At 63.2% G+C, this 227971-nt stretch carries 208 protein-coding genes (1 of these 208 only partly in view); 87 read left to right on the top strand and 121 right to left on the bottom strand.

The features are described 5' to 3' along the window. Positions 1-113: 113 nt before the first annotated feature. Positions 114-443, bottom strand: coding sequence for a YciI family protein (locus XB14_RS23610; protein ID WP_077964757.1), 330 nt, complete (start codon positions 441-443; stop codon positions 114-116). A 169-nt stretch (positions 444-612) separates the two neighbouring features. Here XB14_RS23610 and XB14_RS23605 point away from each other — a divergent pair, with 169 nt between their 5' ends. From XB14_RS23605 to chrA, 4 genes are all read left to right on the top strand, one after another. After that, the gene (locus XB14_RS23605; protein ID WP_077964756.1) at positions 613-879 is read left to right on the top strand and encodes a hypothetical protein; all 267 of its coding nucleotides are present in this window, start codon (positions 613-615) and stop codon (positions 877-879) included. 225 nt (positions 880-1104) lie between these two features. Beyond that, a complete protein-coding gene (locus XB14_RS23600) occupies positions 1105-1863 on the top strand; it encodes an alpha/beta hydrolase (protein ID WP_077964755.1) in 759 nt (252 codons plus the stop codon). 284 nt (positions 1864-2147) lie between these two features. Next, positions 2148-2969: a chromate resistance protein ChrB domain-containing protein gene (locus tag XB14_RS23595; RefSeq protein WP_077964754.1), complete on the top strand. Its 822-nt coding sequence runs from the start codon at positions 2148-2150 to the stop codon at positions 2967-2969. A gap of 1 nt (position 2970) precedes the next feature. Then, a complete protein-coding gene (chrA, locus tag XB14_RS23590; protein WP_077964752.1) occupies positions 2971-4377 on the top strand; it encodes a chromate efflux transporter in 1407 nt (468 codons plus the stop codon). Positions 4378-4392: 15 nt separating this feature from the next. Here chrA and XB14_RS32785 read toward each other — a convergent pair whose 3' ends face one another. Then, the gene (locus tag XB14_RS32785; RefSeq protein ID WP_143348507.1) at positions 4393-4587 is read right to left on the bottom strand and encodes a hypothetical protein; all 195 of its coding nucleotides are present in this window, start codon (positions 4585-4587) and stop codon (positions 4393-4395) included. A 251-nt stretch (positions 4588-4838) separates the two neighbouring features. On the opposite strand from XB14_RS32785, the gene XB14_RS23585 reads away from it, so the two are divergent. The 6 genes from XB14_RS23585 (at position 4839) to XB14_RS23560 (ending at position 10378) form a co-directional block, all read left to right on the top strand. Continuing rightward, complete coding sequence (locus tag XB14_RS23585) at positions 4839-5867, top strand: NAD(P)H-dependent flavin oxidoreductase (protein WP_077964750.1); 1029 nt, start codon at positions 4839-4841, stop codon at positions 5865-5867. Positions 5868-5974: 107 nt separating this feature from the next. After that, the gene (locus tag XB14_RS23580) at positions 5975-6907 is read left to right on the top strand and encodes a LysR family transcriptional regulator (protein WP_077964743.1); all 933 of its coding nucleotides are present in this window, start codon (positions 5975-5977) and stop codon (positions 6905-6907) included. A 143-nt stretch (positions 6908-7050) separates the two neighbouring features. Continuing rightward, positions 7051-7764, top strand: a complete 714-nt coding sequence (locus XB14_RS23575) for an SDR family NAD(P)-dependent oxidoreductase (RefSeq protein ID WP_077964742.1) — start codon at positions 7051-7053, stop codon at positions 7762-7764. A 64-nt stretch (positions 7765-7828) separates the two neighbouring features. Then, positions 7829-8068 (top strand): tautomerase family protein, encoded by a 240-nt coding sequence (locus XB14_RS23570; RefSeq protein WP_077964741.1) that lies wholly within the window; start codon positions 7829-7831, stop codon positions 8066-8068. 238 nt (positions 8069-8306) lie between these two features. Then, positions 8307-9047 carry a response regulator gene (locus XB14_RS23565; RefSeq protein WP_077964740.1) on the top strand — a complete coding sequence of 247 codons (741 nt, stop codon included), beginning with the start codon at positions 8307-8309 and terminating at the stop codon, positions 9045-9047. After that, positions 9044-10378 carry a sensor histidine kinase gene (locus XB14_RS23560; RefSeq protein ID WP_077964728.1) on the top strand — a complete coding sequence of 445 codons (1335 nt, stop codon included), beginning with the start codon at positions 9044-9046 and terminating at the stop codon, positions 10376-10378. Before XB14_RS23565 ends, XB14_RS23560 begins: the two co-directional genes overlap by 4 nt. 178 nt (positions 10379-10556) lie before the next feature. On the opposite strand, the gene XB14_RS23555 is transcribed toward XB14_RS23560, so the two are convergent. The 19 genes from XB14_RS23555 to XB14_RS23475 form a co-directional block, all read right to left on the bottom strand. Then, the gene (locus XB14_RS23555) at positions 10557-10973 is read right to left on the bottom strand and encodes an organic hydroperoxide resistance protein (protein ID WP_077964727.1); all 417 of its coding nucleotides are present in this window, start codon (positions 10971-10973) and stop codon (positions 10557-10559) included. A 286-nt stretch (positions 10974-11259) separates the two neighbouring features. Continuing rightward, a complete protein-coding gene (locus XB14_RS23550) occupies positions 11260-12312 on the bottom strand; it encodes an alpha/beta fold hydrolase (RefSeq protein ID WP_077964726.1) in 1053 nt (350 codons plus the stop codon). A gap of 162 nt (positions 12313-12474) precedes the next feature. Beyond that, a complete protein-coding gene (locus XB14_RS23545; protein ID WP_077964725.1) occupies positions 12475-13416 on the bottom strand; it encodes a GlxA family transcriptional regulator in 942 nt (313 codons plus the stop codon). Positions 13417-13491: 75 nt separating this feature from the next. Further along, a complete protein-coding gene (locus XB14_RS23540) occupies positions 13492-14130 on the bottom strand; it encodes a VOC family protein (protein ID WP_077964720.1) in 639 nt (212 codons plus the stop codon). 53 nt (positions 14131-14183) lie between these two features. Further along, on the bottom strand, positions 14184-15527 hold the full coding sequence (locus tag XB14_RS23535; protein WP_077964718.1) for an epoxide hydrolase family protein: 1344 nt from the start codon (positions 15525-15527) through the stop codon (positions 14184-14186). Positions 15528-15614: 87 nt separating this feature from the next. Further along, positions 15615-16415 (bottom strand): SDR family NAD(P)-dependent oxidoreductase, encoded by an 801-nt coding sequence (locus tag XB14_RS23530; RefSeq protein WP_077964717.1) that lies wholly within the window; start codon positions 16413-16415, stop codon positions 15615-15617. A 356-nt stretch (positions 16416-16771) separates the two neighbouring features. Continuing rightward, positions 16772-17641 carry a DUF6625 family protein gene (locus XB14_RS32780; RefSeq protein ID WP_143348506.1) on the bottom strand — a complete coding sequence of 290 codons (870 nt, stop codon included), beginning with the start codon at positions 17639-17641 and terminating at the stop codon, positions 16772-16774. Positions 17642-17738: 97 nt separating this feature from the next. Further along, a complete protein-coding gene (locus tag XB14_RS33335) occupies positions 17739-17894 on the bottom strand; it encodes a hypothetical protein (RefSeq protein ID WP_179119644.1) in 156 nt (51 codons plus the stop codon). After that, on the bottom strand, positions 17891-18121 hold the full coding sequence (locus XB14_RS23525) for a hypothetical protein (protein ID WP_077964716.1): 231 nt from the start codon (positions 18119-18121) through the stop codon (positions 17891-17893). The genes XB14_RS33335 and XB14_RS23525 overlap by 4 nt, the downstream gene beginning before the upstream one ends. 202 nt (positions 18122-18323) lie before the next feature. Next, complete coding sequence (gene msrA / locus XB14_RS23520) at positions 18324-19058, bottom strand: peptide-methionine (S)-S-oxide reductase MsrA (protein ID WP_077964715.1); 735 nt, start codon at positions 19056-19058, stop codon at positions 18324-18326. Between the two features lie 10 nt (positions 19059-19068). Further along, on the bottom strand, positions 19069-20838 hold the full coding sequence (locus tag XB14_RS23515) for a cytochrome c biogenesis protein DipZ (protein WP_077964713.1): 1770 nt from the start codon (positions 20836-20838) through the stop codon (positions 19069-19071). A 226-nt stretch (positions 20839-21064) separates the two neighbouring features. Next, positions 21065-22651: a dipeptide ABC transporter ATP-binding protein gene (locus XB14_RS23510; RefSeq protein ID WP_077964710.1), complete on the bottom strand. Its 1587-nt coding sequence runs from the start codon at positions 22649-22651 to the stop codon at positions 21065-21067. Continuing rightward, positions 22648-23493 (bottom strand): ABC transporter permease, encoded by an 846-nt coding sequence (locus tag XB14_RS23505; RefSeq protein ID WP_077964708.1) that lies wholly within the window; start codon positions 23491-23493, stop codon positions 22648-22650. Before XB14_RS23505 ends, XB14_RS23510 begins: the two co-directional genes overlap by 4 nt. Before the next feature lie 9 nt (positions 23494-23502). Then, the gene (locus XB14_RS23500; protein ID WP_210190041.1) at positions 23503-24462 is read right to left on the bottom strand and encodes an ABC transporter permease; all 960 of its coding nucleotides are present in this window, start codon (positions 24460-24462) and stop codon (positions 23503-23505) included. A gap of 160 nt (positions 24463-24622) precedes the next feature. Continuing rightward, on the bottom strand, positions 24623-26251 hold the full coding sequence (locus XB14_RS23495) for an ABC transporter substrate-binding protein (RefSeq protein ID WP_077964706.1): 1629 nt from the start codon (positions 26249-26251) through the stop codon (positions 24623-24625). A 24-nt stretch (positions 26252-26275) separates the two neighbouring features. Then, positions 26276-27226 carry a LysR family transcriptional regulator gene (locus XB14_RS23490; protein WP_077964704.1) on the bottom strand — a complete coding sequence of 317 codons (951 nt, stop codon included), beginning with the start codon at positions 27224-27226 and terminating at the stop codon, positions 26276-26278. Positions 27227-27262: 36 nt separating this feature from the next. After that, positions 27263-28711, bottom strand: coding sequence for an NAD-dependent succinate-semialdehyde dehydrogenase (locus XB14_RS23485; protein WP_077964702.1), 1449 nt, complete (start codon positions 28709-28711; stop codon positions 27263-27265). A gap of 3 nt (positions 28712-28714) precedes the next feature. Further along, positions 28715-29221, bottom strand: coding sequence for a formaldehyde-activating enzyme (fae, locus tag XB14_RS23480; protein ID WP_077964700.1), 507 nt, complete (start codon positions 29219-29221; stop codon positions 28715-28717). A gap of 27 nt (positions 29222-29248) precedes the next feature. Further along, positions 29249-30268: an aldo/keto reductase gene (locus tag XB14_RS23475; RefSeq protein ID WP_077964698.1), complete on the bottom strand. Its 1020-nt coding sequence runs from the start codon at positions 30266-30268 to the stop codon at positions 29249-29251. Positions 30269-30532: 264 nt separating this feature from the next. Between XB14_RS23475 and XB14_RS23470 the strand changes: the two genes are divergently transcribed. The 4 genes from XB14_RS23470 to tsaA are packed head-to-tail and all read left to right on the top strand — an operon-like array spanning position 30533 to position 33918. Next, positions 30533-31570, top strand: coding sequence for an iron ABC transporter substrate-binding protein (locus XB14_RS23470; protein WP_077964696.1), 1038 nt, complete (start codon positions 30533-30535; stop codon positions 31568-31570). Between the two features lie 26 nt (positions 31571-31596). Further along, positions 31597-32601 carry a FecCD family ABC transporter permease gene (locus XB14_RS23465; RefSeq protein ID WP_077964813.1) on the top strand — a complete coding sequence of 335 codons (1005 nt, stop codon included), beginning with the start codon at positions 31597-31599 and terminating at the stop codon, positions 32599-32601. Next, positions 32598-33422: an ABC transporter ATP-binding protein gene (locus tag XB14_RS23460; RefSeq protein ID WP_077964690.1), complete on the top strand. Its 825-nt coding sequence runs from the start codon at positions 32598-32600 to the stop codon at positions 33420-33422. Before XB14_RS23465 ends, XB14_RS23460 begins: the two co-directional genes overlap by 4 nt. Next, complete coding sequence (tsaA, locus tag XB14_RS23455) at positions 33397-33918, top strand: tRNA (N6-threonylcarbamoyladenosine(37)-N6)-methyltransferase TrmO (protein ID WP_077964687.1); 522 nt, start codon at positions 33397-33399, stop codon at positions 33916-33918. The genes XB14_RS23460 and tsaA overlap by 26 nt, the downstream gene beginning before the upstream one ends. A gap of 54 nt (positions 33919-33972) precedes the next feature. On the opposite strand, the gene XB14_RS23450 is transcribed toward tsaA, so the two are convergent. The 6 genes from XB14_RS23450 to ligD form a co-directional block, all read right to left on the bottom strand. Continuing rightward, on the bottom strand, positions 33973-34179 hold the full coding sequence (locus XB14_RS23450; protein WP_034799649.1) for a TOBE domain-containing protein: 207 nt from the start codon (positions 34177-34179) through the stop codon (positions 33973-33975). Between the two features lie 162 nt (positions 34180-34341). Then, on the bottom strand, positions 34342-35115 hold the full coding sequence (gene xth / locus XB14_RS23445) for an exodeoxyribonuclease III (protein WP_077964684.1): 774 nt from the start codon (positions 35113-35115) through the stop codon (positions 34342-34344). A 13-nt stretch (positions 35116-35128) separates the two neighbouring features. Continuing rightward, positions 35129-35770 carry an alpha/beta fold hydrolase gene (locus XB14_RS23440; RefSeq protein ID WP_077964671.1) on the bottom strand — a complete coding sequence of 214 codons (642 nt, stop codon included), beginning with the start codon at positions 35768-35770 and terminating at the stop codon, positions 35129-35131. A 1-nt stretch (position 35771) separates the two neighbouring features. Continuing rightward, positions 35772-36857: a tetratricopeptide repeat protein gene (locus XB14_RS23435; protein WP_077964670.1), complete on the bottom strand. Its 1086-nt coding sequence runs from the start codon at positions 36855-36857 to the stop codon at positions 35772-35774. Continuing rightward, a complete protein-coding gene (locus tag XB14_RS23430; RefSeq protein WP_077964669.1) occupies positions 36857-37741 on the bottom strand; it encodes a Ku protein in 885 nt (294 codons plus the stop codon). The genes XB14_RS23435 and XB14_RS23430 overlap by 1 nt, the downstream gene beginning before the upstream one ends. Positions 37742-37767: 26 nt before the next feature. Then, a complete protein-coding gene (gene ligD, locus XB14_RS23425) occupies positions 37768-40239 on the bottom strand; it encodes a DNA ligase D (RefSeq protein ID WP_077964668.1) in 2472 nt (823 codons plus the stop codon). Positions 40240-40385: 146 nt separating this feature from the next. Here ligD and XB14_RS23420 point away from each other — a divergent pair, with 146 nt between their 5' ends. The 3 genes from XB14_RS23420 (at position 40386) to XB14_RS23410 (ending at position 44421) form a co-directional block, all read left to right on the top strand. Beyond that, positions 40386-41033 (top strand): TetR/AcrR family transcriptional regulator, encoded by a 648-nt coding sequence (locus XB14_RS23420; RefSeq protein WP_077964667.1) that lies wholly within the window; start codon positions 40386-40388, stop codon positions 41031-41033. Between the two features lie 168 nt (positions 41034-41201). Next, on the top strand, positions 41202-43481 hold the full coding sequence (locus tag XB14_RS23415) for a methyl-accepting chemotaxis protein (protein ID WP_077964664.1): 2280 nt from the start codon (positions 41202-41204) through the stop codon (positions 43479-43481). Between the two features lie 130 nt (positions 43482-43611). Beyond that, positions 43612-44421 (top strand): phosphate/phosphite/phosphonate ABC transporter substrate-binding protein, encoded by an 810-nt coding sequence (locus XB14_RS23410; RefSeq protein ID WP_077964652.1) that lies wholly within the window; start codon positions 43612-43614, stop codon positions 44419-44421. Between the two features lie 29 nt (positions 44422-44450). On the opposite strand, the gene XB14_RS23405 is transcribed toward XB14_RS23410, so the two are convergent. Beyond that, positions 44451-45194, bottom strand: coding sequence for an SDR family oxidoreductase (locus tag XB14_RS23405; protein WP_077964650.1), 744 nt, complete (start codon positions 45192-45194; stop codon positions 44451-44453). A gap of 97 nt (positions 45195-45291) precedes the next feature. On the opposite strand from XB14_RS23405, the gene XB14_RS23400 reads away from it, so the two are divergent. Beyond that, the gene (locus XB14_RS23400) at positions 45292-46194 is read left to right on the top strand and encodes an AraC family transcriptional regulator (RefSeq protein WP_077964630.1); all 903 of its coding nucleotides are present in this window, start codon (positions 45292-45294) and stop codon (positions 46192-46194) included. 100 nt (positions 46195-46294) lie between these two features. Here XB14_RS23400 and XB14_RS23395 read toward each other — a convergent pair whose 3' ends face one another. The 4 genes from XB14_RS23395 to XB14_RS23380 all read right to left on the bottom strand — a co-directional run bounded on the left by XB14_RS23395 (position 46295) and on the right by XB14_RS23380 (position 51184). After that, complete coding sequence (locus XB14_RS23395; protein WP_077964627.1) at positions 46295-47734, bottom strand: amidohydrolase family protein; 1440 nt, start codon at positions 47732-47734, stop codon at positions 46295-46297. After that, positions 47727-48833, bottom strand: coding sequence for an amino acid ABC transporter permease (locus tag XB14_RS23390; protein ID WP_077964625.1), 1107 nt, complete (start codon positions 48831-48833; stop codon positions 47727-47729). Before XB14_RS23390 ends, XB14_RS23395 begins: the two co-directional genes overlap by 8 nt. Before the next feature lie 3 nt (positions 48834-48836). Next, positions 48837-49985, bottom strand: a complete 1149-nt coding sequence (locus tag XB14_RS23385) for an amino acid ABC transporter permease (RefSeq protein WP_077964623.1) — start codon at positions 49983-49985, stop codon at positions 48837-48839. A gap of 167 nt (positions 49986-50152) precedes the next feature. Beyond that, positions 50153-51184 (bottom strand): amino acid ABC transporter substrate-binding protein, encoded by a 1032-nt coding sequence (locus tag XB14_RS23380; RefSeq protein WP_077964620.1) that lies wholly within the window; start codon positions 51182-51184, stop codon positions 50153-50155. A 238-nt stretch (positions 51185-51422) separates the two neighbouring features. On the opposite strand from XB14_RS23380, the gene XB14_RS23375 reads away from it, so the two are divergent. Then, positions 51423-52109 (top strand): GntR family transcriptional regulator, encoded by a 687-nt coding sequence (locus tag XB14_RS23375; protein WP_234804124.1) that lies wholly within the window; start codon positions 51423-51425, stop codon positions 52107-52109. Between the two features lie 165 nt (positions 52110-52274). Then, positions 52275-53864: an ABC transporter substrate-binding protein gene (locus XB14_RS23370; RefSeq protein ID WP_077964612.1), complete on the top strand. Its 1590-nt coding sequence runs from the start codon at positions 52275-52277 to the stop codon at positions 53862-53864. Between the two features lie 60 nt (positions 53865-53924). Here the strand turns inward: XB14_RS23370 and XB14_RS23365 are convergent, their stop codons facing one another. From XB14_RS23365 to XB14_RS23350, 4 genes are all read right to left on the bottom strand, one after another. Beyond that, the gene (locus XB14_RS23365) at positions 53925-54599 is read right to left on the bottom strand and encodes an HAD family hydrolase (RefSeq protein WP_077964610.1); all 675 of its coding nucleotides are present in this window, start codon (positions 54597-54599) and stop codon (positions 53925-53927) included. Positions 54600-54711: 112 nt separating this feature from the next. Then, positions 54712-55383, bottom strand: a complete 672-nt coding sequence (locus tag XB14_RS23360; RefSeq protein WP_077964608.1) for a metallophosphoesterase family protein — start codon at positions 55381-55383, stop codon at positions 54712-54714. Positions 55384-55583: 200 nt separating this feature from the next. Beyond that, positions 55584-55955 (bottom strand): hypothetical protein, encoded by a 372-nt coding sequence (locus XB14_RS23355; protein ID WP_077964606.1) that lies wholly within the window; start codon positions 55953-55955, stop codon positions 55584-55586. A 166-nt stretch (positions 55956-56121) separates the two neighbouring features. After that, positions 56122-57837, bottom strand: coding sequence for a phosphoethanolamine transferase (locus XB14_RS23350; protein ID WP_077964604.1), 1716 nt, complete (start codon positions 57835-57837; stop codon positions 56122-56124). 271 nt (positions 57838-58108) lie between these two features. Here XB14_RS23350 and XB14_RS23345 point away from each other — a divergent pair, with 271 nt between their 5' ends. From XB14_RS23345 to XB14_RS23310, 8 genes are all read left to right on the top strand, one after another. Further along, on the top strand, positions 58109-58783 hold the full coding sequence (locus XB14_RS23345) for a response regulator transcription factor (RefSeq protein WP_077964602.1): 675 nt from the start codon (positions 58109-58111) through the stop codon (positions 58781-58783). Continuing rightward, on the top strand, positions 58780-60138 hold the full coding sequence (locus tag XB14_RS23340) for a sensor histidine kinase (RefSeq protein ID WP_077964600.1): 1359 nt from the start codon (positions 58780-58782) through the stop codon (positions 60136-60138). Before XB14_RS23345 ends, XB14_RS23340 begins: the two co-directional genes overlap by 4 nt. Before the next feature lie 172 nt (positions 60139-60310). Next, positions 60311-61477: an HPP family protein gene (locus XB14_RS23335; protein ID WP_077964598.1), complete on the top strand. Its 1167-nt coding sequence runs from the start codon at positions 60311-60313 to the stop codon at positions 61475-61477. Positions 61478-61627: 150 nt separating this feature from the next. Then, positions 61628-62332, top strand: a complete 705-nt coding sequence (locus XB14_RS23330) for a CerR family C-terminal domain-containing protein (RefSeq protein ID WP_077964596.1) — start codon at positions 61628-61630, stop codon at positions 62330-62332. Then, positions 62329-63336 (top strand): secretion protein HlyD, encoded by a 1008-nt coding sequence (gene hlyD / locus XB14_RS23325; RefSeq protein WP_077964594.1) that lies wholly within the window; start codon positions 62329-62331, stop codon positions 63334-63336. The genes XB14_RS23330 and hlyD overlap by 4 nt, the downstream gene beginning before the upstream one ends. Next, positions 63333-65063 (top strand): ATP-binding cassette domain-containing protein, encoded by a 1731-nt coding sequence (locus XB14_RS23320; RefSeq protein ID WP_077964592.1) that lies wholly within the window; start codon positions 63333-63335, stop codon positions 65061-65063. The genes hlyD and XB14_RS23320 overlap by 4 nt, the downstream gene beginning before the upstream one ends. After that, positions 65060-66208 (top strand): ABC transporter permease, encoded by a 1149-nt coding sequence (locus XB14_RS23315; protein WP_077964590.1) that lies wholly within the window; start codon positions 65060-65062, stop codon positions 66206-66208. Before XB14_RS23320 ends, XB14_RS23315 begins: the two co-directional genes overlap by 4 nt. Before the next feature lies 1 nt (position 66209). Next, positions 66210-67322, top strand: coding sequence for an ABC transporter permease (locus XB14_RS23310; protein WP_077964588.1), 1113 nt, complete (start codon positions 66210-66212; stop codon positions 67320-67322). Here XB14_RS23310 and XB14_RS23305 read toward each other — a convergent pair whose 3' ends face one another. Together XB14_RS23305 and XB14_RS23300 are read right to left on the bottom strand one after the other, a co-directional pair. Then, positions 67323-67925, bottom strand: a complete 603-nt coding sequence (locus tag XB14_RS23305) for an alpha/beta hydrolase (RefSeq protein ID WP_077964587.1) — start codon at positions 67923-67925, stop codon at positions 67323-67325. Positions 67926-68051: 126 nt separating this feature from the next. Next, positions 68052-68984, bottom strand: a complete 933-nt coding sequence (locus tag XB14_RS23300) for a VOC family protein (protein ID WP_077964586.1) — start codon at positions 68982-68984, stop codon at positions 68052-68054. Positions 68985-69219: 235 nt separating this feature from the next. Here XB14_RS23300 and XB14_RS23295 point away from each other — a divergent pair, with 235 nt between their 5' ends. Together XB14_RS23295 and XB14_RS23290 are read left to right on the top strand one after the other, a co-directional pair. Further along, complete coding sequence (locus tag XB14_RS23295; protein ID WP_077964585.1) at positions 69220-71046, top strand: sensor histidine kinase; 1827 nt, start codon at positions 69220-69222, stop codon at positions 71044-71046. Next, positions 71043-72404, top strand: coding sequence for a sigma-54-dependent transcriptional regulator (locus XB14_RS23290; protein ID WP_077964584.1), 1362 nt, complete (start codon positions 71043-71045; stop codon positions 72402-72404). Before XB14_RS23295 ends, XB14_RS23290 begins: the two co-directional genes overlap by 4 nt. 87 nt (positions 72405-72491) lie before the next feature. Here XB14_RS23290 and XB14_RS23285 read toward each other — a convergent pair whose 3' ends face one another. The 5 genes from XB14_RS23285 to XB14_RS23265 all read right to left on the bottom strand — a co-directional run bounded on the left by XB14_RS23285 (position 72492) and on the right by XB14_RS23265 (position 78438). Then, positions 72492-72893, bottom strand: a complete 402-nt coding sequence (locus XB14_RS23285; RefSeq protein ID WP_077964582.1) for a VOC family protein — start codon at positions 72891-72893, stop codon at positions 72492-72494. 243 nt (positions 72894-73136) lie between these two features. After that, on the bottom strand, positions 73137-74738 hold the full coding sequence (locus tag XB14_RS23280) for an ABC transporter ATP-binding protein (RefSeq protein ID WP_077964581.1): 1602 nt from the start codon (positions 74736-74738) through the stop codon (positions 73137-73139). A gap of 1 nt (position 74739) precedes the next feature. Continuing rightward, positions 74740-75870 (bottom strand): ABC transporter permease, encoded by a 1131-nt coding sequence (locus tag XB14_RS23275; protein ID WP_077964579.1) that lies wholly within the window; start codon positions 75868-75870, stop codon positions 74740-74742. Beyond that, the gene (gene oppB / locus XB14_RS23270; protein WP_077964577.1) at positions 75863-76786 is read right to left on the bottom strand and encodes an oligopeptide ABC transporter permease OppB; all 924 of its coding nucleotides are present in this window, start codon (positions 76784-76786) and stop codon (positions 75863-75865) included. Before oppB ends, XB14_RS23275 begins: the two co-directional genes overlap by 8 nt. Before the next feature lie 53 nt (positions 76787-76839). Beyond that, entirely contained in the window at positions 76840-78438 is a 1599-nt protein-coding gene (locus XB14_RS23265) for a peptide ABC transporter substrate-binding protein (RefSeq protein ID WP_077964575.1), read from the bottom strand. A 759-nt stretch (positions 78439-79197) separates the two neighbouring features. Here XB14_RS23265 and fba point away from each other — a divergent pair. After that, complete coding sequence (fba, locus tag XB14_RS23260; protein ID WP_077964573.1) at positions 79198-80241, top strand: class II fructose-bisphosphate aldolase; 1044 nt, start codon at positions 79198-79200, stop codon at positions 80239-80241. Between the two features lie 146 nt (positions 80242-80387). Here fba and XB14_RS23255 read toward each other — a convergent pair whose 3' ends face one another. Beyond that, positions 80388-81200, bottom strand: coding sequence for a MerR family transcriptional regulator (locus XB14_RS23255; protein ID WP_077964571.1), 813 nt, complete (start codon positions 81198-81200; stop codon positions 80388-80390). A gap of 225 nt (positions 81201-81425) precedes the next feature. On the opposite strand from XB14_RS23255, the gene XB14_RS23250 reads away from it, so the two are divergent. Together XB14_RS23250 and XB14_RS23245 are read left to right on the top strand one after the other, a co-directional pair. Further along, positions 81426-82694 carry a 4-aminobutyrate--2-oxoglutarate transaminase gene (locus tag XB14_RS23250; RefSeq protein WP_077964569.1) on the top strand — a complete coding sequence of 423 codons (1269 nt, stop codon included), beginning with the start codon at positions 81426-81428 and terminating at the stop codon, positions 82692-82694. Between the two features lie 258 nt (positions 82695-82952). Then, a complete protein-coding gene (locus XB14_RS23245; protein ID WP_077964567.1) occupies positions 82953-84428 on the top strand; it encodes an NAD-dependent succinate-semialdehyde dehydrogenase in 1476 nt (491 codons plus the stop codon). 18 nt (positions 84429-84446) lie between these two features. On the opposite strand, the gene fabI is transcribed toward XB14_RS23245, so the two are convergent. From fabI to XB14_RS23225, 4 genes are read right to left on the bottom strand one after another with little or no spacing between them, the layout of a single operon-like run. Continuing rightward, entirely contained in the window at positions 84447-85232 is a 786-nt protein-coding gene (gene fabI / locus XB14_RS23240; protein WP_077964565.1) for an enoyl-ACP reductase FabI, read from the bottom strand. Positions 85233-85248: 16 nt separating this feature from the next. Continuing rightward, positions 85249-86433 (bottom strand): acetate/propionate family kinase, encoded by a 1185-nt coding sequence (locus tag XB14_RS23235; RefSeq protein ID WP_077964563.1) that lies wholly within the window; start codon positions 86431-86433, stop codon positions 85249-85251. A gap of 2 nt (positions 86434-86435) precedes the next feature. Beyond that, complete coding sequence (locus tag XB14_RS23230) at positions 86436-87392, bottom strand: phosphate acetyltransferase (protein ID WP_077964561.1); 957 nt, start codon at positions 87390-87392, stop codon at positions 86436-86438. 12 nt (positions 87393-87404) lie between these two features. Next, positions 87405-89621: a DUF3141 domain-containing protein gene (locus XB14_RS23225; RefSeq protein ID WP_077964559.1), complete on the bottom strand. Its 2217-nt coding sequence runs from the start codon at positions 89619-89621 to the stop codon at positions 87405-87407. A 350-nt stretch (positions 89622-89971) separates the two neighbouring features. Here XB14_RS23225 and htpG point away from each other — a divergent pair, with 350 nt between their 5' ends. Then, complete coding sequence (gene htpG / locus XB14_RS23220) at positions 89972-91861, top strand: molecular chaperone HtpG (protein WP_077964557.1); 1890 nt, start codon at positions 89972-89974, stop codon at positions 91859-91861. Between the two features lie 92 nt (positions 91862-91953). Here the strand turns inward: htpG and XB14_RS23215 are convergent, their stop codons facing one another. Next, positions 91954-93138, bottom strand: coding sequence for a CaiB/BaiF CoA transferase family protein (locus XB14_RS23215; protein ID WP_077964554.1), 1185 nt, complete (start codon positions 93136-93138; stop codon positions 91954-91956). 11 nt (positions 93139-93149) lie between these two features. Further along, on the bottom strand, positions 93150-94337 hold the full coding sequence (locus XB14_RS23210; RefSeq protein WP_077964551.1) for an acyl-CoA dehydrogenase: 1188 nt from the start codon (positions 94335-94337) through the stop codon (positions 93150-93152). A gap of 222 nt (positions 94338-94559) precedes the next feature. Between XB14_RS23210 and XB14_RS23205 the strand changes: the two genes are divergently transcribed. The 3 genes from XB14_RS23205 (at position 94560) to XB14_RS23195 (ending at position 97281) form a co-directional block, all read left to right on the top strand. After that, the gene (locus XB14_RS23205; protein ID WP_077964549.1) at positions 94560-95507 is read left to right on the top strand and encodes a LysR family transcriptional regulator; all 948 of its coding nucleotides are present in this window, start codon (positions 94560-94562) and stop codon (positions 95505-95507) included. 101 nt (positions 95508-95608) lie between these two features. After that, entirely contained in the window at positions 95609-96736 is a 1128-nt protein-coding gene (locus XB14_RS23200) for an NAD(P)/FAD-dependent oxidoreductase (protein ID WP_077964547.1), read from the top strand. A gap of 164 nt (positions 96737-96900) precedes the next feature. Then, the gene (locus XB14_RS23195; protein WP_077964545.1) at positions 96901-97281 is read left to right on the top strand and encodes a YciI family protein; all 381 of its coding nucleotides are present in this window, start codon (positions 96901-96903) and stop codon (positions 97279-97281) included. A 39-nt stretch (positions 97282-97320) separates the two neighbouring features. Here the strand turns inward: XB14_RS23195 and XB14_RS23190 are convergent, their stop codons facing one another. After that, on the bottom strand, positions 97321-98217 hold the full coding sequence (locus XB14_RS23190) for a 2-dehydropantoate 2-reductase (protein ID WP_268802301.1): 897 nt from the start codon (positions 98215-98217) through the stop codon (positions 97321-97323). After that, positions 98163-98390 carry a ketopantoate reductase family protein gene (locus XB14_RS33785; protein ID WP_268802300.1) on the bottom strand — a complete coding sequence of 76 codons (228 nt, stop codon included), beginning with the start codon at positions 98388-98390 and terminating at the stop codon, positions 98163-98165. Before XB14_RS33785 ends, XB14_RS23190 begins: the two co-directional genes overlap by 55 nt. Positions 98391-98578: 188 nt before the next feature. On the opposite strand from XB14_RS33785, the gene phnC reads away from it, so the two are divergent. The 12 genes from phnC (at position 98579) to XB14_RS23130 (ending at position 112094) form a co-directional block, all read left to right on the top strand. Next, a complete protein-coding gene (phnC, locus tag XB14_RS23185) occupies positions 98579-99421 on the top strand; it encodes a phosphonate ABC transporter ATP-binding protein (RefSeq protein ID WP_077964543.1) in 843 nt (280 codons plus the stop codon). A gap of 83 nt (positions 99422-99504) precedes the next feature. Then, complete coding sequence (phnD, locus tag XB14_RS23180) at positions 99505-100410, top strand: phosphonate ABC transporter substrate-binding protein (RefSeq protein WP_077964541.1); 906 nt, start codon at positions 99505-99507, stop codon at positions 100408-100410. Positions 100411-100571: 161 nt separating this feature from the next. Beyond that, on the top strand, positions 100572-101534 hold the full coding sequence (gene phnE, locus XB14_RS23175) for a phosphonate ABC transporter, permease protein PhnE (protein WP_077964539.1): 963 nt from the start codon (positions 100572-100574) through the stop codon (positions 101532-101534). Between the two features lie 9 nt (positions 101535-101543). Further along, complete coding sequence (phnE, locus tag XB14_RS23170) at positions 101544-103058, top strand: phosphonate ABC transporter, permease protein PhnE (RefSeq protein ID WP_077964537.1); 1515 nt, start codon at positions 101544-101546, stop codon at positions 103056-103058. A 127-nt stretch (positions 103059-103185) separates the two neighbouring features. Further along, the gene (locus XB14_RS23165) at positions 103186-103893 is read left to right on the top strand and encodes a DUF1045 domain-containing protein (protein ID WP_077964536.1); all 708 of its coding nucleotides are present in this window, start codon (positions 103186-103188) and stop codon (positions 103891-103893) included. 1 nt (position 103894) lies between these two features. Next, the gene (locus XB14_RS23160) at positions 103895-105034 is read left to right on the top strand and encodes an alpha-D-ribose 1-methylphosphonate 5-triphosphate diphosphatase (protein ID WP_077964535.1); all 1140 of its coding nucleotides are present in this window, start codon (positions 103895-103897) and stop codon (positions 105032-105034) included. Continuing rightward, positions 105031-105615, top strand: coding sequence for a phosphonate metabolism protein/1,5-bisphosphokinase (PRPP-forming) PhnN (gene phnN, locus XB14_RS23155; protein WP_077964534.1), 585 nt, complete (start codon positions 105031-105033; stop codon positions 105613-105615). The genes XB14_RS23160 and phnN overlap by 4 nt, the downstream gene beginning before the upstream one ends. A gap of 300 nt (positions 105616-105915) precedes the next feature. Next, positions 105916-107160 carry an imidazolonepropionase gene (hutI, locus tag XB14_RS23150; RefSeq protein WP_077964533.1) on the top strand — a complete coding sequence of 415 codons (1245 nt, stop codon included), beginning with the start codon at positions 105916-105918 and terminating at the stop codon, positions 107158-107160. Beyond that, on the top strand, positions 107157-108692 hold the full coding sequence (gene hutH, locus XB14_RS23145; protein WP_077964531.1) for a histidine ammonia-lyase: 1536 nt from the start codon (positions 107157-107159) through the stop codon (positions 108690-108692). Before hutI ends, hutH begins: the two co-directional genes overlap by 4 nt. Before the next feature lies 1 nt (position 108693). Next, positions 108694-109512 (top strand): N-formylglutamate deformylase, encoded by an 819-nt coding sequence (gene hutG, locus XB14_RS23140; RefSeq protein ID WP_077964529.1) that lies wholly within the window; start codon positions 108694-108696, stop codon positions 109510-109512. Then, positions 109509-111188 carry a urocanate hydratase gene (hutU, locus tag XB14_RS23135; protein WP_077964519.1) on the top strand — a complete coding sequence of 560 codons (1680 nt, stop codon included), beginning with the start codon at positions 109509-109511 and terminating at the stop codon, positions 111186-111188. The genes hutG and hutU overlap by 4 nt, the downstream gene beginning before the upstream one ends. 225 nt (positions 111189-111413) lie before the next feature. Next, positions 111414-112094, top strand: a complete 681-nt coding sequence (locus XB14_RS23130; RefSeq protein ID WP_077964517.1) for a hypothetical protein — start codon at positions 111414-111416, stop codon at positions 112092-112094. 5 nt (positions 112095-112099) lie between these two features. On the opposite strand, the gene XB14_RS23125 is transcribed toward XB14_RS23130, so the two are convergent. The 6 genes from XB14_RS23125 to XB14_RS23100 all read right to left on the bottom strand — a co-directional run bounded on the left by XB14_RS23125 (position 112100) and on the right by XB14_RS23100 (position 118994). After that, positions 112100-113314, bottom strand: a complete 1215-nt coding sequence (locus XB14_RS23125; RefSeq protein ID WP_077964515.1) for an MFS transporter — start codon at positions 113312-113314, stop codon at positions 112100-112102. Between the two features lie 182 nt (positions 113315-113496). Then, complete coding sequence (locus tag XB14_RS23120) at positions 113497-114939, bottom strand: M81 family metallopeptidase (RefSeq protein ID WP_077964513.1); 1443 nt, start codon at positions 114937-114939, stop codon at positions 113497-113499. Between the two features lie 11 nt (positions 114940-114950). After that, the gene (locus tag XB14_RS23115) at positions 114951-116870 is read right to left on the bottom strand and encodes a beta-N-acetylhexosaminidase (RefSeq protein ID WP_077964511.1); all 1920 of its coding nucleotides are present in this window, start codon (positions 116868-116870) and stop codon (positions 114951-114953) included. Positions 116871-116894: 24 nt separating this feature from the next. Then, positions 116895-117671, bottom strand: a complete 777-nt coding sequence (locus XB14_RS23110) for an SDR family oxidoreductase (protein WP_077964509.1) — start codon at positions 117669-117671, stop codon at positions 116895-116897. 21 nt (positions 117672-117692) lie between these two features. After that, positions 117693-118556 (bottom strand): MurR/RpiR family transcriptional regulator, encoded by an 864-nt coding sequence (locus XB14_RS23105; protein WP_077964506.1) that lies wholly within the window; start codon positions 118554-118556, stop codon positions 117693-117695. A gap of 48 nt (positions 118557-118604) precedes the next feature. After that, positions 118605-118994: a RidA family protein gene (locus tag XB14_RS23100; RefSeq protein ID WP_077964811.1), complete on the bottom strand. Its 390-nt coding sequence runs from the start codon at positions 118992-118994 to the stop codon at positions 118605-118607. 114 nt (positions 118995-119108) lie between these two features. Between XB14_RS23100 and XB14_RS23095 the strand changes: the two genes are divergently transcribed. Beyond that, the gene (locus tag XB14_RS23095; RefSeq protein ID WP_077964505.1) at positions 119109-119600 is read left to right on the top strand and encodes a hypothetical protein; all 492 of its coding nucleotides are present in this window, start codon (positions 119109-119111) and stop codon (positions 119598-119600) included. A gap of 30 nt (positions 119601-119630) precedes the next feature. Continuing rightward, on the top strand, positions 119631-121100 hold the full coding sequence (locus tag XB14_RS23090) for a M81 family metallopeptidase (protein ID WP_077964504.1): 1470 nt from the start codon (positions 119631-119633) through the stop codon (positions 121098-121100). Between the two features lie 43 nt (positions 121101-121143). Here the strand turns inward: XB14_RS23090 and XB14_RS23085 are convergent, their stop codons facing one another. The 14 genes from XB14_RS23085 to XB14_RS23020 all read right to left on the bottom strand — a co-directional run bounded on the left by XB14_RS23085 (position 121144) and on the right by XB14_RS23020 (position 133755). Further along, positions 121144-121500 (bottom strand): DUF1801 domain-containing protein, encoded by a 357-nt coding sequence (locus XB14_RS23085; protein WP_077964502.1) that lies wholly within the window; start codon positions 121498-121500, stop codon positions 121144-121146. Beyond that, the gene (locus tag XB14_RS23080) at positions 121497-121898 is read right to left on the bottom strand and encodes a VOC family protein (protein WP_077964501.1); all 402 of its coding nucleotides are present in this window, start codon (positions 121896-121898) and stop codon (positions 121497-121499) included. Before XB14_RS23080 ends, XB14_RS23085 begins: the two co-directional genes overlap by 4 nt. Positions 121899-121952: 54 nt before the next feature. Then, positions 121953-122348, bottom strand: a complete 396-nt coding sequence (locus tag XB14_RS23075; RefSeq protein WP_210190039.1) for a VOC family protein — start codon at positions 122346-122348, stop codon at positions 121953-121955. Positions 122349-122445: 97 nt separating this feature from the next. Continuing rightward, the gene (locus XB14_RS23070; protein WP_077964500.1) at positions 122446-123222 is read right to left on the bottom strand and encodes a helix-turn-helix transcriptional regulator; all 777 of its coding nucleotides are present in this window, start codon (positions 123220-123222) and stop codon (positions 122446-122448) included. A 144-nt stretch (positions 123223-123366) separates the two neighbouring features. Further along, positions 123367-124500: an ABC transporter ATP-binding protein gene (locus tag XB14_RS23065; RefSeq protein WP_077964499.1), complete on the bottom strand. Its 1134-nt coding sequence runs from the start codon at positions 124498-124500 to the stop codon at positions 123367-123369. Between the two features lie 91 nt (positions 124501-124591). Continuing rightward, positions 124592-125821, bottom strand: coding sequence for an ABC transporter substrate-binding protein (locus XB14_RS23060; RefSeq protein ID WP_077964498.1), 1230 nt, complete (start codon positions 125819-125821; stop codon positions 124592-124594). A 37-nt stretch (positions 125822-125858) separates the two neighbouring features. Further along, entirely contained in the window at positions 125859-126716 is an 858-nt protein-coding gene (locus XB14_RS23055) for a carbohydrate ABC transporter permease (protein ID WP_077964497.1), read from the bottom strand. Then, positions 126713-127597 carry a carbohydrate ABC transporter permease gene (locus XB14_RS23050; RefSeq protein ID WP_034799524.1) on the bottom strand — a complete coding sequence of 295 codons (885 nt, stop codon included), beginning with the start codon at positions 127595-127597 and terminating at the stop codon, positions 126713-126715. Before XB14_RS23050 ends, XB14_RS23055 begins: the two co-directional genes overlap by 4 nt. Before the next feature lie 13 nt (positions 127598-127610). Continuing rightward, on the bottom strand, positions 127611-128768 hold the full coding sequence (locus tag XB14_RS23045; protein ID WP_077964496.1) for a Gfo/Idh/MocA family protein: 1158 nt from the start codon (positions 128766-128768) through the stop codon (positions 127611-127613). Positions 128769-129009: 241 nt separating this feature from the next. Then, complete coding sequence (locus XB14_RS23040; protein WP_077964494.1) at positions 129010-129822, bottom strand: pirin family protein; 813 nt, start codon at positions 129820-129822, stop codon at positions 129010-129012. Between the two features lie 81 nt (positions 129823-129903). Further along, positions 129904-130641, bottom strand: coding sequence for an ABC transporter permease (locus tag XB14_RS23035; RefSeq protein WP_077964492.1), 738 nt, complete (start codon positions 130639-130641; stop codon positions 129904-129906). After that, positions 130641-131579 carry an ABC transporter ATP-binding protein gene (locus tag XB14_RS23030; RefSeq protein WP_077964490.1) on the bottom strand — a complete coding sequence of 313 codons (939 nt, stop codon included), beginning with the start codon at positions 131577-131579 and terminating at the stop codon, positions 130641-130643. The genes XB14_RS23035 and XB14_RS23030 overlap by 1 nt, the downstream gene beginning before the upstream one ends. Next, positions 131576-132745: an ABC transporter permease gene (locus XB14_RS23025; protein WP_077964488.1), complete on the bottom strand. Its 1170-nt coding sequence runs from the start codon at positions 132743-132745 to the stop codon at positions 131576-131578. The genes XB14_RS23030 and XB14_RS23025 overlap by 4 nt, the downstream gene beginning before the upstream one ends. Positions 132746-132843: 98 nt before the next feature. Further along, positions 132844-133755 (bottom strand): ABC transporter substrate-binding protein, encoded by a 912-nt coding sequence (locus tag XB14_RS23020; RefSeq protein WP_077964486.1) that lies wholly within the window; start codon positions 133753-133755, stop codon positions 132844-132846. A 335-nt stretch (positions 133756-134090) separates the two neighbouring features. On the opposite strand from XB14_RS23020, the gene XB14_RS23015 reads away from it, so the two are divergent. Together XB14_RS23015 and XB14_RS23010 are read left to right on the top strand one after the other, a co-directional pair. Next, the gene (locus XB14_RS23015) at positions 134091-134558 is read left to right on the top strand and encodes a DUF4126 domain-containing protein (RefSeq protein ID WP_077964484.1); all 468 of its coding nucleotides are present in this window, start codon (positions 134091-134093) and stop codon (positions 134556-134558) included. Continuing rightward, positions 134555-135931 (top strand): FAD-containing oxidoreductase, encoded by a 1377-nt coding sequence (locus XB14_RS23010; RefSeq protein ID WP_077964482.1) that lies wholly within the window; start codon positions 134555-134557, stop codon positions 135929-135931. Before XB14_RS23015 ends, XB14_RS23010 begins: the two co-directional genes overlap by 4 nt. 28 nt (positions 135932-135959) lie before the next feature. On the opposite strand, the gene XB14_RS23005 is transcribed toward XB14_RS23010, so the two are convergent. The 8 genes from XB14_RS23005 to XB14_RS22970 form a co-directional block, all read right to left on the bottom strand. Further along, a complete protein-coding gene (locus XB14_RS23005; RefSeq protein ID WP_077964475.1) occupies positions 135960-137111 on the bottom strand; it encodes a M20 aminoacylase family protein in 1152 nt (383 codons plus the stop codon). 10 nt (positions 137112-137121) lie between these two features. Continuing rightward, positions 137122-137886 (bottom strand): ABC transporter ATP-binding protein, encoded by a 765-nt coding sequence (locus tag XB14_RS23000; RefSeq protein ID WP_077964474.1) that lies wholly within the window; start codon positions 137884-137886, stop codon positions 137122-137124. Positions 137887-137922: 36 nt separating this feature from the next. Next, positions 137923-138627: an ABC transporter permease gene (locus XB14_RS22995; RefSeq protein ID WP_234804122.1), complete on the bottom strand. Its 705-nt coding sequence runs from the start codon at positions 138625-138627 to the stop codon at positions 137923-137925. Next, positions 138624-139337, bottom strand: a complete 714-nt coding sequence (locus tag XB14_RS22990; RefSeq protein WP_077964472.1) for an ABC transporter permease — start codon at positions 139335-139337, stop codon at positions 138624-138626. Before XB14_RS22990 ends, XB14_RS22995 begins: the two co-directional genes overlap by 4 nt. Positions 139338-139502: 165 nt before the next feature. Further along, positions 139503-140303, bottom strand: a complete 801-nt coding sequence (locus XB14_RS22985) for a transporter substrate-binding domain-containing protein (protein ID WP_077964471.1) — start codon at positions 140301-140303, stop codon at positions 139503-139505. Positions 140304-140331: 28 nt separating this feature from the next. Then, entirely contained in the window at positions 140332-141135 is an 804-nt protein-coding gene (locus XB14_RS22980) for a dimethylarginine dimethylaminohydrolase family protein (RefSeq protein WP_034799482.1), read from the bottom strand. A 31-nt stretch (positions 141136-141166) separates the two neighbouring features. Further along, the gene (ctlX, locus tag XB14_RS22975; RefSeq protein WP_077964462.1) at positions 141167-142138 is read right to left on the bottom strand and encodes a citrulline utilization hydrolase CtlX; all 972 of its coding nucleotides are present in this window, start codon (positions 142136-142138) and stop codon (positions 141167-141169) included. 1 nt (position 142139) lies between these two features. Beyond that, positions 142140-143222 carry an ornithine cyclodeaminase gene (locus tag XB14_RS22970; protein WP_210190044.1) on the bottom strand — a complete coding sequence of 361 codons (1083 nt, stop codon included), beginning with the start codon at positions 143220-143222 and terminating at the stop codon, positions 142140-142142. A gap of 92 nt (positions 143223-143314) precedes the next feature. Here XB14_RS22970 and XB14_RS22965 point away from each other — a divergent pair, with 92 nt between their 5' ends. From XB14_RS22965 to XB14_RS22945, 5 genes are all read left to right on the top strand, one after another. Further along, positions 143315-143740, top strand: a complete 426-nt coding sequence (locus XB14_RS22965; RefSeq protein WP_043613515.1) for an Lrp/AsnC family transcriptional regulator — start codon at positions 143315-143317, stop codon at positions 143738-143740. Between the two features lie 53 nt (positions 143741-143793). Continuing rightward, positions 143794-144315, top strand: coding sequence for a hypothetical protein (locus XB14_RS22960; protein ID WP_077964449.1), 522 nt, complete (start codon positions 143794-143796; stop codon positions 144313-144315). A gap of 68 nt (positions 144316-144383) precedes the next feature. Beyond that, a complete protein-coding gene (locus XB14_RS22955; RefSeq protein WP_210190038.1) occupies positions 144384-144914 on the top strand; it encodes a GNAT family N-acetyltransferase in 531 nt (176 codons plus the stop codon). A 65-nt stretch (positions 144915-144979) separates the two neighbouring features. Then, the gene (locus XB14_RS22950; protein WP_077964445.1) at positions 144980-145375 is read left to right on the top strand and encodes a MarR family winged helix-turn-helix transcriptional regulator; all 396 of its coding nucleotides are present in this window, start codon (positions 144980-144982) and stop codon (positions 145373-145375) included. A 224-nt stretch (positions 145376-145599) separates the two neighbouring features. Continuing rightward, positions 145600-146895, top strand: a complete 1296-nt coding sequence (locus XB14_RS22945) for an MFS transporter (protein WP_077964443.1) — start codon at positions 145600-145602, stop codon at positions 146893-146895. Between the two features lie 82 nt (positions 146896-146977). On the opposite strand, the gene XB14_RS22940 is transcribed toward XB14_RS22945, so the two are convergent. The 3 genes from XB14_RS22940 to XB14_RS22930 form a co-directional block, all read right to left on the bottom strand. Beyond that, complete coding sequence (locus XB14_RS22940) at positions 146978-147406, bottom strand: OsmC family protein (RefSeq protein WP_077964441.1); 429 nt, start codon at positions 147404-147406, stop codon at positions 146978-146980. Positions 147407-147530: 124 nt separating this feature from the next. Further along, positions 147531-149120: an ABC transporter substrate-binding protein gene (locus XB14_RS22935; RefSeq protein ID WP_077964439.1), complete on the bottom strand. Its 1590-nt coding sequence runs from the start codon at positions 149118-149120 to the stop codon at positions 147531-147533. 10 nt (positions 149121-149130) lie between these two features. Beyond that, positions 149131-149811, bottom strand: a complete 681-nt coding sequence (locus XB14_RS22930; RefSeq protein ID WP_234804121.1) for a helix-turn-helix domain-containing protein — start codon at positions 149809-149811, stop codon at positions 149131-149133. A gap of 129 nt (positions 149812-149940) precedes the next feature. Here XB14_RS22930 and XB14_RS22925 point away from each other — a divergent pair, with 129 nt between their 5' ends. The 5 genes from XB14_RS22925 to XB14_RS22905 all read left to right on the top strand — a co-directional run bounded on the left by XB14_RS22925 (position 149941) and on the right by XB14_RS22905 (position 154083). Beyond that, positions 149941-151014 carry an ABC transporter permease gene (locus XB14_RS22925; RefSeq protein ID WP_077964436.1) on the top strand — a complete coding sequence of 358 codons (1074 nt, stop codon included), beginning with the start codon at positions 149941-149943 and terminating at the stop codon, positions 151012-151014. 12 nt (positions 151015-151026) lie between these two features. Continuing rightward, positions 151027-151932, top strand: a complete 906-nt coding sequence (locus tag XB14_RS22920) for an ABC transporter permease (protein WP_077964434.1) — start codon at positions 151027-151029, stop codon at positions 151930-151932. After that, positions 151932-152765 (top strand): ABC transporter ATP-binding protein, encoded by an 834-nt coding sequence (locus XB14_RS22915; RefSeq protein ID WP_034799458.1) that lies wholly within the window; start codon positions 151932-151934, stop codon positions 152763-152765. The genes XB14_RS22920 and XB14_RS22915 overlap by 1 nt, the downstream gene beginning before the upstream one ends. Beyond that, entirely contained in the window at positions 152762-153502 is a 741-nt protein-coding gene (locus tag XB14_RS22910; protein ID WP_077964804.1) for an ABC transporter ATP-binding protein, read from the top strand. Before XB14_RS22915 ends, XB14_RS22910 begins: the two co-directional genes overlap by 4 nt. 74 nt (positions 153503-153576) lie before the next feature. Further along, positions 153577-154083: a GAF domain-containing protein gene (locus XB14_RS22905; protein ID WP_143348505.1), complete on the top strand. Its 507-nt coding sequence runs from the start codon at positions 153577-153579 to the stop codon at positions 154081-154083. A gap of 25 nt (positions 154084-154108) precedes the next feature. Here XB14_RS22905 and XB14_RS22900 read toward each other — a convergent pair whose 3' ends face one another. From XB14_RS22900 to XB14_RS22850, 11 genes are all read right to left on the bottom strand, one after another. Further along, complete coding sequence (locus XB14_RS22900) at positions 154109-155044, bottom strand: ribokinase (protein ID WP_077964430.1); 936 nt, start codon at positions 155042-155044, stop codon at positions 154109-154111. Positions 155045-155140: 96 nt separating this feature from the next. Then, positions 155141-155593, bottom strand: a complete 453-nt coding sequence (locus XB14_RS22895; RefSeq protein WP_077964428.1) for an RbsD/FucU family protein — start codon at positions 155591-155593, stop codon at positions 155141-155143. 126 nt (positions 155594-155719) lie between these two features. Further along, positions 155720-158104, bottom strand: coding sequence for an aldehyde dehydrogenase family protein (locus XB14_RS22890; protein ID WP_077964426.1), 2385 nt, complete (start codon positions 158102-158104; stop codon positions 155720-155722). Between the two features lie 5 nt (positions 158105-158109). After that, on the bottom strand, positions 158110-159123 hold the full coding sequence (deoC, locus tag XB14_RS22885) for a deoxyribose-phosphate aldolase (protein ID WP_077964424.1): 1014 nt from the start codon (positions 159121-159123) through the stop codon (positions 158110-158112). 172 nt (positions 159124-159295) lie between these two features. Beyond that, entirely contained in the window at positions 159296-160027 is a 732-nt protein-coding gene (locus XB14_RS22880) for a DeoR family transcriptional regulator (protein ID WP_077964423.1), read from the bottom strand. Between the two features lie 223 nt (positions 160028-160250). Continuing rightward, positions 160251-162053: a M24B family metallopeptidase gene (locus XB14_RS22875; RefSeq protein ID WP_077964422.1), complete on the bottom strand. Its 1803-nt coding sequence runs from the start codon at positions 162051-162053 to the stop codon at positions 160251-160253. A gap of 25 nt (positions 162054-162078) precedes the next feature. Continuing rightward, positions 162079-163086 carry an ABC transporter ATP-binding protein gene (locus XB14_RS22870; RefSeq protein WP_419178618.1) on the bottom strand — a complete coding sequence of 336 codons (1008 nt, stop codon included), beginning with the start codon at positions 163084-163086 and terminating at the stop codon, positions 162079-162081. Between the two features lie 2 nt (positions 163087-163088). After that, positions 163089-164102: an ABC transporter ATP-binding protein gene (locus XB14_RS22865; RefSeq protein ID WP_077964420.1), complete on the bottom strand. Its 1014-nt coding sequence runs from the start codon at positions 164100-164102 to the stop codon at positions 163089-163091. A 1-nt stretch (position 164103) separates the two neighbouring features. Next, a complete protein-coding gene (locus XB14_RS22860; protein ID WP_077964419.1) occupies positions 164104-164973 on the bottom strand; it encodes an ABC transporter permease in 870 nt (289 codons plus the stop codon). After that, positions 164970-165911, bottom strand: a complete 942-nt coding sequence (locus XB14_RS22855) for an ABC transporter permease (protein ID WP_077964418.1) — start codon at positions 165909-165911, stop codon at positions 164970-164972. The genes XB14_RS22860 and XB14_RS22855 overlap by 4 nt, the downstream gene beginning before the upstream one ends. A gap of 63 nt (positions 165912-165974) precedes the next feature. Next, positions 165975-167552, bottom strand: a complete 1578-nt coding sequence (locus XB14_RS22850; protein WP_077964416.1) for an ABC transporter substrate-binding protein — start codon at positions 167550-167552, stop codon at positions 165975-165977. A gap of 227 nt (positions 167553-167779) precedes the next feature. On the opposite strand from XB14_RS22850, the gene XB14_RS22845 reads away from it, so the two are divergent. Further along, positions 167780-168400: a helix-turn-helix domain-containing protein gene (locus XB14_RS22845; RefSeq protein ID WP_179119643.1), complete on the top strand. Its 621-nt coding sequence runs from the start codon at positions 167780-167782 to the stop codon at positions 168398-168400. Positions 168401-168457: 57 nt separating this feature from the next. Here XB14_RS22845 and XB14_RS22840 read toward each other — a convergent pair whose 3' ends face one another. Beyond that, the gene (locus XB14_RS22840; protein WP_077964412.1) at positions 168458-169489 is read right to left on the bottom strand and encodes a trans-3-hydroxy-L-proline dehydratase; all 1032 of its coding nucleotides are present in this window, start codon (positions 169487-169489) and stop codon (positions 168458-168460) included. Between the two features lie 498 nt (positions 169490-169987). After that, a complete protein-coding gene (locus XB14_RS22835) occupies positions 169988-170302 on the bottom strand; it encodes a hypothetical protein (protein WP_077964406.1) in 315 nt (104 codons plus the stop codon). Between the two features lie 247 nt (positions 170303-170549). Between XB14_RS22835 and XB14_RS22830 the strand changes: the two genes are divergently transcribed. From XB14_RS22830 to pbpC, 3 genes are all read left to right on the top strand, one after another. Beyond that, complete coding sequence (locus XB14_RS22830) at positions 170550-171215, top strand: GntR family transcriptional regulator (protein WP_077964393.1); 666 nt, start codon at positions 170550-170552, stop codon at positions 171213-171215. Positions 171216-171433: 218 nt separating this feature from the next. Further along, positions 171434-176884: an alpha-2-macroglobulin family protein gene (locus XB14_RS22825; protein WP_077964802.1), complete on the top strand. Its 5451-nt coding sequence runs from the start codon at positions 171434-171436 to the stop codon at positions 176882-176884. A gap of 8 nt (positions 176885-176892) precedes the next feature. Further along, positions 176893-178974 (top strand): penicillin-binding protein 1C, encoded by a 2082-nt coding sequence (gene pbpC / locus XB14_RS22820; protein ID WP_077964387.1) that lies wholly within the window; start codon positions 176893-176895, stop codon positions 178972-178974. On the opposite strand, the gene XB14_RS22815 is transcribed toward pbpC, so the two are convergent. Continuing rightward, the gene (locus tag XB14_RS22815) at positions 178964-180640 is read right to left on the bottom strand and encodes a hybrid sensor histidine kinase/response regulator (RefSeq protein WP_234804120.1); all 1677 of its coding nucleotides are present in this window, start codon (positions 180638-180640) and stop codon (positions 178964-178966) included. The two genes, pbpC and XB14_RS22815, sit on opposite strands and share 11 nt — an antisense overlap. Before the next feature lie 188 nt (positions 180641-180828). On the opposite strand from XB14_RS22815, the gene XB14_RS22810 reads away from it, so the two are divergent. From XB14_RS22810 to hpaH, 3 genes are all read left to right on the top strand, one after another. Beyond that, positions 180829-181488: a response regulator gene (locus tag XB14_RS22810; protein WP_077964383.1), complete on the top strand. Its 660-nt coding sequence runs from the start codon at positions 180829-180831 to the stop codon at positions 181486-181488. Positions 181489-181697: 209 nt separating this feature from the next. After that, complete coding sequence (locus tag XB14_RS22805; protein WP_077964381.1) at positions 181698-182312, top strand: LysE family translocator; 615 nt, start codon at positions 181698-181700, stop codon at positions 182310-182312. Positions 182313-182383: 71 nt separating this feature from the next. Next, positions 182384-183187 carry a 2-oxo-hept-4-ene-1,7-dioate hydratase gene (hpaH, locus tag XB14_RS22800; RefSeq protein ID WP_077964379.1) on the top strand — a complete coding sequence of 268 codons (804 nt, stop codon included), beginning with the start codon at positions 182384-182386 and terminating at the stop codon, positions 183185-183187. A 40-nt stretch (positions 183188-183227) separates the two neighbouring features. Here the strand turns inward: hpaH and XB14_RS22795 are convergent, their stop codons facing one another. The 4 genes from XB14_RS22795 to gcl form a co-directional block, all read right to left on the bottom strand. Then, positions 183228-184496 (bottom strand): glycerate kinase type-2 family protein, encoded by a 1269-nt coding sequence (locus tag XB14_RS22795; RefSeq protein ID WP_077964376.1) that lies wholly within the window; start codon positions 184494-184496, stop codon positions 183228-183230. Between the two features lie 234 nt (positions 184497-184730). Beyond that, positions 184731-185615, bottom strand: a complete 885-nt coding sequence (locus tag XB14_RS22790; RefSeq protein WP_077964375.1) for a 2-hydroxy-3-oxopropionate reductase — start codon at positions 185613-185615, stop codon at positions 184731-184733. A gap of 5 nt (positions 185616-185620) precedes the next feature. Further along, positions 185621-186436: a hydroxypyruvate isomerase gene (gene hyi / locus XB14_RS22785; RefSeq protein ID WP_077964373.1), complete on the bottom strand. Its 816-nt coding sequence runs from the start codon at positions 186434-186436 to the stop codon at positions 185621-185623. A gap of 80 nt (positions 186437-186516) precedes the next feature. Continuing rightward, positions 186517-188301, bottom strand: a complete 1785-nt coding sequence (gcl, locus tag XB14_RS22780; protein ID WP_077964372.1) for a glyoxylate carboligase — start codon at positions 188299-188301, stop codon at positions 186517-186519. A 170-nt stretch (positions 188302-188471) separates the two neighbouring features. On the opposite strand from gcl, the gene XB14_RS22775 reads away from it, so the two are divergent. Continuing rightward, on the top strand, positions 188472-189293 hold the full coding sequence (locus tag XB14_RS22775) for an IclR family transcriptional regulator (RefSeq protein ID WP_077964791.1): 822 nt from the start codon (positions 188472-188474) through the stop codon (positions 189291-189293). A 106-nt stretch (positions 189294-189399) separates the two neighbouring features. Here the strand turns inward: XB14_RS22775 and guaD are convergent, their stop codons facing one another. Both guaD and XB14_RS22765 read right to left on the bottom strand, forming a co-directional pair. Next, positions 189400-190752 carry a guanine deaminase gene (gene guaD / locus XB14_RS22770; RefSeq protein ID WP_077964371.1) on the bottom strand — a complete coding sequence of 451 codons (1353 nt, stop codon included), beginning with the start codon at positions 190750-190752 and terminating at the stop codon, positions 189400-189402. Beyond that, positions 190749-191987, bottom strand: coding sequence for a urate hydroxylase PuuD (locus XB14_RS22765; RefSeq protein WP_077964370.1), 1239 nt, complete (start codon positions 191985-191987; stop codon positions 190749-190751). The genes guaD and XB14_RS22765 overlap by 4 nt, the downstream gene beginning before the upstream one ends. A 147-nt stretch (positions 191988-192134) precedes the next feature. Between XB14_RS22765 and XB14_RS22760 the strand changes: the two genes are divergently transcribed. Further along, positions 192135-193049 carry a LysR family transcriptional regulator gene (locus XB14_RS22760; protein ID WP_077964369.1) on the top strand — a complete coding sequence of 305 codons (915 nt, stop codon included), beginning with the start codon at positions 192135-192137 and terminating at the stop codon, positions 193047-193049. A 188-nt stretch (positions 193050-193237) separates the two neighbouring features. Here the strand turns inward: XB14_RS22760 and XB14_RS33330 are convergent, their stop codons facing one another. Then, positions 193238-193678 carry a hypothetical protein gene (locus tag XB14_RS33330; RefSeq protein ID WP_179119642.1) on the bottom strand — a complete coding sequence of 147 codons (441 nt, stop codon included), beginning with the start codon at positions 193676-193678 and terminating at the stop codon, positions 193238-193240. 259 nt (positions 193679-193937) lie between these two features. Further along, positions 193938-194864 carry a LysR family transcriptional regulator gene (locus XB14_RS22750; RefSeq protein WP_077964368.1) on the bottom strand — a complete coding sequence of 309 codons (927 nt, stop codon included), beginning with the start codon at positions 194862-194864 and terminating at the stop codon, positions 193938-193940. Between the two features lie 96 nt (positions 194865-194960). Here XB14_RS22750 and XB14_RS22745 point away from each other — a divergent pair, with 96 nt between their 5' ends. Beyond that, positions 194961-195770 carry an NAD(P)H-dependent oxidoreductase gene (locus XB14_RS22745; RefSeq protein ID WP_077964367.1) on the top strand — a complete coding sequence of 270 codons (810 nt, stop codon included), beginning with the start codon at positions 194961-194963 and terminating at the stop codon, positions 195768-195770. A gap of 12 nt (positions 195771-195782) precedes the next feature. On the opposite strand, the gene xdhC is transcribed toward XB14_RS22745, so the two are convergent. Genes xdhC through uraH form a run of 4 tightly spaced genes read right to left on the bottom strand, consistent with a single transcriptional unit; the run spans position 195783 to position 200876 of the window. Beyond that, a complete protein-coding gene (gene xdhC / locus XB14_RS22740; protein ID WP_077964789.1) occupies positions 195783-196649 on the bottom strand; it encodes a xanthine dehydrogenase accessory protein XdhC in 867 nt (288 codons plus the stop codon). 18 nt (positions 196650-196667) lie between these two features. After that, positions 196668-199007: a xanthine dehydrogenase molybdopterin binding subunit gene (xdhB, locus tag XB14_RS22735; protein ID WP_077964366.1), complete on the bottom strand. Its 2340-nt coding sequence runs from the start codon at positions 199005-199007 to the stop codon at positions 196668-196670. 11 nt (positions 199008-199018) lie between these two features. Beyond that, entirely contained in the window at positions 199019-200500 is a 1482-nt protein-coding gene (gene xdhA / locus XB14_RS22730; protein WP_077964365.1) for a xanthine dehydrogenase small subunit, read from the bottom strand. 4 nt (positions 200501-200504) lie between these two features. Next, entirely contained in the window at positions 200505-200876 is a 372-nt protein-coding gene (gene uraH, locus XB14_RS22725) for a hydroxyisourate hydrolase (RefSeq protein ID WP_077964364.1), read from the bottom strand. A gap of 172 nt (positions 200877-201048) precedes the next feature. Between uraH and puuE the strand changes: the two genes are divergently transcribed. The 3 genes from puuE to XB14_RS22710 all read left to right on the top strand — a co-directional run bounded on the left by puuE (position 201049) and on the right by XB14_RS22710 (position 204050). Further along, positions 201049-202464 carry an allantoinase PuuE gene (gene puuE / locus XB14_RS22720; protein WP_077964363.1) on the top strand — a complete coding sequence of 472 codons (1416 nt, stop codon included), beginning with the start codon at positions 201049-201051 and terminating at the stop codon, positions 202462-202464. A 9-nt stretch (positions 202465-202473) separates the two neighbouring features. Next, complete coding sequence (gene alc, locus XB14_RS22715) at positions 202474-203493, top strand: allantoicase (protein ID WP_077964362.1); 1020 nt, start codon at positions 202474-202476, stop codon at positions 203491-203493. A 71-nt stretch (positions 203494-203564) separates the two neighbouring features. Beyond that, positions 203565-204050, top strand: a complete 486-nt coding sequence (locus XB14_RS22710) for an ureidoglycolate lyase (protein ID WP_034799348.1) — start codon at positions 203565-203567, stop codon at positions 204048-204050. An 84-nt stretch (positions 204051-204134) separates the two neighbouring features. On the opposite strand, the gene XB14_RS22705 is transcribed toward XB14_RS22710, so the two are convergent. After that, positions 204135-204983 (bottom strand): helix-turn-helix transcriptional regulator, encoded by an 849-nt coding sequence (locus XB14_RS22705; protein WP_179119641.1) that lies wholly within the window; start codon positions 204981-204983, stop codon positions 204135-204137. Between the two features lie 111 nt (positions 204984-205094). Here XB14_RS22705 and XB14_RS22700 point away from each other — a divergent pair, with 111 nt between their 5' ends. Both XB14_RS22700 and XB14_RS22695 read left to right on the top strand, forming a co-directional pair. Then, complete coding sequence (locus XB14_RS22700) at positions 205095-206348, top strand: cytochrome P450 (protein WP_143348504.1); 1254 nt, start codon at positions 205095-205097, stop codon at positions 206346-206348. Positions 206349-206389: 41 nt separating this feature from the next. After that, positions 206390-206710, top strand: a complete 321-nt coding sequence (locus XB14_RS22695) for a 2Fe-2S iron-sulfur cluster-binding protein (RefSeq protein WP_077964357.1) — start codon at positions 206390-206392, stop codon at positions 206708-206710. A gap of 138 nt (positions 206711-206848) precedes the next feature. Here XB14_RS22695 and XB14_RS22690 read toward each other — a convergent pair whose 3' ends face one another. Next, positions 206849-208141 (bottom strand): NCS2 family permease, encoded by a 1293-nt coding sequence (locus tag XB14_RS22690; protein ID WP_077964355.1) that lies wholly within the window; start codon positions 208139-208141, stop codon positions 206849-206851. A gap of 426 nt (positions 208142-208567) precedes the next feature. Between XB14_RS22690 and XB14_RS22685 the strand changes: the two genes are divergently transcribed. Continuing rightward, on the top strand, positions 208568-208765 hold the full coding sequence (locus tag XB14_RS22685) for a heavy-metal-associated domain-containing protein (protein ID WP_077964353.1): 198 nt from the start codon (positions 208568-208570) through the stop codon (positions 208763-208765). Between the two features lie 92 nt (positions 208766-208857). On the opposite strand, the gene XB14_RS22680 is transcribed toward XB14_RS22685, so the two are convergent. The 7 genes from XB14_RS22680 to XB14_RS22650 all read right to left on the bottom strand — a co-directional run bounded on the left by XB14_RS22680 (position 208858) and on the right by XB14_RS22650 (position 216134). Continuing rightward, the gene (locus XB14_RS22680) at positions 208858-210528 is read right to left on the bottom strand and encodes a dihydroxyacetone kinase subunit DhaK (RefSeq protein ID WP_077964351.1); all 1671 of its coding nucleotides are present in this window, start codon (positions 210526-210528) and stop codon (positions 208858-208860) included. A 9-nt stretch (positions 210529-210537) separates the two neighbouring features. Next, positions 210538-211533 carry an ABC transporter ATP-binding protein gene (locus tag XB14_RS22675; RefSeq protein ID WP_077964347.1) on the bottom strand — a complete coding sequence of 332 codons (996 nt, stop codon included), beginning with the start codon at positions 211531-211533 and terminating at the stop codon, positions 210538-210540. Continuing rightward, positions 211526-212623 (bottom strand): ABC transporter ATP-binding protein, encoded by a 1098-nt coding sequence (locus XB14_RS22670; protein ID WP_077964346.1) that lies wholly within the window; start codon positions 212621-212623, stop codon positions 211526-211528. Before XB14_RS22670 ends, XB14_RS22675 begins: the two co-directional genes overlap by 8 nt. A 3-nt stretch (positions 212624-212626) precedes the next feature. Beyond that, on the bottom strand, positions 212627-212815 hold the full coding sequence (locus tag XB14_RS22665) for a hypothetical protein (protein WP_034799314.1): 189 nt from the start codon (positions 212813-212815) through the stop codon (positions 212627-212629). Continuing rightward, positions 212812-213753 (bottom strand): carbohydrate ABC transporter permease, encoded by a 942-nt coding sequence (locus tag XB14_RS22660; RefSeq protein ID WP_077964345.1) that lies wholly within the window; start codon positions 213751-213753, stop codon positions 212812-212814. Before XB14_RS22660 ends, XB14_RS22665 begins: the two co-directional genes overlap by 4 nt. Further along, a complete protein-coding gene (locus tag XB14_RS22655) occupies positions 213750-214697 on the bottom strand; it encodes a carbohydrate ABC transporter permease (RefSeq protein ID WP_043613808.1) in 948 nt (315 codons plus the stop codon). Before XB14_RS22655 ends, XB14_RS22660 begins: the two co-directional genes overlap by 4 nt. A 102-nt stretch (positions 214698-214799) precedes the next feature. After that, positions 214800-216134, bottom strand: a complete 1335-nt coding sequence (locus XB14_RS22650) for an ABC transporter substrate-binding protein (protein ID WP_077964787.1) — start codon at positions 216132-216134, stop codon at positions 214800-214802. Positions 216135-216387: 253 nt separating this feature from the next. Here XB14_RS22650 and XB14_RS22645 point away from each other — a divergent pair, with 253 nt between their 5' ends. Further along, positions 216388-217410, top strand: coding sequence for a LacI family DNA-binding transcriptional regulator (locus tag XB14_RS22645; protein ID WP_077964343.1), 1023 nt, complete (start codon positions 216388-216390; stop codon positions 217408-217410). 176 nt (positions 217411-217586) lie between these two features. Here the strand turns inward: XB14_RS22645 and XB14_RS22640 are convergent, their stop codons facing one another. Next, a complete protein-coding gene (locus tag XB14_RS22640) occupies positions 217587-217784 on the bottom strand; it encodes a hypothetical protein (RefSeq protein WP_143348503.1) in 198 nt (65 codons plus the stop codon). 583 nt (positions 217785-218367) lie between these two features. On the opposite strand from XB14_RS22640, the gene XB14_RS22635 reads away from it, so the two are divergent. Further along, entirely contained in the window at positions 218368-219363 is a 996-nt protein-coding gene (locus XB14_RS22635) for a GlxA family transcriptional regulator (protein WP_077964339.1), read from the top strand. Positions 219364-219430: 67 nt separating this feature from the next. Here the strand turns inward: XB14_RS22635 and XB14_RS22630 are convergent, their stop codons facing one another. Both XB14_RS22630 and XB14_RS22625 read right to left on the bottom strand, forming a co-directional pair. Beyond that, complete coding sequence (locus XB14_RS22630) at positions 219431-220369, bottom strand: MYG1 family protein (protein ID WP_077964336.1); 939 nt, start codon at positions 220367-220369, stop codon at positions 219431-219433. 277 nt (positions 220370-220646) lie between these two features. Continuing rightward, positions 220647-220946: an antibiotic biosynthesis monooxygenase family protein gene (locus XB14_RS22625; protein WP_077964334.1), complete on the bottom strand. Its 300-nt coding sequence runs from the start codon at positions 220944-220946 to the stop codon at positions 220647-220649. A gap of 364 nt (positions 220947-221310) precedes the next feature. On the opposite strand from XB14_RS22625, the gene XB14_RS22620 reads away from it, so the two are divergent. The 6 genes from XB14_RS22620 to XB14_RS22595 form a co-directional block, all read left to right on the top strand. Next, a complete protein-coding gene (locus XB14_RS22620; RefSeq protein WP_077964784.1) occupies positions 221311-223785 on the top strand; it encodes a heavy metal translocating P-type ATPase in 2475 nt (824 codons plus the stop codon). Between the two features lie 98 nt (positions 223786-223883). Next, the gene (cueR, locus tag XB14_RS22615) at positions 223884-224354 is read left to right on the top strand and encodes a Cu(I)-responsive transcriptional regulator (RefSeq protein WP_077964332.1); all 471 of its coding nucleotides are present in this window, start codon (positions 223884-223886) and stop codon (positions 224352-224354) included. Between the two features lie 95 nt (positions 224355-224449). Continuing rightward, a complete protein-coding gene (locus XB14_RS22610; RefSeq protein ID WP_143348501.1) occupies positions 224450-224839 on the top strand; it encodes a hypothetical protein in 390 nt (129 codons plus the stop codon). Between the two features lie 198 nt (positions 224840-225037). Beyond that, positions 225038-225268 carry a hypothetical protein gene (locus tag XB14_RS22605; RefSeq protein ID WP_077964326.1) on the top strand — a complete coding sequence of 77 codons (231 nt, stop codon included), beginning with the start codon at positions 225038-225040 and terminating at the stop codon, positions 225266-225268. Continuing rightward, entirely contained in the window at positions 225265-226722 is a 1458-nt protein-coding gene (locus XB14_RS22600) for a TolC family protein (protein ID WP_077964324.1), read from the top strand. The genes XB14_RS22605 and XB14_RS22600 overlap by 4 nt, the downstream gene beginning before the upstream one ends. A gap of 14 nt (positions 226723-226736) precedes the next feature. Next, positions 226737-227971 carry the 5' portion of a multicopper oxidase family protein gene (locus XB14_RS22595; protein WP_077964321.1) on the top strand. Its footprint extends 103 nt past the window's final position, so 1235 of the gene's 1338 nt are visible here — the first part of the coding sequence; it begins with the start codon at positions 226737-226739; the stop codon falls past the right edge of the window.

The following is a 227971-nucleotide window of genomic DNA, read 5'->3' as shown; positions in this document are numbered from 1 at the left end:
AGGGAGGGGCAGGCGGAGACGAAGCGCGCACCCGCCGAAGCCACGGCGCCGCAGCGGCAAACGGCCGATGAGGCCGAATCTCTGCTCGCCGCTCAGGTATCGTGGGCGGCTCCTTAAGGAGTTTCGAGCGGCCACACCTCGACCACTCCGTGCGCAACCGCGCAAGGGCTCCGCGAGACCATGTCGATTGCTTCGGCGAGATCGACGGCTTCGATGACAGCGAAGCCGGCCACCGGCAGCGCCGATGACAGGAATGGGCCATCCTTCGTTTCGACGCTCGCCGCGTCCGGGTTGCGCACCTGCACCGGCGTGCCGGCGATCCCCATCAAGGCTCCTCCAGCCAGAAGCTCTGCATCATGGGCATGCGCCGCATCGCGAACGGCCTCCGCCGTCCGATCGTAACCAGCGCGATCGCCATATCCGATGGTCACGAATTTTGGCATGGGTATTCCTCCGATCTACGAAGCGGACAGCGAGCTCGGATAGCTGTGTCCGCCCCTAGCTCCGACGGGCTAATTGACAGCCCGCTCGCCAGACAGTTCCGTGGGGAAACGCGGATACCAAGGGAAAGTTCGACGAAACCGGCGTCCGTGCCATGACAGGGAGGATGCAATGCCAACCATCATCGCCCATCACAACATCAGCAAAGGCGCGGAACATTGGCTGAACTCGCCGAAGCGCAAGGAGTTCTTCGGCACGCTTGGCGTGACGAACATTCGAACCTTCGTCGATCCGCAAGATCCGAGCCGCGTGGCCATTCTCATGGACGTTCCTGATATGGACGCTCTGTCCAAGGCGATGCAGAGCGAAGTCGCAGCCGATGCGATGACCTCTGACGGGGTCGTGCCGGAATCGATCGTGATCCTCGTAGAGCGATAGGCATCCCGCCTCTCCGACGATCGACCCAAGAACCATGGATCATCGCGCATGCCGCGATCGATCGGCTGCGCCGCACCGAGCGCCGCGGCTGAACGGTTCAATCCCCAGCAGCCAGCCTTGCGCTACACTGCGGTACATCCCCGCGCGATGGCGGACACAACCGGGATACGTCGGTCTTAGAGACTGTGATCATCCGTTCACGAAACCGAATGAAGGATCGATCACATGCGCCGCCGGATTTTCTCCACTTTCGCCCTCGCCTTCGCGACAAGCGTCGTCGCCTTTGCCGCGCAAGCAGCCGAGATCAAGAACATCGTCATCGTGCACGGGGCTTTCGCCGACGGTTCCGGCTGGCGCCAGGCCTCCGAAATTCTCGAGCGCCGCGGCTTCAACGTGACCGTCGTCCAGGAGCCGTTGACGTCACTCGCCGCGGACATCGAGGCGACGAACCGCATCCTCGACCTGCAGGATGGTCCGACCCTCCTCGTCGGGCACAGCTATGGCGGCATGGTCATCACCGAGGCCGGCCATCATCGCAAGGTCGAGGGGCTGGTTTACGTGGCGGCGTTCCAGCCCGACAAGGGTGAAAACCTGGCGACGCTCGCCGGTTCGAAGCCGGCGGCCGCCATGAGCATCCGAGAAACCGCCGACGGAAAGTATCTCTACCTCGATCCCAAGGCATTTCCGGCCGACTTCGCCGCCGATTTGCCCGCGGAGGAGGCCGCCTTTGCCGCGAAATCGCAGGTCCTTGCCGCCAAGGATATTTTCGGCACCAAGGTCGGCGACCCGGCCTGGCGCACGAAGAAGAGCTGGGCGATCGTTGCGACCGAGGATCGCGCCATCAATCCGGATCTCGAGCGCGACATGGCCAAGCGCGCCGGCAGCCAGGTGAGCGAAATCAAGGCGAGCCACGCCGTCTTTGCATCGCAGCCGGAAAAGGTCGCCGGCGTCATCGAGGCCGCGGCCAAGGAGGTCGGCAATTAGCCCGAATGCCGCCTTCTGCGACCTGAGTGTGACCTTCGGCACTCAGGTCGCTTCCTCGACGTTGAGTGACACCTGCCGACAAAGACCTGTAACAATCCTTCGATAGCTTGCCCGGTAACACCTCTGCGCGAAACGCTCCCGCCGTGTCCGTAAAGTCGCCGCCGAACCGTGGCTTGACAGCTTGCAGCGAACGGCGGCAAACTTTGTGCATGGGGGTGCGATCACCCCATGAGGCGCCAGCCGAAGCATCGCGTCCATAGAACCGCTCATCCGGAGGACGCGTCATGTCGTCATATCTCGAAATATCATCGGAAAAACTCGCCCGCCTCATCGGCACACCGAACTGTCCCGCGCTGATCGACGTTCGCGTCGACGAGGACTTCGACGCCGATCCGCGTCTCGTCCCGGGGTCTTGCCGGCGGGACTACCGCACCGTGCAGGACTGGTTGGATGGCGTCGACAAGGCGTCGGCGATCATCATCTGCCAGCAGGGCAAGAAGCTAAGCCATGGCATTGCCGCCTGGTTGCGCAATGCCGGCGTCTCCGCCGATGTCCTCGAAGGCGGCTTCGAGGCCTGGGTCGAAGGCGGCAACCCCACCGTGCCATCTTCGGCGATACCGGAACGGAACGCCCGCGGGCAGACCGTCTGGGTCACCCGTGCGCGGCCGAAGATCGACCGCATTGCCTGCCCGTGGCTGATTCGGCGCTTCGTCGATCCGAATGCTGTTTTCCTCTACGTTGCGCCGTCGGAGGTCGAGATGGTCGGCGAGCGCTTCGGGGCGACACCGTTCGACATCGACGCGCCCGTCCGTTGGAGCCATCGCGGCGAGCGCTGCACCTTCGACATCATGGTCGAGGAGTTCGCGCTTGCCACAGCCCCGTTGCTGCGGCTCGCCACAATCGTGCGTGCTGCCGATACCGCCCGCCTCGAGCTCGCGCCCGAGGCATCGGGCCTGCTTGCGGCCTCTCTCGGTCTCTCGCGCATGTATGCCGATGATCTCGAACAACTGGAGGCGGGCATGCTGCTTTACGACGCTTTCTATCGCTGGTGCCGCGATGCTACCAACGAAACCCACAACTGGCCCTCGCCCAAGAAGGACGCCTGAAATGACCGACATTACGGACAAGGCCGCGCCGAAACCGGCGCGGCAACGGGAGAGCCACGGCATTTCGTTCGGCGAAGCGGTCCGGGTCTGGGCGCGGATCGCGGCGCTGAGCTTCGGCGGGCCGGCCGGGCAGATCGCGGTGATGCACCGCATCCTCGTCGATGAAAAACGCTGGATCGGCGAACACCGTTTCCTGCATGCGCTCAACTACTGCATGCTGCTGCCGGGACCCGAGGCGCAGCAGCTTGCCGTCTATATCGGCTGGCTGCTGCACCGCACCGCCGGCGGCCTCGTTGCCGGCATCCTCTTCGTGCTTCCGGGGGTCCTGGCGATCCTGGGCCTGAGCTACATCTACGCCGCCTTCGGCAATGTCACCGTTGTCGAAGGCCTGTTCTTCGGGCTCAAGGCCGCGGTGCTTGCGGTCGTCGTTCAGGCCGTCTTCCGCATCGGTGGGCGGGCGCTGAAGAACGAGGTTATGATCGGCATTGCCGCGGCCGCCTTCATCGCCATCTTCGTTTTCCGGATCCCCTTCCCGCTCATCATCCTTGCAGCCGGCGTGCTTGGCTATATCGGCGCCCGTTCCGGCTCCCCCTTTTTCCGCATCGGCGGCGGGCACAAGGCCGGCGCAGGTCCTGTGCTCAGGGACGAAGATTCCGCCCTCGGCGAGGAAATCCCCGCGCACGCACGCCCGAATCTCGCCTGGTCACTGCGGGTCTCGGCGATCCTGCTCGCCCTGTGGCTGGTGCCGCTGGCGCTGCTCGTCGCCATCCTCGGCACGGGCAACGTCTTCAGCCAGATCGGCCTGTTCTTCAGCCAGATGGCGGTGGTCACCTTCGGCGGCGCCTATGCCGTGCTCGCCTATGTCGCGCAAGAGGCCGTGCAGCACTACGGCTGGCTGAAGCCGGGCGAGATGCTCGACGGGCTCGGCATGGCCGAGACGACGCCCGGCCCGCTGATCATGGTGGTGCAATTCGTCGGCTTCATGGGCGCCTATCGCGATCCCGGCACGCTTTCCCCCATGGCGGCGGCGACACTTGGAGCGATGCTGACGACCTGGGTCACCTTCGTTCCCTGCTTCCTCTGGATCTTCCTGGGCGCGCCCTTCATCGAGCGGCTGCGGAACAACGTCGCGCTGACCGGCGCCATGTCGGCAATCACCGCGGCCGTCGTCGGGGTCATCCTCAACCTCGCCGTCTGGTTCGGACTGCACACGCTGTTTGCAGAGGTGGTCGCCTGGAGGTTCGGGCCGCTGGCGCTCGACATCCCGGTACTCGCGTCGCTGGTGCTGCCGTCGCTTCTGCTGACCTTGGCGGCGGGCATGGCGATCTTCCGCTTCAATGTATCGGTCATTACGACGCTGCTCGCCTGCGCACTCGCCGGCATGGCCTGGACGCTGGCAACGAGCTGACGGCGGAGCCGGCGCTCAGTCGTCGTAGACGGATTGCGGCAGGTGAAATCCCTCCGGCAATTGCGATCCGTAGTGGCGCTCCTCCGGTGGTGGCGGCGGAGGCTCGCGGTGCTTTATCGCGCGAGCCGCAAGCACGGCCTTCAGCTGCACGGGCCGATAGTGTTCGACAAGGCTCGGAAGTGCTTCTTGTTTGTCCGACTGTCGTGACATCGGGGGCCTCTCGGGTACGTCTCGCCACCAACAACAATGCCAGTCAATCGACCGCTCCGCAACCGCCGCCGAGCGATCGACAATCCGGCGGCAGGGCCGTGAGAGGCCGAGCATGCTTCCGTCCCAGTTGCCTTCAGCGGCCCACAAGATATTCGGGTGAACTGCGGCACATCCCCTTGCGTCCGCCGCCGCTCACCCTAACTCTGCAGCGCGGCCAGATGGCAGGCAAACACACAGCGAGGACATGGAACATGCAGGGCACCCTTGCGAAACTCGGCCTGAGACATCCCTTGATCGTCGCACCGATGGCCGGAGGCCCCTCGTCGCCCGCGCTCGTGGCAGCCTCTTCGGCCGCCGGCGCGCTGGGCTCGATCGGCGCCGCCTATTCGAGCGCGGGGGCGATCGCCGAGTTCGTCCAGAACGTACGCGCCCGCACGGACCGTCCCTTCGCCATCAACCTCTTCGTCCAGCATCCGCAGCCGAAGGTCGACGCCACGGCGCTCGAGCGCGCCTTGCGCGCGACGGAGGGATACCGCGCCGAACTCGGCCTACCCACACCGGAATTCGCGGCGCCCTACGAAGAGGATTTCGACCAGCAGTTCGAGGCCGTGCTGCGGGCAAAGCCTGCGGTGCTCAGTTTCGTCTTCGGCGTTCTTTCCGCCGAGCACATGCGCACTGCCCGCGAGGCGGGAATGCTGATCATCGGCACGGCAACGACACCGGAGGAAGCCCTGGCGCTCGAAGAGAGTGGCGTCGACGCCATCACGCTCCAGGGATACGAGGCCGGCGGCCATCGCGGCATCTTCGACCCGTCTGCCGAGGACAGCGAAATCGGGCTTGAAGACCTGCTCGCCCGAAGCCTCGAGAAGGTCAAGGTGCCGCTCATCGCCGCGGGCGGGATCATGACGGGTTCCGATATCCGGTCCATCCTCGCAAGAGGCGCCAGCGCCGTGCAGATGGGCACGGCTTTCCTTGCAACCTCCGAAGCCGGGACATCGGCGCCCTATCGCGCAGCGCTGCAGGGCGCCGAGCGGAAGACACGGACGACGCGGGCCTTCTCGGGTCGGTTTGCCCGCGGCGTCGAAAACCGCTTCATGAACGAGGTCGATGCCGCCACCGTGATGCCGTTTCCGGCCCAGAACAAGTTCACGCGCGACATCAGGGCAGCGTCCACGGCCAAGGGTTCGCCAGATTTTCTGTCCCTATGGTCTGGTACCGGCAAGGGCGAGCTTTGGCAGGGCCCGGCGTCCGATTTGATCGCCCGCCTTTTTCCGGCGTAGTCCGGGAGGCGCAGCGCTCGCCGGTGCGCGCTGTCGCCCCCTTTACTTCCGCCGCTTTGCAGGTGAATTCTTGCTGATTGACGACAACTCTTGCGAAAGTCGGCAGAATGGATCGTATCGACGCGATGAAGGTCTTCGTGACCGCGGTCGACGAAGGTAGCCTCGCGGCGGCAGCCCGGCGGCTGAAGCGATCGCCGACCGCCGTCAGTCGCGCGCTGAACCTGCTCGAGGCCCATGTCGGCGTCGAACTCCTGCATCGAACGACCCGGTCGCTGAAACTCAGCGAAGCCGGCCAGCGCTATGCAGAGGCCTGCCGGCGGGTACTGATCGACCTCGAAGAGGCCGACATACTCGCGGGCGGCGAACGCGCGGCCCCACACGGCACACTGACGATCTCCGCCCCGCCGATCGTCGGCGAAGAAATCCTGCGTCCGATCCTCGACGACTTCCTCCATCTTTACCCGGCGGTTTCAGTCCGGCTTCTGCTGCTCGACCGCTTCGTGAACCTGGTCGATGAAGGCGTCGATCTCGCCCTGCGCATCGGGCATCTCGCCGACTCGTCGCTGATCTCGACACGCATCGGCGGCGATATCAGGCGCGTCGTCGTCGCCTCTCCACGCTATCTTGCCAACCACCCAAGGATCGGCGAGCCGCTCGACCTTGCCAAGCAGCAGATCATCGCCTTCACCAATTTCGGCCTGGATTCCTGGACGTTCACGCCAGCCGAGGGCTCGCTGATCCCCCGCACGGTGCAGTTCACGCCGCGATACGTCGTCAACAGCGTGCGTGCCGCGGTCGATTCCGCCGTCGCAGGAACCGGTCTCGTCCGGCTCTATTCCTATCATGTCGCCAGCCAGGTCAAAGAAGGGCGGCTGCAGATCGTGCTGGCCGATGCCGAGCATCCGCCGATGCCGGTTCATCTGCTTGCGCCGCAAGGCCGCATGTCGGTTCCAAAGGTTCGTGCCTTTGCCGATTTCGCCCTGCCGCGCCTGCGAACCGAATTCGCGCGCATGGCGACGGAAGCCGGGTCGCTCAGCTGATTATGCCGAATTCCGGTTGATTGATCACCGATCGCCGTCAATTCTCCCAAACATCGGATGGGTCTAAATCTGATTGCACCAACGCCGAGGGCGGAGGACGGGCCGAACGAAGCGCCCGTTGCAATCGAAGAAGGATCACATCCATGAGCAACGAACAAAAAGTCGCGATCATTACCGGTGCATCGCAGGGTATCGGCGCCGCCCTGGTGCGCGCCTACCGCGATCGCAACTATCGTGTCATCGCCACGTCCCGCTCCATTCAGGAGAGCGCGGATGGCGGCGTTCTCGCCATCGCCGGCGATATCGGCAACCCCGAGACTGCCGAGCGGGTCGTTCGCCAGGGCCTCGAACGGTTCGGCCGTATCGACACGCTGGTCAACAATGCCGGCGTTTTCACCGCCAAGCCCTTCACCGAATTCACCCAGGAAGACTACGACCTGAACATGAGCGTCAATGTCGCCGGCTTCTTCCACGTCACCCAACGCGCCGCACGCGAGATGCTGAAGCAGGGCTCCGGCCACATCGTCAGCATCACCACCAGCCTGGTCAATCAGCCGATCGCCGGCGTGCCCGCGGCGCTCGCTTCCATCACCAAGGGCGGCCTCAATTCTGTAACCCAGGCGCTCGCCATCGAATTCGCGACGTCAGGCGTTCGCGTCAACGCGGTTTCGCCCGGGATCATCAAGACGCCAATGCACGCACCGGAAACGCATGCTGCGCTCTCGACGCTTCACCCGGTCGGCCGCATGGGCGAGATCCGCGATATCGTCGATGCCGTTCTCTACCTCGAGAGCGCCGGCTTCGTGACCGGCGAGATCCTGCATGTGGACGGCGGCCAGAATGCAGGACGCTGGTAGGCACCTAGCTCTCCAGTCAAACGCGGCACCTGGGGTGCCTCTAACATCTAGAAAGGAAACGGCAATGCCGATCGTTACAGTTCAGGTGACCCGCGAGGGCACCACGCCGGAGCGCCATGCGGTGACGGCAGAGGAAAAGGCCGAGATCATCAAGGGCGTCAGCCAGGTGCTGCTCGACGTGCTCAACAAGCCGCTGGAATCGACCTATGTGGTCATCGAGGAAGTCGACCTCGATAATTGGGGCTGGGGCGGCCTGCCCACCGCCCAGTACCGTGCTCAGCGGGCCGCGCAAGCAAGGGCCTGACGCCTCCAGCCACAGTTCCTGCAACCCGTCGCTTGACAGCAAGCGGCGGGTTTCGTTTGCAAAATTGTGTCGAAATGTATCGGGAGACGCTTGCATTACATTCGCATGCAAGTCTGGATGCTGCGAACACACCGACGACATATGCCGAGCGTCAACCAGACGGGGCTCGTGTCGCGAAGCCCTGAGCAAACGATGCCGGCAAGATGCAAAGACCGTACCGGCTTGAGGAGTTGTCCCGATGGATCATATCGACCACGTGCTGATCGTCGATGACGACCGTGAGATCCGGGAACTCGTGTCGAGTTACCTCAAGAAGAACGGCTTGCGCGCAACCGCTGTCGCCGACGGGCGGCAGATGCGCAGCTTCCTCGAGGGCGATACGGTCGATTTGATCGTGCTCGACGTGATGATGCCGGGCGACGACGGGCTGGTGCTCAGCCGCGAACTGCGCGCCGGCAGGCACAAGGCGATCCCGATCATCATGCTGACCGCCCGCTCGGACGAGATGGACCGCATTCTCGGGCTGGAAATGGGCGCGGACGACTATCTCTCCAAGCCTTTTTCCGCGCGCGAACTGCTTGCCCGCATCAAGGCCGTGCTTCGGCGCGCCCGTATGCTGCCGCCCAATCTGCAGATCTCCGAGGCCGGACAGTTGCTGCGCTTCGGCCGATGGAAGCTCGACACGACGGCGCGGCACCTGATCGATGCCGATGGCACCGTGATCGCGCTGAGCGGAGCGGAGTATCGGCTGCTGAAGGTGTTCATCGACCACCCCCAGCGCGTGCTCAACCGCGACCAGCTGCTCAATCTCACGCAAGGCCGCGAGGCCGACCTCTTCGATCGCTCGATCGACCTGCTCGTCAGCCGGGTCCGCCAGCGACTCGGCGATGACGCCCGCGAGCCGGCCTACATCAAGACGGTGCGCAGCGAAGGCTATGTCTTCTCGGTGCCGATCGAGATCGTGGAGGCGCGTGAATGACGACGAACGCTGCTGAAAGAGGCTTTCGACTATGGCCGCGCACGCTCAGGGCGCGGCTCTTTGTTATTCTGCTGGCCGGCCTCGCCATCGCACATGTGATGTCGTTCACAGTTCTATTCTTCGAGCGCTACATGGCAGCCAAGTCTGTCATGTTCAACACGCTCGAAAACGACATAGCGACCTCGATCGCAATCCTCGACCGCCTGCCCGCGGACGAGCGTGCCTCCTGGCTCAATCGCCTCAGCCGCGACAACTACGGCTTCATTCTCGGACCGGGCGCTTCCGGCAACCCCTCGGTCGATCCGGCCACTGCGGAGCTCTCCGCCAACATCCAGCGCGCGACCGGCCCGAAATATCCGGTCACCGTCGAGACGATCCCCGGCGATCGCCGCCACGTGCAAGCGCATCTGACATTGAGCGACGGCTCGCCGCTGACGATCGACGTCTATCCCAAGGGGGTCATGCCGCTCGCCGACTGGCTGCCTTACGTGCTGCTGGCGCAACTCGCGCTCCTGCTTTTCTGCAGCTGGTTTGCCATGCGGCAGGCCGTCCGCCCGCTCGTCAACCTTGCCGCAGCGGCCGACACGCTCGACCCGAACCGCAACACGCCGCGGCTCAGTGAAACCGGCCCGACGGAGGTCGCCTATGCGGCAACCGCTTTCAATGCCATGCGCGACCGCATCGCCCAGTATCTTGAAGAACGTGTCCAGATCCTTGCAGCCATTTCCCACGACCTGCAGACGCCGATCACGCGCATGAAACTGCGCGCGGAGATGGCCGAGGATTTCGCCGATCGCGAGAAGCTGATCCAGGATCTCGGCCAGATCGAAAGCCTGGTGAAAGAAGGCGTTGCCTATGCGCGCAGCGCCCACGGCAATGTCGAGAAATCGACGCGCGTCGACCTCGCCTCATTTATTGAAAGCCTCGTCTACGATTATCAGGACACCGGCAAGTCCGTCAGCGCCAGCGATATCGATGGCGGCACGGTCACAACCCGGCCGCAGGCGCTCAGGCGCATTCTCACCAACCTCGTCGACAACGCGCTCAAATTCGCAGGCAGCGCCGAGATCGAGGCACGGCGGCTTGCTGACGATACGGTGGTTATCAGCGTGCTCGACCGCGGGCCGGGCATCCCGGATGATCAACTGGGCGCGGTGTTGAAACCCTTCGTCCGGCTGGAGGATTCCCGCAATCGCGAGACCGGCGGGACCGGGCTTGGTCTCGCCATCGCCCAGCAGTTGGCAGTCTCCATCAACGCGTCTCTGACCTTGAGCAATCGTGACGGCGGCGGCCTTTTGGGCGAGCTGGTGATCCGCCCGCCGCAAAGCTGAATACTGGCGAAAGTCATTCATAATTATATATTTCATATCAATGATATATTGGCGTTCTTTAACGTGAAGGCGGAGCCAAGCTCGCGGTTCCCCGGACTCGACCGCAAGGGGCCTGACACGAAAAGAGCGGCGGCCATGATGGCCGCCGCTTCCTTAGGCGATGAATTGCAGGTGCGGATCAGACAAGATTGATGGTTACGTCGATGTTGCCGCGAGTCGCCTTGGAATAGGGGCAGGTCTGATGCGCGGCATCAACCAGGCGACGCGCAACGTCCGCGTCGATCCCCGGCAGGCTGACATTCAGCCGCGCCTTCAGGAAGTAGCCGCCGTCACGGTTCAAAAGGTCCACTTCGGCATCGACGGCAACGTCGGCGGGGAGCGCAATCTTCGACTGGCCGGCCGCCAGGCCGATCGCGCCGATGAAACACGCCGACCAGCCGGCGGCAAAGAGCTGCTCCGGGTTGGTCCCCGGCCGGGAGCTGCCGGGCGTGGAAAGCTTGGTGTCGAGGCGCCCGTCGTCGCTCCGGGTGGCGCCGTCGCGGCCGCCGGTCGTGTGGGTCTTGCCGGTGTAGAGTACCTTTTCAGCTTCGCTCATGATGTTGGTCCTTTCGACAGGATTGCCGTCCGGGCCCGATTGCCCTGCGACTATCGAGACGCATCTGGCGCCCACGACGTGTCTGTGATGTTTCACCGAAAGCCCGGAAATGTACGCAAGCTTGCCAGATGCCGGTGCAGATACACGCTGATACGAGGCGCCCATGGCATCGCGCCTGCATGGCGCGACGCCGCATCCGGCAGGTCCTGGCCCCGATCAGCGCACAAAAAAAGCGCGGGACCGATAAACCGGACCCCGCGCCTCCACGCATTCAGCGGGAGAAGAACTAGAAACGGTCGACGGCGACGATCGCCTCGGCGAAGGCCAAAGGCGCCTCCTGCGGCAGGTTATGGCCTATACCGCCGGGGATCAGCCGGTGCTCGTACTTGCCGGAGAAGCGCTTGGCATAGGCCGATGGGTCCGGATGCGGCGCGCCGTTGGCATCTCCCTCGAGCGTGATGGTCGGGACGGTGATCGTCGGGAACTGTGCCAGCCGCTTTTCGAGGTCGTCAAACTTCGCCTCTCCCTCGACGAGGCTGAGGCGCCAGCGGTAGTTGTGGATCGAAATGGCGACATGGTCAGGGTTTTCGAGCGCTTCGGCACTCCTGTCGAAGGTGGCGTCGTCGAAATTCCACTTCGGCGAAGCTAGCTTCCAGATCAGTCGGGCGAACTCCTTGTGATTCTGCTTGTAGCCGTCATACCCCCGCTCGGTGGCGAAGTAGAATTGGTACCACCAGGCAAGCTCGGCCTGCGGCGACAGCGGCTTCCTGTTCACGTCCTGGCTGCCGATCAGATAGCCGCTGACGGAGACCAGCGCCTTGCAACGTTCGGGCCAGAGCGCCGCGATGATGTTGGCGGTTCGCGCACCCCAGTCGCAGCCGCCGATGACTGCCTTTTCGATCTTGAGCGCATCCATCAGGGCAATGATGTCCGTAGCGATCGCCGCCTGCTGGCCGTTCCGAGGTGTGTCGGCAGAGAGAAACCGGGTCGTGCCGTAGCCGCGCAGATAGGGGACGATGACGCGGTAGCCGGCATTTGCCAAAAGCGGCGCCACGTCCACATAGGTGTGGATGTCATAGGGCCAGCCGTGCAGGAGAACGACGACCGGGGCGTCGCTGGCGCCAAGTTCGGCGTAGCCGACGTTGAGCACACCGGCATCGATCTGCTTGAGGGTCGCGAAGGATTTGTTTGTCCCGGGCGTGACGGCCGGCAGGCGTGGAGCGTCAGCGGTTCCCGATTGCGAGCTCGCGAAGGTTGCCGAAGCGAACTGCGTCGCAGCCAGCGAGAGCGCAATTGCGCCGATGAAACGACGGCGTGGGTGGTTGATATCGTCCGACATTGGGAACCTCCGGTGAACTGAACTGCAATCAGAAATGAAGTACCGGTGTATCCCGATCGTGTGCTCTGCCGCCCCGATTGAAAGTGCATGTAGAAACAGAAGCGTTGGATACACGGCGATACAATCGAGTTCCTCTGCGCCGCCGCCGCTGTGCCGCAAGCCTCAGACAATGCCTTCGCGCGCATTGCGCCGGATCGTCTGGGGCGGTTGCCCGAGCGTGCGCAGGAAGGCCCTACGCATGCGATCACTGTCGGCAAAGCCTGTCTGCTCGGCAATCACGTCCATGGAGTGACGCCCCTGCTCCATCAAAAGGCGCGCGGCTTCCACGCGCAGATGCTCGACGGCCTTGGCCGGCGACTGGCCGGTCTCGGAACGGAAGGCGCGGCTGAACTGGCGCGCGCTCAGGCCCGCAGCGTCCGCAAGTTCCTCGACCGACAAGACATTGCGCAAGTTGGCCTTGGCGTAGTTGACGGACTTCTGGATGCGGTCCGACTTCGGATCGAGTTCGAGTAGTGCCGAGAATTGCGACTGGCCGCCGGCACGCCGGTGATAGACGACGAGCTTGCGGGCGACTTGGCGCGCAACATCCTCGCCATGGTCCTTTTCGATCATCGCCAGCGCCAGGTCGATGCTGGCCGTCATGCCGGCAGAGGTCCACACGCTGCCGTCGACGATGAAGATGCGATCTTCCTCGACCCGCACCTCCGGGAAACGCTCTCGCAGCTGACGCGCAAACACCCAATGGGTCGTCGCACGACGGCCGTCGAGCAGTCCGGACTCCGCCAGGATGAAAGCGCCGGTACAAGGTGCGGCCACCCGCCGCGATGCCTTGAGCGCGTGGCGCGCGAAAGCGACCAGCCCGGGAGAGACCGGTTCGATTTCGGTCCCCGCGCCAAACATGACGGTTTCATAGACCGCATCGTCGAAGGCCTTCGTCAGCACGCCGAAGCCGGCGGACGACTTGATCTCGCCGCCAGCCTCCGACAGCAATTCGATTTCGTAGGCCTGTTCCCCGAGCGTCAGATTGGCGACCTCAAAGGCGGTGACCGCCGCAAACCCCATGAGCTGAAACCGCGGAAAGACGACGTAGCCGATCCTGTGCATGCCATCCTCCTGTCTCGAATGGTCGTTTGTACCATATTTACGCCATGGGTGAAACACGGACGGTCGGGGCAATGCCTACTTGGGAAGCGGCTTGCCCGCGTGTTCGGCAACCATGTAGGCCGCATACCAATCCGGCCAGTTATGATCGTGTTCACCGCCGTTGCGTTTCTCATGTTCGCCATGCGCGGCAGCCGCGCGACGCAGAGCCGCCGCAAGATCGGCAACCGAAACGAAGCCTGTGACGTCGCTATCGACCCGCCCGGGCAGGCGCTCGGTCACTTCCTGCAGCAGCCAGCCGTTGCCATCGGGGTCGCTGAAGGTGGCGTAGGAACGGTAGCTGCGGCGCGCCGGATCACGGCCGCTGATTGGCGGTTGTCCGGGGCCTTCGCGGTGGAAGACTTCACTGACCTCCGCGCCGCGTTCAACAAGCTCCGCTCGCGCGGCTTCTATATCCGAGACCACGAGATAGAGCCCGCTTGCCGAGCCGGGAGTGGCCGAGGTCAACCCCGTGCCGAAGTGGATCGACGCCGGCGAGCCCGGCGGGGTGAACTGAACGACGCGAAACGCATCGCCGACGGGAAAGTCGGCATCGAGCCGCCAACCGAGGCGGCCATAGAAACTCGTGGCGCGATCCACATCCGCGACCGGAATGACCGCGACCTCAAACTTCAGATCAATCGATGGCGCTCTGTTGTTGCTGTCTGCACCTGTCATGACACTTCTCCGTTGTTGCGACGGTGGGGCGCGCGTTCGCACGCCCCTTCCTTTCAGCTCGGTTGACGCAGTGACTTGAAGGACGCTCTCAGTTCATCGACCAGGGCTTGCGGCTGTTCCCAGGCTGCAAAGTGGCCGCCCTTGGCGAGGCGATTATAATGGATGAGCTTGGGGAACGCCTTCTCCGCCCAGGACTTTGGCGCTTGATAGAGTTCGTCCGGGAAGGCGCTGACGGCCACCGGGATCTGCACGCCCTTCGGCTGGAAGAAGGCGAGCTTGTTCTCCCAATAGAGCCGCGCCGAGGACACGGCGGTATTGGTCAGCCAGTAGAGCGTGATGTTGTCGAGCACGTCGTCGCGGCTTAAGCCTTCCGACTGACCGTCGAAGACCCGAGCGATCAGCTCGTAGCTGCGGGCGTCGTGGTCGAGCATCCAGCTCGCAAGGCCGATCGGCGAATCCTCAATGCCGTAAAGGGTTTGCGGACGCTTGCTCATCTCCTGCGCATAGGAGAGACCGTTCCTGTAGAAGAAGTCGAGCTGCTCATAGGCGCGGCGCTCGTCGGCCGAGAGGTTCGCTGGCGCCGGCTGGCCGGAATCCAGGCTCTTCTGGATCTCGGCCGGAACGGTCGCCGGCATGTTGGTGTGTATGCCGAGCAGACCGGCCGGCTGCTGCAGCGCCATCTGCTCGGTGACCGCATCGCCCCAGTCACCACCCTGCGCGACGTAATGTGTGTAGCCGAGACGCTGCACCAGCACCGCCCAGGCCCTTGCGATCCTGACCGGATCCCATCCGCGTTCCGTCGGCTTGCCCGAGAAGCCGTAGCCGGGCAACGAAGGAATGACCACGTCGAAGGCATCGGCCTTACTGCCGCCGTGCGCCGTGGGGTTCGTCAGCGGATCGATGATCTTCAACTGCTCGATGATCGAGCCCGGCCAGCCGTGGGTGACGATCAGCGGCATCGCGTTCTTGTGCTTGGAGCGCACGTGAATGAAGTGGATGTCGACGCCGTCGATATTGGTCACGAACTGCGGCAGGTCGTTGAGCTTCTTCTCCACCCGGCGCCAATCGTAATCGGTCGCCCAATAGTCGGCGAGCTTCTGCATGGTGGCGAGCTGAACGCCTTGAGTACCGTCGGCCACCAGTTCCCGGTCCGGCCACTTGGTCGCCGCTATACGCTGCTTTAGGTCGGCAAGTGCGGCATCGCTGGCATGGTACTGGAATGGACGGACGGATTCGTCGGCCGCGAGCCTTGCCGCAACCGTGATCTGTAGGCTGCCCGCCGAAGAGGCACCTGCGGCATGGGCGGCGAGCGGCGGAAGCAGGATCGCGATCGCTCCGGACAGCGCGAAGGCGGCCAAGCGACTGCGCTTGGCAGTTGGCAAATAGCGTCTGGACATCATCATTCTCCTGGTTCGAGGGACGGCGATGCCCTGAGGCATCGCCACGTAAATCCGGGATGGGAGGAACCGGAAGCAGATCGGGAGCTATCTCCCGATGTTGTAGCGAGCGGCGGGTGCGCTCCTGGAAAGGTTCGGCATGAGCTTCTGGCGGGCGGCCTCATAGCCTGCCCAGTCAGCGGCATCCGGCAGCGCCGGGATCGTGATCACTTCGCCCTGGTCGAGACCGGCAAGTGCCGCGTCCACCATGTCGTCGGCCCGCATGACGATCTCGCTTGGGACATGCTCGATCGGCGTGCCCGCGGTTTCCCAGAAATCGGTTGCGGTCGCACCCGGCAGCACGGCCTGGATGCGGATGTTCTTGTCAGCAAACTCCTTCTGCAGCGACAAAGTGAAGGCCAGGACGAAAGCCTTGGTCCCGCCGTAGACGCCGTTCAGAAGTTCGGGTGCAAGGCCGACGATGGAGGCGATGTTGATGATCGTACCGGCGCCGCGCGCGGCAAATCCCGGTGCTGCCGCATAGGTCAGACGCGTCAGGGCGCTGACGTTCAGCGTGATCATCTCTTCCATCTTGTCGACGTCGGAGGCGAGTAGCGGCGCGGTGGCACCAACACCCGCATTGTTGATCAGCACCGTGATGCTCGCATCAGCCTGCAGGATCTTTTCGACCCGCCTGACATCGTCCTTGTCGCCGAGGTCCGCTGCGACCACTTCGACGGCGCGCCCCGTCTCGTCCGCCAGGCGGCTTGCAAGACCATTCAATCGCTCGCGGTTGCGGGCAACGAGGATCAGATCGTAACCGCGGCGCGCCAGGCGGTCGGCATAGATCGCACCGATACCGGAGGACGCGCCGGTGATGAGTGCCGTACCTTTGGAATTCCTGCTCATTTCAAGCTCCTTTGCCTTGGGTTTGGAGCCCAGATGGTAAGGCGGAAAGGCAATGGCTCAAATGTCATAATTCCGTCCTTTTGAGACATACGACCGTGATCTGGCATTGGTAGATCGCCGCGATGCAATCCAAACTTCGCCGTGACGATGCGTGCGCGGTGTATCCGCCATGTGTTCGACGGCCGCCGGTTTGTATCTGAATGTTCGGATGGACGAGCCCGACTGCGGGCCGATACGAAATCTCTCCCGCGGTTCTGCTGCTGCTCAGCAAAAGAAAAGGGGCCGAAACATCGGCCCCGCCTTCATGTCTTGCACGGTGTTCTATTGGTTCATTGAAAATTCAGGCTTTGCAACACTTAGGGCAACGAACGAATGCCGGCCGGAGAAATTGAAAAACCATTCTGCGCAGCTTCCCGCCAATCGCATTGAACAATACTATCCAACCTTGGCCACGGAGCTTCCCCTGTGTGTGGCCGCCGCCAGCGGTTTGAATGCCAAAACATAAAATGAAGATATAGTATCCCAGACGAGTAGCGCTCATTTGTTAGCTGCCCATTTTTCCAGATCCATTCATCAGGACTAAATGAGCCATCTGGCCAAAGACGTTCACTACCGCCTGGCGTTGTGTAACGCTCGACCATCAGTGATTTGGGCGCTATCAGCCTTTTGATAAAATGCTTGCATTTTGGCCTCATAATATTAGTCAGGGCGCGTTCATCCAAAGAAAAATGCTCATCCGAAGCTATGTGTGAGCGCCATTCCGGAATGCGCCTACCCAATGTTCGCATTTTCGTAGTATTTTTAAAGATCGATAGATGACCGGCCATTCGGTCCGAATGTGATGAAACTGCATCATAATTGTCGAGAATTTCATCAGTGTAGATCGATCTGATATCCCCCCAAATCACATCCAGGTCGCAGTATCCAAAAGATTTGTAACTCTCCAAATCTTCATCAAAGCTCATTCCCAGAAACGGCCTTAAATCGCACAACTTATATGCGGGAATATGATGAAGATCGACGCCTATATCGCTTGAGATTTTCTCCTTATAAGCATCGAATGTATAATATACGAACCTGACATTTGGAGCCGTATTTTCAGGTTCCGGCTGATCCGTAGGTATCATCCAGTCAATTTCGATATTGTGCTTGCATGATTCAATAAAGAAATTAATCCATACGGGCCAACTCCCAAACCAAGGCGATATAAGTAATAGTCTTTTCATGAAAAGTGCCCTGCCTAAAAGATACCCTGTTACGTATTACAACGTTGGCTATGAACCAAGATAATCTCCGGCATGATCAACATTAAATAGGCACTGGTTAAATCACCCAATCCTCATCAATCTCGCTTGCCGACAGACCTGCCATTGCCCCGAGGACATCAACCCACGGATTAGAATGCACGGAATATTCGCCGTGACTGAAATAACCCCGCGCCTCTTTCCGTAGGTTGATATCCGCGATCTGATCAATCATGGCATTGATATCGTCGGCATGAAGGGGTTGGCCGGTTTTTCATGCGGTACCTCCTGCGGCAATCCTCCGCCCTGGTTGGCGGCCACCTGCGGCTGGGCGGCGAACGTTGTCGCCGCCGAACCGGCGACGAGCGCGGCAAGAAGCGACGGCTCGCCCGGGCTGCTGTCCCAGGCGCATGGCGCCGCTGCAAGGACGGCTATGGCGAAAACTGTTGCGAAGATACGCATGATAACTCCTTCCGTTGATCATGACGGCAGCGGCCCGCCCGTCTCTCCGGCACGGGTCTTACGCATTGCCAGAGTGTCCTTCGGGCGTATCGTGGATATGTGCAGCCGGCCGCGATACTGTATCCTGATGTAATTGGCCGAACCGGCACGGCCTGTTGCAAAGTATGCCCGGCCCTCCTGTCGTTCACGTACATCCGGGCAGCTACGACGCGCTGTCCGCCGCAAGCACCGGCTTCCCGCGATAGAGACTCGGGAACAGGTGACGCAGCGCACCGATCTTCGGTTGCTCGTAAAGGACAACATAGGGCTGGCCCGGATTGTTGTAGACGTAGTCCTGGTGATAGGCCTCTGCCTGATAGAATGCCTTTGCCTCTTCGATCGTCGTCGCAATCGGCCGGGAAAAGACGCCTGCCGCATTCAGCTGTGCGATGTAGCCGGAGGCGACTTTCGCCTGTTCTTCATTGCGCGGGAAGATTGCCGATCGGTATTGCGGCCCGCTGTCCGGCCCTTGCCCACCGATCTGCGTCGGATCATGCGCGACCGAAAAATAGATCTCGAGCAGCTTGCCATAGCTGATCTGCCGGGGATCGTAGGTAATCTCGACCGCTTCGGCGTGCCCGGTGGTGCCCGTTTCCGTCTGTTCGTAGGTCGCCGTCGCTGCGCTGCCGCCGGCATAGCCGGCCCTGACGCCCGTGACGCCGGCGACATGCTGAAACACCGCCTGCACGCCCCAGAAGCAACCGCCCGCCAGCACTGCCGTCTGGCTTGTTTCCGTTGAAGCGATGTCGTGAAGCGCGCTGGGAACGGGCTTGGCCTCCTGTGCCGCCGGCTGGTCAAGGGCGAGCGTCAGCCCACCACCAACCAATGCCAGCGCGACCAGCACACCTCGGGTAAGAACAGGCAAGCGGCGCCCACGTTGCTGTTGTTTGTCGACCATCTCTGAGCTCTCATCCAAAGGTGAAAACGAAGGCTTCCGCGCCGGGTTCGAGAAAGCGGATCTCGAAGGTCCGTTCCCGCGCAGCGCCCGACTGGCGTACGAGTTGATAAAGGCGGGTGTCCGTGACCGTGCCTTTGCCCGTGACGTCGATATCTGCGCCGTGGTCCGCTCCAGGGGCTGCACCGTCCACCGTCACCTGAAACGGGATCGGCTTGCCGCCGGCGCCCGGCCCGAGCACCAGGTGCAGGTCGCGGGCACGGAACCGGTAGGTGATGCCGCCGCCGGCCTCGTTGACACGCGCCTGCTCGGCCCCAATGGTCCAGTTGCCCTTGAGGCCCCATTCGTTGAGACCCGGTTCGTCGACCGTGTACCGCGCGGCCGTATCGGCCGAAACGCCCTCCGGCGACACGAAGTTCGCCGCCCGCTCGTAGCCGACATAGGTCTCTCCGGAGCCAAGACGCGCCAGATCCGGCGAGGCCTCGGCGCCCCTCGCATTCGGCTTGACCAAGTCGCCCTCGGCCTTCTTCTTGCCGGCGGCTTCCGCCAGCAGATCCTGGATCACCCGCTCGGAACCTTCATAGTCGCCTTCGCCGAAGTGGGTGTAGCGGATCTGCCCTTCGGCATCGATGAAGTAGTGGGCCGGCCAGTAACTGTTGGAGAAGGCGCGCCAGATGGCGAAGTTGTTGTCGATCGCTACCGGATAGGTGATCTTGAAATCGCGCACCGCCTTTTCGACATTGCCGATCTGCTTTTCGAAGGCAAATTCCGGCGCATGCACGCCGATGACGACCAGACCCTGGTCCCGGTACTTCTCCGCCCAGGCCCGGACATAGGGAACAGTGCGAATGCAGTTGATGCAGGAATAGGTCCAGAAATCGACGAGAACGACCTTGCCGCGAAGCTCGGCCGGCGTCAGCGGCTTCGAATTCAACCACTGCACGGCACCATCAAGCGACGGAAACTGTCCTTCGACCAGAAGGTCGCTGCGATAGCCCGCCTGTCGCGTATCCTTTGCTGCCAGCGTCATGCGGGTGCTCGCGACATCCACGGGCGAGGCATCGCTGCGCAGGCGATTGAGGATCGACTGTTCGAAGCCCGACGTGCTCGCATAGGAAAGCTGCGCCAGCAGACCGGTGTCGAGGCCGAGCGCGATGGCTCCCACCCCTGCGAGCACCGCAACGCCGAGACCTTGGCGAATGCGGTCGCCAATGCCGAGGGAGCGCTTCATCGCCGCAAATACACGGGCGCCGGCAAGCACGGCGACCGCCAGCGAGGTTGCGGCACCCGCGGCATAGGCGGCAAGCAAAAGCGTCGTCTGCACATTCGCGCCGTTCAGCGCCGCGCCCGTCAAGACGAGGCCGAGCACCGGTCCGGCGCAAGGCGCCCAGAGCAGTCCGGTCGCAACGCCAAGAAGGATGGCGCCGCCGACGCTGCCCTTCTCCCCGGTCGCGGCCTTCCGCGACAATCGGTTGCCGAGTTCCACGAGCGGCCCGGTCAGGAAGGCGGCCGCCCGTGTCGACAGCAGCGTCATGCCGAAGACTGCGAGCAGCGCGATCGCTGCGTAGCGGCCGTATTCGTTTGCCTGCACCGCCCAGTTGCCGCCGAGTGCGGCAAGCGAGGCGATGCCCGCGAAGGTCACGATCTTGGCGAGCAGCATCGGGAGAATGCTGGTGGAAAAGGGCTGGCCGGCGCGGGCAAACACGAATGGCAGGACCGGCAGGATACAGGGGCTGACGATCGTCAGCACGCCCGCAAGATAGGCTACAACAAAGAGGATCATCAACGTCTCTCCGCACTGGATCAAAGCCGAAGGCAGCGATCGCTTGATACGTGCGGCAGAGGACCATCGCGACGTATCGCGGATGTTTCCGATCGGTGGAGATTTGTATCTTAGTGCAACAGCCGCAACGTTTGCGGCGCGGCAGCACGTCGGCCATGTAACGGACCGCGAACGGCAGAAAGCCGGGATCGGGTCCCGGCCTTCATTCCTGACCCGCATTCGCCGCTCAGAACGTGCTTCGCCCCGGAGCGGCCTCAAGCAAGGTTTTCGTATAGGGATGGCTCGGTGCCTGCAGCACCATGGCCGCCGTGCCGCGCTCGACGATTTCGCCCTTCTGCATCACCACGATCTCGTCGCTGATCTGGGCGGCGACACGCAGATCGTGGGTGATGAAGACGATGGCGAGTTGCAGCCGCTCCTGCAGGTCGCGGAGGAGCGCCAGAACCTGCGCCTGGACCGAGACGTCAAGCGCCGAGACGCTTTCGTCGGCGATCAGCACATCCGGCTGCATGGCGAGCGCGCGCGCGATACCGATGCGCTGGCGCTGGCCGCCGGAAAACGCACCGGGCTTGCGCCAATAGGCGCTCTTGTGCAGTCCGACGAGATCGAGAAGCTCTTCCGTGCGCCGCCGCGCCTCTGTGGAACTTGCGCCGGCAAGGCGCGCGGCGCGCGCGATCATCGGGCCGACCCGCCGGCGCGGATTGAGCGAGCCGAAGGGGTCCTGGAAGATCATCTGGATCGTGCGCCGGTATTTTTCGAGCTTCTTGCTGGGTAGAGCCAGAATATCCGTGCCCGCCACCTCCACCCGTCCGCCCTTTGCCTCGATCAGCCGGATCATCGCCTTGGCGAGCGTCGACTTTCCGCAACCGGATTCCCCGACGATCGAGACGACCCGTCCGGGTGCCAGGCTGAGATCTATATCCTTCAAGACGGCAAGCGCGCCATAGGAGTGCTGCAGGCCGCGCACGGCGAGCACCGGATCGGCTTCTGCCGCTGCCGGGCGATCATGCGGATCGAGGCTCGGGACGGCGGCGATCAGCGCCTGGGTATAGGGGTGCTGCGGCGCTGTGAGCACCTGCTTTGCCTCGCCGATCTCGACGATCTCGCCGTGTTTCATCACCGCGACCCGGTCGGCGATATCGGCCACCACGCCGAAGTCGTGGGTGATGAAGACGATGCCGTGGCCATGGACGTCGCGCAGTTCGCCGATCAGCTTCAGGACCTGGGCCTGGGTGGTCACGTCGAGCGCGGTCGTCGGCTCGTCCGCGATCAGGATGCGCGGGCTCATGGCAAGCGCCATGGCGATGACCACCCGCTGGCACTGGCCGCCCGAGAGCTGATGCGGATAGGCCTTGAGGATGCGGTCCGGATTGGGCAGCCGCATTGCCTCGACGAGCGCCCGCGCCCGTTTCGCCCTTTCGGCCGCATCGAACTCCGAATGCAGCAGGAAGACTTCCTCGATCTGATCGGCGACCGTCATCGCCGGATTGAGCGAGGCCATCGGCTCCTGGAAGATCATCGCAATGTCGCGCCCGCGGATGGCACGAAACGCCCTTTCCGACAGGCGCGTCAGGTCCTTGTCCTCAAGCAGCACCTGCCCGCCGGCAACCTTCAGCCCCTCCGGAACCGCGCCCATCAGCGCGCTCGACAACACCGATTTGCCGGAACCGGATTCGCCGACGATGCAGAGGATTTCGCCCGGCTTCAGATCGAAGCTGACGTCGTTGACGGCATAGGGGCGATCCGAGCCTTTCGGCAGGGTGACGCTCAGGTTCTTGACCTTGAGGATCGGTTGTCTCTCATCCGTTCTCATGCGCGCCGTCCTTGTGCGTCGGAGACTTCCCGCAATCCATCCGCCAGCAGGCTGAGCCCGAGCATCAGCGAGGAGATTGCGAGACAGGGGAAGATCACGAGATGCGGAAACGCGATCGCCATGCCGCGGCCTTCGTTGACCATGGTGCCCCAATCCGGCGTCGGCGGCGGCAGGCCGAGGCCGAGGAAGCCGAGCGTGCCGATGGTAATCGCCGTGTAGCCGAGCCGAAGGCAGAAATCGACCGCCAGGGGCCCGCTGGCAGTGGGCAGGATGTCGAAGAGCATGATGCGCCAGGCACTCTCCCCTTGCGTAATCGCAGCAGAAACGTAGTCGCGGCTCGCAACGTCGATGGTTATGCCCCGCACGATGCGGAAGATCGCCGGCGCACTGCCGAAAGTCACCGCCAGGATGATGTTGAAAGGCGAGGAGCCGATCACCACGATGATGACGATGTAGAGCACCAGTACCGGGAAGGAGAGCACCACATTGGCGAAGTAGGAGAGCACCGCGTCCAGGCGGCCGCGCCAGTAGCCGGCTGCAAGCCCGAGCGTCACGCCGACGAAGTAAGCCGTCAGCGTCGCAAGCGTCGCGAACACCACGACCGTGCGGGCGCCATAGATCAATCGCGAGAGAATATCGCGACCGAGCATGTCGGTGCCGAGCCAGAAGGTGCCTCCAGCTGGGTTGAGTGCGCCGGGTTTGGCGAGCGGCATCAGCGTCTTGATCGGGTCATAGGGGGCAAGTACCGGAGCGAGCAGCGCCACAAGCAGCCAGCCGAGGCTCAACAGGCCACCGATGACGGTGATCGGGCTCGATAGATAGGGAGACAAGAATTTGCGCATGTCGGTGACCTATTTGTTGCCCATCGTCGCTTCGAGCAGCGAGACGCGAGGATTGAGCCAGCCATATGCGATGTCGGAGAGGATCTGGGTGGCAACGACGACCAGAACGCTGACCATGGCGCAGGCCTCGACGAGGCGGATATCGCTGTTGAGCGCGGCGTCGTAAAGCAGCGTGCCGAAACCCTTGTAGGCGTAGAAGACCTCGACGACGATGACGCCGGACAGCAGCCACGGCAATTGCAGCATGATGACGGTGACTGGCGTGATCAGCGCGTTGCGCAGCGCATGGCGCCAGACGATCCGCGCCGGGCTCGCGCCCTTCAGGCGCGCTGTGCGGATGTAATGCGTGCCCATGACCTCGACCATCGAGGCGCGCGTGACGCGCGCCAGATAGCCGGTCGAATAGAAGGCGAGCACCAGGACGGGCAGAACCATTTCGCTCAGCGAAAAGCCCGAGAGCATCGTGCTTGCGCCCGGAAGCCAGTTGAGCCAGAAGACGAAGACCGCGGAGAGAAACACCGCCGAGGCAAAATCCGGGATCGAGGTGGTGACGATCGACAGCAGCGACACCGCCCGGTCGATGAGCGAGCCCGGCCGCATGCCGGCCAGGATGCCGGCAAGCAATCCGACCGGAACCATGACCAGCAGCGCTCCGCCCGCCAGGATACCGGAAGCGGCGAGTCGATCAGGCACGAGGTCGATCACCGGCGCACGGTAATAGGTGGAATCGCCCCAATTGCCAGTGACGAAGGACCACAGCCAGCGACCGTAGCGGATGAAGAACGGATCGTCGTAGCCGTTGGCCGTCAGCCAGGCGGCGCGCTGCGCATCCGTCGAGAATTGGCCGAGCACCTTGACGGCAACGTCCTCGACGTTGACCTCAAGCGCCAGGTACACAAGGAAGGACACGGTCAGCATGGCCGCCGCCGCGCCGCCGAGCTTGCGGACGATAAACAGGATCAGGGTCAAAGGGGCACTCCTCGCCGGATGGGTTCAGGGCCGCGCTAGAGCGCCGCGTTCATACGAACGCACAAGGGACGCTCTAGCATTTTGATTCTAGAGCATCTTTCCGCCCGTAAGTGATTCCACTTGAAGGCAGGATGCTCTAGAGACGCGGCCCTTCCGAAAGTTACGCCTGGGCGAGCCAGATGCCGTCCATGCGGAAATAATCCGCCGGGTGCAGCTTGTAGTTTCTGACCTTCATCGACGTCGCGCAGAAGCGGCTCGGCCAATAGGCCTGCACGATCACGGCGTTGTCCTGGAGGATCTGTTCGACCTCTTTCATCGCCTCGCTGCGCTTGGCCGGATCGACCACCGCCATCGCCTTGTCGAGGGCCGCGTCGAACTCCTTGCTGGCAAAGTGGCTCTCGTTCCAGGCACCACCGGAACGATAGGCAAGGTCCAGCGTCATCGAGCCGAGCGGGCGATGCGCCCAATAGGTCAGACCGAAAGGAACCTTGTCCCAGACCGGCCAGTATTGCGAGGCCGGAAGCACATTGAGCTTCAGCCGGATGCCGGCTTCCGCAAGGTTCTGCTGCAGCACCTGGGCGGTGTCCTGCTCCCATTTGCCCTGCGTGTTGCCGAGCGTCAGTTCGATGTCGAGCCCGTCCTTGTAGCCGGCCTCGGCAAGCAGCGCCTTCGCCTTATCGACGTCGCGGGCGACCGGTTCCAGCGGGAAATAGTCCGGCTGCGTCGGCGAAACGTGCACGTTCGCACCGATGACGCCCTCGCCGCGGTAGGCGACGTCGAGCATCTGCTTGTTGTCGGCTGCAAGCTGGATCGCCTTGCGGACGCGGATGTCGTCAAACGGTTTTGCATCCACCTGCATGCGCATAACCAGCGTATGCGCCGGGTTGGCCTTCAGCACCTGAATGTTCGGCAGCGATTTCATCAGGTCGTATTCGGCGATGCTGGCGCGATAGATCACGTCGATCTGTCCGCTCGCAAGCGCCGCCAGATGCGTGGTCACGTCGGTACCCATGTCGATATAGTGGATCTCGTCGAGATGTGCCGGCGTTCCCCAGTAATCCGCGCGCTTGTTGAATACGGCCTGGCGACCGACCTCGAAGCTTGCGAGCGCGAACGGACCGGTTCCGATCGGGTTCGCCGGCCAGTTGCCGCCGTCCTTGACGAAATTGCGATGCACCATCGGGCAGGTATAGGAATAGAGTTGCTCGGGCAACGAGGAGACGCCGCGCGACAGGGTAATGCGCACGCTGTGATCGCCCGTCTTCTCGACCTTCTCGACGGCGGAAAAAGCGGTCTTGTTCGACGATTGCGAATCCGGCGCGATCCAGCGTTCGATGTTGAAGATCACGTCCTCGGGCGTGAAGGCATCGCCATTCGACCACTTGGCGCGCTCATCCAGCTCAAAGTCCCAGACCTTCAGGTCTTCGGACGGCGTCCAGCTCTTGGCGAGATAGGGATGGGTGATGTTGTCGGCGTCGACATAGGTGAGGAATTCGAGGCAGTTGCGATAAAGATTGGAAGCCTCGATCCAGCTCGAAAGCATCGGATCCGTCAGCTCCTGGATCTGGCACGCAAAACGCAGCTTGCCACCGTCAGCGGGGGTTTCCGTTTGGGCAAATGCCTCACCCTTCATGCCGGCAAAGGCGCTGGCCGACGCGACGGAAACGCCGAGCCAGGCACTGGCGCGCAGGAACGAGCGGCGGTCGATCGCGCCGGAGCGGACCTGCTCGACCAGGTCCTTGACGGACGAATGAAGCGGCTTGCCGCTGTTTGTCTTCAGATCTTTCATGTTTCCTCCTCCATGATTTGTTTCTTAGGCGGTGTCGGTGCCACCGATCACGCGTAAACCCCTTCGATGGCCATCCGGCCGGCCGTTGTTCCTGAACCGGCTGATGAGCCAGGAGCGGAAGCCGGCAATCAGCGGATCCGCCAGTCCGTCGGCATCGATTTTCAGGTAGTAGCCGAAGCCCTCGTAGTAATCGGCCTCGAAGGGCGCCACGAGCCGCCCGCTCTCGATCTCGTCGCGGAACAGCACCGGATCGACGAGCACCAGTCCGTGTCCCGAAAGCACGTACTGGACGGCAAGGCTCGCGCTGTCGAAGGTCACGCCGCGGGCGGTCGCAACGTCCGTAATACCGTTCTGCAGAACGAAGCGCTGCCACATGTGGTGCGGATCGAGATCGACGATCTTGATATGGACGATCTCGTTTTCCGTGATGAAGGCGCCGATATCGGGCGAGCCGTTGCGCATCAGATCCGGATGGCAAAGGATCGTCGGACGCTCCTCCCAGAGCAGGTCGGTGATCCACTCGTCGACCGTCGGGCGGCTGTAGACAACGGCAAGGTCGAATTCGCTGTTCGGGCCGCCATAGGGCGTCGACACTTCAAAAAGCACTTCCGGGAAGCTGCGCCGAAAATCGGTCAAGAGCGGCACGGTGAGCTTCATCGCAAAGCTCGGCGGCAGGTTGATGCGCAGCTTGCGCTTCTGGCCCTCGGCCTGGCCGACCTCCCTCAGCGCCTGGGCGATGCGATCTAAGCCCTTCACGACGCCTGCAAGCAGCGCTCTTCCCTCGACCGTCAACGTGATCGACTTGTGCCCCCGCTCGAACAGCTTGTGTCCGATCGTTTCCTCGAGCCCGATGACGTGGCGCGAAAGCGCGCTCTGCGAAATGTTGAGCGCATTCGCAGCATCGGTGAAGCTGTTGTAGTGCGCCACGGCCTCGAAGGCGCGCAGGGCATTGAGAGGAAGGCGACGGCGATCCATGGTCGGATCCTTTCTGTTCGGGCGGGGAGCGATCTCTTACTGTACCGAGAGCCCTCCGAAGAGCACGTATTTGCTTTCCAAATACTCATCGAGGCCTTCGCTCGCGCCTTCACGACCGAGACCCGATTGCTTGATTCCGCCAAAGGGCGCGACTTCGGTCGAAATCACCCCTTCATTGATGCCGACCATGCCCGCTTCGAGCGCTGCGGCAACACGCCAGGCGCGGCCGATGTCACGGGTGAAGAAATAGGCGGAAAGCCCTGTTTCCGTTGCGTTGGCGAGCGCGATTGCCTCTTGTTCTCCGCGGAAGCGGAAGAGACCGGCCACAGGCCCGAATGTCTCTTCCTGCGCCAGCGCCATGTCAGGCGTCACGTCCCTGAGGACCGTCGGCGCATAGAAGAGCCCGCCGCGGTCGTGGCGCACGCCACCGGTCAGCACGCTTGCACCCTTTGCGATCGCATCGGCGACGTGCCGCTCGACCTTCGTGAGCGCGGCCGCATTGATGAGCGGCCCCTGGGCTGTACCCTCCTCGACGCCGGGCGCCACCTTGAGCGCTGCGACGGCCTTGCTAAGGGCAGCCGCATAGCGGTCGTAAATCCCGTCTTCGACGAGGATGCGGTTGGCGCAGACGCAGGTCTGTCCCGTGTTGCGAAACTTCGAGGCAATCGTGCCGCGGACCGCAAGTTCGATATCGGCATCGTCGAAGACGATCAGCGGCGCGTTGCCGCCGAGTTCGAGGCTGACGCGTTTCACCGTATCGGCGCATTGGCGCATCAGCAGCTTTCCTGTCGCCGTCGAACCGGTGAAGGAGAACTTGCGCACGGCGGGGCTCGCCATCCAGACGCCGACGACATCGGCGGGTGACGTCGTCGTCACGATGCTGACGACGCCGGCCGGAACGCCGGCCTCCTCGCCGAGACGGGCGAGCGCCAGCGCCGACAGCGGCGTATCCTCGGCGGGCTTGATGACGATGGTGCAGCCGGCCGCAAGCGCCGGACCGATCTTGCGGGTAATCATTGCCAGCGGGAAATTCCAGGGCGTGACCGCGGCGACGACACCGACCGGCTCCTTCATCACGACGATGCGGGCGTCGTTCCGATGCGGCGGCACGACGCCGCCGTGGGAGCGACGGCCCTCCTCCGCAAACCAGGTCAGGAACCCGGCAGCATAGGCGACCTCACCGCGGGCTTCCGCGAGCGGCTTGCCCTGTTCGGCGGTGAGGAGCCGCGCAAGCTCCTCCTGTCGGTCGAGCATCAAGCCGGCCCAGCGCCGCAGCACCTCGGAGCGCTGGGCGGCCGTGGTCTGCCGCCAGCTTCGAAATGCTATCTCAGCGGCATCGAGGGCCTGCTGGGCTTCCGTCGTCCCGCAATCGGCAACGCGGGCGATCTCGCTCCCATCGGCGGGATTGAGGACCGAAAACCGCTTCTCATAGGTCGCGTCTTTCCACTCTCCGCCCACCAGGGCCTGGCGTTCTACAAGCTGCATGGATCAGGCAGCCTTTGGCGTGAAGAACGGATTGCCGACGGTGAGCAGGCCCTGCTTCAGTTCGTCGCGCGACGGCCAGTTGCGGGTCAGCGCGCGTTTCGCCGCCATATGTGTCGCCGTCCTGTTGTGAGCGTAAACGGCCTCGGCGTCGTCGGCCGTCGGGTTCACCCAGACGGCGGCGATCGCCAGCCAGCCATCCTCGGCCTCAGTCGGGAGCGTGCCATCGAGCAGCGCTTCGGTGATGCCGGCGGCAACGCCCGCCTGGGCGGGTCCCCAGGTCATGGTCTCATGGGTACCCGGCTGCAGCACCGCCTTGGCAATGAACAGCGTCACCGGCTTTGCCGGCAGGTTCGGCTTCAGGATCGCCTGGAAAGGCAGGTGGCCGGGCCCAGGGCTTGCGGCCGCCGTCGCCAGCGCGCCGGCGATCGGGCCATCCTTCGGTCCGAGATAGAGATTGATGTGCGCGGCATTCGGGCCGGAACCCTCGAAACCTTCACCGATGAAAAGCATGGGTGTTCTCCAGACTGAGGATGTAGATCAGGACGCCACGGCGAGCGTGGCGGCCGGCGCGGACAGAGCGCGCGGGCGACGGACCGGGTTGTAGTCGTTGATCATGTCGCGCGGCCGGTAGGGCTCTTCGAGATAGGCGCGATCGACGGCATCAAGCTCGATCTTCGCCGCCTCGAGGGCGGCTTCGACCTGCTCGGGGCTTTCGGCGCCGAAAATCGGCACGGTGCTGTTGCCGGAGCCGATCACCCAGGCCTGGGCGATCTGGCTTGCGGTCTTGCCGTATTTGCGCGCCAACTCGTTGACCCTGTTGGCGATTTCCCGATCGATCTCATCGCCGAACCAGTCGAGATAGAGATCATGGGCGATGCGCGGAGCCGAGCCGCCCCCGGCGAGATAGCCACGCGCCAGTGGCGAGAAGGTCGTGACCGCAATGCCCTCGTCCTTGCAGTAGGGCATCATCTCGCGCTCTTCCTCGCGGTAGAGCAGCGAATACTGGCACTGCATGTTGATGAAGGGCGTCCAGCCGTTCTTCTCGGCGACATGGTTCATCTTGGCGAACTGCCAGGCATACATGGTCGAGGCGCCGAGATAGCGGGCCTTGCCGGATTTGACGATGTCGTGCAGCGCCGACATGGTCTCCTCGATCGGCGTATCCGGATCGAAGGCGTGGACCATGTAGATATCGACATAGTCGGTGCCCATCTGCTCGAGCGAACGGTCGATCGACTTCATCAGATGCTTGCGCGAAAGGCCCTGGTCGTTCGGGCTGTCGCTCATGGCGTAAAACGCCTTGGTGGTCAGCACCAGGTTTTCGCGGCTGGTCATCGACAGAAGCGTGCGGCCGACGACGCGCTCGTTGAGCCCGGTCGAGTACCAGTCGGCCATGTCGAAGAAGTTGATGCCGGCGTCCAGCGCGGCCTTCAGGACCGGAACGGACCGGCCCTCGTCGAGAACCCAGCCCTTCCACTTGGAAGAACCGAGACCCATGGTGCCAAGGCAAAGGGATGACGTCTTCAGGCCGGTCTGGCCAAAGCGATTGTATTCCACGGCAATGTCCTAAAAGAGTTTCTCCTCGACCGGGACAATGTCGATGGCCCGCCGATTTGGCAAATAGACTTATTCGATCGCGCCATCTCAAAAAGAGATGGGAAAAGAATGAGATGGCAGAGAGCCGCCTCCGCCGGCAAGGAGGACATCGCTTGCACCGTATGGCACCGTTCATTCAGTGCGATTTTTCAGGCAATATATTCCAAGAGATATAACGCCGTGCCATAGTGCGCCCGACCGATCCCTCTCGCTATCGTGGCCTCCATGTTGAAATCTCTTGCGATAATCCTCTCCGCCATGCTCGGCCTTGCCTCAGGCGCAGCCGAGGCGCGTACGATCACCGACGCCGCAGGGCGAACAGTCGAGGTTCCCGATACCATCACCCGCGTGCTTGCCGCCGGCCCTCCCGCCTCGGTGCTGACCTATGTCCTGGCGCCGGACAAGCTCGCCGGCTGGGTGCGCGAGCCGACGGATGAGCAAAAGGCATATCTGATGCCGTCGGTCCGCGATCTGCCGACCTACGGCCAACTTACCGGCAAGGGCGGCAGCGCCAATGTCGAGGCGGTGCTCGCCGCCAAGCCGGACATCATTCTCGACGTCGGCACCATCAACGACACCTACCGCTCGCTTGCCGACAAGGTGCAGGCGCAGACCGGCATTCCTTACGTGCTGATCGACGGCCGTTTCGCCGACAGCGGCAAGACGCTGCGCGACGTCGGCGCGCTGCTTGGCGTGACTGAGCGCGCTGAGACACTCGCGGCCTACGCCGATCGGCAGATCAAGGATCTGAACGACAGGCTCGCCAAGATCCCCGCTGATCAGCGGCCGCGCGTCTATTACGGCCGCGGCCCAGAAGGGCTGGAAACGGGGCTTTCCGGCTCCATCAATGTCGAGATCCTCGAAGCCGTCGGCGCCGAGAATGTCGCGGCGGCCGCCGGCAAGGGCAGCCTGACGCAGGTCTCGCACGAACAGATCTTCTCCTGGAACCCGGACTCCATCATCGCGGCAAGCGGCAAGTTTGCAGCCTCGGCGAAGAAGGACCCGCTCTGGGCTGACATGAGGGCCGTCACGGACGGCCGGGTATTCACCGCGCCGTCGCTTCCCTACGGCTGGTTCGATTCACCGCCCGCCATCAACCGCCTGATCGGCGTCGTCTGGCTGCAGAAGCTGTTCTATCCCGACCGCTTCAAGGGTGACCTGAAGGCTGAGACCCGCGATTTCTACAAGCTGTTCTACCAGGTCGACCTGACGGACGAACAAGTGGCGACGCTCCTGAAGGGGGCGGTGCCGGCTTCGAAATGAACCGGAGACAGGAAACGCAGGACATGATGGCCGCCGAGCGCAAGGGCGGCCTCTGGCTGCTCGTCGGCGCGCTCTTTCTGCTGGCGCTGGCGTCGATGTCGGTCGGCAAATATGCCGGCCCATCGGAGATTGTCGCAGCGCTGCGCGCGGCTTCTTCCGGGCAGGCAACTGATCCGGTGCTGTCGACCGTGCTCTGGAACGTGCGGCTGCCGCGCGTGGTAGGCGCGATCCTGATCGGCGCGGCACTTGCCGCAGCCGGCGCCACCTATCAGGGGCTCTTCCGCAATCCTCTCGTTTCGCCCGATATTCTCGGCGTTTCCGGAGGCGCCAGTCTCGGCGCCGTCATCGGCATCTTTCTGTCGCTTCCGGTCCTTGCAATCCAGGCGATCAGCTTTGCCGGTGGACTGCTGGCGGTCGGGGCGGTCTATGCCGTGGGCTTGGCAATCCGTGGACGCGATCCGGCGCTGACGCTGGTTCTGGCGGGGATCGCCATCGGGGCGCTCGTCGGCGCCGGCATATCGCTGATCAAGATCCTCGCCGATCCCTACGACCAGCTGCCGGCAATCACCTACTGGCTGCTCGGCAGCCTGACGGCGATCACCCGTCTCGACGTCGTCTCGATCCTGCCGGCGCTTTTGGTCGGGCTGGTGCCGCTGGTGCTCTTTTGCTGGCGCATGAACCTGATGACACTCGGCGACGAGGAAGCCCAGACCTTGGGCGTCGACACGCGTCTTACGCGCTCCGTGCTGATCGCCGCGGCAACGCTGATCACCGCGGCTGCTGTCTCCGTCTGCGGCGTCATCGGCTGGATCGGCCTCGTCATCCCGCATATCGCCCGCATGCTGGTCGGCCCGGACTTCCGCCGCCTGCTGCCGGCCTCGATGATATCAGGTGCTGCCTATCTGCTCGTCGTCGACATGCTGGCGCGCAGCATCGCGCTCACCGAAGTGCCGCTCGGCATCCTGACGGCCGCGGTTGGCGCGCCGTTCTTCCTGTGGCTTCTCGCCTCCGGCCGGAGAGCCTGGCAATGACGCTGGAAATCAGGGATCTCGCCTTTGGCTATGGCGGACGCACGGTGGGTGAGAATGTCTCCCTGTCGCTTGCGTCCGGCGAGGTCCTGGCCCTGCTCGGCCCCAACGGCGCCGGCAAGACGACGCTTTTCAAGACCGTTCTCGGTCTCCTGCCGGTCAAGGCCGGCGATATTCTCCTCAACGGACAACCGCTTTCCGCCTGGCCGCGGCGTGAGCGCGCCAAACGGATCGCCTATGTTCCGCAGGCGCATGCAGCACTTTTCCCGTTCACGGTGCTGGAGGTGGTCTTGATGGGACGAGCCCCTCACCTCGCACCATTCGCATCGCCTGGCTCCCGCGATCGTCGGATCGCCATGGAGGCGCTTGCCGGACTTGGCATGACCCATCTCGCCATGCGGCCCTATACCGAGATCAGTGGCGGCGAGCGCCAGATGGCGCTGATCGCCCGTGCAGTCACGCAGGAGCCGTCCATCCTCGTCATGGACGAGCCGACCGCCAATCTCGACTACGGCAACCAGATGCGGGTGCTCTCGCACATCCGGGCGCTGGCCACGCGCGGGCTTTCGGTCGTGCTCTCGACGCACAATCCGGATCACGCCTTCCTCGTGGCAGACCGCGTCGCGCTGCTCCACGCCTCGAAACTCAACGCGCTTGGCTCTCCGAGCCACGTGTTGACGCCCGCTGCCCTGAAGCAACTCTATGACATCGATGTGGTGATCGGCTCGATCGACGGCAGCGAGGCCCGCCTCTGTGCGCCGCGCTTCGCCACCCCCTCTGACATGAAAGGAACAAACCATGGTTCGCCAGAACGAAATCCGTGAGAACGAGGTGGTCGTGGATCCGCCAGCGCCAACCGACGCCGGCCTCGTCTTCATCGGCCGCATCGCAACGCCCTGGACCTCGCGCATGGAAACCCCACGCCAGGGCCGGCACGATGGTCCGCTCTGCCGCATCGAGATGTTCGAACCCTGGGTTCAGGCGCTGAAAGGCGTGGACGCTTTCGAACGGCTGGAAATCCTCTACTGGCTCGACCGATCGCGGCGCGACCTGGTCCTGCAAAGCCCGGCCAGCAACGGCGAGGTGCATGGGACATTTTCGCTGCGCTCGCCGGTCCGCCCCAATCCGATCGGCACCTCGATCGTCAAGCTCGAAGCTGTGGAAGGCTCTGTCCTACTCGTGCGCGGTCTCGATTGCCTCGACGGCACGCCGCTCCTCGATCTCAAGCCCGACCGGACCCTGTTCAAGCCGATCGCGCCGCCGCAGCGCGGCGATTTCGAGACCGGTGGCACTGGTGCGCCTCATTGCCAGAAGGCGTGATCGGGCAACGGATAAACTGGGCGCGACGGAAGCTCCAACGCGCCCTTGGGCGTTTCAGTCGATCCCGACCATGACGTCCGAGGCCTTTATGACCGCGTAGGCCTCGCCGCCGACCTTCAGACCCAATTCGTCAACCGACTCGTTGGTGATGGCTGCGGTCACGATCGAGCCGCCGACGTCGATACGGACATGAGCGGTGGTCGCGCCCTTGATCACTTCGACGATCTTGCCCTTGAGGCGATTGCGCGCGCTGATTTTCATGCGGTTCTCCTTGGTGTTCAGTGGCTTGGACGTCGCGGTTGGCCGCCGGTCCACAGCCGGACCGGTTTAAGCCGGATGAGAGCTGCGAATAGCCGCGGACGATGCGAAACACTATCACCGCTGCGCGTCGGCTCGCACTTTCACTGCCGCAAAATAGCGAGGTCAATCGCGGAGCGTGATCCACACCGGGGCGTGATCGCTCGCACCCTCGATCCCACGAACCTCGCGGTCTATACCAGCGCCGGTGAGCTTTCGGGAAAGCTTCCGGCTGAGCAGAAAATGGTCGAGCCGCAGCCCCGCATCGCGCTGCCACCGGTTCCGGCGATAGTCCCAGAAGGTGAAGAGTTGTTCCTTCGGATGGATTTTGCGCAGTGCATCGAGCCATCCCTGGTCGAGGAGTTCACTGAAGGCAGCACGACTTTCCGGCTGCACCAGCGCGTTGTCGTCGTAGGACGTGGTCGTGTAGATGTCCCGCGGTTCCGGCACGATGTTGTAATCGCCGGCAAGCACGACAGGCAGATCAAGCGCGTAGAGTTCGGCAGCATGTCTGGCCATTCGCGCGTGCCAGGCAAGCTTGTAGTCGAACTTCGGCCCGGGCTGCGGATTGCCGTTGGGGGCGTAGAGGCAAGCGACGAGAATGCCGCTGACGGCGGCCTCGATGTAACGCGCCTGGCTATCGGAGGGATCGCCGTCGAGCCCGACGCGGGTCAGCACCGGCTCGCTGTCTCGGGCAAGGATCGCAACGCCGTTCCAGGCCGATTGCCCCTGCCAGACCGCGCCATAACCGGCCGCCTCGATCGCCGATCGCGGAAACTGGCGATCGGTCGCTTTCAGTTCCTGCAGACAAACGATGTCGGGCCTGGCCCGATGCAGCCAGGCGATCAGGTTTTCGAGCCGCTTGTTGATGCCGTTTATGTTGAAGGTGGCGATCTTCATCCCGATCGACAGATCAGCGCGTCAGCCGGGCGGCCCAGGATGCGACCGCATCGGCGACCGTCCGTAAGTGATCCGCCGTCGAAAAGCCGGAAAGGCTCTTGCGCGGCTTCAGGTCGTGGTCGCCGTCCTCGAGCCACAGGACTTCGATCGCGTCGGAGAGCGTATAGCCCGGAACCTCCTCGCGCGTGCCGAATTCGTCGCGGGTACCCTGGCAGATCAGGGTCGGGGTCTTCAGGTCGGCGAGATGTTTGGTGCGCAACTGCTCGGGCTTTGCCGGCGGATGGAAAGGGTAGCCGAGGCAGAGCAGCCCGGCGATCTTGCCGGCCGCGTGCAACTGATCGGCGACCATGCTCGCAACCCGCCCGCCCATCGACTTGCCGCCGATGATAAGCGGCCCCTCCGCCCCGAGCGCGTCGATGGCGGCAAGATATTCCGGGTTGAGCGTTTCGGCGCGCGGTGGCGGTCTGCGTCCCTCCGATATCCGCCGTGCCGCCATGTAGCCGAACTCAAAGCGGGCGACACGAAAGCCGGCTTCCGCCAGTGCCTTGGCTGTTGCGGTCATCGAGGCGGAATCCATCGGCGCGCCGGCGCCATGGGCGAGAAGAATGGTGACATCAGCATCGTCAGGTCCGTCGAGAAGGAATTTGTCGCCCATATCAACCCGCTGTTCTGGGTCGGCCGTGCAGATCGATATATTGCACGCCGCGCTCCGCCGTCCGCGCCCATTCGCTATCGTTGTCGAGTTCGAGATAGCGGCTCCACAAACGCCTCGCTTCACCAAGGTCACCGGCATCGAATTCGAGTTTCGCCAGATTGAAGACAGCGTCGGCATAGTCGCCGTCAATCTCGATCGCCCTCTCGAGATGCCGGCGCGCGGCGTCGGCCCGGCCCCGCTCGCTCATCAGCCCGGCCAGATTGAACCAGGCCTCGACGAAGGATGGATCGAGCTTGATCGCGCGGGCGTAGTCATGCGCCGCGTCCAGCTCCCGTCCAGCAGCTTTCAGGCAATTGGCACGGTTGAAGGCTGCGACTGAATCCGTCCGGTCCATGGCAAGATAGCGTTGATAGAAGGCGGCAGCCTCTTCGTAGTCACCGTTCGCCTCCGCCTCCTCCGCCAGATCGAAGAGATCTTCCAAGGCGGCATTGTCGGGCGTGCCGAGATCGAAGAGCAACTGTCCATTGAGCTCGCTCAGGCCCTCGGTGCTGCGGGCATAGATCGCGTCGGTCCCGCCGTGGTGCAGCGAAAGCGCCGTCAACGAGGCGACCTGTCCTGACCGGTGCACAGACCGGGCGATCGCGCTCCAGCTCGCCCCGCTGGCGATCAACTCCGCATATTTCCGCGCAAGGATGAGATCACGGAACGAATAGGGTTCGCTGTCGTGCTCGAAAGCGTCGAACAGGGAGAACAGATCGAAGACCCGTGGCGAAAGCCTGGCCTGATCGATCAACGACTGGCGCGTGAGCGCCGATGCCGTCGGCACCGACAACAGTCCCAGGAGGCGAAGGAACCCATTCTCGCTGAGAAGCCATCGCCCGGCCGCATGCTCGGCATCGAAACGGGCCTCGATCTCCGCTTCGCTCCATTTGGCGAGCAGGCTCCGACCGAACACCAGATAGGTCGTCTGGCGCGTGACACCACGGCGCAAGTGTCCGTGCTGGCGCTCTACCTCCCGCGCCACAAGGCGGCGCGGGAACGCCGAAAGCGCCCCGACGATACCGATTGTCTGGCCTGCAACAGCCATCAGGCTTTCTTCTTCGCAGCCGGTTTTGCCGCCGTCCGCTTGGCAGGCGCCACCGCCTTGGTTGTTTCCTTGGCGGCCGGTTCGGCCTTGGCCTTGCTCTTTGCCGGCGGTTTCGACTGCGACAGGCTCGCCTTCAACGCATCCATGAGATTGATGACATTACCGCGCTCGGGAGCGGCCGCAATGATCGGCTTATGGCCCTTGAGCTTTTCGCGGATCATCTTCATCAGCGCGATCTCATAACGATCCTCGTAGTTCTTCGGATCAAAGACTGTCATCTTCTGTTGGATCAGAGCTTCGGCAAGCTGCAGCATTTCCGGATCGGGGTGACCGACGGGGATGTTTCCGAAATATTCAGCGGTTCCACGCACTTCGCTCGGGTTTCTAAGAGTACACACGAACATGCCGGTTTCGCGGGCGCCGATGGTTATCACCCGTTCACGGCTCGAAAGTACGAGGCGCGCAATCGCCAGCTTGCCGCTTTTCTTCAGCGCTTCGCGCAGGACGACGAAGGTTTCCTCGGCCATCGCGCCATCGGGCGCGAGATAATAGGGCGCGTCCTGGTAGATCACGTCGACCGAGCCTTCGTCGACGAAAGCCTCGATGTTCATCGTGTGGTTGGATTCGATCCTGACGCTTTCGAGGTCGGCGTCTTCGATGATGATGTATTTCTTGTCTTCGTATTCGTAACCCTTGACCAGGTCGGAGCGTTCGACGAGGCCGAGCTCCGGGTCGACCGGCTTCATGTTGATCCGGTTATGGGTGTCCTTGTGCAACTGATTGAAGCTGATGCGCTCGCTCGAACTGGTCGCCGGATAGAGCCTGACGGGGCAACTGACGAGACTGAGTTTGAGATAACCTTTCCAACTTGCCCTGGGCGCCATTGATGTCTCCTACGCGGCCAAACGCATTACGTCCTCGTTTCGGACAGAAGCGGCAGATCCTTGGCAAAGTCGTCGATATCCGCCCAGGGATCGCCGAAAGTATCCAGAAGTCCAGGCAGCGAAGAATAGTTCAAATCCTCCGGAGCGTCGATAGTCTCCAGATCCGCCCAATTGAGCGGCGCCGAAGCCGGCAGGTTGGTGCGTGCCCGCAGCGAATAGGGCGCGGCCGCCGTATGGCTGCGGGCATTGCGATGGAAGTCGATGAAGATCCGCTTCACGCGGTTCTCCTTGCCCATCGTCGTGGTGAAGGTCTCAGGCGCGGTCGCCGCCAGTCGTGACGCAATTGCGCTCGTTGCCTGGTGCGTCTTCTTCCAGTCGAGCTTCGGCGTCACGGGCACGACGACATGGATGCCGCTGCCGCCCGACGTCTTGACGAAGGGGACGAGGCCGATCCCCTCCAGCTCCCCGCGGATATGGACGGCCGCCTCGACCACGTCGCGCCACGTGATGCCCTCGCCCGGATCGAGATCGAAGACGATGCGATCGGGCTTTTCCAACCGCGCGCGCCTCGAGCCCCAGCTATGAAGCTCGATCACGCCGAACTGGGCGAGCGCCAGATAACCCTTCGTGCCCTCGATCGAGAGGAAGGCCTTGCTCTCGCCCTCGGAATTGGTCGCGTTGAAGCTGACGATGGAAGGCGGCATGCCGGTGAAGGGATGGCGTTGGAAGAAGCAGTCCGTGCGCTTGCCTGTGGGACAGCGGAAAAGCGATACCGGGCGGCCAAGGATGTGGGGCAGCATGAAATCGCCGACGAGCGCGTAGTAGACGGCAATGTCGAGCTTGGTCGGCCCGGATCTGCCGAAGACCCGACGGTCGGCGTTGGTGACCTGGATCGTCGCAAGGTCGGCGTCCGTGATCAACCGCTTGCGCGGCGCCGCCGCCGGGGTAGAAAGTTCGACGTCGCGGAGCCCCTTGAACACCGCATGGCGCAGGACATTGTCGGTCGTGCGATTGGAATAATGAATGCGGGCGCTCAATACCGGCCGCACCCAGAGGATTTCCCTGGGCGCGCCATCGAGCGCGGTCTCGCCACCGCGCAAAGCCTCCAGCCGGGCGAGCAACTGCCTGGCGGTCTCCGCATCGAAGCCGGTTCCAACCTTGCCGCGATAGTGCAGCTCGCCGCCCATCCACTCCCCGAGCGCCAGTGCCGCCAGCCCCTCGGCCGCCTCTGAGACGGTGTAGCCTGCGATCACGAAGTCTTCGCTTTTGAGCGCTTTGGTCTTGGTCCAGGTCTGGGTGCGTCCGCTGCGGTAGGGTGCGGAGGCACGCTTTGATACGATCCCTTCCAGCCCCAGCTCGGCCGCCTGATCGTAGAGCCCGCGCCCGTCGCCTTCGACATGGTCGCTGAACTGAATGGCGGATCGGCTGGATATCTGCCCCTGAAGCAGCTGCGCCAAGAGACCTTTGCGCTTTTCCAGCGGAACCTCGGCAAGGTTCCAGCCGTCGAGATGAAGGATGTCGAAGGCATAGAAGACGAGCTTGCCGTCAGTCCCATTCGAAAGTGCGTCTTGCAACAGCGAAAACCGGCTGATGCCCTTGTCGTCGAGAACGACGATTTCGCCATCGATGATCGCCTCGCGGCAAGACAGCTTGCGAAAGGCATCAGGCAGATCGCCGTAGCGTTTCGTCCAGTCCAGCCCGCTGCGGGTGATCAGCCTGATGTTGCCGTCCGAAATGTCCGCCATCGTGCGGTAGCCATCGAATTTGATCTCGTGCAGCCAGTCCGCCTTGTCCGGCCTGTCCGACGGGCCGCCCGGTGGCCTCGGTGTCGGGCTGGCAAGCTGTGGTTCGATCCGTTGCGGCTTTATGCCCTTCACCGCGCCCGGCAAGGCGCCTGGCTTGAGAATGGCCCGCTTTGCCGACTTCTTCGGTGGCTCGACCAGTTCCTCGATCCGGCGACCGCTTTTCACGCTTTCGGGCCGCGATGTCAGGATGTCAGCATCGGGGTCGGCTGCCAGGTCATGCTCCTTGAAGAGCAGCCAGTTGCGCTCACCCTCCTCACCCGGCTTCGGTTTCAGCCGCGTCAGCATCCAGCCGCCGTTGAGTTTTTCGCCGGCCAGACGAAACTTGAAGGCGCCGGTCCTCAGGCTCTTCTCGATATCGTCCATCGGCGCCCAGACGCCGCTATCCCAGACGATCATCGGCCCGCCGCCATACTCGCCCTCGGGAATGACGCCCTCGAAGTCGATATATTCGAGCGGATGGTCCTCGGTTTCGACCGCCAACCGCTTGTCGGCGGGATTGAGGGAGGGCCCCCTGGGTACCGCCCAGCTTTTCAGTACATCACCGACCTGGAGCCTGAGATCATAATGATCGGCGGTCGCGTGATGTTTATGCACGACAAAGCGATTGCCCTCCCCGCCGGTTCTCCCGGCAGGCTCCGGCGTCCTGGAGAAATCCCGCTTCGCGCGGTAATCCGTGAGTTTCGATGGCGCCATAGGAGCAAAGCTAGGGCGTGTTCGTGGAGGCAGCAATATGCGGCTGGCGGAGTTGACCCGACCGCATGCCTCCAATCATAATTCAGAAAGCAATTGCTTTCCCATATGTCGTCGATTAAGACTGCACTGGAATTTGGAAAGTCGTTATGATCGAAAAACAGAAGGTGCCGCGCTCTCGCGGCCGGCCCCAAATCCGCCCCGACGACGAGACCCGTCAGGTGATCGTGTTAGCTGCCGAACGGCAGTTCTGCGATCTTGGCTATGAGACCGCCAACATCAATGTCATCGCCCAGAATGCCGGGGTTTCCACGAAGACGCTCTATCGGCTGTTTCCGACCAAGGCCGATCTTTTCGAATGCGTCATCTCGTTCAGAATTTCCGAGTTCGTCATCGAGGTCGACGAGGAGCATCTGGACGCCATGGGCCTGAAGGCGGGTCTCGTGCGCCTGCTCGCCGCCTACGGGCACCTCGTGCTGTCAGTAGATACGATTGCCATCATCCGTCTTGTTCTCGCCGAGGCCGAGCGCTTTCCCGAGATCGCCGCCACGTTCTGGGAAAAGGCGATCGAGCGGACGAATGCGACGCTGGAGCAGTGGCTGAAGAGGCAATCGGAGGCCGGCCGGCTGGTTATCGCCTGCCCCTATCAGGCGGCAGGCATGTTGCGCGGCATGATGGCGATGGAGCCGCAGCGCGCCGTCATGTTGGGACGCGTGAGCGCGATCGAAGAGGCCGCGATCGTCAGCCGCGCGGAAATCTGCGCCGAGATCTTCTTGTCGGGCACCGTACCGAGATAGTTCCGGGGCTGCCGTCCACAGCCAAACTTTGACGATGTCATCCAGACGTCATCAAGCTGTAACGTAAGACCGTATAACTCTCCGCGCGGAAGCCCTTCCGCCGGGCGCATGAGGCGTCGCGACCAGCCTTCGGCATGGCCTCCCTCCCCCTTCAGCCCGGTGTTTGTTATGCGTTTGTCCGCGAAGCTTCCCCTCGCAGCGGCGGCTCTGGCTGCTCTTTCCATTGCCGCTACCAGTCTTGCCAGCCTGACGGTCAGTGGCGACCTGTCGTCGCGCGCGGCGATCGAGAAGCTGGAGGCGCTTGCCGATGCCCGCCGCAACGAGCTTCGCCACTACCTCACCACGGTGGAAAACGATCTGCGCAATCTGCAAGCGCAGAAGTCCGTCGCCAAGGCGCTCGGCGACCTGAATGGTGCGGCCGCCAGGTTCGGCGACAAGGTCGAAAGCGAATTGCAGCGCCGCTATCTCGCGGAAAACCCCAACGCCGAAGACAAGCGCGCGCTCTACAGCAGCGCCGGCGTCGACGACTACGACGCGCTCCATGCGCGTTATCACCCGTTTTTCCGCCGCTTCGCGGAAGCGCACGGCTATCGCGACGTGCTGCTTGCCAATCTCAGCGGCGACGTCGTCTACGCCCTCAACAAGAAGGGCAATTTTGGCGTCAATCTCAAGGACGCAGCCTGGAAAGACACCGGGCTTGGCCGCGTTTTCCGGGAAACGGCCGAGGGAACGGACAAGAACAAGCTCGCCTTCGCATCCTACGAGGCCTATGCGCCGCTCGGCGACAGTCCCGCCGCGTTCATCGCCATCCCCCTGGAATCGATCGACGGCAAGATCGGCACCTTGATCCTGGAGATGCCCGACGCGCGCATCGGCGAGATCGTCGGCAACCGTACCGGCCTTGGCGAGACGGGCGAGACGATCCTTCTCGACGGCAACGGGTTCTTCCTCGCCGACAGCGCCGCGACACCCAGCAACGATATGCTCAAGGCCCGGATCGGGGTCGACCAGCCGGCGGAAGGCGGCATCGCCAGCAGCAGGCTCGCCGATTTCCGCGGCGAGGAAGCGCAGTTGGCCGCGACCAGCCTCGATGCTTTCGGGACCCGCTGGACCATGGCCGCCGTCATGACTTCGCGCGAGGCTTTTGCCGCCGTCACCGCCTTGCGCAACTGGACGCTTGCGATGGCGCTCGCGGTCCTGGCGACCGCGCTGGCAATTTCCATCTGGTATTCGCGCCGGCTGACCCGCCCGATCACCGGTCTCGTCCGCGACATGAGCCGGCTTGCCGATGGCGATACGACGATCGGCGGCGTCGGCGGCAGCCGCAGGGACGAGATCGGCGACATGGCTCGCTCCGTCCTTGTCTTCCGCGACGCCCTGCTCGACCGTGCCCGACTTGAGGCAGAGGCGGCGGAAACGCGGACCATGATCGATGAGGAGCGGCAAGGCCGCGAGACGACCCAGGCGGAAGTGTCGCGCCAGATCAACGAGGCCGTGGAAATGCTGGCCTCGGGACTGGAACAGTTGTCTCAGGGCGATCTGACCGCCCGCATCGACCAGCCCTTCGGCGCCGGGTTCGATCGTCTGCGCTCGGACTTCAACCTGTCGCTGGAGAGCCTGGCCGTCACCCTTGGCGACGTGAAGGCAAGAAGCGCTGATATCGACGGCGAGACTGGCGAGATGCGCGACGCCATCGATCAGCTTGCCAAGCGCACCGAACACCAGGCGGCGACGCTGGAAGAGGCGACCGCGGCGCTCAGCGCAATCACCGCCACCATCGGCCGCACCGCCGAACACGCCACATCGGCAACGACGATCGCGGCTGCCGCCAAAGCAAGCTCCGACCGCTCGGGCCAGGTGGTTATGAACGCCGTCGGCGCGATGGCACAGATCGAGAACGGATCCGTCGCCATCTCGCAGATCATCGGCACCATCAACGACATCGCGTTCCAGACCAATCTCCTGGCGCTGAATGCGGGTGTCGAGGCGGCCCGCGCCGGCGAAGCGGGCAAGGGCTTTGCGGTCGTCGCGCACGAGGTTCGGGAGCTGGCGCAGAAATCGGCGCTCGCCGCCCGCGAAATCAAGGCAATCATCACGGCTTCGGCCGGAGAAGTGGCGAAGGGCGTTTCGCTGGTGCGGGCCGCCGGCGACGCGCTCGACGAGATCTCCGCTCAGATCCATGCGATCAACGAGCAGACGCTGCAGATCGCCGGTGACGCCCGCGACCAGGCAACCGACCTGCAGCACATCAACCAGACCATGCTGTCGCTGGACGCGGTGACGCAGCAGAACAATGCGATGGTCGAGGACAGCACCGCCATGACCCACCGGCTCTCAAGCCAGGCATCCGGCCTGTTCGATCTCGTCGAGCGCTTCCGCACGACGCCAGGCGGACATCGATCGGAAACGCGTCCGCTGGAGCTGGCTGGCCTTCGCCGCACGGCCTAACCTCCGCCATACGGGCGCGCCGTCATCCATACGGCCACGTGCCGCCGTTTTGGCGCGACGACCATGACCTTGACGCTTCACCGAACGCATTTTACGCCATGGCGGGAGTGCTCATGGAGCGCGGGGGATCATGCGGATAGCCAGTCTTGCGATGTATGTCAGGCCGCCGCCGCTCGCGGCCGCAACGGCCGCGCTCTGGGAGTTCCTGCGCGACGACCTGCGGCGCGAGGGTCTGGCGGATGTGCCCGGCCGGTTGGACGGCGGCCCCCGTCATGACGACGCCTGGCTTCATCCGGCGCTGCTCCTCGCCCAAACCTGCGGCTACCCCTACGTCCGGCATCTCCGCGGCAAGGTTCGCCTTGTCGCAACGCCGGTCTACGGGCATCCGGGCTGCAACGGGCCCGACATGTGCAGTTTCGTCATCGTGCGGGCAGACGCCCCGATCCGTTCCCTCGAAGATATCAGGGGGACGCGGGCTGCCATCAACGATCCCATCAGCAATTCCGGAACCAATCTGTTTCGCGTCGCGATCGCACGCCACAGCCGGAATGGCCGGTTCTTCTCATCTGTTGCCGAAACCGGCAGTCATCTTGCAAGCATTGATGCGGTCGCATCGGGCACTGCCGACGTGGCCGCAATCGACTGCGTGACCTATGGCAACACGCAACGTTTTGAACCGGCACGCGTGGCCGGCCTGCGGGTCCTGGCCGCCACTGCCAGCGCGCCGGGCCTGCCGCTCATCACCCGCGGCGACGCCTCGGACAACGAGCTTTTGCTGCTGCGCGGTTCACTCGGACGGGCGATCACGGAGCCCAATTTGGCTTGGGCCCGCGATGTGCTTTCCCTAAAAGACTTCGCGGTTCTGTCGGATGCGGATTACGAGCCTGTGGCCGAACTGGCGCGGTTCGCACACCGTCTCGGTTACCCCGAGATCGCCTGAACGCGCGCCAGCGGCTGCGTTCCGGCTTTTCAGCGTGCCTGTGCCAGCGCAACCGCATCGGCGCCGGCCGGGAAATGGAGCTGACCGGACTGATCGTTCGCCGCATGCCAAACGGCCTCCGCGACGTCGGTCTCCGTCGTCACCAGAGGGGGAGCAGCAAACTGCGCGAAGATCGGCGCTGCAAATTCGGCATAGGCCTTAGGGATCAGGTCCTCGACCGGCATCGTGGTGTTGTGGGCAAAGCGCGTGGTTGGCGCGTAACCCGGCTCAACCAGCTTGACGCGGACATTGAACGCGGCAAGCTCGTGGGCAAGCGAACCGGTAAAGCCGGCAATCGCCGTCTTGCTGGCGGTATAGGCAGCAGCAAGCGGCATGGCGGCCAGCGTCACGCTGGAGGTAACATTGACCACGACGCCGGACCGGCGGGCACGGAGCTGCGGGATCACCGCCTGGGTCATCGCCATCACCCCGAAGGTGTTCGTGTCGAAAACCTTGCGGATATGCGACATCGGCGTTGCCTCGAAGGCGCCGACGACGCCGATGCCGGCATTGTTGACGAGCGCGTCGATCGGACCGCTTTCCTCGATCACGGCGGAGATGCTCTCGGGATCGGTGACATCAAGCGTCAGCACGCGCATGCGCTCCGATTTCGGCAGGACATCGTGTCGGGGCGAGCGCATCGTGGCGACCACGTTCCAGCCTTCGGCATGAAAGCGCCGCGCCGTCTCCAGCCCGTAGCCGGAAGAGCAGCCCGTGATCAGTACGGTCTTCATAGCGGTATCCTTCGTTGTTGCGATGGAGACGAGATACCGCGAGGTCTTAGGACGATCTACAGCTCGACGTCCTGATTTTATTTGCTATCGTCCTCAAATGGCCGACCCGCTCTCGCAACTCATTCAGCTTCTCCGCCCGCGCGCGGTGTTTACCAAAGGCATCAGCGGCGCCGGTCGCTGGGCGGTGCGCTATTCCGAGTTCGGCCATCCGAGTTTTTGCACCGTCACCCAGGGATCGTGCCGGCTGGCCGTCGATGGCGAGGCGCCGGTGACGCTGCAGGCGGGCGACTTCGTGTTGTTGCCGAGCACGCCTGGTTTCACCATGTCGGGTTTCGATCCGGTTCAGCCGACCTTCATCGATCCCAAGGCGGCGCCGTCACCGGTAGGCGAAGTTCGCCATGGCAGGCAGGACGGCGAACCGGACGTGCGTCTGCTCGGCGGCTATTTCGTTTTCGACTCGCCCGATGCCGGGCTCTTGGTTTCGCAGCTGCCGGCTTTGATGCACGTGCGCGGGATCGACCGGCTTTCGACGCTCGTGCGCATGGTGGGAGACGAGGCGCGCGACGAGCGCCCGGGCCGGGATCTGGTTCTGGCGCGGCTTGTGGAAGTGATGCTCGTCGAGGCGCTTCGCACCATCCAGGGCGAAAGTGCCACACCCGGCCTGTTGCGCGGGCTGGCAGACGCGCGGCTGGCGGCGGCCATTCGCCAGATCCACGCCGAGCCGGCCCATGCCTGGACCGTGGCGGCACTGGCGCGCGAGGCGGCGCTTTCCAGGTCCGTCTTCTTCGAGCGCTTCACCCGCGCCGTCGGCGTGCCGCCGATGGAGTATCTGTTCGTCTGGCGCATGGCGATCGCCAAGGACCTGCTGCGGCAAACCGAGCTGGATCTTGCCGCCGTCGCGGAGCGTGTCGGCTACGGATCAGCCAGCACCTTCAGCACAGCCTTCAGTCGCCATGTCGGGCAGTCGCCCGGGCGATATGCACGGACGGTAACCGGCTAGCGGCGGGCGATTGTAGCGATCGACACCGGCTGCGGCGGCGACGATCCTGATCTGCTCTTCGCCGCGCACCGCCTTCTGTCCTGACGGGTTCCGTCCAGACCTACCTGCTGGGCAGCGAGAGCGGTGCAAGCGTCCCGATCGCGCGGCCCTTCGTGTCGTTCTGAGCCGCCTTGCGGCAAGCGTAGTCCTGCGCTTCCTGAAGCTTTGCAAGGGCACCGTCATAGTCGATCAAGGTCGGGCGGCCGCCGCTGACGACACAGGTGCCGTCCACATGAACGCTCTCGATCGCCCGTTCGGCGGCGCAATGCAGCAGATTGCGCAAGGGATCGTAGACCGGCTGCATGGCGTGGTGCCGGAGATCCACCACCAGGAAATCCGCCTTCGCGCCGACGGCGATCCGTCCGATGTCGTCCCGGCCGAGCGCCCGGGCGCCGGCGGTCGTCGCCGCCTCGAGGATGTCGCCGGTGGATACGTCGAATACGGATTTGCCTGAGAGCCGTGCGCAGATCATCGCCTGGCGCATTTCTTCGAGCATGTTGAACGGATAGCTGTCGGTTCCGAGCGCGACGTTGACGCCGGCGCGGCGATAGCGACCCACCGATTCCAGCGCCATGCCGCTGCGCGAGAAGGTGACCGGGCAATGGGCGACGGTCGTCTGGCGATCGGCGAGCAGGCGCAAGTCGATCTCCGTGCGCTGTCGCGTCCAGGAATGGCTGTCGACGAAGATGCAATGCCCAAGGATCAGGTCCTTGCCGAGCAGACCCAGCTTTTCGAGATACTGTACGGCCGTCAGCCCGTGCCGGCGCAAGAGTTCTTCGTGCTCGGTCATGGTCTGGGCAGCGTGAATGGTGATCGGCATGCCGCGCTTGCGCGCTGCCGCCACCGCATCCTGCAGCAGTTCGGGCGAGCAGGTCTCGATCTGCGACGGTGCGACGACCCCGCCGAGGCGGCCGGACGGATGGGCAGCGGCCGCATCGACGGTCTCCAGCGCCCGCGCGAAAGCCTCGCGCCCGCGCGCCCTGTCCCAACGGAAGTCGAGACGATGGCTGTCTTCGACGTGCCATTGAGCCTCGCGGAAGCCCGGCGCGACGAAGGCCCGCGCACCGCTCCGTGCGAGCGTCGGCAGCCAGCTCTCATGCGGTCCGGCGATATCCAAGAGCGTGGTGACACCGCTGCGCATCAGGTCGCCGACCATGACCGTCAGCGACGCCTCAATCGCATCGTCATCGATTTCCAGAAGGTTGGAGTATTCGTAGAGCGCGTTGCCCCAGAGCGCTGCCGTGCCCATGTCCTCGAAGATGCCCTTGGAGATCGGCTCTTCACCGGAATGGCAATGCACGTTGACGAAGCCCGGCATGATCATCCGGTCTCGGCCGGAGCTCTCGCTGGCAAACGGGCCATCATAGTGGCCGCCGACATGCACGAAGCCCTTCTCGTCATAGGCGACGTCGGCGTCGTTGAGATAGACATGGCCATTAAGCTCACGGTCGAAGGCGACGAGCGTGTGTGCTTTGCGGATGACGTGGATCTCTTTAGTCATGCGTGGTCCTGAAATATTGCTCGAGGAAACGGCTGTAAGCCCCCATGAGAGCGCTGAAAACGAAATATACAACAGCCGCGAAGACATAGCCCTCCAGCACCGCGATGCCCTGCCATTGCGGGTCACGCATGGCGGTGCGGACGGTGTCGAGGAAGTCGAGCAGGCCGACGATCGTCACCAGCGTCGTGTCCTGGAAGAAGCCTATGAACAGGCTGACCAAGGGCGGAATGACCTTCTTCAGCGCCTGCGGCAGCACGATCTTGCGCATGATCTGCCAATAGTGAAGCCCCAGCGAATGGCCGGCCTCGACCTGCCCGTTGGGAACCGCCTGCAGGCCGCCGCGCACGATCTCGGCGATATAGGCGGCGGCGAAGAGGATGATCGCCACCTGCGCCCGAACGAGCTTATCGATGGTGATGCCATTGGGCATGAACAGGGGCAGCATGACCGTCGCCATGAACAGGATGCTGATCAGCGGCACCCCGCGTACGATCTCGATGAAGCCGACGCCGAGGACGCGGATGGCTGGGAGGTTCGACGCGCGGGCGAGCGCAAGGGCAATGCCGAGCGGCAGGGCGCAGGCGAGACCGATGAAGGAGAGCATGAAGGAAAGCGGCAACCCGCCCCATTGCGTCGTCGGCACGACCGTGAGGCCAAAGTAACCGCCCGCCATCAGCACATAGAGAACAGGCAGGATCACGGCGACCCAGGCGACCAGCAGCCCTCGTCCCCACAGCTTCGGCACCATCGAGACGAGGCAGGCACCGAGAAACAGGAGCATGGCCGTGAGCGGCCGCCATTGCTCCTCGAAGGGATAAAAGCCGAAGAAGATGTAGCGCATCTTCGCCGACAGGAACGGCCAGCAGGCGCCGCTCGTCGCCTTGCATTCCGCCGGCGTACCGACAAAAGTGGCGTCGACGAAGAGCCAGCCGATTGCGAGCTTGGCGAGCGCAAAGATCGTGCCAAGGCAGAGGATGGTGATCAGCGCATTGCCGGGTGTGCCAAAATAGGCGCTGAACCAACGGCTGCGCGATGCCGGCGGCGCTTCGCGGCTGGGCGCAAGCGCTGCGTTGCTCACGAGGGTGTCCACCTGTGTCATGGCTCAGCGCTCCCTCAGCGCGACCCGCGCATTGTACCAGTTCATCACCAGCGAGATCAGGATCGACAGGCCGAGATAGACACCCATGAAAATGGCAATGGCTTCAATCGCCTGGCCCGTCTGGTTCATAATCGTGTTTGAGACCATCACCAGATCCGGGTAGCCGATGGCGATCGCGAGCGAACTGTTCTTGAACACGGTCAGATAGGTGTTGGTGAGCGGCGGAATGATGATGCGCAGCGCCTGCGGCAGGATCACGAGCTTCAGCGTGCGCGCCCGTGGCAGGCCGAGCGCCGTTGCCGCCTCCCACTGTCCCTTGCTGACCGCCTGAATGCCGGCGCGAACGATTTCCGCGACATTGGCAGACACGCTGAGCGTCAGCCCGAGCAGGAGCGCCACGAATTCGGGCCGCAGATGGTAGCCGCCGCTCAGGCGGAAGCGGCCGAGTTCCGGCGCGTCCCAGGTCACGGCGATATTCGCGAACACGAGGGCTGCCACCAGCGGCAGCAGAAACGCGATCGTCGCGATCAGGGCGATCGGCCGGTCCTTGCCGGTAACGACGCGGCGACGGCCGAGGACGCGCGCGGTAAGGATGGCAGCGGTGGCGCCAATGACCAGGGCCGTCACCAGCGCCGCAAATCCGCTCTCCCAATGCAGCGCCGGCGTGACCAGGCCACTGTTCGAGAGAAACACGCCGGGCAGCATCTCGATCGCCTGTTTGACCGGCGGAAAGACGGAGATGATCAGCGAATACCAGAGCAAGAGATAGAGCAGCAGCGGCACGTTGCGCAGCGCTTCTACATAGGCAAGCATCAGCCGCGACAGAACCGGATTGTGCGACAGCCGCCCGATGCCGACCAGCAGCCCGAGAACCGTACCGAACAGGGCGGCGAGCAGCGAAACCTTGACCGTGTTGGTGATGCCGACGAGGATCGCCCGGCCGATCGTATCGGTCGGCTCATAGGCGATCGCGGCTTCGGTGATGACGAACCCGGCCTGGCGCGCCAGGAAGCCGAAACCGGTCGCGATATCCTGCTTGGCAAGATTGGCGCTTGCCGTGCTGAACATCACCCAGGCGATGAGCAGCACGACGCCGATGGCGATCACTTGATAGAGATAAGCGCGAATGCGCGCGTCATAAAACAGGGGCATCGGGCACCCGTCCCTTGGAGCATTGTGATCTCGGGTCAGCGAGACCAAAGATCATAACTTGTTCGATGTCCATCGTTTGAAGTGCGCGCGGCTTGCCGCGCGCACCTTCTACATCCCGCTTCGGGTGGAGACGTGAGCCCGCGGGAAACACGCGGGCCCGTCAATCCTCAACGGAACGGCGGTGCGTAGAGCAGGCCGCCTTCGCTCCAGCGCGTGTTCGGACCACGCGTCAGGCCAAGCGCTGTCTTGGTCCCGAGGTTGCGCTCGAACACTTCACCATAGTTTCCGACGCCCTTGATGATGTTGTAACCCCATTTGTTGTCGAGGTTCAGCATCTTGCCCAGTTCCTCGCTGACGCCGAGCATGCGCTGGATTTCCGGATCCTCGCTCTTGGCCATCTCGTCGACATTGGCTTGGGTGATGCCGCGCTCTTCTGCCGCCATCAGCATCCAGGCCGACCAGGATACGATGTCGCGCCAGTTGGAATCGTTCTGGCGGACGGCAGGCGCCAGCGGCTCCTTGGAGATGGTTTCCGGCAGAACGACGTAATCATCCGGATTGTTGGCAACGGCACGGATCGAGGCGAGGTCCGAACGGTCGGACGAGATCGCCTCGCAGCGGCCGGAGAAGAAGGCGTTACGGTTCTCATCCGGGTTTTCGAAGACCACCAGCTCGAACTTGCCACCGATCGAGCGGAAGAAGTCGCTGAGGTTCTGCGCGGTCGTGGTGCCCGGCAGCGTGCAGATCGCCGCGTCGGTCAGTTCCTTGGCGCTGTTGACGCCAAGCGACTTCGGCACCATCAGCCCCTGGCCGTCGTAGAACACGGTCGGGCCGAAATCGAGCCCGAGCGACACTTCGCGCGAAAAGGTCATGGTCGTCTGGCGCGACAGCATGTCGATCTCGCCGGACTGGAGCGCCTGGAAGCGCGTGTTGATGTTGGTCAGGACGAAGTCGACCTTTTCCGGGTCACCGAAGACGGCAGCCGCCACGGCGCGGCAAACGTCGACGTCGAAACCCTCCATGTGGCCCTTGGCATCGGCCGTCGCAAAGCCCGGCGTGCTCATCGACACACCGCAGATCAGCTTGCCGCGGGCCTTGACCGTTTCGAGCGTCGTTGCGGCGTTGGCAGTGGTCGCCGCCACCAGGCCGACGGCCAGGCCGGCAACTGTCGCACAGAGCTGAAGAATCCTGCTGTTCATGAATTCCCTCCCATTGGCTGTCCTCTTCTGGCCTTCTCAGGTCGCGCGGTCCTCCCCGCACGCCTCCTCCCGAACCGGCCGGCGCCGCCCTGTTTGTCGGCGCCTGCAATTGCATACGATAACAGAATACAAACATCAACATGATTGTATACAATATTGACGCGTAACCGGACGAGCGCTATCGAGGCATCAGGACATGTTCGGCCGGTCCCTGATCGGCCCGTTGGGGGAGGCAACCTTGTCTGAGAAATCTAGCCGCAGCGAAGTGGTCTACAAGGCCCTGCGACAGGCAATCCTGGAACAGGCCTTGAGGCCCGGAACGAAGCTTTCCGAAGACACCATTGCCGATCATTTCAAGGTCAGCCGCACCAGCGTGCGGGCAGCCCTGGTCCGGCTCAACGCCGAAGGCATCGTCGATCTGCGCGTCAACAAGGGCGCCTGCGTGGCCGAGCCGACATTGGAGGAGGCCCGCGACATCTTCGCGCTGAGGCGCATGCTCGAAGCCGAGGTGATCCGGCGGCTCGTCGCCGATCTCGACGCCGCCGGCGTCAAGCGGCTGCAGCAACATGTCCGGCAGGAAGAAGCGGCGCTTACAGATCACGGCCCGCTCTCGATCCGGCTGGCTGGCGAATTTCACATTCTGCTCGCGGAGCTTACGGGCTCTCAGGCGCTGACGCGGTTCGTCCGGGAGATCGTCTCACGCTGCTCGCTGATCCTTGCCCGCTTCGCACGTCTGCATTCGCCGGAATGTGCGGTCGACGAGCATGTCCAGATCATCCGCGCCCTGCAATCGCGCGACACGGCCACGGCGGAACGGATCATGCTCGAGCACCTCGACGCGGTCGAGCTTCGCGCCGAACTCGATACCGGCAAGGAAGAGCCGGATATCTCAGCGATCCTGCAGCGCTACGCCCGCAAGGGCTGAGGACATTTCCACGTTCGGCGGAGCGAACGGTCGAAAATACGACTTTCTTTCGCCGATCTGCGGCACCAACTGTCGCGCGGCAACATACCAGGCGCGGCATCTGCCTCCAATATCTGTAACGATACCGGTCACACCGGGTGGGTCTTGCAAGGGAGGGAGTAAGACATGCCAATTGAACTGGAATTCATGAGCCAGCAGGTTGCCGCGGGCCGGCTGTCGCGACGGGAGTTTCTCGGACGCGCCGCCGCACTCGGCATAACCGCCGCCTCGGCGAACTTGCTGCTTGGTCAGGCGGCCCGCGCCGCAGGGCCGGTCAAAGGCGGGACGCTAAAAGCGGGCCTCGTCGGCGGAGAATCGACGAACAGCCTGGACCCTGCGACCTGGGCAAGCCAGGTTCCCTATACGCTCGGGCGCTGCTGGGGCGAGCAGCTCGTCGAGGTATCTCCGACCGGCGAGATCGAGTACCGGCTTGCGGAAGCCTACGAGGCGACGCCGGACGCCAAGACCTGGCGCTTCAAGATCCGCAAGGACGTGACCTTTCACAACGGCAAGGAACTGACCCCGGCCGACGTGGTGGCGACGCTCGAGCGTCATGGCGATGCGGACTCCAAGTCGGCGGCCCTCCCCTTCGTTCAGGAGTTCGAGACGATCAAGGTCGACGGCGACAGCGTCGTCATCACCTTGCGCGCGCCAAACGCGGACCTGCCCTACGTCGTCAGCGACTACCACCTGATGATCCAGCCGAATGGTGGCAAGGACGACCCAACCGCAGGTATCGGTACCGGCCCCTACAAGGTGGTCGCGAACGAACCTGGCGTGAAGCATATCGGCGAGCGGCACGAAGGTTATTGGGGCTCGGCCGAACGCGGCCATGCCGATCAGATCGAAATCGCTGTTATCAACGATTCGACGGCCCGCACCGCGGCTCTCCAGAGCGGCCAGATCCACATGATCAACCGCCTCGAGCCGAAGGTCGTGGCCTTGATCAGCCGCCTTCCCGGCGCCGTCATCCGCAACGTGCCGGGCAAGGGCCACTATGTCTTCATCGCTCACTGCAACACGGCGCCCTTCGACAACAACGACCTGCGCCTGGCGTTGAAATATGCGGTCGATCGCGAGGAGATGGTCGCCAAGGTGCTCGGCGGTTACGGAACCGTCGGCAACGACACGCCGATGATCAAGGGCTACCCGCTCTTCGACAACGATATCGAGCAGCGCGTCTTTGATCCGGAGAAGGCGAAGTTCCACTACAAGAAGTCCGGGCACAGCGGCTCGGTTCTGCTTCGAACCTCCGACGTCGCCTTCCCTGGCGCCGTCGATGCGGCACAACTCTTCCAGATGAGTGCCGCCAAATGCGGGATCACCATCGACCTGAAGCGCGAGCCGGGCGACGGCTACTGGTCGGACGTCTGGAACAAGCAGCCCTTCAGCATGTCCTATTGGACCGGCCGGCCGACGCAGGACCAGGTCTATTCGATCGCCTATCTCTCCAAGGCCGAGTGGAACGACACCCGCTTCCTCCGGGAGGACTTCGACAAGCTGATCTTTGCGGCGCGTGGTGAACTCGACAACGCCAAGCGCAAGGCACTCTATCATCAGGCGGCGATGATGCTGCGCGACGAAGGCGGCGTTATCGTACCGATGTTCAACAACTATATCGACGCGACCAACGACAAGGTCGGCGGTTGGATCGACGATCCGAACGGCGAACTGATGGGCGGGCACGCGCTGACGAAATGCTGGCTCAACGCCTAAACCAGCGACGCGAATGACGGGAGGTCGGCACGCGGCCTCCCGTTCTCATCGACGGTGTTTTCAAGCGGTCCGGCGCAGCGATACCGTGCCGTCTGTTGCGCGCTCCACCGCGATGTCGTGGTAGCGGGCAAGCGTCATGTGCGGCGTTCCCTCGGCGGCCGCATGCGCACCGGTGACGACGACGACATCGGCCCCGGCTGCGAGCCCGGCCAGAATTCCGGCCGGTGCGTCCTCGAACACCAGGCAATCCTCCGCACGCACGCCCAGCCGCTCGGCCGCCATCCGGTAGCCCTGTGGATCGGGCTTGCCGATGGAAACATCCTCACCGGTGATCATCAGTTGCGGCGTCGGAATGCCGGCGGCTGCGAGACGGCGCACGGCGAGATCCAGCGGCGCGGACGTTACGATCGCCCACCTTTCCGGCGGCAGAGAATTCAGGAAATCAACCGCACCGGGGATCTCGACGATGCCCTCGACATCGGCAATCTCAGCGAGCGCCAGCTCATGGGCTTCCTTCTCCGGATCGATATCCGGCAGCTCGAGATTGCGGATCGTATCGACGGCCCGTACGCCATGCACGGTCTTGGTAAACTCGACTGGATCGAGACCGTTGCGCTCCGCCCAGGCGCCCCAGACGCGTTCGACCACGGCCATGGAGTTCAACAACGTGCCGTCCATATCGAACAGGAGGGCAGCAAAATTCTTCGTGAAAACGGATGAAGGCGCGGCGTCCAAGGCAATCCCCTGAGATGATGAGACGGGCGGCAAAGGCTTCGCCCAGCGGAGAAGCCACACCTACTACCGGAGAGCCGGGCGCACAATGCCATTTACGCCCCAGCTATCCGCATCACTCGACGCACCAGGCGGCCCTGCTCGTTGTCAGGAAGTCGATCGGTCCGCCCGGCTGCTCGTCGTCGAAGATGGCGCAGGACAGGATACCGCTGAACACCGCACCTGAATCGACGTTGGTGCGGTTTCCGACCGTGCGCGGATTGGCCGTGCTCGGGGTGTGCCCGTGACAAAGGTGCCGGCCCCAATAATCACCCGAATAGTCTTCAGGCGGCCGGATCCAGAGGAAGATCCCGTCGTCCTGCTGCTCCAGTGGCAAGGTGTCGTCAACGCCGGCATGCACGAAAATGCGAAAGCGTTCGATCAGGATCGTGGGCAGTTCCTTGATCCATTTCAGATGCCGCCCGGGAACCGTGCCGTCATAGGAGATCAACGTCTCCTGGCCGCCGTTGACCAGCCACCAGTCGACGTCGCTTTCGCCACTGCTTGCACCCCAGAGCATCTGCTCGTGATTGCCCTTGAGCGTCAACCAGGTCCAGCCGGGTCTGGTCGGGCCGGCCATGATCAATTCCACGACGGCGCGGCTGTCCGGCCCCCGGTCGATCAGGTCGCCCAGGAAGATCACCCGCCCCGTCGGGGCGTAGTCTTCGATTTCATCCAACAGCGCGCGCAGCTGGTCGAGGCAGCCGTGAATATCGCCGACGGCGAAAGTCAGTTGCCGAGCGGCCATGCATTCATTCTCCAAAATCCGATAGCCGGCGCCGACCGTTCAGGTCGAAGGTATCGCCAGATCAAGGTGCTATAACATGCCTTTTGCCGAAAGGATGCAAGATGCGCCGGTGGCGACGCGGACGCGCGCGACAATCGGGGATGCCGGCAATCATAAGAATGCGCCACGAGAAAAGTTCAAGCGTGCAAGTGGCCCTGATTTCAGCGCCGGGAATGGCCCTTGGCGATGGTCGAACTGGCGATCGACACGGGGTCGCTTGCGGGAAAGGTATCCTCGAGCCCCTCGTCGAGTTGCTCTTCCATCGCGTCGCGGTCATGGGCCTGTCGCGCGTTCGGCAGCGTGCCGCGACGCACGCCTGTGTCGCCGGCGGCAGCCGCAACCGTTTCGTCGGCGGCGATGGCCGCTTGCAGAATTTCCTTCGCTTTTTCAATCGCGTTGAGCCGGTTGAGGGATCCGGCCGGATCCTGGGGGCACATCACCGTCACCACCTGGTCGCCGTCGCCGATGAACTCGACGGTGAACCCGGCGCGACCGGCTTTCTCGGGGGTGACCTGCAAGCCGACGATGCGCATCGAAGCTCTCCTTCCTACGGGTAGCCCCGGCAGACAGAGGTCGCCTCGGCGGCCTCGCCCGTGGCCGGGACGAACGGGGGCGTCTTTTCAAGGAAGCGTCGAGGCCGGGTTTTGTTCCGGCGGCCTGCAAATTTACGGGTGGGCGCCTTTGGCGGCGTCATCATGTTTAGAGGGCTCCCTGCGAGCCGATGGAACGCTGAGGGTTTGCCGGCAAGTCCTTGGTTGTATCCGCCGCCTGGAACGCCGCCCCGCCAACCGGCGGCTTCCTCGTGCAGCTTGCGAAAGCATCAAGACCCGGCTTGTAGACCTTGGTCTCGACATTCATCATGCCGAGCACGGTGTGAAACAGGTTGTCGTGGGATTTGGGCTGCGCCGTATCCTTGGCCAGACATGCCGTGTCGACGCCCATGGCCGCCTGGTAAGGCTTCGAGAACCAGGCGATGAACGGCACCTGCGTCTGTTCGCGCGGGGCGATGGAATAGGGTGCGCCGTGCAGGTAGATGCCGTTTTCGCCCAGCGATTCGCCGTGATCGGACATGTAGATCATCGCGCCCGCGATCCGGTCCTGATGCTTTTCCAGCAACCGGGCGACGCTCGCCAACACGTAGTCGGTGTAGAGGATCGTGTTGTCATAGGCGTTGGTGATTTCCTCTACCGAGCACTTCATCAGCTCGGGCGTCCGGCAATCGGGCGTGAAGCGCCGGAACTTCTCGGGATAGCGGAGGTAGTAGGACGGCCCGTGGCTGCCGAGCTGATGCAGGACGATCACGCTGTTCTTCTTCGTCGCCGAGAGCTTCCTGTCGAGCTCGCCGAGGAAGATTTCATCCAGGCACTCCCCGTTCTTGCACAGCGGGCTGTTCTTCTGGCCGGTCATGCTGGCAAAGTTGATGAGATCGGCAATGCCCTTGCTGCCGGTGTTGTTGTCCCACCAGGTGGTCGAAACGCCGGCACGCGTCAGCACGTTCATCAGGTTCTCCGTGGAGCGCGCCTTCCAGTCGCTGTATTCTTTACGCGGATAGACGGAAAACATGCACGGAAGCGACGTCGCTGTCGCCGTGCCGCAGCTCGTGGTGTCGGTGTAGTTCACAACGCCCAGCGCCTTCAGTTCCGGATTGGTCTCACGTCCGTAGCCGTTCAGGGAGAAGTTCATCGCCCGCGCGGTTTCGCCCGCCACCACAACGACGACCACGGGCTTGCCGACAGACGCGATGCGTGAGCCCTGGCGGGCATCGGTGCCGAGCGGCTGGACGACGATGTTGCGTGCCTTGAAGGTCGAGGATGCGTAGCGAACCGCTGCGGAGACCGGCCCCGTCGGATTGAAGCGCTTCATCAGGTCCCTGTGTTCGCGGATCACGTAGGCGACGTTTGCAAAGTTCGCATAGACCAGCCCCCCGCTGACGAGAAGGCAGGGAATGATCACCGCCAGGTTGACCGCAGCATTGGCGAGAAAACGCCGATAGCGGAGCTTGAACCAGATCACCAGCAGCGACGGCAGCACTCCGTAAAGCAACAGATGCGTCGCCAGACTGCCGGTCAGCAGATGGCTGGCTTCGGCCTGCGTCGTCACCGCCGCGTTTCCGATCATGTCCTTGTCGATGATGACACCGAAGGTATCGATGAAATAGGACGCAGAGGCCGATACCATGATCAGGAAGATCATTACCGGCTTCATCACATATTTGACGGCGGCGGTCGTCATCCCGGCGAAGGTCAGCAGGCACAGTGCGGCGCTGAAGGACAGGAGCGCCACGACGGAATCATCGAAATAGGTGACGGTGTGCGTCCAGAAGGATTTATTGGTGACGAGAAGGAGATAGGCACTGACGAGAGCGCTCAGCGCAATGCTACCGATTTCCGGGCGGCGAATACCTGAAAATGTCAAAACTGTCGTCTCCTAGGGCGACTGCACGAGCGCCTGGGAGGGACGCTACGGGCGCGGGCATTCAGTCGGGTTGGAGGCCGCGTTGCGGCCGCCTGTTCGAACACAGCCTCCCCCTCGGCAATCGAGATACGACGGACAAGCTGTCCAAACCCCGTCAAGATTGCTCGTTGTCCCGCCGATACGCGCGCCGGTAGGTATCACCGCAAGCGGTTGGCAGCCCCAGCGAAAGCCCATATGGTCGGCGCGGCCCCTGCACTATCGAGACGAATCAATGCGCCTGCTCCTGGTCGAAGACAGTCCGCGACTGGTTGAACTGGTCGGAGAAACCATGCGGGATGCAGGCTGGCGCCTCGATGCGGTTTCAAGCGTGGCCGATGCCGAAACGGCAATCGCGGCGCGCGAGCACGACCTGGTGCTGCTCGATCTCGGACTGCCCGATGGCGACGGATTGTCGCTGCTTCGCCGCGTGCGCCAGGAATATCCGGGGCTGCCGGTGCTCATCATCACGGCCAAGGGCTCCGTCGACGATCGTATCGCTGGGCTCGATGCCGGGGCCGACGACTATCTCGTAAAGCCGTTTCATCACCGCGAACTGCTCTCGCGCTGCCGCGCCATGCTCAGGCGCAATCCCCAGGCGGTGCAGCCCGTGCTCGAGGCCGGGACGCTTCGCTACGACCCGGCGACCGCCGACCTCACCTGCGACGGCACGGTGGTGCCGTTGCCGCCGCGCGAGCGGTCCCTGATCGAGATCCTCATGCGCGAGGTCGGCCGCGTCGTACCGAAGCGCAAGCTTGAGACCGCCCTTTCGGAATATGGCCAGGAAGTCACGCCCAACGCACTCGAACTGGCTGTTTCAAGGGTGCGCAAGCGCCTGCAACCTCTCGACACCGGGGTGCAGATCGAGACGGTGCGCGGCATCGGCTATCTCCTCAGGCAGGCGCCATGAGGATCCGAAACCCTTCCTTGATCGGCATCGTATCGCGCCGCATCGTCGCCTTTTCACTGCTGGCGATGGCGATCCAGATCGGTGTCGTCTTCGCCGACTACTGGTTCGACGACGACAAGCTGAGCGTGCTCATGCTGCAGCAGGAAACCGAAAACCTGATCGGCTATGTCCAGGTGCGCGACGGAGTGGCGCATTACGAACCCGGTCGTGACGTGCGTGAACGATACATCGACCGGCCGGACGACAACGGCGCGATCTTCCTGCGTATCCGCACCGCGTCCGGAGAGCTTATCCATTCGAACTGCACGGCCGAGTGTTCCCAGCATTTTCTGCCCCTCAGCGTCGATGCCCCGCAGTTCTGGAAACGCCTGATTGCCCCCGGAAAACCGTTCAGCGTGGCTGGCGGCCAGACCTTCGAACGCAACGGGACGACCGTTCTGGTCGAACTCGCGATCCTCAACGACCCGAACGGCTTCATGTACAGCGCGCTCTTTCACGAAATGTCGGATTCGATGATCGTGCCGATGACGCTGATGTTCTGCCTTGTGATCGGCGCGACGATCTGGTCGATCCGCAGCGCCTTGAGGCCGGTCGCGAGAGCGGCGCAGGCAGCCGACGCCCTCGACCCCCGCGACAGCAATGCGCGCCTGCCGCTGACGCGAATGCCGCAGGAGATCGCCCGGCTCGTCGTTGCCGTCAACCGGATGCTGACGCGCGTCGCCGATCTCATCCAGTCGCAGAAGCTGTTTTCGTCGTCGATCGCCCATGAAATCCGAACGCCAGTGTCGATCGCCAAGATGGAACTGAGCCGCATCGACGACCCGAGAGCACGCAATGCGGAACGCGATCTGGACGCACTGACCCATATTCTGGAGCAATTGACTTCGCTCGCGCGTGCCGATGCCGTCGATCCCTCTGCCTACCAGCGCACCAGCCTGTCACAGATCGGCGCCGCCGTGGCGGAGGCGATCGCACCTTTCGTCTTCGACCACGACAAGTCCCTCGAATTCGTGGACGAAGGTACGCCACCGGTAACGGCCATCCCGGCACTCGTCGAAAACATGCTGCGCAACCTCATCGAGAACGCCGTCAAGCACAACCCGCCGGGGACCCGGATCGTCCTTGCCTGCGGCCCCGGCCCGGTTGTCGCGGTCGAGGACAACGGCAAGGGCCTCATCGATCTTCCGGAACACAACGAAGACCTCGGCTACGTGAAGAGCTCCGGCGAGCTCGGCCTTGGCTTGAAAATCGTGCGGCGCATCAGCGAGCTGCACAGGGCAACCCTCGCCGTCGATACAGCGCCCGGCCGCGGCACCAAGGTCTCGATCGATTTTTCTGCAGCCGTTTCAATCTAGTCATTCGATACGAAGAGATTGCCGGTCTACTGACCGTGCGACAACGCGCTCTTTTTAGGCGCGATGCATATATTTTAATCCGGCGGCGGTTTTTGGATGCGGATTTCATGCCCATTTCCGCGCCATGTGCTAATGGCCTGTGCAAATCCTACGTTCCCTCCGCAGAGGTTCCATGTCGAAGGCACGCGCATACATCAGGCGTTTCATTCCGTCGCTTGTTCCGGTCGGCCACCTGGAACGCCTGCGTTCGTCGCTCGGCGCGCTTCTCGGCATTCTGCTCACCGGCTTCATCAGCAGCTACGCGCTTGGCGCCGACGCCAGCCTGCCACTGCTGATCGCGCCGATGGGCGCCTCTGCTGTCCTTCTCTTTGCCGCCCCGTCGAGCCCGCTCGCCCAGCCATGGTCGATCGTTGGCGGCAACACCGTCTCGTCCCTGATCGGCGTTACCGCGGCGCTGGTGATCCCCGACCCGGTCATTGCTGCCGCAGTCGCAGTCGGGCTCGCCATCGCGATCATGCTGCTGCTTGGCTGCCTTCACCCGCCGAGCGGGGCGGTTGCGCTGACCGCGGTCCTCGGCGGCCCGGCGATCCACGAGGCGGGCTACTGGTTCGTCCTGTCGCCGGTCGCCATCAATTCAGCGGTCATCCTGGTGATCGCGCTGGTGTTCAACAACGCGACCGGCCGGCGCTATCCGCATCTTGCGCTGGCACCGAAGCTACACGGAACCAGCGATCCCGCACCGACACAACGGCTCGGCATCGTTCCGGAAGACCTGCAGGCGGTGCTCGCCCAATATGGAGAAGTGGTCGACGTCAGCCCCGAAGAGCTCGACGCACTGATCCATCAGGCGCAGATCCGCGCCTTCAACCGCCGCTCCGGCGAAATCACCTGCGCCGAGATCATGTCGCGCGACGTCGCCACGGCCACGCCCGAGACGTCGCTGCGGCAGGCCTGGCAGACCCTGATCAAACACCACATCAAGGCGCTCCCCGTCGTGACCGAAAAGGATGGCCTTGTCGGCATCGTCACGCAGACCGATTTCATGAAACATGCGATGCTCGCGCCGCAGGGCGGCATCCGCCAGCGGCTCGGGAATGTCATCGGCCTCGGTCCGAAAATGCCGCGGCTCGTTTCGGACATCATGACGCGCAAGGTGCAGTCGGCCCTGCCGGAAACCTTGATCGCCAAACTCGTGCCGCCGATGTCTGACATGAGGCTGCACCATATGCCGGTGGTCGACCCGGACAACCGGCTGCTCGGCGTCGTCACCCAATCCGATCTCATCGCCGCGCTCTTCCAGCGCCGGCTCGAACGAGGCGAAGAGCGCGACGTCGCCTAGGCCGAAAGGCCCGCCTGAATTTTCCGCCACGAAAGGGGCGGCAGCGCCGCCACGCACCCAGCGCCATGTCCGGCACGGGCGATCGCCCGACGCGCCGCATTTAAAATTCATTCGATTGACTTAATCAATGGAATGATGTAATTTCAGCGTATGATGAAAAGACAAACCTCACCCCGTCCAATGAAGCAAGACCGCGGAGACGCCACCCGCGAGAAGCTGCTGACCAGCTCCATCGACGTCTTCGGCCGCTACGGCTTTGACGGCGCCACCACCCGCATGCTTGCCGAAACGGCTGGCGTCAACCTCCAGGCAATCCCCTACTATTTCGGCGGCAAGGAAGGTCTCTACATCGCCGCAGCCGAACATCTTTCGTCGATCATCATCGGACATGTCGGCGAACTGAGAACTACGATCCTCGAACGTCTTGCCCGTCTCGATGGCGAGGGCGAGCGGATGTCGCCCGGGGAAGCACGGGATCTTTTGACCCAGGTGGTCCAGCGCATGATCGCCCTCTTCGTCAGCCGGCAGTCCGAGAGCTGGGCGCGCTTCATCATCCGCGAACAGATGGAGCCGACAGAGACCTTCGAACGGGTCTACGCCAACGTCATGGGCCCGATGATCGGCATGGCCGGCCGGCTCGTTGCCACTATTCTCGGCGAGCCGCCAGCATCGGAGCATGTGCGGCTGCGGACGCTCTCCTTTGTCGGAAGCATTCTCGTCTTCCGCATGGCGCATGCGGCGGTGCTCCGGCAAATGAGCTGGCAGGCCGTCGGCCCCGACGAGCTCGACATCTTGCGGCGTCACGCGGCCGAACTGGTCGCGACGCTCGGCAGCGGGAAGGAGGACCGGTCATGAACAGGCCAGCAATAGCGCTGATTTTGGCTGCCGGCGCCGCAGCCGGTGCCTGGTGGTTCGAGTTCCCTCGGCGGCTCGGCTGGATCGGCACGGAGCAGACTTCGGTGCTCTACGGCAATGTCGACATCCGCCAGGTTTCGCTCGGCTTTCGCGTCAACGGCCGCATCGCAAGCCTTGCCGTGGATGAGGGCGACACGGTCAAGCCCGGCGACGTCCTGGCGACGCTGGACGCCATCCCGTTCGAGCAGGCGGTCGCCGCGGCGCAGGCCGATCTCGGCGCGCTCAAGGCCAACCTTGCAAAGCTGAAGGCTGGCGCACGCCCGACCGAAATCGCCCAGGCACGCGCGACCCATGAAGAACGCCTCGCCGATCTCGAAAACGCCAACCTCGCCTTTGAGCGTGCCCGACAGCTGCGCCCGAACGGCACCATTTCCCAGGCCAACCTCGACGAGGCGAACGCCACCAGGGCGGCGGCCGCTGCGCGCGCCACCTCTGCCCGCGAGGCGCTGGCACTGCTCGAAGAAGGAAGCAGGATCGAGGACATCGAGGCGGCTCAGGCCCAGGTGCTTGCAGCCGAGGCCAAGCTCGAGAGCGCCCGGACGTCACTCGCCGATACCCGGCTGTTCGCCCCAAGCGCCGGTACGGTCCTCTCGCGGGTGCGCGAGAGCGGCGCCATCGTCGCGCCCTCCGACACGGTCTATGTGATCTCGCTGAACGAGCCTGTATGGGTCCGGGCCTACGTGGCGGAACCGGACCTTGGTCGCGTGCATCCCGGCATGACCGTCGAGGTTACGTCCGACGGCGTCCCTGACCGCCCCTACAAGGCGACGGTCGGTTTCATTTCGCCGGTCGCCGAATTCACGCCCAAGTCGGTGGAAACGCCGGAACTGCGCACCGATCTCGTCTACCGCCTGCGCATCGTGGTCGACAAGCCCGGCCCCGATCTCCGCCAGGGCATGCCGGTGACCGTGCATCTGCCGGAGAAGCCCGAGGGTACGCAATGACCGACGGCGCACCGTTCGTTCGCATCGCGGATGTGGTCAAGCGTTTCGGCGACGCGCCACCGGCGCTCGACCACATCAACGGCGAGATCCTCGGCGGGCGCATCACCGGGCTCGTCGGTCCGGATGGTGCGGGAAAGACCACGCTGATCCGGCTGATGACCGGGCTGATGGTGCCGGAAGAAGGCAAGGTCGAGGTTCTCGGTTTCGATACGGTGGCGAACGCCGCCGATATCCAGGCCGCGATCGGCTACATGCCGCAACGCTTTGGTCTCTACGAGGATCTTTCGGTTCAGGAAAACCTCAATCTCTACGCCGATCTGCGCGGCCTGCCGCTCGGCGAACGCACGGCGACCTTTGACGAACTGCTCGAATTCACTGATCTCAGGCGCTTCACCACAAGGCTTGCCGGCAAGCTTTCAGGTGGCATGAAACAGAAGCTCGGCCTTGCCTGCGCACTTCTGCGCAAGCCGAGGCTGCTGCTTCTCGACGAACCGGGCGTCGGCGTCGACCCGATCTCGCGCCGCGATCTCTGGAAGATGGTCGAGAACCTGACCAAGGAAGGCATCGGCGTCGTCTGGTCGACAGCCTATCTCGATGAAGCTGAGGCCTGTGACAGCGTTCTGCTTTTAAACGAGGGCAAGCTGTTGTTTACCGGCAGCCCCGTCGAATTGACCGCAAGGGTCGCCGACCGCGTCTACAAGGTTTCCGGTATTACCCAAGGGCGCCGCCAGAAGCTCGCCCGCTATCTCGACGACGAAAACGTCGTCGACGGCGTCATCCAGGGCGAAGCGATCCGCCTGGTGATGAAGCCCGGGACCATGCCAAGAGGCCCCGACGACGGTTCGGCTGCGCCGGAGATGGCGACCACCACGTCGCGTTTCGAGGATGCCTTCATCGATATGCTCGGCGGCGGCCCCGGTGGCCGCTCGAAACTCGCAGAAACCCAGACGCCCTTTGCCATCGGGAACGCCAAGCCCGTCATCGAGGCGCATGGCCTGACGAAACGCTTCGGCGATTTCACCGCCGCCGACGCGATCACCTTCGACATACCGCGCGGCCAGATCTTCGGGCTTCTCGGTCCGAACGGCGCCGGCAAATCCACGACCTTCAAGATGCTGTGCGGGCTCTTGAAGCCCACGGCCGGCGAAGGTCGCGTCGCCGGTTTCGACCTGCGCCGCGATGCCGCCGAGGCGCGCAACCGGCTCGGCTACATGGCGCAGAAGTTCTCGCTCTACGGCGACTTGAGCGTCGCCCAGAACCTCAGCTTCTTTGCCGGCGTCTACGGGCTTTCGGGCGCGCGCAAGCGCGACCGCATCCAATTGATGACGGAAATCTTCGGCTTCGCCCGCCTGCTCGACATGTCGGCGAAGGATCTGCCGCTCGGCCTCAAGCAGCGGCTGGCGCTCGCCTGCGCCGTGCTGCACGAACCAGAAGCGCTGTTTCTGGATGAGCCGACCTCCGGCGTCGACCCCATCACCCGGCGTGAATTCTGGACCCACATCAACGGCCTTGTCGAGAAGGGCGTGACGGTGCTCGTCACCACCCACTTCATGGACGAGGCCGAATATTGCGACCGCATTTCGCTCATCTATCGCGGCCGGTCGATCGCGCTCGGTTCACCAGACGAGTTGAAGGCGCAGGTCGCCAGCGACGAGCTGCCGGATCCGACGATGGAGGACGCCTTCATCGCCCTCGTCCAGGGGTCGGAGGAGAAGGAGGCGGCATGAGCACGCAACCGTCCAATCTCGAAAGCCGAGCGTCCCGCGCCAGACGCTTTGCCGCACTGGTGCGCAAGGAAAGCTACCAGATCGTTCGCGATCCGAGCAGCATCCTGATCGCCTTCGTGCTGCCGCTGATCCTTCTGTTTCTCTTCGGCTACGGCGTTTCGCTCGATACCACGCAAACCCGTATCGGCCTCGTCATCGAAGAAGAGGCGCCGCTGACACGTGACCTTGCCGCGGGATTTCAGGCCTCGCGTTATTTCACGGTGGCGGTCGGTCGCGACCGCCGCGAGTTCGAGGAAGACCTGGTGCTTGGCCGGGTGCGCGGCATCGTCGTAATCCCCAAGAGCTTCATGGCAGACTACGCGGCCGGGCGGCACCCCGCCCTGCAGGTGCTCGTCGATGGCTCCGATCCCAACACCGCGAACTTCGTTCAAAACTACGCGCAGGCGACCGTTGCCAACTGGGAGCGGCAACGCCTCAACGACGGTGGCGGCCAGTCGCCGGCGATCTCGGCCGAGCAGCGCTTCTGGTTCAATCCGGAACTGACCAGCCGAAACTTCCTGGTGCCCGGCTCGATCGCCATCGTCATGACGCTAGTCGGCACGCTGCTCACCTCCCTCGTCGTCGCCCGCGAATGGGAGCGCGGCACCATGGAGGCTATGATGGCCACACCCGTCTCGGCGGCGGAGCTTTTGGCGGGCAAGCTGCTGCCCTACTTCATCCTCGGTCTCACCTCGATGACGCTCTGCGTGCTGCTCGCCGTCTTCCTCTTCGGCGTTCCTTTTCGCGGCTCGGTTGCGGCACTCTATGCGCTCTCGGCAACCTTCCTGATGCCGGCGCTCGGCCAGGGCCTGTTGATTTCGGCGGCGACCAAAAACCAGTTCCTCGCCTCGCAGCTCGCGCTGATCTCGGCGTTTCTCCCAGCCTTCCTGCTCTCGGGTTTTCTCTTCGAGATCAATTCGATGCCGACGGTTATCCAATGGATCACTTTCATCGTGCCGGCGCGCTATCTGATCCCGAGCCTGCAGACAGTGTTTCTGGCCGGCGACATCTGGCCGATGTTCGGCAAGGCCATTGCCGCCATGCTCCTGATTGGCAGCGTGTTCTTCGCGCTTGCCGCCCGCAGCACCCGCAAGAGGATCGGCTGAGATGTGGTGGACAAGGCTTAGAGCGCTGATCGTCAAGGAACTGCTGGCGGTGCTGCGCGACCCCAAGGGCCGCACCGTTCTGATCGTGCCGCCGATCCTGCAGCTCCTGGTGTTTTCCTATGCCGCGACGCTCGAGGTGACGAATGTCGACGTTCTGGTACTGAACCGTGACAACGGTCACTGGAGCCAGGACCTCGTCCAGGAGATCCAGGGCTCGCCGACCTTCCGCAGCATCCGCTTCACCAACAGTCCCGACGAGGTGCGCCTGGCGATTGACACCCAGACGGTCATTGCCGCGGTCGAGATCGGCCCCACCTTCTCGCGCGACATCGAGGCCGGGCGGGCGGCGGAGGTGCAGGTCATCCTCGACGGTCGTCGCTCCAATGCGTCGCAGATCGTCTCCGGCTATCTCGGCCGCATCGTCGGCACGCTCGCCGCCGAGACTCCGGCGGGCAAGCGCATGGCGGCCGACGCCGTCACCGTCGTCGCCCGCAACTGGTTCAATCCGAACCTCACCTATCAATGGTTCATGGTCCCGAACCTCGTCGCCAGCATCGCGCTCTTGATCGGCCTGATCGTGACCGCCCTGTCGATCGCGCGCGAGCGTGAACTCGGGACGTTCGACCAACTCATGGTCTCGCCGCTTCGAACCCATGAAATCCTGATCGGCAAACTTATCCCGCCGATGATGATCGGGCTCTTTCACATCACCATCTATATTCTGGCGGCCGTCTTCATCTTCGGCGTGCCGCTGCGCGGCTCGCTCTTGCTGCTCTATGGCAGCGCGGTGTTCTACCTCGCCTCGGTCGTCGGTCTCGGCCTGTTCATTTCGGCCCTATCGATGACGCAGCAGCAGGCGATCCTCGGCGCGTTCCTGTTCATGGTGCCGGCGATGCTGCTGTCGGGGTTCGCGACGCCGATCGAGAACATGCCGGCCTGGCTGCAGCCGATCACCTATGTCAATCCGCTGCGCTATTTCCTCGTCATCGTGAAGGGCGTGTTCCTCAAGGACATCCCGGCGGCCGAGGTGGCGCGACAGACGATCCCGTTGTTCCTGATCGCCATCGTCACTCTCTCGGCCGCCTCCTGGCTCTTCCGTCGCCGCCTGGAATGATCAGCCCTTCAGGAACCGGGAGATCGCCGTGATCTCGTTCTGGCGGATGTCATGTCCGCCCGAATGCCACTCGGTCTCGATTGCTGCACCCTGCCCCTTGAAATAGTCCGCCAGGGCCTGCGTCAGCGGTGCCGGGCAGATGGGGTCGCGCTCGCCGGCGGTGATCAGAACCTCCCGCCCCTTGAGCCCAACATTGGCCTTCGGGTGGAACGGGATCAGGGGGTGCATCAGCACCGCCCTGTCGAACACGCCGTCTTCGATCAGGACGTTGGCGAGGATGTTCGCGCCGTTGGAATAACCAAGGCCGATCACCTGTGAAGCCTGATGCTCCGCAGCCAGCGCCTTGACGAAGCCCGCCATCTTCTCGGTCGCGCGAGCAAGGTCGGCCATGTCGTAGACGCCCTCGCCCGTGCGCTTGAAGAAGCGCGCTGCCCCATACTCGGAGACGTCGCCACGCGGCGAAACGACTGTCGCATCCGGCAGAAGTTCGGATGCGAACGTGAAGAACTGGTTCTCGTCGCCGCCGGTCCCGTGGAGCACGAAGAATATCGGCTGGCCGGGCTTACCGGCCTTCAGCTTGTGAACATAGCCATGATCTACCATTTCAATCTCCTGGCGCAATTCGAGGTTGGAATTGCTTGATTTCAAAGGGTTGGAGCCGTCCTCTCAACCGAGATGACCACCGATTGCCGGAGCCCGTGACCATACGGGCTCCTGATTTTCACGGCCTTAATCGTCGATCTTCTGCAGGTGGCTCTCGAGGATTGGACGCAGGTGCTTGTGCTGCTGCGGCAGTTTCAGCGCCTCGCCGAGATGGGCGAGATCCTCGTCCCGGTCGAAGCCCGGCTCGTTGGTGGCGATCTCGAACAGCACGCCGCCGGGCGTGCGGAAATAGATCGCCCAGAAGTAATCGCGGTCGATGACCGGCGTCACCTGATAGCCCGTATCCATCAGCGCCTTGCGCACCTCGAGCTGCTTTTCGCGGTTCTCGACGGCGAAGGCGATGTGGTGTACCGAGCCGGCGCCCTGGGACGCGCGGCCGATGTTCGGCATCGTCTCGAGGTCGATGACGCTGGCATCGCCGCCACCGGGCACGATCAGACGCGTGACGCTATCCTTGCGGTCGAGTTCTTCGTAGCCCATGAACTTCAGAAGCTCAGCAGTTGCACCTTCATCGCGCAGACGCAGGGCTGCGGAATGGAAACCGCGGATCGCGTGGTCCGCCGAAATGCCGCCTTCCGTCCAGGGCGTGCGTCGATCATCCTTGACCTCGACAAGCGCAAAGCCATCACCGTCCGGGCCGGCAAAGTTCAGGCGCTTTTCGCCGAAGGTTTCTTCATCCTTGAGGCCGGTGACCCCGAGCGTGGCCAGCCGGGCTTTCCAAAAGCCGAGCGAGCCCTGAGGTACGGAGAAGACGGTTGTCCCGACTTCACCGGTGCCGGCGCGGCCGCGCGGCATCTGCGGGAACGGGAAGTAGGTCATGACCGTGCCAGGTGTTCCGGCTTCGTCGCCATAATAAAGGTGATAGACATCCGGCGAGTCGAAGTTGACCGTCTTCTTGACCCGGCGCAGGCCGAGCGACTTGGTGAAGAACCGATTGTTCTCGCGCGCATCGTCCGCCATCGAGGTAACGTGATGCAGACCCTTGATCTGATTGAGCATTGCCGTGATCCTTTCTCTCCGGCGCCACCGGGCGCTCCGTTGGGTCTTAGATGCGCCTATCCGCTCGCCAGCGGAAGACAGCCGCGACCAAACGCATTGTCAACAATTCATTGACAACGCTCAGAATTCGTCAACAGGCGCAAACTCCGACGACGGCTTGTGACCCCTCGCGCCGATGCTTAAGATCGACTGGCGGTCATTGACTGCAACGACGCGAGGAGGGGCGCGGATATCTGTGAAACATCGCTTGGTCCTTGCATTCCTGCTGTTGCCGCTGCTTGCAGCGATGCTGGCATGGAAAGGCTATGCGGTCACGACCGACAGCTACTTGCGCGAGGCAGGTGCTCAGGCGACCACGGCACTTCGCCTCGCCGTCACCGCGCTCGACGGCCATCTCAATCGCTACCAGGCGCTGCCGGCGCTGATCGCCGATCACGAGGATGTCCGCGAACTCGTCACCCGCCCGCGGGACCGGCGGCTGCGCGAGGCCGTCAACACCTATCTCAAGGACATCAACGGTCTTTTGCAGTCCTCGGACATCTACGTGATCATGCCGGACGGCAATACAATCGCGGCCAGCAACTATGACGGGCCGACCAGTTTCATCGGGCAGAACTTCAGTTACAGGCCCTATTTCCAGGAAGCGCTTCGCGGGCAGCAGTCACGGTTCTATGCGCTCGGAACCACCTCGTTGAAACGCGGCTATTTTTTCGGTTCGCCGATCCGGGTCGGAAACGAGATCCGCGGCGTCATGGTGTTCAAGGTCGATGTCGAGCGCATCGAAGCCTCCTGGCAGGGCGGCGAATACAAGATCTTCGTCTCCGACCCGGAAGGTATTATCTTCATGTCCGGCGATCCGGAGTGGCTCTACGCTTCGATCGTGCCGCTGACATCGGAACGGCTGGCACGAACCGAAGCCTCCAGGCGTTATGCCGACGCGACCGTGCGCGCCCTTCCCGTGTCGGAGCGCTTCTCGTCCGACCACCATTTCCTCGCGGTCTCGACCGGGAACTCGAGCCGCGAATATCTGATGCTTTCGCGGCAGATGCCCGATGCCGACTGGACGGTGAATGTCCTTGTCGATACGGCGTCGGTGCGAACACAGGCCTTAACGACCGTCATCGCCGCCCTGCTTCTGCTCTGCCTTGCCGGCCTTGGCGTCGCCATTATCCTCCAGCGGCGGGCGCGGCTTAACGAACGCATCTCCATGCAGGCCGAAGCGCAGGTAGAACTGGAACGCCGGGTCGACGAACGCACCGCCGACCTCGCCCGCGTCAACGCCCAGATCGAGGAAGAGATCGCCGAGCGGCGGCTGACGGAAAAGCAGTTGCGCCGGACGCAGGCCGATCTGATCCAGGCCGGGAAGCTGGCAGGGCTCGGGCAGATGTCCGCCGCCCTCTCGCACGAATTCAACCAGCCGCTTGCCGCCGCCAAGACCTATGCCGACAGTGCCGCGCTGCTGATCGAGCGCGGTCGGTCGGACGAGGCGACCGACAACATCCGCCGCATCTCCGGGCTTGTCGACCGCATGGCGGCAATCAGCAAGCACCTGCGCAACTTCGCCCGCAAACCGAACGAAAAACTCGGGCCAGTTCCGGTCGAAGAGGTGGTGCGCGATACGATGGAGATCGTATCGGTTCGACTGAAGGCGGCGGCGGCAACCATCGACATCGACCTCGGCGAAAAACCGCTCGTCGTCCGCGCTGGCTCGGTCCGCCTGCAGCAGGTGCTCGTCAACATCATCTCCAATGCCGCCGATGCCGTCGAGGGCCTCGACGATCGCACCATTCGCCTTTGCGCACGACAGGAAGATCACAAGGTGATCCTGACCGTCAGCGACCGCGGCCCCGGCATTGCGCCGGCGATCGCCGAGCGCATCTTCGACCCGTTCTTTTCCACAAAGGGTGTCGGCAAGGGGCTGGGCCTTGGCCTTTCGATTTCCTATAACATTATCAAGGATTTCGGTGGAAGCCTTGTCGCCACTAACCTTGCGGAAGGAGGCGCCGAGTTCCGCATCGAACTCGCCGCCGACAACAGAAATGCCCGGGAGGCTGCCGAATGATCGAGAGCCGGATCCTGCTCGTCGACGACGAAGAGGATGTGCGCCATTCGAGCGCACAGGCGCTGGAGCTCGCCGGTTTCCGCGTCGACGCCTTTTCGGCGGCCGAACACGCGCTCGAATTCATCAGCTACAGCTTCGCCGGCGTCGTCATCAGCGATATCCGCATGCCCGGCATGGACGGCATGACGCTCCTGCAGCGCATTCGCGAGATCGACGCGGAGGTTCCGGTCATCCTCATCACCGGCCATGGCGACGTGCAGCTCGCCGTTCGCGCCATGCGCGAAGGCGCCTACGATTTCGTCGAGAAGCCGTTTGCCGCACAGATGCTCGCCGGCACGATCCGCCGGGCGCTGGACTGGCGCGCGCTGGTTCTTGAGAACCGCCGGCTGAAGGCCGTCGCGGGCAAGCGCGACGACATCGAACAGCGACTGCCCGGCCGGAGCCAGGTCATGGTCGACCTGCGCTACCGCATCCGCGCCCTCGGGGCGGCCGACGCCGATACTTTGATCATCGGCGACACGGGTGTCGGCAAGGAGGTTCTGGCCCGCACGCTGCATGATCTCAGCACCCGCGCCAACAGCCCGTTCATCGCCATCAACTGCGCCGCACTGCCGGAAAACCTGATCGAAAGCGAGCTCTTCGGCCATGAGCCGGGAGCCTTTCCCGGCGCCATCCGCCCGCGCTACGGCAAGTTCGAGCACGGCCGCGGCGGCACGATCCTGCTCGACGAGATCGGCTCGATGCCCTTCGATCTGCAGGCGAAATTCCTGCGCGTGCTGCAGGAGCGCGTGATCACCCGGCTCGGATCGAACGAGCAGGTGCCGCTCGACGTTCGCTTCATCGCCACCAGCAAGGTCGATCTCGAAAAGGAAGTCGCTGCCGGGCGTTTCCGCGCTGACCTCCTCTACCGCCTCAACGTCGCGACCCTTCGGGTCCCATCGCTTGCGCAACGCCGGGCCGACATCCCGCTGCTGTTCCTGCAACTCGTCAGAGAGTCGGCGGCACGCTACGGCCGCGATGAGGTGGAGGTCTCCCAAACCATGCTGGCGGAAATCGCCGAGCGCGACTGGCCGGGCAATGTGCGCGAGCTGCGCAACGCCGCCGAGCGTCTGGTGCTGGGGCTCGACGCCGCTCCCGACGACACCGCAAGATCGGAAAACGGCAACCGTCTCGCCGACAAGGTGGCCGCCTATGAAAAAGGTCTCATCGCCAGCGCCATCGCCGCGCATGGCGGGGCGCTGAAACCGGTCTATGAATCGCTCGGCATCTCGCGCAAGACGCTTTACGAGAAGATGCAGAAGTTCGGTCTCGACAAGAAACTTGTCGCCGCGGATTTTTCCGCCGACGGCGAGCTCTGAGCCGACTGACTGCCGGACACTTCAGCCTGGGACGCGCGATCTGCAATTCGAACTGCCGCGCCGAGTTCTGGCCTCAAAGCGTCGGCGCTACTCGGCGGTCGGGGCTGCCACGAATTCGACCTTGATGCGATCCGGATCTTCCACGAACAGCGCATAATAGTCGCTTCCGCCGTTCGCGAACGGGTATCGATCATCGTAGAGGCAGGAAACGCCGTTTTCCCGGCAATACGCCCTCAGCCGGTCGACCGTTTCCCGGTCCTTCACCCGAAATGCCAGATGATTGAGACCGACCCCGCAGCGGTGGTAGTCGCGAGAGGCATGCTTCTCACTGACCTGCACGAATGTCAGGTAGGCATCCTCGCCATGGGCAAGCGAGAAGCCGCCATCCCAACGACCGCTTTCGTCGTATCCGACCAGCGCGAGAAGGGACATCCAGAATGCATGGGAGGCATCGAGGTTCGAAACATAGATCTCGATATGATGAAGCATTGACCGGTCTCTCCTTGAATCTCTGATCCGCTCCATCATGCGGCGACAGATCAGCAACGTGTCGCTGGGAGCGACCGCCGTACTGAACCATACGGCAGGTCACAAAAGCCAGGCTCATCCTCAATGTGCGGCAAAGGCAAGAAAGCCACACGCGTGTGACATCCATAAACGCCCACCTGCGCAGGCAACGAAAACGGGGACGCGATCGCTCGCGTCCCCGCCAAAGTTTTAAAGCAGGCCTGTTCAGACGTTGAAGGCAGCACCGATCAGCGTCTTGGTATAGGGCTGCTTCGGCGCCTCGAAGATCGCGTCGGTCTCGCCTTCCTCGACGATCTTGCCGTTCTTCATGACGATCACGTAGTCCGACATCGCCTTCACCACGGAGAGATCGTGGCTGATGAAGATGTAGGAGAGACCATGCGAACGCTGCAGGTCGCGCAGAAGTTCGATCACCTGCCCCTGAACCGAGCGGTCGAGCGCCGAGGTCGGTTCGTCGAGAATGACGACCTTCGGCTTCAGGATCATGGCGCGGGCTATGGCGATACGCTGGCGCTGGCCACCCGAAAACTCGTGCGGGTAACGGTTGCGGGACGCAGGATCGAGCCCCACTTCCTTCAACGCTTCCGATGCACGACGGTCACGGTCGGCGCGGCTGAGCTCAGGCTCATGCACATGCAGACCTTCGGTGATAATCTCGCCGACGGTACGGCGAGGCGAAAGCGAGCCGTAGGGATCCTGGAAGACGAGTTGAAGGGTGCGCCGCAACGGCCGCATCTGACCGCGGTCGTAGCCGGAAATATCCGTCGTTCCAAAGCGATAGTGACCGCTGCTCGGCAAGAGCCTCAGAAGCGCACGACCGAGCGTCGACTTGCCGGAACCGGACTCGCCGACGACACCGATCGTCTGCCCTTCCTTCAGGCGCAGGCTGACGCTGTCCACCGCGCGGAAGACAGACTTCCCGCCCCTAAAGAGGCCGCCACCGATCTGGTAGTCGACACAGACGTCGCGCCCTTCAAGGATGATCGGCGCGCTGTCGGGCGGAGACGCCTTGCGGCCACTCGGCTCGGCGGCTAGCAGCATCTTCGTGTAGTCGGCCTGCGGCCGCTCGAAGATATCGGCCGTCGTACCCCTCTCGACCACTTCACCGCGACGCATCACGGCCACACGGTCGGCGAAGTGCTTGACGATGCCGAGGTCGTGGGTGATCAGCACGATCGCCATGCCGAAGCGCTTCTGCAGCGACTTCAGGAGATCGAGGATCTGCGCCTGGATCGTGACGTCGAGTGCCGTCGTTGGTTCGTCGGCGATCAACAGATCCGGATCGTTGGCGAGCGCCATGGCGATCATAACGCGCTGGCGCTGGCCGCCCGAAAGCTCGTGCGGATAGTTGTCGATGCGACGCCCCGGCTCAGGGATGCCGACGAGTTCGAGCAGTTCGAGCACGCGCGCCCGCGCCTGCTTGAACGTGCCGCCGCGATGGTGGACGATCGGCTCGGCGATCTGGCGACCGATCGGATAAAGCGGATCGAGCGAGGTCATCGGCTCCTGGAAGATCATGGTGACCTTCGCGCCGCGGACCTGGTTCAGCGCCTTCGGCGGCAGTCCGACGAGTTCCTGCCCACGATAGCTTGCCGAGCCGGTCACGGTGCCGTTCTTGGCGAGCAGGCCCATGATGCCCATCATCGTCTGGCTTTTGCCGGAGCCGGACTCGCCGACGACCGCAAGCGTTTCGCCGGTGCGGACATCGAGATCGATGCCCTTGACCGCTTCGACCGTGCCGTCGGGCGTCGAGAAGTTCACCTTGAGGCCGCGCACGGCCAGGATGGTTTCCTTGGTATCTGCCATGTCAGCGATCCTTCGGGTCGAGCGCGTCGCGCAGGCCGTCGCCTATGAAGTTCAGCGAGAACAGCGTCAGGACGAAGAAGATGGCCGGGAAGATCAGCAGCCATGGCGCCGACTGGATGTTGTTTGCGCCTTCAGAGATCAGCGCCCCCCAGCTCGTCAGCGGCGCCTGGACGCCGAGGCCGAGGAAGGAGAGGAAGCTCTCAAGCAGGATCACCTTGGGCACGACGACGGTCACGAAGACGATGACTGGACCGATCGTGTTGGGGATGATGTGCCGGCGGATGATCTGCCAGTCGGTGAGGCCGAGCGCCTGCGCGGCGCCGACGAATTCCCGACGCTTGAGCGCCAGCGTCTGGCCGCGCACGATACGGGCCATGTCGAGCCATTCCACCGCCCCGATCACCAGGAAGATCAGGATGAAGGAGCGGCCGAAGAACACGACGAGCACGACGACGAGAAACACGAAGGGCAGAGAATAGAGGATTTCGACCAGTCGCATCATGACGTTGTCGACGCGGCCGCCGATGTAGCCCGACGTTGCGCCGTAGATGACGCCGATGCCGAGCGACACGAGACTTGCAAGCAGACCGACGGCGATCGAGATCTGGCCGCCAAGCATGACGCGAACCAAGAGGTCGCGGCCGTTGGAATCGGTGCCGAAGGGGAAGTACTCGCGGTTAACCTGACCGGTAACCTTCAGCGTCTTGCCGTCGTCTTCGGTTGCCACGACCTGCGTGTCGCGGAATTCATTGGCGCGGTCGAAGTAGCGCGTTGCGCGGGCATCGATCGGCTGTTCCGAAGTGATCGTCGCGGTGAAGGTCTCGCCCTCGAGATTGAACTCCTTGAGGGTGACACGGGCGCGGGCCGCGACCCCTTCCACGACGCCTTGCAGCGTAGATGTATCGGGGCGCGGTTCGAGACTTGGGCTGGTGTTCACGTAGGACGGGAACACCTGGTCGTAGGTGTGCGGGACGAAAAACGGCCCGAGGAACGAAAACAGCGCGATCAGGGCCAGCATGAAGCAGCTGGCCATGGCGGCACGGTTGCGCTTGAAGCGCATGGCCGCGAGCTGAAAGAGGCTTCGCCCCTTCGTTTCCGGCGTGACCACCGGGGTCTGGGCGATATCAGTCATGGCGAACCCTCGGATCGAGCAGGCCGTAGAGAATGTCGACCAGGAGATTGAAGATGATGACGAAGATGGCGACGAGAATAACCGTGCCCATCACCAGCGTGTAATCGCGGTTGATCGCGCCAAGAACGAAGTAGCGGCCGACACCTGGAATGGTGAAGATCGTCTCGACGACAGCCGAACCGGTCAGAAGAGCCGCGGCACAGGGTGCCAGGTAGGAGACGACCGGCAGCATCGCACCACGCATGGCATGGGTCACCACCACCGTTCGCGATGGCAGACCGTAGGCTTTCGCCGTTCGGATATGGTCGGTATGAAGCGCCTCGATCATCGAGCCGCGCGTGAGCCGCGCGAAGACCGCAAGCTGCGGCAATGCCAGCGCAATCATAGGCAGGATCAGGAAGCGCAGCGAACCGTCGCCCCATCCACCGGCCGGCAGCCAGGCGAGCACGATCGCAAAGACGAGCGTCAGCACCGGACCAACGACAAAGTTGGGAACGGTGACGCCGATCGTCGAGAACGACATGATGGCAAAATCTAGCGCGCTGTTCTGCCGGAGTGCTGCGATCGTACCGGCGGTGACGCCGCCGATGAGAGCAAACAACAGCGCGTAGAAGCCAAGTTCCATCGAATAGGGCAGACCCTTTCCGATCAGCTCGGCAACGTTGTTGTCCTTATAGACATAGCTCGGGCCGAAGTCGCCGGTCACCGCATTGCTGAGATAGTGCGTGTATTGGCGCCACAGGGGCTGGTCGAGCTGATACGTCTTCATCAGGTTCGCCATCGTTTGTGGCGGAAGAGGACGCTCGAGGTTGAAGGGGCCACCAGGGGCGAACCGCATCAGGAAAAACGAAATGGTGACGACGATAAACAAGGTCGGCACCGCACTCGCCAATCGGCGAAGGATGAAGGAAATCATGGACGTACTCCGGAGGCGACGCGCGGTGTATTACCGCGCGTCGTTCCTTTTCGTTATTCGGCGATGCTCAGGAACTTGCTGAGGTGCTCGTTCGGAGCATTGTCCGCCCAGCCCTTGACGCGGCTGGCAACGAGCCACAGGTCGGCCTGGGTCAGGAGCGGAGCGATCGGCTGTTCCTTCATCAGCAGCGCTTCGGCATCATGCATCAGCTTGGAGCGGGCTGCCGGATCCTGCTCGTCGTAGGACTTCTTCATCAGGCCGTCGAACTCGGCGTTTTCGAAGTGGCCGTAGTTGAAGGTCTTGTTGGAGCCGACGCTGAGCGCCAGGAAGTTTTCGGCGTCCGCGTAGTCAGCCTGCCAGCCGGCGCGGGCGACGTTGAACTTGCCGCCTTCCTGGAGGTAGGCGTAGTGCGAGGACACGTCGAGGTTCACCAGCGACACCTTGGCGCCGAAGGTGTTCTTCCACATGTCGGCGACGGCCGTTGCGACGCGCTCGTGGTTCGGGTTGGTGTTGTAGCGCAGCTCGATGTCGAGCGGCTTGCCGCCCTCGCCGTAGCCCGCTTCCTTCATCAGGGCGATCGCCTTGTCTTCGCGGTCGAGCTGAGACAGCGTGCCGAACTCGGCCTTGGACGGCTCGCCGTAGCTTTCGATGCCCGGGGGAACCATCGAATAGGCGGGGAGCTGCGAACCGGCGTAGATTTCCTTGGCAAGGAAGTCACGGTCGACGGCCATCGAGAGCGCCTGACGAACGCGAACGTCGCTATAGGGCTCCTGGCGGGTGTCGAAGGCGTAGTAGTAGGTCGCAAGTGACGGCGAAACGTGAACCTGCTCGCCATAGGACGTGCGCAGGCGATCGATCTGGTCAGCCGAGAAGTTATAGACGAGGTCCATTTCCTTGGCTTCGAAGCGGCGGACCGAGGCGGCCTGGTCGTCGATCGGGTAGAAGATGACCTTGTCGAGCTTGACGTTGGCCGCATCCCAGTAGTTGGCGTTCTTGACGACGGTCAGGCTGTCGTTCGGAACGTGTGCCTGGAGCGAGAACGCGCCGTTCGAGACCATGACGCCCGGCTTGACGAAGTCTGCGCCGTTCTTTTCGACGCTGGCCTTGCTGACCGGAAGTGCCGTCTGGTGTGCGAGCAGCTCCAGGAAGAACGGGGTCGGACGCTCAAGCGTGATTTCGACGGTCTTTTCGTCGACAGCCTTTACGCCGAGCTGGTCGGTCGGCAGCTCGCCCTTGTTGACCTTTTCGGCGTTCTTGATCGGGAAGAGAATGTTGGCGTAGCCGGCAGCCGTCTTCGGGTCTTCGACGCGACGGAAGGAGAAGACGAAGTCTTCAGCCGTTACCGGCGACCCGTCCGACCACTTTGCATCGGCGCGCAGCTTGAAGGTGTAGACCGTACCGTCGTCGGAGAGTTCCCACGTTTCGGCAACGCCCGGGACGATCTTTGCAGAGGCGTCATAGATCGTCAGGCCTTCGTAGAGGTCCTTGAGGATGAACGCTTCGATGTTGATCGAGGTGTGGTGCTGGTCGAGCGTCTGCGGCTCACCGGCGTTGCCGCGATGCAGGACAGCTTCGGCGAGTGCCGGGCTTGCTGCGAAGAGCATCGAGCCGATCAGCGCGGCCGCGCGAAGGTTGTGTTTAAGTGAAGCCATTTTGTTTCTCTCCTTCCCCTTTTTTGGGTTTGTGATCGCAGGAGAGAAGTGCAAATCGTTCGCGAACGCAAGGCGGATTCTGCGGCTGTCTGCATCTTTATCTATAGGAGGGGAATCGACATATCCCCTAGGTTGTATTTTGTTTGCGATTCTTTTCGTCGCCTTTGCGACGGACATATGACGTGAACAGGGCATTTTTGCGAAATCTACTGCAACGTTTTAGGTGCGTGCTTTTTCTGTGCTGGATTCAGCCTCGAATCATCCCCGATGCAAAGTTTGTGAATTTTAGCGGCAGTTTACGTAATGTGCGCAAAGAAAGTGGGGCATTGCCGCAATCTTCTTGCGAGCCGTTCACCCCCTGTCGACAGACTGTTTCCGACAGGGCATCCATCGCCATGGTGTAGCAGACGAAATACGCGCCCAACGGTTGCAACCGAGACCCTCAGCCCTCACTCCTCACAGGCACCACCAGAAAGTGAAAACAGTTCGGACTTAAGGTGTTGCATCCAGTCCACAGTAAAATCGATTGAAGCGTGTTTCGACCTCTGGCAACCTGCCTTTTGCCCGGTTGTCAAACCACTTCGATGAACTATTGTGCGCCTGACTTCGGTGGGCGCGACCAATTCGCGCGCGCCGTCACGCCGCACGAAAAAGCCGGCCATCGACTTTGCCATCGATGCATTTCGTGCGGTTCATCGGCCGGATTGTTTTTCTGGTGCGCCGCTTAGGTTGCACCGAGTATCCAAAGGGAGATAGCGAATGGCATTGATCACATTGCGGCAACTGCTCGACCATGCGGCGGAGAACGACTACGCGCTGCCGGCGTTCAATGTGAACAATCTTGAATACATTCAGGCCGTTATGCGCGCCGCCGATACCACCGACAGTCCGGTGATTCTGCAGGCCAGCCGCGGCGCGCGCTCCTACGCAGGCGACGCATTCCTGCGCCACCTCATTCTGGGCGCTGCTGAAGAATACCCGCATATTCCGGTCTGTTTGCACCTCGACCACGGCGACCAGCCGTCGACCTGCATCTCGGCCATCACCAACGGCTTCACCTCCGTCATGATGGACGGCTCGCTGGAGAAGGACGGCAAGACCGTTGCCAGCTATGAATACAATGTCGCCGTCACCGCGGAAGTCGTGAAGATCGCACACGCGGCCGGCGTTTCGGTCGAAGGCGAACTCGGCTGCCTCGGCAACCTTGAAACCGGCGCTGGCGACAAGGAAGACGGCCACGGCTTCGAAGGCAAGCTGTCGCGCGAAGAGCTGCTGACCGACCCGGACCAGGCGCTGGACTTCGTCACCAGGACCGGCGTCGACGCGCTGGCCGTCGCAATCGGCACCAGCCACGGCGCCTACAAGTTCACCCGCGAGCCCGATGGCGACATCCTGTCGATCGAGACGATCGCCAAGATCAACAAGAAGCTGCCGAACACCCACCTCGTCATGCACGGCTCGTCGTCGGTGCCGAAGGATCTGCAGGACCTCTTCAACACCTATGGCGGCAAGATGAAGCCGACCTGGGGCGTTCCTGTCTCGGAAATCCAGAAGGGGATCCCGCTCGGCGTGCGCAAGGTCAACATCGATACCGACCTACGCCTTGCGATGACCGGCACGATCCGCAAGAACTTTGCCGAGAACCCGGAGAACTTCGACCCGCGCAACTACCTGAAGCCGGCGACCGCCCTGATGACCGAGGTCTGCAAGGAGCGTTTCGAAGCTTTCCGCACCGCCGGAAAGGCGTCGAAGATCCGCGCGCTGCGCCTGTCGGAAATGGCAAAGCGCTACGCCGCCGCCTGACCCAGGAGTTCCGTCCCGCTTGCTCGTTAAAAGGCAGGCGGGCGGTTTGCTATCGAACGCCAATCGGCGCGCGGTCACAACGGGCCGCGCGCCGATTTTCATTCAAGCACTACGGTGATGGTTGGCAGTTGGTCGCTCGCCGCACCCTAGAATGTCGGCGGCGTATTGACCCAGAGCAGCACGGTCTCGCCGTCATGCCGGTTCGTCCAGGCATGACGCCGCTTGCTTTCGAAATAGAGAGAATCGCCGACGCCGAGGTCATAGAACTGGTCGCTGTCGAGAATGAACTCGACACGGCCCGAGAGAACATAGACGAATTCCTCGCCCTCGTGCCGGTATGCCCCCTCGCTGGAAGCGCCCGGTTCCAGAACGAAGCGATGGCAGTCCATCTGGTTGCGGCCATCGGCGAGCAGTTGCACGGTGACGCCGGGGGTCGTGCGCGGCCATGTCCGCCATTCGCCGGCCCTGACGACCGCGCGCGCATCCGCCTCCTCCTCGCCGGAAAGGCTCGAAACCGTCGTTCCGAAGAATTCCGCAATGTTGTGAAGAACGGCAACCGAGACGCCCTGCGACGTCCGCTCCAGCGTCGAAAGAACCGAAGCGGCGATGCCGATATCGCCGGCCACCTGCTCCAGCGTCTTGCCGGCGGCATGCCTGAGACTGCGGAGCTTGCGCCCGACCTGATTTTCGGGGCCGTCGCTCGTGGCCGACGGGGTCTGGTCATCGGCAGCAGATTCGGCGTCAAGCGCCTCGCGGATCGCAGCCGGATTGAGACCGCGTTCGGCCCGGAACCAGGAGATGCGCTTCAACCGCGCCAGATCGCTCTCGGTATATTGCCGATGCCCCGTCGGCGAGCGCTCGGGCACGACCAGCCCTTGCGTCTCCCATAGCCTTAGAGTCGAAGCGGAAACCCCCGCCAGTCGCGCCGCCTCGGCGACCTTGTAGCGCACTGCGCCCATTCCAATTTCCCTTTACCGCCCAGCGGCGCTGCCCGAATCCGTACAATTCCGGCGTGTCCGCAACCTTAGCCGCCGCAATCGAGATCTGACAAGAACGCTGCATCAGCGCCCGTGGTGTCTCGATCACCAAATTTGATTTGCAATCGACTGTGAAAGGTGTACCACTTCCAGAATAAACTTGCAGAAAAAATGCAATATATTAACTCCAGACGACAGGAATGCGCCATGACCACCCTCACCGATCGCAAGAACGCCGCCATCTCGCGTGGCGTCGGCATGACCACCCAGATTTACGCCGATCGCGCTGAAAACTCGGAGATCTGGGACAAGGAAGGCAATCGCTACATCGATTTCGCCTCGGGCATTGCGGTCGTCAACACCGGTCATCGCCATCCCAAGGTCATCGAAGCGGTCAAGGCGCAGATCGATCGCTTCACCCATACCTGCCACCAGGTCGTTCCCTACGAATCCTATGTCCACCTCGCCGAGCGGCTGAATGCGCTGACGCCCGGCGACTTCGCCAAGAAGACGATCTTCGTGACGACGGGCGCCGAAGCTGTCGAAAACGCCGTCAAGATTGCCCGCGCCTCGACCGGCCGCCAGGCCGTCATCGCCTTTTCCGGCGGCTTCCACGGCCGCACCTTCATGGGCATGGCGCTGACCGGCAAGGTCGTCCCCTACAAGGTCGGCTTCGGCGCGATGCCGGGCGACGTCTTCCATGCCCCCTTCCCGATCGAGCTCCACGGCGTTACGACCGAACAGTCGCTCGCCGCCCTCAAGAAGCTCTTTGCCGCCGACGTCGATCCGGGTCGCGTTGCCGCGATCATCCTCGAGCCGGTGCAGGGCGAAGGCGGTTTCTATCCCGCTCCCGCCGCCTTCATGAAGGCGCTGCGCGAAATCTGCGACCAGCACGGGATCCTGCTGATTGCCGACGAAGTCCAGACCGGCTTTGCCCGCACCGGCAAGATGTTCGCCATGGACCATCACGATGTCGCGCCCGACATCACCACCATGGCCAAGAGCCTCGCCGGCGGTTTCCCGCTCGCCGCCGTCACCGGCCGCGCCGAAGTCATGGATGCTCCGGCGCCGGGCGGCCTTGGCGGCACCTATGGCGGCAACCCGCTCGGCATCGCCGCAGCCCACGCGGTGCTTGACGTCATCGCTGAAGAGAAGCTCTGCGAACGCGCCGAGCAGCTCGGCGGCCGGCTCAAGCAGCGGCTTGCCGCGATCCGCGAGCAGGCGCCTGAGATCGTCGACATCCGCGGCCCCGGCTTCATGAATGCCGTCGAGTTCAACGACGTGAAGACCAATCTGCCGAGCGCCGACTTCGCCAACAAGGTGCGGCTGATCGCTCTGGAAAAGGGTCTAATCCTCTTGACCTGCGGCGTGCACGGCAACGTCATCCGCTTCCTGGCGCCGATCACGATCCAGGACGAGGTCTTCGCCGAAGCGCTCGACATTCTCGAAGCGTCGATCCTCGCCGCGCGTGGCTGATACCCGGGCGGGTGACGGCACACGCGGTCGCCCGCCTTGCATAATTCCTGAAATCGGGATCGACTTGAGGGAAAAATTATGCAGCAATTCAAAGTGCTACGGCAACCTTAGCGCGTTTTGAAAGACGCGCGGCGCTGTAGCGACCGCGCGTCAATTCAGACACGCAAAGCTCGGGCGCCGGTGTCGACCGGCGCTCGCAAGAACAAGCAAAAGCGGGCCTGCCGTCTCGCGGCAGGCCATCGCCGGAGGATGCCCGCCATGACCTTGACCCCAGCCTTGACCAAGCACCTGCGCGCCGCCGACCTGTTCGCGCCGCTACACACCGTCGCGCATGCCGCTACGAGCTGGACGGGCGCAACCTTCGACGTCTTCAACCCATCGACCGGCGAAAAGCTCGCCACCCTTCCGGACATGGGCATCGACGAGGCCCATGGCGCGATCGAAGCCGCGGCAAAGGCGCAGGTTCTCTGGGCGGCAAAACCCGCCAAGGACCGGAGCGCCGTGCTTCGCCGCTGGCACGACCTGATCGTCGCGCATGCCGACGACCTTGCAGCCATCCTGACGGCTGAAATGGGCAAACCGATCGGCGAATCAAAGGGCGAAGTGCTGCATGCGGCTGCTTACGTCGAGTGGTATGCGGAAGAGGCAAAACGCATCTACGGCGAAACCTTCCCGGCGCCGGCCAATGATCGCCGCATGCTCGTCATCAAGCAGCCCGTCGGCGTCGTCGGCACCATCACGCCGTGGAACTTCCCGGCCTCGATGGTCGCCCGCAAGATCTCGCCGGCCTTAGCTGCCGGCTGCACCATCGTCTTGAAGCCTGCCGAGCAGACGCCACTCGTTGCCGGCGCGATGTTCGTGCTCGCCGAAAAGGCTGGCTTCCCCACGGGCGTCGTCAACCTGCTATACGCGTCCGAAGGTGCCGCCATTGGCCGCGAACTCTGCAGCAATCCGAAGGTGCGTAAGATCAGCTTCACCGGCTCGACCGAAGTCGGGCGGCTGTTGATGCGGCAGTGTTCCGACCAGATCAAGAAGGTCAGCCTGGAACTCGGCGGCAACGCCCCCTTCATCGTCTTCGACGACGCCGATATCGACGAGGCCGTGGATGGTGCCATTCAGGCGAAATTCCGCAATGCCGGCCAGACCTGCGTCTCGGCAAACCGCATCTATGTGCAAGCGGGTGTGCACGACGCCTTTGCCGAGAAGTTCGTCAGGCGCGTCGCCGAACTGACCGTCGGCGATGGCTTCACGCCTGATATCACCATCGGGCCGATGATCGACAAGCACGCCATCGAGAAAATCGAGGCCCATGTCGCTGACGCCGTTTCCAAGGGTGCCAAGGTGCGCGCCGGCGGCCACAGGATCGGCGCCGAAGGCACGTTCTTCGAACCGACGGTGCTGACGGGCATTTCGACAGACATGCGGGTCGCCCAGGAAGAGACCTTCGGCCCGATCGCGCCGATCATCCGCTTCGAGACGGCCGAGCAGGTCATCGCCGAAGCCAACGATACGATCTACGGGCTCGCCGCCTATTTCTACGCCGAGAATCTGAAGCGCGTCTGGCATGTGGCCGAGGCGCTGGAATACGGCATGGTCGGCATCAATACCGGCCGTATGTCCTCGGAAGCAGCCCCCTTCGGCGGCATTAAACAATCGGGCATCGGCCGCGAAGGCTCCCGCCACGGGCTCGAAGACTATCTCGAAATGAAATATCTCTGCATGGGCAACATCTGACCATGCAGGACCCCGCGGCTAGTCAATGATGTGGTAGCCGCCGTCGACATAGAGCACCTGACCGGTGATGAGCCGGGCGGCGTCATGCGCCAGGAAGGCGGTGGCGACGCCGACATCGTCGATGTCGATGAGTTCGCGGCTCGGTGACTTGACCTTGGTCTTTTCGAGCAGCGCGTCGAATTCCGGGATGCCGGAGGCGGCGCGCGTCGCCAGCGCACCGGGCGAGATCGCATGGACGCGGATCCCTTTTGGGCCGAGTTCGGAGGCGAGATACCGCACGGCACTTTCGAGCGCTGCCTTGGCGACACCCATGATGTTGTAGTTTTCGACCACCACCTGTGACCCGTGATAGGTCATGGTGAAGAGCGTGCCGCCGTTTTTCATCAGCGGCTCGGCCAGATGCGCCATGCGGATGAAAGACCAGCAAGAGATGTCCATGGTCTTCAGGAAGCCCTCGCGCGGAACATCGACGACGCGTCCGCCGAGCGTGTCCTTCGGCGAAAAGGCGATGGAGTGCACCAGAAAATCGAGTTCGCCCCAGGTCTTGCCGATCTCATCGAAGACCGCCTCCATCTGACCGGGAACGGCCACATCGAGCGGCAGGAAGATCGGCGCTTCGATTTCACGCGCCAAGGGTTCGACATAGGGCTTCGCCTTGTCGTTCAGATAGGTGACCGCCACCTCCGCCCCGAAGGCACGGAAGGCACGAGCGCACCCCCAGGCAATCGAACGGTCGTTGGCGATGCCGACGATCAGGCCCTTGCGGCCATCGAGAAGTTTGGCCTTTGCGACAGGAATCGACATCAATTGCCTCCGGTGGTCAGGCTGCGCGGGTCTTAAGGAGTGCGAGCGTGTGGCGGGCGATCATGAGCTCCTCGTCCGTCGGGATGACATAGAGCGCGATGCGGCTTGACGGCGTCGAGATCAGCGTCGCACTCGCGTCGTTCGCGACCGGGTAGAGTTCGGCGCCGAGCCAGGCGACATTCTCGGCGATACGGGCGCGGATCGGCGGCGAGTTCTCGCCGACGCCCGCCGTGAAAACCAAGGCATCGATGCCGCCGAGTGCAGCTGCAAGCATCCCGACATTGAGCCCTGAGCGATAGACGAAGTGGTCGATGGCGAGCTTGGCATGGGGGTCCGCGCTTGCAAGCAGGTCGCGCATGTCGTTCGACACGCCGGAGAGCCCCTTGAGGCCGGCCTCGTGGTAGAGCAGGTCGGAAACGGCCTGGGCGCTCATGCCACGCTGGAGGATCAGATAGAGCACGACGCCCGGATCGAGCTGACCGGGCCGCGTTCCCATCGGCAGTCCGTCGAGCGCGGTGAAGCCCATGGTGCTCTCGATGCTGTGGCCATCGCGCAAGGCACACATCGAGGCGCCGCTACCGAGATGCGCAACGATGACGCGGCCGCCCGCCACCTCAGGCGCCACGTCCCGCAATCGCTCCGAGATGTATTCGTAGGAGAGGCCGTGGAAGCCGTAGCGCCGTACGCCCTCGTCATAGAAGCTGCGCGGCATGGCGTAGCAGTTCACTTCTTCCGGGTGGCCGTGGTGAAAGGCGGTATCGAAACAGGCGACCTGCGGCACATCCGGATTGATCGCCATCGCCTGGCGGATCGGCGCAAGATTGTTGGGCTGGTGCAGTGGTGCCAGATCCTGGTAGCTCGCCAGCCGCTCGATCACGCCGGCATCGATCAGCACCGGCGCGGCATAATCGGGGCCGCCATGCACCACCCGGTGGCCGACAGCCCGCAAGGTGAAGCCTTCGAGCGTCAGCAGCCAGTCGCGCGCCGCCGCGATCGCAGCCGGCAGATCGCCGACGACGTCGACATCATAGTTTTTGTCGACGAGTATAGTGCCGTCGGCAGCTTTCGCCTGCAGCCGGGGACGTGTGCCGATCCCCCCGACCTGGCCCTTGATCTGGCGTTCGAGCCCCTGATTCGTAATCCCGAACACCTGGAACTTGAGGCTCGACGAGCCGGCATTGACGACGAGAAGAGCGTCCATGGTCACACCGCCGGAACCTGCATGGCCCGCCGCCGCGCCGCGTAGAGCGAGGCGACAGCACAGGAGGCAAGGCGCGTGCGCACCGAGTCCGCCCGCGACGTCAGCACGATTGGAACCCGCGCGCCAAGCACGATGCCGGCGGCGTCGGCATGGGACAGGAAGGTGAGGTTCTTCGCCAGCATGTTTCCGGCCTCAAGGTCCGGCACGACCAGGATCTGGCCGCGGCCGGCCACGGGCGACGCGATGCCCTTGATCCTTGCTGCCTCCGGGTCGATCGCGTTGTCGAAGGCGAGAGGACCGTCGAGCAGGCCGCCGGTAATCTGACCGCGTTCGGCCATCTTGCAGAGTGCTGCCGCCTCGATCGTCGAGGGGATTTTCGTCGTGACCGTTTCCACCGCAGACAGAATGGCGACACGCGGCTCACCGAGGCCGATCGTCACCCAAAGGTCGATGGCGTTCTGCACGATGTCGCGCTTGGCTTCGAGGTCGGGAAAGATGTTGATGGCGGCATCCGTGATGAACAGCGTCTCGGCATGCCCCGGCACGTCCATAATGAAGACGTGGCTGATCCTTCGGTCGGTCCGAAGCCCGGTCGCCGACGCTGCAACCTCCTTCATCAGCTCGTCCGTATGCAGGCTTCCCTTCATCAACAACTCACCACGTCCCTCGCGGATCATCGCAACCGCCTTGGCCGCCGCCGCATGGCTGTGCGGCGCATCGACGATCTCGCTCCGAGCGAGGTCGAGCCCGTGCTCGGCGGCAACGCTGCGGATCTTCGCTTGCGGCCCGACGAGAACGGGCGCGATCAGCCCGGTTTGCGCCGCCTCCAGCGCGCCGCGCAACGAGGTCTCGTCACACGGATGCGCGACGATGGTGACAGCCGGCGTTTCGTCCCGCGCGGTGGCGATCAGGAGATCGTATTTGGACTGCTCAATCGGCAGAGTGACTGTCTCGGACACGTCGGTACTCCCTCAGGATGCTGTGCGATTGCGTACGATCTTGGCCGACGTGATCGGAACCGGTGGCTCGCTGTCCAGGCGGAAGAGGGCCTGAACCTGCTGCAGCCGCTCGGCAGCCATGCCCGTCACGGCCCCGGATGCCTCAAGCACTTCACGCAGGGCCGCAAAGGCGGAACGACGCTCCTCAACCGCTTCCGGCAGCAGCTTCGGGAGTGCGGCGAGCGCCGCCGCCTCGTCGATCAGCAGCATGAAATACTGCTCCCGCATCACGGTCTTGAAGTCGGCCAGGCTCAGCCGCTTTGCTTCCGGATGCGAAAGCCTGAGCCGGCGAACCGCCTCGAAGCCGCGTTCATCCGCGCCTCCGCGCGCCATGCCGACGAAGGTCAGGGCTCTGGCAAGCCCCTCGCATGTTCCGCCCTCGGCCATTCTAGCCTTGAGTTCGGCGATCCGCGCCTTGACGAGCTCCTGATGCAAGAGGCTCTTTTCGGCTTTGCGCGGCCGCTGGTCTGAGTTCATATCGATACCGAGTGCGGCCTGTAGGCTCGGCGCGCCATAGATGGCGTGGAAGCTCTGCTCCGAAAGATACTCGGCCGTCCGCCGCCAGGCATCCAGGCCGTCCACCATCTGCTGCGACAGCGCCTCCTGCCAAGCGATGAACGGGTTGGCTGCAGCGACGGGCTCGCGGTTTTCGCGGACATAGTCCGCGAGTGCAGACGTCCAGGCCATGAAGGGGTTATCCGGCCCGAAAAGCGCATATTGCAGGCGCAGCGGGTGCATGTTCCTCATCGCCTCCGCCACGGGCGGCGTTGCCGCCGCCTTGACCATCGGCTGCAGATAGGTGCGGTAGAGCGCCAGATTGATCTCCGAAAGCTTCGCCGCGGTGGCGAAGCGCCGGTCGTCCTCGATGTCGTTGCCGCCGAGGGCGCGGATGTCCTCTAGGGTGCGCGGCTCGCAGCGCATCAGCCATTCTCCGGAAACCAGCGCCCTGCCCTCGACCGCCTCGTTCGCCGGCGTCAGCACCGCCTCGTAAAGGCCGGGCGGCAGCACGTCGATCAGCTCGATGTTGGAGGCGAATTCATCATGTTCCTTCCGGGCAATGCCGGCGGAGACGAAGATGCCGAGATGTCCCACGGTCTCGTGCACGATATAGACGATCGTCTGGCCGTAGGCGCGAATTTCATCGACGCTGTCATAGAGGTCGAGGATCCAGCCGAGCGCCTGCTGCGGCGGGGTGATGTTATCGCCCTTGGAGCAGAAGACGACGATCGGCGAGCGGATGTTGCGCAGGTCGATCGCGGTGCCGTCGGACGCGCGGATTTCGCCCGCCGCGAGCTTGTTGCCGATGAAGAGTTCGTCGACGATGAACTGCATCTCCTCGGCATTGAGCGTGACGTGACCGCCCCACCAGCGCTCGAAGCCGAGATAACGCGCCGCTTCGGTGTCGATCTTCGAATAGAGATTGTATTGCTTGGTCCAGAGCGTATTCGCCGGATTCTGGTTCTCGAAGTTCTGCACCAGCCAGGCGCCGTCGAATATGCCACCGCCGAGATCCCCGGTCAGCGCCGTCAGCCAGCTGCCGCCGAGAAGCCCGCCGGAATAGCGCATCGGGTTCTGCCCGTGGACGCCTGCCCAGTAGGAAAGCGGTGCGCCGGCGATGATGATCGGGCCGAAGAGCTCCGGCCGCAATGCCGCGACGATCATCACCGCCCAGCCCGCCTGGCAATTGCCGATCACACAGGGCTTGCCGTCCGCCTGCGGGTGGCGCGCGATGACGGTTTCGAGAAAGCCGGCTTCGGCAAGCGCGATGTCCTCGATCGTCTGGCCGGGAACCGGATCGGGAAGGAAGCCGATGAAGTAGCAGGGATGGCCGGCCTTCATCGCCACGCCGATCTCGCTGTCTGCCTTGAAGCCACCGATGCCGGGACCGTGTCCGGCTCGAGGGTCGACGACGACGAAAGGACGCTTGGTCGGATCGACCGTGACGCCCTCGGGCGGAACGATGCTGACCAGCGCATAGTTCACCGGCCGGGTGAGCGTGCGCCCGTCGACGACGAGCCGGGCTTCGAACTCCAGCACGTTGGGCGCGGTCTGCGTCCTGTGTTCCTCGTATTGCGCGCCGCGCTGGCGCATGACGTCGAGAAAGAGGACCGAACGCTGCCAGGAGTCGAGCGAATAGGCGTAGGCGTCAGCGAAGGTCGGTATCGTCGAAATCGTGGATTGCTTGGGCATAACGTCCACTCCTCGGTGCGATTGAGGCCGGGCTGTTCCCGAAGGCTATAGGGCAGTTCAACTGGTCAAGCATTGACTTACGTCAAAAAATGCATGCGGTCGCCCGCGACCTTAACTCGGCATGACGACGTGGAACGCCCGGCTGCAGCAGCATAGCAAAGGAGTATTGCCGCGATTTGTCAGCGTGGCGATCCGTCTTCTCGCACGCAGCCCAATGCGTCCACGTCTCACCAATGTTCTCGTCTTTTCGCACTGCAGCATCATACATAAACACGCCCTCCGCAAGACGACACTTGAAATTCCGGACACCGCTTGCCAATTGGGGCGAAACCCAAAGGAGTTGCCAGGCAATGAGCGAAACCGAAATGTCCGTAGAGAAACATGTCTTCGAAGCCGATGTGGCGCGATTGCTCCATTTGATGGTGCATTCGGTCTATTCCGACAAGAACGTCTTCCTCCGCGAACTGATTTCGAACGCTGCGGATGCCTGCGAGAAACTGCGTTATGAGGCGATCGTCTCGCCGGAACTTCTGGCCGGCGACCCGACCCCGCGCATCACGCTGACGCTGGACGAAGAAAACAGCCGGCTCGTCGTCGAGGATAACGGCATCGGCATGGGCCGCGACGAGCTGGTCGAAGCGCTCGGCACCATCGCCCGCTCGGGCACGCGCGCCTTCATGGAGCGGATCGAGGCGGCCCAGGGCAAGGAAGGCGCGCAGCTCATCGGCCAGTTCGGCGTCGGCTTCTATTCCGCCTTCATGGTCGCCGACAAGGTGGACGTGGTTTCGCGCCGCGCCGGCTCGGAACACGCCTTCCTGTGGTCCTCCGACGGCAAGGGCAGCTACACGGTTTCGGCCGCCGAACTCGCCGACGCCCCGGCGCGCGGCACCCGCATCACGCTCCACCTGATGGAAGATGCCAGGACCTATACGTCGCGCTGGACGGTCGAGCGCATCGTCAAGGACCAGTCCGGCCACGTGCCGGTGCCGATTTCGATCCTTGAAAAGCCCGACGCCGAGCCTGTTCAGGTCGGCGATGGCACCGCGCTCTGGACCAAGCAGAAGAGCGAGATCAGCAAGGAAGACTACGCCGATTTCTATCGTGGCGTCGCCGGCCAGTATGACGATCCGGCGCTGACGGTGCATTTCCGCGCCGAAGGCCGCCACGAATATACAGCACTCGCCTTCGTGCCCGGCTCCAAGCCCTTCGATCTATTCGACCCGGACCGCAAGGGCCGGATGAAGCTTTACGTCAAGCGCGTCTTCATTACCGACGAGGCCGAATTGCTGCCTCGTTACCTGCGCTTCGTGCGCGGCCTCGTCGACACCTCCGACCTGCCGCTCAACGTTTCGCGCGAGATGATCCAGGAAAGCCCGCTGCTCGCCAGCATCCGCAAGGGTGTCACCAACCGCGTGCTGACGGCGATCGAGAAGCTTGCGGAAAGCGAGCCCGAGAGTTTCGCCACGGTCTGGGAAAACTTCGGCAGCGTGCTGAAGGAAGGCATCTACGAAGACTACGAGCGCCGCGAGCAGCTGGTGGCGCTGTCGCGCTTCCGCACCACCACCTCGGACGAGAGCCAGCGCAGCCTTGCCGATTACGTCAAGGACATGAAGGACGGCCAGTCGGCGATCTATTACTTGACCGGCGACAACCTCGCCCAACTCAAGGCCTCGCCGCAGCTCGAAGGTTTTCGCGCCCGCGGCATAGAGGTTCTGTTGCTGACCGACCCGGTCGACAGCTTCTGGGTGACGTCGGCTCCCGACTTCGACGGCAAGCCCTGGAAATCGATCACGCAAGGTGCTGCCGACCTCAGCAACATCGCCAAGCCCGAAGGCGGCAAGGAAGAGACGCCGCAAGCGAGCCAGCTGGTCATCGACTTCGTCGCCTTCGCCAAGGAAACGCTTGGCGAGGCCGTCTCGGACGTGCGCACGTCCGATCGTCTTACGGAAAGCGCCGTCTGCCTGGTCGCGCCGGAGCACGGCCCCGACCGCCAGCTCGAAAAGATGCTGCAGGGCGCCGGTCGCCTCGACGACGCCGCCAGGCCGATCCTCGAGGTCAACCCGAACCACGCGCTGATCACCGCGATGGCCGCGAGCCCCGCCGGCGACACGGCGTTCCGGACGGACGCCGTCCAGCTCCTGCTCGACCAGGCCCGCGTACTCGACGGCGACAAGCCGCAGGATCCGCGCGCCTTTGCCGAGCGCCTGTCGCGCGTCTTTGATCGCGCACTCAAGGCCTAAAGGAAAAGCCCCGGAAATCTCCATGATTTCCGGGGCTTTTTGTTGTTTCCTTCAGTGAAGTCTTAACTTGCTCTTTTGCGCCTTACGCGAGGCTAGTCCGCCTTCGCGACCGGCATCCCGATCTCGGCAAGCACCTCGTCGGTGTGCTCCCCGAGCCGCGGCACGCCGCGGTCCAGTGCAAGCTCGGCTGCTGAAAAGCGGATCGGCGTCCTGACACCCGGTGAAGTACCGGCAACAGCACCCGAATGCGGCGTATCCACCCGCATCTGCCGATGCGCGATCTGCGGATCGGCAAAAACATCGGCGACGGTGTTGATCGGTCCGCCGGGCACGCCGGCATTTTCAAGCAACGTCAGCAGGGTATCGCGTTCGATCTTCGCGGTCTCGGCGGCCAGTTCCGGGGTCAACGTATCGCGGTTCTGCACCCTGAGCGCATTGGTCAGATAACGCTCGTCGGTCGCGAGATCCGAACGTCCGAGCAAGGTGCAGAACTTCACGAACTGCCGGTCGTTACCAACAGCGACGATCAGGTGACCGTCCGAGGTCGGGAAGACCTGATAGGGCGCGATGTTCGGGTGCGCATTGCCGAGCCGGCGCGGCGCCTTGCCCGAGACGAGGAAATTGAGCGCCTGGTTGGCAAGCACGCCCGTCATGCAGTCAAGCAGCGCCATGTCTATCTGCTGCCCTTCGCCGGTGCGTTCGCGTTGGGCAAGTGCTGCCTGGACGGCGATCACGCCGTAGAGGCCGGTGAAGATATCGGCAAAGGCGACGCCAATCTTCTGCGGCTCGCGGTCGGGCTCACCGGTCAGGTCCATGATGCCGCTCATGCCCTGGACGATATAGTCGTAGCCGGCGCGGTGGGCATAGGGCCCATCCTGGCCGAAGCCGGTGACCGAACAATAGATCAGTCGCGGATTGACCTTCTTCAGGCTCTCGTAGTCGAGCCCGTATTTCACGAGCCCGCCAACCTTGAAGTTTTCGAGCAGGACATCCGATTGGGCGGCAAGCCGGCGCACCGCCTCCTGCCCTTCCTCGGTCGTGAAGTCGAGCACGACCGACCGCTTGCCGCGGTTGCAGGCGTGGAAATAGGCCGCGTCGAGTTTCTCACCGCCCGCACCCGCAACGAAGGGCGGGCCCCAGGTGCGGGTGTCGTCGCCGGTCGGGCTTTCCACCTTGATGACGTCGGCACCGAGATCGGCCAGCGTCTGGCCGATCCAGGGGCCCGCGAGAATGCGGGCCAGTTCCAGGACACGAATGCCCTTCAGCGGCGCTTCCATGATCGCGTCGCTCAGAAGAAGGCCTGCAGGCCGGTCTGGGCGCGACCGAGGATCAGCGCGTGGACGTCGTGCGTGCCTTCGTAGGTGTTGACGGTCTCGAGGTTCACCATGTGGCGCATCACCTGGTATTCCTCGGAGATGCCGTTGCCGCCATGCATGTCGCGAGCCATCCGGGCGATGTCGAGCGCCTTGCCGCAGTTGTTGCGCTTGACGATCGAGATCATTTCCGGGGCCATGCGGCCCTCATCCATCAGCCGGCCGACGCGCAGCGATCCCTGCAGGCCGAGCGTGATCTCCGTCTGCATGTCGGCAAGCTTCTTCTGGAAGAGCTGCGTCTGGGCAAGCGGGCGGTTGAACTGCTTGCGGTCGAGACCGTACTGGCGCGCCGCATGCCAGCAGAATTCGGCGGCGCCGAGGGCACCCCAGGAAATGCCGTAACGGGCGCGGTTGAGGCACCCGAACGGGCCCTTGAGACCTTCAACAGCAGGCAGCAGCGCATCCTCGCCGACCTCGACGTTGTCCATGACGATTTCGCCGGTGATCGAGGCGCGCAGCGACAGCTTGCCGGCGATCTTCGGCGCCGAAAGGCCCTTCATGCCCTTTTCGAGCACGAAGCCGCGGATGGCGCCGCCATGGGCTTCCGACTTCGCCCAGACGACGAAGACATCGGCGAGCGGCGCGTTGGAGATCCACATCTTCGAGCCGACGAGGCGGTAGCCGCTCTCGGTCTTGATGGCGCGCGTCTTCATGCCGGCCGGGTCAGAACCGGCGTCAGGCTCGGTCAGGCCGAAGCAGCCGATCCACTCGCCGCTGATGAGCTTCGGCAGGTACTTCTGCTTCTGCTCCTCGGAACCGTAGGCGTAGATCGGATAGATCACCAGCGACGACTGCACGCTCATCATCGAGCGATAGCCCGAATCGACGCGCTCGACTTCGCGGGCAACGAGGCCGTAGGCGACGTAGGACGCGCCGACGCCGCCATAGGTTTCAGAAACGGTCACGCCGAGCAGGCCGAGCTCGCCCATTTCGCGGAAGATCTCCGGATCGGTCGATTCTTCGCGGTAGGCGTCGATGACGCGCGGCTGCAGCCGGTCCTGCGCATAGGCCCGCGCGGTGTCGCGGATCATACGTTCGTCCTCGGTCAACTGATCGTCGAGGAGGAACGGATCATCCCATTGAAATTGCGTCTTGCCGGCCATGTTTCTCTCCCATCGGATTATTCGGCTGTTGTTATCGCAAGGGGTGCATGCCGTTTCAAACGAAATTGAGGCACCGCCTCATGCGCTGAGGGAATGGACCACGGATCGCACTGCCGCGCCCCCATGTTGCAAATCGCTGAAATATCGCCACAAGTTTCGCAGGTTTCGACCATCCCGCGCGAATGCGACTCTAATAGCCTAAGAGACATGTAAGCAGTACCCATGGCCAACGACCGCCTCGAACGCTTCGCCCACAATCTCGACTGGAATCTGCTGCGTACCTTCGTCGTGCTCGTCGAGGAGGGCAGCATCACCGCCGCCGCGAACCGCCTGCTCCTGCAGCAGCCGGCCGTCAGTATGGCGCTGAAGCGGCTGGAGCAAACCGTCGGCCAGAAACTCATCGACCGGCGTCCCGGGCGTTTCAACCTGACCGACGCCGGTGCGCGCCTGCATGCGCAGTGCCGCGATATCTTCGCAGCCGTCATCCGCCTGCCGAATGTTCTTGAAACCGCCGGCGAGGAGATCACGGGCCATCTCAACATCCACTCGGTCAGCCACGCGCATAATCCCGCCTGGGACCGCAAGCTCGAAAGCTTCTTTCGCCTGCACCCCAAGGTCACGCTGTCGGTCACGGTCGCAACTACCGTGGATGTGTTGAGCGCCGTCGAGCGCAATGTTGCGACCATGGGCCTATGCGACGGCAACATTCCCGACTGGCTGAACAGGCGGTTTCACGTGCGCGAGCGCTATGCGCTCTATTGCGGCAGAAGCCATCCGCTTTTCGGGGCCGAAGGTGTCGACTTCAACGACCTCAGGGGCAATCCCTACATCGCCTTCATCGCCGACGTTTTGGGCGGCCAGCACATGAACTCGGTAACCGCCGTGCGCGCGATCGGGTCTTTTGGCCAGCAGGTCCGCGCCGTCTCCTGCAATGTCGAGGAGGTGATGCGGCTGATCGCCTCCAATGTCGGCATCGGCATGCTGCCGGATCATCTCGCAGCGCCCGCCGTGACCGACGGTCAACTCTGGCAATTGCCGCCCTATTCCGATCTCCCGACCACCGACGTCTTCCGGATCTCCAACCCGAACGCGATCCTCAATCCGGCAGAGGCGGCCTTCCTGGCCCATGTCGTCGATACCGAGCCGCTTGATCACTGCCTGGATCCCTGACGTTCAGCCATCATCAGGATTGATAGTCACCTTTCCGGTTATAAATTTGAACGCCGATGTCGGCTTGCCTATTGTCCGGCCAACAACCAGCGGAGGCGGACATGCGCGACTACGATGTGGCAATCATTGGCGGCGGCATTGCCGGCCTGTCGCTTGCCTATTTTCTAGCACCGCATCGCTCCGTCGTGGTGATCGAGCGCGAAGAAGGGCTCGGCTATCACAGCACCGGCCGCTCGGCGGCGGAATTCGTGCTGCGCTACAATGCGCCGGAGGTCTGCGCGCTGGCGGCAATCTCCAAGAGTTTCTTCGACAACCCGCCCGAAGGCTTTTCCGAAGTTGCGCTGCTCAAGCAGCGCGGCGGCGTCATGATCGCCAACGCCGAGAAGATTGCACGGTTCGAAGAGGTGTTCGCCGAGGAAAGCCGCATCAATCCCGATCTGCAGCGGCTGAGCCTCGATGAGGCGATCGCGCGCGTGCCGATCCTGCGTCGCGACTATGTGGCCGCGGCCTATTACGATCCGCAGTTCTGGGACATCGAAGTCGAGAACCTGCTGCAGGGTTACGTCCGGGGCGCCCGCCGCCACGGTGCGGCGATCATCGAGCGCTCGGATGTCCTTGCACCGCGCCGGGACGGCGACCGCTGGGTGCTCGCGACAAGCGCAGGCGATGTCAGTGCAAAGACGATCGTGAATGCCGCCGGCGGCTGGGCCGATCCGGTTGCGGAACTCTTCGACGTCGCCGCCCTAGGCATCGTGCCGCATCGCCGCACGGCAATCACCGTCGATCTGCCCGAAGGCATCGATGCGCTGACGCTGCCCGAAATCAACGAGATCGACGAAGATTTCTACATGAAGCCCGAGGGCGGACGGCTGCTTTCCTCGCCCGCCGACGCCACGCCGTGCGACCCCGCCGACGTCCAGCCCGAGGAAATCGACGTCGCTTGGGCGGCGCACTATATCGAGGAGGCAACGACCGTGCCGGTTCGCCGCATCTTCAAGAGCTGGGCCGGCATGCGCAGCTTCGCACCGGACAAGCTGCCGGTGATCGGCTTTGCACGCGAACGTCCGGATTTCTTCTGGCTCGCCGGCCAGGGCGGCTACGGCATCCTCACCTCGCCCGCGCTCGGATCACTTGCGGCGAGCCTCGTCATTGGCGCGCCGGCGCCGGAGAGTTTTGGAGCAGTTGGCCTCGATCCATCCACGTTCAGCCCGGCAAGGCTGGAGACTTAAGAGAGCCGGAACCATAGGGTATCAACTGCAAGCGAAGGCGACGCGATCACTGCCGCACGCGTCGCCGCGGAGCGCCGCCCGCTGCTTGCGCGCCACTGACACTTGGCGCACGACATTGAACCCACCAGCAAAACCTGACACGAATACATCAGGGAGGACGGTTCATGTATTATGCAATCTTGGCTTATCACACGGCGGGCGTGGTCGAATCCTGGAGCGAGGAGGAGGACGCGGCGCTGATGTCCGACCTGCTCGAGGTGCATCACCGTTTCGTCGAGCAGAAGGCATTTGGTCCGGCTGCGCGGCTTGGTCCCGCCGAGGGCGCCGTCACGCTTCGCGGCCCGGGCGCCGGCATCGTCATCGACGGCCCCTTTGCCGAAACCAAAGAGGAATTGCTGGGGCTCTACGTCGTGGACTTCCCGACGATCGAGGCGGCGATCGAGGCGGCGCGCGAACTGCGTCGCAGCAATCCGACGGCAGTCTACGAAATAAGACCGATCGCACTCTATATACCGGGGGCAACCTTGCCGGGTTCGCAGAGCTAGCGATCACGCAAAGCCGGCGGCCCTTGGCCCGGCACCATGCTAGGATCCACGGCCATCCGCCTGAGCCTGGGGCGCGTCGGCGTCCGTCGCCGGCCTGGCAAGCCGTGCGGCGCGTTCAAGGTCATCAAGCAGCGCCTGAGCCTGCCACGCCTTCAGCCCGGATGCCGCAGCCTCCTTGACCAGCGTGCAAAGCCGTGCGTTCACGGGTGCCCTTCGGCCAAGTTTCGTCGCCAGCGCGACGACTTCGCCGTTGATCCAGTCGACCTCGGGGAACCGGCCGACCGCAAGATCGTCCGCCATCGAGGAACGCGCCGTCGCATCGATCTTCAGCATGCGGCTTGCGAGCAATCGGAACACGCCGTCCGGCAGATCGAGCACGGCCGGCAGCCAGCCTGGCGGAAGCGGCGTCAGGCGCGCGGGCCGAATGCGGCCCTCCAGTTCAAGCAACGAGAGCGCTTCCCGCTGGCCGAGCGCCAGGCATCGACGAAAGCCGCGCATGCCGAGCTGTTGGCGCAGAGGCAGCCCCGAGAGCGCATTGACCGCATTGTTGAGGTTCATCAGCAGCTTGGCCCACTGCACCGCCTCCATGTCACGGCGAAGCTGCAGCGGCAGGCCGGCGGCGCTGAAGAACGGTGCGATCAAAGCCATCGTCGGATCGTCGTCGACGGCGATGTCTCCTTCCGTCGCGCGATGCAGATGCGCCGGACCGGGCGTCGTGACGTTGAACGGTACCATGCCGCGCAGGATCTTGGCCGACGGCAGTAGCTGCTGCAGAGTTGCGGCGTTTCTGACGCCGTTCTGCAGGCTGAGAACCGGCGTGCCGGGCCCAAGAGACGGAGCGAGCTGGGTGGCGACCTCGGCCGTCTGGCCGGACTTGACGGTCAAGAGGATGACATCGCATGACCTGAGGGAAGAGATGGCATCGGAATAGACAATTCGCCCGGGCTCGACGAAGTCGTCGCGGCCGTCAAGATCAGCCGCAATCCATCCTTGAGCCAGGCCGCCCCGCGTGCTGCGCGGCCGACGAAGGTGACCTCCGCCTCGGTCGCCAACAGGCAACCGCCGACAAAGCCGCCGATCGCGCCCGCCCCCAGAACTCCAATCCTCATGCCGTGGGATCCTCTGCGACCAGCCCCGGGAACAACCTGCCAGCTTCTTGCCGCTATTTCCGTCAGCGGTCCGTCGAGCTGTGAACTGTAACAGAACTTACAACAAACTGACATTCCGCTTTCATGAAGCGCCGATATGGCAGGTGTCATACCGATGACCGGTCTCCCCGAAAGAGGACCTGCTAGACATGTTTCAGTTGAAGAATGTAACCCGCCAGTTCGGCAAGAAGACAGCCGTGAGTTCGGTTACCTTCGACATCCCCCAGGGCCAGATGGTCGGCGTGATCGGCCGTTCGGGCGCCGGCAAGTCAACCTTGCTGCGCATGATCAACCGCCTCGTCGACCCGTCCTCCGGCTCGATCGTCTTCGACGGCACGGAAGTCTCGTCGCTGCGCGGCGCAGCACTCCGCACCTGGCAGCGCGACTGCGCGATGATCTTCCAGCAGTTCAACCTGGTGCCCCGCCTCGACGTGCTCACCAACGTGCTGCTCGGGCGCCTCAACCACCGCTCGACGGTCTTGAGCATCCTCAACATGTTCACCCGCGAAGAGCGCATCATGGCGATCGGCGCACTTGAGCGCCTCGGCATTGAACAGACGGCGCTGCAGCCGGCCGGCACGCTTTCCGGCGGCCAGCAGCAGCGCGTCGCGATCGCCCGCGCGCTGATGCAGCAGCCGAAGGTTCTGCTCGCCGACGAGCCGATCGCCTCGCTCGACCCGCTGAACGCCAAGATCGTCATGGATGCCCTTCGCGACATCAACGAGCGCGACGGCATCACCGTCATCACCAACCTTCACACGCTCGACACCGCGCGCAACTATTGCGAACGCATCATCGGCATGGCGCATGGCCGCGTCGTCTTCGACGGCCAGCCCAAGGATCTGACGGCGGCAGCGGTCGCCGAGATCTACGGCGCCGATACGGGCATCGAGGAATCGATGACCTCCACCAGCATCAACATTCCGGCGGCAGTACCGCAGGAAGAAACGGCATCGGCCGGCCTCAAGCCGCTGGCACTGGCTGGCATCTGACGCCCGCCATGATCGAAAGCCCGCGTCAAGGGCACCTCTTTGAAACCGAATAGATCCGGCTGAGCCGGACACGGGAGAACCTTATGCTGAAGAAAGCTCTTCTGGGCGCCGTCGCGCTCCTCGCCCTCGTCGGCCACGCCCAGGCTGAAGACCTGAAGGAATTCCGCATCGGCATCCTCGGCGGCGAGAACGAAGCCGACCGCCTGCGCAACTTCCAGTGCCTCGTCGACAAGCTGCCGGCCGCCATCGGCGTCGAAAAGGTTTCGCTGTTCCCGGCTGCCGACTATGACGGCGTTATCCAGGGCCTGCTCGGTGGCACGCTCGACTACGCCGAACTCGGCGCTTCCGGCTACGCCAAGATCTACCTCGCCAAGGCTGACGCCGTCGAGCCGATCCTGACGACCGTTCAGACCGACGGTTCGACCGGCTACCACTCGATCATGGTTGCCCGCAAGGATTCCGGCATCACCAAGATCGAAGACCTGAAGGGCAAGAAGCTCGGCTTCGCCGACCCGGATTCGACCTCGGGCTACCTCGTCCCGCTCGTCACGCTGCCGGAAGCAATCGGCGCCCCGGTCAAGGAATTCTTCGGTGAAACCGGCTTCGGCGGCGGTCACGAAAACCTCGTCCTCGAAGTCGTCAAGGGCACGTTTGATGCCGGCACGACCTTCGGTTCGGGCGTCGGCGAGTTCAAGGACGGCTACACCTCCGGCAACCTGAAGAAGATGGTCGACAAGGGCATCCTCGACATGAACGACCTGGTCGAACTCTGGAAGTCGCCGCTGATCCCGAACGGCCCGATCGTCGTGCGCACCACGATGAACGACGACATGAAGGCGAAGTTCAAGCAGTTCATGGTCGACCTGCCGAAGACCGACGCCGCTTGCTTCTCGGCCATCCAGGGCGGTGACTTCACTGGCTACACCGAAGTCAACGCCGACTTCTACAAGCCGATCATCGACGCCCGCAAGGCGACGATCGGCGGCTGATAGCGCGCATATCTCGGGAACGCTGGCCGCTCAAACGGCCAGCGTTTCACTGTTTGAAGGGGTGCTCGACACCACCGCATTGTTTTCACGCATCTCCTGATGAAAGCCACCTCGGGCCTTTCCTGGAAATGTTAGAGAGGCCGGCGCGAGCCGGAACGATCATGGCCACTTCCCTGCTCCCGCGGCAACTGAGCGACAACGGCGCCGTCATCGAGCGTCACTGGCAGGAACTCAGTTCCCGTCGCAGGCTCTATTCCTGGCTCGGCTTCGGCATTCTGTTCCTGGCGCTCTCGGGCTCGCTGTGGTTCGCCAACGATTCCAACGCCGGCAAGTTCTTCGACCGCCTGCCGCACTTCTTCGATTTCGTCGGAGACCTCGCCCCGCGCGACGGGCTTGAAATCTTCCGCGCCATGTTCGACCTGCCCTCGCCCTATGACGACGGCAGCTTCAAGTACAACTATCCCGAAGGTCGGTTGTATCTGACCGAGAGCTTCTACATTCCCGAATACGTGCACAAGATGCTGGAGACCGTGAACATCGCGATCTTCTCCACCGTCATCGGCACGGCCTTGGGCTTCGTTCTCTGCTTCCTCGCCGCGCGCAACCTGATGCCCAATCCCTGGATCCGCGGTCTCGTTCGCCGCGTGATGGAAATCCTGCGCGCCTTTCCGGAAGTGGTCATCGCCGGCTTTTTCCTCGCCATCCTCTCGCTCGGCCCCATTCCGGCGATCGCGGCGGTTTCGATCCACACGATCGGTGCGCTCGGCAAGCTCTTCTACGAAGTGGTCGAAAACGCCGACATGAAGCCCGACGAGGGCCTGCGTGCCGCCGGCGGCAACTGGATCGAGCGCGTCTGGTTCGGCATGGTGCCGCAGGTGCTGCCCAACTTCACCAGCTACTTCCTTCTCCGCCTCGAAATCAACGTGCGCGCCTCCACGATCATCGGCGCCGTCGGTGGCGGCGGCATTGGCGAACTCCTGCGCCTGTCGATCGGCCAGGGCCATCAGGCAAAGACGCTTGCGATCGTCATCCTGCTGTTTGCGACCATTTTCGCCGTCGACCAGTTTTCCGCCTGGCTTCGCCGCCGCCTCGTCGGCGAGCAGGCCTTCCAGCTTGCCCAGTAGGTGCGCGCCATGACCACGACACGATTGAACCCGATGGAAATGGACGCGATCGCGAGCCGCCATCCCGAACTCCTGAAATCCTCGACCTCCAAGCGCGTACGCACCGCAGCGATCGCCGGCGGCGTTGTCGTCTACCTCATCTTCAGCTGGTGGTTCTTCTCGATCGGCCAGGTGCTCGGCAATGCCAACTGGGGCATTGCCGGCACCTATCTCGCCGACTGGGTTTCCTATGAGGTGCGCCCGGAAATCCACGTCGCCCCCGACCGGACGATGAGCCTCAACTATCAGCGCAATTCGCCGCTCGGCCACAACCCGAACCCGGACTGGGTCGAGCTCGACAAGGAAACGGTGACGCGAAAGGTCGAGATTCCGGCGTCGACCACGCAGGCCGCCAAGCCGAAGGCGAGCTCGTCCTTCAGCTTCATGACGCCGGGTTCGGCGCTCGGCGCCACCGCAACGGCTGAAGCCGAAGCGCGTGTAGAGACCCGAACGGAAGAAGTCCTGACGCGCGTCGTCGTCACCTATGACCACTCGACCCGGATCGAGATCGCCGATGGTCTGGTCAGGGCGACCCATGGTGGCGACACGCTCGTCATGGCCGTCGATGGCGCCGAAACGGTGTCGCCGCAGGGTGCGCTGCCCACCTGGGCGACGCAGAAGCGGCCCGGCGAAAAGATTGTGCTTGCCTTCGGCGCCACCGGCTGGGCCGAGGTCGAAGGCGACGAGGTCTCGGTTCGCAACCGCTTCTTCGGCTGGGCGAATTTCCTCTTCGACACGAACTCGCCCTTCTTCGGCAAAAGCTATGGCGAGGTCGTCTCGCTCATCACGTCCGACGAACGTCTCGATCCGAAGCGCTCGAACCTGTCGCTTGCCTGGAACAACATCCTCTACAACGCCGAATGGCAGCACCTGGACGTCTGGACGAAGCTGCTGCAGACCGTCGTCATGGCCTTCGTCGGCACGCTCTTCGCGTCGCTGATCGCCTTTCCGCTCTGCTTCCTCGCCGCCCGCAACATCACGCCAAGCTTCATGACCAATCAGCTGGTCAAGCGCTTCTTCGACTTCCTGCGGTCGGTCGACATGTTCATCTGGGCGCTGTTTTTCACCCGCGCCTTCGGCCCCGGACCGCTTGCCGGTATCTCGGCGATCTTCTTCACCGACACCGGCACGCTCGGAAAGCTCTATTCCGAGGCGCTGGAAAACATCGACGACAAGCAGCGCGAGGGTGTGAAGTCGGTGGGCGCCGCACCACTTGCCGTCCAGCGCTTCGGCGTGCTGCCGCAGGTGCTGCCGGTCTTTGCCAGCCAGGCGCTCTATTTCTGGGAATCGAACACCCGCTCGGCAACGATCATCGGCGCGGTCGGCGCCGGCGGCATCGGCCTCAAGCTCTGGGAAGCGATGCGCACCAACTCCGATTGGGAAAATGTCGCCTATATGGTGCTTCTGATCTTGCTGGTTGTCTTCATTTTCGACAGCATCTCGAACGCGTGCCGTTCACGCCTGATGGGCAGCAAGGCGCATTGACAACAGCCGTGCAAAAACGCTCCCGCCATCATGATGTTGTCATGGAAATCGGCTAGCTGCGCATCGCATCCCGCAAACAATCGACCCGCTGCCCTGGCGGGCCGGTCGCTACAAGAAAGTGAAGACCGTGCGTTATGCAATCTACTTCGCGCCGCCGGCGGACGACCGGCTGTCGCAGGTCGCCTCCCGTTGGCTCGGCCGTGATGCCTTTACCGGCGAGCACCTCGATCCCCCTGAGATCGCAGGTCTCGACAAGGGGCTGCAGCACGCCCTGACCGCCGACCCACGGCGCTACGGTTTCCACGGAACGCTGAAGGCGCCGTTCGAGCTGGCGGAAGGCCGGAGCGAGGAAGAGCTTCTCAGCATCTTCGAGTGCTTTGCTGCCGACCTCGATCCGTTCGAAATCCCTGAGATCGTTCTGCACCAGCTCGGTCCATTCTTCGCGCTCGTGCCCTCCGCACCCTCCGACGAGTTGCAGGATCTCGCCGAAGACGCGGTTCATCGCTTCGACCCTTTCCGCGCCCCGCTGTCCGACGCGGATTTTGCCCGCCGCAAGCCGGAGGCTTTGCCGGAGCGCCAGAGGCGCTATCTCAGGGAATGGGGCTACCCTTACGTTTTCGAAGAGTTTCAGTTCCACCTGACCTTGACCGGCCCGGTGCCCGCTGAAACCAGCGGCGTCATGCGTACCGCGCTCGAAACCACCTTTGCAGAGCATGTCGGCAAGCCGCTTCACGTTACGTCAGTCGCGCTCTTCGTCGAGCCTGAGCGCGGCGCCCCCTTTACTGTCCGCTCCCTGCTGCCGCTCGGCAGCGACACCCAACGAAAGATTGCATGAGATGAGCAAAGAACAGGTTTTGACCAACGCCCGCATCGTCCTCGAGGATAGCATCCTCGACGGCTCGGTGCTGATCCGCGACGGCAAGATTGCCGATATCTCCGAGGGCACGGTCGCCAACGGCGAGGACTTCGAAGGCGACTATCTGATCCCAGGCCTCATCGAGCTGCACACCGATCACCTCGAAGCCCACTACTCGCCGCGTCCGGGCGTGCGCTGGCTGAAGATCGCGGCGATCCAGGCGCATGATGCGCAGGTCGTAACCTCCGGCATCACCACGGTCTTCGACTGCCTGCGCCTTGGTTCCGACGAGGACGGCGGCTTCCAGAAGGGCGAGATGCGCAGCATGGCCGACGCGCTGGCGCAGGCCAAGGAAGAGGGTCGCCTGCGCGCCGACCATCTGATCCACCTGCGCTGCGAAGTCTCGACCTCCGACGTTCTCGATCACTACGACGACTTCCGCAACGACCCGCAGGTCAAGCTGGTGTCGCTGATGGATCATGCGCCGGGTCAGCGTCAGTTCCAGACGATGGACCAGTACACGCTCTATTACAAATCCAAGCGCGGCCTCTCGGACGCCGAGTTCGCCCGCTTCGTCGAACGCCAGCAGGCGCTTTCGGCGAAGTACGCCGGCCCGCATCGCACAGCACTCGCCGAGGCCTGTGCGGCACGCGGCATCACGATCGCCAGCCATGACGACGCGACCGTCGACCACGTCGAGGAGTCGATCGGCTTCGGCATCAAGCTTGCCGAGTTCCCGACAAGCTTCGAAGCGGCCGAAGCCTCGCATCGGGCGGGCCTCAGCGTGCTGATGGGCGCGCCGAACATCGTGCGCGGCAAGTCGCACTCCGGCAACATCGCCGCCCGCGACCTCGCCGAGCGCGGCGTGCTCGACGTGCTGTCGTCGGACTACGTGCCCTTCAGCCTGATCCACGCCCCCTTCGTCCTCTCCGACGAACTCGACGCCATCGACCTGCCGAAGGCGATCGCCATGGTGACCTCGACGCCGGCGCGTACCGTCGGCCTTGATGACCGCGGCCGCGTTGCCGTCGGACTGCGCGCCGATATCGCCCGCGTTCATCGCAGGCAAGGCATCCCGGTCGTGCGCTCCGTCTGGCGCGAAGGACGGCGTGTCGCATGAGTGCGAACGAACAGGGCGGCGCGCTCGTCGTCGTCGTCGGACCGAGTGGTGCCGGCAAGGACAGCGTCATGGGCTTTGCGGCCCGGCACTTTGCCGATTGTCACGACGTGCATTTCGTCCGCCGTGTCATCACCCGCCCGTCGGATGCCGGCAGCGAAGTGCATGAAAGCGTGTCGGAGGACGAGTTCGTCGATATGCAGAAGGACGGCGCTTTCGCCGTTTTTTGGGATGCGCACGGACTGAAATACGGCATTCCCTCTGCCGTCCTGCACCATGTCAGGAGCGGAATGACGGCAATCGTCAATGGCAGCCGCGGCGCCCTGCCGGCGTTCCGGGACGCCTTCGGCGACATCGCCGTCGTCGTCATCACCGCCGAGACGCCGGTACTCGCAAAGCGGCTCGCCGAGCGTGGTCGCGAGAGCGAGGAAGAGGTGTTGCGGCGTCTCAACCGCCAGGTGCCGGATATCACTTCCGGCCCCGACGTCAGCGTGATCGACAACAGCGGCCGGCTGGATGTTGCCGGAAATCGCTTCGTCGAGGTGGTTGAACGGTTGCGCATCAAGGCGGATCACGCGGTTTAACGTGAGCCGATTTCGCGGCCCGACGGGGCCTCGAGTCGTGCGCACTTCGCGATCTCCTTTCCAACGATACATGCAAGGCTCCGAACCCCCAGGGTTCGGAGCCTTTTCTTTTTGCGTGTCAGCAAGACGAAAAGCGGGTGAGAAAACTCCGGCGATATCAGCGTTCTACCGCCATATCCTCAGACACCTGCTCCGGCTTCGGCGAACCCCAACGCCCTTTCCTTTTCCGCAGGCTCCATAAATTTCCTCTTGTGAAGCGGATTAATATGTATATACATTATATCCAGTGGAGGCGACTTTATGAACGAACTCTCGACCCGCAGGCCGGCGTCCGGCATCTGGCGCAACGTGCGCCTCGTGACACTTGGCGAAACCGTTGAAGGTCTTGGCCTCGTCGAGGAGGCGGCCGTTGCGGTCGTCGATGGGCGTATTGCCTATGCGGGACCGGAGCGTCACCTGCCCGCCGACCTCGCACGCGGCCTCGAAGCGACCGACTGCCGGGGCCGCGTGATGACGCCGGCCCTCATCGACTGCCACACCCATCTCGTTCATGGCGGCAACCGCGCCCGCGAATTTCAGATGCGGCTCGAAGGCGCCACCTATGAAGAGATCGCCCGGGCCGGTGGCGGCATCGTTTCCTCGGTGAAGGCCACCAATGCGCTGACCGTCGACCAGCTCGTCGAATCCGCCCTGCCGCGGCTCGATACGCTTCTTTCCGAGGGCGTTTCGACCGTCGAAATCAAATCCGGCTACGGGCTGAACATCACGGCCGAACTCAACATGCTACGCGCAGCCCGCAAGCTGGAAACGCTGCGCCCGGTGCGTGTCGTCACCAGCTATCTCGCTGCCCACGCAACGCCTGCGGACTACAAGGGCCGCAACGGCGACTACATCACCGACGTCGTACTGCCTGGCCTCGATGCCGCGCATGCCGAAGGGCTGGTCGATGCTGTCGACGGCTTCTGCGAGGGCATCGCGTTCTCGATCGCCGAAATCGCCCGTGTCTTCGACCGTGCCAAGGCACTCGGCCTGCCGGTGAAGCTGCATGCCGAGCAGCTTTCCAACCTCGGAGGTGCCAAGCTCGCCGCATCCTATGGTGCGCTCTCGGCCGACCACCTGGAGTATCTCGACGCCGAAGGCGCCGCAGCGCTTGCCACGGCTGGTACCGTCGCAGTGCTTTTGCCCGGCGCCTTCTATGCACTGCGCGAAGAGCGCCTGCCGCCGGTCCAGGCGCTGCGCGACGCCGGTGCGCGCATCGCGATCGCCACCGACTGCAACCCCGGCACCTCGCCGCTGACCTCGCTGCTTCTTACGATGAACATGTCGGCGACGTTCTTCCGGCTGACGGTTGCCGAATGCCTTGCCGGCGCGACGCGCGAAGCCGCCAGGGCGCTCGGCCTTCTTGCCGAGAGCGGCACGATCGAGGTCGGCAAGTCGGCCGACCTCGCGCTTTGGAACATCGAAGACCCGGCCGAACTCGTCTACCGCATCGGCTTCAATCCGCTTCATGAACGCATCTTCAAAGGGCAAAGGACCGGTCAATGACCATCATTCTTCACCCGGGCTCCGTGCCCCTTCGCGATCTCGAAACCATCTACTGGACCGGAGAGCCGGCCCGCCTTGACCCGTCCTTCGACTCCGGCATCAACAAGGCTGCGGCCCGCATCGCCGAGATCGTCGCCGGCAATGCGCCGGTCTACGGCATCAACACCGGCTTCGGCAAACTCGCCTCGATCAAGATCGACAGCGCCGATGTCGCGACGCTGCAGCGTAACCTGATCCTGTCGCATTGCTGCGGCGTCGGCGAACCGCTCGCCGAAAACGTCGTGCGTCTCATCCTGTCGCTGAAGCTCGTTTCGCTCGGCCGCGGCGCCTCCGGCGTCCGTATCGAACTCGTGCGGCTGATCGAAGCCATGCTCGAAAAGGGCGTTGTCCCGGTCATCCCCGAAAAGGGTTCGGTCGGCGCCTCCGGTGATCTCGCCCCGCTTGCCCATATGGCGGCAGTGATGATGGGTCATGGCGAAGCCTTCTTCGAAGGACGCCGCATGTCCGGCGCCGAAGCGCTCGCAGCCGCCGGCCTGACGCCGGTGGTGCTGGCCGCCAAGGAAGGCCTGGCACTGATCAACGGCACCCAGACCTCGACGGCGCTGGCGCTTGCCGGGCTCTTCCGCACCCATCGCGCCGCACAGGCAGCACTCATCACCGGCGCCATGTCGACCGATGCGGCGATGGGCTCGTCCGCACCCTTCCATCCGGATATCCACACGCTGCGCGGCCATCGCGGCCAGATCGATGCGGCCGCGGCTCTCCGCGCTCTGCTTGCCGGCTCCGCGATCCGCGAAAGCCATATCGAAGGCGACGAGCGCGTGCAGGATCCCTATTGCATCCGCTGCCAGCCGCAGGTCGACGGCGCCTGCCTCGACCTGCTGCGCTCGGTCGCCCGCGTGCTTGAAACCGAAGCCAACGCCGTCACCGACAACCCGCTGGTTCTTTCGGACAACTCGGTCGTTTCCGGCGGCAACTTCCACGCCGAGCCGGTTGCCTTTGCCGCCGACCAGATTGCCCTCGCCGTCTGTGAAATCGGCGCGATCTCGCAGCGCCGCATCGCGCTGCTCGTCGACCCGGCCCTTTCCTACGGCCTGCCGGCCTTCCTTGCCAAGAAGCCCGGCCTCAACTCCGGCCTGATGATCGCCGAAGTCACCTCGGCGGCGCTGATGTCGGAAAACAAGCAGCTCTCGCATCCGGCCTCGGTCGACTCGACACCGACCTCGGCCAACCAGGAAGACCACGTTTCCATGGCCTGCCATGGCGCGCGCCGCCTGCTGTTGATGACCGAGAACCTGTTCTCGATCGTCGGTATCGAAGCGCTGACCGCCGTCCAGGGCGTCGAATTCCGCGCGCCGCTGGCGACGAGCCCCGAACTGCAGAAAGCCGCTGCCGCCCTTCGCGCCGTTTCACCGACGATCGAAGAAGACCGCTACCTGGCCAACGACCTCAAGGCTGCTGGCGATCTTATCGCCTCTGGCCGGCTGAACGCCGCGGTCTCCGCCGGCATCCTGCCAAGCCTGGAGGCCTGAAATGGCGGCCTTCGAAGTCAGACAAGGCAACTCGCCGGTCATCCTCGGATTTCCGCATACCGGCACTGACGTGCCGGCTGCGATCTGGGACCGGCTGAACGACAACGGCCGGATTCTCGCCGATACCGACTGGCACATCCATCAGCTCTATGATGGCCTGCTGCCGGAGGTGACCGTCGTTCGCGCCACCTTCCACCGCTACGTGATCGACGCCAATCGCGATCCCGCCGGCGTCAGCCTCTACCCCGGCCAGAACACCACCGGATTGATCCCGGAAACGGATTTCGATGGCAAGCCGATCTGGAAGGATGGCGAGGCGCCAACCGAGGCCGATATCGCCGAACGCCTCCAGGCGTTCCACGCGCCCTATCATGCGGCGCTTGCCGCCGAGATCGAGCGGGTCAAGGCGATCCACGGCGTCGTCGTGCTCTACGACTGCCATTCGATCCGCTCGCACATCCCGTTCCTGTTCGAAGGCAAGCTGCCAGATCTGAACATCGGCACCGATATGGGCAAGACTTGCGCTCCGGAGATCGAAAAGGCGACAGAAGAAATCGCATCTGCCGCAAAGGGTTACACCAGCATTCTCAATGGTCGCTTCAAGGGAGGCTGGACCACCCGCCACTACGGCCGCCCGGAAACCGGCGTTCACGCGATCCAGATGGAACTGGCGCAATCGACCCATCTTGCCGCCGAGGAGCCGCCTTTTGCGCTCGACGCCGCACGGTCCGCCCTTTTGCGGGAACCGCTGAAAGCCATTCTGAACCGCATCGAAACCATCGCATTTGACCTCAAGAGACAGACAGGGAGCGAGGCATGACCACCAACAATCCGCGCCACAACATTCGCGACGTGCGCGCCCCCCAGGGCACGACGCTCAATGCCAAGAGCTGGCTGACCGAAGCGCCGCTGCGCATGCTGATGAACAATCTGGACCCGAACGTCGCGGAAAACCCGCACGAGCTGGTCGTCTATGGCGGTATCGGCCGTGCAGCCCGCACCTGGGCCGATTTCGACAAGATCGTCGAGACCCTCAAGGATCTCAACGACGACGAGACGCTGATGGTCCAGTCCGGCAAGCCGGTCGGCGTCTTCCGCACCCACAAGGACGCGCCGCGCGTTCTCATCGCCAACTCCAACCTCGTGCCGCACTGGGCGACCTGGGACCACTTCAACGAGCTGGATAAGAAGGGTCTCGCCATGTACGGCCAGATGACCGCCGGCTCCTGGATCTATATCGGCACGCAGGGCATCGTTCAGGGCACCTACGAAACCTTCGTGGAAGCCGGCCGCCAGCACTATGGCGACAACCTCAAGGGCAAATGGGTTCTGACCGGCGGCCTCGGCGGCATGGGCGGCGCCCAGCCGCTCGCAGCCGTCATGGCCGGCGCCTCGTGCCTTGCCGTCGAGTGCAACCCGGACTCGATCGATTTCCGCCTGCGCACCCGCTACCTCGACGAGAAGGCCGAGACGTTGGACGAGGCGATGGAGCTGATCGCCCGCTGGACGAAGAACGGCGAAGCCAAGTCCGTCGGCCTGCTCGGCAACACTGCCGAGATCCTGCCGGAAATGGTCCGCCGCGGCATCCGCCCCGACATGGTCACCGACCAGACCTCGGCGCACGACCCGGTCAACGGCTACCTGCCGAAGGGCTGGACGATGGGCCAGTGGAAGGAAAAGCGCATCAGCGATCCGAAGGCTGTCGAAAAGGCTGCCCGCGCCTCGATGCGCGACCATGTCGAAGCGATGATCGCCTTCCAGGACATGGGCATTCCGACCTTCGACTACGGCAACAACATCCGCCAGATGGCCAAGGAAGAAGGCCTCGAAAACGCCTTCGCTTTCCCGGGTTTCGTGCCGGCCTATATCCGTCCGCTCTTCTGCCGCGGCGTCGGTCCGTTCCGCTGGGCGGCTCTCTCGGGCGATCCGGAAGACATCTACAAGACCGATGCCAAGGTCAAGGAACTGCTGCCCGACAACAAGCACCTGCACAAATGGCTGGACATGGCGCGCGAGCGCATCTCCTTCCAAGGCCTGCCGGCACGCATCTGCTGGGTTGGTCTCGGCGACCGTCACCGCCTCGGCCTCGCCTTCAACGAGATGGTCAAGAACGGTGAACTGAAGGCCCCGGTCGTCATCGGCCGCGACCACCTCGACTCCGGCTCGGTCGCCTCGCCGAACCGCGAAACCGAAGCGATGAAGGATGGCTCGGACGCCGTTTCCGACTGGCCGCTTCTGAACGCGCTGCTCAACACCGCATCCGGCGCCACCTGGGTGTCGCTGCACCATGGCGGCGGCGTCGGCATGGGCTTCTCGCAGCATTCGGGCGTCGTCATCTGCGCCGACGGTACCGATGATGCGGCCAAGCGCCTGGAGCGCGTGCTCTGGAACGACCCGGCAACCGGCGTCATGCGCCATGCCGACGCGGGCTACGACATTGCGCTCGATTGCGCCAAGGACAAGGGCCTGCGCCTGCCGGGCATTCTCGGCAACTGATACACTCTCGACTGACATACGCAACGGACACACTCATTGGGGCGCCGAAAGGCGCCCCAATCACTTTTTGATGAGCCAGCACCAGAACCGCGTCTTCGTTACTTCGGCGCCTTGCAGCCTTTGATAGCAATGCTAGAAAAATTGAGATGTCATGGCATTGCTGACGACGCGTTGCAGAAGATCCCTTTTCGCTCAAGCGAGCGCTGATTTTTATGAGAAGGCTTCATGGGTAAGGGCAGAAACAAGAGAAGAACCATCAGACATTTTGTATTGACCGCGGGGGTCCTTGCGAGCGTCTTTATCGCTTCGTCTTCAGCGGCACAGAACACAAGCTTCCTCGGCCCTGTCCGCAATGGAGAGCGACAATTCACGGCCTTCCCCGAGTATATCGGCGTGGGAATGAGCCAGGGGGAGACCGGGAAGAGGGATGTGGTCTTTTCGACAATTCAGATGCTCGCCATCACGGCTGGCATTGAGGTCAGGACGCAACCGGGCCTTGGAAAAAATACGATCGGCGTAATCTTTAGAAAAGACGCCATTCAAAATGGCCAGGTCGACCTTGAGAAAATTGATAGTTTCGGTTTCGACCCATACTACAAGAGGCTACTGAACGACACCGCAGCAACCGGCGCGGGCAACTGCGCCTCTGCCGTGAATTTCTCCGCGAATGGACTTTTCGACAGAGCTGTCGTCGTTGCAAATAGCGATGTTCCCGACCAGGAATTGGCGACCTGCGTGGCGCAGGCCCAGGCGCATGCGTTCGGGATCGGCACCTTCAACTCCAGCAAAGCCGATTTCTCTCGTTTTATCGCGAGGATCATGATCCTCACCGATCAGAAGAAGAGGTGCCTGCAAGACAACCTCACAAGCGTAACCTGCAAATTCGTCGATGAGCCCTGGGACTAGCAGGGTCAGCGGCGGGCCTTCCTGCCGGCTCTGTCGCCGTCCAGCACCAGCAGCAGCACCAGCCCGGCGAACCCACCCAGGCCGCCGAGCAACGCCGTGCCCGAGTAATCGCTGATCCGGGTGCCGAGCGCGAAGAGGCCTGCGCAAAGGCCGCCGCTCAGGAAAAGGTTCACGGCGATCAGCGAGCTTCCGAGCCCCGGCCGGTCGGCGATCAGGTCCTGAAGATAGCTGATCGGGATCGTAATCAACGCCGCCGCGCCAAAGGCACTGATCAGGGTGAGCGCATAAATCTGCCAGGTCGCCGTCGAGAAGCCGAGCAGCACCATGTAGCCGATATAGATGGCTGATCCGAGCGCCAGCGCCTTGAACGGGACGAGGCTCAACTGGATGCGCGCCCAGACGAAGATGAAGACGACTTCGAGGAAGGCGACGATGCCGACGATGATGCCGATGTCGGTGACGCTGCCGCCAATCTCATCGGTCATGATCAAAGGCAGCACGGCGGCATTGACGTGGAGCGACGACGTGATGGTCGCAACGGCGATGACACGCAGGAAGATCCCTGGCGCCAGGATCTCGCGAAAGGACGTCCAGTAGGAAAGCCGCTTGCCGAGCGAGGCGTCAGCCCCGCCTTCGTTCGGCAATCTGAAATAGACGATCAGCAGATTGGCGAGGCAACCGAGGCAGGCAAGCAGGTAGGCCGGCAGCATGCTCTCGCCGCCCGCCAGCGCGAAGCCGACCAGTCCGGGCACCAGAACCCAGGATACGGAAATGGCCGCGCGGGCGCCCGTCGTCAGCGACGCAGCGTCATGGCCGCTCATCCGCCGGGCGATGCTACGCACATTGGCAAAAAGCAGCGTGTAGAGCGCGCCATAGATCGGCAGCAGCAACAGGACGCTGATGACGAAACTCGCCTGATACGGCAGGACATAGACGATGCCGTAACCGACGACACCGAACAGGATCGCCGTCGACATCAGCACCCGGTAGTTGCCGACACGATCGGCCAGGATGCCGATCGAAACACTGACGACGACATTGACCGTTGAGGCAAGAAGGATCAGCAGCGAGTAGACCGCGTCGCTGAGACCCAGTTCGTTGATGCCGACGACGGACTGATAGGGCGACGTGGCCGCACCGGCGAAGCCGAACAGGAAGATTGCCAGCATGCTGATCCGCATGGCCGGGTTGCGCATGGCGCTGAGAAGAGTGGAAGTCATGCCAGAACGTGTCCGCGAAGCGGGTGGAGGATGTCGCACAATCGCTTAAATTGTGATCGATTTAAGGACAGAGTATGCGGAGGGCTGAGGTGGTGCAGCAGCCTATGCGCGTCGGAAAACGCATGGTGCTTCGGGAGAAGAGCCTACCCGAAACTCGGGTAGGAAAACGTGGAAATAGAGCCTTAACCGCTGCTCGACCAGCGTGCCGAGAAGCGGGCTGAGGGCTCGAAGGCAAAGTCCTGATCAAACGGGTAGGCCGGCCGCTGACGGCGCAGGCTCGCGAGCCCCCGGATGTCCTGGTTGACGACACCTTCGGTCAGCGCCATCAGATTGGGATTGGCGATCGGCGCCAGCTCAGGTGACAGATAACCCGACTTGACGACGAGCAGCCGAACGGTCTCGGGGTCGAGGCCGAGGCGGCGGAAGTCCTCGATATTGTGGTAGGGCCTGCGGCGCGCGGCAATGACGATATCGATGGCGCCGACGCGCACCACCACCTGCCGTTCCCTCTCGGAGCCCGGATCATCCAGCCTGACGACATCGACCAGCATCTCAGCGCGTGGGCTTGCCGGATCGAGGCTTCCGCCGATCTTCAACATCAGCGTTTGCCCGGCGCCGGCGGCAAAACAGGCTTCGACCGCCGGCCCGTCGGTGATGCCGGCGATCAGGGCACCCCGCCAGCCGCGGGCGAGCAAGGCCTTCAGCACATCGGCACGGTCGCCGACGCCGCCGCCTGTCGGGTTATCACCGGAGTCCGCAAGGATGATCGGCGTCGTCGTTGCCCGCTCGGCGATATCCAGCATCTCGTCGAGCGGACCGGTGACGGGACCGAAGCGGAAGTTGCGGCGCTCAGCCCAGTAAGCGGCGGCAATCTCCTCCGCCGCCTGTTTGGCCGCGTCCCTGTCGGTGGCCGTTACGACCGCACAGGCGGTCGCCCGTGGCTCGTCGGCCCAGACGTAACCGACCATCAGGTTGGCATCGAGAATGCCCGGCCGTTTGTCGATCTCAGGCAGTTGCGTGTAAAGCGACTTCGCCGGCTCGTCCTCGGTCGAGGTGCATTCGCCGGGAAGAAGCACGGGAACCGGCGCCCAGGCGATGCCCGGACGCGTCCCGTCTTTCAGCGCCGAGACGAGCATCGACCAAGCGCGGGTCATGGTTTCCGGCGTATCGATATGCGGCGCAGTGCGATAGGCGGCGAAGATGTCGAGCTGGTCGATGATCCTCTGGCTGACATTGCCGTGCAGGTCGTAGCTGGCGGCGATCGGGCAGTCGGGGCCGACGACGGCGCGGGCCGACGAAATCCAGTCGCCTTCGGCATCGTCCATGCCATCGACCTTGATGGCGCCATGCATGGCGAGATAGAGGCCATCGATCGGCAGGGCTTCACGAAGCAAGGTCAGAAACTCCGCCTTGAATGCATCGAAGGTCGCACGAGATACGGGACCGCCGGGAACCGCGCGCGCGTGCAACAGAGGAAGATGCTCGACGCCTTCGGCCTTCATGAAGCTGAAGTAGTCTGCGTCCAGCAGCGTTTGCCCTCGCAGCACCCGAAAATCCTCCTGCGTCATCAGGACGGGCGAGTAGGTGCTGCATTCGGTGTGGATGCCACCAACGGCGATGCGCATGGGCTTTCCTCTTAGAGATTGGGGCTGAGCGGCGCGATGGCCGCGAACCGCAGCCAGTCCTTCGCCGCCTTCGGCGTCCATGCAGCTTCGGCGATCGCCGGAAGCCGCGGGAAGACCAGACGGTTGAAATAGCCGCGTGAAAGATAGTGTTCAGACCAGATGCAAGCCTGGACGCCCCTGAGGCGCGGCTTCAGCTCCTCGGGGAATTCGCCCTCGGCCTCGTAACCATAGGTGTGGGCGGGTGTCGCCGTACCGGCCCAGCTTGCGCCCGGCTCCTGCCAGGCATCGGCCTGCGCCATGTCGAGGTAATAGGCCTGCCCGGGCGTCATCACCACGTCATAGCCTTCGTGCGCGAGCTCGATCCCGACCTCCGGCCGCTCCCAGGCCATCAGCAGCGTATCTTCGGCCGATACGCCGCCGCCATGCGCCACCTCGTTCCAGCCTGCAAGCTTGCGGCCGCGCGCCGTCAGCATCGTCTTCACGCGCCTCAGGAAGTAGGATTGCAGCGCGAAGGTTCCGGAAATGCCTTCCTGCTCCATCAGCTTCTTGGCAAGCGGCGAAGCGAGCCAGGAACCGTTCGCCACCTCGTCGCCACCGATGTGGAGGTACTTGCTCGGGAAGAGCTCGACCATCTCGTCGAACACCTTCTCGAGGAACTCGTAAGTGAAGGCGACGGCCGGATTGAGCGCATTGTTCGGATAGCCCTGCACCGAATGATAACTCTCCGGCGCTTCCTGGCCATCGGTCAGGTCCGGCAGCGCCACCAAGGTCGCCGTGCTATGGCCAGGGATATCGATCTCCGGCACGACATCGACATGCAGCGCCGTCGCCTGAGCGACGATCGCCCTCACGTCCGCTTGGCTGTAGAAGCCGCCGACCGGCTCAGCGCCGTTACCGAGCTGCGGCAAAAGCGGTTCATCCGGACCGCGCAAGACCCCAAGCGTGGTCAGCTGCGGATAGGCCTTGATCTCCAGCCGCCAGGCCTCATCGTCCGTCAGGTGCCAGTGGAAGACGTTGAGCTTGAACCAGGCGAGAATATCGATCAGCCGCGCCACATCCGACGTCGGGTAGAACTGGCGCGAAACGTCGAGATGGCAACCGCGCCAGCTATAACGCGGCGCATCCGAAATTGAGCCGCTCGCCGGAAAGCGGAACTTTTCCGGATGGTTGCGTGCCCCATCCAGAAGCTGGGCTAGACTGGTCAAACCATATTGCCGACCTGCGCTGCCGCCAAAGCTGAGCCGGATTTCGGTCTCAGAGAAGTCGAGCCGATAGGCTTCAGCCTTAAGACCAGCGTCGGCGGTAAAGACAATCGCCCGCCCCTGCTTCGAGGCCGCCAGGCTGAAGGGGGCGTGGCCCGCAGGGAACAGCCGATGGTACATCGCCAGAACCGTATCGATGGCTGCGACATCGTCCTTGCCGCTGCCGGCAGCAGGATAGAGAACGACCGGAAAACCGTCTCCGGGGCGAAGGTCGAGCGCTGCCGGCCAGGGCTGCAACGAGTAGGGCTGGTCGAGCTTGCCTTCCGGCAGCCGCACCGGCGGCGGCTCACTGATGGCATTTTCAAGCAACAGATCGGAGACAGCGACCGGCACGTGCCGGCCGTCGGCAAGCGTCAGATAGGCGGACTTGGCACCGTCGGTGCAGTGGCGCGCGTTGCGATGCAGGCCGCTGACGGTAAAGGTCCAGCTCCCGCCGTTTTCGATCGTCAGTCCGGCCGGCGGCGCGAATTCGTGAAAGTTGGCATTGCGGCGCAGGAACACAGCGTTGTCGCAGGCCTTGGGATCGATGACGCGCGTCAGCGAGGTATAGACGATCCTGAAGTCGGAGACCGATGCACCGGAGAGATTGAGCAGCGTGAAGGTAAACCGACCGAACGGCCCGCCATCCGGCTGCCAGGACGCCTCGAGACGATAGGAAACCGGGTGCATGCTCTTCCTCCAGAATGCTCTATGTCAGTAGTGGCTTGATTGCGAAAACGTGCGGGCGAGCTCCGCCTGGCCGGCGGTCAGGCCGCAATCGACAGGCAGGCAGACGCCCGAGATGGCGGCCGCCAGCGGGCCTGCCAGAAAATGCACCGCATTGGCGACGTCATCGGGATTGACGATGCGCTGCAGCGGATACCAGCGGCGCGCCTCCTCGAAGACGTCAGGGTTTGACGCCGCCCTCGCCTCCCAGGCCTGGGTGCGCACCGTGCCGGGCGCAACCGCGTTCGAGCGAATGCCGAACTTGCCGTATTCCACGGCGATGAGCCTTGTCAGATGTAGGAGGCCGGCCTTGGCAGCGCTATAGGCCGGATGGCCGAAGACGTTCATGCCGTTGACCGAGGCGATGTTGACGACCGACCCGCGGGTCTCTTTCAGCATGTCCTCGACGGCGCGGAAGGTGAGGAAGGCTGCCTCGAGGTTCAGCGCATTGTCCATGCGCCAGATCTCCGGCGTCGTGTCGTGCAGGCTGACGGCGCGGGCAGCACCAGCATTGTTGACGAGCGTGCGGACCGCACCCTTCTCCTTTGCCGCCGCGGCCATGGCCGCAACGCTTTCCACGTCGGTCACGTCGCAGGCCGCAGCGACGAAGCGCCGGTCGTCGCCAAGCGCCCGCGCCGCCCGTTCGGCAGCGTCAGCGTCGATGTCGACGAGGAAGATCACGTCGTGATCGTCGGAAAGCTTGCGCGCGATGGCACGGCCGATATCGCCGGCTGCACCGGTTACGATCGCGAGGGATTGTGTCATGCGCTGACCTTTCGCGGCACGTCAGTCTCCGAGCAGCTGGCGGTCGTCACCGTCGCGGTGCGTTACCAACTGCTGCTTGATGCGCCGAAGTGTGGCCGTCGCCTGTGGCTGAACCCGGTAGGCGACGAGACTGGAGAGGATATCGAGCAGCGCCAGATAGGCGATGCGGGTGGAGGTGGGACGGTAGATATTGTTGCCCTCGGGCAAATCGACCGGAACGGTGATGCTGGCCGCGGCCGCAACCGGGCTGCCGCTCTGCGTCAGCGCGATGGTCGGCACCTTCAGTTCGCGTGCGAGCGTGAAGGCGCGCACCAATTCGGCGTTGCGGCCGGAAAACGATGAGCCGATCAGCACGTCGCTCGGCCGGGCCGCCGCCGTCATCATCAGTTGCATGCTGTGATCCGAGCTCGAGGTGATGCGCAGGCCGAAGCGAAAGAGCCGGTTTTGAAGTTCGCCGGCGATCATCGACGAATTGCCGCCGGAACCAAAGGCGTAGATCATTTCCGCTGAGGCGATCCGCTCGACCGCCTGTTCGATCGCCGCGAGATCGAGCGAGCGATGCAGAAGAAACAGTGCGTTCTGCGACTTGGTGATGATGTCCTGGGCGACGTCGCCGGTCTCGCGGCTCTTCGGCTCGGGCTTCAGGTAGCGCATGCCGATATAGGCGGTACGCGCAAGCTGCACCTTGAAGTCGGAGAAGCTGTCGCAGCCGAGCCTGCGACAGAAGCGGGTGACAGTCGGCGGCGAAACGTCCGCCTTACCGGCGAGCTCAATGATGGAGGCGTTTACCGCGAACTCGAAGTCGTTCAGGAGAATGTCAGCAATGCGGTTTTCCGACTGGGAGAGCCGCCCTTTTTCTTCCTGCAGTGTCGCGAAGATGTCCATCGCCCGCTTAAGCCTTGCTTCGGATCACGAATGGGACCCGCCCTAAGATCAGCTTTCCTTCGGCTTGTAGGCGACGCAGTCGATCTCGACCTTGCAATCGACCATCATCGACGACTGGACGCAGGCCCGCGCCGGCGGATGCGCACCGAAATACTCCTGATAGATCTTGTTGAAAGTCCAGAAATCCCTGGGATCGTCGATCCACACGCCGCAGCGAACCACATGCTCCGGACCGTAGCCGGCTTCCGTCAGGATGGCCAGCACATTGGCGATCGTCTTGTGGGTCTGGGGGATGATCCCGCCCTCGATAATCTCGCCGTTTTCCATGGCTACCTGACCGGAGACATAGAGCCAACCGCCCGCCTCGACGGCGCGCGCAAAGGGCAAAGGTTTGCCGCCAGCGCCGACCTGTTCCGCACCATAGCGCTTGATCGTCATCATGAGCCTTCTTGCAAATTATTTTCTTTGATCGTTGACAAGTGACCATAGAAAGCTGAATTTGGCTAGCGAAAAACACCATTCATGAAAAGAATTTCAATCCAGGGCGCGAATATGCGGGATCCTTTCCTCAATCCATTCCCCTCTTCCGATGCTGCACGCCACTCGATCTGGGAGATGCTGGTCTCCCGCGATATCACTGCCTTCCTGGCAGCCGACTGGTCGATGGTGTCAGACGATTTCGTCGAGGAAAGCTTCATCGGCATCGATGGCCGCCGCGAAACCAATCCGGACAATTGGCGGCTGACATTCCCGTCGCTTGCCGCCTATCGCGACGAGTGGCTGCGCCAGGCGAAGGATTTCGCGACGCAAAGTTTCGCCGAAGACCCGCGCGCCGCGATCTTTACGACCACTACGCTCGAGGACATCGAGATCAACGGCGACCAGGCGCTGGCACGCAAGAAGTTCGACGGCAACCTGAAGAAGTCGGACGGCAGCGTCGACATCCTGAAATGGCAGACCGTCTACTACTGCCGCCTGCATGAGGGACGCTGGAAGATCGCCGGCTTCACCGGTTACCTGCCGAACCCGATGGGCCCGGCTTGAGCGCGACGCAACATTAAAAAGGCAACAGCATTGCGGATCTTCACGGCGGCGCTCGCGACCGAAACCAATACGTTCTCACCGATCTGCATCGATCGTCGCGCCTTCGAGGCATCGCTCTACGCTCCGCCGGGAGAGCATCCGGAGACGCCGACGCTTTGCACCGCACCGATTACGGTCGGCCGGCGCGTCTGCGCTGAGAAAGGCTGGGAGCTGATCGAAGGAACCGCGACCTGGGCGGATCCCGCGGGCCTTGTCAATCGCGAGACCTATGAGGGTCTGCGCGACGAGATCCTCGACCAGTTGCGCGCTGCCATGCCCGTCGACGCCGTGGTGCTCGGCCTGCACGGCGCGATGGTCGCCGACGGCTACGAGGACCCCGAGGGCGACCTGCTGACGCGCGTGCGCGACATCGTCGGCCCCGATATCCTCGTCTGCGCCGAGCTCGATCCCCATAGCCACCTGACAGCCAAGCGCGCCGCCGCATCGAACTTCTTCGTCTATTTCAAGGAATTCCCGCATACCGACTTCGTCGATCGCGCCGAAGATCTCTGGCGCATCGCCGTCGATACCCTCGAAGGACGCGTCACGCCCGTCATGTCGATCTTCGACTGCCGGATGATCGACGTCTACCCGACCTCGCGTGATCCGATGCGCTCCTTCGTCGACAAGCTCATGCGCATCGAGAAGGAAGATGCGGACGTGCTTTCGCTCTCGGTTATCCACGGCTTCATGGCCGGCGACGTCCCGGAAATGGGAACGAAGCTGCTCGCCGTCACCAATGGCAAGCCGGAAAAGGGCGCGAGCCTTGCCCGGGAACTGGGTCTCGAGCTCTTCTCCAACCGCGGCAACTTCATCATGCCGCAGATCGACGAGAAGCAGGCGGTCGACGAGGCGCTCGCCGCGAAAAAGGGGCCTGTCGTCATCGCCGATGTCTGGGACAATCCGGGCGGCGGCACGGCCGGCGATGCGACGGTCCTGCTCGAAGAACTGCTCGCACGCGGCGCAACCGACGTCGCGGTCGGCACGATCTGGGATCCGATGGCCGTGCAGATCTGCATGGCGGCCGGAGAAGGCGCCGAGATCCCGTTGCGTTTCGGCGCCAAGTCGGCGCCCGGAACCGGAAACCCGGTCGACGGCACGGTCAAGGTGGTCAAGCTCTTGCGCGACGCCGAGATGCGCTTCGGTGAGAGTTTTGCACCCTTCGGAGATGCGGCGCATATCCACTTCAGCGGCATCGACATCATCCTAAACTCGACCCGCGCGCAAAGCTTCGACCCGAGCCTGTTTTCGGTGATGGGTATCGACCCGACGCAAAAGAAGATCCTGGTCATCAAGTCGACCAATCATTTCTACGCGTCGTTCTCGAAGATCGCGTCCGAGATCCTCTATTGCTCGGCCGGCACCCCCTACCCCAACAATCCGGCAAAGACCGACTACAAACGCGCGCCGAAGAACATCTGGCCGAAGGTCGACAACCCGCACGGAACGGGTGTGGCCTGACGGTCTGCGAGATCAATCCGGTCGCCGGGCACGGCCGGCATCCTCACCCATCGGCAGCCTGACGGGCCATCTCCACATACTGAGCAACATGGTTCGCCTCGATATCCGCCACCTGCAGGAGTTTGATGTGGCGGCGAAGCTTGCCTGTGCCCTCCAGAACGGCGTGAGGGTCGGGCAGGGTCGCACCTCGGCTAAACTCCAGCGTCACATGGTGGGCATAGGAGAAGATGCCGCAAAAGCTGTCCTTGGACGAAAACAGGATGCCGCCATACTTCAGTTCTTCGGTGATCGCTGAGCCTGAAGCGAGTGCGATGTCCCGCAATCGGGTGACGATCGCAAACTGCTCGCCGCGATGAAGTTCTATCTCGTTGAGAAGGGCCTGGATCCGGTTATCTTTCACGCAGCCCCGGCGACAACAAAAGGCTTGAACTCCGGCGCAGGCTCTCGATTCGAATAGATGTAGAGCATGACGCCATTCGGATCCTTCACCGCGAAGCCGCGGTCACCCCACGGGTGGTCCTCGATCGGCAGCACCGCGACAAGTCCTGCCGCTGTGATCCGCGCATGCTCGCCATCCACGTCGGCAACACAAAAATTGTAGGTCAGGCCTTCGGTGTTGCACAAGGATTGCCCCTGTTGCGGCTCCATGAATTGAACGGATAGGCCTTCGCCGAACTCCAGGCTGATATACCAGCCGCAGTCGAAGATCAGCCGCGCAGCGAAATATGTCTGGTAGAAGTCTCGCGACGCGGCAATCCGGTTGGTCGTGATGCAGGGCGAGGCAGTGGTCGGGCGCACGGGCCGGTCCTCCTGAGTTTTTCGCGTTCGTGGGTTGTTCTGTTCTACATCCGGCTAAGCGGGCATCGCCGAGCACAGCTCCACGAGGCAGCCGTTCAGATCGCGGACATAACCCACCACCTGCCCCCACGGTTTTTCTTCCGGGGGTTTCACGGGCGCCGCCCCGGCAGACACGGCTTTCTCGTAGGCTTCGTGCGGCGCGGAGCAGACGAGCGCGATTTCGAACCCACCGGCAAGATCGGCCTTGCGGTTTGCACGGACGGCAAAGCCGTTCATCTCAGCCATGGTTTCGCCGGCAAAGGCCAGAGCCGTCGGGCCAGTCTCCATCTCGGCATAGAGATTGCTCTCATGGACAAATCTGCGACTGAGCCCGAACGCCGTCTCATAGAATGAGACCGTCGCCACGACGTCGGGAACATAGAGGATAGTGTATCCGAAGCGCACGCTCATCATTGCCTCTCAAATCGTTGATCGCCATGGCAGGTGGCAGCTTGCTTGCCGGCAATCATTGTTCATTCCCGGGCTTCGATCTTGAACAATTCGGACATCACTGCGAGATCGTCACCAGCGTCACTTCGGGCAAGCGCGCTGGCGAGAACCCGCCCATGCGCTGGAAGACCCGGGTCATATGGGATTGATCGGCAAATCCTGCCTCGAACGCCGCATCGGCAGGGCTGAGATGATGATCGCGCAACAAGCGCAAGGCACGATGAAACTGGATGATCGCGGCGAAAGCCTTTGGCGACACGCCGGTTGCGCGCAGGAAAATGCGCCTGACGGTGCGCTCGGAGAGACCGTGCATGTCGGCAAGCTCCGCGATGCGCAGCCGTCCGCCGGAGGCGTGCAGTGCACTTATGGTGTTCCGACTTAAAGGTTCGACCTCGAAGTCGCTATCGGCATCACGCTTGCGGACGAACTGCACGAGGCGACCGGCAAGCTCCTGCTGATCCGACGCCGGCGCGCAAAGTGCCGCGAGATCGGGCCATTTGTTTTTCGCCGCCTCGCCGACCAGCGCGCCGCTCTTCAGGCGTATCGGCTCCAGCCCCAGAATTCTCTGAAAATAGCCGGGCCGCAGGCGCACGCCGACGAAGGCCGAGCCGGGTTCCAAGGCAACATCGTAAAACCCGGTCGTTGGACCGGTGACGATCGGCATCAACTCGGAGTTTGGCGGCGCGTTGAGGGTAAATCTGAGAATAATGTCACATCGCCCATCCGGCAGGACGCGATAGGTGCCTTCGCCCCGACTGACGGACGCCCAAACGGCTTCAATCCCGGCATTCGCGTCGGCCAGATGAGGAAGTTCCGTGTAACGGCCAAGCGTCATGATGCCTTACCCGAGGGCGCTTGACCGTCTCGACATGATCGGGAGCTGACGGAGGCGCCGGATGGATCATTAGCGAAAGATCCGCCCGGCATCCAGCCATGACGCGGAGCGGCCTCAGGCCGCCATCCTGGCTTGTTTTCGCGGTCAGGCGGCCGCCGGATCGAGTACGCCCATATCGATGGCAGTCAGTTCGACCCGGCGTTCGAGCGCGATGCCGGCCTCGTCGAAGAGGTGGCAATCGGGAGCACGGATACCGGCCTGCACAGTCTGTTCCGGCCGGATCGCCGCCGTTCCCGGCAGCATGGCGCAGAAGTTTTCGCCCTCGCCGCCGATCGCCGCATAGGCGACCGTGTGGGCACCGAGACGTTCGATGACCGACGGGGTCACCTTGAGGGTCAGGTCGCCGGTACCGAGTACGATATGTTCCGGACGAACCCCGAGTGTCAGCGTCCGGCCGGCGAGACCGGCTTGCGGCGCAACCGGAACAACCACCGTCTGTCCCTTGTAGTCCACTTCGACACCCGCATCGCTGACACCTTTGCAGGTGACCGGCAGGAAGTTCATCTTCGGATTGCCGATAAAGCCGGCAACGAAGGTATTGGCAGGCTTGTGATAGAGTTCGAGCGGCGCGCCCGTCTGGGCGATCTCACCGGCATTGAGCACGACGATCCGGTCCGCCATCGTCATCGCCTCGACCTGGTCGTGCGTGACGTAGATCATCGTTGCCTTCAATTGCCGGTGCAGCTTCGCCAATTCGATACGCATGTCCGCTCTGAGCGCGGCGTCAAGGTTCGACAACGGCTCGTCGAAGAGGAAAATCTTCGGCTCGCGCACGATCGCCCGCCCGATCGCGACACGCTGACGCTGGCCGCCGGACAGCATGCCCGGTTTCTGCTGCAGGCGCTGGTCGAGATGCAGGATGCGCGCCGCATGCTCCACCTTTGCCTTCAGTTTCTCCTCGGCCATCTTTTCCACGCGAAGCGGGAAGGCAATGTTCTCGAACACGGACATATGCGGATAGAGCGCATAGGACTGGAAGACCATGGCGATCCCGCGTTTGACCGGTGGCAGGTCGTTGACGCGCTTGCCCTCGATCAGGATGTCCCCCGAGCTGGTCTCGTCGAGACCGGCTATCATCCTGAGCAAGGTCGACTTGCCGCAACCGGAAGGTCCGACGAAAACGACGAACTCACCGTTCCTGACTTCGAGATCGATGCCTTTCAGCACCTCGAAAGCACCGTAGAATTTCTGAACCCGATTGAGATTGAGCTGTCCCAAGAAACTGTCTCCGGCCACCGGCGAGAAGCGGCTCATTTATAGCAGAAGGAAGTGAGGGCCGCGAACCCTAAAGCACGCGGCCCCGATGGCCTTACTTGTACTCTTCGAGGCTGGCAGCCGCCTTCTTTAAGGCGTCGGCCGGCTCGGCCTTGCCGGTCACGACCGACTGGACCATCTCGATGATGACGTTCTGGAAGCCCTTGTAGTCGGTAAAGAGCGGTTCCGGACCACCATAGGTGATGCCGTCGATGAACGGCTTCCAGTAGGGATCTTTCTTGACGAACTCATCGACCATCGGCGACGGACGCAGCGGCGTCAGGCCGGCGCCACCCTGAAGTTCGTATTCGCCCTGCGGACCGGGCGAGGTGATGAACTTGGCGAATTCGATCGCCTTCTCCTCGACGCCCGACCCCTTGAAGATCGCCAGGCTGTCGGTGATGAGCAGCGTGCCCTCGCCCTTGGCCTCCGGGCCGAGCGGAAGCGGTGCGACGCCCCAGTTGACCTTGGTTTCCTTGAGGCGCGTTGCAGCACCGGAGCCGGCCTGGATCATGCCGACCTTGCCATCGAGGAAGATGGCGCGGACTTCGTTCTGTTCGTAGGCAGTGGCCCCTTCAACGGAATAGGGCGTGATGTCCTTGTAGGCTTGCAGCGCTGCAAGAACCTGCGGGCTGTCGATGACGACCTTGTCGCCGTCGATGACTTTGCCGTTGTTCGTGTACACCCAGTGCATGAACTGGTGCATCGTGTTGTCGAAGGTCTTGGCCGGGAGGCCATAACCGGCAATGCCCGTCTTATCCTTGATCGCCTTGGCGAATTCGATTTCTTCGGCCCAGGTCTTCGGCGGCTTTTCCGGATCAAGGCCGGCCTGCTTGAACAGGTCCTTGTTCCAGTAAAGGGCCTTGGTCGAGAAGGCGATAGGAACGCCCCACTGGTTATCGTCGAAGGTTACGGTGTCGACGATGTTCGGATAGTAGGTCTTCTTTTCCTCCTCCGTCATCGGAACGGGAACGATGAGGTCGTTCTCGGCGAATTCCTTCAGCGTGCGCGAGCCGACATAGGCCATGGCGACCGGCGTGCCGGCAGCGGCCAGCGTCGTTGCCTTGTCCTGGCACTGGGCCCAGCCGACGACCTCAGGGGTTACCTTCCAGCCCGTATTCTTCTCTTCCCATTGCTTGATGTACTTCGCGTGCACCGCATCCATGGTGTCGCCGCAGTAGATCCAGGTGATCTCCTGGTCGGCCGCCCTGGCGGTCACGGCGCCGAGCGCGGTCGAGCCGAGCAGGGCAAGGGCAAGCGCCCCCGTCTTGAATTGGATAGACACGTTTTAAGCTCCCGTTCTCTGGTGGTTGACTTAAGTCTTATTGTTTCACCGCGCCCGCGGTCAGCCCGCTGACGAGATAGCGTTGCAAGAGGAAGATCACGACGACGGCCGGCGCGATGCCGACGAAGCTCGCCGCCATCAGTTCGTTCCAGACCACCTCCTGGCGGCCGAAATAGGCAAAGAGCCCGACCGGCAGCGGCATGTATTCACTCTTGGAATTGAAGGTCAGCGCGTAGATGAACTGCTGGGCATAGGCGCCGATGAAGGTGGTGATCGCCACCACGGTGATGCCCGGCATGGCGATCGGCAGGATCACCCGACGCAGCGTGTAGAAATGGCTGGCGCCGTCGACGAAGGCAGCCTCGTCCAGTTCACGCGGAATACGCATCATGTAAGTGCGCAAGAGCCAGATTGCCGACGGGATCAGGAAGGCGACGCCCGGCACGATCATGGCCAGATAGGTGTTGAGGACGCCGAAGGTGCGCATCAGCCGGAAGAGCGGGATCAGCAGCACCGCGCCCGAAAACATGTTGACGGCAAGGAATGCCCCCAAAAGCACGCCGGCGCCGCGGAAGTTGAAGCGGGCGAAGGCATAGGCAGCGGGTATGACCAGCACCAGCACGATGGCCGTGACGATGGTGGAGATGAAGAAGGAATTGAAGATGTAGCGGGCAAAGCCCGGCACGCTCTCCCACATTGTAAAGTAGGCGGCGAACGAGCCGTTTTCCGGCCAGAAGCGATAGGGTGACGAGAACAGTAGCCCCAGCGGCTTCAGCGACACCAGAAATCCCTCGACGAAGGGCGCCAGGATGAAGGTAAGGAAGACGAAGATGCCCGCATAGATGCCGACGAGCTCGTACCAGCGGTAGCGATTGATCAGGGCTGGCTGGCTCATTTCTGTTCCCCCTGCGAAAGGCGGCTCGTGACCCGGAAATAGGCAAAGCAGAAGATCGACAGGAAGATGCAGATCAGCACTGCACGCGCCGCCCCTTCGCCATACTTCTTCGACCCGATCGCGGTGCGATAGGTGTCGATGATCATCGTGGTGGTCTCGCCGTTGGGACCGCCCTGGGTGAGGATCCAGATGATGTCGAAGGAATTGAAGGTCGCGATCAGCGACAGCATCGACATGGTGATCAGCGACGGCACGAGCAGAGGCAGCGTGATGCGGCGGAAGCGATAGAAACGCCCTGCCCCATCGGTCCACGCAGCCTCATAGAGATCCTGCGGGATCGCCTGCATGGCCGCCAGCATATAGAGCGTCACCAGCGGCACGCCGATCCACACGTCGGTGATGATCGTCGCCCAGAAGGCAGTCTCCCCGCGGGCGAGGAAGGCGATCGGCCCGTTGGAGAGCCCCATGTTCTGCAGCACGCCGGAGATCATGCCGAACTGGCCGTTGTACATCCAGCCCCACATGAAGATGCCGATGGCCATCGGCACGATCCACGGCGGCATCGTGAGCAGACGGAAAAGCGCCCGGCCGGGCACGGCCGCGTTCAGCATCGTCGCGCCGAAGACGCCGATGATCATCTTGATCGACACCGAGAAGAACGTCCAGATGAAGGTCCGGAAGATGACCTCGGCGAAGGTCTCGTTGAAGATCTTGTCGTAGTTGGTCCAGCCGACCCAATTGGTCGTCTTCTTCAGCGAAGCGTCCGTGAACGACAGGATGAAAGTGTCGACCAGCGGATAGGCGACGATCACCGTGACGTAAAGGACAGCAGGAAGAAGCAGGATCCAGGCGAAGATGACCGTGCTGCGTTGAACACTCATCCGTCGCCTCCCCCTACGCCGCGCGGGAGTGCAGGGCTTCGTCGAAACGGTCCCAGATGGGCCGGAGGTCTATGACGCTTTTCTTGCGCCGAGCCTCGTCCATGGAGAGCGCCAGAATGCCCGCTTCCAGCGCATCGCGCGTCGAAACCGGCAGAGGTCGGCCGTCGCGGACGTGGCCGATGATGTCGGTCGCCATCTGCTCGTCGGCACCGTAGTGCTGCGACAGTTCGGTGGCTTTGTACTTGTTCTCGATGACCTTCTTGCCGGTCAGCATCTCGTGCACGTCGAAATAACCGCGGATGAAATCGCCTTCGGCCATGCCGCGCGAGCCCATGATGCAGAAGCGGCGGAACTGATCCGGCACGTTGAGATTGGTGTGGAAGTTCATGCCGACGCCATTGGCGTATTCGACGATCGCCACCTGGTAGTCGATGATGTCGCCGTCGCTGTCGAACACCTTGTCGGACCCCATCCAGCCGCTCGGCTTGCGGTGGAAGAGTTCGAGGTCGTTGATGCCCTCGCGCGCCGGATCGTTGGCGGGAACGAAGCTCTTGCGGCCACCGAAGCTCGCAACACGTTCCGGTCGCGCACCGACGACGCCATTGTAGAGATCGAGGTCGTGGCAGCATTTCTCCAGCATGAAGCTGCCGGAGTAACGTTCATAGCGGCGCCAGTCGCGCATGAAGAAGGCGCCATGATAGGGCTCGATATGCTCGGATGCCTCGATCGAAACCACCTGCCCTAGCTTGCCTTCGGCAAGCGCCTGGCGGAGGTCGCGGTACATCGGCGCGTAGCGCAACACGAGACCGACCATCAGCCGCTCATGGCCGAACTTCGCCATCAGGGCGGCAAGCTCCAGGCTTTCCTGGACCGTGGTCACGATCGGTTTTTCGCTGAAGACCTTCAGGCCGGCTTCGAGGCCGATCCGGATATGGTCGAGATGCAGGTGATTGGGCGAGCCGATCATCAGGAGATCGAGCTTCTCGTTGGCGATCAGTTCTTGCGGGGTGGCGTAAGCCTTGCCCGCGGAGATGCCTTTTTCGGTGAGCGTGGGCAGACCAGCCGGGTTCGGATCGACGTATCCGGCGATCTCGAAGCTTTCGTCCATGGCCTTGAAGACATAGCCCAGATAACCCAAACGGAATCCGAGTCCGATGATGCCAACTTTCATGCTCGTCCTGTTCCCCTGCCTTTTGGCGTAATTTATTTTCGCAGACTGGGACAGTTTTTTCAGGCCGTCAACTCAAATCCGCATATTTTGTAAAATTGTGAAATTCATTTTCATGTCGCAGGCAAATGCCGAGAAATCGGGCATTTTACGGACAACCAAGAAGGGTGCACGCATCGCAACTCTACGGCAGGAAGAAAGCGGTCCAGACCACTGCACGTTGCGTGAGGGGTCGCTGATCTTTTTAGCCCTTCCGTCGGAGACGATCGCGCCAGCGCAGCAGTCGGAGCAAGGTCCGCGCCAGAACGGGTGACGGGATCTTGGGATGATCGCCGATCGTCCCCTGCCGTGCTACCGGCGCCCGCGGATCGATCAGGAACGCGACGATCAGCGCGTTGCCGATGCCGACGAGGTCCAATGGTCCGTCCGACCGGTGGAGACCCTGATCTCCCTCCGAAAACTGGACGCCGCCGACCTCCACCGAGCCGGAGAACACATAGAAGTAAAGGTGCCTCCCCTCCTGTCGGGGAAACGCCACCTTCACCGTCGCCTCCAGCCTGAGATCGAAGAAATCGATGGCGTTGCGCACGTAGAATGGCGCCCCCTCCCCCTCGGCCCCGACGAGATGTCGCCAGCAATTGAGGGGCGCCGGCTCGATCGGACCGTACTGAATGTTTGGCGGGAGATCGATGCTGTGGGGACGCACGAGAATTTGCAGCATGCGCAGCGGCGGATCACCAGACAAGGTTTCCTCCGAATGCCAGAAGCTTTGCCCGGCATTCATCACCAACAGGTGCGCGTGGTCGGTGACCAGCCTGCCGGTCGCCCGGTCGTCGTGGCGCATGACCCCTTCGGGGACCCATGACAGGATCTCGTCGTTCCTGTGCTCGTGCATGGCGACCAGCCTGCCAGGCTCCAACATCGTTTCGGCCACCATCGCGAGTGGTCCGTAGCCATGGTCGCGCGGCCATGGCAACAGCCAGCCGGGCATGTTGAGCCTGACCTTGAATCCCCCCATGTCCCTGACGACAGGACTTTTGGCGCCGCGGTAGAGCATCGGCCATCCTAACACGGGTGACCGCAGGTTGCTGTGACAACAGGGCCGATTGCCCGGTTGCCACATCTCCACCGACTGCGCCTAGCGCCCCATTCGCGCGGCAAGCCTCCGCTCCGCCGCCTGCAAGCCGTCGTGCAAAAGCACCGCAAGCGTCGCGACGATCAGGCCTCCCTGGACGACGAAGGAAAGATTGTTCGATTGCAGCCCGGCAATTATCACTTCGCCGAGCGTTTTCGCCGCGACCGTCGATCCGATCGTGGCGGTTGCCAGGCTGATCACCACCGAAAGCCGGATGCCCGCCAGGATCACCGGCATCGCCAGCGGCAGCTCCACCTTGAGGAGCCGCTGGCCACCCGTCATGCCGGCGCCGCGCGCCGCCTCCATGACCGACGGAGGCAACGTCGTCAGCCCCGTCAGCGCATTCTCGAAAATCGGCAACAGGCCATAGAGAAAGAGCGCTATCAGCGTCGGCTTCTCACCGAAGCCGAAGATGGGAACCGCGAGCGCCAGGACCGCAACGGGCGGAAAGGTCTGGCCGATATTGACCAGGCTGCGCGACAGCGGCAGGAATTCCGCTCCGGAAGCCCGCGTGACGAGAATGGCAAGCGCAAGCGCAACCAGCGCCGCCGCAGCCACGGCCAGCGCCACCGTGCGCAGATGCAGGAAGGTGAGCTGCAGCAGGCTCCCCTGGTTGTAGATAACCGGCGCGTTGTCCTGCACCAGCGGCCGCAGCAGCGGCTCGAACCAATGGGGCTGCAACAGGAACGCGACCAGGAGCAGGAATACCGCAACGCGAATGAGGGTGGCGAGCTTCGGCATCAGGTTGGGCCGGCCGCGCGTTTCGCCAGCCCCTCGAGGCTGACCTTGCCGATAACAGCGCCATCGGGATCTGCCACCGGCAGGGCATCTCGTCCGGACCAGAGGAGTTCGGCCAATGCTTCCCTTTGGCTGGCGGCGCTCGATATCGCGACGCCTTCAGCGTGCCCGGGCTCGACGGCGCTCGAAACCGGAGCGATCGCGAGCAGCCGGTAGGGCCGTTCGCCCGCGCCGATCAGGCTTTCGACGAAGGGGGTGGCGGGTTTCAGCAGCATTTCGGTGGGTGTGGCGTATTGCACCACCTTGCCCTTGTCCATGACGGCGATGCGATCGGCGAGATGAAAGGCTTCTTCCATATCGTGGGTGACGAGAATGATCGTAGTCTGGAAGTGTTTCTGGATGGCAAGCAGGTCGTCCTGCGCCTTGGCGCGGATAATTGGATCCAGCGCCCCGAAGGGCTCATCCATCAGCAATACCTTCGGCTCGGCGGCGAGCGCCCGGGCGACACCGACGCGCTGCTGCTGGCCGCCGGAAAGCTCGTGCGGAAAGCGCGGGCCGAAGGCGGCGGGATCGAGTTGGAAAAGACTGAGAAGCTCCTCCACCTTCGCATCGATGCGCGCGCGTTCCCAGCCGAGCAAGGTCGGCACGGTCGCGATGTTCTCGGCAACCGTGCGATGCGGAAACAGACCGTGACCCTGGATCGCGTAGCCGATGCGCCGGCGCAGCTCGTAGCCGGGCAGCGAGCGATTGTCCTCGCCATCGAGGCGGATCGCGCCCGATGTCGGCTCGACCAGCCGGTTGACCATGCGCAGGAGCGTTGTCTTGCCGGAGCCGGAGGTGCCGACGACAACGGTGACCGTGCGTGGCGCGATCGTCAGGCTGACGTCGTCGACGACGGTGCTTTCGCCATATCGCTTGGTGATATTCTCGATCTCGATCATGCGGCCTCTGCCTGCCTGGTGTTGGGTGTGGCCATCTCGATCACCGCGTCGAGCACGATCGCCGCGGCGAATGCCAGCACGACGGTCGGGACCGCGCCGAGCAGCACGAGGTCCATCGCGGTCTGGCCGACGCCCTGGAAGACAAAGACGCCGAAGCCGCCGCCGCCGATCAGGGCAGCGATGGTCGCAAGGCCGATGTTCTGGACGAGCACGATGCGGATGCCGGTGAGGATCACCGGAAAGGCCAGCGGAAATTCGATGCCGACCAGCCGCTGCCAATCGGTCATGCCGATGCCACGCGCGGCATCATTCGCGTCCCGTGGAACGCCTGCCAGACCGACGACGGTGTTGGCGACAACAGGCAGCAGCGAATAGAGAAAGAGCGCAACAAAGGCCGGGGCGACACCGATGCCGCGGATGCCGATCGCGGCGGCGCCCGGCACGTTGACGGCAATCCAGCCGAGCGGCGCGATGAGAATGCCGAAGAGCGCGATCGACGGGATCGTCTGGATCGCATTCAGGACGCCGAGCAAACCGTCGCGCAGCCGCGTGACGCGGTGACACAGAACACCCAGTGGAATGCCGACGACGATCGCAGCCACGAGCGAGCCGAGCGCCAGGGTCACATGCCTGCGGCCCTCCGCCCAGAACGTGTCCACCCGGCTTGCATATTCCTTGAGAATCGACAGGCCGTCCCAGGCGCCGGCAAGAAGGATGGCCGAAGCAAAGGCCAGCACGACGGCGAGAACGACGATGCGCACGAAGGGCGCCGGGCGCAGTCGCGTCAAGGCGTCGGCAGCGAGCAGCCCGAAGGCAAAGAGCATGATCCAGAAGCCCGAAGCCGGCGAGACGCGGGCATAGGTGTTGGCTTCGGGTGTCAGATGCGTGGCGGCAACGCCTATGCCGAGCGCCAGCGCGGCGAGCGCGACAAAGGCGGCAGCGAGACGCAGGTAAGCGGGCGATCGGACCAGCGCGACGATGACCGCGCAGACCACGATCCCCAACAGCGCCACGCTCCACGCCGCAGGCACGGCGTCGATCACCGACTTGACCTCACCGGCGACGATACGGTTGGCGCGAAACGTGGCGAAAGGCGCGATGAAGGCGCCGCCGAGCGCCAGGGCCGCAATGATCGCCCCGAGCTTGTCAAAGCGGAGTTGTCTCAAATCACACTTCCTCCCGCCCGTGCCGGCGCGACTTCGGCACCTGCAGGCACCTCCCCGGAACGCCGGCCATCCGACCAGCGTCCCGGTTGTCCGTCAACTTATTTCAGAAAACCGTTCTTCTTCAGGAAGTCCTCGGCGACCGCCTTGGCCGGTTCGCCGCCGACCTGCACGCGGCCGTTCAGTTCCTGCAGCGTCACCAGGTCCAGTTTCTCGAATACCGGCTTCAAGAGTTCCTCGATCTGCGGGTTTTCCTTGAGCACAGCCTCGCGGATGATCGGGGCCGGCTGATAGACAGGCTGGACGGCCTTGTCGTCTTCCAGGACCACGAGGCCGGAGGGCGCGATGCCGCCGTCGGTGCCATAGACCATGGCGGCGTTCGCGCCGTTCGTCTGGTTTGCCGCAGCCGCAATCGTTGCCGCGGTATCACCGCCGGAAAGCGTGATGAGCTGGTCCTGCTTCAGGGTGAAACCGTAGGTGGTCTGGAAAGCCGGCAGCGCTGCGGCCGAATTCACGAATTCCGACGACGCCGCAAGCACGACCTTACCGCCACCGGCGATGTATTTGCCGAAGTCGCTCAGCGTCTTCAGCTTGTTTTCGTCGGCCACTTCCTTGCGCAGGCCGATCGCCCAGGTGTTGTTGGCGGGCGACGGCGTCAGCCAGACGATCTTGTTGGCATCGTAGTCTAGCTTCTTGGCCGCCTCGTAGCCCTTGACCGCGTCCTTCCAGACCGGATCGTCGGCCTTTTCGAAGAAGAAGGCGGCATTGCCGGTATACTCCGGATAGATGTCGATTTCGCCGGCGGTGATCGCCTTGCGCACGACCGGCGTCGCGCCGAGCTGAACGCGGTCCACCGTCTTGATGTTGTTGGCGTTGAGCACCGCAAGGATGATGTTGCCGAGCACGCCGCCCTCGGTGTCGATCTTCGAGGAAACGACCACATCGGCGCTCGCCGCCGCGGCAGTCAAAGTCAAGGCAAGGGCAGTTCCGATAAGCAGTCTGGTCAGGCGCATAGGTTTCTCCTCGGATTTCGATGCGCAAGTTTGATCACGGAACGTCCGCTCCGTCGGGGCAAGCCATTCCATATATGTCAGCCCCCGGCAAAAAATAGGGTTGCATCCAGAGACTGTGGCAGGCGAATATTTTCCTACATTGATAAACACGATCGAAAGCATAGACTACCGCTTATGGCGGTAGCTGATTGGGCGTTGCAATCGCCGGCGTTGTCGGCCACTCTGATCGCGGCCCGCCAGAAACATCCGCTTTCACTCTTGGTTGCGATGCCGCTCGACCCGAACCGCTTGGGGGCTGGTGGCTTGGGTTCGCCCGGCGAACGTTCGGGGACACGATGTCGATCTATTTTCTCACGCTCATTATCGGCGTGGTCGCTGGCCTGCGTACCATGACCGCACCCGCCGCCGTCAGTATTGGCGCAGCCGCCGGATGGCTACCGCTCAGCGGTACCTGGGCGGCCTTCATGGGCTTTCGCTTCACACCTTACATCTTTGGCCTTCTGGCCCTAGTTGAGTTCGTCACCGACCAATTGCCGAGCACACCGAGCCGAAAGGTGCCGCAACAGTTCGGCACCCGCATCGTCTCGGGCGGCTTCTGCGGCGCCGTGCTTGGGACCGCTGGAGGTGCTATGCTCGGCGGATTGGTGGCCGGCGTGATCGGGGCCGTCATCGGCACGCTTGGCGGCTATGAAGCGCGCAAGCGCCTCGTCGCGGCCATCGGCGGCAAGGACCTGCCGATCGCCCTTCTCGAGGATGCTGTTGCCGTTCTCCTCGCACTCTGGGTGGTGTCCTCGGTCTCATGACGAAACATTTCGACGCAATCATCATCGGTGCCGGCCAGGCCGGCCCATCGCTCGCCGGGCGGCTGACGGCAGCGGGGAAAACCGTTGCCCTCATCGAGCGCAAGCATTTCGGCGGCACCTGCGTCAACACCGGCTGCATGCCGACCAAGGCGATGGTCGCAAGCGCCTATGCCGCGCATCTGGCGCGGCGCGGTGCTGATTACGGTGTGACGACCGGCCCTGTTACCATCGACTTTTCCCGCGTCATGGCACGCAAGGATACGGTGCGGTTCACGTCCCGGGGAAACGTCGAAAACTGGCTGAAAGGCATGGAGAACTGCACCGTCTTCGAAGGCCATGCTCGCTTCGAAGGCCCGCATGAGATTCGAGTCGGCGACGCGCTGCTCTCGGCCAACCAGATCTTTCTGAATGTCGGCGGACGCGCCGCAACCCCGGATTTCCCTGGCGTCGCGGAGGTGCCCTATCTCACCAACGTCTCGATCATGGATCTCGACACCCTGCCCCGCCACCTGATCGTCGTCGGCGGCAGCTATATCGGACTCGAGTTTGCGCAGATGTTCCGTCGCTTCGGCTCCGAGGTCACCGTAATCGAGAAGGGGCCGCGGCTAATCGGCCGGGAGGACACGGACGTTTCGGACGCCATTCTCGCGATCCTCGAAAAAGAGGGCATCCATTTTCGCCTCAATGCCGAATGCATCCGCTTTGCCAGGAGCGGCGACGATGTCGTCGCCGGCGTGGATTGCACGGCGGGCGCACCCGAGATCGTCGGCTCTCACCTGCTGCTGGCAACCGGCCGCCGGCCGAACACGGACGATCTCGATCTCGACCGCAGCGGCGTCAAGACCGACGCCCGCGGCTATGTCGAAGTCGACGAGACGCTTATGACCAACGTGCCGCATATCTTCGCGATGGGTGATTGCAACGGTCGCGGCGCCTTCACCCACACAGCCTACAACGACTTCGAGATCATCGCGGCGAACCTGCTCGACGGAGGGGCGCGCAAGGTCAGTGATCGTATCTCCACCTACGCCCTCTTCATCGACCCGCCACTCGGCCGCGCCGGCATGACGGAAACCGAAGCGCAAAGGTCCGGACGCAAGCTGCTCATTGGCACCAGGCCGATGACCCGTGTGGGCCGCGCCGTCGAAAAGGGCGAAACCGAAGGCTTCATGAAGGTGATCGTCGACGCCGACAGCAACGAGATCCTCGGCGCTTCGATCCTCGGCACCGGCGGTGACGAGGCGGTGCAAAGCATCCTCGACGTGATGTATGCGGGCAAGCCCTACACCACGATCACGCACGCGGTGCACATCCACCCAACGGTGTCGGAATTGATCCCCACGGTCTTCGGCGATCTGTACCCGGCCACCTGAGCGGCCGGGCAATTCAGCGTCGCTATGCTCAGACCAACGCGGCCCGCGCGAGTTGGTAAAAATAGGTCGCACCGCGTTCGAGAATGTCGTCGTTGAAATCGTAGCGCGTGGTGTGCAGCCCGCTGCTGTCGCCGTTGCCGATCAGGACATAGGCGCCGGGCACTTTTTCGAGCAGGAAGGAAAAGTCCTCGCTGCCCATCAGCGGCTCCGGCAGCTCCACATAGGCGTCAGCGCCGAATGTGTCGGCGATCACCGTGCGGGCGTCTTCAACCGCCTCGGCGTTGTTGATCGTCGCGGGATAGCCGACCTGCCAGTCGAAGACGGCTTCGGCGCTGTAGCTTTCCGCCTGCAGGCGGGCGATCTGCTCGACGCGCTCCTGCAACTGCTTGCGGACAACAGGATCCATCGCGCGCATGCTGATTTCCAGCACTGCGGTATCCGGAATGATATTCGAGGCCGAACCCGCCTGGAACGAACCGACCGTCAATACGGACGGCTGGTGCGGCGAGACGTTGCGCGACACCAGCGTCTGCAAAGCCATCACCACGCTGGAACCGACGACGACCGGATCGACCGTCAGTTCCGGCTGGGCGCCGTGGCCGCCCTTGCCCTTGATCGTCAGCGTCAGCACGTCGATCGATGCGGCCATGGCACCGGCGCGACTGGAGAACTGACCGACCGGAAGACCCGGCCAGTTGTGAAGCGCATAGACCCGTTCGCAGGGAAAACGCTCGAACAGGCCGTCCTCGATCATCAGCTTGCCGCCGCCGAAATTTTCCTCGGCCGGCTGGAAGATCAGGTGAACCGTTCCGTTGAAGCCCTCGTCCTTCGACAGCGCCCAGGCAGCGCCGAGCAGCATACTGGTGTGGCCGTCATGACCGCAGGCATGCATCGCGCCCGGGTGCTTGCTCTGATAGGCAAGGCCGGTCTCTTCCTGCATCGGCAGCGCGTCCATGTCGGCGCGAAAGCCGATGGCACGGTTGCTGTTGCCGCGCTTCAGCGTTGCAACGATGCCGGTTGTCGCGAGACCACGAGTGACCTCGAAGCCCCAGGACTGCAGTAGTCCCGCGACGAACTCGGATGTCTTCACCTCGGAAAGGCCGATCTCGGGCATTTCGTGCAGCTTGTGGCGGATTTCGACGAGTTCGGGCAGGAAATTGGAAAAGCTGGCGTCGCGCATCGGGGCCTCCTCAAGCCATCTGCAGGAACTGGCGCAGGCGCGCCGATTGCGGGTCACGCATCATCTCAGACGGCGCGCCGCGCTCTTCGACCAGGCCCTTGTGCAGGAAGATCACTTCGGTGGAGATATCACGGGCGAGTGACATTTCATGGGTGACCATCACCATGGTGCGCCCCTCTTCGGCGAGCTTCTTGATGACGAGCAGCACCTCGTTGACGAGTTCCGGATCGAGCGCCGAGGTCGGTTCGTCGAAGAGCATGACCTCGGGCTTCATCGCCAGCGCCCTTGCGATCGCGGCGCGCTGCTGCTGGCCGCCGGAGAGCTGATTGGGATAATGATCGCGCTTGGGCGTGATGCCGACCTTTTCCATCAACAGTTCGGCTTCGCCGATCGCATCCTTCTTCGTCATGCCGAGCACATGGATCGGCCCTTCGATGATGTTTTCGAGGATGGTCTTGTGGGACCAGAGATTGAAGCTCTGGAACACCATGCCGAGACGGGTGCGGATATGTTCGAGTTGCCGCCTGTCGACGGCATGGAACTTGCCGTCCTTGCCCTTGACCGTGCGGATCACCTCGCCCGAGACGGAGATCTCGCCCTCGTCCGGCGTCTCCAGATAGTTGATGCAACGCAGAAGCGTGCTCTTGCCGGAGCCGCTGCTGCCGATCAGCGAGATGACGTCGCCGGACTTGGCCTCGAAGGAGACGCCTTTCAGCACCTCGACGGACCCGAAGCTCTTGTGAATGTTCTTCACCGAAAGCGCTGATGCGACCATGTTCGTTCCTCTCGCGCGCCTTGGCGCGCCTCCTCTTTATGCCTTCGCCGTGCGGTAGCGCGTGAGCCGCTTCTCGGCGACGCCCACGATGCGCGTCAGGATGAAGACGACGGTGAAATAGATGATGCCGGCGGCAATCAGCGGCTCGAAGGTCAACAGCGACTGGCGCTGCAAGATGCGGGCGGTGCCCATCACCTCGAGGACGGTGATCGTCGAGGCAAGCGACGTCGTCTTCAGCAGGATGATCAGGTCGCCCGTCAGCACCGGCAGGCAGGAGCGGAACGCCTGCGGCAGGGTGATGCGGCGAAGGATCATCGACGAGCGCATGCCGATCGACTTTGCCGCTTCGATCTGCCCGCGCGGGATCGCCTTGATCGCACCGCGGATAACCTCCGCGTTATAGGACGCCTGGTTGAGGCTGAGCGCAAAGATCGCATACCACAGGCCGTCACGCAGATAGGGCCAAAGGAAGCTGTGGCGCACCCAGGTGCCGGGCAGGACCTGCCCAAGGCCATAGTAGATCAGATAGATCTGCACGAGCAGCGGCGTGCCGCGGAAGGCGAAGGTGAAGACATAGGCCGGAACCGAAAGCACGCGGCGGCCGGAAAGCCGGGCGAGCGCCACGAGCGTACCGATGACCAGGCCGAAGACGCCGGCGACCGCCGTCAGGAGCAGCGTCAACGGGGTGGCCTTGATCAGCGCCGGCAGGAAACCGATGACGTTGGAGATCGTTTCCATCATTGATGCCCCCGGTTGAGGCGGCGCTCGATCTCAGCGATCACCAGCACGGAAACGAGCGTTATCGCCAGAAACAGGATGGCCGTCAGCCCGTAGAAAAAGATGTACTGCTTGGTGCCGGCGGCAGCGCGATAGCCGGTGTAGAGCAGCTCGCTGAACGATCCGAGCACGCTGATGATGGCGCTTTCCTTGGTGATCGACAGCCAGAGATTGCCCATGCCGGGAACCGCGTGGCGCATCATCTGCGGGAAGACGATGCGGGTGAAGATCTTCTGCCTGGACATGCCGATCGAGACCGCCGCCTCGATCTGGCCCGCGGGGACCGAAAGAAAGGCGGAGCGCAGCACCTCAGTCATGAAGGCGCCGGAAACGAAGGCGAGCGCGATGATCGCCGCCCAGAACGGGCTGAACTGGAAGCCCTCCGCAACGAGGCCGAAGTGCTTCAACAGCCGTTCAGCACCGCTTGCGACCGAGAAATAGAGAAGCAGGATGACCAGAAGTTCGGGAAGCGAGCGGACAACCGTCGTATAGATGTCCGCAAGCAGCCGCGGGACGCGGTGCTTCGAGAGTTTGCCGGCCGCACCGAGGAAACCGAAGAGAACCGCAACCGCATAGGCGACCACGGACACCTGCAAGGTCATCAACAGGCCCCAGGCGAAATCGTCGCCCCAGCCCTCGCCGCCCCAGGCAAGCAATTGCCAGTAATAGTCCATCCGTCGTTACCTGTTCCCGAGTGTCTCGTCAGCCCCGGCGCTGCTGGCCCTCAGGTCGGCCAAGCGTCTGTAGCGCGTGCTGCGATGGTGCCCCGACGCTGCGGCCGGTTTGGCGATCGAGGCCGGCGGCGATCCAAGACCGCCGCCGGCTTCCAAATCATGCGATCACTTCTTGCCGAAGATCCACTTGTCGACGAGCTTCTGCGTCGTCCCGTCCTTCTCCAGGGCAGCAAGACCGGCATTGACCTTGTCGAGCGTCGCAGCGTCACCCTTGCGCACGGCATAGGCGACACCTTCGCCGAGCGTGACGTTCTTCGGCACTTCGACCTTGACCTCGTAGTCGGCACCTTCAGGTGTCTTGAGGAACGTCTGGATGTAGAGATCGGGGATCAGCACATAATCGACGCGGCCGGCAATGAGGTCTGCGACCGAATTGTCGGCGGTGTCGTAGCTCTTGGCTTCGGCGCCGGTCAGGTACTTGGTGACGTAGGCCGACTGGACGCTCGACGCCTGCACGCCGATGATCTTGCCCTCGACACTTGCCGGATCGATGATCTTGCCGGAACCGTCCGCCGCGTCGATCGTCTTGATCTCGCTCGTGTCACCCTTGGAGCCGACGAAAGACGTGCCCTCGGTGTAGTACGGCGCCGAGAAGTCGACGACCTGACGACGCTCGTCGGTGATCGAGAAGGCGCCGATGATGAAATCGATCTTATTTTCCTTGAGCGACGGGATCAGTCCGTCCCAGGCCATCTGGTTGATGTCGCACTTGACGGCCATCTTTTCGCAAAGCGCACGGGAAAGGTCGGCTTCCAGGCCCTCCCACTCACCGCCGGCATTGACCTGGGTGAAGGGCATATAGGGCTCCGGCGTCATGCCGAGGCGCAGAGTGTCCTCGGCAAGGGCGCTGCCCGCAGCCATGGAAAGGGCGATCCCTGCGAACAGGGCGGTCTTCAACGTCTTCATAATGTTCCTCCTCGGGGATTGCGTCGGATCAGAGCGTGTTGCTGAACCAGCGCAGCGACATGCAGGACAGGCCCGCGTCGATCTTGCCGATCTCCGTCGTCTTCATCGGCACGACCTTGTAGCCGAGCTTGTCGAGCATCTCGATCGTGCGCGGGAAGTCGGAACCGACCATGACGACGTCATTGACGCGCAATGCATTGGCCGCGGGTTCTTCGCCCTCGGGAATGATCACCTGCTTGAAACGCTCAAACGCGCCGGACTTGGCAAGGCGCGCGGTCGACAGCACGGTCTCGTCGTCGAGCAGCGAGCAATCGGTCTTGAAGTGCAGAACACCTTCCGGCGTCGCGACGATCTCGCTCTTGCGGCCGAGCTTGGTGAGGCAAGCCTGAAGGGCTTCAGCGCCGACTTTGTTGGTGCGGGCCGAAAGGCCGATCATCACGCTTTCGCGGGTCGTCAGCACGTCGCCGCCATCGGCGAAACCGGTACCCGGCAGGTCGAGCACGGTCTCGAACATGGCGCGCAGCGTCGGTTCGATTTCCGGCGTTTCCTTGACGCGGGTCTCGGCGCCCGGACGCAGCAGGATCGCGCCTTCGGTGAAGACGAGCGCCGGATCCTCGACGAAGATCGAGTCCGGGAAGGCTTCGAGCGCCGGCAGCACCGTTACCTTCACGCCCGCGTCCTTCATCGCCGCGATATAGGCATCATGTTCTGCCTTTACACCTTCGAAGGTGGGGTTGCCGCGGTCATCGGCGCGCAGGCCGTTGACGACCGACTTCGACGGGGTGCGGACGATGATGTTGTTGAACTGGTAGACGGGACGTGACTGCGACATTTGTAGTACCTTTGGCTTGGATGAGGTGCTTCTATCGATCGGACATGGCGGCGTAAAGCGGTTGCTTGTTCACGTTTTCCCGACGGGACAGATGAACGCCTGCGAGCATGCAGCGCACGGATCCGCCGGCAAGTTCGATGGTCGGAACGTCGAAGGCGAGAACACGGGCGGAGGCTTCGAGCGCCTTGATCTGATCGGGACGGAGCGACGCGAGAGCACGCGCCGACATGACGACGACGCGACCGTCGGCACCGTCGAGCTCGATGGCATTGCCGGCGAAATTTTCGATCTGCTCAAGCGTCAGGTCGATCACCTGGCGGCCGGTCTCCTCAAGCCGCGCGCAGATTTCCTGGCGGCGGGCCATGTCCGGGATCATGCTGGTGCCGATCAGCGCAAACTCGGTGCCGATGCACATCAGCACATTGGTATGATAGATCGAGTTGCCCTGGCGATCGACAGCACCGAAAATCATCGGCTCGAAGTTGAAGTGGGTGCAGAAACGTTCGAGCGCCACTTCGTTGGTGCGGTTGGAACGTGCGGCATAGGCGACGCGACCGATATGGTCGAGCACCATGGCGCCCGTGCCTTCGAGATAGACACCGTCCTTTTCAAGGCCGGAGTAATCGATCACGTCCTGAACGCGGTACTCGTTCTTCAGCATCTCGATGATGTCAGGGCGGCGTTCGCTCTGGCGGCTCTCCGAATACATCGGATAGATCGCGACATGGCCGCCGGAATGGGTCGAAAACCAATTGTTCGGGAAGACCGAATCCGGCCGCGTCGCCGTTTCATCCTCGAAGAGGTGTACGGCAACGCCGGCATCGGCGAGCCCATCAGCCATGCGGCTGACCTCGTCATAGGCCGCCTTGGCGATCGCCGTCGGCTGGCGCGCCTCATCGGTCGCCTGGAAGGCGTTGTCCTCGGCAGTCATCGGGTTCGGGCCGAAATGGTGCGGACGGATCATGACGACGCCCTTCGGCGCCTGTACGGACAGTCTCTTCATCTCAGGCAACGCTCCGCTCGGCAAAGGCGGCCGGCTGCTGCCGGAACAGGCCGTAGAGATCGCGCGGATGCTCCGGCTGCGTCGTGAGGTCCAGCTCGGTGTAGAAGGCCGTGCCCTGGATCTTGTCGCGCAGGAAACGCAGGGCCGAGAAGTCCTCGGTGGCAAAGCCGACGGAATCGAAGATGGTGATCTGGGCAGTGCTGCGGCGGCCTTCGGCTTCGCCGGCGATGACCTGCCAGAGTTCGGTCACCGGGAAATCCGGCGCCATCTGCTGGATCTCGCCCTCGATGCGGGTCTGTTCCGGATATTCGACGAAGACGTCGGCGCGGCGCAGGATATCGCCCTGCAGTTCCGTCTTGCCGGGGCAGTCACCACCGACAGCGTTGATGTGCACGCCGGCACCGACCATGTTGTCGGAGAGGATCGTGGCGTTGCGCTTGTCGGCCGTGACCGTGGTGATGATGTCGGCGCCAGCAACGGCTTCTTCCGCGGTGGCTGCGACGACGATGTCGAAGTCCATATCCGCGAGGTTGTTGCAGAACTTGTCAGCGGCTTCGGCATCGATGTCGAAGACCTGCAGGCGCTTGACGCCGAGGAGCGCGCGGAAGGCCAGCGCCTGGAATTCCGACTGGGCGCCGAGACCGATGATCGCCATCGAGCGGGCATCAGGACGTGCGAGGTACTTCGCGGCAAGCGCCGATGTCGCCGCGGTGCGCAGACCCGTCATGATGGTCATTTCGGAAACGAGACAGGGGTACCCCGTGCTGACATCGGAGAGCACGCCGAAGGCAGTCACCGTCTGCAAGCCGACATTCGGGTTCTTCGGATGGCCGTTAACGTATTTGAAGCCGTAGTGCTCGCCGTCGGAGGTCGGCATCAGCTCGATGACGCCCGTCTTCGAGTGGCTTGCCAGCCGCGGGGTTTTCTCGAATGCATTCCACCGGCGGAAATCATCCTCGATATATTCCGCAAGACCCACAAGGAACGTCTCGATGCCGATCGATTTGACCAGCTCGATTACGTTGCCGACACCGACATACTGAACCACGTTTAAAACTCCATCGGAGAAATTCGATGAAGTCAGCCTAGGCTTGCAAGAAGTGAGTTGAAATTTTAAACCTGCCTAATATGCAAAGCCTTATTGAGCATTTTGCGCAGTCGTATTATACAGTTTTCATGCATATCTTCGACGACCTCGATCACCAGCTCATCTCGCTCTTGCGAGAAGACGGCCGCGCGCCCTACTCCAAGATCGCCGCAGTGCTCGGCATCTCCCGGGCCACGGTGCAGACGCGCATCGACCGGCTGCTCGAAAGCGGCGCGGTGCTCGGCTTCACGCTGCGCGTGCGGCAGGATTATGATGATCGCGCCATCCGTGCGATCATGATGATCGAAGTCAGCGGCCGCAACACCACCAAAGTGATCAAGTACCTGCGCGGCCTGCCCGAGCTTTACGCCCTTCATACGACCAATGGCGGCTGGGATCTGGTCGCCGAAATCCGCGCCAACAGCCTCAGCGATTTCGACCGCATCCTGCGCGAGGTTCGCGATGTCGACGGCGTATCGAACAGCGAAACGAGCATTCTGCTCAGCACCGTCTAATTCCCAAGCATCACAAACGCACCACCGTGCGTCCTTCAAAGACAGGCAAGACCGTGAGCCATATTCCCCAGATCGACTACGACACCGCATCCGACGAAATCCGCGCCGCCCATGACGAGGAGGTGCGCGTCCGAGGACGCATGACCAACATGAAGCGCACGCTTTTACATTCGCCGGTCGCGCACCGGATCTATGCCGAGTGGTTCACGCTGCGTGAGGAATTGCGCCCGGCACTCGACGACCGGGAGATCTGGTTCCTCTCCCATTCCATCTCGGAGGCAATGCACTCGCCAATCGCCATGGGCTTCTTCCGCCGCGCCTTTGCGAACGCCGGCATCGATTTCCATACCGTCTCGCCCACCGAAGACGAACAGCGACTGATCGCCTTCGGCCGCGCGATCGTCGCCGACAGCAATGCCGTGCCGGAGGAGATCTGGACCGGCCTGAAGGCCCGCTACGACGCCAAGGCGCAGGTCGACCTCGTCGCCTTCTGCGGCATCATGGTGGCGACGGCGCTCTTCAACAACGTCGTCGACGTCGATTTCGACAAGGAACTCGAACCGTTTGTCGACTGAGCAACTGATGCGGACCGCCACCGCCATGCCAAACGTTCGCGGAAATGCAAGACGTGAAGGATGAACCCTTGATCAGAACCGCAACCGCAGAGGATGCATCCAGCCTCGCCGCAATCAGCCTGGAAGTTTGGCTCAACACCTACATCCGCGATGGCGTCAACGCGTTCTTTGCCGACTATGCGCTGGCTGAATTCACCACGGCTCGCTTCGAGGACATTCTGTCTCAGGAGAACGAAACCATCTGGGTTTCACAAAATGCGGTTGGCATCGATGGCTTCCTGCGGATGTCGTCGAATTCGCCGGCGCCGATCGGTGCTTCATCCGATCTGGAGATTACGACCCTCTATGTGCAACCGCGCCACCATGGTCGCGGTGTCGGCAAGAGGCTGCTCGAAACCGGCCTTGAATACGGCCGGAATGCCGGCCAGCCGAGCACATGGCTGGCGGTGAACGCCGAGAATGAAAGGGCCACCGCCTTCTACCTTGCGAACGGCTTCGAGAAGGTCGGGCAAACCCATTTCAGGATCGGCGACCAGGCATACCTGAACCACGTTCTTCGGCTTCGCCTGGATCGATCAACGATCGATCTGTCGCGGTAGTCGCCCGATGTGACCGTTCAAGCTCAGGTCTTGACTGCCGGCAATTGCGTGTATATACACACATCATGCCTCGTTGTTATTGTGCCCTCTTACGCAAAGCCACCCGCAGAGTGACGTCGGTCTACGACGACGCGCTGCAGCCGATTGGCCTCAACCTCGCCCAGTTCAGTCTGCTTCGCCACATCGCGCGCGATGAACCGATCTCGATGACCGAACTCGGGCGCAAGATCGAACTCGAACGCTCGACGGTCAGCCGCAACGTCAAGGTGCTGGAGGGAATGGGGCTGGCTGCGACCGGGAGCGGCAAGGATCAAAGGGAGGCAATCGTCGAGCTTACGGAAAACGGCCATCGGATTCTCGTCGACGGCGCGCCGCTTTGGCAGGCCGCACAAGACAAGATCGAGGCTCGATTGGGGACCGACGCAAGCGCACAGTTGGAGGACCTGCTGCTGGCGCTCTAGAGCGCTGCTCGTCAACCGAACCCACAAAGGACGGCTCTAGCGCTTTGATTCTAAATCATCTTTGCGCTTCCAGTAGTTTCACTCGAAAGCGGGTGCTCTAGGCGAACTGGCTTGCCGGGTCCCGGCAACAAACTGCCAGACACAATCTGAACTCGCGAACGCGCCCTGCAAGCCCGCGCGGCGCTCTCGCACACCTTAAAAACATGGACAAAAGGAAATCGACGATGCTCGGTCCGGCGCTTGCGCGTTATCTTGCCAGACGCAACATCCATTACGGCTGGGCTGTCGCCGCCGTCACCTTCCTCGTCATGCTGTCGACCGCCGGCGCCATGGGCTCGGCCGGCGTGCTGATCAAACCACTTGAAACCGAGTTCGGCTGGTCCAATGCCCAAATCTCCTTGGCACTGGCGATCCGGCTTTGCCTCTTCGGCCTGCTCGGCCCCTTCGCCGCATCCTTCATGAACCACTTCGGCGTACGTCAGGTCGTTTCGACAGCGCTCGTGCTGATCGTCTCCGGCATCGTCGCCTCCTTCTACATGACGGAACTCTGGCATCTCATCGCGATCTGGGGCGTGGTGCTCGGCGTCGGCACCGGCATGACGGCCCTGGTGCTCGGAGCGACGGTCGCAACGCGCTGGTTCGACAAACGGCGCGGGCTCGTCGTCGGGCTTATGACCGCCAGCAACGCCACCGGCCAGCTGGTCTTCCTGCCGCTGCTCGCCTCCCTCACCGAAGCGATCGGCTGGCGCTCGGCTCTGACGCTGATCATCGTCATCCTCCTGGCAGCCTTCACGCTGGTCCTATTGCTGATGCAGGATCGCCCAAGCGACCTTGGCCTCGCGCCCTTCGGTTCGAAGCAGATGGTGCCGGCGCCGCCGAAGGCAATGAATTTCGGGGCCCTGCTGATGGCGCCGATCCGCGCGCTTTCCGACGCCGCGAAGACCAACACCTTCTGGGTGCTGTTTGCCACCTTCTTCGTCTGCGGTTTCAGCACCAACGGCCTGATCCAGACCCACTGGGTCTCGATCTGCGGCGATGTGGGTATTGCTCCCGTCGCCGCAGCCAGCCTGCTGGCGCTGATCGGCGTGTTCGATCTGATCGGGACGATCGGCTCCGGCTGGCTGTCGGATCGCTACGACAACCGCTGGCTGCTCTTCTGGTTCTACGGACTGCGCGGCCTGTCGCTGATGTTCCTGCCGTTCAGCGGCTTCAACATCTACACGCTGTCGATCTTCGCGATATTCTACGGTCTGGATTGGGTCGCAACCGTGCCGCCGACCGTGAAGCTCGCGGCCGAACGCTTCGGTCCGGAACGGGCAGCGCTTGTCTTCGGCTGGGTTTTCACCGGCCACCAGCTCGGTGCCGCCAGTGCGACCTTCCTCGCCGGCGCCAGCCGCACGTCGCTTGAAACCTATACGCCGGCGCTGCTCGCCGCAGGCATGCTCTGCATCGTCGCCGCCCTGCTGGTACTGACGATCGGTCGGCGTCAGCCGGAGGCACTGGCACCGCAGCCGGCTTGAGTCCTTCTGCCGGTTGCATCAAAAAGGGCGGGCTGCCAGTGGCAGCCCGCCCTTTTAGTCTGAACCTGGAGACCGACGAGGGTCAGTGCGCGAACTCGGTCACGAATTCCGGATTGCCACGGATCGTGTTGCTGACGGTGCAGATCTCGTTTTCGGCCGCTTCCGCGATCGCATGGCGGACCGCATCGTCGAAATCGCCCTTGATGTCGAAGACGATGTTGAATTTTGCCACGCGAGACAGCTCGTCATGGGCCTTCTCGCCCGTCACCTTGGCGCTCACTTCCGTCAACCGGTCGAGCACGCCGAAGCGGCTCGCGGCAATGCGGGCGCTGAGCACCAGGCAGCTTGCAAGCGACGCATAGAGCAGGTCGAGCGGGCCGTAGCCCGCCTGCGACGGGCCGGTGACGATATCGAGCTCGCCGCCGGTCACCGAGGTCACATGCGGAAACCCGGTCTTGCCGACCACGGCCGTCGCTCCGGTTTCCCGCGTCCTCACCTTCACATCCGCCATTTCACAAAACCTTCCCAGAACTTCCAAAACCGAACGGTAAAAACACGTCGCCCTGGGCCGCAAGGGCCCAGGGCGTTTGATATGTGCGCCTTTTAGGATCGGCGCAAGGGCGATCGCGGGCGGATCAGTTCTTCTTCACCAGGCGGTAGAAGACGAAGTCCGAAGTGGCGCCGTTGACGTAGCCTTCGACCTTGTCCTTCATCGCGACCTGGGTCGCTGCCTGGAACATGATCACGATCGGCGACTTTTCCTGCACCTTGCGCTGCAGGTCGACGTAAAGCGCGTCGCGCTTGGCCGGATCGGCTTCCTTGAGGGCTGCCTTGGTCGCTTCGTTAAGTTCTGCCGGAACCGCCCAGCCGTTACGCCAGGTGGTGGTCGACTGATACTTGTCGTCGGCATTGTCTTCGTTATAGGCGAAAGCCTTGGCGTTCGAATGCGGGTCCATGAAATCCGGGCCCCAATAGAGCAGCATGGCTTCGTGGGTGCGCGCACGGTACTTGGTGATCACCTGGCTGCCGGTGCCCGGGACGATCTCGAAGTTGATGCCGGCTTCGGCAAACGAAGCCTGCAGCGACTGCGCCATGTCGGTGAACGGCGTCGAATTGATGACGTCGAGCGTCACCTTGATCGGCGTCTTGATACCGGCGTCGGCGAGGATCTTCTTCGCCTTTTCGACGTCGTAGCTGTAAGGGGTTTCGTCGAGCGAGCCCGGGAAGCCCTTCGGCCAGAAGGCCTGGTGCACATCCATCTGCCCCTTGAGGAAGCTCTCGGTCATGCCCTTGTAATCGACGAGGTAGCGCGCGGCTTCCCAGACGGCTTCCGGCTGAAGCGCCGCATTCTTCTGGTTGAACGACAGGAAGTGCACGGCCGCCTGCGGATAGGATTCGACCTTCACGCCATCCTTGCCTTCGAGTCCCGACACCTGGTCCGGCGTCAGGTTCTTCGCCATGTCGACGTCGCCCGTCTGCAGCATCAGCTGCTGGGTCGCGGCTTCGGCCACGTGACGGATGATCACGCCCTTGAGGGCCGGGGCGCCGCCAAAATAGTTAGGGTTGCTCGCAAGGTTCAGGAGTTCGCCGGCGCGGAAGGCCTTGAGCACGAAGGGACCGGAACCGGCCGAATTGGCCTTCAGCCAGGCATTGCCATAATCGCCGTCGGCTTCGTTCGACTTCACGGTTTCCGCATCGACGACCGAAGCCGGACGGGCGGCGAGAACGTTGAGAACGAAGGCTGACGAGAAGTCGCCTTCGTACTTGATCGTGACCTTGTTGCCGTCGGCTACCACCATCTTGTCGATGTTTTCAGGCGTCCAGCCGAGCTGCGTCAGGATGAAGGCAGGCGCTTTGTTGAGAACCACGACGCGCTTGAAGGAGTAGACGACGTCTTCGCCGCGCAGCGGGTTACCGGAGGTGAAGGTGACGCCGTCACGCAGCGTGAAGGTGATCGTCTTGGCGGCATCGTCGGCGGTCCATGCGGAGGCGAGACCCGGCGCCAGCTTCTTCACGTCGGGCGCATCATACTGCACCAGGCGGTCATAGGTCTGGGTGACGTATTCGCCCGAGGAGAACTCGTAGGCCTCAGCCGGGTCGATGCTGACGATGTCATCGATATTCTGGGCAACGACCAGCACGTCCGCCGGCGTTTCGGCGAGTGCGGCCGGTGCCACGCTCATCATAAGGGACGCCGCGAAGACCGCGGCCTTGAACATTCTCATCATCATTCTCCTATTTTCGATGAGGCTTGGTTTTTGTCGGTGCCGGCTTCAGCGCCGATTGCGGCGCCCCGGTCTCGTTGGATTGGGATGCGCGCAGTCGGAAGAGCGGCAGCGTGCCGGTCCAGATCAGCCGCACGGGTGCGGCGGTCTTGTTCCACCAGTAGTGCGGCTGGATGCCGCGAAAGTGCAGGCCGTCCCCTGGCGAAAGCATCGTGTCATCGCCATCGAGCCCGAACAGAATCTCTCCCTCGAGCATGTAGACGAGCTCTTCGCCCTCATGGCTGAAGACCTCCGAACGGTGCCCCGGCGGAATGGTGATGACGAAGCTCGAAAGCTGGTTGCCGGCAAAATCCGCGCCGATGCGCTCATAGGAAACCGGCGAACCGCCGACCGAAAACACCATGCGCCCTTCGGCGCGTGAAAGACCGGTGTCGATCGCCGGCGCCAGGATGAAATGGTTCAGTTCCGCGCCGAGCCCTTGAGCGATCTGCGCCAACGTGCCGAGCGATGGCATGGCAAGATCGCGCTCGATCTGGCTCAAGTAGCCGACCGAGACGCCGGCCGCATCGCTCAATGCCTGCAGCGTCATATGCATCTGTCGCCGGCGCGCGCGCACCAGCGCACCCACCTTTGGCTGCCCTGCCCCGGACTTGCCCGAAGCGGCCTCCGTTTCCTCAGACGGATCGCTCACAGCGGTAGTTCCTCCCGTTTCCGCCTCAGTAAAATTTTTTTGATTTAAGCAAACTTATTTATATACTCCAAGCGAATTTTTGCGGTATCGACAGGTGAGACCGCAAGCGAAGAGGGATGGTGACGCCACGTGGCAAACGACAGCACGACCGCAGCAGCGCCGGCGCGCCGCGCCGCCAGACCAAGCCGAAACCGGCAGCGTCTCACGTCATTGGCAGGCTTCTTGATCACGCTTGCGGTGACCTTCCTCGGCCTGCTCGCCATCACCTTCTTCATCGGCCGCATCGTGCCGATCGATCCGGTTCTGGCCGTCGTCGGGGACCGAGCGCCGGTCGCCGTCTATGAGCGGGTCCGCCAGGAGATGGGCCTCGACCAGCCGCTGATCACCCAGTTCGTCAGCTACGTCGGCGACGTCGCCACCGGCAATTTCGGCACCTCGGTTTCGACGGGTAAGCCGGTTATCGAGGATCTCGCCCGCGTCTTCCCGGCGACGCTCGAAATGGCGACGCTCGGCATCATCTTGGGCGTGCTGATCGGCGTGCCGCTCGGCGTTTTCGCCGCCGCCCGCCGCGGCTCGTGGCTCGACCAGGGCATCCGCGTCATCGGCCTGCTCGGCTATTCGGTGCCGGCCTTCTGGCTCGGTCTCGTCGGCCTCGCGATCTTCTATGCGCGGCTGAATTGGGTCGGCGGCCCCGGCCGCGTCGATATCTTCTATGACGGCATGGTCTCGCCGGTCACCGGCCTGATCCTCGTCGACAGCATCATCGCCGGCGAATGGGAGATCTTCCGCAACGCCGTCTGGCACCTGATCCTGCCGGCCTCCTGCCTCGGCTTCTTCTCGCTTGCCTATATCGCTCGCATGACGCGGTCCTTCATGCTCGACCAGCTGAGCCAGGAATATGTCACCACCGCGCGCGTCAAAGGCGTGCCGGAGCGCCTCGTCATCTGGCGCCATGCCTTCCGGCCGATCCGCGTGCCGCTGATCACCGTCATTGGACTTTCCTATGCCGGACTGCTCGAAGGCTCTGTCATGATCGAGACGATCTTCTCCTGGCCCGGCATCGGCAACTACCTGACCGTCGCCCTGCTCAACGCCGATATGGCGGCCGTGCTCGGCTCGACCCTCGTCATCGGCGCGGTCTTCATCGGCATCAACAAGATTTCGGACGTGCTCTATCGCGTGCTCGATCCGCGTGCACGCTAAGAGGAGGCGGACATGACCACATTTCGCGACTGGCTGATCGACGACAGCCCCGCCTCGCCGATGCAGGCGCGCCTCGGCCGCTTCTATCGCATCTTCGGCGCTCTGATGCGCAATCCGCTCGCCGTCGTCGGCGCCGTGATCATCCTCGTCTTGGTGCTGACCGCGCTCTTCGCCCCGTGGCTCGCCACCCATGATCCGCTGCGCCAGTCGCTCGGCGAGCGCCTGCTGCCACCGAGCGTCGCCCACTGGATGGGAACCGACGAACTCGGCCGCGACATCTGGTCTCGCGTCGTCTACGGTTCACGCATTACGCTGGCGATCGTCACGCTGGTCGCCGTGCTCGCAGCACCCGCCGGTCTCGTCATCGGCGTTGCCGCCGGCTATTTCGGCGGCTGGGTCGATCGTATCCTGATGGGCATCACCGACATCTTCCTGTCGCTGCCGAAGCTGATCCTGGCGCTCGCCTTCGTCGCCGCCCTCGGCCCCGGCATCGAAAACGCGATCATCGCGATCGCGATTACCTCCTGGCCCGGATACGCCCGGGTGGCGCGTGCCGAAACGCTCACCTTCAAGAACTCGGAGTTCATCTCGGCGGTTCGCCTGCTCGGCGCTTCCAGCCTGCGCGTCAATCTCGGCCACGTGCTGCCGCTCTGCACCTCCTCGATGATCGTCCGCGTCACGCTCGACATGGCCGGCATCATCCTGACCGCCGCCGGCCTCGGCTTCATCGGCCTCGGCGCCCAGCCGCCGCTGCCCGAATGGGGTGCGATGATCTCGCGCGGCCGCTCGTTCATTCTCGACCAGTGGTGGGTTGCGACCATGCCGGGCTTTGCCATCATTCTCGTCAGCCTCGGCTTCTGCTTCCTCGGCGACGGCCTGCGTGATGTTCTCGATCCGAAAAGCGGGGAGCAGCGCTGATGAGCAATCTTCTCGAAGTCGAAAACCTGCGCGTCACCTTCCCGACGCCCCGCGGCGACCTCGAAGTCGTGCGTGGCATCTCCTTCACGCTTGGCCGCGAACGCCTCGGCATCGTCGGCGAGAGCGGCTCGGGCAAGTCGATGACCGGCCGATCGATCCTGCAGCTCATCCGGGCACCGGGCCGGGTCACCGCCGACAAGCTCGTTTTCGACGGCGTCGACCTCCTGAAGCAGTCCGAGCGGCAGATGCGCGCCATCCGCGGTGCTCGCATCTCCATGGTGATGCAGGACCCGAAGTTCTCGCTGAACCCGGTCATGACCATCGGCGAGCAGATCGCCGAAGCGTTGCTGACGCACCAGAAGCTGCCGCGCCGCGAGGTCAACGCTCGCGTGCTTACGATGCTGGAATCGGTGCGCATTGCAGATCCGGAACGCGTCGCCAAGCTCTATCCGCACGAGGTCTCGGGCGGCATGGGCCAGCGCGTGATGATCGCGATGATGTTGATCCCCGAGCCGGACCTTCTGATCGCCGACGAACCGACCTCGGCGCTCGACGTCTCCGTCCAGGCCCAGGTGCTCGACATCATCGACGAACTGGTGAAGCGCAAGGGCATGGGGCTGATCTTCATCAGCCACGACCTGAACCTCGTCTCCAGCTATTGCGACCGCATCCTCGTGATGAACACCGGCGAGGTGGTCGAGGAGTGCAAGGCCGGCGAACTAATGGCGGCGAAACACCCGTATACACGCGGGCTGATCGCCTCGATCCCGCGCCTCGATGAAACACGGGACGAGCTGCCGGTGCTCGACCGCAGCGCATGGGCCAAGGCATGACCGCGCTTTCTCTCAAGAACCTCGACATTTCCTATGGTGACGTGCAGATCACCCACGACGTCAATCTCGACATCGCCGACGGCGAGAGCTTTGCGCTTGTCGGCGAAAGCGGCTCGGGAAAATCGACCGTGCTGAAGGCGATCGCCGGTCTCGCGCCGGAATGGACCGGCGAAATCACCGTGCTCGGCTGGCCACGCGGCCACGGCATCGACCGGGCCTTTTCGCGCCAATGCCAGATGGTGTTCCAGGACCCCTACGGCTCTCTGCACCCGCGCAAGACGGTCGACGCGACGCTCGGCGAAGCGCTGACGATCCACGGCATCGGCGACCGCAACGCCCGCATCGAGGAGGTCATGACCTCGGTCGGCCTCGATCGCAAGTTCCGTTTTCGCTTCCCGCACCAGCTTTCGGGCGGCCAGCGCCAGCGCGTCGCCATTGCCCGCGCGCTGATGCTGAAGCCGAAAGTACTCTTGCTCGACGAGCCGACCTCGGCACTCGACGTCTCGGTCCAGGCCGAAATCCTCAACCTGTTGAAGCGCCTCAGGCGCGAGCAGAACCTCACCTTCCTGATGGTCACGCACAATCTGGCCGTCGTTTCCTTCCTCTGCGATCGCCTCGCCGTCATGCGGCAGGGCCGCATCGTCGAAGTGGGCGACGTCGCCGATTTGAAGCGCGGCGACCTCAAGGATCCCTATTCGCGCGAGCTGATGCAGATCAGCGCCGCGCATGCCAACTAGCTCGGGACAGGAAACGCGGGCGGATTTTTGCCCGCGTCCCGCGCTAAAATATCGCGTAACCCCAAGGACATAGCATGAACAGTGAACAGATCGCTGCCGCGCTGGCGGAATTCGACGCGGCGATTGCCAAGACCACCGATGCCGATGCGGTATGGACCGCATTGCAGACGCTTTGCCGCCAGGTCATCGGCGCCAAGCTCTTCACCATCATGACGGTCGACATGGTCAACGAAGTCGCCCGCCGCGGCTACACCTCGCACCCCGAGGAATACCCGACCTCCGGCACCAAGCCGATCCGCTACGACAGCTGGTTCGACATCGTGCACAAGGCGCACCAGACCTTCGTCGCCAACACCATCGTCGACATCTCCAAGGTCTTCGGCGACCACGAAACCATCTGGTCGCTCGGCTGCGGCTCGGTCGCCAACATCCCGGTTGTGGTCGGCGGCGAACTGCTCGGCACGGTCAACTGCCTCGACGTCGAGCACCACTACACGCCGGAGCGCGTGGCACTCTCCAAGCACCTGGAAATGCCGGCGAAGCTCGCCTTCCTCGCCGCCGCACGCGCCGAGCAGAAGTAAGCCAAATTCTCAAGGCCGTCCGCGATCAGCGGGCGGCTTTGCTCTTCGCCAGAAACGCTTCGATCTCCGCAAGCGTCGGCATGGCAGGCGCTGTGCCGCGGCGCGTCACCGCAATGCCGGCCGTCGCGCAGCCGAAGCGCACCGCCTCGACAGGCGCAAGGCCCCGCGCCAGCGCTGCAGAAAATCCCCCGACAAAGGCGTCCCCTGCCCCGGTCGTATCGATTACCGGTCCCGGCGCCATTGCCGGCACCAGCACGGACTGGTCGTGATTGTGATAGAGCACGCCGCGCGCGCCAAGCGTGATCAGCGCGGCCCCCGCTCCCTTGGCAAGAAGCACATCCCCGGCACGCCGCGCGTCGTCGACCGAATTGAGCGCGAAGTCGACGATGGCCGCAGCCTCGGTCTCGTTCGGCACGATATAGTCCGACAGCGGATAGATCACATCCGGAAACGGCTCCGCCGGCGCCGGATTGAAGACCGTCACGACGCCGGCCGCGCGGGCGATTTCAAGCGCGTGCTGGGCGGCCGCAGCCGGCTGCTCCAGCTGGGTGACGAACACCCGCGACGTCTCGATGGTTTCGCGCGCCGCCTCGACATCGCCGACGTCGATCGCACCGGCAGCGCCGGGATAAACGATGATGGCGTTCTCGCCGTTCTGGTCGTTGACGTAGATGAAGGCGGCACCGGTCGGCAGATCGTCCATCAGCACGATTTTCGTCGTGACACCTGCGTCCTCATAGGTGCGCAGCGCCATGTCGCCGAATGTGTCTCGCCCCAGCCGCGAGATGAAGGCCACCGGGCTGCCGGCGCGCGCGACAGCCACCGCCTGGTTCGACCCCTTGCCGCCGGGACCGACCGAGAACCCGCTGCCGATGATTGTTTCGCCGACCGCCGGCATCCGGCGTGCGAGGTAAGCCGTATCCGCAACGAAGATCCCAAGTATCGAAACGCCAGCCTGCATCGTCTGCACTTCCTCAAAAAATATCTGCGGCCGCGCAATGGACGCAACCGAATGTCGTTGGTTGAAGGGAGGTTCGGCGCGGGCGCCCCGAAGGCGTCACGCTACGGGTGGAATGACCCCCTTGGTGAGAAGGAAGCAGCCATAAAAGCGGGTTTCTCCGGTAACGATGACGCAATAGGTCTTCTTCGCTTCCTCGTAGAAAGCAAAACGCTCGATGCCGTAAAGCGGCGCCGACTTGCCCTCTGCCCTGTCCACCACAGCCTGAACCTCCCGCTGGACGGCCGGAAGCTCATCCGGCGCGCCCATCACTTCCATCCGGCCGACCGAAGGTTGTAACGGGGTATCCAGCGGCAGAACGGAAAGGACCGCCTCCATCGCCCGCGCGGCGGACACATTGTCGATCCGCAGCAGCTTGCCGATCACGGATTTACGCGCGACGGCATCGGCTGGAAAATTCGTATCGACGATCGCCAGTGTGTCGCCATGCCCCATGGCGCGAAGTGCGTGCAGCACGTCGGCATTGAGGGCGGGATCGATATTCTTGAGCATTCATTCCTCCTCCGGCACCGGTGACCATGCCCGGCGCAAATCTCCCTCGTGCGCGCAGAGGGAAAGCCGCCTCCCCCCACGCAAGTGCCCGCGAGCGGGCTCCCTCCGGCCCGCGCGGAGGATCCGCTACTCGCCGTAGGGGATCCAGATGTTCTTGACGTCGGTCGCGCGGCGCAGATAGGCCGGGCCCTCCGCCGCGTCGCGATCGAGCCAGTTCGTCGCCTTGCCATAGTCGACAAAGGTGCGCTTCAGATTGCCGACCGAGAGCTTCTCGACCAGCGTCGAGAGCTCCGGTGAACCGAAAGCCCAGAGCGCGTCTACATCGTTGTGGCTTGCCAGCGTCTTTGCCAGTTCGATTGTCGAACCGGTGACGATGTTGACGACGCCGGCCGGGACATCGGAGGTTTCCAGCACCGTATAGAAATCGGTTGCGGCCAGCGGATGCGGTTCACTTGGCACGACGACGACGCGGTTGCCGGTGGCGATCAGCGGCGCAACCATGCTGATCATGCCGAGAAGCGGCGCTTCCGGCGGGCAGACCACGCCGACGACACCGATCGCCTCGGGTATGGCGAGCGCGACGCCACGAAGCGGCGGCTGGTGGATGGCCCCTTCGTACTTGTCGGCCCAGGCACCATAGGTGAAGAGGCGCGCGATCGAGGCTTCGACCTCCGCCTTGGCGTTGCCCGCAGACGCACCGGTCATGTCGGCGATACGGTCGGCAAACTCATCGGCGCGGCCGCTCAGGTTTTCGGCTATGTAATAGAGGATCTGCGCGCGGTTGTGCGTCGTTGCCGACGACCAGGCGGATGCGGCTTGCGCTGCCACGACGGCGTTGCGGATATCCTTGCGGTTGCCCTCCCCGACTTCGCCGAGCACCTTGCCCTTGGGCGAAAGGACGCTGCGGTTGTAGTTGCCATCGGGCCGCGCCTGCTTGCCGCCGACGAAGAGCTTGGCGGTGCGGTCGACATCAGGCATGGCGAAATCGCCGGCGACGGGCTTCAGCGCCGGTTCGGTGACGGCGGGCCGCAGCTTGCGACCGAGCCAGGCCTTCGGCTTCAGATATTCGTAGCAGCCTTCACGGCCGCCCTCGCGGCCGAAGCCGGACTCGCGCTTGCCGCCGAAACCGGCGGACGCGTCGAAGAGATTGGTGGCGTTGACCCAGACGACACCCGCGGCGAGCTTGGCCGCGACATGCAGGGCCAGACCGATCGTCTCGCTCCAGACGCTGGCCGCAAGACCGTAGCGCGTGTGGTTGGCAAGCTGGATAGCCTCTTCCGGGGTGCGGAAGGTCATGGAGACGGCGACGGGCCCGAAGATTTCTTCGGTCGCAACGATCGATGTCGGCTGCACGCCGGTCAGAAGCGTCGGCGGATAGAAGCTGCCGCCCTTCGGCAGTTCGATCTTCGGCTGATGCAGGGCAGCGCCTTCGGCAACGCCCTTGGCAACGAGGCTCTCGATCCGCTGCAGTTGCACCGGAGCGACGATCGCCGCCATGTCGATCGCCTTGTCGAGCGGATGGCCGACGCGCAGCGTCTGCATGCGGCGCTTCAGCCGCTCGTAGAACAGCGGTGCCACGCCTTCCTGAACGAGGATGCGCGAGCCGGCGCAGCAGACCTGGCCCTGGTTGAACCAGATGGCATCGACGACACCTTCGACGGCGCCGTCGATATCGGCATCGTCAAAGACGATGAACGGCGACTTGCCGCCAAGTTCGAGCGTGAGCGACTTGCCGGTCCCGGCGGTGCGTTCGCGAATGAGGCGCCCGACCTCGGTCGAGCCGGTAAAGGCAATCTTGTCGATGTCGGAATGTTCGACGATCAACGCCCCGGTCTCGCCTTCGCCGGTCACCACGTTGAGCACGCCGGCAGGCAGACCAGCAGCGGCTGCGAGTTCGGCAAAGAGCAGCGCCGTCAGTGGCGTGAATTCTGCCGGCTTGAGGATCACGGTGTTGCCGAGCGCCAGAGCGGGCGCGACCTTCCAGGCAAGCATCAGGAACGGGAAGTTCCACGGAATGACCTGGCCGACGACGCCGACCGGCACCTGATCGGCAAACTCGGTTTCCTGCAACTGCGCCCAACCGGCATGGTGGTAGAAATGGCGGGCCGCAAGCGGCACGTCGATGTCGCGGGTTTCGCGGATCGGCTTGCCGTTGTCGAGCGCCTCGACGACCGCGATCAGGCGCGCATGGCGCTGGATCATGCGGGCGAGCGCATAGAGATGGCGGGCGCGGGCGTGGCCTGGCAGCTTCGCCCAGGGACCTTGCGCCTTGCGGGCGGCGGCAACCGCATCGTCAACGTCCTTCGAGCCGCCGAGCGCGATCTTTGCGAGCAGCTTGCCGGTTGCCGGCTCGTTGGTCTCGAAGGTCTTGCCGGAAGCGGACGCCACGAAGGCGCCGTTGATGAAGTGGCCGAATTCGCCCTTGTGGCGCGCCAGCCACTGGCGCGCTTCCGTGTCGGCTTCAGGGGCGGGACCATAGGACATTTCGTCAAAATACCTTGCGACGGTCATCGGGATCATCCAATCGGGTGTCGGTTGAGGGCCGAGTAGGCGCCGGTCACGTGATGCTCGAGCTGGCGCTCGATGTCGGCGAGCAGGCTCGATGCGCCGATGCGGAAGAGATCCGGCTCGAGCCATTCGCGACCGAGCTCGTCCTTCATCAGGAACTGGTAGTTCAGGATGTCCTTGGCGGCCGAGATGCCGCCGGCCGGCTTGTAGCCGACCTTGAGGCCGGTTTGCTCCTGATAGGCGCGGATCATGCGCAGCATGACGAGCGTCACCAGCAGCGTGGCATTGACGCCTTCCTTGCCGGTCGAGGTCTTGATGAAATCCGCGCCTGCCATCATGCAGACGAGCGAGGCGCGCGCGACGTTGCGCAGCGTCTTCAGGTCGCCCGTCGCCAGGATCGCCTTCACGTGGGCATCGCCACAGGCGGCGCGGAAGTCGCGCATCTCGTCGTAGAGCGCTTGCCAGTTGCCGGTCAGCACATGCTCGCGGGTGATGACGATGTCGATTTCCTTGGCGCCGTCGGCGACCGAGGCTTCGATTTCACGCAATTTGACGTCATGCGGGATGAGACCGGCCGGAAAGCCGGTGGAGACGGCTGCGACCGGGATACCCGAGCCATCAAGCGCCTCGACAGCCGTCGAAACGAAACGATGATAGACGCAGACAGCGCCCGTCGTGATGCCGCGACCGCCCATGCCGAGCGCATCGAGCAGATCCTGGCGCACCGGCTGGCGTGCCTTGGCGCAGAGGCGCTTGACGCGCTCCGTCGTGTCGTCGCCATTGAGGGTGGTAAGGTCGATGCAGGTGACGGCCTTCAAGAGCCAGGCCGCCTGCGCGTCCTTCTTGACCGTCCGGCGACCCGGCAGCGTCGCAACGCGACGCTCGGCGGCAGACAGGTTGACGCGCTGGTCCAGCACCCAGCCAAGATCCAGATCCATACCGTTGTTGCGCGGCCAGTTATGGCCCGCCGCCGGCGAATGCGCGGCCTTCGGCGCGCCAGTTTTCACAGCAAGGTCTTCCAAGCGATGCTCCTTGAACTCCCTGTCACGACCGGCCGCACTCGAGCACAGCCGCCGAGAACTCTTTTTTGTTATTTTTCTATCGAATTTTTGTTACCATTCCATCAACAACAACGAGTGTCAAGTGAGACACTGCCGTTTGGACGATTTCGTAACATTCTTGCGGACACCCGCTTCACAGGCCTGGCAACTGCGTTTCGCCCTCTTCAGTGATGATAGAGCGAAAAACGCCGATTGGCGCGAAAAAAGCCGGCTTCAGCTTGCCGATCTTGCTGAGATCGACGACCAGATGGCTCTCGCGCGCCAGCGAAATGACTTTTTGCTTCACCGACACTTCGTGAAAATGCACACATGTCGCACCACGTCCCGGGTCGACACCGGCCGCCGAGAGAAAGGCCACATTGATGCCGAGCGAATCGAGCGTCTCCAGACCTGAGTTGCCGGAGAACGACGCCGACGAGGGGTGATAGACGCCCCCTAACATAACGGTCCGCACATTCGACTTGCGGGTTAGCTTCTCTGCCACGTTCAGCGAGTAACAGACTGCTGTTATTGAATAATTTTCCGGAATGAGGTCGACGAGATATTCAAGCGTCGTACCACAATCAATGAAGATCGTCTCGTCCGGACGAATGCGACGGGCGGCATGGACGCAGGCCTCGCGCTTGGCGGCCGCATGACTGTCAGCCTCGCGCGCAAGCTCGTAGGGCGCGTCCGGTTCGATCTCGCCCGCTGGCACGATATGGCCGCCGAGAAAGGCGAACTGGCCGGGATTGTCGGCCACATCACGCCGAACCGTCATTTCCGAGACGCCAAGCAGGGCGGCGGCATCGCGCAGATGCAGAACCCGGCGCCCGGAAAGGGCGTCGGCCAGTTGGATGACTCGAGCTGTCTTGCGGCTGACCATGATTTCTTCCGTGATCGACGTGTTCCGCAGCCTCTCATGGCTCGAACAGGTTTTGTGACAAATATCACAAATCGTATCACGCAAGCAAGAGGAGGCACATTGGATGAAAGGCGGCACACGGCGACTGCCGTCGAGCAACAGTCGTTCCCGGAAAGAAAAACGGCGGACCACTCGGCCCGCCGCTCCCATTGTTCTCCGTCGCGGAAAGCCGACCGGGAAGCCATCAAACTCCGATCGGCGCCGTCCGTTCAGCCAGCCAGCCCACGGTCTCCTGATCGAGCAGACCGTCCAGTTCCTGGGCAACGCGGCGATGATAGACATCGAGCCACGTCCGCTCGGCCGTCGTCAGCAGATCGAGATCCGCCAGCCGCAAGTCGATCGGCACCAGGGTCAGGCTGCGGAAACTCAGAAACCCGTCGCCGTCATCCACCACCTCCACCTGGTTCTCGATGCGGATACCGTAGGCGCCGGCCTTGTAGTAACCGGGCTCGATCGTCGTCACCATGCCCGGCTTCAGCTCGATCTCGTTGACGCGGCGATCGAAGCGCTGCGGCTGTTCGTGGACCGAAAGGAAATGACCGACGCCGTGGCCGGTGCCGTGGTCATAATCGAGACCAAGATCCCAGAGCGGGCGGCGGGCAAAGGCGTCGAGCTGGTGGCCGAAGCTTCCCCTGGGGAACTTCAGCGACACCATCGAAATCAGCCCCTTGAGAACGGCGGTATAGGCGCGACGGATCTCGTCGCTGACCGGACCGATCGCCGTCGTGCGGGTCGCGTCGGTGGTGCCGGTCAGATACTGCCCGCCGGAATCGAGCAGGTAGACATCATCCTTCCGGATCAGCCCGTTGCTCGCCGCGGTGGCCGCATAGTGGCACATCGCGGCGTGGCCGCCGGCCGCCGAAATCGAACGGAAGCTCGGCTCGACGAAACTCTCGGCCATCTGGCGGTAGGCGAGGATGCGCTCTTCCGCTTCCAGTTCCGTCACAGGTTTTCCGCTTGCGTCCCGTTCGACGGCGCTTCCTTCGAGCCAGGCGAAGAAGCGGACCCAGGCGGCACCGTCCAGGCGGTGACAATCACGAAAGCCCGAGAGCTCGGTCGCGTTCTTGTGCATCTTGGCAAGCGTGATGGGGCTTCTGGCGAGTTGGACGGTGCCGCCGGCAGCCCGCGTCGCGTGGGCGGTCGCCGACGGGGCAAAGCCCGGATCGATCAGCGCCGTACGTCCGGCCGCCATCGCCTTGACGCGGCCCAGCAACTGGCCGGGCTCGGCAATCGCGACATCGTCCAGTTCGAAATCCGAGAGATCATTCGGCAGCTTCCGGTGATCGACCAACCATTCCGTCTTGCCGGAACGGTCGAAGATCAGGAAGGACTGCGGCATCGGGTTGAAGGCGACGTCGCGGCCACGAACGTTGAGGAACCAGGCGATATTGTCTGGCTGCGCCTCAACCAGGAGGTCGGCCCCCTGCTCCGCCAGCATGGCGGCGATGCGGCGCTTCTTGTCGGCAACGCTTTCGCCGGCATTGGCGACCGGGAAGGCGGTGATCTTGCCGAGCGGCTTTTCCGGCTGGTCGGTCCAGACCGCATCGACAAGGTCTTCCTCGACAGGCGACCAGAGGCCGCCGGCCAGCTCGACCGAACGGCTGCAATCCGCGTCCCAGGTGGAAGGCAAAAGCATGGCATTGAAGCCGACCCGTTCGCCCTTGCGCAGATTGTTCTTCAGCCAAACCTTGAGCGGCGCGTCATAGAAGTGCTCGATCGCGAAGGTGCCGAGATCAACCTCGTCGCGCACCTGCACCTGGTAGCGGCCGTCAACGAAGATCGCGGCGCGGTCACGCATGACGATCGCAACACCGGCGGAGCCGGTGAACCCGGTGACGAAAGCCAGCCGATTGTCATGCGGCGCGCAGTATTCGCCCTGATGTTCGTCGAAGCGCGGCACGACGTAGCCGTCGAGCCCGGTTTCCACAAGCTTGCGCCGCAGGGCGCCGATGCGGCCGGAGATATCCGGCCTTGCACGCGTATCCATGATGTCTTTTCCTATCGAATGAGTTTCAGGCGTCGCCGATCCTCTCGGCGAGATGGCAGGCGGTCATGCCCGATCCGACCGGACGCAGCGCCGGCTTTTCGCGGTGGCAGCGCTCGGTCGCGTGCGGGCAACGCACGTGGAAGGGGCAGCCCGGCGGGATGGCGAGCGGACTCGGCAACTCACCGGACAGTGCAGGCGCCCGACGCCGGGCACCCGGATCGAGCGACGGTGCCGCCGCCAGCAGTCCCTTGGAATAGGGATGCATCGGCTTTGAAAACAGCGCCTCGGACCGCCCTATCTCGACGATGGCGCCGAGATAGATGACCGCGACCCGGTGCGAGACGTGACGGACGAGCCGAAGATCATGCGCCACGAACAGCACCGTCAGGCCCAACTCGTCCTGAAGCTCGATCAGGAGATTGACGACCTGGGCCTGGACCGAGACGTCGAGCGCGGAAACGAGTTCGTCGGCGACGAGGCAGGTCGGCTCCAGCGACAACGCCCGCGCAATGCCGATGCGCTGACGCTGGCCGCCGGAGAATTCGTGCGGGAACTTGTCGGCCGCCCCTTCGGGCAATCGGACCAGGTCCAGCAACTCGTCGACCCGCCGGTCGATCGCCGCCCCCTCGCGCATCCGATGCACCGTAATCGCCTCCCGCAAGGTATCGCGCACGGTCATGCGGGGATTGAGCGAGGTATAGGGATCCTGGAACATCATCTGGACGCGCCTGTTATAGGCGCGCCGCCGCGTGCCCTTGAGACCGACGACGCTCTCGCCCTCGAACAGGATATCGCCAGATGTCGGCCGGTGCAGGCCGGCAATCAGGCGCGCGAGCGTTGACTTGCCGCAGCCGGATTCGCCGACGATCCCGAGCGTCTCGCCGGGCATCACGTCGAGATCGATGCCGTTGACCGCCGAGACGACCTGCTGTGGCCGCCTCGCGAGCGTGTCGGAAAGCGATCGACGCTTTTCGAACTGGATCGACAGGGCGCGCAGCGAGAGCAAGGGCGTCGTGCTTGCTGAAGTGGGCATGGTCATTGCGCCGCCTCCCGCGGTCCGAAATGTGCTTGGGCATCCTGAAGATGATGGCAGGCAACCAGGCGCGACGAACCGCTTGCTTCGAGCGTGGGCCGGAGATCCGGACATTCGCGTCCTGCGACCGGACAGCGCGCACTGAAGGCGCAGCCGGGCGGAAGCGCGTTCAGGGCCGGCGGCGCGCCGGGGATCGAATAGAGCGGCGTTCGCGGCGCAACGTCCCGCGGGATCGAGCGCAACAACCCCAAGGAATAGGGATGGCGCGCGTCGGCGATCACATCCGTCGTCGTACCGACTTCGCAAAGCCTGCCACCATACATGACGGCCACGCGATCGCAGGTCTCGGCGACGACGCCCATGTCATGGGTGACGAGGATCACCGCCATGCCGAGATCGCGGCTCAGCGACTGGATGAGCCTGAGGATCTGGTCCTGGATGGTGACGTCGAGCGCGGTCGTCGGCTCGTCCGCCAAGAGCAGCTTCGGATTGGAGGCAAGCGCGATCGCGATCATGACCCGCTGGCGCATGCCACCGGAGAACTCGTGCGGGAAATCGTCGAGGCGGTTGCGTGCGCCGGGGATACCGACGAGATCGAGCAGTTCGATCGCGCGTGCCTTCCGCGCTTTTGCGTCGAGGTTCGTATGCGCCACGAGGTTTTCCTGGATCTGCAGGCCGACGGTCAGCAGCGGATTGAGCGATGACATCGGCTCCTGGAAGATCATGGCGATCTCGCGGCCGCGGATGCGGCGAAGCCGCGCCTCGTCGAGCGGCACGAGGTCCTGGCCGTTCCAGAGGATTTCGCCGGCGACACGGCCGCGCGGCCGGATGATGCCGAGGATCGAGCGCAGCGTGATGCTCTTGCCCGAGCCGGACTCACCGACGAGCCCAAGGATCTCGCCCTGCCCCACCTGAAACGAGACATCGTCGACCGCCACCAGTGGGCGATCTTGCGGGCCGAACTCGGTTCGAAGATGCCTGACGTCGAGCACGACAGCTTTTTCCGTAGTTCCCATCTCAGCGCCCTTTCGGTCGAAGCAGATCGGCAAGCGCGTCGCCGACGAGGCTGAAGCCGAGCCCGGTCAGAACGATGGCGATGCCCGGCATCAGGCTCATCCACCAGGCCGTCATCAGGAAGTTGCGGCCCTCGGCGATCAAGACGCCCCATTCGGCAGCCGGAGGCTGCGCGCCGAGGCCGAGATAGCCGAGCGACGAACCGAGCAGGATTGCGAGCGCCATGTCGGTCATCCAGTAGACGAGGATCGGCGAAATCGCGTTCGGCAGCAGATGGCGGAAGATGATGCGGCGATCGGAGTAGCCGAGAACCCGGCCGGCGGCGGCATAGTCGTTGGCCTTCTGCGCCATGATTTCGGCCCGGGTCAGCCGGGCATAATAGACCCAGTTCACCGCAGTGATTGCCACATACATGTTGACGAGGCCGGGACCGAGGACCGCGACGATGGCGATCACCAGCACCAGGAACGGAAAGGTGATGATCGCATCGACGCAACGGCCGAAGATCACGTCGGCAATGCCGCCGTAGTAGCCGACGAAAGCGCCGGCGGTGAGCCCGATCAAAAGCGCGAAAATCGTCGCGAAGAAGGCCATCTGCATGTCGACGCGATAGGCCCAGATGACGCGCGAGAGCACATCGCGGCCGAAATTGTCGGTGCCGAAGGGATGCGCAAGGCTCGGCCCCTGCTGGATCGCATGAAGGTCGAAGGCAAGCGGGTCGTAAGGAGCAAAGAGTTGAGGGAACAGCGCAAGCGCCAGCGACAGGCCGAGAATGGCAATGCCGATCACGAAAGAAGGACGGGCGAAGGCGCGTGCCAGAAAGGCGGCCAGCCGTCCCCGCGTCCGCGAATGGGTTTGGGTGAGAACCGTCATGATTGGCGAAGCCTCGGATCGAGCCAGGACTGCACGACATCCGTCAGCAGGAAGACGACGGAGACGAGCACGGCGAAGGTGAGCGTCAGGCCTTGGATCAGCGGATAGTCGCGGGCAAAGATCGCCTCAAGCATCAGCCGGCCGACGCCGGGAATGGCAAAGACCGTTTCGGTCACCAGCGTGCCGCTCATCAGGTTGCCGATCGACAAACCCAGTAGCGTGACGGTCGAGACGAGCGCATTGCGCAGCACGTGCCTGGTCATGATGATACGCGGCGAGAGGCCCTTGGCGCGCGCGAACTGCACATAATCAGCGTCGAGCACTTCGATCAGCGAGGCGCGCAGGTTGCGCAGGATGATCGCCGACGTATAGAGCGCGACGCTCAGCGCCGGCAGGATCAGGTGGTAGAGATTGGCGAGAAAGGTCTTTCCGTAACCGCCAACCGGAAACCAGCGCAACTGCGCCGCAAGCACGGTGAGCAGCAGGAGCCCGATGTAAAAGACGGGCATGGAAAGACCGACTTGAAAAACACTGCGGATGGCGACATCGACGGGGGTGTTGACGCGCGATGCAGCGAGGAAGGCGAGCGGCCCGGCGAGGAACACCGCGAGCACGATCGCATAGAGCGCCAGGAAGATCGTCGTCGGCAACCGACTGAGAATGACCTCGGTCACCGGCGCCTTCAGCATGATCGAGCGGCCGAGATCGCCGGTCAGCGTGTTCTTGACGAAGACGAGGAACTGCATCGGCAACGGCTGGTCGAGACCGAGATTGTGCCGGATCTGTTCAAGCTGGGCATCGGTCGCCTTGGCTTCGGCCATGGCGATCGCCGGATCGCCCGGCAACAGGCGCACGAGCAGGAAGATGAAGATCATCACCAACAGGAACGTCGGGATGATCTGCAGCAGCCGTGCCACGAGATAGGAAAGTGAGGGCATGGTTCCAACCTTCAACGGAGAACCGGGCGGCTTGCCGCCCGGCTCTCGCAGATCGTTCCGCTATCAGTCGGCGCGCCAGGCTTCAGAGAAGTCATTGGCCCCGAGCGGCGTCTGGACGTAGCCTTCGATCGACTTGGAGACGGCGACGGCAAACGGCGTCTCGAACAGGAAGAGCAGCGGCGCTTCTGCCGCGTAGATCTCCTGCATGCGCTTGTACTCGTCCTTGCGCTTGGCCGGATCGGTCTCGACGTTGGAGGCCTCGAACAGCGTGTTGAATTCCTGGTTGTTCCAGCCGGTGCCGACGGCCTGGCGCTGCTTGTAGTAGCCGAGCCAGCCGGTCACCTGCGCCGGGTCGTTGACGTCGTTCGCCCAGCCATAGGTATGGATGTCGAAATCGCCCGAACGGTTCTTCTCGCCGCGGGTCGGGTTGTCGACCTGCTCGACCTTGAGGTTGACGCCGAGCGGCGCCCACATCTGCTGAAGAGCGGTAAACAGCGTCGCATCGTCGGCGCTGCCGGCAAGCGTGGTGAGCTTCACTTCGAAGCCGCCGCTGAGACCGGCTTCCGACAGCAACTGCTTCGCCTTTTCCGGGTCATAGGGGTAGAGCGCCTCGGGGCCATAATGAAGCTGGGTCGCCGCCGACATCAGCGAGGTCATCGGCTTGCCGGTGTCGAAGGTCACGAGCTTGATCAGCACGTTCTTGTCAGTCGCATAGTTCAGCGCCTGCCGAACCTTGATATCCGCAAGCGGGTTCTTCGATCCGTCCTTCTTCGCCTCGCGCGTATTGATCGGCGCGTAGACGATGCGGGTCGAGGGGAAGAGCTCCATCTTCAGGTTCGGATCGGCGCCGAGCTCGCCGACACGGGCAAACGGAATGAACTCGGCGGCGTCGACTTCGCCGGCCTGAAGCTTGAGGATGCGGGTCGCGTCATCCGGAATGACGAGGAATTCCACCCGGTCGAGATAGGGCAGCGGCTTGCCGTCTTCGCCCTGGCGCCAGTAGTTCGGGTTGCGCTCGAAGCTCATGCTCGAGCCCTGCACATGGCTCTTCATGACGAAGGGCCCCGATGTCACCGGACCAGCCGAGAAGAAGGCGCGCGCCTTTTCCTGGTCGGTCGCGCCGGCCGCCTTTTCGAAGGCTGCCTTCGGCATGATGCCGGTGTTGAAGGTCGCAAGGATGGAGATGATCGTCGGATCGGGGTTCTTGAGGGACACGGTGATCCTGTTGCCGTCGGCCGCGACCTTGTCGACCGCGCCGAGCAGGCCCGCCCAAGGGCCGAGATCGGCATTGCGTGCCCGGTCCAGCGAGAAGACGACGTCGGCGCCGGTCAGATCCGAGCCGTCGGAGAACTTGAGACCGCCTCTCAGCGCCAGGGTGATGGTCTTGCCATCGGCGGAGACTTCGTGAGCCTCGGCGAGACCCGGCACGATCGAGCCGTCGGGGCCGTTGCGCAGCAGCGTCTCATAGAGGCCGTTGACCATCCAGAGATCGGGATTGCGGTCGGCATAGACGGGATCGATGACGGTGGAGTCGTCATAGCGCGCAAATGTCATCGCGCCGCCGCGTTCGATCGCAAATGCCGAGGTGGTCGCAAGCAGCCCGAGCGTCGCGCCGAGCAGGATAGGCAGTATACGTTTCATCTCACTCCTCCTTTTGACCGCAGCCACCATCGATCGTGCGTCGAACACGCTTATTGGATATTGGATCCAATTTTTCTTAGTGTTTTTTGCCGCCGACGGATTGCCGCGAAGACGTTCTTGTAGTTCCCCTTTTCAAGAAGGCTGGCATGCGATCTGATCGGCTTGCCGAACCAACTTTAGCTGGACTAAAGTACATCGATAGACGTGAGTCAAGCGGAAAGAAAGTCATGCCCGTGAAGATCGAAGAGGCGCCTGAAGCCCAAGAAGGCGCCTCCCTCCCCGAAGCCGCAACGCCCGCCTCGCTCGGACAAATGCTGAGAGCCCGCCGCAAGGAAATTGGCAAGACGATGAAAGACGTGGCGCGCGAGGCCGGGCTGACGGAAGGCTTCATCAGCCAGATCGAGCGCGGCATTTCCACCCCCTCGCTGATCTCGCTCTACAACGTCGCCAACGCGCTCGGCACCAGCGTCGATACCTTCCTGTCGCAGCCGCCGCAGCATTCGCATTCGATGGTCTCGCACGCCGGCGAGCGGCCCGGTTACAATGTCGAGACGAAGGAGCGCGTCTACGAGCTGATCGAACGCGGCTTTCCCGGTGCGGCGCTCAATGGTTGCATCACCCATATGCCCAAGGGATACGCCTCCGAACTGACGAGCCACGAAGGCGAGGACTTCCTCTATCTGATCGAGGGCGAGATGCTCTATGAGATCGACGGCAAGGAATATTTCCTGAAGGCCGGCGACACCCTGCACTTCCCCGCCTCGCTGCCGCATCGCGCCCGCAATGTCGGCGCAGGGCCGGCGCGAGAGCTCTGGGTCGGCACCACCCGGATCATCAAGGAAGACTGAGCAGGCAAAGCCGGGCGAAGCGTGCGGGCCACGATATGCAGCCCGCACGGGGAGACCTTACTGCTTGCGCGGCCAGGTATCGGCGAGGCGATAGCCTGCCGGCCACGGGTCCGCCGGGTCGAGCATCACCTGGTGCGTGCCGGTAATCCAGGCGCGGCCGGAAATCTCAGGAACGATCGCCGGGCGTCCGCCGACCGTCGTCTCGCCGACGATGCGGCAATCAAACGTCGAATCGATGATGGAATGGCCGCTGAAGCGCTGGCCGACCTTCATCAGCCCACGCGCGTGCAGCACCGCCATGCGCGCCGAGCAGCCGGTCCCGGTCGGCGAGCGGTCGAGCTTGGCCGGCTGGATGACCACCGTGTTGCGGCCATGTAGAATGCCGTCCTTTTCTTCGACCGGCATCGTCAACTGGCAGAAGGAGATATGAGCCCATTCCGGGTTTTCCGGATGGGTGAAGCCCAGCTGTTCATTGGCCGCGCGGGTAATCTTGATGCCGGTTTCGGCGAGTTCACGCGCCTCGTCCGGCGTCACCGAAAACCCGAGCGCGCGGGCGTCGGTGATGACGAAGCTGTCGCCGCCATAGGCGGTATCGACCGTCAGCGTACCCAGGCCCTCGACTTCGAGCTTGGCATCGAGCTTGTCGGCAAAGGACGGCACGTTGGTGACGGTGATGCGCTCGGCCTTGCCGTTGCGGCACTCGGCAACGACGTTCACCAGTCCGCCCGGCGCTTCGAGCACCATGCGCGTTTCCGGCTCCTGCATCGGCACGATGCCGCTGTCGAGCAGAACGGTGGAGACGCAGATCGAATTCGAGCCGGACATCGGCGGCGTATCCTCGGGCTCCATGATGATGAAGCCCATCGTCGCACGCGGATCCTTCGGCGGCACGAGCAGGTTGATATGGCGAAACACGCCGCCGCGCGGCTCGTTGAGCACGAAGTTGCGCAGCGTCTGGTCCTCGGCAATGAAGCGTCGCTGTTCCCAGAGTGTGTTGCCCGGCGGCGGCGCGACGCCGCCGACGATGACGTCGCCGACCTCCCCTTCCGCGTGGCAGGAAATGATATGGACGACCTTGTTGCTGCGCATGCCCTTTCTCCTTCCATGGTGGTGGCAGGGCGCCACCGGGGCGGCACCGATGCGCCGTTGCATCGGCGGTGCTCCCACATTGGCCGGCGACAGCAGCGCGATCACGCCCATCCCGGCCGAACCGACTCATAGAAAAATTGGATCCAATATACAATCCAGATTTTTTCGGAGCCGTCTGCGTAGGTCTCATCCTCGGTAAAGCGCGTTTGATTTTCTTTTCCGCACTCGATTTCGAGCGCGCGAAGCCGACCCGCGCTGCAACGGCATCATGGCAGGCCGCGCATGAGCGTGTTGGCTTTCACCGAGATCGATACGTCGCGGTTTGCAGGGAAACGAACCTGCACACGCTGGCGTCACGATTACGAGCCGGCATGCGGGCAAGTCACGCCGATGTCCATTCGCCCCCTACCGCAGGCGCAACGAAATCCCCCGGACATCGGGGCACGGAGCGCCCCGGGTCGTTCCTCACACAGCAAGCAACCGGTCTGCTCGTCTTATCTACTTTGAACGTTGCGTCTTGAGCTCAACGTCAAGACGGTTGTACGCCGCCTGGATCATGTCGATGTCGCTGAGGTGGCTCGCAGCCGCGAGCTCGATGACCACATTGGCCACGGCTGATTCCACCCGCAACGGCAAGCCGCTGCGGGCCTGCGTCACCAGCTTGGCGGCAGCGTCAGGGGACCCGCCGAGCGCAAAATAGAGATCCAGCGATCTTTCGAGGAATGACTGAGCTCGATCTGACGGCGACGCATCGGCAAGCGCGCCTTCAATCTGCGTCACAAGTGCCACGGACTTGTTCTGGATCTCACTCATAAACCATCCAAGCAAGCTTCAACCCTAGGAATAGGCGCTTAGAAGAATAGGCGTTGCGGCGAAGGTCAAGCGCCTTGAAGCGAATACCTGCTGTCCCCTGGGGCAAGGTCACGTCCGGGCTCCCCGTATTCAAACACAGACGCAGTTGCCCGACACCCTGATTGGACCTATGACCTCTAAGAAAACCGCGCTTGCGCATTTCCGAGTCCGCCAGGCGCGAAGACCTGGCCAGCAGGGTTTGAACAGGATGAAACTCGACGCCGTCGATGTCAGGCAAGCCGCCTCAGCGGCCGATATCGTCTATGAGGCTTTGCGCAAGGCGATCATCGAAGGTGACCTCGCCGAGGGCGAGAACCTGCGCCAGGACCACATCGCCCAGATGTTCAACACCAGCCGCATTCCGGTGCGCGAGGCGCTTTCGCGGCTGGAACAGCACGGCCTCATCACCACGGAGCGCTACAAGGGCGCGGTCGTCGCCGGTCTTTCGATCGAGGAAATCGAGGAGATCTTCGAGTTCCGTGCACTCATAGAGGCCGAAGTCATTCGGCTCGCCGTGCCCAATCTCGACCGTCGCACGCTTGAGCTTGCACGCCAGCATTGCGAAGAATTCGAGCAGGAGGAGAATTCCGACCGCTGGGGCGAAATCAACCGCAATTTCCACTACAGCCTCTACGAGGCCGCGCGGCGCCCCTATTACCTCCAGATCGTCCGCGCCTCGCTCGATCGCATCGACCGTTACCTGCGGGCGCAGCTGACGCTGACCTCGGGCGTTGCGCGCGCGCGGCACGAGCACAAGGCGATCCTCGATGCCTGCATGGCACGCGACGCCGAGCGGGCCTCAGCCTTGACGCGGGACCATATTCTGGACGCCGGTCGCTCCCTGACCGTCTTCCTGAGGGAACAACGAGGCTAGCGGCGCGGTTTGCCCGCGCTTTGGCCAACCGTCATAATAGTCTGATTTACATATCGTTTTATCCTGTTTCATTCCGGATCGATGTTTGATCCTTCACACCAGCGCGCTCCCGCTGAAATTGCGTCGCGCGTCGACTGCTCCTCGGTTGACAAGCGGGGCGGAAGCCTGAAAAGTGAAGCCTCAATCGAGACCGGCAGCGTTGGGAGGACTTGATGTCTGTGCGCGCGTTTTTCGGCCTTTCCACCCTCTTATTGTCTCTTTTGACCGCCGGTAGCCCGGTCGTCGCCCAGGAGAGTGGACGGCAGATCGAGATCACCCAGGATGGCGACTATTTCGGTTTTGACCTCAGGACCGAACAGAACGTCTCGCTCGACGAATGCCAGCAGACCTGCATCGCGGATCAGGCCTGCCGCGCTTTTACCTACAATCCCAAGGTGAAGTGGTGCTTCCTCAAATCCGACTATAACCAGCTCAACACCTTCCCCGGCGCCATCGCCGGCAAGGTCGTGCAGCCGCAGGTCACACAAGCCGACATCGGTGCGCCACCCCGCCTGAAATTCCTGTCGGATCAGTTGTTGCAGGACGCGCGCAACACCAAGGCCAATCTGACGCTGGCCGACGATCAGCAGGGCATGGGCGTCAACACGCTCATCGACATGGCGCGCGGCCAAGCCGGCATGGGCAATATCGAGGTTGCGCTGAAGGCCTTCCAGGGCGCGCTGGCGATCAATCCTGATGATGCCGAACTCTGGCTGGAGGCGGCGCGCACCGCAAACCGCATCACCAACAACTCAAGCGTGTCGATCCAGGCGGCGATCGCCGCAATCAACGGCTACGAGCTCACCCGCACCACCGAGAGCCGGGCGCATGCGCTTGCCGTCATGGCAAAATCGCTCGAAGGCGCTGAGAATTTCCGCGCCGCGCTGAACGCCTACAAGGCGAGCCTCGAGCTGGTGAAGGCGAAATCGGTCGAGGCGGCCTATCTCGAACTCAAGCAGCGCAAGGGCTTCCGCGTCGTCGAACATACGATCGATTCCGATGCGGCGAGCCCACGCGCCTGCGTGCAGTTCTCCGAGCAGCTCTTGAAGAGCGGCGCCGACTATGCCTCCTTCGTCACCGTCAACGGCACGGCACCCAAGGCGCTCGAAGCCAAGGGCGACCAGATCTGCGTCGAGGGCCTTTCGCATGGCGAACGCTACAAGCTGACCCTTCGCACTGGCCTGCCCTCCACCGTCGACGAAGTACTCGAAGCGCCCGTGACCCTCGACATCTATGTCGCGGACCGCGCGCAGATGGTGCGTTTCACCGGCGACAGCTTCGTGCTGCCGTCAACCGCGCGCCGCGGCATCCCGCTCGTCTCCGTCAACACCGACAGCGCCAATCTGAAACTCTACCGCGTCGGCGATCGCAGCATCGCCCAGGTGCTGCAGAGCTCGCAGTTCCTGACCCAGCTCGACGGCTACAGCGCCCAGCGCATCGAAGACGAAATCGGCGAACTTGTATGGCAGGGCTCGATCGACATCGAGCGTGACGTCAACAAGGAAGTCGTCACAAGCTTTCCGGTCGATGAAGCGCTGCCGCAGCGAAAAGCCGGCGTCTATGTCCTGACCGCCGCGCCGACCACCGGCGTCAGCCAGGAATGGGACGCGCGCGCGACGCAATGGTTCGTCGTTTCCGATATCGGCATTTCCACCTACGCCGGCACCGACGGGCTGAACGTCTTCGTCCGCTCGCTTGCCACGGCCGAGCCGATCGAAGGTGTCGAACTGCAGCTCGTCGCCAAGAACAACGAAATCCTCGGCACGGCGGTAAGCGATGGCGACGGCCGCGTCACCTTCACGGCCGGCCTGATCCGTGGCACGGCGGGCCTGACGCCGGCAGTCATCACCGCGAAGAAGGGCGAGGACGACTATGTCTTCCTTGACATGAGCCGCGCCGGCTTCGACCTTTCGGATCGCGGCGTAACCGGCCGCGCGGCCCCGGGCGCCATCGACATTCTCGCCTGGACCGAGCGCGGCATCTATCGTGCCGGCGAAACCGTGCATGCGGCAGCGCTTGCCCGCGATGTCGACGGCATGGCGATCGAAGACCTGCCGCTGACCTTCGTCTTCCTCCGGCCCGATGGCGTCGAATATCGCCGCATGGCCAGCCCCGGCGGCAAGCTCGGCGGCCACACGCTCGATCTCGACACGCAGGCAAACGCCATGCGCGGCACCTGGACGATGCAGATCTTTACCGACCCGAAGTCCCCGGCGATCGGCGAGAAGCAGTTCCTGGTCGACGACTTCGTGCCCGATCGCACCGAATTCGATCTGACGAGCGATGCCAAGGAAATCGCCGTCGGCGAGACGGCAAGTGTCGCCGTCGACGGGCGCTATCTCTATGGCGCGCCGGCTGCCGGCCTCGAACTTGAAGGCGAAGTGACGATCAAGCCGACGCGCGAAAATGCCGCCTTCAAGGGCTATTCCTTCGGGCTTGCCGATGAAGAGGCCAGCGAAGACACGCGCCTGCCGCTTGAGGAACTGTCCGCACTCGACGAGGAAGGCAAATCCAGCTTCGACGTGCTGATCGAGGAAGTGCCCTCGACCACGCAGTTGCTCGACGCCACCGTCACCGTGCGCATGCGTGAAGCCGGCGGCCGCGCCGTCGAGCGCTCGCTGAAACTGCCGGTGCGCGCCGAAGGCCCGATGCTCGGCATCAAGCCGGAGTTCGAAGGTGAGCTCGCCGAAAACTCCGTCGGCAAGTTCCGCGTGATCGCGGTTGACCCGGCAGGCAGCAAGATCGCCATGCCCGGGGTCCTCTGGAAGCTGATCAGCGTCGAACGGAACTATCACTGGTATCGCGACGGCAGCGCGTGGAAGTACGAGCCCGTCGTCACCACCAAGCAGGTCGCAAACGGCAGCGTCGACCTGACGGAAGACGGTGGCGATATCTCCGTGCCCGTCGGCTGGGGCCGCTATCGCCTGGAGGTCGAGACGACCGCTATCGACGGCCCGACTTCGAGCGTCGAGTTCGACGCCGGCTGGTATGTCGCCGCCACCTCCACCGAAACGCCGGATGGCCTTGAGATCGCGCTCGACAAGGAAAAATATGCGGTCGGCGACACGGCCAAGCTCAAGGTCTCGCCGCGATTTTCCGGCGAGTTGCTGGTGACCGTCGGCACCGAAAACCTGATCACGACACAGACGGCCTCGATTGCTGCTGAAGGCGGCGAAATCGACCTCCCGGTCACCGACGCTTGGGGCGCCGGCGCCTATGTCACGGCCACGCTTTACCGGCCGGGCGATGCGCAGGAAAGCCGCATGCCGATGCGCGCCATCGGCATCAAGTGGCTCTCCGTCGATCCGGCAGAACGCAAGCTCGCCGTCACGCTCGATGCGCCGGAGAAGATGGAGCCGCGCCAGCCCCTCGACATTAGCCTGCAGGTCGCCGGCGCTGGTACCGACGAAGAGGCCTATGTGACGATAGCCGCCGTCGACGTCGGCATTCTCAACCTCACCCGCTACGAGCCGCCGAACCCGGAAGCCTGGTACTTTGGACAGCGGCAGCTCGGCCTTGAAATCCGCGACCTTTACGGCCGCCTGATCGACGGCTCGCTCGGCGCGACCGGAAAACTGCGCACCGGCGGCGATGGCGGCCAGGTCGCCCTTCAGGGCAGCCCGCCCACGGAAAAGCTGGTCGCCTTCTTCGAAGGACCGGTACAACTCGACGGCGACGGCAAGGCAACCGTCAGCTTCGACATCCCGCAGTTCAACGGAACGGCGCGACTGATGGCCGTTGCCTGGACTAAATCCGGTGTCGGCCACGCCACGCGCGACGTGGTGATCCGCGACCCCGTCGTCGTTACCGCCAGCCTGCCGCGGTTCCTGGCGCCCGGAGACCGGTCGGACCTGAGGCTCGATATCGCCAATACCGACGCGCCGGCCGGCGACTACCAGATCCAGGTCACGACCAGCGGCCAGGCGACGGTCGAACAACCGGGAACGGGCAGCACGGTCACCCTGGATCAGGGCGGGCGCGCCTCCATCACCTTGCCGGTGGTTGGGCAGTATCCCGGCAACGGCGTCGTCACCGTGGCGCTGACCGGCGCCAACGGCCTTTCGCTCGAACAGTCGCTCGATCTGCTCGTGCGTCCGGCAACCCTGCCGGTGACACAGCGGCAGGTCGTCTCGATCGCGCCCGGAAGCAGCCTGACGGTCGACGGGCAGTTGCTCGCCGACAGCATCCTGCAGGGTGCTTCCGTCAACCTCAGCGTCACCCGCTCCGCGGCCTTCGACATGCCGGCACTGCTGATGACGCTCGATCGCTATCCCTATGGCTGCACGGAGCAAACGACCAGCCGCGCGCTGCCGCTGCTCTACTTGAGCGAACTCGCCAAGCAGTCCGGCCTTGCCGATGACGAGGGCGTGACGAAGCGGGTGCAGGAGGCGATCTACCGCGTGCTCTCAAACCAGTCCTCGTCGGGCAGCTTCGGCCTTTGGGGGCCGGGCTACGGCGACCTCTGGCTCGACGCCTATGTCACCGACTTCCTGACCCGCGCCCGCGAGCAGAAATACGACGTGCCGGAGGCCGCCATGGTTCAGGCACTGGAAAACCTGCAGAACGGCGTCAGCTACGACACCAATGCCAAGGATCGCGGCAACGAGATCGCCTATGCGCTCTATGTGCTTGCCCGCAATCGCAAGGCGGCGATCAACGACCTGCGCTATTACGCAAACACGTTGATCAACGACTTCCCGACGCCGCTCGCCAAGGCCCATATCGCCGCAGCGCTTTCGCTTTATGGCGATGCTCAAGGGGCGCAAGACACTTTTGCCAACGCGGCGAACATGTCGACGGGTCTCGTCAATGTCAGCCTGTCGCGCTCCGACTACGGCTCGTCGCTGCGTGACGGCGCGGCGGTGCTGGCACTTGCGGCCGAAAGCCGACCGGTCCCGCCAATCGTTCCGGAGCTATCGAAAATGGTCGCCCGCGAATGGGAACAGAAGACCTATACCAGCACCCAGGAACAGGCCTGGATGCTGCTGGCCGCCCGCGCCATCCAGAATGGCGACGAGGACATGGCGCTCGACGTCAACGGCGCATCGAAGACCGGCAGCTATGCCGCCCAGATGACCGGCGACGCGCTGATCACCCATCCGGTGGTGATCCGCAACCAGGGTGCCGATCCGGTTTCGGCCGTCGTCACCACGGTCGCTGCCCCGGCGCAGCCGCTTTCGGCCGGCGGCGACGGCTTCACCATCGAGCGCACCTACTACACGCTCGACGGAGCCGAGGCCAATGTCATGGAAGCGCGGCAGAACGAACGCTACGTCGTCGTGCTGAAAGTCACGGAGGCCAACGACTGGCCGTCGCGCGTGCTGGTCACCGACCTGCTGCCGGCCGGTTTCCAGATCGATAATCCGAGCCTCGTCGACAGTGCCCAGCTCAGCAATTTCGAGTGGCTCGGCGAAATCACCGCGACCCATACGGAGTTCCGCAACGACCGCTTCGTCGCAGCACTCGACCGCAGCATCGGCGCCGGCCGCGAGGTCACGCTGGCCTATGTCGTGCGCGCGGTAACGCCGGGCACCTATGATCATCCGGCAGCGACGGTCGAGGACATGTACCGGCCGCAGCTTTCGGCCCGCACCGCGACCGGGCGGATGGAGGTGCTGGCAGCGCAATAGGCAAGATCATGTCGATTGGGCGCAAACTGCTGATCGCTTTGCCCGTCTGCCTGCTTCTGACGGGGCTGACGGGCTTTACGATCGAGAAGGCCGACGAGGCCTTTCCGCCGCCACTTGCGGAGGCGGACGTCGTCTCGCGCGAGGTGGACGACGCCAACGAACAATTGCTGCGTGCTTTCGCGACGCCTGATGGTCTCTGGCGGCTGAAGACGACGGTCGACGATGTCGATCCGCAGTTCCTGAGGATGCTGATCGCCTATGAGGATCAGCGTTTTGCGGAACATTCGGGCGTCGACTTTCTGGCGCTCGGTCGCGCGGCGCTTCAATTCGTCAGCAACGGCCGCATCGTCTCGGGCGCCTCGACGCTCTCCATGCAGGTCGCCCGCCTGATCGAGCCGCGACAGCAGCGTTCCATCACGGCGAAGCTGCTGCAGATCGCCCGTGCCATCCAGATCGAAAGACGGCTGACGAAGGAGCAGATCCTCAACCTCTACCTGACCCACGCGCCCTTTGGCGGCAATATCGAGGGCGTGCGCGCGGCAAGCCTCTCCTGGCTCGGCAAGGAGCCGAAGCGGCTGACGGCGGGCGAAGCGGCACTGCTGGTCGCGCTGCCGCAGTTGCCGGAAAAGCGCCGCCCCGACCGCAACCATGCCGCCGCCGTCGCCGCCCGCGAGCGGGTACTGGCGCGTCTCGCCGTTGCCGACGTCATCGGCGACGGTGAAGCCGAGCGCGCGATCGCCACATCCGTCCCGTCGCGCCGGCTGCAGCTTCCCGCCTATGCCGCCCATCTCGCCGAACGGGCACTGCGCAAGGATCCGCAGGCGATTCGGCACCAGACGACCTTGCGCCTTGCGGTCCAGCGCAATCTCGAAGCCGTCGCAAGAGAAGGCGCCGCCAAACTGGGGCCGAAGATTTCGGTTGCCATGGTAATGGCCGACGCGAAGACCGGCGAGATCGTCGCCTCGGTCGGATCGGCCGACTATTTCGATGCGAGCCGCTCCGGCTGGATCGACATGACGCGCATCACGCGTTCGCCGGGCTCCACCCTCAAGCCCTTCATTTATGGCCTCGCCTTTGAAGAAGGGCTCGTCAGCCAGGAAACGATCATCGAAGACCGGCCGGCGGATTTCTTCGGCTATCGTCCGCGCAATTTTGACATGACCTACCAGGGCGATGTCAGCGTGCGCGAGGCGCTGCAACTGTCCTTGAACGTACCGGCGATCCGCCTTCTCGACGCGGTTGGCCCGGCCGAACTGATGATGCGCTTTCGCCGCGGCGAGGTGAAACCGGCACTTCCTGCCGGCGAGGCGCCGGGGCTTGCCATCGGTCTCGGCGGTGTCGGGCTCTCCCTGCGCGATCTCGTCCAGCTCTATGCGGCGCTTGCCAATCGCGGCTTCCCACTCCGGCTCGGCGACGGCGTCGATGGCAAGGCCGGCCTGATCGAAGCGGAACCGGTGCTTGCGCCGGTTGCCGTCTGGCATGTCTCCGATGCGCTCTCCAGCGTCTTGCCGCCCGCCGGCAGCCGCCAGCGCGGCATCGCCTACAAGACCGGCACCAGCTACGGCTACCGCGATGCCTGGTCGGTCGGTTACGATGGCCGCCATGTGCTCGGGGTCTGGGTCGGACGGCCCGACAATGGCGCGGTTCCCGGCCTCACCGGCTATGGCAGCGCAGCGCCGATTCTCTTTGAAGGCTTCGCCAAGTCCGGTTTCGGCATCACGCCGCTGCCGGATGCGCCGGCCGGCGCAGTTCGAATTGCGCAGGCCGAACTGCCGATCAGCCAGCGCCGCTTCTCGCTGACCGCAAGCGGCCTCGTCAATGCTTCGGCCCGCGAACCGGCGCCGCAGATCGTTTTCCCGCCCGAAGGCGCACGCGTCGAACTCGGCGCGGATCACCAGGTGCTCTCGCCGCTGACACTCAAGCTCCAGGGCGGACGCGCGCCGTTCCGCTGGCTTGCCAATGGCAAGCCGCTGCCGGAACTCACCCGCCGGCGGGTCACGCAGTGGCAACCGGATGGTGCCGGCTATTCGACGCTGACGGTTATCGATTCCGTCGGGCGCGCCGCCAGCGTGCGTGTCTTCATCGAGTAACGGTGCGGATCTCGCGTGCCGCGTCTTCAGGCCGCTCGGCGAGAGCCGCTTCGATCGCCTCCTCCAGCCGCACCGCATCGAGCGGCTTATGGAGAAGACGGTGGCCGCTTGCGGTCACTTCCTTCAGCCGCGCCGGCGACGTATCGCCGGACAGGATGAGCGCTGGCACCTGCCGCCCGAGATGGGTCCTGATCTCCCGGATCGCATCGATCCCGGTCTTGCCGGCCTCGAGACGGTAGTCTGTGATGACAAGATTGACCGGCGCCTCTCCCAGGCGCGCAGCCTTCGCAAGCTCTTTTCGGGCCGCCGCAGCCGAACGCCCTGCATAGACCGTGTAGCCGAGTGTGCGGAGCAACAGCGCCGTGGCATCCAGCGCGTCGCGCTCGTCGTCGATGATGGCGATGCCCCCTTGCTGTGTGGCAGCAACCGGATGGGCGCGTCCGGTCTGCGCTGGCGGGGGCGGCGCGACCACGGGCAGCGTCACGGAAAACATCGAACCGCGCCCTTCCACCGAGACCACCTTGACCGGATGGCCCAGCAGGGCCGCGGTACGCTGGACGATGGCAAGGCCGAGCCCCAGCCCCTGCGCCCGGTCTCGCGCCGGGTTCTGCAGCTGCACGAACTCCTCGAAGATCGCCTCCTGCTCTGAATTGGGAATGCCCACTCCGGTGTCCCAGACCTGCACCTTCACCGCAGCACCGCGGCGTCGGCAACCGATCAGCACCGTGCCGGTCCGCGTGTAGCGGAAGGCGTTGGAAAGAAGGTTGTCGAGGACGCGCTTCAGCATCATCGGATCGGTATCGACCCAGGCATCCGTCATCACCACGCGCCATCCGAGGTCCTGGTCCTTGGCAATGCCGGAGAACTCCGCCTTGAGATCGTGGAACAGTCGCCGCAGCGACACTGGCTCACGCTCGACGGTCACGATTCCCGCGTCAAGCTTGGAAATGTCGAGCAGCGCGTCGAGCAGACCGCCGAGATTACCGATGACCGAGCGCGCGCGATCGGCGAGGTCGCGGGCGTTCTTCGCCGGAACGTCGCCGTTTCGGCCGAGTGCTGCGAGCGTCGAGATGAAAAGGCTGAGGGCGTGGATCGGCTGGCGCAGGTCGTGGCTTGCGGCAGCCAGGAAACGCGACTTGGAGCGATCAGCGCTTTGCGCCTTGTCCCGCTCTGCCTCCAGGCTGGTGATCAGCGACAGGTTCTCGAAGCGCAGCCGCACCGTTTCGGCGAGCGTCCTGTGGGTGACGCGGCTGTAGTAGAGGTCGACACCGAAGAGACAGATGGTGAAGACCAGATAGGTGTCATAGATCGGCCCCTCGCCCAGGAAGCAACGGATCGCGAATGGCAGCAGGATCGCAACCAGCGAGCCGGCATAGGCGAGCGGAAAGGCTGAGAGCGACGGCACGGCGCCGCTGGCGATGCCGGTGATCACGATACAGATGAAGGCAAGCGTCTGCGGGTCGTCCGGAAGGAATGCAAACCAGCCAAGCGCGCCCCAAAGGCCGCTGGAAAGCCACGACAGCAGCGTAAAACGCCAGGCCCATCGCCTCCAGTCCTTCGTCCGGCCCTCCTCCGTCTGCCGCCGGTATCGCCAATCGAGAAGGATGCGGGCGAACGTCAGCAGATAAAGTGCGGCGCCCCACGAAAACAGCAGATCCCAGGACACAAGATCGCGCAGGACATAAGCAACCGGCAGTGGAATTGCGAAATTCGCAAAAAGTACCGCGTAGGATTGACGAAATAATAAACCTATCAGGAGAGGTTGCAGGTGTTCGCGAGTCTCCATTGCCGCTCCTGTCTCGATGCAACGCCATGTCCGCGGAGAATTGCCGATTTCGATGAAGGATTGCTTACATGCGCAAACTGCTGACGATCGTGGTGGCAGACGATCACGCCATCGTTCGCGAGGGCCTGAAGCTGCTGCTCTCCACCATGGACCACGTATCGGTGGTTGCGGAAGCAGCTGACGGCGAGACGCTGACGACCACCGTTCGCGCCAGCAGTCCCGATCTGGTCATCCTCGACCTCGGCATGCCGGGGGTTGCGGGCGTACAGTTCATCAGCGAGCTCAGGGCCGTCGCGCCGCGCATGAAGATCCTGGTGCTGACCGCAAACATCGAACCGCGAACCGTGCGCGCCGTGATCGCCGCCGGGGCGAGCGGCTACCTGACGAAGACGGGCGACCCCGCCGAACTCAGTGCCGCACTCGATGCCATGCTCCGAAACGAAATCTATCTCAGCCAGTCGGTTCGTTTCGCCATCGACGATCCCCGCAGCCACGAGCCGCCGCCGATAGCCGGTGCGGCCCTCTCGCCCATTCCGCTCACCCGCCGCGAGATGCAGATCCTCTCTCTCGCCGCCCAGGGGCTGACCGCGCGCGAGACCGCCGATCGCCTCGGCATCAGTCCGCTGACGGCCCGCAAGCATCGCGAAAACCTGATGCGCAAGCTTAGTCTGCACAATGCGGCAGAGATCGCGGCCTATGCGATGCGCATCGGCCTGCCGATCGGTTGACGTCACCTTCCCTCGTCGGGCTTTCTGAAAGTCGCGTTCCCTTAACCACGACAGGGCAGGCGATCCTGCCGCAACGCCGAAATACGGCACCTGCCGTATATCAACCGGATACAACCAAGCGTAGTTCTCCCGCCATATTGCGCTGCGGACATGGTTCGACGTTAAGACGTCGGCTCCGGGGCGTTCCGGCTATTTCGGGAGGAGCCGCCATGCCGTCGCTGGAGCATTGGATTTCGTTCACGCTGGCAACGGCGATCTTCGCCTTCATGCCGGGCCCCGCCATCCTCTATATGACGGCGCAGACATTGGCGCATGGTCGCAAGGCCGGCCTGCTGGCGGCGCTCGGCATCCATATCGGTTGTTACGTCCACATCGCCGCTGCGACCCTGGGGCTCGCGGCCCTGCTTCACCATGCGCCGCTTCTCTATACGGCGATCAAGCTTTCCGGCGCCATCTATCTCGTCTGGCTCGGCGCGACCATGCTGCTTGGGGTCGGCAAACATGCCACCGACGCAGAGGCCGTCAAACCTGGGGTGCTGCGCGACAGCATCGTCGTCGAGATCCTCAACCCGAAGACCGCCCTGTTCTTCGTGACCTTCCTGCCGCAGTTTGTCGATCCGGCGGCATCGATGCCGATATCGCTGCAGTTCCTCATGTTCGGCCTGCTGGTGAACCTTGCCTTGTCAGTGGCCGATGTCGCCGCCGTCTTCCTCGCCTCGCTCACGCTCGGGCGGCTGGCTGGCGCTGCCGGCAACCTTGTGCCTCGCGCCTGCGGCTCGATTCTCATCGGCCTCGGTCTCATGCTGGCGAGCCAGCCCATCTGATCGCCCAAAGACGGCACGCGCGCCGGCTGCAACCTTGGTGTATCCTGCAAGGGCTGAAGTCGGGGGGCGCCATGCTGAATGCAACCGAGATCGCCAAGGCCGCCGAGAGCCTGCACCAGGCCGAACATGATCGAAAGCAGATCGGGCTCCTGTCGCTCAAGCATCCCGACATGACGGTCGACGATGCCTATGCGATCCAGGCCGCCTGGGTCAGGCGCAAGCGAGACGATGGCCACCGCATCATCGGCTGGAAGATCGGGCTCACCTCCAATGCCATGCAGCAGGCGCTCGGCATCAACACGCCGGATTCCGGCGTGCTCTTCGACAACATGCTGTTCGATGACGGCGCGAGCATCCCGGCCGATCGTTTCATCCAGCCGCGGGTCGAGGCGGAGATCGCCTTCATCATGAAAACCGGCCTGAAAGGGCCGCGCGTCAACATCGTGCAGGTGCTGAACGCCACTGACTATGTGATGCCGGCGCTCGAAATCCTCGACAGCCGCGTCGTCCGCACGGATCCGAAAACAAAGAAGGCGCGCATCCTCGTCGATGCGATCGCCGACAACGCCGCCAATGGCGGCCTCATCCTCGGCGGCCGCGCCGTGCGGCCCGATACCATCGACATGCGCTGGATGGGCGCGATCGTTTCGCGCAACGCGGTGATCGAGGAGACGGGGCTTGCGGCCGGGGTCCGCAACCATCCGGCCCGTGGCATCGCCTGGCTCGCCAATCGGCTGGCGCAATGCGGCGACGCGATCGAGCCGGGGCAGATCGTTCTCTCAGGCTCCTTCATCCGCACCATCGAGGCCGGGAGCGGCGACACGATCGTCGCCGATTTCGGCGCCTATGGCTCGGTGAGCTGTCACTTCGCGTGAAGGTTCGTGACGGACAAGCCACGCGCCCGGCACGCTGGTTTCACTGCACCAGGATGGCGCGGAAATCGTTGACGTTGGTGCCGGTCGGGCCGGGCTTGAAGAGGTCGCCGAGCGCGTCGAAGGCCGACCAGCTGTCGTTCTTCTGCAGAAGTGCCGCGGCATCGAGACGCTGCGCGACGAGCCTTGCGATCGTCGTGTCGTCTGCAAAGGCACCGGCATTGTCTTCGGAACCGTCGATGCCGTCGGTGTCGGCTGCAAGCGCCGAGACGCCCTTGGCACCATCGATGCCGAGCGCCAGCGCCAGCAGGAATTCGCTGTTACGGCCGCCCTTGCCCTTGCCGCGGATGGTGACGGTCGTCTCTCCGCCCGAGAGAACGACGACAGGTTTACTGAACGGCCGTCCCCGGCCGGCGACCTCACGGGCGATCGCCGCATGTACGCCGCCGACGTCGCGCGCCTCGCCCTCGATCGCATCGGAAAGGATGATTGCCTCGATGCCGGCGGCACGCGCCTCGGCGGCAGCTGCCTCGAGCGAAACGGACGCGGAGGCGATCAGGCGCACTTCGTTGCGGGCAAAGCGCTTATCGTCAGGCGACGGCGCAGCACTGTCGGGGCTCTTTATCCACGCCATAACCTTGGCCGGCAGCTCCAGACTGTAGCGCTCGATCAGCGTCAGCGCATCCTCGCGCGTGCTGGCATCGGCGAGCGTCGGGCCGGATGCGACCAGCGCCGGATCGTCGCCTGGAATATCGGAGACGATCAGCGACACGACCTTCGCCGGATAGGCGGCGGCGGCCAGGCGACCGCCCTTGATCATCGAGACATGCTTGCGCACAGCATTCATGGCGCTGATCGGCGCGCCGGAGGCCAAGAGCGCCCGGTTGACGGCAATCTCGTCTTCCAGCGTCAGACCGGGAGGCGGCGAAGGCAGGAGCGCCGAACCGCCACCGCAGACGAGCGCGACGACAAGATCGTCCTCGGTCAGACCGCTGACTTCCGCGAGCAACCGCTTCGAGGCCAACAGACCGTTTTCATCGGGGAGCGGATGCGAGGCCTCAAGCACCTCGATCCTCTCGCAGGGGGCGGCGTAGCCGTAGCGGGTGACGACCGCGCCCGACAGTGGGCCATCCCAATGGCGCTCGAAGGCTGCCGCCATCTGTGCTGCACCCTTGCCCGCGCCGACAACCACCGTGCGCCCCTTCGGCCGCTCCGGCAGGTTGGCGGCAATCACTTTCTCCGGATCAGCCGCCGCGACTGCGGAGGTGAAAAGCGCTTCGAGGAAACGGCGTGGATCGGTGATGGCTGGCATTGGTCTCCCCCTGGAGGATGTCGCGTCACACGCGATGCTCCATATATGTCATCCCAACGCACGAATGCCGCTGGAAATCAAGAAAGTCTCGGGCGGCGGTTCCTCCAACCGCCGCCCGGACACATGACCGGCCCGGCACAATGGGACGCCGGACGGATCATGTGCATTGAGCCTGACGCTCTCAAAGCGGCGCAATTCCTAAAGGAAAACCGCTTCGCATTTTCCTGGAATTGCTCAGGCAACCTGGTGGTTCGCCATGCGCTCCAGCGCCCGGACAAGGCCGGAATGATCGAGGCCGCTGTCGCCGTTGGCCGCGCAGTTGTTGAAGAGCTCCTGGGTCGCCGCGGTGTTCGGCAGCGAGATACCGAGCGACTTGGCCCCCTGGAGAGCCAGGTTCAGGTCCTTCTGGTGCAGCGAGATACGGAAGCCCGGATCGAAAGTGCGCTTGATCATGCGCTCGCCGTGAACCTCGAGAATGCGCGACGAGGCAAAACCGCCCATCAGTGCCTCGCGGACGCGCGCCGGGTCGGCGCCGGCCTTGGACGCGAAGACGAGTGCTTCCGAAACCGCCTCGATCGTCAGCGCGACGATGATCTGGTTGGCGACCTTGGTCACCTGGCCATCGCCGCAATCACCGACGAGCGTGATGTTCTTGCCCATCAGCTTGAGGAGCGGCAGGGCGCGGTCGAAGCTCTCCTGGGCACCGCCGGCCATGATCGAGAGCGAAGCGTTCTTGGCGCCGACTTCGCCGCCCGAAACCGGGGCGTCGATGTATTCGGCGCCGGTTTCGCGCACCTTCTTGGCGAATTCCTTCGTCTCGATCGGCGAGATCGAGCTCATGTCGATGACGAGCTTGCCCTTGGAAAGACCGTAGGCGACGCCGTTTTCGCCGAAGAGGACGTCCTTGACCTCAGGGGTGTCCGGCAGCATCAGGATGATGGTGTCGACGGTCTCGGCGAGTGCCTTCGGCGTCTCGACGAACTTGAGACCGTTATCGAGCAGTTCCTGGCGCGGCGGGATCGCGAATTTCGAGGTGACGATGGTGTGGCCGGCATCCTGCAGGTGGCGCGCCATCGGCGTGCCCATGATACCCAGTCCAATGAAACCGATTGTTGCCATGGTGCTTAGCTCCTGATCTTGATGATGTCTGCGGATTGGGTGCGCTGGCGCTCGGCGCCGAGCCAGCCAAGACCCTCGGCCGTCGTGGTGCGCGGCTTGTATTCGCAACCGATCCAGCCGTCGTAGCCGGCCGCTTCCAGCGCGTCGAAGACGAAGGGATAGTTGATCTCGCCGGTGCCCGGCTCGTTGCGGCCGGGATTGTCGGCGAGTTGCACGTGAACAATGCGATCGGCAAAGCGCTTGTAAGTTCCGATCAGTTCACCCTGGGTGCGCTGCTGGTGATAGAGATCGTACTGGATGAACAGGTTGTCGCTGCCGACTTCCTCGATGATCGAAGCGGCCTGTTCCACCGTGTTGAGGTAGAAGCCGGGAATATCGAAGTCGTTGATCGGTTCGATCAGCAGGCGAATGCCCTGCTTGCCGAGTTCGCTCGCTGCAAGCTTGAGGTTGGCGACCAGCGTGCTGCGAAGCACAGCTTCCGAGACGCCGATCGGCGCAATGCCGACCAGGCAATTGACCTGCTTGCAATCGAGCGCCGTCGCATAGTCGATGGCGCTCGCAACACCCTTGCGGAACTCGTCGACCCGGTCGGGAAGGATGGCGATGCCGCGTTCGCCGCTCGCCCAGTTACCGGCCGGCAGGTTATGCAGAACCTGGGTCAGGCCGTAACGCTGCAGCTCGGCGCGCAGGCTCACCTTTTCGAATTCGTAGGGAAACAGATATTCCACGCCTTCGAAACCGGCCTTGGCAGCAAGGGCGAAACGGTCGAGGAACGGCACCTCGTTGAACAGCATTGTCAGGTTCGCAGCGAACTTCGCCATGCGATGTTTCCTCCTTGTATTTGTTCCTTGGAGCGGGATGCGGGCGGCGGACCACCCGCATCTCCTCAGTCAGTTGAACCTCAGTCGAGCAGCGCCGTGATCGCGGTCGGTACGTCTTCGCCGCGCAGCGCCAGTTCCTCGAACTCGACGACGGCATTGATGTCGGCGCCCATCGAGATGTTGGTGACGCGCTCGAGGATGAACTCGATGACGACGGGAACCTGGTGCTCGTCCATCAGCGCACGGGCTCTGTCGAAGGCTTCCTGGAACTCGTTCGGGCTGCGCACCCGGATCGCCTTGCAGCCGAGACCTTCGGCAACCGCGACGTGATCGACGCCGTAGCCCTTCTCCGCATCGCCAGACGCATTGATGTTGTCGAAGGCGAGGCTGACCTCGAAGTCCATGTTCAGGCCGCGCTGCGCCTGTCGGATGAGGCCGAGGTACGAATTGTTCACGACCACATGCAGGTAAGGCAGCTTGTGCTGGGCGCCGACCGCCAGCTCCTCGATCAGGAACTGGAAGTCGTAGTCGCCCGAAAGTGCCACGATCGTGCGGTCCGGATCGGCGGCGCGAACGCCGAGGGCGGCAGGCAGGGTCCAGCCGAGCGGGCCGGCCTGGCCGCAGTTGATCCAGTTGCGCGGCTTGTAGACGTGCAGGAACTGGGCACCGGCAATCTGGCTGAGACCGATGGTCGAGACGTAGCAGGTGTCACGGCCGAACGCCTTGTTCATCTCTTCGTAGACGCGCTGGGGCTTCAGCGGCGTCTGGTCGAAATGCGTCTTGCGCAGCATGGTGCGCTTGCGCTCGCGGCACTCCTCCGCCCAGCCGGACCAATCGCGCAGCTTGCCGGCCGTCTTCCATTCGGTCGCAACGTCGAGGAAGAGCTTCAGCGCGGCGCCGGCGTCCGAGACGATGCCGAAATCAGGCGCAAAGACGCGGCCGATCTGGGTGGGCTCGATGTCGACGTGAACGAACTTGCGGCCTTCGGTGTAGGTCGGAACGTTGCCGGTGTGGCGGTTGGCCCAACGGTTGCCGACGCCGAGAACGAAGTCTGAGGCGAGCATGTTGGCGTTGCCGTAGCGGTGCGAGGTCTGCAGGCCGCACATGCCGGCCATCAGCGGATGATCGTCCGGGATCGTGCCCCAGCCCATCAGCGTCGGGATAACCGGGATGCCGGTGATCTCAGCGAATTCTGTCAGAAGGTCCGATGCATCGGCGTTGATGATGCCGCCGCCGGCAACGATCAGCGGACGCTCCGCCTCGTTCAGCATCGCGATCGCCTTCTCGGCCTGGGCACGCGTCGCCTTCGGCTTGTAGGCTTCTAGCGGTTCGTAGGTGTCCGGATCGAACTCGATCTCGGCCAGCTGGACGTCGACCGGCAGGTCGATCAGGACCGGGCCGGGACGGCCGGAGCGCATGATGTGGAATGCCTTCTGGAAGACGAAGGGAACGAGCGCCGGCTCCATGACGGTAACCGCCCATTTGGTGACCGGTGCGGCGATCTTGGCGATGTCGACGGCCTGAAAGTCTTCCTTGTCGAGACGGGCGCGCGGCGCCTGGCCGGTGATGCAGAGAATCGGGATCGAATCCGCCGAGGCCGAATAGAGGCCGGTGATCATGTCCGTTCCGGCCGGACCCGAGGTGCCGATGCAGACGCCGATATTGCCATGCTTGGCGCGAGTGTAGCCCTCGGCCATGTGCGAGGCACCCTCAACGTGGCGGGCGAGAATGTGGCGGACGGAACCGCGCGCCTTCAGCGCCGAATAGAACGGGTTGATGGCAGCACCCGGTACGCCGAAGGCGCAGTCGATGCCTTCTTTCTCCAGAACATAAACAGCCGCGTCAACGGCACGCATCTTAGCCATGAGAACTCCTCCAATTTCCTGAAACCATAATCCATTATTTCTGATCTGCAATACACAAATGGAATTCATTTCCATCATGTGGAAATAAAGATTTTCAACAATTCGGAGAAAATCGCTTCGCGGCCTGATAGAGGATGATGGGCGAGGACGTGATTTGCAGAGAGGCTTCGATGGACGGCAACAGTAGGGGAAAACGCGGGCGCAAGGCGGGCGAGAACGCCGCCCCATCATCCGTCCAGGTGCTTGATCGCAGTCTCGCCCTTTTGACGGTCGTGGCTGAGGGCGACGGTTCGACCCTGACCCAGCTTGCCGACGAGACCGGCATGGCGCCATCGACCGTGCATCGCCTGCTGACGACACTTTCCGGCCACGGCATGGTGATGAACGACCCGGACACCGGCGCCTGGACGGTGGGCTTGAAAGCGTTCGAAATCGGCAACGCCTATCTGCGCTTCCGCAAGCTCGGCACCATCAGCCGTCCGTTCCTCAAGGGACTGATGGAGGAAAGCGGCGAGACGGCCAATATCGGCATCGAGGAAGGCGGCGACGTCGTCTTCATTTCACAGGTCGAAAGCCACGCGCCGATGCGCGCCTTCTTCCGCCCGGGCCGCCGCGGTCCGGTGCACGCCTCCGGCATCGGCAAGGCCATCCTGTCCACCTGGTCCGACACGGAGATCGCCCAGCTGCTCGGTGGTCGCGAGCTTGCGCATTTCACCGACAAGACCCGCGACACGCTGCCGGCACTCTTGAAGGACATCCAGGAGATCCGCCAGCGCGGCTGGTCCGTCGACGACGAAGAGCACACGCTCGGCATGCGCTGCGTCGCCGCCCCGATCTTCAACGAATATGGCGAAACGATTGCCGGCATCTCGATCTCCGGCCCATCGGTGCGCGTCAGCGATCAGAAACTCTCGATCCTCGGCCCGATCGTGCGCGAACGCGCCGATGCGCTCACCAGGGCGATGGGCGGCAAGCGGCCGGAAGAGCTTTAGGTCCACCGAAAGGAAACGCCGCGCACCCGAAGGACACGCGGCGTTTTGAGATTCAGTATCGAGGCCGTGCCGGCTTACGAGCCTGGGTAAGTGCCCTTGACGTCGATCAGGCCGTTTCGAGACTTCTGGTCGTAGCCGTTGCCCCATCCTTCGAACCGTTCGCAGCGCGCTTCATCGGCTTGCCGGCAACGTAGGTTTCCGCCACGCAGCGGTCATCGCCCATCGTCTGCAGGATGAAGAGCTCCTCGACAAGCGAAGCTGCAACCCGCATGCGCAAGTCCATCGAGGGCTTGGCGCGGCTGTCGAGCACAACGATGTCGGCGTCGGCGCCGACATGCAGCGATCCAATGCGATCGTCGAGATCCAGCGCTCGGGCGTTGCCGAGCGTCATGCGGTAGAAGGAGTTGAACGGGGTCAACCGCTGGCCCTGCAGGTGCAGAACCTTGTAGGCCTCGTCCATCGTCTCCAGCATCGAGAAGCTGGTGCCGGCGCCGACGTCGGTCGCGACAGACCAGCGGGCGCCGAGCTTGTCGAAGCGATCGCGGTCGAAGAGACCCGAGCCGAGGAACAGGTTCGAGGTCGGGCAGAAATTGCCGACGGCACCGGTTTCTGCGAGTACCGAAATCTCGCGGTCGCTGAGATAGATGCAGTGACCGAGCAAGGTCTTGCGCGTCAGGAGATCGTAGCGCGCATAGATGTCGGTGTAGTCCTTCGCTTCCGGATAGAGCGAGGTCGCAAAAGCGATCTCGTCCCTGTTTTCCGAGAGATGCGTCTGGACGTAACACTCTGGATGCTCGGCGACGAGCGTGCGGCTCGCCTCCATCTGCTCGGGAGTCGAGGTGATGGCAAAACGTGGGCTGATGGCATAGTGCGCGCGGCCGCGGCCGTGCCACTTCGATATCAGCGCCTTGGTCTCGTCATAGCCCTGCTGCGCCGTGTCGCGCAGTGCGTCCGGCGCGTTGCGGTCCATCATCACCTTGCCGCCAATCATCAGCATGCCGCGGGCTTCAGCCGCCCCAAAGTAGGCATCAACGCTTTCCGGATGCACCGAGCAATAGGCAGCCGCGGTCGTCGTGCCGTTCGCAAGCAGTTCGTCGAGGAAGCGCCCGGCGATGTAGTCGGCATGCTCCGGTATGCGGAACTTCTGCTCCTCGACGAAGATGTAGGTGTTCAGCCATTCGAGAAGCTGCGCGCCATAGGACGCGATCGCCTGGGTCTGCGGGAAGTGCAGATGCGTGTCGATCAGGCCCGGCAGCACGAGGTTGGGGCGATGGTCAGCAACCTTGACGCTGGCACCGGCGCGGCGAGAGACCTCGGCATGTTCGCCGATATCGGCGACCCTGCCGTTCCGCACCAGCACGGCGCCGTCCTCGAAGTAGCGGTAGGATGCCGTGTCGTCGATGCCCTTGGGCTCCTCGACGAAGGTCAGCACACGGCCGCGGATCAGCAGATCGGTCATTGGGTCTTTCCTCCATTAACGACGGATTCGTACCAGGCGACGAGCAATTGCCGCTCCTCGTCCGATACGCCGGTGACGTTGGCGGGCGGCATCGCATGCGTGCGGCCGGCCTGCAGGTAGATTTCACGCGCGTGGTTGGCGATCTCGGTGTCGGTTTCGAGCGTCACGCCCTTCGGCGGCACGACGATGCCTTCCCAACCCGGCTCCTTGGCGTGGCACATCGAACAGCGGCCAAGCACGGTATCGCGTACCTTCGGAAAGGCTTCCGCTGACACGAAGGGCTGCTGCGCGGCGGAAATCTTCGCCTCCTCGCCGCCGGCAAGAATCTTCGGCACGGTCGACAGCCACATGATCGCAACGAAGAGCAGCGCTGTGACGAGCCAGGTCCAGGTCGGGTTACCCTTGTTGGCGTGTCGGGTGTTGAAATAGTGGCGGATGGTGACGCCCATCAGGAAGACCAGCGAGGCGATGATCCAGTTGTACTCAGTACCGAAAGCCAGCGGGTAATGGTTCGACAGCATCAGGAACAGAACCGGCAGCGTCAGGTAGTTGTTGTGGGTCGAGCGCTGCTTGGCAATGACGCCGTATTTGGAGTCCGGCGTACGGCCGGCGATCAGGTCGCCGACGACAACCTTCTGGTTCGGAATGATGATGAAGAACACGTTGGCCGACATGATCGTTGCGGTAAACGCACCGAGATGCAGGAAGGCCGCGCGGCCGGTGAAGAGCTGCGTGTAGCCCCAGGCCATACCGACGAGGATGAAGTAGAGCAGCACCATCAGCCGGGTATTGTCGCGGCCGAAGGGCGACTTGCAGATCGTGTCATAGGCGAGCCAGCCGAAGGCAATCGAGCCCAGCGAGATGGCGATCGCCACCGGCTTGGAAACATCGAGCACGTTCGGGTCGATCAGGTAGAGGTCGGCACCGGCGTAGTAGACCAGGCAGAGCATGCCGAAGCCGGAGAGCCAGGTGACATAGGACTCCCATTTGAACCAGACCAGGTGTTCCGGCATGTTGGCCGGCGCAACCAGGTACTTCTGGATGTGGTAGAAACCACCGCCATGCACCTGCCATTCTTCGCCATAGGCGCCGACCGGCAGACCGGGATGTTTCTTCAGACCGAGGTCAAGGGCGACGAAGTAAAAGGACGAACCGATCCATGCAATGGCGGTGATGACGTGCAGCCATCTCACGGCAAAGGTCAGCCAATCCCAGGCGATGGCATAGTCGTACATGCAATTCTCCCATTTCTCCTCAGGCCATTATGTGTCATTGCTGGAGGTCGCGGGAACGTCGCTGCTTCACCAACACTTTCAAAAAAATCTATAAAATAGCGGCGGAATGGATAGGCTAGAGAGAGCCTGAAGGAGTGGGGCGGAGGCATGTCTTATCTGGACAATGTGCGCGTCTTCGTACGCGTCGTAGAGCTTGGAACCCTGTCGGCGGCCGGTCGCGATCAACGCGTGACGCCGGCGGTTGCAAGCAATAGAATCAAAGAGTTGGAGCGCCACATGGGCGTTCGCCTGTTCAATCGGACGACGCGCAAGCTGACCCCGACCGAGCACGGTCGCGTCTTTTACGACGGTGCTGTAAAGATCCTCGAAGCGGTCAACGAAGCGGAAAACGCGATCGCCGATCTCTCGCGCAATCCGAAGGGTGCGCTCAAGATTACCGCTCCGCTCGGGATAGGTCGGCGGCTGATTGCGTCCGGGATTCCGGAGTTTCATGACAAGTATCCGGATATCGAAGTGCGGCTTCGCCTGTCGGACCACAATGTCGATATCCTGTCGGAAGGTGTCGACGTCGCCTTCAAGCTCGGGATCCTTGAAGATTCGAACCTGCGCATGCGCGGCATCATGAATTGCGAGCGGGTTGTCTGCGGCGCGCCTGCCTATTTCGAGAAGCGCGGCATACCCCAGACCCCCGACGCGCTGATCGCCGACAAGCACGACTGTCTGCTGCTCAGGTATCCCGGTTCGAAGGAATATTTCTGGACGCTCCAGACGATGGAGGGCGTGCGCAAGCTCGACGTCACCGGCCCTTACGATTCGGACGATGGCGACGTGCTCACCCAATGGGCGCTCGACGGCCGCGGCATCATCAACAAGCCGCTCTTCGAGGTGAAGGCCCACATCAATTCCGGCGCGCTGGTGCCGATCCTCGCCGACGCGCCGCCGCTCAGTGTGCAGCTTGCGGCGATCTATCCGCACAAGCGTTTCCAGGACCCGAAGGTGCGGCTGATGATCGACTACATGGCCGAGCGCTGTCAGCGCCTGATCAACGGAATGCTGGCCTGACCATTCGTCTTCCGGCCGCTTCGGCCTGGGCCAAGGAGCAAGACCCCACGCCCTAGGCATCGCCGGGGGCTGCCGGCGGCTCCTATCGACCGAGAGCCGATTGTTTCGCCCGGCACGGGGCGTTCACACGTGGTTCGCAAAAGAAAGAGGGCGCGCCGATGCGGCGCGCCCTCGATGTTTTCCAGAGATCAGCGTTTCACGTCGCTGTGCTTCGACTTGCCGGGAACGCCGTCACCGCCGCCGTTGCCAAACCCGTTGTTGGCGTGCTTGGTCTTGCCACCGCCGTCGCCGCCGCCGTCACCGCCACCATCGCCGCCGCCATCACCGCCGCCATCGCCGCCACCGTCACCGCCGCCATCACCGCCGCCATCACCGCCGCCATCGCCGCCGCCGTCGCCGCCACCATCGCCACCGCCGTCGCCGCCATCGCCGCCACCGTCACCGCCGCCAGTACCACCGTCACCACCAGTACCACCGTCACCACCGGTACCACCATCACCGCTAGTGCCACCTTCACCACTAGTGGTACCCCCATCGGCGTGAGCTATACCGATCATGACCGGCGCGCTGTAGTGCGTCAGCACCGCGAACGCAGTGGACAAGAGCAGAGTACGTGTCAGTTTTTTCATAGTCGCCTCCCGATCTGATGCGTCCCCGTATCCTTGCAATTGCGTAAAACCCGATCTGTCTTAAATGCACCAAAGAAAATCCTGGACGCGTTGCTTCCTTAAAGGCCGACCTCAGCGCCGACCTTATTTTAGAAACCCCTCACAATAGGCAGATCCGGGAGCAGACGGTAAGCGACACATTTGTGCTATCGCTCAGGCCATACGACCGATCCATTTGGGTTATCGATCACACGGTCGGGTTGATCAGAAGGTGTGGCCGCTAACCTCTCGACCTCTCGATCCCCGGAAGACTGGCGATCGCATCGACCAGGAAATCAACCAACAGACGAACACGGGCAATGCCGGCGCGCTCCGGCACGATCAGCAGGCTGAGCGGGACCGAAGGCAGCGCGTAATCCTGAAGCAGCGGCACCAGCCGGCCGGCTTCGATCAGGTCGTCGACGAGCCATCGATGGGCAGGGGCCACACCCCTGCCGGCGACAAGAGCCTCGCGGGCAGCAAGCCCGTGATCGACGCGAAGGCCCCCGCCAAAAGGTACCGACAGATGTCGCCCCTCCGCGCCTTCGAAGACCAGCCTGTCGCTGCCGGCAACGTTCGACATGCGGATACCCTCATGTGCCGAGAGGTCGCCTGGGGAGCGGGGAAATCCCCTTGCGGTCAGGTAGTCGGGAGCAGCCACAAGCAGTCGCCGGCTTTGCCCAAGTGGCCTGAGCTTCATCGAACTGTCGGTGAGCGGCCCGAGACGCAGAGCGATGTCGATCCCTTCGCGCACCAGATCGATGCGCTCGTCGGTCAGGTTCAGATCGACGCCGATGTCGGGATGCCTGTCCTGGAAGGCAAAGATCAGACGGCTGACGTGAAGCACCCCGAATGCGGAGGTGCACGAGACACGAATGGTACCTGATGCCGCGCTGCGGGCGCCGCGCGCCTCGTCGCCGGCCTGCTCGACCAGGCGCAGGATCTGGACGCTGTCGGCATAGTAACGGCCGCCTTCGTCGGTCAGCGTGACACGGCGCGTGGTGCGGCTGAGCAACGGCACGCCGATCGCTTCCTCGAGCTCGCGCAGATGCCGCGTCACCGTCGACTGGCCGATACCGAGTTCGCGGGCGACGGCCGAAAGGCTGCCGCGCTCGGCGACCCGCACGAAGCTACGCATGCGTTCCAGCGTGACATCCGATTTATCCATTTTTCGGCAGAATCCTATGCATTTAGAATATCTACCGCATGGATAGGCAACGGTCTACCTACAGTCTCAGTTGACGACATCAGGGAAGTACCGACCATGAAAGTTCTGCTTGTTTATGCCCACCCCGAACCGCGTTCACTCAATGGCGCGCTGCGCGAGGTCGCCGTCAAGGCGCTCGAGGCCGAAGGCCATGAGGTGCGCATCACGGATCTTTATGCCGAGGGATGGAAGTCCGAAATCGATCGGGCTGATTTTCCGGCTCTTGTTCCGGATGCCCGCTTCAAGCCAAGCCGCGCTTCGAAGGAGGCCTTCGCGACCAATACGCTGACCGCCGACGTCAAGGCCGAACAGGAAAAGCTGCTTTGGGCCGATGCCCTGATCCTGCAATTTCCGCTGTGGTGGTATTCGATGCCGGCGATCCTGAAAGGCTGGGTCGACCGCGTCTATGCCTATGGCTTCGCCTATGGTGTGGGCGAGCACAGCGACAAATATTGGGGCAAGCGCTTCGGCGAGGGCACGCTCGCCGGCAAGCGTGCTATGCTTATCGTAACGACCGGCGGTTGGGAGGAGCACTACTCGCCCCGCGGGGTCAACGGGCCGATAGACGACCTGCTGTTCCCGATCAATCACGGGGTGCTCTATTATCCCGGCTATGACGTGCTTCCGCCTTTCGTCGCCTATAGGGTCGACGCCCTTGACGAAGCGGGCTTCGAAGCAACCGCCGAGCGCCTGCAGCAACGGATGCGCACGCTGGAAACCGCGGCCCCCATCCCCTACCGCCGGCAAAACGGCGGCGACTATCTGATCCCGACCCTTGAACTTCGACCCGAGGTCGGCGACCCGCACGCCCACGGCTTTGCGCTTCACCTCAACGGTGCGCACATGGGCGAAACGGCGCCGCGCTGACAGTTCGCGTGGCTAGCGGGCAAGCCTGGCGGCAGTCGGCCGGCGCGATGGTGCCGCCTGCACGGGCTGCCGGAAGTTGAGTGCTGCCGCCATGACTTCGGCGGCGGCAAGTGCCGCGATCACCGCCGGCCGCTTGTCCTTCACCGTCGTGCCGCCGATCGGGCAGATGAGCCGGTCGAAGAGGTCCGGCCGGCCGATCTCGCGCGACAGCCAATTCTTGAAGGTGCCGCGTTTCGTCTTCGAGCCGATCATGCCGACATAGGATGCGTCGTCGCGACGAAGCGCTTCCGCCGCAATCAGGAAGTCGAGCGCATGGTCGTGCGTCAGGATCACGAAGGCGCTGCCGGGCGGGGTGTCGCGCACAACGGCCTCCGGCATTGCCGTCAGGCAGGTTTCGATCCCGGGAATGTCGGCAACGGCCGAAAGTTCGTTCTCGCGCGTGTCGACGAGAACGGTGCGCACCGGAACCAGGGAGAGCGCCATCGCCAGCGCATCGCCGACATGGCCGGCGCCGAAGACATAGACATGCGGCCGGCTGGCGATCTCCAGGTCGCTGCGTTCAATCAGCATGGCGGCTTTCTCCTGATCGAGGCGTGTGAAGGCGAGCGCTACGCGCCCGCCGCAACACTGGCCGATCTCCGGACCGAGTGGGATCGTCATGGCCTCCAGCGCGTCGCCGCGCTTCAGCGCCCGCCGGCCATGATCGATCGCCATGTATTCGAGTTGCCCGCCACCGATCGTGCCGAACAGGCTCTCAGGCGCGACAAGCATCCAGGCATCGGTGTCGCGCGGCGTCGAGCCGGCAGCACCGCTGACCTCCACGAGCACGCAGTTCGGCTCGCGTCGGAGAAAGTCCCTGATATCCTCGCGGCTCGCCACCATGACAATCAGCCCCTGTTATCCTTTCTGCCGTGCGGCTGCCCGTAGCCGCTCGATCGCCATCAGCACCCGTTCCGGCGTTGCCGGTGCGTCAAGGCGCGGTGATATACGATACTCCGCAACACTCGCCGCCGCCATCGACAAAGCTTCAAGCACCGAGATGCCGAGCATGAACGGGGGCTCGCCCACCGCCTTAGAACGGCGGATCGTTTCCTCGCGGTTGACCGACCATTCGGCAAGGCGGGTGTTGAAGACGCGCGGCCGGTCGGAGGCCAGCGGGATCTTGTAGGTCGACGGCGCATGCGTGCGCAGCCGGCCCTTGGCGTCCCACCAGAGCTCTTCCGTCGTCAGCCAGCCCATGCCCTGAACGAAAGCACCTTCCACCTGGCCGAGGTCGAGCGCCGGGTTCAGCGACCGGCCGACATCGTGCAGGATGTCCGTGCGGTCGACCTGATATTCACCGGTCAGCGTATCGACGCTGACCTCGGAGCACGAGGCGCCATAGGCGTAGTAGAAGAACGGCCGGCCCCGGCCTTCGGCGCGGTTCCAGTGGATCTTCGGCGTCTTGTAGAACCCGGCCGCCGAAAGCTGGATGCGGGCACCATAGGCGATCTTGATGAACTCGTTGAAGCTCAAGCGTTCCGCGCCGATCCGCACCACGCTCGGTTCGAAGGCGACATCGGCCTCGGCAACGTTCCAGCGCTCGGCGGCAAACTTGGTGAGCCGCGCCTTGATCTGCTGGGCGGCATTGGCTGCGGCCATGCCGTTGAGATCGGAGCCGGAGGACGCCGCGGTTGCAGACGTGTTCGGCACCTTGCCGGTCGTCGTCGCCGTCACCTTGATCCGGTCGAGATCGACCTGGAACTCGTCGGCCACCACTTGGGCGACCTTGGTATAGAGCCCCTGCCCCATCTCGGTGCCGCCATGGTTCAGATGGATCGAACCATCCGTATAGACATGCACGAGCGCGCCGGCCTGGTTGTACTCGGTCTTAGTGAAGGAGATGCCGAACTTCACCGGCGTCAGCGCGATGCCGCGCTTCACGACATTGTTCTCGCGGTTAAAGGCGATCACCGCTTCGCGACGCTTGGCATAATCCGCCGAGGTTTCCAGTTCCTCGATAATGCGGCCGATGATGTTGTCTTCCACGGTCTGGTGATAGGGCGTGAGGTTTCGGCCCTCGCCGCCGTAGAAGTTCAGCTTGCGGATTTCGAGCGGATCCTTGCCGACGGCATAGGCGATATCCTCGATCATGCGTTCGCCACCGACCATCCCTTGAGGGCCGCCGAAACCGCGGAAAGCGGTGTTGGAAACGGTGTTGGTCTTCAGCGGACGCGAGCGCAGCCGCACGTTCGGATAGAAATAGCAGTTGTCCGCGTGAAAGAGGGCGCGGTCGGTGACCGGACCTGAAAGGTCGGCCGAGTAGCCGCAGCGCGCCGAAAACACTGCGTCCACTGCCTCGATACGACCCTCGTCGTCGAAGCCGAGCTTGTAGTCGACGTGGAAATCGTGGCGCTTGCCGGTCGCACTCATGTCGTCGTCGCGATCGGGCCGCACTTTCACCGGGCAACGGTATTTCTTGGCGGCGACTGCTGCAACGGCGGCGAAGATGTTCGCCTGGGTTTCCTTGCCGCCGAAGCCGCCGCCCATACGGCGCACATTGACGGTGACCGCGTTCGACGGCACGCCGAGCACGGTCGCGACCATGTGCTGCGTCTCTGCCGGATGCTGGGTCGAGGAGTAGACGAGCACCTCGTCGTCCTCACCGGGAATGGCAAAGGAGATCTGGCCTTCCAGATAGAAGTGGTCCTGGCCGCCGATGCGCATCTCGCCTTCGAGAATGTTCTTTGCCTTGGCAAAGCCGGCGTCGATGTCGCCGCGCTCGAGCTTGAGCGGATCGATGACCAGCGGATAGTTGGCGGCTGCCGCCTCCAGCACATCGGTCACATGCGGCAGGTCGCGGTACTCGATCTTGACCTTGGCCGCGGCCCGGCGGGCCGCCTCGCGCGAGGTGGCGATGACTGCGAAGATCGGCTGGCCGTGGAACTCCACCTTGTCGGTGACGAAGATCGGCTCGTCGTGCTTGTGCGCCGGGCTGATGTCGTTTTCACCGGGAATGTCGGCGGCCGTCAGGACGCCGATCACGCCTTCGCTGGCGTTCACGGCCTGGAAGTCGATCGACAGGATGTCGGCGTGCGCCCGCTGCGAGAGGCCGAGATAGCCGTGCAGGGTGCCCTGGGGTTCCGGAATGTCGTCGATGTACTCGGCCGTGCCGGAAACATGCTTGTGGCCGGACTCGTGCCGTTCGTTTTCGTGTACGCCGCCGCGGATGCGGTCGATGGGCTGCATCACGTTCATGGCTTCCTCCCTTAAACCGCGACAGCAATGGTGCGGTCGAGACGGAGCTGGCCGCCGCTCAACTGCGTTTCGAGATAGAAGCGGCGAAGCAGGTTCTTCGCCACCAGTTGGCGGTATTCCGCCGAGGCGCGCCAGTCGGTGAGCGGCGTGAAATCCTGATCGAATGCCGCGACCGCGCGTTCGATCGTCTCCTCGTTCCACTCGGCACCTTTTAGCACCGCCTCGACATGGGCGGCACGCTTCGGCGTAGCGGCCATCCCGCCGAAGGCGATGATGGCGTCGGTAACCCGACCAGCGTCGAAGGCGATGTTGAAGCCGCCGCAGACGGCGGTGATGTCTTCGTCGAGACGCTTCGTCACCTTGTAGACGGCAACGCGGGCCCTGTCGGAAACGAACGGGATGTGCACGCTTTCAACGAACTCGCCGGGCTCGCGGTCCTGCTTGCCATAGGCGATGAAGAAGTCTTCGAGCTGGACCGTGCGGCGACGTGCGCCCTTGCGCAGCGTGATCGCGGCGCCGAGCGCGATCAGCGCCGGCGGCGTGTCGCCGATCGGCGAGCCGTTGGCGATGTTGCCGCCGACTGTGCCCATGTTGCGGACCTGCTGACCGCCGATGCGGTCCCAGAGCTCCGTCAGTTCAGGGAAATGCTCGACGATGACGGGATAGGCCTCGGCATAGCTGACCCCGGCGCCGAGCGTCACGCCATCGGCTTCGACCGTGATCCGGCGCAGTTCTTCAAGATGGGTCAGATGGATAACCGGTGAAATGTCGCGCATGAATTTCGTCACCCAGAGGCCGACATCGGTCGAGCCGGCGACGATCGTCGCCTTCGGGTTGGCTTCGAGCACGGCGGCGAAATCATCGACCGAGCCCGGCAGGATGAAGCGTTCCGTCTCAGAACCGATTTCCACCCGGCGGCCGTCCTGAAGTGCTGCCAATTCGCCTGCGATCCGGTCACGCTCGGCCACCAGCGGATCCTTGCCGACATCGCCGATCGTCGAGATCGCCTCGGCGGCGCGGATGATCGCGGCATAGCCGGTGCAGCGACAAAGATTGCCCTGTAGGGCCTTTTCGATTTCGGCGATCGACGGCTTCGGGTTTTCCATCCAGAGACCGTAGAGCGACATCACGAAGCCCGGCGTGCAGAAGCCACATTGCGAGGCGTGCGTGTCGACCATCGCCTGCTGCACCGGATGCAGGGGGCCTGCCGGCTGCGCCAAGGAATCCACCGTCACGATGTGACAGCCGTCGAGCGAGCCGACGAAACGAATGCAGGCATTGACGGACTCGTATTTGAGCTTGCCATCGAGCAGACGGCCGACAAGCACCGTGCAGGCGCCGCAGTCGCCTTCGGCGCAGCCTTCCTTGGTGCCCTTCAGATTGCGGTCGATGCGCAGGAAATCGAGCAGGGTCTGAACCGGCGACACCTCGGCAAGCTCGACCAGGCGGTGGTTCAGGATGAAGCGGATCGTGTTGCGGATCTGGATCGTCATTTCCTCAGCTCCCGCGGTAAGTGGAGTAGCCATAGGGCGAGAGAAGCAGCGGCACATGATAGTGCGCGCCCTGGTTATCGATGCCGAAGCGGATCGGGATCACGTCGAGGAACGGGTTCTCGCCGCGCTTGTCCGCGCCGCCAAGATAATCGCCGGCATGGAACTGCAGCTCGTAGGTGCCCGTCTGCATGCGCTCGCCGCTCAAGAGCGGTTCATCACAGCGGCCGTCGTCGTTGGTTTTCACGGATTTGATGTGCGTCTGGCGATCGCCGTCGACCCGGTAGAGCTCGATGCGCAGCCCCTCGGCCGGCTTGCCGCTTGCCGTATCCAGCACGTGCGTCGTCAAACGGCCGGCGTTTCCACCCTGAGATTGCATAGTTTTCGCTCCTCCCGAAGTCAGCTTTCCACCTCGCAGTATTCCGGCATTCCGGCCCGCTTGGTAGCGAGCGCATCATTCGAGACTTTCAAATTTTTTGGGGGGAATGGCTCGAAACAAATGCCGCTAGAAATTGGATGCAGAGACGAAAATGTCTGGAGGAGCTGCTTTGATGAGATACCCCCGCGATCTTCACGGCCACGGCCCGAACTTCAAGATCACATGGCCCGACGGCGCGCGGATCGCCGTGCAATTCGTCATCAACTACGAGGAAGGCGGCGAAAACTGCGTGCTGCACGGCGACGCAGCCTCCGAAGCATTCCTGTCGGAAATCGTTGGTGCGCAGGCCTGGCAGGGCCAGCGCCACTGGAACATGGAATCGATCTACGAATATGGCGCGCGCGCCGGTTTCTGGCGGCTGCATCGCATGTTTACGGAGCGCGGCGTCCCGGCAACCGTTTATGGCGTCGCAACCGCGTTGAAACGCTCGCCGGAGCAGGTTGCCGCCATGCAGGACGCCGGCTGGGAAATCGCCTCGCACGGCTTGAAATGGATCGAACACAAGGACTTTTCGCCGGAGCGCGAGCGCCAGGAGATTGCCGAGGCGATCCGGCTGCACACCATCGTCACCGGCGAGCGCCCGCGTGGCTGGTACACCGGGCGTTGCTCCGACAACACCCTCGACCTCGTGACGGAATCCGGCGGCTTCGACTACGTTTCAGACGCCTATGCCGACGACCTGCCCTACTGGCATGAGCATGCCGGGCGCCATCAGCTGGTCATCCCCTATACGCTCGACAGCAACGACATGCGCTTTGCGACGCCGCAGGGCTTCAACAGCGGCGACCAGTTCTTCAGCTACCTGAAAGACAGCTTCGACGTGCTCTACGCCGAAGGCACCGCCGGTGCACCGAAGATGCTGAGCATCGGGCTGCACTGCCGCCTCGTCGGCCGACCCGGCCGCGCCGCGGCGCTTGCCCGTTTCCTCGACTATGTGCAGGGCCACGAGAAAGTCTGGCTCGCCAAGCGTGTCGACATCGCCCGCCACTGGACGGAGAACTACCCGTACAAGGCCTGGGACGATCGTCCGTCGCGGCTTGGCGAAGAGGCGTTCGTCACCAAATTCGGCGGCGTTTTCGAACATTCGAAGTGGATCGCGAAACGCGCCTTCCAGGGCGAGCTTTCGCCGGCCAACGACACGGCGATCGGTCTTGCAGCGGCGCTCTCCGCCGTCTTCCGCGAAGCCTCGGCCGAAGAGCGGCTTGCCGTCCTCATCGCCCACCCGGACCTCGCCGGCAAGCTGGCGCAGGCCAAGCGCCTGACGGAAAGCTCGACCAACGAGCAGGCCGGCGCCGGCCTCGATGCGCTGACCGACGCCGAGCGTGAGCGCTTCACCACGCTCAACGCCGCCTATGTCGAGAAGTTCAAGTTCCCGTTCATCATGGCCGTCAAGGGCCGCAGCAAGGACGAGATCCTGGCCGCCTTCGAAAGCCGGATCGGCAACGATCGCGACACCGAGTTCGAGACGGCATGCCGGCAGGTGGAGCGCATCGCCTATCTGCGCCTCAAGGACATGCTGCCGAGCTGAGGACCGGTTATGACTAGCCCCGGCGTGAGCCCGCCCGAATTCGCGCTGAACGCGATCAACCTTGCCTCCGCCGGTCTCGGCGCGAGGCCAGTCTTCGCCACAGACGAATTCTTCGCACCGCTCGAGCGCATGCTCCAGGATGCGCCGCCGGTCTATCATCCCGGTGTCTATGACGACAACGGCAAGTGGATGGACGGCTGGGAGACGCGGCGCCGCCGCGGCCCCGGCAACGACCACGCCATCGTCGCGTTGGCCGCAAACGGCCGCATCCGTGGCTTCGAGGTCGATACCGCCCATTTCACCGGCAACTATCCGAGCGCCTGCGCCATCGACGCCTGCCTGGCGCCTGATGGCCTGGACGAGAAGACGGTCTGGACGGAACTGGTGTGCCCGCGGCCGCTCGGACCGAGTGCACAGCATCACTTCGAGGTGCGGTCGGACGTGGTCTGGAGCCATGTGCGCCTGCGCATCTATCCCGACGGCGGCATCGCCCGACTGAGGGTTTACGGCACGCCTGCCTTCGACCGGGCGGCGCTCGGCGACACGGTGGTCGACCTTGCCTCGTCGCTGCTCGGTGGCCAGATCATCGCCTATTCGAACGGGCATTACGGCCACCAGCGGCTGCTTGCACCCGGACGCGGCATCAACATGGGCGACGGCTGGGAGACACGCCGGCGCCGCGAACCCGGCAACGACTGGATCGTCGTGAAGCTCGCCGCCCGCGGCGAGATCGACCGGATCGCCGTCGATACCGCCCATTTCAAGGGCAACTACCCCGATGCCTGTTCGCTACAGGCCGCCGACCTTGGGGCGGCCGCTTGCGAAGTGGCGGCGTCCGTCACAGCGTCGTCGATGTTCTGGCGCGAGGTTCTGCCACCGCAGAAGCTTCAGGCTGACAGCATCCATACCTACGAGGCACACGCACTCACAGCCGTTGGGCCGGTGACCCATGTGCGCTTCAATATCTTCCCCGACGGCGGCGTCAGCCGGCTGCGTGTCTTCGGGCGTATTGCGAAAACCGGCATCTAGATCGTTTCGCCGAGGAGGCGAAGCGATCAAACTTCCATGCAACCGATCAATATTGGACGGAGGAGCGTCACATGAAGGAGATCGTCATACAGCCGTTGACCCGGGAGGCCTTTGCGCCTTTCGGCGACGTGATCGAAACGGAGAATGCCAACAACTTCCCCATCAACGGGGGCAATGCAACCCGCTACCATGATCTCGCCAAGATCGATACAACAGGCGAAAAGGCCCGGCCGATGATCAGCCTCGTGCGCGGCGTACCCTATCCGCTGCCACTGAAACTCACCATGGTCGAGCGCCATCCGCTCGGCAGCCAGGCCTTCATCCCCTTGAGCGACAATCCGTTTCTGATCGTCGTCTCCCGGGAAACCGACGAGGGGCCGAGTGAACCGATCGCCTTCAAGACCACCCCTGGCCAGGGCGTCAACATCGCCCGCAATGTCTGGCACGGCATCCTGACGCCGCTCGATGACGTCTCGGATTTCGCGGTGGTCGATCGCGGCGGCGAAGGCGTCAATCTGGAGGAACATTTCTTCAAGGAGCCGTTCCTGATCGTGTGAGTGAATGCATGACCCGGTCGTCCGGTCGGGTTATCGGTGCGCCAGGGCCTCGCTGGCCGCCGAAATCGGACGTAGACTGCGGCCTCAATAGCCGCCATCCCGCCGGAACTTCGTCGGCGTGTATCCGGTCACGCGGCGAAAATCGCGCGAGAAATGATAGGGATCCGGGTAGCCGCAGACGGCCGCCACCGCCGAGACCTTGGCATCGGGTCCGACCAGCAGGCGTTTTGCCTGATTGATGCGCTCATGGCGCAGCCAATCCATCGGCGTCGTTCCCACCATGTCGCGAAAACGCCGGAAGAATTGCGACGGGCTGAGCCGCGCGCAAGCCGCGAGATCGTCGATCGTCCACGGCCTGGCGAGATCGCCGCGCATTACTGAAAGAACCTGAAGCAAACGGTCTTCACCCGACCTGTCCTCGGTCGGCTCGGCCCCGACCAACCGTGGCGCGATCATATCGGCCATCACCCCGGCGATCGCGGCGCTCGCCAGAGCATCGGTAGCAGGGGACCGTTCGGCAAAATATCCGCTCACGGATTCGAAGGCGGCTTTCGCCGCCGACGGATCCTTCGGCGCAAACAGCGGTGACTGCTGCACGCCGAGAAACTGGTAGAGCGCGTCGAGGCCATGCCCCTCGATCCCCATCCAGAGATAGCGCCAGCCTCCACTGTCAGGCGCGCAACTATGCGCATAGGCTTGCGCCGTATCGAGCCAAGCGATAGCGCCCGTTTCCGCAAGAAAGCGTTGCCCGCGCACCTCGATCAACCCTTTTCCATCCATCGTGTAGACGAACACGTGCTGGTGAAACCGCTTGCGGATCGGCGGCTCCTGCGGCCGAGCAACACGGCTTCCGGCCACCAGCGCCAGATAGGGAAATGCACCGGCGAATTTTGCCGGCGTGTGGAAATGGATCTCTTCGCTTTCGGGCAGCATGCCATTTTCTGGCATCCGATGCGAGTTTTGTCCATCATCTTGCGATAGGGCGCCATTCACAGAGCTACGGCAGTGACGTTATCATGCAGCTTTATGCACGGAGAATTGCCCATGACCGAAGCCGCGCCGAATGGCGACGCCGCGAATTTCACCTTCGCGCCGCTGTCCCCGGATTTTGCTCGCGATCCCTATCCGACCTACCGCGCGCTGCGCGAAAGAGAGGGGCTGCACTACTTCGCGGATTTCGACATCTGGCTTGCCTCGCGCTTCGAGGACGTCTCGGCGATCGTCATGGACAAGCGCATGGTACGCTCGCTCGAAGACCTCGCAACCAAGGAAGAGCTCTCAAAACTGCAGCGCGCCGCCAATTGGCACGACATGCCGCACCATGAGCGCTTCGTGCAGTTCAGCCTGCTCGACAGCGATGGCGCGGTGCACGACCGGCTGCGCAAGCAGGTGTTCAAGCTGTTCACGCCGGCCATGATTGCGAAGCTCCGCGACCAGATCCAGGCCTATGTCGACCGGCTGATCGACAGCCTTGCCGATCGCGGCGAGATCGATTTCGTCGATGATCTTGCCGCCCATGTTCCCGGCCATATCATCGGTCGTCTGCTCGGCGTGCCGGACGAGGACTGTCCCCAGCTGCGCATCTGGTCGGAGAACATCGTGCAGTTCTTCGACGTGGACCGCTCGGATGCGCGCAAGGAAATCGCCGAGCGCAACACGACCGAGTTCTACGAATATCTGACGGCGCTGAAGGCCGAGCGCGAGCGCGAGCCGAAGGACGACCTCATCTCGGTGCTGATCGAAGCGGAGCGCTCCGGCGCCATGAACTTCGACGAGTTCATCTCGACCTGCATGCTGATCCTGATGGCGGGCCACGGTTCGACGATCGACGTGCTCGGCAGCGGCATGCATGCGCTTCTGCGCTTCCCCGAGCAGATGGCGCGGCTGCGGAGCGAACCCGGCCTGATCCAGACCGGCGTGCAGGAGATGTTCCGCTACGAGTCGCCGCTTCCGTTCTTCCACCGCCATTGCGTCGAGGACGTCGAGATCTTCGGCAGGCGCTTCGAGCGCGGCACCAAGTTCGGCCTGCTCTATGGCGCCGCCAACCGCGACCCCAAGCAGTTCGCGAATGCCGATACATTCGACATCGGCCGCACGCCCAATCGTCATCTCGCCTTTGGCGGCGGCGTGCATTTCTGTCTCGGCAATCATCTGGCCCGCCTCGACATGGATATCATCTTCAGCGCCCTGCTGCGCCGCTTCCCGACGATCGAAATCGTCGATGGAGAGCCCGAATACAAGCGCGGCCTCTCGGTCCGGGGGCCCAAGAAGCTGAAGATCGCGCTCCGGCCAGCCTGATCCCTATCCTCGACACCAACATACGCAATCGGAGAATACCCATGCCCAAGATCGTCTTCATCGACGTGGACGGCACGACAAGAGAAGTCCAGGCGGAGATCGGCCAGTCGCTGATGTCGGCCGCGGTGCAGAACGGTATCGACGCCATTGCCGCCGAATGCGGCGGCTCGTGCGCCTGCGGCACCTGCCACTGTTACATCGACGGCGAATGGGCCGACCGCTTGCCGACACCCGAATTCCAGGAGCAGGACATGATCGAGTGCGTCGTCAACCCGAACGAGCGCAGCCGTCTGAGCTGTCAGATCACCGTCTCGGCGGAACTCGATGGCCTGGTGGTGCACCTGCCGGCGGGACAGTACTGAGCAATCCAGGAAAGTGTGAGACCGTTTTCCTCAAAACCGGTGGTTCACACAAAAGGCCGAAGCAACATTTCGTTGCTCCGGCCAGCACTTACGGGGAAGTCCTGATCGGCCGAGGCGGCATGCCTCGGCCAAATCTTTTTACTCGGCAAAGAACGCGAAACGCACGATGAAGAGCGCTGCGACGATCTGGGTTGCCGGGTGGATGACGCTCCACTTGCCGGTGCAGACCTTCAAGACGACGTAGCTTACGAAGCCGAAGGCGAGGCCGTTGGCGATCGAGTAGGTGAAGGGCATGGCGAGTGCTGTAAGCGCTGCCGGAGCCGCTTCCGTCAGGTCGTCCCACTCGACTTCCGTCAGTTCGCGCATCATCAGGCCGGCGACGTAGAGCAGAGCCGGAGCCGTCGCATAGGACGGAACGGCAGCTGCCAGCGGCGAGAAGAACAGCGCTGCCAGGAAGAGCACGCAGACGGTGAGCGCGGTCAGGCCCGTGCGGCCACCGGCCTGGACGCCTGAGGCGCTTTCGACATAGGCGGTCGTGCTGCTGGTACCGATCAGCGAGCCGGCGACGATCGCGGTGCTGTCGGCGAGAAGCGCGCGGCCGAGACGATTGGGCTTGCCTTCTTCCACCAGCTTTGCACGCTTGGCGACACCGATCAGCGTGCCGGTGGCGTCGAAGACTTCGACGAGCACGAAGACGAGGATGACATGCAGCAGGCCGCCATGCAGGGCGCCCATGATGTCGAGCTGCAGGAAGGTCGGCGCGATGCTCGGCGGTGCCGAGACGACGCCCTTGAACTCGCTGACGCCAAGGATCATCGACAGAACCGTCACGACCAGGATGCCGATCAGGATCGAGCCGCGAACCTTGAGTGAATCCAGCACCGCGATGACGAAGAAGCCAAGGATGGCAAGCAGCGGACCGGTCTGCTTGAGGTCGCCTAGACCGACGAGCGTTGCCGGGTTGTCGACGACGATGCCGGCGTTCTTGAGCGCGATGATGCCGAGGAAGAGGCCGATACCGGTGGCGATCGCGCTTCGAAGCGAATGCGGAATACCGGCAATCAGCCAGCTTCGGACACCCGTCACGGTCAGGATCAGGAAGATCACGCCCGAGATGAAGACCGCACCCAACGCCTGCTGCCAGGTGAAGCCGAGAGCGGCGACCACGGTGAAGGCGAAGAAGGCGTTGAGGCCCATGCCGGGCGCCATGCCGATCGGCCAATTGGCGACGAGCGCCATGACGGCAGAGCCGAGTGCCGCGGCGATACAGGTTGCGACGAAAACGGCATCCCTATCCATGCCCGTGCTCGACAGGATGTCGGGGTTGACGAAGATGATGTAGGACATCGTCAGGAATGTCGTGACACCGGCGATCACCTCGGTGCGCGCCGTCGTCTGATGCTCTTTCAGCTTGAATAGTCGTTCTAACATCTTTCCTCCCTTGGCGGCGTCACCACGACGCAGCCGAACGACAGTGAGCGGGAAACCGTCTCCTCCAGTTCCCGACCAGTGCATTTCGAACGCCCGGATATTTCCGGAGCGATCCCTTCGCTTAAGGCTTCGTGCCGGCTGGCGATCGTCCGCCCTCTTTCGGACGACGCGAATGCCATTTGCACAGCCTTTGGATTGTGCGACTTCCGGACGCAGACCGCTAGCCGTCCATTCCCGGGATCGATGATGAAAGACTTTCAAATTTTTCGGAGAATTTGAGCGGCCGCTGGCCTACACTCTCGGGGGTATTTTCCACCGTTCGCAGGACTGGAGGAAATGCCGCGAACAAATATCTTGAAGGCCCTATTGACCTTCCAACGGTGGGAGACGCCATGTTTGTCTCACAACCGTACCAAGGAGACAAGCATGCAGAACTACAAGATCGACAACATGACCTGTGGTCACTGCGCCGGCGTCGTCCAGAAGGCGATCCTGAGTGTCGACCCGCAGGCAACGATCAAGGTCGATCTCGGCAATCGGGAAGTCAGCGTCGAGACCGCCGTAGCTGCAGGGCCGATCGCAGACGCCCTGAAGGCGGCTGGATACGAGAGCCGCGCGCTCTAAGAGAGTGCTGCCCCGACACCTCCCGTCACAAACGCCCCGGCTTTCCGGGGCGTTTTGTCGTCTGGGTTACGTTTCTGTCTCCGCCCCGATCCTCAGCCGGTAGCGGCTGCGGCTCCCTCCGGTTGGCGCCCAAGCATGTCCGGGTGGCGTGCCAGGTGCTCGAACAGGCGGGCGACCGCTTCGGCGCCGGGGTCGATGTGCCCTTCCAACTGCTTGGCGTTGATGTAGGCAGCACGCCCCGCCCTTGCCCGCACGAGCGTCGCGGTCAGATTGGCGCCGTCGCGCGCCGCCTTGGAGGCCGCGCCGATGCTCGCGTCGAGCGCGTCCAGTGCCGGGGAAAGGGCGTCGACCATGGTGCGGTCGCCGATCTGCGCCCCGCCGATTTCCTGCATGCGCGCCAACCCGGCTTTCAGCGCTTCGCGGATCGAAAGCCCGCTCGAGGCGCCATCCCCGGCGGCGGCAAAGAAGATCGCCAGAAGCACGCCCGAAGAGCCGCCCATCGTCTGGCTCAACTCCTGCCCGATGGCGCGGAAGAGCTGCGTATGGTCGGATAGCGGCAAACGATCGAGTGCCTGTATCAGCGCCCGCGCGGCGCCCGCGAGCGTCGAGCCGGTGTCGCCGTCTCCGGACTTGGCATCGAGCGCATTCAGGTCCTTTTCCGCGTCGATCAGCAGGTTGCAGCAGGCAAGCAGAAACTGCCGCGTCGCATCGTGTCGTGAGGGCAGTGGCGCAATCGGTGTCAAACCATCAGGCAGAGCGAGAACCGCAACGGGCTTGACCGCGGTCACGCCCGGCCAGGCCGGCAGCGTCACCGGCCGGGACAGGAGCTCCAGCTCGGTTTTGTCGGCGGGATAGACCGAGATGGAAAAGCCGCGCATATCCAGCGACGTCATCATCGGCGCGGGTCCGACCAGATGCACGATCCGGTCGGCGATTGCCGACTGGGCGAGTTCGTGCATGAGGATCGACATTTCCAGGATCGACGTCCCGCCGAGATTGTTGACGAGCGCCACGTGGGGCTTGTCTTCCATCGCCGCCTGCAGCCGCTCGACCATGGCGGCAACGGCACTTCTCGCGTCCGAGTAGACGATCTGCTCGACACCAGCCTCGCCATGGATCCCAAGCCCGAGTTCCGCATGTCCCTCGGGGATGCGGTGCTCCTTCGGCGAGCCCGGAACGGTGCAGGTATCGAGCGACATGCCGATGGTGCTCGTGCCCGATATGACCTTGCGCGCCGCATTGGCGATCGTATCGAGGTCCGCCCCGCTTTCTGCGAGCGCTCCGGCGATCTTGTGGACGAAAAGGGTACCGGCGACACCGCGCGCCTGCGGAAGGTCCGGCAGCGCGATGTCGTCATCGACGATGACCATGCTCACATTGAGGCCGTAGGCACGCGCACGTTCCGCCGCCAGGCCGAAGTTCAGCCGGTCACCGGTGTAGTTCTTGACGATCAGCAGGCAGCCGGCAGGTCCCGTCACCGCCAGGATACCGGCGAGGATCGCGTCCACGCTCGGCGATGCGAAGACGTCGCCGCAGACGGCGGCCGTCAGCATGCCCTTGCCGACGAAGCCGATATGCGCGGGCTCGTGTCCCGAGCCGCCACCGGAGACGAGCGCGACCTTGCCCTTGTCCCAGTCGGAGCGCAGGACGACGCGAATGTGCGGATATCCGTCGAGGCGGCTGAGCGCGCCGCCGGACGCGGCAAGGACCCCGTCGATCGCTTCCGTAACCGCATTTTCCTTGCGGTTGATAAACTGATTCATGTTCGCCTCCTAAGCGATGCGCATTCCGGCCGCGTCAAAGAAGAGCGGCTTGTTGGGCTGGATCTTGATGGTCTCGCCGCCGCGGAACCCGGTGTGGGGATCCGTGACCGTCACGAGGTTGTGTTGCTTGAACGAGATATGGAGACGCGTCTGGTCGCCCAGATGTTCGACGCGCGTCACGAGCGCATCTTCTCCGGCCCCCTGGACGATGTTTTCAGGGCGCAGGCCGATCGACTGCGCCCTGTCCGGCGCGCCCGCAAAAAGCTTGGCGGGCAGGACGTTGATGCGCGGCTGGCCGAGGCGGGTCGCGGCGTAGACGCTGACGGGCGTCTCGTAGACCTCTCTCGGCGAACCGAACTGAACCAGCCTGCCCTCTTCGAGCACACCGATATGCGTTGCCATGGTCATCGCTTCGATCTGGTCGTGGGTGACGTAAAGAAGCGTCGCCCCGGACTTGGCCTGAATGTTCTTCAGTTCGACGCGCAGATCGGCTCGAAGCTTCGCATCGAGCGAACTCAAGGGCTCGTCCATCAGATATATCTGCGGGTTTCTGACAAGCGCACGCCCGATCGACACGCGCTGCATTTCGCCACCGGACAAGGCGGTCGCCTTGTTGTCGAGCTTGTGCGAAATCTGCAAGACCTCGGCGATGGCGTTCACCTTCTCGTCGATCGTCTTCTGCGGCGTTTTCAAGAGCGGCGATTTCAGCGGAAATTCCAGGTTCTGCCGGACGGACAGATGCGGGTAGAGCGAATATTGCTGGAAGACCATCGCAACGTTTCGCTGGGCCGGGGTCAGTCCGCGCATCGACAGCCCGCCGATAAAGATCTCGCCGCTATCGGGCGTATCGAGACCGGAGACCATGCGCAACGTCGTCGTCTTGCCGGCGCCCGTCGGACCGAGAAGCACGACGAAAGATCCGTCCGGTACGGTCATCGAAACATCGTCGAGCGCCTTATGCCCGTCGAACGTCTTCGTCACGTTCCTTAAGATGACTTCAGCCACGGCGCAGCACTCCCTCGTTGGCCTCGGAAACAAGAGCACGGCCTGTCTCCGCATTGAAGAGCGTCAAGGTCCGCTCATTGAAATCGAGACCGACGAGCTCGTCGGTGCGGGCCGCCTGGGTGGACGGCGTCCGCGCCTTGATCTCGCCGTTGGGCGTGTCGATCGTGACGATCTGTGTCGTGCCGAGATACTCGACGGCGATCACGCGACCCCTGTAGCTGGAGTCATCCACGAACCGGACATGCTCGGGACGCACGCCGAGCGTCAGCGTGCCGGCCCTGCCTTCATGCGAGGCCGGAACCGCCACCTTTTTCCCGGCGAGATCGATGCTGTCGCCGCCGACGCCGATCATGCCTTCGAACTCCAGAAAATTCATGGACGGGGAGCCGATGAACTTGGCGACGAATTTCGTTGCCGGCCAGTCGTAGATCTGCTGGGGGCGGCCGAACTGTTCGATGACGCCATGGTTCATGACGACGATCTTGTCGCCCATCTGCATCGCTTCCAGCTGGTCATGGGTCACATAGACGGTGGTGGCGCCCATGCGATCGTGCAGCGCCCGCAGTTCCCCCGCCATATGTTCGCGGAACTCCGCGTCGAGCGCGCCGAGCGGCTCGTCCATGAAGAAGGCCTTGGGGTTGCGGACAATCGCCCGACCGAGCGCGACACGCTGGCGGTCGCCGCCCGAGAGCCCGCCGACCGGCTTGTCGAGGATGCCTTCAATTCTGAGGATCCTCGCCACTTCGGCGACACGCGCGGCAACATCCGCCTTTTTCATGCCCTGGCTCACGAGCGGATAGGAGATGTTCTTGCGCACGTTCATGTGGGGATAGAGGGCGAACATCTGGAAGACGAAGGCGATATCGCGCTCCCTCGCCCGCTTCATGCCCACCTCTTCGCCGCCGATGTAGATCTGGCCGCTCGTCGGCAGTTCCAGTCCGGCCATCATGCGAAGCGTCGTCGTCTTGCCGCATCCGGATGGCCCGAGCAGCATGAAGAACTCGCCGTCTTCCACCGTGAAGCTCGAAGACTGGACCGCTGTGAAGGCCCCGAACTCCTTGCGCACATTTTCAATTCTGATCTGTGCCATGGGTCACTCCGGAAAATGGCTGACGATGATGAACATGACTGTTCCAAGCAGCGTCACGAGGAACGAGAAGGAGTAAAGCGTCAGCGACACGGGCTGCATCAGCATGACCACACCGAGTGCGATGAGGACCGATGCCACCATCTCCCACGCGCCGCGCCGAAGGCGGAGCAACTGGTTGAGGAAAGCTGTCATTTTCTTACGGCTCCGAAGGTGATGCCGCGCAGGAGGTGTTTGCGAAGCAGGATCGTGAACACCATCACGGGGACGAGAAAAAGGGTCGCACCGGCGGCCACGGCCGGCCAGTCCTGACCGCCGACGCCGATGATCGTCGGGATAAAGGGCGGTGCGGTCTGCGCGGTGCCCGACGTGAGCAGCACGGCGAAGGCGTATTCGTTCCAGGCAAAGATCAGGCAGAAGATGGCCGTCGACGCGATGCCGGTTGCCGCCTGGGGCAGCACCACCTTGTAGAAGGCCTGGAAGCGTGTGTAGCCGTCGATCAACGCCGCCTCTTCATACTCGATCGGGATCTCGTCGATGAAGCCTTTCAGCAGCCAGACCGAGAGCGACAGGTTCACCGCCGTGTAGAGCAGGATCATGCCGGCATGGGTGTCGTTCAGCCCGAGCGAGCGGAACATCAGGAAGATCGGAATGGCGACCGCAATCGGCGGCATCATCCGGGTGGAGAGAATGAAGAACAGCAGGTCGTCCTTGAGCGGCACCTTGAAGCGCGAGAAGGCATAGGCCGCCGCGGTTCCAAGCACGATGCACAGCACCGTGGAGCCGAAGCCGATGATGACGGAATTGTAGAACCGCTCGGGGAAGCGCGACGGGCCGGCGATGATCAGCCCGTCCTTGCGAACGAGACGCTCGTACCAGGTCTTCGGTTCGCCCATTTCCTTCAGTTGTTCTTCCGAAACGCGGGTGCGTGTGGTGAAGAGGTTCACATAGCCTTCGAGCGTCGGCTCGAAGAATGTCTTTGGCGGATAGGCGATCGCGTCCGAGGGTGACTTGAAGCCCGTCCCGATGATCCAGAGCAGCGGTAGAATGGTGATCACCGCATAAAGCACGACCAGGGTGCCTGCGAACCACTTCTGCGGCGCGGATGGCTCCGTTACAGAAAAGCTGCTCATCTCTGCTTCACCTTGTTGAGTGCTTTGACATAGATCGACGCAAGGCCGAAGACGGTCACGAAGAGGATGACGGCATAGGCCGATGCGTATCCGGTGCGCCATTTCTCGAAAGCTTCGCGCTTCAGGTTGATCGACGTCAGCTCCGTGATCGAGCCCGGGCCACCGCCCGTCAGCTGCACGACCAGGTCGAACATCTTGAAGTTCTCGATGCCGCGGAAAAGGATGGCCAGCATCAGGAACGGCAGCACCATCGGGATGGTGATGGTCCAGAACTGGCGCCAGCTGCTGGCCCGGTCGCATTCCGCCGCCTCATAGATGCTGCTCGGAATGGAGCGCAACCCGGCAAGGCAGATGAGCATGACGAACGGCGTCCACATCCAGGTGTCGACGATGATGATGGCCCAGGGCGCCAGCGACGTGTCGCCGATCATCGAGAAGCTGGACGGGTCTGCCCCGGTCAGGAACCCGATCGCATAATTGAACAGGCCGATCTGCGGCTGGTAGAGAAAGGTCCAGAAGTTTCCGACGACGGCGGGGCTCAGCATCATCGGAAGTACGATGATGGTCGTCCACAGGTCGTTGCCGCGGAACTTCTTGTTGATGAGATAGGCGAGAGCAAAGCCGATCAGCACCTGCAGGACGATCGTCCAGATCAGGAAGTGGGCCGTCGCCTGCATCGTCAGCCAGATGTCCTTGTCGGTCAGGATGTTGAGGTAATTGCGAAGACCGACGAACTGAACCGGCTCGTTCGGGCGGTTCACGCGGAAATTGGTGAAACTCAGCCGGACCGTCCAGATCAGCGGAAAGATGTTGATCGCAAGCAGCAGCACGATGGATGGTGCGACGAAGATCCAGGCGATCGCGCGGTCGGACAGCCCTCTGATGCGCCGTGCAAGCACGGGCGGCGTCGCGTGCGCGGCACGATCGATCGAAGAATGGAGCATGGTATTCCCCTAAGGCATTGACGATTTGGCATGCGGGGCCGGCGCGAGAGATCGGCCGGCCCCGCATGGACGCTTCCGCCGGGAGGCGGCGGTTGCTTGGCGTCAGTACTTGCCTTCGTCTTCGAAGATGTCCTTCCAGTCCTCCGAGAGGCCGTCGAGCGCGTCCTTCGCCGTACCCTGGTTGGCGACGACGTAGTCGTGGAAGCGCTTCTGCGAGGCCTGCAGCAGCGAGGCGTAGGACGGCTCGGCCCAGAAGTCCTTCACGATGGCCATCGAATCCAGGAAGGTCTGCGCATAGGGTTGGCTCGTGGCGAAGCTCGGATCCTCGACCACGGAACGCAGCGCGGAATAGCCGCCGAGCGCCCACCACTTTTTCTGGATTTCAGGCTGCGCGAACCACTTGATGTAATCCAGCGCTTCCTTCTGCTTGTCGGACGCGGCGACGACCGAGATGCCCTGGCCGCCGAGCTGGGCGAACTGCACACCAGTCGGACCGGCGGGATTGGGGAAGTAGCCGGACTTGTCGCCGCCGACATTGGCGTCGGCATGGATGCCGGGCCAGGTGAAGGCAAAGTTCATCTGCAGGGCGACCTGGCCGGACTTGTAGGCGTCGATATCCTCCGACATATAGGCATCGGAGTGACCGGGCGGTGTGCAGCAGTCATAGAGCGCCTTGTAGAATTCCAGGCCCTTGACCGCGTCCGCCGAGTTGACGAAGCCGTCGAGCTCATAGGCCTTCTTCGGATTTCCGTATTCGAAGCCGAAGCTGTAGAGCACGTCCATCACGCCCATGGTGATGCCTTCAGAGCCCCGCTCCGTATAGATCGCAGCGCCGTAGACGGTCTTGCCGTCGATCTGGCGCTTCTGGAAGAATTCGGCGATGTCCTTGAGCTCGGCAAAGGTCTTCGGCACGGCCAGATCCCGGCCATACTTCTGCTTGAACTCGGCCTGGAGTTCGGGACGCGAGAACCAATCCTTGCGGTAGGTCCAGCCGACGACGTCGCCGAACGCCGGCAGGGCCCAGTAGTTCGGCGTGTTCTTCGGCCATTCCGCGTAACCGATAACGGTTGCCGGAATGAAGTCGTCCATCTTGATCCCTTCCTTGTCGAAGAAATCGTTGAGCTTGATGTACTGGCCATTTTCGGCAGCACCGCCGATCCACTGGCTGTCGCCGATCATCAGATCGCACAGTTTGCCGCCGGAGTTCAGCTCGTTCAGCATCCGGTCAGCGAAGTTCGGCCACGGCACGAACTCGAACTTCATCGTGTTGCCGCTCTCGGCTTCGAAATCCTTGCTGAGTTCGACAAGCGCGTTGGCCGGATCCCAGGCGGCCCAGCAAAGAGTCAGCTCGGCCGCTGCGGCCTTTGTGCCGACGGCACCAGAAACGGCGAAATACGCTCCGACCACGACTGTGGAGCTCAACAGCATCTGCTTCATCATTGGGTTCCCTCCCTTGTACCTTCCGACCTCCATCAGAAGGAAAACGCCCATGGCGGGCGATTGGCGTACCTAAATCCTCTTGGCACTAGCGGTGCTCGCGGCCGCACTCAGGGCCTGCGTTCTCGCTGAAAGATTCATAACTGAGGTGCGCACCTCAAAGCAAGTGATTTTTGAGGTGCGCACATCAATTCTTGATTTCGCGGCGATTTTGTTGGAGTAGATTGTGAACGATACACACTGGGAGTTCCGGATGCGGCCAACGGCCAAAGATCTTGCTGAGGCAGCGGGGTTGAGTCTCGCAACGGTAGACCGCGTGCTTAACGACAGGCCGAATGTCAGCCCAAAAGCTGTCCGGAAAGTCAACGAAACCATTGAACGCATTGGGTTTATTCGAAACCCGGCCGCCGTCAGCCTTGCCCGCAACAAGAGCTACAGGTTCCGGTTCGTGCTTCCCACGAGCGGCGATCTCTATCTGGGCGAACTTATCCACCGGGTGGAAGAGGCGCGGATCTCCATGAAGGGGGACCTCGTCGACCTCGACGTCGTTCAGATTGCGATCGACGACCCGCACAAGGTCGCAAAATACCTCGCCGATATAGACGAGAACGAATTCGACGGGATCGCGATGATGGCGCCGGAATCGCCGCAGGTCCGCGACGCGATCGGCCGCCTGATCGAGCGCGGCGTCAAGTTCGTGCAGTTCCTTTCCGGACAGGAAAAGCTCCCGACCGCCGATTTTGTCGGCGTGGACAACTACGCCGCCGGTGCGACGGCGGCCAAGATCATCGGTCGATTTGTCGGCCAGAGGGCCGGGAAGGTCCTGATCGTGGCCGAGACCATGCAGTCTCTGGACAGCATCGAGCGGCGCCTTGGCTTCGACGATGTCGTCAATTCACAGTTCTCCCACCTGCAGTGTCTTCCCTCGATCGAAACGCATGGCGACGCCCGCAGAGCCACCCAGATCCTCCAGAGAGTTCTCGAAAACAATCAGGAAGTTGCGGCAATCTACGTGCTGAGCTCCGAGGCCAGGATCCCGCTTGAGGGCGCTGCGTCCTTCACCGATTTGCAAAAGATCACGGTCGTCGTCCACGAACGTACCCCCTTCAGCGAGCGCGGCCTGCACGATGGGAACATCGACGCCGTCATCGCCCAGGACCCGGGGCACGCCGTGCGCAGCGCCATACGCATCATGCGCGCACGGGCCGATTTGCGCGAACCGCACGCCGCACAGGACAAGATCAGAATCGAGGTCCTTCTCAAGGAGAACCTCTGAACCGAGATCCGCACTTTTGACGTGCGCGCCCCAAAAACTGGGGAGCGGCGCCTGATCGCGAGCGCGTGACACGTCTCGCCAAAGCCCAGCTGCCGAGCGTACTCGGCGGTCGCCTTCCCTCCACGCTGCCGAGCACGGGCACGCGGACTGCCAAAAGACGGGGATCTACGTAGCGATCACGCGCGCGCCTTGGCGCGCCCCGCCTCCGGTTGCGCGGACGGTTGCCGGCTGGCGCTGCCGCCATAGTTCGCCAGCATCTGCATGGCCTTCTCTATTCCTGCGGGACTGTTCGGGTCGGTGTCGTTCGCACGACACCATTCCTCGTGCTGCTGTTTGATCGCGTCCATGTCGGCGGTAGAGAATGTGCCGGGCATCTTCGCCCTCCCTTTAAAAATCATACCAAGCGGGAAAACTATCACAACGGCAGAAAGAGGCTCCCCGCACAACTAGGGGGTTTGCGCCCTCGCACCCAATTTCCTTTGCGCACCGGCACAGGACTCTGCGCTGCAAATCGCTGGCGCCGCGGGAAGCTTGACACGGTCGACGGGATCGCTGCAGCATGACCGGCAACTCGGAGCCGTGACGTGCCAGGCCTGCGGTTCGCGTTCTGGCCCGGTCGCGAGGGAGCGGAAAAATGGGGTATGATTGGAGCGGTTCACGGGAACGCCGGATGAAGGTTGCACGTTTCGGTGCGGCGCTGACCCTGGCGGCCATGTTCGTAACCGTAGCGGCGCAAGTCGTGACGAGAGCAATCTGAGGCCAGCCACTTCGTTATGATGCGGCGGAAGACGCCTTCGTCCGGGCGTCGACTTCCCGCGCCACTCCATGGGAGCGCTGGAGGAAAGCGACCCCGGTTCCATGGACATCGAAAGGCAGGTCTCTGCCGCCAGCGGCTTCCCGTCCCGAGCAAGCTCGACAAGGAACGGGAGATCTTGGCGGCGCGAGCATGAACGGCAAATGACGACGACCATCAAATCCAAAGAGGCAGAAGCCGACCGTCTCAAGATCGGTTTCGTTTTGGCCCGGTCCTTCACCCTTTCGGCATTCGCTCTCTTCATCGACACGTTGCGGCTCGCGAGCGACCAGCTCGACAAGTCCGGCCGCATCCGCGCCGACTGGCAGGTGCTCGGCAACACGAGGCATCTCATCGCCTCCAGTTGCGGGGTGCAGGTGGCGCCGACATCAGACCTCGTCGATCCCGCCGCATTCAACTACATCGTCGTTGTCGGCGGCCTGCTCAACAACCGGCACCCGATCGACGACGACACAGTCCGCTTCCTCAAGAAGGCAGCCGAGCGCAAGGTGCCGTTGATCGGCCTGTGCACGGGGACCTTCGTGCTTGCCGAAGCCGGGCTGATGACCGGGCACACGGTTTGCGTGAGCTGGCTTCATTACCAGGCGTTCCGCGAACGTTTCCCCGAACTCAAGGTTCGTTCGGACCGGCTCTTCAATCTCGATCGCACCCGCGGGTCGTGCGCGGGCGGCAGCAGTGCGGCCGACATGGCAGCGCATATTGTGCGCCTGCACATCAGCAAGGAAGCGGAGCGCAATGCGCTGGAGGTGCTGCAGATCGACAAGGCCCGCACGCATCTTCATGTCCAGCCGCGAAAGCCGCTGGCGATCGAGAGCAACGACCCGCGCCTCAACGCCGCCCTCATCATCATGGAGCAGCACACCGACAATACGTTATCGATCCCGGAGCTGGCGGCGTCCGTCGGCTTGTCCCGGCGGCAGCTGGAACGCCTTTTCATGGACAAGGCGAAGATGTCGCCTGCACTTGTCTACCGGAAATTTCGGCTGGAGCGCGCCAAGCATCTGCTGACGCAGACAAAGGCGCCGCTGATCGACATCGCGCTCGAGGTCGGCTTCGAGAACGCCGGCCACTTCTCGCGAATTTTTGCGAAAACCTACGGTCAGTCGCCGAGCAAGTTCAGGGCCACGCTTTCGGCGTGACCCGTCCTCAAGCGATCCGGCCGACGGCGCACAGGCTTTAGCCGCTGCCGCCGGCTCGTCAGTTCCGTTAGATCTGACCGCGATCCGCCGACGTTGCTTCCTTGACGGCGAGATCGGCCATGGCGAGTGCTGCCTCGCGCGTCGCTGCTGCCGCGATGAAGCGGCCATTGTGGCAAAAGCTCGCGCCCGGCACGCCACACGCCGCTTCCAACGCGCCGTTCGTGAGGCCCGCCCAGGCCGCCGGCAGATCGGCGCGCAGCTCGAACCCTTCGTCGGCCTTGCGAATGCCCGTCAGGCACCAGTCGTTTTCGCGCGGATGGACAACGAACAGCAGGTGGTCGGCGCCAGCTTTCACGATCGCCGGGCGAAAAGGCATGCCCCGCGGCAGTTCGAGCACCCGGCCTTCACCGGCAAGGGCGATCTGCTCAAGCACGAGCGCCTCGGCCCTAAGTTTTGCGGCGCGCTGAGACACGCCGGCCTCGACGAACGCGCGCGCGATCGAAAGCGCTTGTTGGAAACTGCGATCCTCGGCCTCCTGGCCGGATTCGTCGAAGACAGGCTTCAAGGTTTCCAGCAGCGCCGACAGCGTCAGCCCCGCCAAAGGCCCGGCCACGGAGGGGTCGAGCGCGCCGTTGTCGACCAGATCGACCGGCAGCACGAAGCGCGTATCGAAGGCGGCGTGCACCGCCTCGACATGCGCTTCGGGAACACCGAGCGCTGCCAGATAGGCGCGCCCGTAATGCTTCCAGACCAGCCCGAACGAACTGTAGGGCTGACCATCCTCTCTAACCGGCGCTCCACGCTGATGGTGATCGAACAGCCCGGCTGCCGCATCATACTGGCCGCCGACATCATAGATGATGCGGTCCGCCCCCGGCTTCAGCCATTCCGCCGCCCGGCTGCGAACGAGGCGAGCCTTAGGGAAAAGTCGCGTGAGGATGACACTGGAAAGCAACTCATCGGCGTGGAAACCACCGGAATGGGTAACGAGAAAGTCTGGGATCATTCCGAATGGCCTTATGGTTCGTGACGCATGTGTGCGGCACGACATAGCCATTGCCTGCGGTGACCTCAACCCGTCATCGCGCCTTCGTCGCAGTGTTCTACTCTCAACCCATCCAAAATCCGGCGCTAGATGTCGTGCCGGTTCTGATGCTGCCCCACGCGTTCGCAAGCCGACGACATCACTGTCATCAGGTCCGCGGCCTTAGCAGCCAAGGCCGACCTCCCCGTCAACCAACCGACGGAACTGTTGCCGTCACACCTTGCGCAGCAACATTTCTCTAGCGCGCCATTTCGAAGATCGCCTCGCCGGAAATCGGGTCCGTGACCCCGAGATCCTGACTGAGTTCCAGGAGCGTATCGCGGAACGTGTCGAGATTCGCCTTCATCATGGGTCGCGCCGCGGCGATCGCCTCAAGGCTTTGCCATTCGGCAATTGAGAAATACGATCCATCCGCTGCCTTGCTGAGCGCCATCTTCCGCAAGCCTTCAAAGTCGCGACCAGCGCTGCGAAAAAGTTGCTCAAACCGTTCCTCTTGACCGGGTCTCACGCGGAAACGGACACAATTATAAGCCGTCATCCTAACCTCCCTATGGGACGCAACTTCTACAGGATGGATCCGATGCAGTTCACTCGCAAGAGGCACCCGAGGCACGGTCGCAGCCTTGCGATCGCCGGCAAGCCGGGAGCCATTCGAACTGCGCCTTGACAAACCTGCCGGGCCTCGCGGCTGAGCTTGCGTCAAGGCGGCTTCCATCGTGCATCGCGGGCCATTACCGCTGCGCTGGCAGACCTCTCCCTGCCGCTCTGAAGATGGCGTGCAGAAATCTCTTTTGCGCCCTTGACCTTCCCATCGTTGGAAGCTCCATCTTGCGACAAAAGACAGAGAAAGGAGCACGATCATGGGATCTGTGACCCCCCTTAGAACGAACGATCTCGAAGCGATGTCCGCCGCGGCATTGAGCGCCAGCATTCCCGTCGAGGGCATGACCTGCGCATCCTGTGTGGCGCGCGTCGAAAAGGCGATTCGCGCTGTGCCTGGTGTCACCGAAGCCTCGGTCAACCTTGCAACGGAACGCGCTGACGTCCGCTTCGATGCCAGCACCAAGTCGGCCGATATCGTCAAGGCGATCGAGAACGCCGGTTACGGTGCGGCCGAAGACACGATCGAGCTCACCATCGAAGGCATGACCTGCGCGTCCTGCGTCGCGCGCATCGAAAAGGCGCTGAAGACGGTGCCGGGCGTCAGCCAAGCCAATGTCAATCTCGCGACCGAACGCGCCTCCGTCCGCGTGACGAAGGGCATCGCCACCGCAGCCTCGCTCGAAGAGGCGGTCCGCCTTGCCGGCTACGCCGCCAAGCGCATCACCGGCGACGAAAGCGTCGATCGCGAAGGCGAGAAGCGCGAACAGGAGACGCGAAAGCTTGCGCGCGCGCTGCTGATTGCCGGTGTCCTGACGCTGCCGATCTTCGTGCTTGAAATGGGCTCGCACTTCATCCCGGGCGTGCACGAATTCGTCATGAACAATATCGGCATGCAGGAAAGCTGGTATCTGCAGTTCGTGCTGACGACGCTGGTGCTCTTCGGCCCGGGCCTGCGTTTCTACCAGAAGGGTGTCCCCGCCCTCTTCCGCCTGGCGCCCGACATGAACTCGCTGGTCGCGATCGGCACGTCCGCCGCCTGGGTCTACTCGGTCGTTGCCACATTCGCGCCGGACCTTCTGCCCGACGGTACCGCCAACGTCTACTATGAAGCTGCAGCCGTCATCGTCACCTTGATCCTGCTCGGCCGGTTCCTCGAGGCGCGCGCCAAGGGCCGGACCTCCGAGGCGATCAAGCATCTGATGGGACTGCAGGCAAAGACCGCCCGCGTGATCCGCGACGGCGAGACGATCGAAGTGCCGCTTTCCGACGTCAACGCCGGCGACACCGTCGTCGTGCGCCCCGGCGACCGGGTACCGGTCGACGGCAGCGTCATCGACGGCAACTCCTATGTCGACGAATCGATGATCACGGGCGAACCGGTTCCGGTCGAAAAGGGGGCCGGCAGCGAAGTAGTCGGCGGCACGATCAACAAGACCGGCTCCTTCACATTCCGCGCCACCAAGGTCGGCGCCGACACGGTGCTGGCGCAGATCATCAAGATGGTCGAGCAGGCGCAGGGCGCAAAGCTGCCGATCCAGTCGCTGGTCGACCGCGTCACCGCCTGGTTCGTGCCGGCCGTCATCGCGATCGCGCTTCTGACCTTCGGCATCTGGCTGGTCTTCGGCCCCGATCCGGCGTTGACCTTCGCGCTCGTCAACGGCGTCGCCGTGCTGATCATCGCCTGCCCCTGCGCCATGGGTCTTGCCACGCCGACCTCGATCATGGTCGGCACCGGCCGCGCCGCCGAAATGGGTGTGCTCTTCCGCAAGGGCGAGGCCCTGCAGACGCTGCGCAACGCCGCGGTCATCGCCGTCGACAAGACCGGCACCTTGACCAAGGGGCGGCCGGAACTGACCGACCTCGAAACCGCCGAGGGCTTCGATCGCGACGCCGTGCTGACGCTGGTGGCCGCCGTCGAAACCCGCTCCGAACACCCGATCGCCGAGGCGATCGTCGAAGCGGCGAAGGCAAAGGGGCTCATGATCGCCGAACCGGCCAGGTTCGAGGCAATCCCCGGTTTCGGCGCCAGCGCCGAAGTGGCGGGCCGCACCGTCCATGTCGGTGCCGACCGGCTGATGAAGCAGTTGAAGCTCGACGTCTCGGCTTTCGCCGAGCAGGCGGCGCGTCTCGGCTCGGAAGGCAAGAGCCCGCTCTATGCGGCGATCGACGGCAAGTTGGCGGCGATCATCGCGGTTGCCGACCCGATCAAGGAAACGACGCCGCAGGCGATCCGCATGCTGCACGATCTCGGCCTGAAGGTCGCGATGATCACCGGCGACAACCGCCGCACCGCGGAGGCGATCGCCGCCAAGCTCGGCATCGACGAGGTCATCGCAGAAGTCCTGCCGGATGGTAAGGTCGCGGCGCTGAAGAAGTTGAAGCAGGGCGGACGCGCGGTCGCCTTCGTCGGCGACGGCATCAACGATGCGCCGGCGCTCGCCGAAGCCGATGTCGGCCTGGCGATCGGCACCGGCACGGACGTCGCCATCGAGAGCGCCGACGTGGTGCTGATGTCCGGCGACCTCTTGGGCGTGCCGAATGCGATCGCGCTGTCCAAGGCGACGATCCGCAACATCAAGGAGAACCTGTTCTGGGCCTTCGCCTATAACGCGGTGCTGATCCCGGTTGCTGCCGGCGCGCTCTACCCGGCCTATGGGCTGCTGCTGTCGCCGATCTTTGCGGCCGGTGCCATGGCGCTATCGAGCGTCTTCGTGCTGGGCAACGCCTTGCGGCTCAGGGGTTTTCGCCCGGTCGCCGCAGCACCGGCGGCCTAGGCTCGACAATCTGCCCGGCTCTCGCCTGCATGGCGGAAGCCGGGGAGAGCCCTTATATTCGTAGCGAATGGCCGCAACGCGGTAACAAGGATGACATCATGAATATCGGCGAAGCCTCACGCGCCTCCGGCGTCTCGACGAAAATGATCCGCTACTACGAGACAATCGGCCTCATCCCGCAAGCCGACCGCAGCGAAGCCGGTTATCGCAACTATGGCGACAACGACGTCCATACGCTGCGCTTCATCCGCCGCTCGCGCGATCTCGGCTTCACCGTCGAGCAGATGACGGACCTCCTGGCGCTCTGGCGCGACCGGTCGCGTGCCAGCGGCGAGGTCAAGAAGATCGCGCTCGAACATGTCGAGATCCTGGAGCGCAAGGCCGAGGAACTGAAGGCGATGAGCCGGACGCTCAAACACCTCGCCGCCCATTGCCATGGCGACGGACGCCCGGATTGTCCTATTCTCGATGATCTCGCCGATGCCACGAACGCGCCGGCGAAGGCAACGGAGCCCGCCCGCTTCGGTACGGCCGGCATCGATCCGGTCCGCAACCGGCGGTACGGCTGACGACAAGACCTGCGCATCGCGGGCCTCACGCATTCGTGACGGCGCCGAGCGCAAGCCGCATTGACAGGAATCAAAGGCGTTTCTACGGATCGATCATGGAGAAGGTGCGAACCACATATCTGCGTTTGCTGATGGTGCTGAAGCTGGCGATCGCTTTGTCGCTGGCGGTGCTGCCCTTTTCCACCGCTTCCGGCATGATGCATGCGGCCGCCCACGGCGCGATGCAGATCGAGGCATCCGCCGATCCGGCGCAGGCAGCGGCCGAGCATTGCCCGAGCCTCGACAAGGGCAAGGTGAAGCCGGCAGAACAAAACGGCAAGGCCGAGAAGAAGGATTGCTGCAAGACCTTCTGCGCCGCCGTTGCCGTCCTTGCCGATGCCGATGGCAGCCACCCCGCTTTCCCGCGCTCCGTCCGCAATTTCGGCCCGCACCCGCAGTTCACTCCCGGTGAGCTCGACGGCCTTCATCGTCCCCCAAGAGCCTGATTTCGTGAATTCGTGACCGCTGCTGCAGGTTCCCTTTGGTCCCAGACGACTGAAGGTTCTGCAGCGGTGCAAGGCGCTGCCGTGGTTTCTGCGTGTCGATGAGACGCTCGTCCCACCTCTAGCGCGGTCCGCGACAAGGCCCGCCCGGTTTCATCCGGTCGATCGCCGACCTCTGCCATTCACATTTCAGGTTTGACCATGAAACGTTTGTTTTCCATGGCGCTCCTGCCCATCGTCCTGGGCGGATGCGCTGCCACATTGCCTGCCGAGGTCTCGAGCCTTGGCGATCCCGCCAATAGCACGAGCGGCATTCGAAGCACGCAATATCGCAGCCCCATTTCGGGCTATACCCATCGCGAGCCGACCGGCCCCAAGGCCTGGGGACCGCTCAACGACGCACAGTCGACCGCCAAGGGAGACGCGTCATGAGGCTTCGCAAGCTCAACCTCGCGACAGCAATCGGTCTGCCGCTCGTGCTCGCCGGATGCGTGACCGAATACTCGGCCAAGGACGCGGGCTTCACGACCGTCGACGCCAAGGTCTCGACGGCAGCGACCAAAAAGAGCGTCTGGATCCAGAACCGTGAACAGGCGGACAAGGTCAATGCCGAGGTCAAGGCGCTGCTGAAGCGCAAGACCATCGACGCCGACACCGCCGTTCAGGTCGCACTTCTCAACAATAAGGGCTTGCAGGCAGCCTATGCCGACCTCGGCGACGCTGCGGCGGATGCCTGGCAGGCGACGTTGTTCCTCAACCCGACCGTCTCGATCGGCACCACCGGCATCGGAACGCCGGAACTCAGGGCCTACAAGGCGATCGAGGGTCTCGTCACCACCAATATCCTGGCGCTGCTCACCCGCGACAAGACCATCGCGATTGCCGATGCGCGCTTCCGCCAGGCACAGCTCAACGCCGCGCTCAGCACGTTGCAGCTGGCCGCCGAGACCCGCCGCGCCTGGATCGAAGCGGTCGCCGCATGGGAAACCGTCGGGCAGTTGAAACAGGCCCAGGCGGCGGCTGACGCCTCCTCCGAGCTTGCCGCAAAACTCGGCGAGACCGGCGCAATGGGCAAGGGCAACCAGGCGCGCGAACACGTCTTCAACGCTGAACTCGCGGGCCAAGCGGCTGAGGCCCGGCTTGCGGCCCGCCTTGCCAAGGAAAACCTCACGAGGCTGATGGGCCTCTGGAGTAGCGATGTCGACTACCAGGTGCCGAACCGCCTGCCGAACCTGCCGAAGACGCTGGCCCGCCAGTACAGCATCGAGGCGGAAGCGCTGAAGCGCCGCGTCGACCTGCAGATCGCCCGCCTCGATCTCGAAGCCGTGGCCAAGTCCTACAAGCTCACCGAGGCGACCCGCTACGTGACCGACCTGGAACTCGTCGCCGGCGCGGAGGCGGAACGGGAGAAGGAGGATCATGGCACTAAGGTCGAGACGACCGGCCAGTTCGAGCTCGAATTCGTCATCCCGATCTTCGACAGCGGCAATGCGCGCATGCGCAAGGCCGAGCTTGCCCATATGCGCTCGGCGAACCTGCTGGCGGAAAAGGCGGTCAACATCCGCTCGGAAGCACGCTCCGCCTATGAGGCCTATCGCTCGCGCTACGACATCGCACGGCACTACCGCAACAATGTCGTGCCGCTGCGCACCAAGATCGAGGAAGAAGCGACGCTCAGCTACAACGGCATGATCACCAGCACCTTCGAGCTGCTCGCCGACGTCAGGGCCAAGGTCAATTCGACCGTGCTCTCCGTCAACGCAAAGCGCGATTTCTGGCTGGCCGATGCCGACCTGATGACGGCCATCCACGGTGGCGGATTGGGTGGATCGGCTGGAGGCGCGGCTGCTCCCGCAGCGGCGGAAGCCGGCGGCGCAGGGCATTGAGAAGGATCATAAAGATGTTCAACAGAAGAAACTTCCTCGGCGCTGGTGCTGCTCTCGTTTCGACCGCCGCCTGGGCGCAAACCTCAAACTCCGGCCTGCCCGAAGCGGCAAGCATGGACAATGCCGCAACCCAGAAGCCGCTCGTGCCGACGAGCGGACCCGACTACAACCCGGTCGTCACCTTGAACGGCTGGACGCTGCCGCACCGCATCAACAACGGCGTCAAGGAATTCCACCTCGTCGCCGAGCCGGTCGAACGCGAGATGGCCGATGGCATGACCGCCTATCTCTGGGGCTATAACGGCCAGTCGCCGGGCCCGACGATCGAGGCGGTCGAAGGCGACCGCGTGCGGATCTTCGTCACCAACAAGCTGCCGGAACATACCACTATCCACTGGCACGGCATGATTCTGCCATCGGGCATGGATGGCGTCGGCGGACTGTCGCAGCCGCATATCCCGGCCGGCAAGACCTATGTCTACGAGTTCGACCTCGTGAAGTCGGGCACCTTCATGTACCACCCGCACGCCGACGAGATGGTGCAGATGGCCATGGGCATGATGGGCTTCTTCGTGGTGCATCCGAAGGATCCGAACTTCATGCGGGTCGACCGCGACTTCGTGTTCCTGCTCAATGCCTACGACATCGATCCCGGCACCTATGTGCCGCGGATCATGGAAATGACCGACTTCAACATGTGGTGCTGGAACAGCCGGATCTTCCCGGACATCGACCCCCTGGTCGTGTCCAAGAACGATCGGGTACGAGTGCGGGTCGGCAACCTCACCATGACCAACCATCCGATCCACATGCACGGCTACGACTTCGAGGTGACCTGCACCGATGGCGGCTGGGTGCGCCCGGAGGCACGCTGGCCGGAAGTGTCGATCGACATCCCCGTCGGCGCCATGCGCGCCTACGAGTTCGACGCCAAGTACGAGGGCGACTGGGCGATCCATTGCCACAAGTCGCACCACACGATGAACGCGATGGGCCACGATATCCCGACCTTCATCGGCGCCGACAAGAAATCGGTCGCGGAAAAGATCCGCAAGGTGAAGCCCGACTACATGCCCATGGGTACGGCCGGCATGGCCGACATGGGCGAAATGGAAATGCCGCTCCCCGACAACACGATCCCGATGATGACCGGCTGGGGTCCGCACGGCGCGCTGGAGATGGGCGGCATGTTCTCGGTGGTGAAGGTGCGCGAAGGTATCTCCGCCGGCGATTACAGCGACCCCGGCTG

Origin of the sequence: Ensifer adhaerens (assembly GCF_002007205.1) — a bacterium.
Lineage (GTDB): Bacteria > Pseudomonadota > Alphaproteobacteria > Rhizobiales > Rhizobiaceae > Ensifer > Ensifer adhaerens_D.
Note: the sequence above shows the minus strand (reverse complement) of the source record. Positions and strands in the feature narration are given on the sequence as shown.

What these genes read in the sequence shown, in the direction of transcription:
- XB14_RS22605 (WP_077964326.1), top strand. Translation starts at nt 225,038, where the DNA reads ATGAAACGTTTGTTTTCCATGGCGCTCCTGCCCATCGTCCTGGGCGGA.
- XB14_RS23045 (WP_077964496.1), bottom strand. Translation starts at nt 128,768, where the DNA reads ATGAAAGTTGGCATCATCGGACTCGGATTCCGTTTGGGTTATCTGGGC.
- XB14_RS23005 (WP_077964475.1), bottom strand. Translation starts at nt 137,111, where the DNA reads ATGCGCGACGCCAGCTTTTCCAATTTCCTGCCCGAACTCGTCGAAATC.
- ctlX (WP_077964462.1), bottom strand. Translation starts at nt 142,138, where the DNA reads ATGAAGAGACTGTCCGTACAGGCGCCGAAGGGCGTCGTCATGATCCGT.
- chrA (WP_077964752.1), top strand. Translation starts at nt 2,971, where the DNA reads ATGACCGACATTACGGACAAGGCCGCGCCGAAACCGGCGCGGCAACGG.
- XB14_RS23250 (WP_077964569.1), top strand. Translation starts at nt 81,426, where the DNA reads ATGACCACCCTCACCGATCGCAAGAACGCCGCCATCTCGCGTGGCGTC.
- XB14_RS23360 (WP_077964608.1), bottom strand. Translation starts at nt 55,383, where the DNA reads ATGGCCGCTCGGCAACTGACTTTCGCCGTCGGCGATATTCACGGCTGC.
- XB14_RS22670 (WP_077964346.1), bottom strand. Translation starts at nt 212,623, where the DNA reads ATGGCACAGATCAGAATTGAAAATGTGCGCAAGGAGTTCGGGGCCTTC.
- XB14_RS23570 (WP_077964741.1), top strand. Translation starts at nt 7,829, where the DNA reads ATGCCGATCGTTACAGTTCAGGTGACCCGCGAGGGCACCACGCCGGAG.
- XB14_RS22695 (WP_077964357.1), top strand. Translation starts at nt 206,390, where the DNA reads ATGCCCAAGATCGTCTTCATCGACGTGGACGGCACGACAAGAGAAGTC.
- fba (WP_077964573.1), top strand. Translation starts at nt 79,198, where the DNA reads ATGGCATTGATCACATTGCGGCAACTGCTCGACCATGCGGCGGAGAAC.
- XB14_RS23300 (WP_077964586.1), bottom strand. Translation starts at nt 68,984, where the DNA reads ATGCTCAATCAGATCAAGGGTCTGCATCACGTTACCTCGATGGCGGAC.
- XB14_RS23585 (WP_077964750.1), top strand. Translation starts at nt 4,839, where the DNA reads ATGCAGGGCACCCTTGCGAAACTCGGCCTGAGACATCCCTTGATCGTC.
- fae (WP_077964700.1), bottom strand. Translation starts at nt 29,221, where the DNA reads ATGCTTTTCATCGGTGAAGGTTTCGAGGGTTCCGGCCCGAATGCCGCG.
- XB14_RS23515 (WP_077964713.1), bottom strand. Translation starts at nt 20,838, where the DNA reads ATGATCCTCTTTGTTGTAGCCTATCTTGCGGGCGTGCTGACGATCGTC.
- XB14_RS22950 (WP_077964445.1), top strand. Translation starts at nt 144,980, where the DNA reads ATGCCTCGTTGTTATTGTGCCCTCTTACGCAAAGCCACCCGCAGAGTG.
- XB14_RS22610 (WP_143348501.1), top strand. Translation starts at nt 224,450, where the DNA reads ATGGAGAAGGTGCGAACCACATATCTGCGTTTGCTGATGGTGCTGAAG.
- XB14_RS22850 (WP_077964416.1), bottom strand. Translation starts at nt 167,552, where the DNA reads ATGAAACGTATACTGCCTATCCTGCTCGGCGCGACGCTCGGGCTGCTT.
- XB14_RS23125 (WP_077964515.1), bottom strand. Translation starts at nt 113,314, where the DNA reads ATGACTTCCACTCTTCTCAGCGCCATGCGCAACCCGGCCATGCGGATC.
- XB14_RS23215 (WP_077964554.1), bottom strand. Translation starts at nt 93,138, where the DNA reads ATGGAAGCGCCGCTGAAGGGCATTCGTGTCCTGGAACTGGCCCGCATT.
- XB14_RS32780 (WP_143348506.1), bottom strand. Translation starts at nt 17,641, where the DNA reads ATGAAAAGACTATTACTTATATCGCCTTGGTTTGGGAGTTGGCCCGTA.
- XB14_RS23410 (WP_077964652.1), top strand. Translation starts at nt 43,612, where the DNA reads ATGCGGATAGCCAGTCTTGCGATGTATGTCAGGCCGCCGCCGCTCGCG.
- gcl (WP_077964372.1), bottom strand. Translation starts at nt 188,301, where the DNA reads ATGGCTAAGATGCGTGCCGTTGACGCGGCTGTTTATGTTCTGGAGAAA.
- XB14_RS23415 (WP_077964664.1), top strand. Translation starts at nt 41,202, where the DNA reads ATGCGTTTGTCCGCGAAGCTTCCCCTCGCAGCGGCGGCTCTGGCTGCT.
- XB14_RS23435 (WP_077964670.1), bottom strand. Translation starts at nt 36,857, where the DNA reads ATGGCTGTTGCAGGCCAGACAATCGGTATCGTCGGGGCGCTTTCGGCG.
- XB14_RS22710 (WP_034799348.1), top strand. Translation starts at nt 203,565, where the DNA reads ATGAAGGAGATCGTCATACAGCCGTTGACCCGGGAGGCCTTTGCGCCT.
- XB14_RS23385 (WP_077964623.1), bottom strand. Translation starts at nt 49,985, where the DNA reads ATGCCCCTGTTTTATGACGCGCGCATTCGCGCTTATCTCTATCAAGTG.
- oppB (WP_077964577.1), bottom strand. Translation starts at nt 76,786, where the DNA reads ATGATTTCCTTCATCCTTCGCCGATTGGCGAGTGCGGTGCCGACCTTG.
- XB14_RS22845 (WP_179119643.1), top strand. Translation starts at nt 167,780, where the DNA reads ATGCCCGTGAAGATCGAAGAGGCGCCTGAAGCCCAAGAAGGCGCCTCC.
- XB14_RS23275 (WP_077964579.1), bottom strand. Translation starts at nt 75,870, where the DNA reads ATGACTGATATCGCCCAGACCCCGGTGGTCACGCCGGAAACGAAGGGG.
- XB14_RS22745 (WP_077964367.1), top strand. Translation starts at nt 194,961, where the DNA reads ATGAAAGTTCTGCTTGTTTATGCCCACCCCGAACCGCGTTCACTCAAT.
- XB14_RS32785 (WP_143348507.1), bottom strand. Translation starts at nt 4,587, where the DNA reads ATGTCACGACAGTCGGACAAACAAGAAGCACTTCCGAGCCTTGTCGAA.
- XB14_RS23010 (WP_077964482.1), top strand. Translation starts at nt 134,555, where the DNA reads ATGACGAAACATTTCGACGCAATCATCATCGGTGCCGGCCAGGCCGGC.
- XB14_RS23100 (WP_077964811.1), bottom strand. Translation starts at nt 118,994, where the DNA reads ATGACGATCAAGCGCTATGGTGCGGAACAGGTCGGCGCTGGCGGCAAA.
- phnD (WP_077964541.1), top strand. Translation starts at nt 99,505, where the DNA reads ATGCTGAAGAAAGCTCTTCTGGGCGCCGTCGCGCTCCTCGCCCTCGTC.
- XB14_RS22685 (WP_077964353.1), top strand. Translation starts at nt 208,568, where the DNA reads ATGCAGAACTACAAGATCGACAACATGACCTGTGGTCACTGCGCCGGC.
- XB14_RS22910 (WP_077964804.1), top strand. Translation starts at nt 152,762, where the DNA reads ATGACCGCGCTTTCTCTCAAGAACCTCGACATTTCCTATGGTGACGTG.
- XB14_RS22680 (WP_077964351.1), bottom strand. Translation starts at nt 210,528, where the DNA reads ATGAATCAGTTTATCAACCGCAAGGAAAATGCGGTTACGGAAGCGATC.
- XB14_RS23290 (WP_077964584.1), top strand. Translation starts at nt 71,043, where the DNA reads ATGATCGAGAGCCGGATCCTGCTCGTCGACGACGAAGAGGATGTGCGC.
- XB14_RS23335 (WP_077964598.1), top strand. Translation starts at nt 60,311, where the DNA reads ATGTCGAAGGCACGCGCATACATCAGGCGTTTCATTCCGTCGCTTGTT.
- XB14_RS23130 (WP_077964517.1), top strand. Translation starts at nt 111,414, where the DNA reads ATGGGTAAGGGCAGAAACAAGAGAAGAACCATCAGACATTTTGTATTG.
- XB14_RS23535 (WP_077964718.1), bottom strand. Translation starts at nt 15,527, where the DNA reads ATGTCCAGACGCTATTTGCCAACTGCCAAGCGCAGTCGCTTGGCCGCC.
- XB14_RS22640 (WP_143348503.1), bottom strand. Translation starts at nt 217,784, where the DNA reads ATGCCCGGCACATTCTCTACCGCCGACATGGACGCGATCAAACAGCAG.
- guaD (WP_077964371.1), bottom strand. Translation starts at nt 190,752, where the DNA reads ATGACCGATCTGCTGATCCGCGGCCGTGTGCTGACCTTCGTCGAGGAG.
- XB14_RS22965 (WP_043613515.1), top strand. Translation starts at nt 143,315, where the DNA reads ATGCATATCTTCGACGACCTCGATCACCAGCTCATCTCGCTCTTGCGA.
- XB14_RS23345 (WP_077964602.1), top strand. Translation starts at nt 58,109, where the DNA reads ATGCGCCTGCTCCTGGTCGAAGACAGTCCGCGACTGGTTGAACTGGTC.
- pbpC (WP_077964387.1), top strand. Translation starts at nt 176,893, where the DNA reads ATGTCGATTGGGCGCAAACTGCTGATCGCTTTGCCCGTCTGCCTGCTT.
- XB14_RS22865 (WP_077964420.1), bottom strand. Translation starts at nt 164,102, where the DNA reads ATGGGAACTACGGAAAAAGCTGTCGTGCTCGACGTCAGGCATCTTCGA.
- XB14_RS22690 (WP_077964355.1), bottom strand. Translation starts at nt 208,141, where the DNA reads ATGTTAGAACGACTATTCAAGCTGAAAGAGCATCAGACGACGGCGCGC.
- XB14_RS22760 (WP_077964369.1), top strand. Translation starts at nt 192,135, where the DNA reads ATGTCTTATCTGGACAATGTGCGCGTCTTCGTACGCGTCGTAGAGCTT.
- XB14_RS23255 (WP_077964571.1), bottom strand. Translation starts at nt 81,200, where the DNA reads ATGGGCGCAGTGCGCTACAAGGTCGCCGAGGCGGCGCGACTGGCGGGG.
- XB14_RS23600 (WP_077964755.1), top strand. Translation starts at nt 1,105, where the DNA reads ATGCGCCGCCGGATTTTCTCCACTTTCGCCCTCGCCTTCGCGACAAGC.
- XB14_RS22600 (WP_077964324.1), top strand. Translation starts at nt 225,265, where the DNA reads ATGAGGCTTCGCAAGCTCAACCTCGCGACAGCAATCGGTCTGCCGCTC.
- XB14_RS22890 (WP_077964426.1), bottom strand. Translation starts at nt 158,104, where the DNA reads ATGACCGTCGCAAGGTATTTTGACGAAATGTCCTATGGTCCCGCCCCT.
- XB14_RS23120 (WP_077964513.1), bottom strand. Translation starts at nt 114,939, where the DNA reads ATGCGCATCGCCGTTGGTGGCATCCACACCGAATGCAGCACCTACTCG.
- XB14_RS23015 (WP_077964484.1), top strand. Translation starts at nt 134,091, where the DNA reads ATGTCGATCTATTTTCTCACGCTCATTATCGGCGTGGTCGCTGGCCTG.
- XB14_RS33785 (WP_268802300.1), bottom strand. Translation starts at nt 98,390, where the DNA reads ATGAGGATTGGAGTTCTGGGGGCGGGCGCGATCGGCGGCTTTGTCGGC.
- hutH (WP_077964531.1), top strand. Translation starts at nt 107,157, where the DNA reads ATGACCATCATTCTTCACCCGGGCTCCGTGCCCCTTCGCGATCTCGAA.
- hyi (WP_077964373.1), bottom strand. Translation starts at nt 186,436, where the DNA reads ATGGCGAAGTTCGCTGCGAACCTGACAATGCTGTTCAACGAGGTGCCG.
- XB14_RS22860 (WP_077964419.1), bottom strand. Translation starts at nt 164,973, where the DNA reads ATGACGGTTCTCACCCAAACCCATTCGCGGACGCGGGGACGGCTGGCC.
- XB14_RS23605 (WP_077964756.1), top strand. Translation starts at nt 613, where the DNA reads ATGCCAACCATCATCGCCCATCACAACATCAGCAAAGGCGCGGAACAT.
- XB14_RS22645 (WP_077964343.1), top strand. Translation starts at nt 216,388, where the DNA reads ATGCGGCCAACGGCCAAAGATCTTGCTGAGGCAGCGGGGTTGAGTCTC.
- XB14_RS23070 (WP_077964500.1), bottom strand. Translation starts at nt 123,222, where the DNA reads ATGACGCTTGGCCGTTACACGGAACTTCCTCATCTGGCCGACGCGAAT.
- phnE (WP_077964539.1), top strand. Translation starts at nt 100,572, where the DNA reads ATGGCCACTTCCCTGCTCCCGCGGCAACTGAGCGACAACGGCGCCGTC.
- XB14_RS22880 (WP_077964423.1), bottom strand. Translation starts at nt 160,027, where the DNA reads ATGGTCAGCCGCAAGACAGCTCGAGTCATCCAACTGGCCGACGCCCTT.
- XB14_RS22940 (WP_077964441.1), bottom strand. Translation starts at nt 147,406, where the DNA reads ATGGCGGATGTGAAGGTGAGGACGCGGGAAACCGGAGCGACGGCCGTG.
- XB14_RS23495 (WP_077964706.1), bottom strand. Translation starts at nt 26,251, where the DNA reads ATGAAAGATCTGAAGACAAACAGCGGCAAGCCGCTTCATTCGTCCGTC.
- XB14_RS23465 (WP_077964813.1), top strand. Translation starts at nt 31,597, where the DNA reads ATGGCCGCCGAGCGCAAGGGCGGCCTCTGGCTGCTCGTCGGCGCGCTC.
- XB14_RS22900 (WP_077964430.1), bottom strand. Translation starts at nt 155,044, where the DNA reads ATGCAGGCTGGCGTTTCGATACTTGGGATCTTCGTTGCGGATACGGCT.
- XB14_RS22980 (WP_034799482.1), bottom strand. Translation starts at nt 141,135, where the DNA reads ATGTCGCAGTCACGTCCCGTCTACCAGTTCAACAACATCATCGTCCGC.
- XB14_RS23245 (WP_077964567.1), top strand. Translation starts at nt 82,953, where the DNA reads ATGACCTTGACCCCAGCCTTGACCAAGCACCTGCGCGCCGCCGACCTG.
- XB14_RS23160 (WP_077964535.1), top strand. Translation starts at nt 103,895, where the DNA reads ATGAGCAAAGAACAGGTTTTGACCAACGCCCGCATCGTCCTCGAGGAT.
- XB14_RS22660 (WP_077964345.1), bottom strand. Translation starts at nt 213,753, where the DNA reads ATGAGCAGCTTTTCTGTAACGGAGCCATCCGCGCCGCAGAAGTGGTTC.
- XB14_RS23055 (WP_077964497.1), bottom strand. Translation starts at nt 126,716, where the DNA reads ATGAGCCAGCCAGCCCTGATCAATCGCTACCGCTGGTACGAGCTCGTC.
- XB14_RS23330 (WP_077964596.1), top strand. Translation starts at nt 61,628, where the DNA reads ATGATGAAAAGACAAACCTCACCCCGTCCAATGAAGCAAGACCGCGGA.
- XB14_RS23595 (WP_077964754.1), top strand. Translation starts at nt 2,148, where the DNA reads ATGTCGTCATATCTCGAAATATCATCGGAAAAACTCGCCCGCCTCATC.
- XB14_RS23490 (WP_077964704.1), bottom strand. Translation starts at nt 27,226, where the DNA reads ATGGATCGCCGTCGCCTTCCTCTCAATGCCCTGCGCGCCTTCGAGGCC.
- XB14_RS23340 (WP_077964600.1), top strand. Translation starts at nt 58,780, where the DNA reads ATGAGGATCCGAAACCCTTCCTTGATCGGCATCGTATCGCGCCGCATC.
- XB14_RS23485 (WP_077964702.1), bottom strand. Translation starts at nt 28,711, where the DNA reads ATGCAGCTTGTAGAACGCCAGGCCCTGGTGGGCGGAGAGTGGAAAGAC.
- XB14_RS23305 (WP_077964587.1), bottom strand. Translation starts at nt 67,925, where the DNA reads ATGGTAGATCATGGCTATGTTCACAAGCTGAAGGCCGGTAAGCCCGGC.
- XB14_RS23235 (WP_077964563.1), bottom strand. Translation starts at nt 86,433, where the DNA reads ATGGACGCTCTTCTCGTCGTCAATGCCGGCTCGTCGAGCCTCAAGTTC.
- XB14_RS23110 (WP_077964509.1), bottom strand. Translation starts at nt 117,671, where the DNA reads ATGACACAATCCCTCGCGATCGTAACCGGTGCAGCCGGCGATATCGGC.
- XB14_RS23320 (WP_077964592.1), top strand. Translation starts at nt 63,333, where the DNA reads ATGACCGACGGCGCACCGTTCGTTCGCATCGCGGATGTGGTCAAGCGT.
- XB14_RS23405 (WP_077964650.1), bottom strand. Translation starts at nt 45,194, where the DNA reads ATGAAGACCGTACTGATCACGGGCTGCTCTTCCGGCTACGGGCTGGAG.
- XB14_RS23075 (WP_210190039.1), bottom strand. Translation starts at nt 122,348, where the DNA reads ATGAGCGTGCGCTTCGGATACACTATCCTCTATGTTCCCGACGTCGTG.
- phnC (WP_077964543.1), top strand. Translation starts at nt 98,579, where the DNA reads ATGTTTCAGTTGAAGAATGTAACCCGCCAGTTCGGCAAGAAGACAGCC.
- hpaH (WP_077964379.1), top strand. Translation starts at nt 182,384, where the DNA reads ATGCTGAATGCAACCGAGATCGCCAAGGCCGCCGAGAGCCTGCACCAG.
- alc (WP_077964362.1), top strand. Translation starts at nt 202,474, where the DNA reads ATGACTAGCCCCGGCGTGAGCCCGCCCGAATTCGCGCTGAACGCGATC.
- XB14_RS22775 (WP_077964791.1), top strand. Translation starts at nt 188,472, where the DNA reads ATGGACGGCAACAGTAGGGGAAAACGCGGGCGCAAGGCGGGCGAGAAC.
- puuE (WP_077964363.1), top strand. Translation starts at nt 201,049, where the DNA reads ATGAGATACCCCCGCGATCTTCACGGCCACGGCCCGAACTTCAAGATC.
- XB14_RS22650 (WP_077964787.1), bottom strand. Translation starts at nt 216,134, where the DNA reads ATGAAGCAGATGCTGTTGAGCTCCACAGTCGTGGTCGGAGCGTATTTC.
- XB14_RS23285 (WP_077964582.1), bottom strand. Translation starts at nt 72,893, where the DNA reads ATGCTTCATCATATCGAGATCTATGTTTCGAACCTCGATGCCTCCCAT.
- XB14_RS23390 (WP_077964625.1), bottom strand. Translation starts at nt 48,833, where the DNA reads ATGACACAGGTGGACACCCTCGTGAGCAACGCAGCGCTTGCGCCCAGC.
- XB14_RS23000 (WP_077964474.1), bottom strand. Translation starts at nt 137,886, where the DNA reads ATGGTCGCATCAGCGCTTTCGGTGAAGAACATTCACAAGAGCTTCGGG.
- XB14_RS23395 (WP_077964627.1), bottom strand. Translation starts at nt 47,734, where the DNA reads ATGACTAAAGAGATCCACGTCATCCGCAAAGCACACACGCTCGTCGCC.
- XB14_RS23020 (WP_077964486.1), bottom strand. Translation starts at nt 133,755, where the DNA reads ATGCGCCTGACCAGACTGCTTATCGGAACTGCCCTTGCCTTGACTTTG.
- hlyD (WP_077964594.1), top strand. Translation starts at nt 62,329, where the DNA reads ATGAACAGGCCAGCAATAGCGCTGATTTTGGCTGCCGGCGCCGCAGCC.
- XB14_RS22855 (WP_077964418.1), bottom strand. Translation starts at nt 165,911, where the DNA reads ATGCCCTCACTTTCCTATCTCGTGGCACGGCTGCTGCAGATCATCCCG.
- XB14_RS23035 (WP_077964492.1), bottom strand. Translation starts at nt 130,641, where the DNA reads ATGCCGAAGCTCGCCACCCTCATTCGCGTTGCGGTATTCCTGCTCCTG.
- XB14_RS22840 (WP_077964412.1), bottom strand. Translation starts at nt 169,489, where the DNA reads ATGCGCAGCAACAAGGTCGTCCATATCATTTCCTGCCACGCGGAAGGG.
- XB14_RS22765 (WP_077964370.1), bottom strand. Translation starts at nt 191,987, where the DNA reads ATGTACGACTATGCCATCGCCTGGGATTGGCTGACCTTTGCCGTGAGA.
- XB14_RS23315 (WP_077964590.1), top strand. Translation starts at nt 65,060, where the DNA reads ATGAGCACGCAACCGTCCAATCTCGAAAGCCGAGCGTCCCGCGCCAGA.
- XB14_RS22990 (WP_077964472.1), bottom strand. Translation starts at nt 139,337, where the DNA reads ATGGACTATTACTGGCAATTGCTTGCCTGGGGCGGCGAGGGCTGGGGC.
- hutI (WP_077964533.1), top strand. Translation starts at nt 105,916, where the DNA reads ATGAACGAACTCTCGACCCGCAGGCCGGCGTCCGGCATCTGGCGCAAC.
- XB14_RS22985 (WP_077964471.1), bottom strand. Translation starts at nt 140,303, where the DNA reads ATGAAGACGTTGAAGACCGCCCTGTTCGCAGGGATCGCCCTTTCCATG.
- XB14_RS23610 (WP_077964757.1), bottom strand. Translation starts at nt 443, where the DNA reads ATGCCAAAATTCGTGACCATCGGATATGGCGATCGCGCTGGTTACGAT.
- phnN (WP_077964534.1), top strand. Translation starts at nt 105,031, where the DNA reads ATGAGTGCGAACGAACAGGGCGGCGCGCTCGTCGTCGTCGTCGGACCG.
- XB14_RS23510 (WP_077964710.1), bottom strand. Translation starts at nt 22,651, where the DNA reads ATGAGAACGGATGAGAGACAACCGATCCTCAAGGTCAAGAACCTGAGC.
- XB14_RS22935 (WP_077964439.1), bottom strand. Translation starts at nt 149,120, where the DNA reads ATGAGAATGTTCAAGGCCGCGGTCTTCGCGGCGTCCCTTATGATGAGC.
- tsaA (WP_077964687.1), top strand. Translation starts at nt 33,397, where the DNA reads ATGGTTCGCCAGAACGAAATCCGTGAGAACGAGGTGGTCGTGGATCCG.
- XB14_RS23450 (WP_034799649.1), bottom strand. Translation starts at nt 34,179, where the DNA reads ATGAAAATCAGCGCGCGCAATCGCCTCAAGGGCAAGATCGTCGAAGTG.
- XB14_RS33335 (WP_179119644.1), bottom strand. Translation starts at nt 17,894, where the DNA reads ATGATTGATCAGATCGCGGATATCAACCTACGGAAAGAGGCGCGGGGT.
- XB14_RS22895 (WP_077964428.1), bottom strand. Translation starts at nt 155,593, where the DNA reads ATGCTCAAGAATATCGATCCCGCCCTCAATGCCGACGTGCTGCACGCA.
- ligD (WP_077964668.1), bottom strand. Translation starts at nt 40,239, where the DNA reads ATGGCGCCATCGAAACTCACGGATTACCGCGCGAAGCGGGATTTCTCC.
- XB14_RS23560 (WP_077964728.1), top strand. Translation starts at nt 9,044, where the DNA reads ATGACGACGAACGCTGCTGAAAGAGGCTTTCGACTATGGCCGCGCACG.
- msrA (WP_077964715.1), bottom strand. Translation starts at nt 19,058, where the DNA reads ATGGTCGACAAACAACAGCAACGTGGGCGCCGCTTGCCTGTTCTTACC.
- XB14_RS23370 (WP_077964612.1), top strand. Translation starts at nt 52,275, where the DNA reads ATGCCAATTGAACTGGAATTCATGAGCCAGCAGGTTGCCGCGGGCCGG.
- XB14_RS23505 (WP_077964708.1), bottom strand. Translation starts at nt 23,493, where the DNA reads ATGCGCAAATTCTTGTCTCCCTATCTATCGAGCCCGATCACCGTCATC.
- XB14_RS23440 (WP_077964671.1), bottom strand. Translation starts at nt 35,770, where the DNA reads ATGGGCGACAAATTCCTTCTCGACGGACCTGACGATGCTGATGTCACC.
- XB14_RS22995 (WP_234804122.1), bottom strand. Translation starts at nt 138,627, where the DNA reads ATGATGGAAACGATCTCCAACGTCATCGGTTTCCTGCCGGCGCTGATC.
- XB14_RS23380 (WP_077964620.1), bottom strand. Translation starts at nt 51,184, where the DNA reads ATGAACAGCAGGATTCTTCAGCTCTGTGCGACAGTTGCCGGCCTGGCC.
- XB14_RS23575 (WP_077964742.1), top strand. Translation starts at nt 7,051, where the DNA reads ATGAGCAACGAACAAAAAGTCGCGATCATTACCGGTGCATCGCAGGGT.
- XB14_RS23205 (WP_077964549.1), top strand. Translation starts at nt 94,560, where the DNA reads ATGGCCAACGACCGCCTCGAACGCTTCGCCCACAATCTCGACTGGAAT.
- XB14_RS23280 (WP_077964581.1), bottom strand. Translation starts at nt 74,738, where the DNA reads ATGGCAGATACCAAGGAAACCATCCTGGCCGTGCGCGGCCTCAAGGTG.
- XB14_RS22875 (WP_077964422.1), bottom strand. Translation starts at nt 162,053, where the DNA reads ATGGATACGCGTGCAAGGCCGGATATCTCCGGCCGCATCGGCGCCCTG.
- hutG (WP_077964529.1), top strand. Translation starts at nt 108,694, where the DNA reads ATGGCGGCCTTCGAAGTCAGACAAGGCAACTCGCCGGTCATCCTCGGA.
- XB14_RS23580 (WP_077964743.1), top strand. Translation starts at nt 5,975, where the DNA reads ATGGATCGTATCGACGCGATGAAGGTCTTCGTGACCGCGGTCGACGAA.
- xdhB (WP_077964366.1), bottom strand. Translation starts at nt 199,007, where the DNA reads ATGAACGTGATGCAGCCCATCGACCGCATCCGCGGCGGCGTACACGAA.
- XB14_RS22945 (WP_077964443.1), top strand. Translation starts at nt 145,600, where the DNA reads ATGCTCGGTCCGGCGCTTGCGCGTTATCTTGCCAGACGCAACATCCAT.
- XB14_RS22625 (WP_077964334.1), bottom strand. Translation starts at nt 220,946, where the DNA reads ATGACGGCTTATAATTGTGTCCGTTTCCGCGTGAGACCCGGTCAAGAG.
- phnE (WP_077964537.1), top strand. Translation starts at nt 101,544, where the DNA reads ATGACCACGACACGATTGAACCCGATGGAAATGGACGCGATCGCGAGC.
- XB14_RS22655 (WP_043613808.1), bottom strand. Translation starts at nt 214,697, where the DNA reads ATGCTCCATTCTTCGATCGATCGTGCCGCGCACGCGACGCCGCCCGTG.
- XB14_RS22830 (WP_077964393.1), top strand. Translation starts at nt 170,550, where the DNA reads ATGAAACTCGACGCCGTCGATGTCAGGCAAGCCGCCTCAGCGGCCGAT.
- XB14_RS23545 (WP_077964725.1), bottom strand. Translation starts at nt 13,416, where the DNA reads ATGCACAGGATCGGCTACGTCGTCTTTCCGCGGTTTCAGCTCATGGGG.
- XB14_RS23355 (WP_077964606.1), bottom strand. Translation starts at nt 55,955, where the DNA reads ATGCGCATCGTCGGCTTGCAGGTCACCCCCGAGAAAGCCGGTCGCGCC.
- XB14_RS22635 (WP_077964339.1), top strand. Translation starts at nt 218,368, where the DNA reads ATGACGACGACCATCAAATCCAAAGAGGCAGAAGCCGACCGTCTCAAG.
- xth (WP_077964684.1), bottom strand. Translation starts at nt 35,115, where the DNA reads ATGAAGATCGCCACCTTCAACATAAACGGCATCAACAAGCGGCTCGAA.
- XB14_RS22915 (WP_034799458.1), top strand. Translation starts at nt 151,932, where the DNA reads ATGAGCAATCTTCTCGAAGTCGAAAACCTGCGCGTCACCTTCCCGACG.
- XB14_RS23550 (WP_077964726.1), bottom strand. Translation starts at nt 12,312, where the DNA reads ATGTCGGACGATATCAACCACCCACGCCGTCGTTTCATCGGCGCAATT.
- XB14_RS23040 (WP_077964494.1), bottom strand. Translation starts at nt 129,822, where the DNA reads ATGCTCTACCGCGGCGCCAAAAGTCCTGTCGTCAGGGACATGGGGGGA.
- XB14_RS22705 (WP_179119641.1), bottom strand. Translation starts at nt 204,983, where the DNA reads ATGCTGCCCGAAAGCGAAGAGATCCATTTCCACACGCCGGCAAAATTC.
- XB14_RS23565 (WP_077964740.1), top strand. Translation starts at nt 8,307, where the DNA reads ATGGATCATATCGACCACGTGCTGATCGTCGATGACGACCGTGAGATC.
- XB14_RS22665 (WP_034799314.1), bottom strand. Translation starts at nt 212,815, where the DNA reads ATGACAGCTTTCCTCAACCAGTTGCTCCGCCTTCGGCGCGGCGCGTGG.
- XB14_RS23105 (WP_077964506.1), bottom strand. Translation starts at nt 118,556, where the DNA reads ATGGACATCTTCGCGACACTGCAGGAAGAAAAAGGGCGGCTCTCCCAG.
- xdhA (WP_077964365.1), bottom strand. Translation starts at nt 200,500, where the DNA reads ATGACGATCCAGATCCGCAACACGATCCGCTTCATCCTGAACCACCGC.
- XB14_RS23555 (WP_077964727.1), bottom strand. Translation starts at nt 10,973, where the DNA reads ATGAGCGAAGCTGAAAAGGTACTCTACACCGGCAAGACCCACACGACC.
- fabI (WP_077964565.1), bottom strand. Translation starts at nt 85,232, where the DNA reads ATGTCGATTCCTGTCGCAAAGGCCAAACTTCTCGATGGCCGCAAGGGC.
- XB14_RS22905 (WP_143348505.1), top strand. Translation starts at nt 153,577, where the DNA reads ATGAACAGTGAACAGATCGCTGCCGCGCTGGCGGAATTCGACGCGGCG.
- XB14_RS23530 (WP_077964717.1), bottom strand. Translation starts at nt 16,415, where the DNA reads ATGAGCAGGAATTCCAAAGGTACGGCACTCATCACCGGCGCGTCCTCC.
- XB14_RS22620 (WP_077964784.1), top strand. Translation starts at nt 221,311, where the DNA reads ATGTCCGCCGCGGCATTGAGCGCCAGCATTCCCGTCGAGGGCATGACC.
- XB14_RS23525 (WP_077964716.1), bottom strand. Translation starts at nt 18,121, where the DNA reads ATGCGTATCTTCGCAACAGTTTTCGCCATAGCCGTCCTTGCAGCGGCG.
- XB14_RS23200 (WP_077964547.1), top strand. Translation starts at nt 95,609, where the DNA reads ATGCGCGACTACGATGTGGCAATCATTGGCGGCGGCATTGCCGGCCTG.
- XB14_RS22700 (WP_143348504.1), top strand. Translation starts at nt 205,095, where the DNA reads ATGACCGAAGCCGCGCCGAATGGCGACGCCGCGAATTTCACCTTCGCG.
- XB14_RS33330 (WP_179119642.1), bottom strand. Translation starts at nt 193,678, where the DNA reads ATGAAAAAACTGACACGTACTCTGCTCTTGTCCACTGCGTTCGCGGTG.
- XB14_RS23195 (WP_077964545.1), top strand. Translation starts at nt 96,901, where the DNA reads ATGTATTATGCAATCTTGGCTTATCACACGGCGGGCGTGGTCGAATCC.
- XB14_RS22750 (WP_077964368.1), bottom strand. Translation starts at nt 194,864, where the DNA reads ATGGATAAATCGGATGTCACGCTGGAACGCATGCGTAGCTTCGTGCGG.
- XB14_RS23470 (WP_077964696.1), top strand. Translation starts at nt 30,533, where the DNA reads ATGTTGAAATCTCTTGCGATAATCCTCTCCGCCATGCTCGGCCTTGCC.
- XB14_RS23030 (WP_077964490.1), bottom strand. Translation starts at nt 131,579, where the DNA reads ATGATCGAGATCGAGAATATCACCAAGCGATATGGCGAAAGCACCGTC.
- XB14_RS23420 (WP_077964667.1), top strand. Translation starts at nt 40,386, where the DNA reads ATGATCGAAAAACAGAAGGTGCCGCGCTCTCGCGGCCGGCCCCAAATC.
- XB14_RS22805 (WP_077964381.1), top strand. Translation starts at nt 181,698, where the DNA reads ATGCCGTCGCTGGAGCATTGGATTTCGTTCACGCTGGCAACGGCGATC.
- XB14_RS23310 (WP_077964588.1), top strand. Translation starts at nt 66,210, where the DNA reads ATGTGGTGGACAAGGCTTAGAGCGCTGATCGTCAAGGAACTGCTGGCG.
- XB14_RS23400 (WP_077964630.1), top strand. Translation starts at nt 45,292, where the DNA reads ATGGCCGACCCGCTCTCGCAACTCATTCAGCTTCTCCGCCCGCGCGCG.
- XB14_RS23115 (WP_077964511.1), bottom strand. Translation starts at nt 116,870, where the DNA reads ATGCACCCGGTTTCCTATCGTCTCGAGGCGTCCTGGCAGCCGGATGGC.
- XB14_RS22630 (WP_077964336.1), bottom strand. Translation starts at nt 220,369, where the DNA reads ATGATCCCAGACTTTCTCGTTACCCATTCCGGTGGTTTCCACGCCGAT.
- XB14_RS22835 (WP_077964406.1), bottom strand. Translation starts at nt 170,302, where the DNA reads ATGAGTGAGATCCAGAACAAGTCCGTGGCACTTGTGACGCAGATTGAA.
- XB14_RS22790 (WP_077964375.1), bottom strand. Translation starts at nt 185,615, where the DNA reads ATGGCAACAATCGGTTTCATTGGACTGGGTATCATGGGCACGCCGATG.
- XB14_RS23225 (WP_077964559.1), bottom strand. Translation starts at nt 89,621, where the DNA reads ATGCCCAAGCAATCCACGATTTCGACGATACCGACCTTCGCTGACGCC.
- XB14_RS23460 (WP_077964690.1), top strand. Translation starts at nt 32,598, where the DNA reads ATGACGCTGGAAATCAGGGATCTCGCCTTTGGCTATGGCGGACGCACG.
- XB14_RS22870 (WP_419178618.1), bottom strand. Translation starts at nt 163,086, where the DNA reads ATGCCCACTTCAGCAAGCACGACGCCCTTGCTCTCGCTGCGCGCCCTG.
- XB14_RS22810 (WP_077964383.1), top strand. Translation starts at nt 180,829, where the DNA reads ATGCGCAAACTGCTGACGATCGTGGTGGCAGACGATCACGCCATCGTT.
- cueR (WP_077964332.1), top strand. Translation starts at nt 223,884, where the DNA reads ATGAATATCGGCGAAGCCTCACGCGCCTCCGGCGTCTCGACGAAAATG.
- XB14_RS23265 (WP_077964575.1), bottom strand. Translation starts at nt 78,438, where the DNA reads ATGGCTTCACTTAAACACAACCTTCGCGCGGCCGCGCTGATCGGCTCG.
- XB14_RS23210 (WP_077964551.1), bottom strand. Translation starts at nt 94,337, where the DNA reads ATGGCCGGCAAGACGCAATTTCAATGGGATGATCCGTTCCTCCTCGAC.
- XB14_RS23430 (WP_077964669.1), bottom strand. Translation starts at nt 37,741, where the DNA reads ATGGCGCCCAGGGCAAGTTGGAAAGGTTATCTCAAACTCAGTCTCGTC.
- uraH (WP_077964364.1), bottom strand. Translation starts at nt 200,876, where the DNA reads ATGCAATCTCAGGGTGGAAACGCCGGCCGTTTGACGACGCACGTGCTG.
- XB14_RS23540 (WP_077964720.1), bottom strand. Translation starts at nt 14,130, where the DNA reads ATGACAGGTGCAGACAGCAACAACAGAGCGCCATCGATTGATCTGAAG.
- hutU (WP_077964519.1), top strand. Translation starts at nt 109,509, where the DNA reads ATGACCACCAACAATCCGCGCCACAACATTCGCGACGTGCGCGCCCCC.
- XB14_RS23095 (WP_077964505.1), top strand. Translation starts at nt 119,109, where the DNA reads ATGCGGGATCCTTTCCTCAATCCATTCCCCTCTTCCGATGCTGCACGC.
- XB14_RS22920 (WP_077964434.1), top strand. Translation starts at nt 151,027, where the DNA reads ATGACCACATTTCGCGACTGGCTGATCGACGACAGCCCCGCCTCGCCG.
- XB14_RS23050 (WP_034799524.1), bottom strand. Translation starts at nt 127,597, where the DNA reads ATGAGTGTTCAACGCAGCACGGTCATCTTCGCCTGGATCCTGCTTCTT.
- htpG (WP_077964557.1), top strand. Translation starts at nt 89,972, where the DNA reads ATGAGCGAAACCGAAATGTCCGTAGAGAAACATGTCTTCGAAGCCGAT.
- XB14_RS22795 (WP_077964376.1), bottom strand. Translation starts at nt 184,496, where the DNA reads ATGCCAGCCATCACCGATCCACGCCGTTTCCTCGAAGCGCTTTTCACC.